Origin of the sequence: Exiguobacterium indicum HHS 31 (assembly GCF_001939065.1) — a bacterium.
In the GTDB taxonomy this organism is placed as follows: Bacteria; Bacillota; Bacilli; order Exiguobacteriales; family Exiguobacteriaceae; genus Exiguobacterium_A; species Exiguobacterium_A indicum.
Genome location: NZ_MPSZ01000001.1, coordinates 688,243 through 910,638, shown reverse-complemented (window position 1 = coordinate 910,638; position 222,396 = coordinate 688,243). Strand labels below are relative to the sequence as shown.

General features: G+C 48.3%; 269 protein-coding genes, 1 pseudogene and 1 riboswitch (2 of these 271 cut by a window edge). Of the genes and pseudogenes, 127 read left to right on the top strand and 143 right to left on the bottom strand.

From position 1 onward, the window contains the following. The 3 genes in view from N179_RS04965 to N179_RS04955 are tightly spaced (at most 27 nt apart) and all read right to left on the bottom strand, a layout consistent with a single transcriptional unit that may run on beyond the window. Window positions 1–1,923, bottom strand: the 5' portion of a protein-coding gene (locus tag N179_RS04965) for an ABC transporter permease (protein ID WP_075642381.1). It extends 720 nt beyond the left edge of the window; only the first 1,923 of its 2,643 coding nucleotides appear in the window; the start codon lies at window positions 1,921–1,923; the stop codon falls past the left edge of the window. A gap of 19 nt (window positions 1,924–1,942) precedes the next feature. Next, entirely contained in the window at window positions 1,943–2,713 is a 771-nt protein-coding gene (locus tag N179_RS04960; RefSeq protein ID WP_075642380.1) for a hypothetical protein, read from the bottom strand. Between the two features lie 27 nt (window positions 2,714–2,740). Further along, complete coding sequence (locus N179_RS04955; protein ID WP_083639910.1) at window positions 2,741–3,436, bottom strand: ABC transporter ATP-binding protein; 696 nt, start codon at window positions 3,434–3,436, stop codon at window positions 2,741–2,743. A gap of 168 nt (window positions 3,437–3,604) precedes the next feature. Here N179_RS04955 and N179_RS04950 point away from each other — a divergent pair, with 168 nt between their 5' ends. Genes N179_RS04950 through N179_RS04930 form a run of 5 tightly spaced genes read left to right on the top strand, consistent with a single transcriptional unit; the run spans window position 3,605 to window position 8,279 of the window. Further along, the gene (locus N179_RS04950; RefSeq protein ID WP_075642379.1) at window positions 3,605–4,462 is read left to right on the top strand and encodes an efflux RND transporter periplasmic adaptor subunit; all 858 of its coding nucleotides are present in this window, start codon (window positions 3,605–3,607) and stop codon (window positions 4,460–4,462) included. After that, window positions 4,462–5,139 (top strand): ABC transporter ATP-binding protein, encoded by a 678-nt coding sequence (locus tag N179_RS04945; protein ID WP_023468398.1) that lies wholly within the window; start codon window positions 4,462–4,464, stop codon window positions 5,137–5,139. The genes N179_RS04950 and N179_RS04945 overlap by 1 nt, the downstream gene beginning before the upstream one ends. After that, complete coding sequence (locus N179_RS04940) at window positions 5,136–6,281, top strand: ABC transporter permease (protein ID WP_075642378.1); 1,146 nt, start codon at window positions 5,136–5,138, stop codon at window positions 6,279–6,281. Before N179_RS04945 ends, N179_RS04940 begins: the two co-directional genes overlap by 4 nt. A gap of 16 nt (window positions 6,282–6,297) precedes the next feature. Further along, entirely contained in the window at window positions 6,298–6,969 is a 672-nt protein-coding gene (locus tag N179_RS04935) for a response regulator transcription factor (protein ID WP_075642377.1), read from the top strand. Beyond that, complete coding sequence (locus N179_RS04930) at window positions 6,966–8,279, top strand: HAMP domain-containing sensor histidine kinase (RefSeq protein ID WP_075642376.1); 1,314 nt, start codon at window positions 6,966–6,968, stop codon at window positions 8,277–8,279. The genes N179_RS04935 and N179_RS04930 overlap by 4 nt, the downstream gene beginning before the upstream one ends. 67 nt (window positions 8,280–8,346) lie before the next feature. Here N179_RS04930 and N179_RS04925 read toward each other — a convergent pair whose 3' ends face one another. The 5 genes from N179_RS04925 to N179_RS17220 form a co-directional block, all read right to left on the bottom strand. Then, window positions 8,347–9,153: a phosphotransferase gene (locus N179_RS04925; RefSeq protein WP_075642375.1), complete on the bottom strand. Its 807-nt coding sequence runs from the start codon at window positions 9,151–9,153 to the stop codon at window positions 8,347–8,349. 100 nt (window positions 9,154–9,253) lie between these two features. Continuing rightward, the gene (locus N179_RS04920) at window positions 9,254–9,799 is read right to left on the bottom strand and encodes an AAA family ATPase (protein WP_158024751.1); all 546 of its coding nucleotides are present in this window, start codon (window positions 9,797–9,799) and stop codon (window positions 9,254–9,256) included. A gap of 11 nt (window positions 9,800–9,810) precedes the next feature. Next, window positions 9,811–10,221, bottom strand: coding sequence for a toll/interleukin-1 receptor domain-containing protein (locus N179_RS16920; RefSeq protein ID WP_075642373.1), 411 nt, complete (start codon window positions 10,219–10,221; stop codon window positions 9,811–9,813). Then, window positions 10,218–10,865: a serine hydrolase domain-containing protein gene (locus tag N179_RS17225; RefSeq protein WP_276327332.1), complete on the bottom strand. Its 648-nt coding sequence runs from the start codon at window positions 10,863–10,865 to the stop codon at window positions 10,218–10,220. The genes N179_RS16920 and N179_RS17225 overlap by 4 nt, the downstream gene beginning before the upstream one ends. A 32-nt stretch (window positions 10,866–10,897) precedes the next feature. Further along, window positions 10,898–11,236, bottom strand: coding sequence for a serine hydrolase domain-containing protein (locus N179_RS17220; protein ID WP_276327331.1), 339 nt, complete (start codon window positions 11,234–11,236; stop codon window positions 10,898–10,900). A gap of 144 nt (window positions 11,237–11,380) precedes the next feature. Here N179_RS17220 and N179_RS04905 point away from each other — a divergent pair, with 144 nt between their 5' ends. From N179_RS04905 to N179_RS04895, 3 genes are read left to right on the top strand one after another with little or no spacing between them, the layout of a single operon-like run. Continuing rightward, complete coding sequence (locus N179_RS04905) at window positions 11,381–11,875, top strand: sigma-70 family RNA polymerase sigma factor (RefSeq protein ID WP_075642372.1); 495 nt, start codon at window positions 11,381–11,383, stop codon at window positions 11,873–11,875. Then, complete coding sequence (locus N179_RS04900) at window positions 11,872–12,327, top strand: hypothetical protein (RefSeq protein ID WP_075642371.1); 456 nt, start codon at window positions 11,872–11,874, stop codon at window positions 12,325–12,327. Before N179_RS04905 ends, N179_RS04900 begins: the two co-directional genes overlap by 4 nt. 15 nt (window positions 12,328–12,342) lie before the next feature. Beyond that, the gene (locus tag N179_RS04895; protein ID WP_023468383.1) at window positions 12,343–12,780 is read left to right on the top strand and encodes a GNAT family N-acetyltransferase; all 438 of its coding nucleotides are present in this window, start codon (window positions 12,343–12,345) and stop codon (window positions 12,778–12,780) included. Here N179_RS04895 and N179_RS04890 read toward each other — a convergent pair. Next, on the bottom strand, window positions 12,772–13,155 hold the full coding sequence (locus N179_RS04890; RefSeq protein ID WP_075642370.1) for a GNAT family N-acetyltransferase: 384 nt from the start codon (window positions 13,153–13,155) through the stop codon (window positions 12,772–12,774). The two genes, N179_RS04895 and N179_RS04890, sit on opposite strands and share 9 nt — an antisense overlap. After that, window positions 13,152–13,817 carry an HAD family hydrolase gene (locus tag N179_RS04885; RefSeq protein WP_052017117.1) on the bottom strand — a complete coding sequence of 222 codons (666 nt, stop codon included), beginning with the start codon at window positions 13,815–13,817 and terminating at the stop codon, window positions 13,152–13,154. The genes N179_RS04890 and N179_RS04885 overlap by 4 nt, the downstream gene beginning before the upstream one ends. Window positions 13,818–13,856: 39 nt before the next feature. On the opposite strand from N179_RS04885, the gene N179_RS04880 reads away from it, so the two are divergent. Both N179_RS04880 and N179_RS04875 read left to right on the top strand, forming a co-directional pair. Further along, a complete protein-coding gene (locus N179_RS04880) occupies window positions 13,857–14,702 on the top strand; it encodes an alpha/beta fold hydrolase (RefSeq protein WP_075642369.1) in 846 nt (281 codons plus the stop codon). Then, a complete protein-coding gene (locus N179_RS04875) occupies window positions 14,699–15,388 on the top strand; it encodes an alpha/beta fold hydrolase (protein WP_075642368.1) in 690 nt (229 codons plus the stop codon). Before N179_RS04880 ends, N179_RS04875 begins: the two co-directional genes overlap by 4 nt. On the opposite strand, the gene N179_RS04870 is transcribed toward N179_RS04875, so the two are convergent. Both N179_RS04870 and N179_RS04865 read right to left on the bottom strand, forming a co-directional pair. Next, window positions 15,350–16,213: a sensor domain-containing diguanylate cyclase gene (locus N179_RS04870; protein ID WP_075642367.1), complete on the bottom strand. Its 864-nt coding sequence runs from the start codon at window positions 16,211–16,213 to the stop codon at window positions 15,350–15,352. The genes N179_RS04875 and N179_RS04870 overlap by 39 nt on opposite strands. Before the next feature lie 137 nt (window positions 16,214–16,350). Further along, window positions 16,351–16,851 (bottom strand): DUF4256 domain-containing protein, encoded by a 501-nt coding sequence (locus N179_RS04865; protein WP_244150211.1) that lies wholly within the window; start codon window positions 16,849–16,851, stop codon window positions 16,351–16,353. Between the two features lie 215 nt (window positions 16,852–17,066). On the opposite strand from N179_RS04865, the gene N179_RS04860 reads away from it, so the two are divergent. The 3 genes from N179_RS04860 to N179_RS04850 all read left to right on the top strand — a co-directional run bounded on the left by N179_RS04860 (window position 17,067) and on the right by N179_RS04850 (window position 19,289). Then, window positions 17,067–17,459 carry a hypothetical protein gene (locus N179_RS04860; RefSeq protein ID WP_075642365.1) on the top strand — a complete coding sequence of 131 codons (393 nt, stop codon included), beginning with the start codon at window positions 17,067–17,069 and terminating at the stop codon, window positions 17,457–17,459. A gap of 109 nt (window positions 17,460–17,568) precedes the next feature. Continuing rightward, window positions 17,569–18,258 (top strand): ABC transporter ATP-binding protein, encoded by a 690-nt coding sequence (locus N179_RS04855; protein WP_075642364.1) that lies wholly within the window; start codon window positions 17,569–17,571, stop codon window positions 18,256–18,258. 62 nt (window positions 18,259–18,320) lie between these two features. Then, window positions 18,321–19,289 (top strand): LLM class flavin-dependent oxidoreductase, encoded by a 969-nt coding sequence (locus tag N179_RS04850; protein WP_075642363.1) that lies wholly within the window; start codon window positions 18,321–18,323, stop codon window positions 19,287–19,289. Between the two features lie 65 nt (window positions 19,290–19,354). Here the strand turns inward: N179_RS04850 and N179_RS04845 are convergent, their stop codons facing one another. After that, window positions 19,355–20,083: an SDR family oxidoreductase gene (locus N179_RS04845; protein ID WP_023468374.1), complete on the bottom strand. Its 729-nt coding sequence runs from the start codon at window positions 20,081–20,083 to the stop codon at window positions 19,355–19,357. An 85-nt stretch (window positions 20,084–20,168) separates the two neighbouring features. On the opposite strand from N179_RS04845, the gene N179_RS04840 reads away from it, so the two are divergent. The 12 genes from N179_RS04840 (at window position 20,169) to N179_RS04785 (ending at window position 30,187) form a co-directional block, all read left to right on the top strand. Then, window positions 20,169–20,612, top strand: a complete 444-nt coding sequence (locus tag N179_RS04840) for a hypothetical protein (protein ID WP_035397247.1) — start codon at window positions 20,169–20,171, stop codon at window positions 20,610–20,612. A 285-nt stretch (window positions 20,613–20,897) separates the two neighbouring features. After that, window positions 20,898–21,440 (top strand): alkaline shock response membrane anchor protein AmaP, encoded by a 543-nt coding sequence (amaP, locus tag N179_RS04835; RefSeq protein WP_075642362.1) that lies wholly within the window; start codon window positions 20,898–20,900, stop codon window positions 21,438–21,440. Window positions 21,441–21,455: 15 nt separating this feature from the next. Further along, a complete protein-coding gene (locus tag N179_RS04830; protein WP_035397250.1) occupies window positions 21,456–21,662 on the top strand; it encodes a DUF2273 domain-containing protein in 207 nt (68 codons plus the stop codon). Window positions 21,663–21,704: 42 nt separating this feature from the next. Further along, window positions 21,705–22,142 carry an Asp23/Gls24 family envelope stress response protein gene (locus N179_RS04825; RefSeq protein WP_023468370.1) on the top strand — a complete coding sequence of 146 codons (438 nt, stop codon included), beginning with the start codon at window positions 21,705–21,707 and terminating at the stop codon, window positions 22,140–22,142. A gap of 125 nt (window positions 22,143–22,267) precedes the next feature. After that, window positions 22,268–23,026, top strand: a complete 759-nt coding sequence (locus N179_RS04820; protein ID WP_075642361.1) for an SDR family oxidoreductase — start codon at window positions 22,268–22,270, stop codon at window positions 23,024–23,026. Between the two features lie 116 nt (window positions 23,027–23,142). Then, on the top strand, window positions 23,143–24,057 hold the full coding sequence (locus N179_RS04815) for a methyl-accepting chemotaxis protein (RefSeq protein WP_231681760.1): 915 nt from the start codon (window positions 23,143–23,145) through the stop codon (window positions 24,055–24,057). Between the two features lie 160 nt (window positions 24,058–24,217). Next, window positions 24,218–25,735: a nickel ABC transporter substrate-binding protein gene (gene nikA / locus N179_RS04810; protein ID WP_075642360.1), complete on the top strand. Its 1,518-nt coding sequence runs from the start codon at window positions 24,218–24,220 to the stop codon at window positions 25,733–25,735. Further along, window positions 25,735–26,670, top strand: coding sequence for an ABC transporter permease (locus N179_RS04805; protein WP_075642359.1), 936 nt, complete (start codon window positions 25,735–25,737; stop codon window positions 26,668–26,670). The genes nikA and N179_RS04805 overlap by 1 nt, the downstream gene beginning before the upstream one ends. Beyond that, the gene (locus N179_RS04800; protein ID WP_075642358.1) at window positions 26,667–27,494 is read left to right on the top strand and encodes an ABC transporter permease; all 828 of its coding nucleotides are present in this window, start codon (window positions 26,667–26,669) and stop codon (window positions 27,492–27,494) included. Before N179_RS04805 ends, N179_RS04800 begins: the two co-directional genes overlap by 4 nt. Further along, window positions 27,442–28,188, top strand: coding sequence for an ABC transporter ATP-binding protein (locus N179_RS04795; protein WP_055968197.1), 747 nt, complete (start codon window positions 27,442–27,444; stop codon window positions 28,186–28,188). The genes N179_RS04800 and N179_RS04795 overlap by 53 nt, the downstream gene beginning before the upstream one ends. Beyond that, entirely contained in the window at window positions 28,167–28,904 is a 738-nt protein-coding gene (locus N179_RS04790; RefSeq protein WP_075642357.1) for an ABC transporter ATP-binding protein, read from the top strand. The genes N179_RS04795 and N179_RS04790 overlap by 22 nt, the downstream gene beginning before the upstream one ends. Next, window positions 28,898–30,187, top strand: coding sequence for an MATE family efflux transporter (locus N179_RS04785; RefSeq protein WP_058713113.1), 1,290 nt, complete (start codon window positions 28,898–28,900; stop codon window positions 30,185–30,187). The genes N179_RS04790 and N179_RS04785 overlap by 7 nt, the downstream gene beginning before the upstream one ends. A 40-nt stretch (window positions 30,188–30,227) precedes the next feature. Here the strand turns inward: N179_RS04785 and N179_RS04780 are convergent, their stop codons facing one another. Continuing rightward, window positions 30,228–30,827 (bottom strand): TetR/AcrR family transcriptional regulator, encoded by a 600-nt coding sequence (locus N179_RS04780; RefSeq protein ID WP_075642356.1) that lies wholly within the window; start codon window positions 30,825–30,827, stop codon window positions 30,228–30,230. A 108-nt stretch (window positions 30,828–30,935) separates the two neighbouring features. Here N179_RS04780 and N179_RS04775 point away from each other — a divergent pair, with 108 nt between their 5' ends. Next, on the top strand, window positions 30,936–31,463 hold the full coding sequence (locus tag N179_RS04775; protein WP_023468359.1) for a hypothetical protein: 528 nt from the start codon (window positions 30,936–30,938) through the stop codon (window positions 31,461–31,463). An 18-nt stretch (window positions 31,464–31,481) separates the two neighbouring features. On the opposite strand, the gene N179_RS04770 is transcribed toward N179_RS04775, so the two are convergent. After that, a complete protein-coding gene (locus tag N179_RS04770) occupies window positions 31,482–31,865 on the bottom strand; it encodes a hypothetical protein (RefSeq protein WP_023468358.1) in 384 nt (127 codons plus the stop codon). A 145-nt stretch (window positions 31,866–32,010) separates the two neighbouring features. Here N179_RS04770 and N179_RS04765 point away from each other — a divergent pair, with 145 nt between their 5' ends. Next, window positions 32,011–32,418, top strand: coding sequence for a hypothetical protein (locus N179_RS04765; RefSeq protein WP_023468357.1), 408 nt, complete (start codon window positions 32,011–32,013; stop codon window positions 32,416–32,418). 25 nt (window positions 32,419–32,443) lie between these two features. On the opposite strand, the gene N179_RS04760 is transcribed toward N179_RS04765, so the two are convergent. Continuing rightward, a complete protein-coding gene (locus N179_RS04760; protein WP_023468356.1) occupies window positions 32,444–33,010 on the bottom strand; it encodes a recombinase family protein in 567 nt (188 codons plus the stop codon). A 199-nt stretch (window positions 33,011–33,209) separates the two neighbouring features. Between N179_RS04760 and N179_RS04755 the strand changes: the two genes are divergently transcribed. Further along, the gene (locus tag N179_RS04755) at window positions 33,210–33,683 is read left to right on the top strand and encodes a hypothetical protein (protein WP_064299857.1); all 474 of its coding nucleotides are present in this window, start codon (window positions 33,210–33,212) and stop codon (window positions 33,681–33,683) included. After that, window positions 33,565–34,395 (top strand): nucleotidyltransferase domain-containing protein, encoded by an 831-nt coding sequence (locus N179_RS04750; protein WP_244150209.1) that lies wholly within the window; start codon window positions 33,565–33,567, stop codon window positions 34,393–34,395. The genes N179_RS04755 and N179_RS04750 overlap by 119 nt, the downstream gene beginning before the upstream one ends. Before the next feature lie 67 nt (window positions 34,396–34,462). Here N179_RS04750 and N179_RS04745 read toward each other — a convergent pair whose 3' ends face one another. After that, entirely contained in the window at window positions 34,463–35,248 is a 786-nt protein-coding gene (locus N179_RS04745) for a pentapeptide repeat-containing protein (protein ID WP_075642354.1), read from the bottom strand. 44 nt (window positions 35,249–35,292) lie between these two features. Here N179_RS04745 and N179_RS04740 point away from each other — a divergent pair, with 44 nt between their 5' ends. The 4 genes from N179_RS04740 (at window position 35,293) to N179_RS04725 (ending at window position 37,061) form a co-directional block, all read left to right on the top strand. Then, entirely contained in the window at window positions 35,293–35,721 is a 429-nt protein-coding gene (locus tag N179_RS04740) for a GNAT family N-acetyltransferase (RefSeq protein ID WP_075642353.1), read from the top strand. Continuing rightward, window positions 35,721–36,344: a hypothetical protein gene (locus N179_RS04735; RefSeq protein ID WP_075642352.1), complete on the top strand. Its 624-nt coding sequence runs from the start codon at window positions 35,721–35,723 to the stop codon at window positions 36,342–36,344. The genes N179_RS04740 and N179_RS04735 overlap by 1 nt, the downstream gene beginning before the upstream one ends. 32 nt (window positions 36,345–36,376) lie before the next feature. After that, entirely contained in the window at window positions 36,377–36,706 is a 330-nt protein-coding gene (locus N179_RS04730) for an antibiotic biosynthesis monooxygenase (protein ID WP_075642351.1), read from the top strand. Between the two features lie 118 nt (window positions 36,707–36,824). Beyond that, window positions 36,825–37,061: a hypothetical protein gene (locus N179_RS04725; protein ID WP_055968171.1), complete on the top strand. Its 237-nt coding sequence runs from the start codon at window positions 36,825–36,827 to the stop codon at window positions 37,059–37,061. A gap of 1 nt (window position 37,062) precedes the next feature. Here the strand turns inward: N179_RS04725 and N179_RS04720 are convergent, their stop codons facing one another. Beyond that, window positions 37,063–38,331: a hypothetical protein gene (locus tag N179_RS04720; protein WP_075642350.1), complete on the bottom strand. Its 1,269-nt coding sequence runs from the start codon at window positions 38,329–38,331 to the stop codon at window positions 37,063–37,065. After that, window positions 38,328–39,590 carry a hypothetical protein gene (locus N179_RS04715; protein WP_075642349.1) on the bottom strand — a complete coding sequence of 421 codons (1,263 nt, stop codon included), beginning with the start codon at window positions 39,588–39,590 and terminating at the stop codon, window positions 38,328–38,330. The genes N179_RS04720 and N179_RS04715 overlap by 4 nt, the downstream gene beginning before the upstream one ends. A gap of 153 nt (window positions 39,591–39,743) precedes the next feature. Between N179_RS04715 and N179_RS04710 the strand changes: the two genes are divergently transcribed. Then, window positions 39,744–40,562: an alpha/beta fold hydrolase gene (locus tag N179_RS04710; protein WP_035397332.1), complete on the top strand. Its 819-nt coding sequence runs from the start codon at window positions 39,744–39,746 to the stop codon at window positions 40,560–40,562. 72 nt (window positions 40,563–40,634) lie between these two features. On the opposite strand, the gene N179_RS04705 is transcribed toward N179_RS04710, so the two are convergent. The 9 genes from N179_RS04705 to N179_RS04665 form a co-directional block, all read right to left on the bottom strand. Next, window positions 40,635–41,666 carry an NAD(P)/FAD-dependent oxidoreductase gene (locus N179_RS04705; RefSeq protein WP_075642348.1) on the bottom strand — a complete coding sequence of 344 codons (1,032 nt, stop codon included), beginning with the start codon at window positions 41,664–41,666 and terminating at the stop codon, window positions 40,635–40,637. Between the two features lie 55 nt (window positions 41,667–41,721). Beyond that, window positions 41,722–42,444: an energy-coupling factor transporter transmembrane component T family protein gene (locus N179_RS04700; RefSeq protein WP_075642347.1), complete on the bottom strand. Its 723-nt coding sequence runs from the start codon at window positions 42,442–42,444 to the stop codon at window positions 41,722–41,724. Next, window positions 42,416–43,945, bottom strand: a complete 1,530-nt coding sequence (locus tag N179_RS04695; RefSeq protein WP_075642346.1) for an ABC transporter ATP-binding protein — start codon at window positions 43,943–43,945, stop codon at window positions 42,416–42,418. The genes N179_RS04700 and N179_RS04695 overlap by 29 nt, the downstream gene beginning before the upstream one ends. After that, complete coding sequence (locus N179_RS04690) at window positions 43,942–44,514, bottom strand: ECF transporter S component (RefSeq protein WP_035397340.1); 573 nt, start codon at window positions 44,512–44,514, stop codon at window positions 43,942–43,944. Before N179_RS04690 ends, N179_RS04695 begins: the two co-directional genes overlap by 4 nt. Before the next feature lie 100 nt (window positions 44,515–44,614). Then, a riboswitch (TPP riboswitch) is annotated at window positions 44,615–44,714 on the bottom strand. A 95-nt stretch (window positions 44,715–44,809) separates the two neighbouring features. Next, window positions 44,810–45,487 (bottom strand): 50S ribosomal protein L25/general stress protein Ctc, encoded by a 678-nt coding sequence (locus N179_RS04685; RefSeq protein WP_023468341.1) that lies wholly within the window; start codon window positions 45,485–45,487, stop codon window positions 44,810–44,812. Between the two features lie 291 nt (window positions 45,488–45,778). Continuing rightward, window positions 45,779–47,329 (bottom strand): GNAT family N-acetyltransferase, encoded by a 1,551-nt coding sequence (locus N179_RS04680; protein ID WP_075642345.1) that lies wholly within the window; start codon window positions 47,327–47,329, stop codon window positions 45,779–45,781. A gap of 12 nt (window positions 47,330–47,341) precedes the next feature. Further along, the gene (locus N179_RS04675; RefSeq protein ID WP_083639907.1) at window positions 47,342–47,872 is read right to left on the bottom strand and encodes a glycerol-3-phosphate acyltransferase; all 531 of its coding nucleotides are present in this window, start codon (window positions 47,870–47,872) and stop codon (window positions 47,342–47,344) included. After that, window positions 47,869–50,478 (bottom strand): DEAD/DEAH box helicase, encoded by a 2,610-nt coding sequence (locus N179_RS04670; protein ID WP_075642344.1) that lies wholly within the window; start codon window positions 50,476–50,478, stop codon window positions 47,869–47,871. Before N179_RS04670 ends, N179_RS04675 begins: the two co-directional genes overlap by 4 nt. A gap of 30 nt (window positions 50,479–50,508) precedes the next feature. After that, window positions 50,509–51,549 carry a tyrosine-type recombinase/integrase gene (locus N179_RS04665; RefSeq protein ID WP_058703402.1) on the bottom strand — a complete coding sequence of 347 codons (1,041 nt, stop codon included), beginning with the start codon at window positions 51,547–51,549 and terminating at the stop codon, window positions 50,509–50,511. A 429-nt stretch (window positions 51,550–51,978) separates the two neighbouring features. On the opposite strand from N179_RS04665, the gene N179_RS04660 reads away from it, so the two are divergent. From N179_RS04660 to N179_RS04620, 9 genes are all read left to right on the top strand, one after another. Continuing rightward, on the top strand, window positions 51,979–52,380 hold the full coding sequence (locus tag N179_RS04660) for a CoA-binding protein (RefSeq protein ID WP_023468336.1): 402 nt from the start codon (window positions 51,979–51,981) through the stop codon (window positions 52,378–52,380). A 178-nt stretch (window positions 52,381–52,558) separates the two neighbouring features. Beyond that, complete coding sequence (parE, locus tag N179_RS04655) at window positions 52,559–54,529, top strand: DNA topoisomerase IV subunit B (protein ID WP_075642343.1); 1,971 nt, start codon at window positions 52,559–52,561, stop codon at window positions 54,527–54,529. Then, window positions 54,522–56,927, top strand: coding sequence for a DNA topoisomerase IV subunit A (gene parC, locus N179_RS04650; protein ID WP_075642342.1), 2,406 nt, complete (start codon window positions 54,522–54,524; stop codon window positions 56,925–56,927). The genes parE and parC overlap by 8 nt, the downstream gene beginning before the upstream one ends. Before the next feature lie 299 nt (window positions 56,928–57,226). Further along, on the top strand, window positions 57,227–57,697 hold the full coding sequence (locus tag N179_RS04645; RefSeq protein ID WP_231681758.1) for an NUDIX domain-containing protein: 471 nt from the start codon (window positions 57,227–57,229) through the stop codon (window positions 57,695–57,697). A gap of 286 nt (window positions 57,698–57,983) precedes the next feature. Next, a complete protein-coding gene (locus N179_RS04640) occupies window positions 57,984–58,631 on the top strand; it encodes a hypothetical protein (protein WP_075642341.1) in 648 nt (215 codons plus the stop codon). Beyond that, entirely contained in the window at window positions 58,628–59,422 is a 795-nt protein-coding gene (locus tag N179_RS04635; protein ID WP_075642340.1) for a DUF3307 domain-containing protein, read from the top strand. The genes N179_RS04640 and N179_RS04635 overlap by 4 nt, the downstream gene beginning before the upstream one ends. Window positions 59,423–59,450: 28 nt before the next feature. After that, window positions 59,451–60,020, top strand: a complete 570-nt coding sequence (locus N179_RS04630) for a histidine phosphatase family protein (RefSeq protein ID WP_023468330.1) — start codon at window positions 59,451–59,453, stop codon at window positions 60,018–60,020. Then, entirely contained in the window at window positions 60,014–60,877 is an 864-nt protein-coding gene (locus N179_RS04625) for a ComEC/Rec2 family competence protein (RefSeq protein ID WP_244150208.1), read from the top strand. The genes N179_RS04630 and N179_RS04625 overlap by 7 nt, the downstream gene beginning before the upstream one ends. Before the next feature lie 21 nt (window positions 60,878–60,898). After that, window positions 60,899–61,114, top strand: coding sequence for a DUF3006 domain-containing protein (locus N179_RS04620; RefSeq protein ID WP_075642339.1), 216 nt, complete (start codon window positions 60,899–60,901; stop codon window positions 61,112–61,114). Between the two features lie 33 nt (window positions 61,115–61,147). On the opposite strand, the gene N179_RS04615 is transcribed toward N179_RS04620, so the two are convergent. Then, a complete protein-coding gene (locus N179_RS04615) occupies window positions 61,148–61,375 on the bottom strand; it encodes a hypothetical protein (RefSeq protein WP_075642338.1) in 228 nt (75 codons plus the stop codon). 222 nt (window positions 61,376–61,597) lie between these two features. Between N179_RS04615 and N179_RS04610 the strand changes: the two genes are divergently transcribed. The 3 genes from N179_RS04610 to N179_RS04600 are packed head-to-tail and all read left to right on the top strand — an operon-like array spanning window position 61,598 to window position 64,526. Next, window positions 61,598–62,506 carry an AAA family ATPase gene (locus N179_RS04610; RefSeq protein ID WP_023468326.1) on the top strand — a complete coding sequence of 303 codons (909 nt, stop codon included), beginning with the start codon at window positions 61,598–61,600 and terminating at the stop codon, window positions 62,504–62,506. Window positions 62,507–62,508: 2 nt separating this feature from the next. After that, window positions 62,509–63,555 (top strand): DUF58 domain-containing protein, encoded by a 1,047-nt coding sequence (locus N179_RS04605; RefSeq protein WP_050677947.1) that lies wholly within the window; start codon window positions 62,509–62,511, stop codon window positions 63,553–63,555. Further along, a complete protein-coding gene (locus N179_RS04600; RefSeq protein ID WP_023468324.1) occupies window positions 63,552–64,526 on the top strand; it encodes a hypothetical protein in 975 nt (324 codons plus the stop codon). Before N179_RS04605 ends, N179_RS04600 begins: the two co-directional genes overlap by 4 nt. Before the next feature lie 14 nt (window positions 64,527–64,540). Here N179_RS04600 and N179_RS04595 read toward each other — a convergent pair whose 3' ends face one another. Next, window positions 64,541–64,894, bottom strand: a complete 354-nt coding sequence (locus N179_RS04595; protein ID WP_023468323.1) for a winged helix-turn-helix transcriptional regulator — start codon at window positions 64,892–64,894, stop codon at window positions 64,541–64,543. Between the two features lie 111 nt (window positions 64,895–65,005). On the opposite strand from N179_RS04595, the gene N179_RS04590 reads away from it, so the two are divergent. Beyond that, window positions 65,006–65,728, top strand: coding sequence for an SDR family oxidoreductase (locus N179_RS04590; protein WP_035397359.1), 723 nt, complete (start codon window positions 65,006–65,008; stop codon window positions 65,726–65,728). 69 nt (window positions 65,729–65,797) lie between these two features. On the opposite strand, the gene N179_RS04585 is transcribed toward N179_RS04590, so the two are convergent. From N179_RS04585 to N179_RS04575, 3 genes are all read right to left on the bottom strand, one after another. Further along, complete coding sequence (locus N179_RS04585) at window positions 65,798–66,316, bottom strand: hypothetical protein (protein ID WP_052017122.1); 519 nt, start codon at window positions 66,314–66,316, stop codon at window positions 65,798–65,800. A 326-nt stretch (window positions 66,317–66,642) separates the two neighbouring features. Beyond that, window positions 66,643–66,969 carry a hypothetical protein gene (locus tag N179_RS04580; protein WP_023468319.1) on the bottom strand — a complete coding sequence of 109 codons (327 nt, stop codon included), beginning with the start codon at window positions 66,967–66,969 and terminating at the stop codon, window positions 66,643–66,645. A 159-nt stretch (window positions 66,970–67,128) separates the two neighbouring features. Further along, window positions 67,129–68,133, bottom strand: coding sequence for a helix-turn-helix transcriptional regulator (locus N179_RS04575; protein ID WP_035397361.1), 1,005 nt, complete (start codon window positions 68,131–68,133; stop codon window positions 67,129–67,131). A 113-nt stretch (window positions 68,134–68,246) separates the two neighbouring features. Between N179_RS04575 and N179_RS04570 the strand changes: the two genes are divergently transcribed. Next, on the top strand, window positions 68,247–69,098 hold the full coding sequence (locus N179_RS04570; protein ID WP_075642337.1) for an alpha/beta fold hydrolase: 852 nt from the start codon (window positions 68,247–68,249) through the stop codon (window positions 69,096–69,098). On the opposite strand, the gene N179_RS04565 is transcribed toward N179_RS04570, so the two are convergent. After that, window positions 69,086–69,754 carry a hypothetical protein gene (locus N179_RS04565; protein ID WP_023468317.1) on the bottom strand — a complete coding sequence of 223 codons (669 nt, stop codon included), beginning with the start codon at window positions 69,752–69,754 and terminating at the stop codon, window positions 69,086–69,088. The two genes, N179_RS04570 and N179_RS04565, sit on opposite strands and share 13 nt — an antisense overlap. Before the next feature lie 145 nt (window positions 69,755–69,899). On the opposite strand from N179_RS04565, the gene N179_RS04560 reads away from it, so the two are divergent. After that, window positions 69,900–70,436: a flavodoxin family protein gene (locus N179_RS04560; RefSeq protein ID WP_035397365.1), complete on the top strand. Its 537-nt coding sequence runs from the start codon at window positions 69,900–69,902 to the stop codon at window positions 70,434–70,436. A gap of 79 nt (window positions 70,437–70,515) precedes the next feature. Beyond that, window positions 70,516–70,833 (top strand): hypothetical protein, encoded by a 318-nt coding sequence (locus N179_RS04555; protein WP_023468315.1) that lies wholly within the window; start codon window positions 70,516–70,518, stop codon window positions 70,831–70,833. 41 nt (window positions 70,834–70,874) lie between these two features. Here the strand turns inward: N179_RS04555 and N179_RS04550 are convergent, their stop codons facing one another. The 11 genes from N179_RS04550 to N179_RS04500 all read right to left on the bottom strand — a co-directional run bounded on the left by N179_RS04550 (window position 70,875) and on the right by N179_RS04500 (window position 81,832). Continuing rightward, window positions 70,875–71,174, bottom strand: coding sequence for a putative quinol monooxygenase (locus N179_RS04550; RefSeq protein WP_041255111.1), 300 nt, complete (start codon window positions 71,172–71,174; stop codon window positions 70,875–70,877). Beyond that, window positions 71,174–71,539 (bottom strand): YciI family protein, encoded by a 366-nt coding sequence (locus N179_RS04545; protein ID WP_023468313.1) that lies wholly within the window; start codon window positions 71,537–71,539, stop codon window positions 71,174–71,176. Before N179_RS04545 ends, N179_RS04550 begins: the two co-directional genes overlap by 1 nt. 93 nt (window positions 71,540–71,632) lie before the next feature. After that, on the bottom strand, window positions 71,633–72,094 hold the full coding sequence (locus N179_RS04540; RefSeq protein WP_075642336.1) for a YflT domain-containing protein: 462 nt from the start codon (window positions 72,092–72,094) through the stop codon (window positions 71,633–71,635). Between the two features lie 86 nt (window positions 72,095–72,180). After that, a complete protein-coding gene (locus N179_RS04535; protein ID WP_075642335.1) occupies window positions 72,181–73,854 on the bottom strand; it encodes an FTR1 family protein in 1,674 nt (557 codons plus the stop codon). Next, complete coding sequence (efeB, locus tag N179_RS04530) at window positions 73,838–75,070, bottom strand: iron uptake transporter deferrochelatase/peroxidase subunit (protein ID WP_023468310.1); 1,233 nt, start codon at window positions 75,068–75,070, stop codon at window positions 73,838–73,840. Before efeB ends, N179_RS04535 begins: the two co-directional genes overlap by 17 nt. A 2-nt stretch (window positions 75,071–75,072) precedes the next feature. Beyond that, window positions 75,073–75,891, bottom strand: coding sequence for an iron uptake system protein EfeO (gene efeO / locus N179_RS04525; protein WP_023468309.1), 819 nt, complete (start codon window positions 75,889–75,891; stop codon window positions 75,073–75,075). Window positions 75,892–76,024: 133 nt separating this feature from the next. Next, window positions 76,025–77,728, bottom strand: a complete 1,704-nt coding sequence (locus tag N179_RS04520) for a DUF2339 domain-containing protein (RefSeq protein WP_075642334.1) — start codon at window positions 77,726–77,728, stop codon at window positions 76,025–76,027. 139 nt (window positions 77,729–77,867) lie between these two features. Continuing rightward, window positions 77,868–78,944, bottom strand: coding sequence for a C39 family peptidase (locus N179_RS04515; protein ID WP_075642333.1), 1,077 nt, complete (start codon window positions 78,942–78,944; stop codon window positions 77,868–77,870). Between the two features lie 183 nt (window positions 78,945–79,127). Beyond that, the gene (locus N179_RS04510; protein ID WP_023468306.1) at window positions 79,128–80,177 is read right to left on the bottom strand and encodes an oxidoreductase; all 1,050 of its coding nucleotides are present in this window, start codon (window positions 80,175–80,177) and stop codon (window positions 79,128–79,130) included. 73 nt (window positions 80,178–80,250) lie between these two features. Next, on the bottom strand, window positions 80,251–80,736 hold the full coding sequence (locus N179_RS04505; RefSeq protein ID WP_023468305.1) for a GNAT family N-acetyltransferase: 486 nt from the start codon (window positions 80,734–80,736) through the stop codon (window positions 80,251–80,253). 223 nt (window positions 80,737–80,959) lie between these two features. Further along, complete coding sequence (locus N179_RS04500; RefSeq protein ID WP_035397381.1) at window positions 80,960–81,832, bottom strand: SDR family NAD(P)-dependent oxidoreductase; 873 nt, start codon at window positions 81,830–81,832, stop codon at window positions 80,960–80,962. A gap of 160 nt (window positions 81,833–81,992) precedes the next feature. Between N179_RS04500 and N179_RS04495 the strand changes: the two genes are divergently transcribed. Together N179_RS04495 and N179_RS04490 are read left to right on the top strand one after the other, a co-directional pair. Further along, entirely contained in the window at window positions 81,993–83,456 is a 1,464-nt protein-coding gene (locus N179_RS04495) for a potassium/proton antiporter (RefSeq protein ID WP_023468303.1), read from the top strand. Window positions 83,457–83,540: 84 nt separating this feature from the next. Further along, window positions 83,541–83,951: a hypothetical protein gene (locus N179_RS04490; RefSeq protein WP_023468302.1), complete on the top strand. Its 411-nt coding sequence runs from the start codon at window positions 83,541–83,543 to the stop codon at window positions 83,949–83,951. 47 nt (window positions 83,952–83,998) lie between these two features. Here N179_RS04490 and N179_RS04485 read toward each other — a convergent pair whose 3' ends face one another. Further along, window positions 83,999–85,183, bottom strand: a complete 1,185-nt coding sequence (locus N179_RS04485; RefSeq protein WP_075642332.1) for a hypothetical protein — start codon at window positions 85,181–85,183, stop codon at window positions 83,999–84,001. A gap of 21 nt (window positions 85,184–85,204) precedes the next feature. Continuing rightward, entirely contained in the window at window positions 85,205–85,801 is a 597-nt protein-coding gene (locus tag N179_RS04480; RefSeq protein ID WP_023468300.1) for a hypothetical protein, read from the bottom strand. 148 nt (window positions 85,802–85,949) lie between these two features. Between N179_RS04480 and N179_RS16915 the strand changes: the two genes are divergently transcribed. Beyond that, window positions 85,950–86,096: a hypothetical protein gene (locus N179_RS16915; protein WP_023468299.1), complete on the top strand. Its 147-nt coding sequence runs from the start codon at window positions 85,950–85,952 to the stop codon at window positions 86,094–86,096. A 35-nt stretch (window positions 86,097–86,131) separates the two neighbouring features. Here the strand turns inward: N179_RS16915 and N179_RS04475 are convergent, their stop codons facing one another. From N179_RS04475 to N179_RS04460, 4 genes are read right to left on the bottom strand one after another with little or no spacing between them, the layout of a single operon-like run. After that, window positions 86,132–86,923, bottom strand: coding sequence for a PP2C family serine/threonine-protein phosphatase (locus N179_RS04475; RefSeq protein ID WP_075642331.1), 792 nt, complete (start codon window positions 86,921–86,923; stop codon window positions 86,132–86,134). Between the two features lie 18 nt (window positions 86,924–86,941). Beyond that, window positions 86,942–87,862, bottom strand: coding sequence for an alpha/beta hydrolase (locus N179_RS04470; protein ID WP_075642330.1), 921 nt, complete (start codon window positions 87,860–87,862; stop codon window positions 86,942–86,944). 34 nt (window positions 87,863–87,896) lie between these two features. Next, a complete protein-coding gene (locus tag N179_RS04465) occupies window positions 87,897–89,345 on the bottom strand; it encodes a PH domain-containing protein (protein WP_075642329.1) in 1,449 nt (482 codons plus the stop codon). Next, window positions 89,342–89,833: a PH domain-containing protein gene (locus N179_RS04460; RefSeq protein ID WP_075642328.1), complete on the bottom strand. Its 492-nt coding sequence runs from the start codon at window positions 89,831–89,833 to the stop codon at window positions 89,342–89,344. Before N179_RS04460 ends, N179_RS04465 begins: the two co-directional genes overlap by 4 nt. A 127-nt stretch (window positions 89,834–89,960) precedes the next feature. Between N179_RS04460 and N179_RS04455 the strand changes: the two genes are divergently transcribed. Then, window positions 89,961–90,416, top strand: a complete 456-nt coding sequence (locus N179_RS04455) for a hypothetical protein (RefSeq protein ID WP_023468294.1) — start codon at window positions 89,961–89,963, stop codon at window positions 90,414–90,416. Window positions 90,417–90,433: 17 nt separating this feature from the next. On the opposite strand, the gene N179_RS04450 is transcribed toward N179_RS04455, so the two are convergent. Beyond that, on the bottom strand, window positions 90,434–90,865 hold the full coding sequence (locus N179_RS04450; RefSeq protein ID WP_023468293.1) for a MarR family winged helix-turn-helix transcriptional regulator: 432 nt from the start codon (window positions 90,863–90,865) through the stop codon (window positions 90,434–90,436). A gap of 108 nt (window positions 90,866–90,973) precedes the next feature. Here N179_RS04450 and N179_RS04445 point away from each other — a divergent pair, with 108 nt between their 5' ends. Further along, a complete protein-coding gene (locus N179_RS04445; RefSeq protein ID WP_023468292.1) occupies window positions 90,974–91,396 on the top strand; it encodes an organic hydroperoxide resistance protein in 423 nt (140 codons plus the stop codon). Window positions 91,397–91,528: 132 nt separating this feature from the next. Here the strand turns inward: N179_RS04445 and N179_RS04440 are convergent, their stop codons facing one another. Next, the gene (locus tag N179_RS04440) at window positions 91,529–92,665 is read right to left on the bottom strand and encodes a hypothetical protein (protein WP_058713078.1); all 1,137 of its coding nucleotides are present in this window, start codon (window positions 92,663–92,665) and stop codon (window positions 91,529–91,531) included. A gap of 140 nt (window positions 92,666–92,805) precedes the next feature. Between N179_RS04440 and N179_RS04435 the strand changes: the two genes are divergently transcribed. The 4 genes from N179_RS04435 to N179_RS04420 all read left to right on the top strand — a co-directional run bounded on the left by N179_RS04435 (window position 92,806) and on the right by N179_RS04420 (window position 95,286). Further along, entirely contained in the window at window positions 92,806–93,882 is a 1,077-nt protein-coding gene (locus N179_RS04435; RefSeq protein ID WP_231681756.1) for a GTP pyrophosphokinase, read from the top strand. Between the two features lie 71 nt (window positions 93,883–93,953). Further along, window positions 93,954–94,397: a MarR family winged helix-turn-helix transcriptional regulator gene (locus tag N179_RS04430; protein ID WP_023468290.1), complete on the top strand. Its 444-nt coding sequence runs from the start codon at window positions 93,954–93,956 to the stop codon at window positions 94,395–94,397. A 72-nt stretch (window positions 94,398–94,469) separates the two neighbouring features. Continuing rightward, entirely contained in the window at window positions 94,470–94,955 is a 486-nt protein-coding gene (locus N179_RS04425) for a tetratricopeptide repeat protein (RefSeq protein ID WP_058265937.1), read from the top strand. Between the two features lie 85 nt (window positions 94,956–95,040). Then, entirely contained in the window at window positions 95,041–95,286 is a 246-nt protein-coding gene (locus N179_RS04420) for a hypothetical protein (RefSeq protein WP_023468288.1), read from the top strand. A gap of 94 nt (window positions 95,287–95,380) precedes the next feature. On the opposite strand, the gene N179_RS04415 is transcribed toward N179_RS04420, so the two are convergent. From N179_RS04415 to N179_RS04395, 5 genes are read right to left on the bottom strand one after another with little or no spacing between them, the layout of a single operon-like run. Next, window positions 95,381–96,256: an aminoglycoside phosphotransferase family protein gene (locus N179_RS04415; RefSeq protein WP_075642327.1), complete on the bottom strand. Its 876-nt coding sequence runs from the start codon at window positions 96,254–96,256 to the stop codon at window positions 95,381–95,383. A gap of 50 nt (window positions 96,257–96,306) precedes the next feature. After that, window positions 96,307–96,864, bottom strand: a complete 558-nt coding sequence (locus N179_RS04410) for a guanylate kinase (RefSeq protein WP_029341679.1) — start codon at window positions 96,862–96,864, stop codon at window positions 96,307–96,309. Then, window positions 96,854–97,324, bottom strand: a complete 471-nt coding sequence (locus N179_RS04405) for a hypothetical protein (protein ID WP_023468285.1) — start codon at window positions 97,322–97,324, stop codon at window positions 96,854–96,856. Before N179_RS04405 ends, N179_RS04410 begins: the two co-directional genes overlap by 11 nt. Window positions 97,325–97,337: 13 nt before the next feature. Then, window positions 97,338–98,060 carry a glycerophosphodiester phosphodiesterase gene (locus N179_RS04400; protein WP_074668473.1) on the bottom strand — a complete coding sequence of 241 codons (723 nt, stop codon included), beginning with the start codon at window positions 98,058–98,060 and terminating at the stop codon, window positions 97,338–97,340. Continuing rightward, a complete protein-coding gene (locus N179_RS04395; protein ID WP_023468283.1) occupies window positions 98,060–99,538 on the bottom strand; it encodes a carboxypeptidase M32 in 1,479 nt (492 codons plus the stop codon). The genes N179_RS04400 and N179_RS04395 overlap by 1 nt, the downstream gene beginning before the upstream one ends. Window positions 99,539–99,683: 145 nt before the next feature. Between N179_RS04395 and N179_RS04390 the strand changes: the two genes are divergently transcribed. Continuing rightward, window positions 99,684–100,313 (top strand): serine/threonine protein kinase, encoded by a 630-nt coding sequence (locus N179_RS04390; protein WP_244150207.1) that lies wholly within the window; start codon window positions 99,684–99,686, stop codon window positions 100,311–100,313. A 56-nt stretch (window positions 100,314–100,369) separates the two neighbouring features. Here N179_RS04390 and N179_RS04385 read toward each other — a convergent pair whose 3' ends face one another. From N179_RS04385 to N179_RS04370, 4 genes are all read right to left on the bottom strand, one after another. After that, window positions 100,370–100,942, bottom strand: coding sequence for a GNAT family N-acetyltransferase (locus N179_RS04385; protein WP_075642326.1), 573 nt, complete (start codon window positions 100,940–100,942; stop codon window positions 100,370–100,372). Window positions 100,943–100,979: 37 nt separating this feature from the next. Next, entirely contained in the window at window positions 100,980–101,675 is a 696-nt protein-coding gene (locus N179_RS04380; RefSeq protein ID WP_075642325.1) for a hypothetical protein, read from the bottom strand. Between the two features lie 79 nt (window positions 101,676–101,754). After that, a complete protein-coding gene (locus tag N179_RS04375; protein ID WP_075642324.1) occupies window positions 101,755–103,047 on the bottom strand; it encodes a globin-coupled sensor protein in 1,293 nt (430 codons plus the stop codon). A 328-nt stretch (window positions 103,048–103,375) separates the two neighbouring features. Beyond that, a complete protein-coding gene (locus N179_RS04370) occupies window positions 103,376–104,677 on the bottom strand; it encodes a hemolysin family protein (protein WP_075642323.1) in 1,302 nt (433 codons plus the stop codon). A 282-nt stretch (window positions 104,678–104,959) separates the two neighbouring features. On the opposite strand from N179_RS04370, the gene N179_RS04365 reads away from it, so the two are divergent. The 3 genes from N179_RS04365 to N179_RS04355 all read left to right on the top strand — a co-directional run bounded on the left by N179_RS04365 (window position 104,960) and on the right by N179_RS04355 (window position 107,922). After that, window positions 104,960–106,012: a YrzE family protein gene (locus tag N179_RS04365; RefSeq protein ID WP_075642322.1), complete on the top strand. Its 1,053-nt coding sequence runs from the start codon at window positions 104,960–104,962 to the stop codon at window positions 106,010–106,012. 117 nt (window positions 106,013–106,129) lie between these two features. Next, a complete protein-coding gene (locus N179_RS04360; RefSeq protein ID WP_244150206.1) occupies window positions 106,130–106,723 on the top strand; it encodes a TetR/AcrR family transcriptional regulator in 594 nt (197 codons plus the stop codon). Window positions 106,724–106,740: 17 nt separating this feature from the next. Beyond that, window positions 106,741–107,922, top strand: coding sequence for an MFS transporter (locus N179_RS04355; RefSeq protein ID WP_035397418.1), 1,182 nt, complete (start codon window positions 106,741–106,743; stop codon window positions 107,920–107,922). 39 nt (window positions 107,923–107,961) lie between these two features. On the opposite strand, the gene N179_RS04350 is transcribed toward N179_RS04355, so the two are convergent. The 4 genes from N179_RS04350 to N179_RS16875 form a co-directional block, all read right to left on the bottom strand. Beyond that, window positions 107,962–108,567 (bottom strand): HAD-IA family hydrolase, encoded by a 606-nt coding sequence (locus tag N179_RS04350; protein ID WP_058265929.1) that lies wholly within the window; start codon window positions 108,565–108,567, stop codon window positions 107,962–107,964. Next, window positions 108,539–109,450 carry a PhzF family phenazine biosynthesis protein gene (locus N179_RS04345; protein ID WP_075642321.1) on the bottom strand — a complete coding sequence of 304 codons (912 nt, stop codon included), beginning with the start codon at window positions 109,448–109,450 and terminating at the stop codon, window positions 108,539–108,541. The genes N179_RS04350 and N179_RS04345 overlap by 29 nt, the downstream gene beginning before the upstream one ends. Beyond that, window positions 109,447–110,499 carry a flavin monoamine oxidase family protein gene (locus N179_RS04340; RefSeq protein ID WP_075642320.1) on the bottom strand — a complete coding sequence of 351 codons (1,053 nt, stop codon included), beginning with the start codon at window positions 110,497–110,499 and terminating at the stop codon, window positions 109,447–109,449. The genes N179_RS04345 and N179_RS04340 overlap by 4 nt, the downstream gene beginning before the upstream one ends. Before the next feature lie 80 nt (window positions 110,500–110,579). Next, window positions 110,580–110,798, bottom strand: a complete 219-nt coding sequence (locus N179_RS16875; protein WP_143404455.1) for a hypothetical protein — start codon at window positions 110,796–110,798, stop codon at window positions 110,580–110,582. A 171-nt stretch (window positions 110,799–110,969) separates the two neighbouring features. Here N179_RS16875 and N179_RS04335 point away from each other — a divergent pair, with 171 nt between their 5' ends. The 3 genes from N179_RS04335 to N179_RS04325 all read left to right on the top strand — a co-directional run bounded on the left by N179_RS04335 (window position 110,970) and on the right by N179_RS04325 (window position 112,400). Beyond that, window positions 110,970–111,251, top strand: coding sequence for a hypothetical protein (locus tag N179_RS04335; protein WP_075642319.1), 282 nt, complete (start codon window positions 110,970–110,972; stop codon window positions 111,249–111,251). A gap of 481 nt (window positions 111,252–111,732) precedes the next feature. After that, complete coding sequence (locus N179_RS04330) at window positions 111,733–111,939, top strand: helix-turn-helix transcriptional regulator (RefSeq protein ID WP_023468270.1); 207 nt, start codon at window positions 111,733–111,735, stop codon at window positions 111,937–111,939. Next, window positions 111,939–112,400 carry a DUF2178 domain-containing protein gene (locus N179_RS04325; RefSeq protein ID WP_058713068.1) on the top strand — a complete coding sequence of 154 codons (462 nt, stop codon included), beginning with the start codon at window positions 111,939–111,941 and terminating at the stop codon, window positions 112,398–112,400. The genes N179_RS04330 and N179_RS04325 overlap by 1 nt, the downstream gene beginning before the upstream one ends. Here N179_RS04325 and N179_RS04320 read toward each other — a convergent pair. Then, the gene (locus tag N179_RS04320) at window positions 112,397–112,813 is read right to left on the bottom strand and encodes a GNAT family N-acetyltransferase (RefSeq protein WP_058713067.1); all 417 of its coding nucleotides are present in this window, start codon (window positions 112,811–112,813) and stop codon (window positions 112,397–112,399) included. The genes N179_RS04325 and N179_RS04320 overlap by 4 nt on opposite strands. Before the next feature lie 79 nt (window positions 112,814–112,892). On the opposite strand from N179_RS04320, the gene N179_RS04315 reads away from it, so the two are divergent. Both N179_RS04315 and N179_RS04310 read left to right on the top strand, forming a co-directional pair. Further along, on the top strand, window positions 112,893–113,423 hold the full coding sequence (locus N179_RS04315; RefSeq protein ID WP_075642318.1) for a GNAT family N-acetyltransferase: 531 nt from the start codon (window positions 112,893–112,895) through the stop codon (window positions 113,421–113,423). After that, window positions 113,420–114,205, top strand: a complete 786-nt coding sequence (locus N179_RS04310) for an endonuclease/exonuclease/phosphatase family protein (RefSeq protein ID WP_075642317.1) — start codon at window positions 113,420–113,422, stop codon at window positions 114,203–114,205. Before N179_RS04315 ends, N179_RS04310 begins: the two co-directional genes overlap by 4 nt. A gap of 40 nt (window positions 114,206–114,245) precedes the next feature. Here the strand turns inward: N179_RS04310 and N179_RS04305 are convergent, their stop codons facing one another. The 3 genes from N179_RS04305 to N179_RS04295 form a co-directional block, all read right to left on the bottom strand. Then, window positions 114,246–114,731: a YusW family protein gene (locus N179_RS04305; RefSeq protein ID WP_075642316.1), complete on the bottom strand. Its 486-nt coding sequence runs from the start codon at window positions 114,729–114,731 to the stop codon at window positions 114,246–114,248. Beyond that, window positions 114,728–115,345 (bottom strand): flavodoxin family protein, encoded by a 618-nt coding sequence (locus tag N179_RS04300; protein ID WP_075642315.1) that lies wholly within the window; start codon window positions 115,343–115,345, stop codon window positions 114,728–114,730. Before N179_RS04300 ends, N179_RS04305 begins: the two co-directional genes overlap by 4 nt. Before the next feature lie 154 nt (window positions 115,346–115,499). After that, complete coding sequence (locus N179_RS04295; RefSeq protein WP_075642314.1) at window positions 115,500–115,979, bottom strand: GNAT family N-acetyltransferase; 480 nt, start codon at window positions 115,977–115,979, stop codon at window positions 115,500–115,502. Between the two features lie 120 nt (window positions 115,980–116,099). On the opposite strand from N179_RS04295, the gene N179_RS04290 reads away from it, so the two are divergent. Further along, a complete protein-coding gene (locus tag N179_RS04290; RefSeq protein ID WP_055968020.1) occupies window positions 116,100–116,546 on the top strand; it encodes a MarR family winged helix-turn-helix transcriptional regulator in 447 nt (148 codons plus the stop codon). A gap of 36 nt (window positions 116,547–116,582) precedes the next feature. After that, on the top strand, window positions 116,583–117,851 hold the full coding sequence (locus N179_RS04285; RefSeq protein WP_083639905.1) for an NAD(P)-binding domain-containing protein: 1,269 nt from the start codon (window positions 116,583–116,585) through the stop codon (window positions 117,849–117,851). Window positions 117,852–117,871: 20 nt separating this feature from the next. On the opposite strand, the gene N179_RS04280 is transcribed toward N179_RS04285, so the two are convergent. Beyond that, entirely contained in the window at window positions 117,872–118,312 is a 441-nt protein-coding gene (locus tag N179_RS04280) for a VOC family protein (RefSeq protein ID WP_075642312.1), read from the bottom strand. A 151-nt stretch (window positions 118,313–118,463) separates the two neighbouring features. Here N179_RS04280 and N179_RS04275 point away from each other — a divergent pair, with 151 nt between their 5' ends. Further along, entirely contained in the window at window positions 118,464–119,210 is a 747-nt protein-coding gene (locus N179_RS04275) for a bacteriorhodopsin (RefSeq protein WP_075642311.1), read from the top strand. 32 nt (window positions 119,211–119,242) lie between these two features. On the opposite strand, the gene N179_RS04270 is transcribed toward N179_RS04275, so the two are convergent. Then, window positions 119,243–119,665, bottom strand: a complete 423-nt coding sequence (locus N179_RS04270; RefSeq protein ID WP_143404454.1) for a hypothetical protein — start codon at window positions 119,663–119,665, stop codon at window positions 119,243–119,245. Between the two features lie 81 nt (window positions 119,666–119,746). Here N179_RS04270 and N179_RS04265 point away from each other — a divergent pair, with 81 nt between their 5' ends. Further along, window positions 119,747–120,256: a DNA topology modulation protein gene (locus N179_RS04265; protein ID WP_075642309.1), complete on the top strand. Its 510-nt coding sequence runs from the start codon at window positions 119,747–119,749 to the stop codon at window positions 120,254–120,256. On the opposite strand, the gene N179_RS04260 is transcribed toward N179_RS04265, so the two are convergent. Both N179_RS04260 and N179_RS04255 read right to left on the bottom strand, forming a co-directional pair. Then, on the bottom strand, window positions 120,222–120,791 hold the full coding sequence (locus N179_RS04260; protein ID WP_075642308.1) for a GNAT family N-acetyltransferase: 570 nt from the start codon (window positions 120,789–120,791) through the stop codon (window positions 120,222–120,224). The two genes, N179_RS04265 and N179_RS04260, sit on opposite strands and share 35 nt — an antisense overlap. 124 nt (window positions 120,792–120,915) lie before the next feature. Beyond that, on the bottom strand, window positions 120,916–122,622 hold the full coding sequence (locus N179_RS04255; RefSeq protein ID WP_075642307.1) for a methyl-accepting chemotaxis protein: 1,707 nt from the start codon (window positions 122,620–122,622) through the stop codon (window positions 120,916–120,918). A gap of 160 nt (window positions 122,623–122,782) precedes the next feature. Here N179_RS04255 and N179_RS04250 point away from each other — a divergent pair, with 160 nt between their 5' ends. Then, window positions 122,783–123,835: a C45 family autoproteolytic acyltransferase/hydrolase gene (locus N179_RS04250; RefSeq protein WP_023468255.1), complete on the top strand. Its 1,053-nt coding sequence runs from the start codon at window positions 122,783–122,785 to the stop codon at window positions 123,833–123,835. Window positions 123,836–123,874: 39 nt separating this feature from the next. Here N179_RS04250 and N179_RS04245 read toward each other — a convergent pair whose 3' ends face one another. The 4 genes from N179_RS04245 to N179_RS04230 form a co-directional block, all read right to left on the bottom strand. Beyond that, complete coding sequence (locus tag N179_RS04245; RefSeq protein WP_058265912.1) at window positions 123,875–124,351, bottom strand: GNAT family N-acetyltransferase; 477 nt, start codon at window positions 124,349–124,351, stop codon at window positions 123,875–123,877. Then, complete coding sequence (locus N179_RS04240; protein WP_075642306.1) at window positions 124,333–124,911, bottom strand: GNAT family N-acetyltransferase; 579 nt, start codon at window positions 124,909–124,911, stop codon at window positions 124,333–124,335. Before N179_RS04240 ends, N179_RS04245 begins: the two co-directional genes overlap by 19 nt. Before the next feature lie 34 nt (window positions 124,912–124,945). Next, complete coding sequence (locus N179_RS04235; RefSeq protein ID WP_058713055.1) at window positions 124,946–125,434, bottom strand: GNAT family N-acetyltransferase; 489 nt, start codon at window positions 125,432–125,434, stop codon at window positions 124,946–124,948. Window positions 125,435–125,543: 109 nt separating this feature from the next. Beyond that, window positions 125,544–126,449 carry a methyl-accepting chemotaxis protein gene (locus tag N179_RS04230; protein WP_058713054.1) on the bottom strand — a complete coding sequence of 302 codons (906 nt, stop codon included), beginning with the start codon at window positions 126,447–126,449 and terminating at the stop codon, window positions 125,544–125,546. A gap of 265 nt (window positions 126,450–126,714) precedes the next feature. Between N179_RS04230 and N179_RS04225 the strand changes: the two genes are divergently transcribed. The 4 genes from N179_RS04225 (at window position 126,715) to N179_RS04210 (ending at window position 129,732) form a co-directional block, all read left to right on the top strand. Continuing rightward, window positions 126,715–127,698, top strand: coding sequence for an ROK family protein (locus N179_RS04225; RefSeq protein ID WP_075642305.1), 984 nt, complete (start codon window positions 126,715–126,717; stop codon window positions 127,696–127,698). After that, a complete protein-coding gene (locus N179_RS04220) occupies window positions 127,695–128,858 on the top strand; it encodes an MFS transporter (RefSeq protein WP_058265908.1) in 1,164 nt (387 codons plus the stop codon). The genes N179_RS04225 and N179_RS04220 overlap by 4 nt, the downstream gene beginning before the upstream one ends. A gap of 17 nt (window positions 128,859–128,875) precedes the next feature. Then, a complete protein-coding gene (locus tag N179_RS04215; RefSeq protein ID WP_058265907.1) occupies window positions 128,876–129,253 on the top strand; it encodes a VOC family protein in 378 nt (125 codons plus the stop codon). 239 nt (window positions 129,254–129,492) lie between these two features. Further along, complete coding sequence (locus N179_RS04210; RefSeq protein WP_075642304.1) at window positions 129,493–129,732, top strand: hypothetical protein; 240 nt, start codon at window positions 129,493–129,495, stop codon at window positions 129,730–129,732. 26 nt (window positions 129,733–129,758) lie between these two features. Here the strand turns inward: N179_RS04210 and N179_RS17280 are convergent. Next, window positions 129,759–130,370 (bottom strand): annotated as a pseudogene (locus tag N179_RS17280) (DUF3885 domain-containing protein). A 77-nt stretch (window positions 130,371–130,447) separates the two neighbouring features. On the opposite strand from N179_RS17280, the gene N179_RS04195 reads away from it, so the two are divergent. Further along, complete coding sequence (locus tag N179_RS04195) at window positions 130,448–130,915, top strand: GNAT family N-acetyltransferase (RefSeq protein WP_058265903.1); 468 nt, start codon at window positions 130,448–130,450, stop codon at window positions 130,913–130,915. 70 nt (window positions 130,916–130,985) lie between these two features. Further along, entirely contained in the window at window positions 130,986–131,663 is a 678-nt protein-coding gene (locus N179_RS04190) for a hypothetical protein (protein WP_075642302.1), read from the top strand. Window positions 131,664–131,685: 22 nt separating this feature from the next. Here N179_RS04190 and N179_RS04185 read toward each other — a convergent pair whose 3' ends face one another. The 3 genes from N179_RS04185 to N179_RS04175 form a co-directional block, all read right to left on the bottom strand. Beyond that, on the bottom strand, window positions 131,686–131,970 hold the full coding sequence (locus tag N179_RS04185; protein ID WP_058265975.1) for a DUF3784 domain-containing protein: 285 nt from the start codon (window positions 131,968–131,970) through the stop codon (window positions 131,686–131,688). A gap of 689 nt (window positions 131,971–132,659) precedes the next feature. Beyond that, window positions 132,660–133,160 (bottom strand): hypothetical protein, encoded by a 501-nt coding sequence (locus N179_RS04180; protein WP_058713048.1) that lies wholly within the window; start codon window positions 133,158–133,160, stop codon window positions 132,660–132,662. A gap of 47 nt (window positions 133,161–133,207) precedes the next feature. Continuing rightward, the gene (locus N179_RS04175; protein ID WP_075642301.1) at window positions 133,208–133,486 is read right to left on the bottom strand and encodes a hypothetical protein; all 279 of its coding nucleotides are present in this window, start codon (window positions 133,484–133,486) and stop codon (window positions 133,208–133,210) included. 302 nt (window positions 133,487–133,788) lie between these two features. On the opposite strand from N179_RS04175, the gene N179_RS04170 reads away from it, so the two are divergent. Beyond that, window positions 133,789–134,031 (top strand): hypothetical protein, encoded by a 243-nt coding sequence (locus tag N179_RS04170; protein ID WP_035397490.1) that lies wholly within the window; start codon window positions 133,789–133,791, stop codon window positions 134,029–134,031. Between the two features lie 272 nt (window positions 134,032–134,303). Here the strand turns inward: N179_RS04170 and N179_RS04165 are convergent, their stop codons facing one another. The 6 genes from N179_RS04165 to N179_RS04140 form a co-directional block, all read right to left on the bottom strand. Then, entirely contained in the window at window positions 134,304–135,281 is a 978-nt protein-coding gene (locus N179_RS04165) for a DUF2268 domain-containing putative Zn-dependent protease (protein WP_075642300.1), read from the bottom strand. Window positions 135,282–136,403: 1,122 nt separating this feature from the next. Beyond that, on the bottom strand, window positions 136,404–137,132 hold the full coding sequence (locus tag N179_RS04160; RefSeq protein WP_023468234.1) for a GntR family transcriptional regulator: 729 nt from the start codon (window positions 137,130–137,132) through the stop codon (window positions 136,404–136,406). Window positions 137,133–137,214: 82 nt separating this feature from the next. Next, window positions 137,215–138,639: a glycoside hydrolase family 1 protein gene (locus tag N179_RS04155; RefSeq protein ID WP_423752122.1), complete on the bottom strand. Its 1,425-nt coding sequence runs from the start codon at window positions 138,637–138,639 to the stop codon at window positions 137,215–137,217. A 41-nt stretch (window positions 138,640–138,680) separates the two neighbouring features. Further along, complete coding sequence (gene celB / locus N179_RS04150) at window positions 138,681–140,018, bottom strand: PTS cellobiose transporter subunit IIC (protein WP_058265899.1); 1,338 nt, start codon at window positions 140,016–140,018, stop codon at window positions 138,681–138,683. A gap of 15 nt (window positions 140,019–140,033) precedes the next feature. After that, window positions 140,034–140,363: a PTS sugar transporter subunit IIA gene (locus N179_RS04145; RefSeq protein ID WP_041255102.1), complete on the bottom strand. Its 330-nt coding sequence runs from the start codon at window positions 140,361–140,363 to the stop codon at window positions 140,034–140,036. A gap of 5 nt (window positions 140,364–140,368) precedes the next feature. Continuing rightward, entirely contained in the window at window positions 140,369–140,665 is a 297-nt protein-coding gene (locus N179_RS04140; protein WP_023468230.1) for a PTS sugar transporter subunit IIB, read from the bottom strand. A gap of 147 nt (window positions 140,666–140,812) precedes the next feature. On the opposite strand from N179_RS04140, the gene N179_RS16790 reads away from it, so the two are divergent. Further along, a complete protein-coding gene (locus N179_RS16790; RefSeq protein ID WP_083639902.1) occupies window positions 140,813–142,615 on the top strand; it encodes a type I phosphomannose isomerase catalytic subunit in 1,803 nt (600 codons plus the stop codon). Between the two features lie 363 nt (window positions 142,616–142,978). On the opposite strand, the gene N179_RS04125 is transcribed toward N179_RS16790, so the two are convergent. The 4 genes from N179_RS04125 to N179_RS04110 form a co-directional block, all read right to left on the bottom strand. Next, window positions 142,979–143,206, bottom strand: coding sequence for a hypothetical protein (locus tag N179_RS04125; RefSeq protein WP_058265896.1), 228 nt, complete (start codon window positions 143,204–143,206; stop codon window positions 142,979–142,981). A gap of 199 nt (window positions 143,207–143,405) precedes the next feature. After that, window positions 143,406–144,017, bottom strand: a complete 612-nt coding sequence (locus N179_RS04120; RefSeq protein ID WP_075642299.1) for a hypothetical protein — start codon at window positions 144,015–144,017, stop codon at window positions 143,406–143,408. 336 nt (window positions 144,018–144,353) lie between these two features. Beyond that, complete coding sequence (locus N179_RS04115) at window positions 144,354–144,638, bottom strand: hypothetical protein (protein ID WP_023468226.1); 285 nt, start codon at window positions 144,636–144,638, stop codon at window positions 144,354–144,356. Beyond that, a complete protein-coding gene (locus N179_RS04110; protein ID WP_055967957.1) occupies window positions 144,635–144,937 on the bottom strand; it encodes a DUF2089 family protein in 303 nt (100 codons plus the stop codon). Before N179_RS04110 ends, N179_RS04115 begins: the two co-directional genes overlap by 4 nt. 187 nt (window positions 144,938–145,124) lie before the next feature. On the opposite strand from N179_RS04110, the gene N179_RS04105 reads away from it, so the two are divergent. Genes N179_RS04105 through N179_RS04095 form a run of 3 tightly spaced genes read left to right on the top strand, consistent with a single transcriptional unit; the run spans window position 145,125 to window position 147,181 of the window. Next, entirely contained in the window at window positions 145,125–145,538 is a 414-nt protein-coding gene (locus N179_RS04105) for a DUF4064 domain-containing protein (protein ID WP_058265893.1), read from the top strand. 24 nt (window positions 145,539–145,562) lie between these two features. Further along, a complete protein-coding gene (locus N179_RS04100) occupies window positions 145,563–146,252 on the top strand; it encodes an ABC transporter permease (protein ID WP_075642298.1) in 690 nt (229 codons plus the stop codon). Next, window positions 146,252–147,181, top strand: a complete 930-nt coding sequence (locus N179_RS04095) for an ABC transporter ATP-binding protein (protein ID WP_058713040.1) — start codon at window positions 146,252–146,254, stop codon at window positions 147,179–147,181. The genes N179_RS04100 and N179_RS04095 overlap by 1 nt, the downstream gene beginning before the upstream one ends. 105 nt (window positions 147,182–147,286) lie before the next feature. Here N179_RS04095 and N179_RS04090 read toward each other — a convergent pair whose 3' ends face one another. Genes N179_RS04090 through N179_RS04080 form a run of 3 tightly spaced genes read right to left on the bottom strand, consistent with a single transcriptional unit; the run spans window position 147,287 to window position 150,215 of the window. Then, window positions 147,287–148,255, bottom strand: a complete 969-nt coding sequence (locus tag N179_RS04090) for a FecCD family ABC transporter permease (RefSeq protein WP_058713039.1) — start codon at window positions 148,253–148,255, stop codon at window positions 147,287–147,289. After that, on the bottom strand, window positions 148,252–149,235 hold the full coding sequence (locus tag N179_RS04085; RefSeq protein WP_075642296.1) for a FecCD family ABC transporter permease: 984 nt from the start codon (window positions 149,233–149,235) through the stop codon (window positions 148,252–148,254). The genes N179_RS04090 and N179_RS04085 overlap by 4 nt, the downstream gene beginning before the upstream one ends. A 59-nt stretch (window positions 149,236–149,294) precedes the next feature. Further along, complete coding sequence (locus N179_RS04080) at window positions 149,295–150,215, bottom strand: ABC transporter substrate-binding protein (protein WP_058713037.1); 921 nt, start codon at window positions 150,213–150,215, stop codon at window positions 149,295–149,297. Window positions 150,216–150,398: 183 nt separating this feature from the next. Between N179_RS04080 and N179_RS04075 the strand changes: the two genes are divergently transcribed. Together N179_RS04075 and N179_RS04070 are read left to right on the top strand one after the other, a co-directional pair. Further along, window positions 150,399–151,145, top strand: a complete 747-nt coding sequence (locus N179_RS04075; RefSeq protein WP_058713036.1) for an arylamine N-acetyltransferase family protein — start codon at window positions 150,399–150,401, stop codon at window positions 151,143–151,145. A gap of 3 nt (window positions 151,146–151,148) precedes the next feature. Continuing rightward, entirely contained in the window at window positions 151,149–151,619 is a 471-nt protein-coding gene (locus N179_RS04070; protein ID WP_075642295.1) for an NUDIX hydrolase, read from the top strand. A 44-nt stretch (window positions 151,620–151,663) separates the two neighbouring features. Here the strand turns inward: N179_RS04070 and N179_RS04065 are convergent, their stop codons facing one another. From N179_RS04065 to N179_RS04050, 4 genes are all read right to left on the bottom strand, one after another. Continuing rightward, the gene (locus N179_RS04065) at window positions 151,664–152,365 is read right to left on the bottom strand and encodes a DUF554 domain-containing protein (protein WP_058265885.1); all 702 of its coding nucleotides are present in this window, start codon (window positions 152,363–152,365) and stop codon (window positions 151,664–151,666) included. Window positions 152,366–152,381: 16 nt separating this feature from the next. Then, window positions 152,382–153,314: a DMT family transporter gene (locus N179_RS04060; RefSeq protein WP_075642294.1), complete on the bottom strand. Its 933-nt coding sequence runs from the start codon at window positions 153,312–153,314 to the stop codon at window positions 152,382–152,384. Next, window positions 153,314–153,979 carry a GntR family transcriptional regulator gene (locus N179_RS04055; RefSeq protein ID WP_075642293.1) on the bottom strand — a complete coding sequence of 222 codons (666 nt, stop codon included), beginning with the start codon at window positions 153,977–153,979 and terminating at the stop codon, window positions 153,314–153,316. Before N179_RS04055 ends, N179_RS04060 begins: the two co-directional genes overlap by 1 nt. Before the next feature lie 85 nt (window positions 153,980–154,064). After that, complete coding sequence (locus N179_RS04050) at window positions 154,065–154,835, bottom strand: CPBP family intramembrane glutamic endopeptidase (RefSeq protein WP_075642292.1); 771 nt, start codon at window positions 154,833–154,835, stop codon at window positions 154,065–154,067. Between the two features lie 159 nt (window positions 154,836–154,994). On the opposite strand from N179_RS04050, the gene N179_RS04045 reads away from it, so the two are divergent. Both N179_RS04045 and N179_RS04040 read left to right on the top strand, forming a co-directional pair. Further along, entirely contained in the window at window positions 154,995–155,318 is a 324-nt protein-coding gene (locus N179_RS04045; RefSeq protein ID WP_023468214.1) for a PadR family transcriptional regulator, read from the top strand. Between the two features lies 1 nt (window position 155,319). Then, window positions 155,320–156,066: a hypothetical protein gene (locus tag N179_RS04040; RefSeq protein WP_075642291.1), complete on the top strand. Its 747-nt coding sequence runs from the start codon at window positions 155,320–155,322 to the stop codon at window positions 156,064–156,066. 401 nt (window positions 156,067–156,467) lie between these two features. On the opposite strand, the gene N179_RS04030 is transcribed toward N179_RS04040, so the two are convergent. The 3 genes from N179_RS04030 to N179_RS04020 form a co-directional block, all read right to left on the bottom strand. After that, entirely contained in the window at window positions 156,468–156,698 is a 231-nt protein-coding gene (locus tag N179_RS04030; protein ID WP_075642646.1) for a helix-turn-helix transcriptional regulator, read from the bottom strand. Window positions 156,699–156,857: 159 nt separating this feature from the next. Continuing rightward, window positions 156,858–157,430, bottom strand: a complete 573-nt coding sequence (locus N179_RS04025; protein ID WP_058713469.1) for a GNAT family N-acetyltransferase — start codon at window positions 157,428–157,430, stop codon at window positions 156,858–156,860. Window positions 157,431–157,445: 15 nt separating this feature from the next. Next, window positions 157,446–158,681 carry an MDR family MFS transporter gene (locus tag N179_RS04020; protein WP_075642289.1) on the bottom strand — a complete coding sequence of 412 codons (1,236 nt, stop codon included), beginning with the start codon at window positions 158,679–158,681 and terminating at the stop codon, window positions 157,446–157,448. A gap of 102 nt (window positions 158,682–158,783) precedes the next feature. On the opposite strand from N179_RS04020, the gene N179_RS04015 reads away from it, so the two are divergent. Both N179_RS04015 and N179_RS04010 read left to right on the top strand, forming a co-directional pair. Continuing rightward, window positions 158,784–160,415 carry an ABC transporter substrate-binding protein gene (locus tag N179_RS04015; RefSeq protein ID WP_075642288.1) on the top strand — a complete coding sequence of 544 codons (1,632 nt, stop codon included), beginning with the start codon at window positions 158,784–158,786 and terminating at the stop codon, window positions 160,413–160,415. Window positions 160,416–160,554: 139 nt separating this feature from the next. Next, complete coding sequence (locus tag N179_RS04010) at window positions 160,555–161,694, top strand: globin domain-containing protein (RefSeq protein ID WP_075642287.1); 1,140 nt, start codon at window positions 160,555–160,557, stop codon at window positions 161,692–161,694. A 50-nt stretch (window positions 161,695–161,744) separates the two neighbouring features. Here the strand turns inward: N179_RS04010 and N179_RS04005 are convergent, their stop codons facing one another. Further along, window positions 161,745–162,485 carry a sugar nucleotide-binding protein gene (locus tag N179_RS04005; protein WP_075642286.1) on the bottom strand — a complete coding sequence of 247 codons (741 nt, stop codon included), beginning with the start codon at window positions 162,483–162,485 and terminating at the stop codon, window positions 161,745–161,747. A 372-nt stretch (window positions 162,486–162,857) separates the two neighbouring features. Further along, a complete protein-coding gene (locus N179_RS04000; protein WP_075642285.1) occupies window positions 162,858–164,057 on the bottom strand; it encodes an MFS transporter in 1,200 nt (399 codons plus the stop codon). Window positions 164,058–164,231: 174 nt separating this feature from the next. Here N179_RS04000 and N179_RS03995 point away from each other — a divergent pair, with 174 nt between their 5' ends. After that, window positions 164,232–164,549: a hypothetical protein gene (locus N179_RS03995; RefSeq protein WP_023468204.1), complete on the top strand. Its 318-nt coding sequence runs from the start codon at window positions 164,232–164,234 to the stop codon at window positions 164,547–164,549. A 47-nt stretch (window positions 164,550–164,596) separates the two neighbouring features. On the opposite strand, the gene N179_RS03990 is transcribed toward N179_RS03995, so the two are convergent. Together N179_RS03990 and N179_RS17215 are read right to left on the bottom strand one after the other, a co-directional pair. Further along, the gene (locus tag N179_RS03990; protein ID WP_055967903.1) at window positions 164,597–165,532 is read right to left on the bottom strand and encodes a cation diffusion facilitator family transporter; all 936 of its coding nucleotides are present in this window, start codon (window positions 165,530–165,532) and stop codon (window positions 164,597–164,599) included. Between the two features lie 172 nt (window positions 165,533–165,704). Further along, window positions 165,705–166,610, bottom strand: coding sequence for a methyl-accepting chemotaxis protein (locus N179_RS17215; protein WP_050677849.1), 906 nt, complete (start codon window positions 166,608–166,610; stop codon window positions 165,705–165,707). Between the two features lie 261 nt (window positions 166,611–166,871). On the opposite strand from N179_RS17215, the gene N179_RS03980 reads away from it, so the two are divergent. Beyond that, window positions 166,872–167,288, top strand: a complete 417-nt coding sequence (locus N179_RS03980) for a hypothetical protein (protein ID WP_058713475.1) — start codon at window positions 166,872–166,874, stop codon at window positions 167,286–167,288. A gap of 179 nt (window positions 167,289–167,467) precedes the next feature. Here N179_RS03980 and N179_RS03975 read toward each other — a convergent pair whose 3' ends face one another. Both N179_RS03975 and N179_RS17210 read right to left on the bottom strand, forming a co-directional pair. Beyond that, entirely contained in the window at window positions 167,468–167,662 is a 195-nt protein-coding gene (locus N179_RS03975) for a hypothetical protein (protein WP_023468199.1), read from the bottom strand. Window positions 167,663–167,822: 160 nt separating this feature from the next. Next, window positions 167,823–167,951: a hypothetical protein gene (locus tag N179_RS17210; RefSeq protein WP_276327330.1), complete on the bottom strand. Its 129-nt coding sequence runs from the start codon at window positions 167,949–167,951 to the stop codon at window positions 167,823–167,825. A 73-nt stretch (window positions 167,952–168,024) separates the two neighbouring features. Here N179_RS17210 and N179_RS03970 point away from each other — a divergent pair, with 73 nt between their 5' ends. Further along, on the top strand, window positions 168,025–168,351 hold the full coding sequence (locus N179_RS03970) for a DUF3139 domain-containing protein (RefSeq protein ID WP_023468197.1): 327 nt from the start codon (window positions 168,025–168,027) through the stop codon (window positions 168,349–168,351). A gap of 68 nt (window positions 168,352–168,419) precedes the next feature. Here N179_RS03970 and N179_RS03965 read toward each other — a convergent pair whose 3' ends face one another. From N179_RS03965 to N179_RS03950, 3 genes are all read right to left on the bottom strand, one after another. Continuing rightward, the gene (locus tag N179_RS03965; RefSeq protein WP_055967891.1) at window positions 168,420–168,668 is read right to left on the bottom strand and encodes a hypothetical protein; all 249 of its coding nucleotides are present in this window, start codon (window positions 168,666–168,668) and stop codon (window positions 168,420–168,422) included. A gap of 248 nt (window positions 168,669–168,916) precedes the next feature. After that, window positions 168,917–169,258 carry a DUF3139 domain-containing protein gene (locus N179_RS03960; RefSeq protein WP_074668477.1) on the bottom strand — a complete coding sequence of 114 codons (342 nt, stop codon included), beginning with the start codon at window positions 169,256–169,258 and terminating at the stop codon, window positions 168,917–168,919. 540 nt (window positions 169,259–169,798) lie between these two features. After that, a complete protein-coding gene (locus N179_RS03950; RefSeq protein ID WP_075642283.1) occupies window positions 169,799–170,548 on the bottom strand; it encodes an SDR family NAD(P)-dependent oxidoreductase in 750 nt (249 codons plus the stop codon). Window positions 170,549–170,630: 82 nt separating this feature from the next. On the opposite strand from N179_RS03950, the gene N179_RS03945 reads away from it, so the two are divergent. Beyond that, the gene (locus N179_RS03945; RefSeq protein WP_075642282.1) at window positions 170,631–171,038 is read left to right on the top strand and encodes a MerR family transcriptional regulator; all 408 of its coding nucleotides are present in this window, start codon (window positions 170,631–170,633) and stop codon (window positions 171,036–171,038) included. On the opposite strand, the gene N179_RS03940 is transcribed toward N179_RS03945, so the two are convergent. Then, window positions 171,008–172,081, bottom strand: coding sequence for a threonine aldolase family protein (locus tag N179_RS03940; protein WP_075642281.1), 1,074 nt, complete (start codon window positions 172,079–172,081; stop codon window positions 171,008–171,010). The two genes, N179_RS03945 and N179_RS03940, sit on opposite strands and share 31 nt — an antisense overlap. 124 nt (window positions 172,082–172,205) lie before the next feature. Here N179_RS03940 and N179_RS03935 point away from each other — a divergent pair, with 124 nt between their 5' ends. After that, on the top strand, window positions 172,206–172,883 hold the full coding sequence (locus tag N179_RS03935; protein WP_075642280.1) for a hypothetical protein: 678 nt from the start codon (window positions 172,206–172,208) through the stop codon (window positions 172,881–172,883). Between the two features lie 197 nt (window positions 172,884–173,080). Further along, the gene (locus N179_RS03930; RefSeq protein ID WP_023468187.1) at window positions 173,081–173,374 is read left to right on the top strand and encodes a hypothetical protein; all 294 of its coding nucleotides are present in this window, start codon (window positions 173,081–173,083) and stop codon (window positions 173,372–173,374) included. Between the two features lie 53 nt (window positions 173,375–173,427). Here N179_RS03930 and N179_RS03925 read toward each other — a convergent pair whose 3' ends face one another. The 5 genes from N179_RS03925 to N179_RS03905 form a co-directional block, all read right to left on the bottom strand. Beyond that, the gene (locus N179_RS03925; protein WP_075642279.1) at window positions 173,428–173,922 is read right to left on the bottom strand and encodes an Imm64 family immunity protein; all 495 of its coding nucleotides are present in this window, start codon (window positions 173,920–173,922) and stop codon (window positions 173,428–173,430) included. Window positions 173,923–173,988: 66 nt separating this feature from the next. Beyond that, entirely contained in the window at window positions 173,989–175,125 is a 1,137-nt protein-coding gene (locus N179_RS03920; protein WP_023468185.1) for a GGDEF domain-containing protein, read from the bottom strand. Between the two features lie 134 nt (window positions 175,126–175,259). Next, a complete protein-coding gene (locus tag N179_RS03915; RefSeq protein WP_023468184.1) occupies window positions 175,260–175,505 on the bottom strand; it encodes a phage holin in 246 nt (81 codons plus the stop codon). After that, window positions 175,502–176,137, bottom strand: coding sequence for a M15 family metallopeptidase (locus N179_RS03910; protein ID WP_075642278.1), 636 nt, complete (start codon window positions 176,135–176,137; stop codon window positions 175,502–175,504). Before N179_RS03910 ends, N179_RS03915 begins: the two co-directional genes overlap by 4 nt. Further along, entirely contained in the window at window positions 176,137–176,892 is a 756-nt protein-coding gene (locus N179_RS03905) for a helix-turn-helix domain-containing protein (protein ID WP_075642277.1), read from the bottom strand. Before N179_RS03905 ends, N179_RS03910 begins: the two co-directional genes overlap by 1 nt. 90 nt (window positions 176,893–176,982) lie before the next feature. Here N179_RS03905 and N179_RS03900 point away from each other — a divergent pair, with 90 nt between their 5' ends. Then, window positions 176,983–177,480: a DinB family protein gene (locus N179_RS03900; RefSeq protein ID WP_075642276.1), complete on the top strand. Its 498-nt coding sequence runs from the start codon at window positions 176,983–176,985 to the stop codon at window positions 177,478–177,480. Window positions 177,481–177,516: 36 nt separating this feature from the next. Here N179_RS03900 and N179_RS03895 read toward each other — a convergent pair whose 3' ends face one another. Beyond that, window positions 177,517–178,002, bottom strand: coding sequence for an NUDIX hydrolase (locus N179_RS03895; protein ID WP_055967859.1), 486 nt, complete (start codon window positions 178,000–178,002; stop codon window positions 177,517–177,519). Then, the gene (locus tag N179_RS03890) at window positions 177,999–178,532 is read right to left on the bottom strand and encodes a DUF402 domain-containing protein (protein WP_075642275.1); all 534 of its coding nucleotides are present in this window, start codon (window positions 178,530–178,532) and stop codon (window positions 177,999–178,001) included. Before N179_RS03890 ends, N179_RS03895 begins: the two co-directional genes overlap by 4 nt. Window positions 178,533–178,687: 155 nt before the next feature. On the opposite strand from N179_RS03890, the gene N179_RS03885 reads away from it, so the two are divergent. After that, window positions 178,688–179,797: a GGDEF domain-containing protein gene (locus N179_RS03885; RefSeq protein WP_055967854.1), complete on the top strand. Its 1,110-nt coding sequence runs from the start codon at window positions 178,688–178,690 to the stop codon at window positions 179,795–179,797. Window positions 179,798–179,950: 153 nt separating this feature from the next. On the opposite strand, the gene N179_RS03880 is transcribed toward N179_RS03885, so the two are convergent. Genes N179_RS03880 through N179_RS03870 form a run of 3 tightly spaced genes read right to left on the bottom strand, consistent with a single transcriptional unit; the run spans window position 179,951 to window position 182,466 of the window. Beyond that, window positions 179,951–180,637, bottom strand: coding sequence for a polysaccharide deacetylase family protein (locus N179_RS03880; RefSeq protein ID WP_055967852.1), 687 nt, complete (start codon window positions 180,635–180,637; stop codon window positions 179,951–179,953). Window positions 180,638–180,654: 17 nt separating this feature from the next. Continuing rightward, a complete protein-coding gene (locus tag N179_RS03875; RefSeq protein WP_075642274.1) occupies window positions 180,655–181,782 on the bottom strand; it encodes an MGDG synthase family glycosyltransferase in 1,128 nt (375 codons plus the stop codon). A gap of 54 nt (window positions 181,783–181,836) precedes the next feature. Further along, the gene (locus N179_RS03870) at window positions 181,837–182,466 is read right to left on the bottom strand and encodes a DedA family protein (protein WP_075642273.1); all 630 of its coding nucleotides are present in this window, start codon (window positions 182,464–182,466) and stop codon (window positions 181,837–181,839) included. A gap of 216 nt (window positions 182,467–182,682) precedes the next feature. Here N179_RS03870 and N179_RS03865 point away from each other — a divergent pair, with 216 nt between their 5' ends. The 3 genes from N179_RS03865 to N179_RS03855 are packed head-to-tail and all read left to right on the top strand — an operon-like array spanning window position 182,683 to window position 184,415. After that, window positions 182,683–183,225 carry a GNAT family N-acetyltransferase gene (locus tag N179_RS03865; RefSeq protein ID WP_075642272.1) on the top strand — a complete coding sequence of 181 codons (543 nt, stop codon included), beginning with the start codon at window positions 182,683–182,685 and terminating at the stop codon, window positions 183,223–183,225. Between the two features lie 25 nt (window positions 183,226–183,250). Beyond that, a complete protein-coding gene (locus tag N179_RS03860; protein ID WP_075642271.1) occupies window positions 183,251–184,054 on the top strand; it encodes a hypothetical protein in 804 nt (267 codons plus the stop codon). Further along, window positions 184,020–184,415, top strand: a complete 396-nt coding sequence (locus tag N179_RS03855; RefSeq protein ID WP_075642270.1) for a hypothetical protein — start codon at window positions 184,020–184,022, stop codon at window positions 184,413–184,415. The genes N179_RS03860 and N179_RS03855 overlap by 35 nt, the downstream gene beginning before the upstream one ends. Window positions 184,416–184,635: 220 nt before the next feature. Here the strand turns inward: N179_RS03855 and N179_RS03850 are convergent, their stop codons facing one another. Beyond that, on the bottom strand, window positions 184,636–185,712 hold the full coding sequence (locus N179_RS03850) for an RNA-guided endonuclease InsQ/TnpB family protein (protein ID WP_055967836.1): 1,077 nt from the start codon (window positions 185,710–185,712) through the stop codon (window positions 184,636–184,638). A 183-nt stretch (window positions 185,713–185,895) separates the two neighbouring features. Here N179_RS03850 and N179_RS03845 point away from each other — a divergent pair, with 183 nt between their 5' ends. Then, on the top strand, window positions 185,896–186,177 hold the full coding sequence (locus N179_RS03845; protein ID WP_055967835.1) for a hypothetical protein: 282 nt from the start codon (window positions 185,896–185,898) through the stop codon (window positions 186,175–186,177). A gap of 57 nt (window positions 186,178–186,234) precedes the next feature. Here the strand turns inward: N179_RS03845 and N179_RS03840 are convergent, their stop codons facing one another. Together N179_RS03840 and N179_RS03835 are read right to left on the bottom strand one after the other, a co-directional pair. Beyond that, entirely contained in the window at window positions 186,235–186,417 is a 183-nt protein-coding gene (locus tag N179_RS03840) for a hypothetical protein (RefSeq protein ID WP_023468170.1), read from the bottom strand. Between the two features lie 128 nt (window positions 186,418–186,545). Further along, window positions 186,546–187,181, bottom strand: coding sequence for an NAD(P)-dependent oxidoreductase (locus N179_RS03835; RefSeq protein ID WP_055967833.1), 636 nt, complete (start codon window positions 187,179–187,181; stop codon window positions 186,546–186,548). A gap of 163 nt (window positions 187,182–187,344) precedes the next feature. Between N179_RS03835 and N179_RS03830 the strand changes: the two genes are divergently transcribed. Next, complete coding sequence (locus N179_RS03830) at window positions 187,345–187,776, top strand: Rrf2 family transcriptional regulator (protein ID WP_023468168.1); 432 nt, start codon at window positions 187,345–187,347, stop codon at window positions 187,774–187,776. 17 nt (window positions 187,777–187,793) lie between these two features. Here N179_RS03830 and N179_RS16910 read toward each other — a convergent pair whose 3' ends face one another. From N179_RS16910 to arr, 3 genes are all read right to left on the bottom strand, one after another. After that, window positions 187,794–187,970 (bottom strand): hypothetical protein, encoded by a 177-nt coding sequence (locus N179_RS16910; RefSeq protein ID WP_156501836.1) that lies wholly within the window; start codon window positions 187,968–187,970, stop codon window positions 187,794–187,796. Window positions 187,971–188,074: 104 nt separating this feature from the next. Further along, window positions 188,075–188,590, bottom strand: a complete 516-nt coding sequence (locus tag N179_RS03825) for a hypothetical protein (RefSeq protein WP_075642269.1) — start codon at window positions 188,588–188,590, stop codon at window positions 188,075–188,077. 18 nt (window positions 188,591–188,608) lie between these two features. Beyond that, complete coding sequence (gene arr / locus N179_RS03820) at window positions 188,609–189,010, bottom strand: NAD(+)--rifampin ADP-ribosyltransferase (RefSeq protein WP_035397600.1); 402 nt, start codon at window positions 189,008–189,010, stop codon at window positions 188,609–188,611. Between the two features lie 199 nt (window positions 189,011–189,209). Between arr and N179_RS03815 the strand changes: the two genes are divergently transcribed. The 4 genes from N179_RS03815 to N179_RS03800 all read left to right on the top strand — a co-directional run bounded on the left by N179_RS03815 (window position 189,210) and on the right by N179_RS03800 (window position 191,603). Beyond that, window positions 189,210–189,740, top strand: a complete 531-nt coding sequence (locus N179_RS03815) for a hypothetical protein (RefSeq protein WP_023468162.1) — start codon at window positions 189,210–189,212, stop codon at window positions 189,738–189,740. Between the two features lie 154 nt (window positions 189,741–189,894). Further along, complete coding sequence (locus tag N179_RS03810; protein ID WP_023468161.1) at window positions 189,895–190,314, top strand: MarR family winged helix-turn-helix transcriptional regulator; 420 nt, start codon at window positions 189,895–189,897, stop codon at window positions 190,312–190,314. Window positions 190,315–190,333: 19 nt separating this feature from the next. Continuing rightward, on the top strand, window positions 190,334–190,756 hold the full coding sequence (locus N179_RS03805; protein WP_023468160.1) for a MarR family winged helix-turn-helix transcriptional regulator: 423 nt from the start codon (window positions 190,334–190,336) through the stop codon (window positions 190,754–190,756). Window positions 190,757–190,841: 85 nt separating this feature from the next. Beyond that, window positions 190,842–191,603 (top strand): hypothetical protein, encoded by a 762-nt coding sequence (locus N179_RS03800; protein WP_075642268.1) that lies wholly within the window; start codon window positions 190,842–190,844, stop codon window positions 191,601–191,603. Window positions 191,604–191,780: 177 nt separating this feature from the next. Here the strand turns inward: N179_RS03800 and N179_RS03795 are convergent, their stop codons facing one another. The 4 genes from N179_RS03795 to N179_RS03780 all read right to left on the bottom strand — a co-directional run bounded on the left by N179_RS03795 (window position 191,781) and on the right by N179_RS03780 (window position 195,504). Further along, on the bottom strand, window positions 191,781–192,770 hold the full coding sequence (locus N179_RS03795) for a DUF2268 domain-containing putative Zn-dependent protease (RefSeq protein ID WP_075642267.1): 990 nt from the start codon (window positions 192,768–192,770) through the stop codon (window positions 191,781–191,783). Window positions 192,771–192,920: 150 nt separating this feature from the next. Then, window positions 192,921–193,712, bottom strand: coding sequence for an ABC transporter permease (locus N179_RS03790; protein ID WP_023468158.1), 792 nt, complete (start codon window positions 193,710–193,712; stop codon window positions 192,921–192,923). After that, a complete protein-coding gene (locus N179_RS03785) occupies window positions 193,709–194,503 on the bottom strand; it encodes an ABC transporter permease (RefSeq protein WP_208610325.1) in 795 nt (264 codons plus the stop codon). The genes N179_RS03790 and N179_RS03785 overlap by 4 nt, the downstream gene beginning before the upstream one ends. Next, the gene (locus N179_RS03780) at window positions 194,500–195,504 is read right to left on the bottom strand and encodes an ABC transporter ATP-binding protein (RefSeq protein WP_075642266.1); all 1,005 of its coding nucleotides are present in this window, start codon (window positions 195,502–195,504) and stop codon (window positions 194,500–194,502) included. Before N179_RS03780 ends, N179_RS03785 begins: the two co-directional genes overlap by 4 nt. Before the next feature lie 143 nt (window positions 195,505–195,647). Between N179_RS03780 and N179_RS03775 the strand changes: the two genes are divergently transcribed. The 3 genes from N179_RS03775 (at window position 195,648) to N179_RS03765 (ending at window position 197,948) form a co-directional block, all read left to right on the top strand. After that, window positions 195,648–196,031: a hypothetical protein gene (locus tag N179_RS03775; protein WP_058265840.1), complete on the top strand. Its 384-nt coding sequence runs from the start codon at window positions 195,648–195,650 to the stop codon at window positions 196,029–196,031. 155 nt (window positions 196,032–196,186) lie between these two features. Continuing rightward, window positions 196,187–197,272 (top strand): GGDEF domain-containing protein, encoded by a 1,086-nt coding sequence (locus N179_RS03770; protein WP_075642265.1) that lies wholly within the window; start codon window positions 196,187–196,189, stop codon window positions 197,270–197,272. 64 nt (window positions 197,273–197,336) lie between these two features. After that, window positions 197,337–197,948, top strand: a complete 612-nt coding sequence (locus tag N179_RS03765; RefSeq protein ID WP_075642264.1) for a YdeI/OmpD-associated family protein — start codon at window positions 197,337–197,339, stop codon at window positions 197,946–197,948. Here N179_RS03765 and N179_RS03760 read toward each other — a convergent pair. Both N179_RS03760 and N179_RS03755 read right to left on the bottom strand, forming a co-directional pair. Next, a complete protein-coding gene (locus N179_RS03760) occupies window positions 197,937–198,827 on the bottom strand; it encodes an ABC transporter ATP-binding protein (RefSeq protein ID WP_075642263.1) in 891 nt (296 codons plus the stop codon). The genes N179_RS03765 and N179_RS03760 overlap by 12 nt on opposite strands. Before the next feature lies 1 nt (window position 198,828). Continuing rightward, complete coding sequence (locus N179_RS03755; protein ID WP_075642262.1) at window positions 198,829–199,512, bottom strand: ABC transporter permease; 684 nt, start codon at window positions 199,510–199,512, stop codon at window positions 198,829–198,831. 242 nt (window positions 199,513–199,754) lie between these two features. Between N179_RS03755 and N179_RS03750 the strand changes: the two genes are divergently transcribed. The 4 genes from N179_RS03750 (at window position 199,755) to N179_RS03735 (ending at window position 202,213) form a co-directional block, all read left to right on the top strand. Continuing rightward, window positions 199,755–200,615 (top strand): alpha/beta fold hydrolase, encoded by an 861-nt coding sequence (locus N179_RS03750; protein ID WP_075642261.1) that lies wholly within the window; start codon window positions 199,755–199,757, stop codon window positions 200,613–200,615. A 43-nt stretch (window positions 200,616–200,658) separates the two neighbouring features. Beyond that, complete coding sequence (locus tag N179_RS03745; protein WP_075642260.1) at window positions 200,659–201,045, top strand: hypothetical protein; 387 nt, start codon at window positions 200,659–200,661, stop codon at window positions 201,043–201,045. A gap of 163 nt (window positions 201,046–201,208) precedes the next feature. Further along, on the top strand, window positions 201,209–201,871 hold the full coding sequence (locus N179_RS03740; protein WP_023468141.1) for a type 1 glutamine amidotransferase domain-containing protein: 663 nt from the start codon (window positions 201,209–201,211) through the stop codon (window positions 201,869–201,871). A gap of 54 nt (window positions 201,872–201,925) precedes the next feature. Next, on the top strand, window positions 201,926–202,213 hold the full coding sequence (locus N179_RS03735; protein WP_075642259.1) for a putative quinol monooxygenase: 288 nt from the start codon (window positions 201,926–201,928) through the stop codon (window positions 202,211–202,213). Window positions 202,214–202,282: 69 nt separating this feature from the next. On the opposite strand, the gene N179_RS03730 is transcribed toward N179_RS03735, so the two are convergent. Then, window positions 202,283–203,137 (bottom strand): LysR family transcriptional regulator, encoded by an 855-nt coding sequence (locus tag N179_RS03730; protein WP_075642258.1) that lies wholly within the window; start codon window positions 203,135–203,137, stop codon window positions 202,283–202,285. Window positions 203,138–203,342: 205 nt separating this feature from the next. Then, window positions 203,343–203,693, bottom strand: a complete 351-nt coding sequence (locus N179_RS03725; protein WP_075642257.1) for a potassium channel family protein — start codon at window positions 203,691–203,693, stop codon at window positions 203,343–203,345. Between the two features lie 429 nt (window positions 203,694–204,122). On the opposite strand from N179_RS03725, the gene N179_RS03720 reads away from it, so the two are divergent. After that, complete coding sequence (locus N179_RS03720; protein ID WP_075642256.1) at window positions 204,123–204,617, top strand: hypothetical protein; 495 nt, start codon at window positions 204,123–204,125, stop codon at window positions 204,615–204,617. A 64-nt stretch (window positions 204,618–204,681) separates the two neighbouring features. Here N179_RS03720 and N179_RS03715 read toward each other — a convergent pair whose 3' ends face one another. Continuing rightward, window positions 204,682–205,713 carry a zinc-binding dehydrogenase gene (locus N179_RS03715; protein WP_075642255.1) on the bottom strand — a complete coding sequence of 344 codons (1,032 nt, stop codon included), beginning with the start codon at window positions 205,711–205,713 and terminating at the stop codon, window positions 204,682–204,684. 169 nt (window positions 205,714–205,882) lie between these two features. Here N179_RS03715 and N179_RS17205 point away from each other — a divergent pair, with 169 nt between their 5' ends. The 3 genes from N179_RS17205 (at window position 205,883) to N179_RS03705 (ending at window position 207,505) form a co-directional block, all read left to right on the top strand. Next, window positions 205,883–206,017, top strand: coding sequence for a hypothetical protein (locus N179_RS17205; protein WP_276327329.1), 135 nt, complete (start codon window positions 205,883–205,885; stop codon window positions 206,015–206,017). 21 nt (window positions 206,018–206,038) lie between these two features. Further along, window positions 206,039–206,959, top strand: a complete 921-nt coding sequence (locus N179_RS03710; protein ID WP_143404450.1) for a peptidyl-alpha-hydroxyglycine alpha-amidating lyase family protein — start codon at window positions 206,039–206,041, stop codon at window positions 206,957–206,959. Window positions 206,960–207,067: 108 nt separating this feature from the next. Continuing rightward, complete coding sequence (locus N179_RS03705) at window positions 207,068–207,505, top strand: hypothetical protein (RefSeq protein ID WP_075642254.1); 438 nt, start codon at window positions 207,068–207,070, stop codon at window positions 207,503–207,505. Window positions 207,506–207,548: 43 nt separating this feature from the next. Here N179_RS03705 and N179_RS03700 read toward each other — a convergent pair whose 3' ends face one another. The 6 genes from N179_RS03700 to N179_RS03675 all read right to left on the bottom strand — a co-directional run bounded on the left by N179_RS03700 (window position 207,549) and on the right by N179_RS03675 (window position 212,706). Then, the gene (locus N179_RS03700) at window positions 207,549–208,016 is read right to left on the bottom strand and encodes a hypothetical protein (protein WP_075642253.1); all 468 of its coding nucleotides are present in this window, start codon (window positions 208,014–208,016) and stop codon (window positions 207,549–207,551) included. A 124-nt stretch (window positions 208,017–208,140) separates the two neighbouring features. After that, complete coding sequence (locus tag N179_RS03695) at window positions 208,141–208,587, bottom strand: MarR family winged helix-turn-helix transcriptional regulator (RefSeq protein WP_075642252.1); 447 nt, start codon at window positions 208,585–208,587, stop codon at window positions 208,141–208,143. 13 nt (window positions 208,588–208,600) lie between these two features. After that, complete coding sequence (locus tag N179_RS03690) at window positions 208,601–209,806, bottom strand: MFS transporter (protein WP_075642251.1); 1,206 nt, start codon at window positions 209,804–209,806, stop codon at window positions 208,601–208,603. A 180-nt stretch (window positions 209,807–209,986) separates the two neighbouring features. Further along, window positions 209,987–210,808 carry an SDR family oxidoreductase gene (locus N179_RS03685; RefSeq protein WP_075642250.1) on the bottom strand — a complete coding sequence of 274 codons (822 nt, stop codon included), beginning with the start codon at window positions 210,806–210,808 and terminating at the stop codon, window positions 209,987–209,989. 25 nt (window positions 210,809–210,833) lie between these two features. Next, window positions 210,834–212,249: an aldehyde dehydrogenase family protein gene (locus N179_RS03680; protein ID WP_244150203.1), complete on the bottom strand. Its 1,416-nt coding sequence runs from the start codon at window positions 212,247–212,249 to the stop codon at window positions 210,834–210,836. A 94-nt stretch (window positions 212,250–212,343) separates the two neighbouring features. Then, window positions 212,344–212,706, bottom strand: coding sequence for an ArsR/SmtB family transcription factor (locus tag N179_RS03675; protein ID WP_023468128.1), 363 nt, complete (start codon window positions 212,704–212,706; stop codon window positions 212,344–212,346). A 282-nt stretch (window positions 212,707–212,988) separates the two neighbouring features. On the opposite strand from N179_RS03675, the gene N179_RS17275 reads away from it, so the two are divergent. The 9 genes from N179_RS17275 to N179_RS03635 form a co-directional block, all read left to right on the top strand. Beyond that, window positions 212,989–213,114, top strand: coding sequence for a hypothetical protein (locus tag N179_RS17275; protein WP_423752121.1), 126 nt, complete (start codon window positions 212,989–212,991; stop codon window positions 213,112–213,114). Between the two features lie 25 nt (window positions 213,115–213,139). Continuing rightward, window positions 213,140–214,366, top strand: coding sequence for an MFS transporter (locus tag N179_RS03670; RefSeq protein WP_075642249.1), 1,227 nt, complete (start codon window positions 213,140–213,142; stop codon window positions 214,364–214,366). A gap of 15 nt (window positions 214,367–214,381) precedes the next feature. Further along, window positions 214,382–214,903 carry a GNAT family N-acetyltransferase gene (locus N179_RS03665; protein WP_075642248.1) on the top strand — a complete coding sequence of 174 codons (522 nt, stop codon included), beginning with the start codon at window positions 214,382–214,384 and terminating at the stop codon, window positions 214,901–214,903. 411 nt (window positions 214,904–215,314) lie between these two features. Continuing rightward, on the top strand, window positions 215,315–218,842 hold the full coding sequence (locus N179_RS03660; protein WP_075642247.1) for an ABC transporter permease: 3,528 nt from the start codon (window positions 215,315–215,317) through the stop codon (window positions 218,840–218,842). Window positions 218,843–218,982: 140 nt separating this feature from the next. Next, window positions 218,983–219,897: a DMT family transporter gene (locus tag N179_RS03655; protein WP_075642246.1), complete on the top strand. Its 915-nt coding sequence runs from the start codon at window positions 218,983–218,985 to the stop codon at window positions 219,895–219,897. A 257-nt stretch (window positions 219,898–220,154) separates the two neighbouring features. Next, the gene (locus N179_RS03650) at window positions 220,155–220,559 is read left to right on the top strand and encodes a hypothetical protein (protein ID WP_244150202.1); all 405 of its coding nucleotides are present in this window, start codon (window positions 220,155–220,157) and stop codon (window positions 220,557–220,559) included. 33 nt (window positions 220,560–220,592) lie between these two features. Then, window positions 220,593–220,874, top strand: a complete 282-nt coding sequence (locus N179_RS03645; protein ID WP_075642244.1) for a hypothetical protein — start codon at window positions 220,593–220,595, stop codon at window positions 220,872–220,874. Window positions 220,875–220,892: 18 nt separating this feature from the next. Next, on the top strand, window positions 220,893–221,231 hold the full coding sequence (locus N179_RS03640; protein ID WP_075642243.1) for a hypothetical protein: 339 nt from the start codon (window positions 220,893–220,895) through the stop codon (window positions 221,229–221,231). Window positions 221,232–221,268: 37 nt separating this feature from the next. Continuing rightward, window positions 221,269–222,396 carry the 5' portion of a hypothetical protein gene (locus tag N179_RS03635; protein WP_075642242.1) on the top strand. It continues 48 nt past the right edge of the window, so 1,128 of the gene's 1,176 nt are visible here — the first part of the coding sequence; the start codon lies at window positions 221,269–221,271; its stop codon lies beyond the right edge, outside the window.

Below are 222,396 nucleotides of genomic sequence, written 5' to 3'. Positions count from 1 at the left end.
GACATACGAGAAGATCCCTTCGACAATTAAGGCAACCGTCGAGACGAATCCAGCGAGGATTGCCGCCTCGATCAAGACGATTTTATAGAGATCCTTCGTCCGCCAGCCGAGTGCGAGTAAAACAGCGAACTCTTTTCTGCGCGCGAGCATTGAGACATAACTCGTCGCGAGGACATAGACGATCGCGACGGCGAGCATCGCGAAGATAACACCGGAGAACCCGACGCTCGTCTCGCGGAAAATCGTCATCGCAGCACCGATATGAACCCATGGTTGTTCGATCCAACCGAGTGTTTTGCCTTGTTCGACGACTTTCGTGACGACCGGTTGTGGGGAAGAACCCTTAGTGATTGTAGCGATGAGCCCGGTTTTTCGCTCGATTTGTTGCTTCACGTCTTGGAGTAATTGTTCGGACTCTTCACTGACGGTCGAAGCCCCTTTGATTTTTAGGCGAATCGACGAAATTGATTTTTCACCATATGTCTCTTTTGCAACATCAAGTGTTGTTAGAATATGCGGTGAGTTTGTTAGTAGTCCAACCGGGTTTCCAGACGATTGGATTTTTCGAGCTGGATTGATCTGTTGTTGTTTTTCGTCAAGAACTAAATCAGCCGTTGATGGTCTGTAAGTCTCCATCGGTAACTGGTTTAGCGGATCTTTTGAGACCTGAATGTTATCAGCATCATATTGCCCGATGATATTCATCGAAAAATAAGGTACGACGTAAGGGAGCATTCCCGGATCTTTCGAGTTAAATTTTTTGCCCGTCGATTGAATCGAGCGATAACCAAATGCAGGGACATTAGTCTCAGAAAAACTCCAATTTTTTAATTTTGTTGGAGCTGTTTCAACGGCATACGCATTCGACCAACGTGTAGGAAAGGGACTTTTAGTAGTCTTGTATTTTAGTGGGCTCGTTTTAAAGAATAGACCCGTCACATTGGAGCCAGAAGCGTCACGATTCATGAATCGTGTCGTTTTTCCATTCAATGAATTTAGAAAAATACGTTGCATGTCCATGACGGAAACTGTTTCCGTCTGTAGAACTTTTGCCGGGTAGTCATTTAAAGATGAATTAAACGACGTTTTGTGCAGGTCTTCTTTTGCAAGACGATTGACAAACGATTGTTGTTCTTTGTCAGTCGAGAAGGGTACCTTTAATTTTTCGACTTTAAATGAAAAATTACCACGGCTCACGGCATCGGGATCGATGATGACTGGAATGGAATGGAATGAGCCATCACTTCCTCCTTTACGATATTGATCCGTTTCTTTAAAATATCGTGAATTTTTATCTTTGAGAATACTCTTATCCAGTCCGACAAGTTTAGCTTCTGCATCTGGATCGATTGCAACGAGCAGTGTCAAGTGATTCATCGTAAGGTTCGAAAAATCTTTAATTGATTTTGTGGAGAAAGTTCTCTTCTCTGGAACAGGAATTTTAAATCCTTGGGCGATATGATAAGACTGATCATAAAGACGCTCTCTTTTGATACCCGAGTCATCGTATTCTTGCATTGTTACCCGGTATATTCCGTCTTCTTTTGGAAAGTTCAACACTTTCGGAACGTTAACATTGATACTTGCATAGCCCATCACAGCAACCGGTGCCGCAATTGCAATGTCGTTCATTTTCTTGATGGTTTCGTATTGCTTGAAGGAAATACCACCACTAATGCCATTCAAATAGTTCGGTTCCAGTAAATCATTCGACTCACTTGCAAGCTGACTGCCTTTCGGTCGGACGACGATATCATAGGCGGACGACCATTTTTTTTGTAATGTTTGTTCGACCGTTCCTTGACTGGAGTCGGTAAGATTGAACATCAAACTGAGTCCGGCACTGATGATGAGCGCACCGACGAGCGTCAGAATGAATTTCCCGTGCTGCCGACGCCATTGATTGATGACGAAGCGTAACATATGTAGTCTCCTTTGCTTGTTATTGGGAGAGCTGCGTCTTTAAATAACACGCAAGATCTTGTTCGAAATGGTGAATCGCTTGTGCATCGAGTGCTTCTACTTCTGCTTGCGCCGCGTAGCGGGTGACGAAGTAAGGTGAGAGTGGCGTCACCAGATGAATGCGCTCTGTCCAGTCTGTCAACGATTCGTGACTTCGCCGTCTGAGGGCACGTGGTAATCGTTGGTTAAAATCAAATAGCATCAGGCGTAATGCTTCTTCAGGCGGAGTAAGCATCGATTGAAGGTTTGTTTGTTGGACATAATTTTCAGGCGATGATTGGACCCAATGGTTTGCTTCACTTTCAACTTCTCGTGATTGTGATGAACGTCGCTGACGACGACGAATCCGGTATGCTACGAAAGCAACCAGTACAAGTACAGCGGTGACGAAGAGAAGTTTATTGGAAGAAGACGAACTTTCTACAACATTCGAAATAGAAAATGGAGGAAGATCCTTTACTTTTCGATCGCGTGGTGTGCCTCCCGTATTTTTACTTTGTTCATCGGACTCACCAAAATCGATGCCGTCTTCTCTCTCATCGATTTTTTCATCGAAATTACAACTGTTTTTTGTGAAGAATAAATTGGATAAGTCATTATGATTACATCCCCGAACGATTGTCGTCTCCTGTTCCGAGAAGTCCGCATTCTGAAATGCTTCATACGCGGACTGCGTCGATACCGACAGCAACAGAAAAACGACAAGTGAGCCGATGAAGCTCGTGATTAATTTGGCACGAAACGTGTGCAACGCGAGACACCTCCCTATAAACAGTACTTAGACACTTTGCACCGTGCGCTTCCGGCGGTCTTCAACGATTCGTCCATCCTGCATGAAGAGAATCCGGTCAGCACGTTCGGCGAGTTCTAGGTCGTGTGTGACAAATAAAACGCCACATTTGGCTTCACGATGCAGCTCTAGTAACAACTCGAAGATTGCGTCACCGGTCACGGAATCGAGATTACCGGTCGGCTCGTCCGCGAGAATCCATTGCGGATGGTGAAGCAGGGCACGGGCGATCGCGACCCGTTGTTGTTGTCCACCGGATAATTGAGCCGGTAAAGCATTCCGTTTATCGTCGAGTCCAACCTGTTCGAGCAGCTCGAGAATCCGCTCATCTTGATTGAAAGAGGTCTTTTGCTTTAACAAGGCGACCTTTAAGTTCTCGGACACCGTCAGTGCCGGTAATAAGTGAAACTGCTGGAAGATGAAGCCGATCTCTTGCGAGCGGAATTGCGATAACCGTTTGTTCTTCCAAGACGTGATGTCCTGCCCGTCATAGAGGATTTGACCGGACGTCGGGCGATCAAGCGAACCAAGGAGACTCAGGAACGTTGATTTTCCAGACCCGGATGGACCGACGAGTGCCGTCACCTCACTTTGCGAAAACTGACCGTTTAGTTGATGCAAGACGTCGGTCCGGACACCGCTTCGTTCGAATGTATGCGAAATATCTTGAAAGGTAATATCCATATGACCACTCCTTTTACATAATTTGGTTATGTTCAGTGTATTATTTTTAGAAAATTTTGTCTATTGTGTTTTTATTTTTGACCCAGCCACTTTTTTAATATTTGTTCATAATTGGTTCATAACTTCTCCCTATGATCGGATTAACACCAATCAAGGGAGGCATTTAACATGAAACGAACACGCAAGAAATGGTTATGGATCAGTGGAGGGGTTATCCTGGTACTCCTGTTAATCGGTTCCACGCTCTTTTTAGGAGGAGGAGAGGCACAAGGAACGAAGGAGGTCGTCGAGTCAAAGACCTTAAAAACATTCTTCTACTTCTCGGGCACGCTTGAAGCGAAAGATCGACAGACGGTCATCAGTGATCGTGATGTCCGTGTCACCGACGTTCGATTTGAAGAAGGAGACACCGTTAAGTCGGGTCAAACGATCGTCAGTGTCGAAGGAGGAGAAGATTTCAAGGCACCTCGCTCCGGACAACTCGTTCGTCTTGACGTCACGGAAGGCGAAGTTTATGCCCCGAATACTGTCCTCTTCGTTGTTGCAGACAACAAAGCGTTGATCGCTCGACTGAAAATTGATGAACAAGATATCGAACGGATTGAAGTTGAAGATACGATTGAACTACAGACGGATGCATCTAATAAAACCATCAACGGGAAGGTCGAATCGATTAGTCCGGAAGCTGTGACGGAAAATGGAAGTACGTATTTTAATGCAAAAGTATCGGTACCGAGCTCGTCAAACTGGTTACCCGGCATGACGGTCGAGGGACGTTTACCATATCAACTCGCACAAGATGTACCTGTTTTATCGCTCGATGTCATTTCGTATTCAAAGTCGGATCGTCCGTATGTATATGTGAAAAAAGACGGGGAAACGACTCGTCAATACATCGAGACGGGCGTGACGGACGGACAGGATATTGAAATCAAGGATGGATTGTCCGTCGGAGACGAAGTCTTCCTGCCGAGTGAAGACGGTGGTTCCGGTCTTCTTCCGACTCCACCAGGAGGTGCGTCCTGATGCCGGTCGTTGACTTGCAAGAAATCCAAAAAACTTACGGTGAAGGAACCAATCGTCACATCGTCCTCGATCGAGTATCGCTGACGATCGAGGCTGGTGAATATGTGACGATCCTCGGACCTTCGGGTTCAGGAAAATCAACACTGATGAATATCATCGGATGCCTCGATGTCGCTTCAAACGGCGTCTATCGCTTGCAGGAGCAGCTCGTCCACGATCTATCCGAGGATCAGCTAGCGACGATTCGCAATGAAGAGATTGGCTTCATCTTTCAACAGTTCCAGTTGCTACCGCGCATGAGCGTCTTACAAAACGTCGAATTACCGCTCATCTATGCCGGGGTCTCGCGCAAAGAGCGCCGCGCGCGATCACTTGAGCTCCTGGAACGTGTCGGATTGACAGATAAAGCCGATGCCTTACCGAGTCAACTGTCCGGTGGTCAACAACAACGGGTTGCGATTGCGCGGGCGCTCGTGACGCGACCGACGATCTTACTCGCTGATGAGCCGACCGGAGCGCTCGATCAAAAGACAGGGAAACAAATCATGGAGTTGTTCGAGAGCCTCTCAGAGGAAGGGAAGACGATCATCATGATCACACACGATGTCAATATTGCTAAGCAAGCTCGCCGGATCATCCGGATCGAAGATGGTCAGGTGACGGAGGTGACGACATGATTCGCGAAACGTTACGGATGGCATGGTCGAATATCTGGCATCATAAGATGCGGTCGTTCTTGACGACGCTTGGTGTCATCATCGGTGTCGCATCGATCATCGCATTGATTTCGATCGTCAACGGCGCGACGGCCTCAATTAATGAAGAGGTCGCCTCGTTCGGTGCCAATAAATTAACGGTCCAAACGACAGAGACGCCATTGAAAGAAGGATTATCACCTGCACAACTGGAAGAGTTAAACACGATTAAAGGAACACGCGGTGTCTCACCGACCGTTTCGACGGTCCGGGACCTCCGTGTCGAAAATCACTCACTCGACCAGGTGACGATCGAAGGGCGAAATCACATCTATTACCGGGAATCTGAAGATGTCCCGCAAGGACGTGGTATCGTCATCAGTGATGTGAAACAACAGACGCATGTCGCCGTCGTCAGTCCGTCCGTCGCCCGGACGCTCTATCCGGGTCAGGTCGCGATCGGTAAGACGATCAAGCTTGATGGACTCGATTACCGGATCGTCGGTATCAGTGACGCGGATGGCGATCAAATCGTCATTCCTTTTACGACGGCCCTACGAACGCTTGGGGTGACAGCCGTTAAGCAAGTCGATATCTTCAAGACGGACGCAGCTGACGTCGCGACCGTCAAACGGGATGTCACGGCAAAGCTGTATCAGTTCTATAACGGACGCGACGATACGTATGACGTCGTCAGCTTGGATGAAGCCCTCGATTCGATTGACCAAATCAATACGATGCTCTCGCTCTTGTTGACGGGTATTGCGTCGATTTCCTTGATCGTCGGTGGGATCGGCATCATGAACATGATGCTCGTCTCGGTCACGGAACGAACGACGGAGATTGGCTTACGAAAAGCACTCGGTGCGAAACCACGTACGATTCGCCTTCAGTTCCTCTTGGAATCGATTCTGCTGTCCTTGATGGGTGGAGTGATCGGCATTCTTGTCGGAGCGATGCTCGCATTTGGCGTCAGTCTGATGATCAGTACACCGTTCACACTCTCCGTGAGCACGATTCTGCTTGCCGCTGGATTCTCGATCGGTGTCGGTGTCTTGTTCGGTTATATGCCAGCGCGAAAGGCATCTCGTTTGAATCCGATCGAAGCCTTACGAAATGTTTAAGTGAAGGAGGAGGACGATGGTAACGATTTTGATTGCCGAAGATGACCGGAATGTCCGTCTGTTACTAGGCGAGACACTCCGGTCCGCCGGCTTTACGGTGATTGAATCGAGAGACGGGAAAGACGCACTCGACCAACTGGATCAACAACATGTCGATCTTGTCGTGACGGATGTGATGATGCCGCACGTTTCAGGAATCGAACTAGTTGAGCTGCTGCGTGAATCAGGATACGAACAACCTGTCTTGATGTTGACGGTGTTGGATTCCTTTCAGGATAAGGAAACCGGGTTCACGACCGGTGCTGATGATTATATGGTCAAGCCGGTTGATTTGGACGAACTGTTACTGCGGATCCGAGCGTTATTACGCCGGTCAAAGATCGTAGCAACGCAAGAATTAATCGTCGGTGCCCTGCAACTACGGATGACGGACGCAACGGTCGTAACGCCTCATGGTGAGATACCGTTACCACAAAAGGAGTTTCAACTGCTCTATCGCTTGCTCGCACATCCGAAGCAGATTTTTACACGTCAGCAATTGATGGACGAAATTTGGGGATATGATGTCGAGAGCGACAGTCGGACGGTCGATGTCCACATCAAGCGGTTGCGTGACAAGTTCAGCGCCTATGATGATTTTACGATCGAGACGGTCTGGGGACTCGGTTATAAGGGAGTGATCCAGTGAAACGCTTCGTCCGCTCAATCTCTGGTCGCTTTTTCGTCATCCTCTTCGGTTTATTGCTACTACCACTGCTGTTACCGTTCATCATGACGGTCTGGTTCCAGTTCCAAGAAGTCGATCAAGACCTAAATAATCAATTGCAACAACGAACGGATCAGATTGAACGATTGATGCAAGACCAAAGCCTGTCGTTCGCTGAGGCGAGTCAGTATATGGATCAGTCTTTGATTCAAACGACACAATACACGTCGCTCAATCAAGTACAGTCATTGTCATCGTCAGAACGTGACCAGTTACAGCAAAAGGGTGAAATTACGATCGATGGGGCGTGGCTCGAACCGTCGCAATACATTCGCCAAACGGAGACAGGATATCTCGTCTCGACACCGATTGCCGGACAACGCATCCTTGACGGATTACGAACGTCAGCTGGAATCGGTATCGTCATCACGATCGGCGTCGCCTTCATCCTGACCTGGCTTGCCGTCACGCTCGTGACACGACGGATTCGTAGCATCAGTGAAGCGGCGATTGAAGTGACGAACGGGAACTATGATGTCTCGATCAAGGAAGGTGGAAATGATGAGGTCGCACTCCTCGTTGAAAACTTCAACCACATGACCGAAGCACTACGACGAAACGACCATCTCGCAAAAGATCTCGTCGCCTCGATCTCGCATGAACTGAAGACACCGATTGCTTCGATTCAAGGATTTTCTAGGTTGTTACAGACAGAAGAAAACTCGGATAAACGGCAGCAGTACTTGACGATCATGGAGCAAGAGAGCACCCGTCTATCACGCTTGACGTCGAATCTCGTCCGCTTATCGCGGCTTGATCATCAGACGATCATCGAGCGGAAACGGTATCGCCTTGATGAACAACTTCGGACATGTCTTTTACTACTGGAACGACAGTGGACGGAGAAATCACTTCGACTGGAGCTTGATTTACCAGAAGTGTCCGTCGAGTGGGAAGAGGAACTGATGCAGCACGTCTGGCTCAATCTGCTTGAGAACGCGATTCGGTTTTCCTCGGAATCGGGAGTGTTAGAAGTGACTTTAAGTGAAGGAGAGAACATTCGCGTCACGATTCGCGATGAAGGACCAGGAATCGCGGAACAGGACTTACCGTACGTGTTCGATCGCTTTTATCAGGGCGAACAGTCACGAGCGAATGAAGGACATGGTCTTGGATTATCGATCGTTAAACGAATCATTGATTTACATGACGGTGAGTTAACGATTAGGAATCATTCGGAGCAAGGCGCAATCGTGACCGTTACGTTAACGGCGAACGAGACGCGTGAATGATGACAGACGAAAAGGAGCGCAGACTTACACGATGTTATCGTGAAGTGTTGCGCTCCTTTAGTATGTGTTAGCTTAAGTTATTTGCATTAGTAAACCACTTCTCCCCATGTTCCGCGATGAAACGGTATTCCGCGCGGTAATGTGTATCGTGACCCTCTTCTTTCATCTTGATGAAGGCAGCATCACCGTCCGCAGCTCTTTGATCAATCAACAGATAGAGGGCTTCGACGCGTAACAATAACATGGATAGGAGTTCAGAACGCGGTCCTTCATAGCCATACGCATCAAGGAACCGACTCACTCGCTTGGCGAAACGTGTGTCATCTTGCTCTGGTGAATAGGCAAGAACGGATCCGTCAGGTGCTTGTCGTCTGCTGCTAAGCGGAACGAACGTATAGAGCGCATAGACGATATCCCAAGCACGTGGACCGGGTGCCGCGAGGTCAAAGTCAATCACGCCACTCAGTTTTTGATCCTGAAAAATCGTATTGTAGACGGCAAAATCGTTGTGACAGATGACTTCGTATGGAGTCGGGGTATTGAGCAACGGTGCCCAGTCCGGTGAGACGTCGAAGTCGACTGTCGCGTCATGATACTGGCGCATCAGACGTGCGACATCGTCCAATACGTCGTCATGCCACATGTATGCTTTTAGGGGATAATCGGCCGTTTCGCCAGGGAGAAAGGTCAGGATCTCTCGATTTTGTTCGTCGATACCGACGAAACGGGGAACACCGGATAGGCGTTTCGCTTCTAAGTGGCGCAATAACCGTTGGACGTTGTTGCTGTTATCTTTTTGTGAGCGATAGACATGCTCACCTTTTTGATAGACAGCGGAGACATTTCCGCCAGTCAATCGTTGTTCTTCAGACATGAGTGTTCCTTCTTTCTTTTTGTAATCGGTTACATATCGGTTGGTCTTTTTGCATGCGTTGATGAAGAAGCGGGTGCTTTATGCACGATTGTCCTGTTCTTCAATCAGTCGACACCGCATCGAAGAGAGCATCAAGCGTCGGATCCGTGACATGGTCGAGAAATGTGTCAACGTCTTCCGTCGAACGAAGACGAACGATTTTGTCCGCTTCACCGGAAACTGGCGGCTCGATTCGTTGCCGCTGATAGATGTCGTAGTACGACGAGTCGCCACGAATCTCTCGTCCATCGCGTTTGGAGTGAATCAGTCGGTCTGCAATTGTCACTTCGGGTAAATCGAACCAGACGAGGATCGAGCGGAACGTCGAACGGGAGAATGGATCTACTAATTGTTTACGACCAATCCGCGAAATGTTGGCATTACATAAGATGATCGTCTCGACGGAAGACGTGATTGCCTGTTCGATCAACCATCCCGTCAAGTCATGTTTGATCTGATTCGGTCCTTCTGTTGGAACGAGGTCCGGATAATGTTCGAGCAAAAAGCGTGCTTGAAGATCCTGATCGATAACAAGGCTTGATGAGAGACGTTGAGCAAGCTGTCGGGCGAACGTCGTTTTCCCGGCATGGGTCGGTCCAATCGTCAACAGAACGGTCCTCATGACGTCAGTTGTTCTTCCGGTAAGCGATCGGCGAGAATCTGCGCGAGCCAATCTTCTTTCGCTCCGAAGCAAGGGGTCGTCCGTCCGATATGATAAAACGTACTCGCCAATGGTCCGGTGAAGTAGGTCGCATCCGGCATGCATAAGTAAATCGGACGATTCGTCGCGAGCGCAATCCCAAGTTCGACGTGACTACTTTTTCCTGCTGGTAACACAAGGACGAAGGCGTCCGCTTGTTGTACGGCTTCGAATTCAGCAAGACCAATCTTTCGTAATGCTTCGGGATCCTCTGCCCGATCATTCATCGTCCAGTCGTATGTTACATCGTGTCCACGCAAGCGGAGTTCATCGCGGAGCCAGCGGACGGTCAACGTGTGATCAAAGCGAGAAGCGATATAAAGGTTCATGTATGGATTCCTTTCTCAAGTAAAAGTTGTTCGATGGCCTGAACGAGCGCGTAGGCTCCGTCAGACGTATTCGATAAGACGGTGACGATTGTTTCCGATTGTGGATAATAGGCGGAATGAAAGCTGACACCCGGGTCGTAACCCATAATGTGCCACTTCTCGTGCGAGGCATCGAGTTGTTTCAGCCAGACGCCGTAACCATAAGACGCAACATCGTTGACTTTGACGTGGGGATGAAACAGTTGCGCGGTCATCGATTCAGACAGCAACTGATGCGTCAGAAGACTTCGCCAGAAACGTTCCATGTCTGATGCTGTGAGGAAGGCGCCGCCATCAGATCCGCCAATGATCGGTAACGCATAGTGATTCGTTCGCCATGTTCCGTCTTCATTCTCGATGTGACCGATGGCTGTATCTGCCGGTAGCGAGTCGAGTCGGAAGTAACCAGACTGTGTCATTTGCGCACGAGCGAACAATTCGTTCGTCACGTAATCCGCGAAGGGTTGTTTCGTCAATTGTTCGATCACGAGACCGAGCAGGATGTATCCCGCATTGTTGTAATGAAAACGTTCGCCTGCAGTGAACAGTCTTTTTTGGTCCTGAAACAACGGTAAAAAATCGATGGGACGACGCAAACGGTACATCGGGAAATCTTGAAAAACCTCCTCGAAATCGGTCATCGTCGCTTCGTAAAATAATCACCGATGCCTGATGTATGGGTTAACAGATGATGCACGGTCACACCGTCTAGCTCGATTCCTATGTCCGGTAGAATCGGCGCGACGTGTTCGTCGAGTGCTACCTTTCCTTCCTCGACTAACCGTAAGATGGCGACCGCCGTGAAGAGTTTCGTACCAGAAGCAATTCCGAATCGTGTCGCTTCTGTATTCGATGCGCGGTAGCCCCGATGTGCGAATCCGTTAGCATGGCTAAAGATTTGTTCACCTTGCTGGTGGATGGAGACCGCCCCTTCGAGATGCGTAAGCTCCGGTAAAGCAATGAGTTTCTTGTACACGTCCATCACCCTCTCTGCTTCCCATCCTATCGAATTCATTCATGCAAGAAAAGGGAATTATAAGAAAAATTTGAAAAAAATGAAACTTTTTAATCGTGTCGCGTATCTAATAGGGGAGTGATTGCCAAAAAGGAGGATGCCGATGTGTTTCGAAAGTCAGGTGCAGCATTATCCGACGCTGCTTTTGAAGCAGCTTTATTCGCAGAAGAAGACTATGTGTACCGTATTTCCTTCATTTATCTGAAAGAGGAGGCGGCAGCGCTTGAGAATGTCCAAGAGGTCGCGTACCGGGCATGGCGTGGGCGAAATAGTTTACGGGATGCTTCGTATTTTAAGACGTGGTTGACGCGCATCACGATGAATTGTGCTTTCCAGCAACATCGAGCGTCGTTTCAGCCGCTCGCGATCGAACCCAGTCAAACGACGTCGTTTGAAGAGCGTCTCGTCGATCGCTTGTACTTGGACGATTTACTGGATGTCCTCGAGCCGACCGAGCGATCAATCATCTACTTCCGGTATGAAGAAGATTTGTCATTGCAAGAGATTGCGCAAACCTTCAATGTGCCACTGAGTACGATCAAAAGCACGTTGTACCGCGCACTCGAGAAAGTACGACGACAGAAGGGGATGAGTCTATGAATCACGAGCCAAAAATCTTGATCGACGTACCGTCATCTGTCAGGCAACGGACAATCCAAGGTATCCGCAAAGCGAAACGGCGCCGGCGCTCGTTACAAGCTGCTTGTCTCGCTGCCGGTCTGACGATCATCGGCTTTAGTTCCTTGCATGAGACCGTTCCCGAGCAATCGTCGCAATCGATGGTGGTCGGCATGTATTATGATGAACAGTTTTACAAAGTATCAAAAGAGATGACGAATTTAGACTGGCAACAGCTGAAAGGGAAGCGACTCGGCGTCACGGATGATGTCTTGACCGATACGCAACTGGAACAGGACACATCTGATTTTGCGTCGAACCTCGATGCGTTTACCGTCTATCAAATCAAGGATGATCCGGTATCTGAGCACGTGCTGGTCGTTGGTCAGGAAGAGGGAAGAGAACGGGTGATGATTCTGTCACCAGAACAGTAGAAGGGGGAAAGGGAGATGAACATCCGGTCTTGGACAACAGACGATCTACCGCAATTGGTCGGTTTGATGACGCAGCTCGGGTATCCGGCAAGCGAGAATGTGTTACGCGAACGGTTTACACGGGTCACCCGTCATCCGGATTATGAATTGCTTGTGTTAGAAGACGACGATATGCTTCTCGGCTGCGTCGGTCTGTTTCAGGCGCAAGCGTTTGAGCACGATACGACCTATGTCCGAATCGTCGCGTTCGTCGTCAACGCGAAATATCGTCGGCAGGGAATCGGACGCCGCTTGATCCGAGCAGCGGAAGACTGGGCGCACGCAAGAGGAGCAACTGCCGTCTTGCTGAACAGTGGTAATCGACCGGAACGCGAAGCAGCCCATCACTTTTATCAATCGATGGGCTACAGCGTGACGAGCACGAGTTATTCGAAATCACTCGCTTCATCGTGATTTACGGAAACCATGGAAAGCACGAAATCCTTGTTGTTCATAAAAAGAAGCAGATTGACGGGTTGCCAGGAGATCGATCCGCGTCGGATAGGTAAGTTGCAAGTGATCGAGTAACTGTTGTCCGTACCCACGCTTGCGTGCGTTTCGGCTGACGAGGAGCTCACAGACGAACGTCGTCACTGAACCGTCCGTTAAGGCGCGGACATAGGCAAGGATTTCTCCGTCAGACTCAAGGACGAAAGCGGCATTTGCATTCATCCACGCGTTGCGAGTCCGCTCTTGATCAGCGACGAGATCCTGCCATCCTTCTAATGCGTTCAATCGATGAATCTGCTCAAAATCGTCAGGCTGGAAACGGCGAATCTGTTCCGTCATGGCTGGTTCTCCTTTCGTATCAGGTCTTGGAGTGGAGCAGGTAACTGGCACCAGTCCGAAAATTGCGTGTCGGTCAATGGAACATCGCCTGTGCGCTTCCAAATCGCCTGCATGCCGAGGGCGCGCGCCGGTAAGATGTCGTGGTCGTAATTGTCGCCGACATAAAGGACTTCGTCCGGGCGAACACCTAAACGGTCCGTTAAGCGCAAGAAAAATGCCGGATCCGGTTTACGGACGCCTTCTTGTTCCGAAATCCCGATCTGCGTAAAAGAGGGAGACAGTCCGATTGCGTCACAGACAGCACGTTGAAACGTCGTCCGACCGTTCGACAGTAAGCCGATGGGTAGCTCAGGCGGTAATTGCGCAAAAAAGGCGTCGACTCCCGGAAAGCTCCGTGCGAAGATCGGATAACGCGTCACGTAGTCGTGTAGCAGTACTTCAACAGAAAGCGACAACTGGAAGCGACGAATCATTTCCGTATAGACGACGTCCTTCCAGACGCGTCCTTCTTGATCAAGCGCCAAGAACGTCGTGATGTAGTCGTCGATCGGAACATGCGCAACTTCACGAAAACGTTGATGCTGATCCCGAAGGAAATAGGGAAGAGAACCGGACCGGTCATGTAACGTCTCGTCTAAATCAAACAATAGGGCACGAATCAAGGTAAACACCATCTTTCAAAGTTTAGAGGAGTGATTATAATGGAACGAATTATGCAACATCAGGGAAAACAAGTGACGTATTATGACGACGGTTCGACAGGTCGACCGTTGTTACTCCTCCCCTCGCTCGGTGGGACGTATCAGGACTGGGCGGACATTCTGACGAAACTGACACCGGACTACCGGGTCGTCAGCTTTCATCCGCACGAATGGTCGGAGGATTACATCGACGGGACGACCGGCATCTTACGGCAAATCAATCAGTTTCTTAACGCGACGAATATTGCGACTCCGGTCACACTCGTCGGTCATTCCTACGGTGGTCTTGTTGCGCAAGCTTTTGCTCTACATCATCCAGAACGTGTCGCCGGTCTCGTTCTCGTGGATGCGACGTCCGTTGATTTAGCAGAACTCGATCAGCTGGATACACCGATGCTCGACCGGGAAGGGGATGACGCCGTCTGGATCGATCGGTTCGAAGAACTATCAAAAGCAACTGATTTACGTGACCGTTTCCCGGACGGGGATGACCGCACGGATTGGAACCCGGCGTATTACCGGTCGATGCATGCGATCATCTCGCAGTGGAAAGCTGATGCGAAAGATCTTCAACCACGCATGCGCGATCTCGGTGTTCCGTTGACCGTTCTTGGACGGGACAAAGCGCAGTCGATCGAAACGATGAGCGCTGCTGGTTTTCCAAAAGACGAACTGGAGCAGATGGAAGGAAAATGGCAGGAATTGATTCAGCGACAGGCGAATCTATCCGATCAGGCGAACGTGACGTTCGTTCCGGGAACATCACACCTGATGCATCGCGATCGTCCGGACGTCATCGTAGACGCGATATTGACACTACATCAATTTAAGGAGTTTACCGTATGACACGTATGTATGTACTACATGGTTTAATGGGAACGGCAGCAACACACTTTGCACCACAGCTATCCGCTTTAGCGGATGATTTTACGTTCATTCCGATTGATCTGCCTGGTCACGGAATGACGACGGGACCGGCAACGGAAGATTACTTATCACAAGCAACACGTGCCATCCGCGAACGGATGGCACAGGAAGGTCCAGGATGGATTCTCGGGTTGTCGCTTGGCGCAACGCTTGCGATGCAACTGGCACTCGATCCACCGGACGAACTCGAAGGGGTATGTATCACGGGTTTTTCACCATTCATTCCTAAAGCGATGGAGCCGCTGATGCGCAAGCAACGAGAGTTCTTCCTCGACCTCGAACAACAAGCACCGGAAATTGCCGACCAGTTCGAACAGTTGCATGGTCCTGCCTGGAAAACGACGGCGCGGGCAGTCCTTGATTTGATGACATTCCGTTTCCCGGCACTGACGGAAACGATGCTGCGGTCGATCACCTTACCGGTCGTCATCCTAAACGGAACGAATGAAACATACGAAGTCGACGCAACCGCGTTCGATGCGGAACACGTGCCGAACGTCATCGTCTTACCGGTCGAGGGAGCCGGGCATACGGCGAATCTCGATCAACCGGAACGCTTCAACACCTTATTGCTTCAAGCGCATCAATCCATGCTGACGACTTAAGCGATCATTCATCTTTTCTTGATACATCTGCTCATCTGCCTCATGCAGGACGTCGTCGACACGGCGTCCTGTTGTCGTATGTACGGCGCCGATTGCGAGCCTGATTTCGTGTGTCGCGAACGTCGAGCGAACGTGTTCGACGAATCCCTCAAACAGCTCAATCGACGGACTCTCATCGATCAAGACGAATTCATCACCACCGATCCGGTAGCCATGGTCTGTCAAGCGGCGGATGCAAAGTCCTGTTTGTTCAAGCAAGGCATCACCGACCGCGTGACCGAACCGGTCGTTGAGCTCTTTTAGTTCATTCAAGTCAAGCAGAATCACCCCATACGCCGTCTTCTCTTGATCGAGTGTGTGGACAGCCTCGTTGAAGGCATGGCGATTCCCTAGACCAGTCAAGGCATCGATCCGGTATTGATCGAGCAATGCCTGTTGTGATTTCAACTGTTCGTCAATGTTACGGATCACCCCTTGGATGGCAACGATCTGCCCATTTTCGCAAATGGGTGTCGCATATTCTTCGAACCAGACGTACGTTCCGTCATTCGTCCGCCAGCGTTGCCGAAACGGCTGATCGTAGTCACAGTCGCCCGAAATCTTCGACATCAAGACTTCGATGTCTTCCGGATGAATCCGCGCGAAACACTCGTCCGGATCCATGTAGCTGGCTGCTGCCACGCCTTTCCCCATATGGTCATCGAGGGAAGGACTGATATAACGAAACCGATATTCCGGCTGCACTTCGAACACGTAGAAGATATCTTTACACAATGCGATTGTATCCGGCTGTTGTTGGCGGAATAACCGGAAACTGATCAACATGATAAGACCACCTACAATCAATCCCAATACAAATATGACGTCCACCTCCTCTATTCATCGACCATCATATCATAATTGGGTTTTATTACCTATATTTTACAAAAAACACTCTACTTTAATCGTAGAGTGTTTTTTGATTAGTCTAGCTCAATGCAGACACGAAATCCTCGGCTCGCATAATAGGAATCCGCTCCGTTGTGATAGATGAATGTCGTCTCATAACGACGATCTCCGAATAAGGCGCCACCTTTTTGACGGATCACGTCCGGCGTCTTAAGCCAACTGGAGGTTTTTTCGTCAAACGAAAACTGTATCTGCAGTGCTTGATACTGTTCTGGTGTTAAGAGGTGCACCTCTAGCGTCTCAATCATCGACTCGACACTTGCTGCGGACGCATTTTTCTTGCGACCAAGTCGAGCGGATTCGTCCAAACAGACACTTCGACGACCAGCTGGACTCTCTTTGGCAGTGTCGACGATGACGAGTCGTCCATTAAGAGCTACGACATTCGGCTCGCCACCTGTTTGTTCCATCCAAGCGAGGGCTTCTCGTTTTGAAGGCGTCAGGAGAGACTCGAGCAGTTCAAACGTCACACCATCATGAAGACTTGAAGTCGCTTCAAAACGATCACGAAACATCGTGAATGGGTCCTCCATCGGTAAAACCTCACTTTCCTAGTTCCTTTTTTCCATTATTCAATGAATCCGTTTCCAGTGCAATCGTTTAGTGACTGAATAAGTCAATCTGAAGACAATTGACAAATGAAATTGAACTGCCTACACTAATTGTACATATTCGGTTTCTGTTGCGATCGCGCGTACAGGAACGACATTCAGGAGAGGAGCCCAACCGTATGCGCTGGATCAGTTATGCGGCTGTCGTGACGATTCTTTCGTTCTTAGCGTTCACAGCATATTCGTTCTTGACGACGATCGACTTTGAGATCGTCTATCAGTTCGGAACGTTTGCGATGACGTTATCCTATTTTATCTTTGGTTTACCGATGTTATGGATCGTCCGCCATTATCCATTGACCCTTCGTTTACTCATCTACGTGACGACGACTAGTGTCGTCCTGTTTCTTTTCATTGGTTTGTATGAAGCATGGCATGATGCATCGCTGTCTCCGCTACCACCAACCGGAAGCATGATTCAGTTCACGGCTCTTGCTTGTCTATTATTCGTTTTACCGTATGAGATCGTCTATCGTAAAAATTTCGTTTCCATTCAACCACGTGTTTCTTGACAGTATTCTTGTTCCTCAAGAGTGCTGTTTTTTATTTCCTTTCTTTTAGAAGGAATTCCCAATAAATTCTTGAATAGTACGTTATCACGAATATATGGAGGGCTTACATATGGAAGGAACATTTCAATGCAAACAGATGGGAAAATCATTTTCGGGAGACGGAGTCGAGACACATGCGTTACAAGACATCGAAGTGACGCTTGAAGCAGGTGACTTCATCTCAATCATCGGTCCATCAGGTTCTGGAAAGTCGACGTTACTCAGTCTAATCGGAACGCTCGATCGTCCGACGAGTGGGGAGTTGCATTACGACGGAAAACCAATCAACAAATTAAACAGTAAAGAACTATCCGACTTCCGTTTCGAGAACATCGGCTTCATCTTCCAGCAGTTTCATTTGATTCCGACGCTGACGGCGCTTGAGAATGTCATGGCGCCTTTGTTCGGTCGAAAAGTACCATACGATAAAAAAGAACGCGCCGAGCAGTTACTTGCACAAGTCGGTCTTGCTGATAAAGCAGGCAGTTTGCCGTCGCAACTTTCCGGTGGACAACAACAACGGGTCGCTGTTGCCCGAGCACTCGTCCATGAACCGAAATGGTTGCTTGCCGATGAGCCGACAGGGAACCTCGATACGGATACGGGAGAAATCATCTTCAATCTCTTGCGGTCATTAAACGAAGAGAAGGGATGCGGCGTCTTGTTCGTCACTCACGATCCGGCACTCGCCGAACGGGCGAACCGAACGATCGAGATGCGAGATGGCGTCATCATCGAAGATCGTTTCGTCCGTGTCTGAGCCTCGTTTTTGAACTCCGTTCCTCCACCCTTTACACTGAAAGGGTAGAGGAGGAATGCGTGATGCGACTAGGAATACTCGATCAAGTACCGTTACATGAGGGCGATACGGTCGAAGCGACGATGGAAGCGACGGAACGACTCGTCTTAGAAGCCGAGCGACTCGGTTATGAACGGTACTGGTTCGCCGAACATCATAATACGAATGGGTTGCTCAGTGCGGCACCTGAACTGTTCATCGCCCGAATGGGTGCGAAGACGTCAAAAATCAAGCTTGGTTCAGGTGGAGTGTTGTTGCCGCAGTATCATCCGCTGAAAGTCGCCGAAAGCTTTGCGACGCTCGATGCCTTTTATCCGGGTCGGATCGAGCTCGGGATCGGTAATTCGCCGGGCGGGAGCGAACGGACACGACTTGCGTTGACGGATGGAGAAGAAAACCGGGCAGCGGAGTTTAGTCGACTCGTCGATGAGACGGCAGGCTTCTTAACAGACAGTCTATCGAATCGACACCCGTACCGGATCGTCAAGACGACGCCACGTGACCGGAAACCGTCACCGATTTCGATCCTGGGACTGTCACCACGTAGCGCGCGGATTGCAGCCGAACAAGACCGTAGTCTCGTGTTTGGTCACTTCATCAATCCGGATCGTTGGGAAGAGACACTCTCGACATATCGCCAGGCGGGCGGGAAGAACGTCATCGTCTGTGTTTTCGTTATCTGTGCTCCGACACAAGAAGAAGCAGAACATCACGCTCGAACACAGGATGCCTGGATACAAGGCGTCCGACTCGGGAATTCGATCGTTCCGTCATTTAAGACGACAGAATCAAAGGTCTGGAATGACGTGCAAGTAGAACGGATTCGCAAAGATCGCCGACGAGCGATTGTCGGAACACCGGATGTGGTTGAGCGTGAGCTAGAGGTACTAGTAACCCGTTATCAAACGGATCAGTTTTTACTGATCAACAATGCCTTTGATCAAGAAAAACGATTGCAGTCGTACCAGCTCATCGCGGAACGACTACTCTAAACAGAACAGGACCCCTCGTTAGCTGTTTGGCAAATGAGGGGTCCTGTCTACAAATCTACAAATAATTAACGTTGAGCGGTTGGACGAATCAAGATCTCGTTGATCGCGACATCCTCTGGTTCGTTGACGGCATATGCGATGGCACGCGCAATCGCGCTCGCATCGATCGCTTTCAAGTCACCGATCCCTTGTTTGATCTCGTCATCCGAGATATGGTCCTTCAATTCTGTATCGACCGCTCCCGGTGAGATGATCGTTGCACGGATGTGATTGTCGACCGATTCTTCCTTGCGGAGACCTTCCGTGATCGCGCGAACGGCGAATTTCGTACCGCTATAGACGGCGCTCGACGGCATGACTTCGTGACCTGCGACGGACGAGATGTTGATGACATGTCCGCTTTTTTGTTCGCGCATGTACGGCAAGACGGCTCCGATTCCGTGGAGAACACCTTTAATGTTGACGTCGACCATCGTATTCCATTCATCCTGTTGATTCTTGTGGAGGTGTGATAGTGGCATCAGTCCAGCGTTATTGACGATGACATCAACTGAGCCGAACTTGTCTTTCGCAAGCTTAGCGAGTGCATCGACTTGCTCGCGATCAGTGACGTCCGTCACTTGATAGACGGCTTGACCACCTTCTGCTTCAACGGCTTTGACGAGTTCTTGCAAACGATCTTCCCGGCGTGCAGCAAGAACGAGTTTTGCACCTTGTTTCGCAAGTTCCTTTGCCGTTGCTTCCCCAATTCCACTTGATGCCCCTGTAATGATGACGACTTTATCTTGAATCATCTGAACTCCTCCTTCTGAATAACGTACTCCTTGAGAGGTATTGCCGCTTTTATTGATTTGAAAACATTGTGTAGGAGGTTGCCTCGTGAAACAACAGACGTTTATTGGTGTAGTGCTGATTAGTTTAGGGTTACTCTTCTCGCTGGATCCTTTCCGCCATCAACCACCAGCACCTGACGTGACGATTGAAAATCGTGAAGCAAAGGTGTACTTAGGAACCTATACGTGGTCAGGACTCTTTTTAGGAGAGACGGCTGATGCAAAGGTTGGACCAGTTGAACAAGTAAAAAAGAAACAAGGTGAACGCGTTGCACCGGAAGAACAGATGTCGATTCTTTTTCGAGATGGTCCGCATCCAAAAACTGTTACCGTTGAGTTATGGTCCGTTACAAATGGAAAAAAGCTTAGAACATTTCAGGACGCAGAAAATATCACTTTGCCAACGACCCATGGAAAATATGTCTATCAGATTAGAGCAGGGTGGGAAGAAGGAAACGGTTATTTTGCCATTCCAATCGAAGTGGAATGATCATTTTAAAAAAAACGTATTGACGAAGTATACGGGAAATGATAAATGGATTAGATTGTTGACCTCTTTTTAGTTGAAAGAGGTCTATTTCCGTTAAATATAGTAAATAATCCACTTGTTTCACTAACTATAGTCTGAAAAATCAGAATATATGAACATTTTAACAAAAGTGTATGTAAATGTTTCGGGTTCGAATGAACGGGAATAAACACATCATACACATAATAGTTCATGTGTTGAATCACCTAGGTGAGAGAAGTTAACAATCGTAAAGGAGAGGTGCAGATGAATGGGTTCAATCGATTCTTACTCGTCATCATAGGCATACTCGGACTCGTCAGTGTCGGGCTGCTTGTGCTCGGTGTGTATGATGTTCCACTGCTTAGTTCATTGATTGAGCAGTGGCAGGATCAGCAATGGTATAGCTATACCGTTCTATCCATCGGAGGATTTTTAGCATTCGTATTCGTTATTCTATTATTCACAGGATTGTTCAGCCGCTCAAAAGGTCAACGTCTGTTAATTCAAACGGGTGACGGAACGATCACGATTTCGAAGGAAACAATCGAACGGACTGCACTGGAGTCGATTCGTGGGATTGGTGGCGTACGGACACCGCGTGTCCATGCCGACATCCATTCGAAAAAAGAGACGGTTGCTTTAAAAGTCGACTGCTCGGTCTTCGGACAAGAGGGACTTCCGACGATCGCAAAGGATATCCAAGAACGCGCTAAACAAGCCGTCGAATCCTTACTCGAGTTGCCGGTCACGAGTACGAAGGTCACGATTAGTGACACGAAAACAAAAACATCGGAACGTGTCGTCTAAGAGAGGAGAGGGAACATGAAGACAAGGGAAGCACTTTATCCGTATCGGTTCCGACTGATCGGAGGACTTGTCGGTCTAATCCTCGCCATCTTATTCTTGACGATTGGCTTTGGTCCGACGATCCTCATCGTTGCCTTCGCAGCGATCGGATTTTTGATTGGGAAGTGGCGCGATGGTGCGCTCGATATCGAAGGGTGGATTCAGTTCTTTCAACGGGACTGATTCATATATATCTAACTACACATTCAAAAGGAGAGATTTCAAATGGCAAACGAAGTAAACACAACAACTGAAAACGAAGTGGTACGCGAGAATAAATTGACGTTCGAAGATCAAGTCATCAAAAAAATCGCGGGAATCGCGTCGAATGAAGTGACAGGCATCTTGTCAATGAGTGGTGGATTCATGAGTGGACTGACGGATCGTCTCCGGAGTTCGGAAGACATCACGAAAGGAATCGGTGCGGAAGTCGGCGAACGCCAAGTCGCACTCGATTTGAAAGTCATCGTCGAATACGGTAAAAACATTCCGTCGATCTTCCAAGAGACGGTCGCAAAAATCAAAAAATCAATCAGCGACATGACAGGACTTGAAGTCGTCGAAGTCAACATGCACGTCGAGGACGTCATGACACGCGCTGAATTTGAAGCAAAAAATAAATCGAACAACGAACAAGAAGAAAAGAGCCGCGAACTGCAATAAGGAAGTCAAAAGATCCGACGAAAATCGTCGGGTCTTTTTTTCATGGAATTGACACGACGTTTGACTAAACTAGAGCCTTTTTCGGGAATAGATTAATATCACGATAAACGAAAGGATGATTCATGATGCGACTAACAGGTAAAACGATCATCGTCACGGGAGCTGGCTCAGGAATGGGTGAAGCCATGGCCAAATTGTTTGCACAAGAAGGCGCACGGATCGTCGCAGCGGACATTCGGTTGGAAACCGTTGAACGGGTCGTCTCTGACATCAAGGAAGCAGGGGGAGAAGCGATCGCTGTTGCGAGTGATATCGCCAAACCAAAGGCAGCAACAGAACTCGTCCAACAAGCGCTTGATGCTTACGGCAAACTGGACGTTCTCGTCAACAATGCTGGGATCATGGACGGAATGGAGGGAGTGGAAGACATCTCCGATGAACGCTGGGATCATGTTCTCGCCGTCAATACGACGGGAACGATGCGTCTGATGCGCGAAGCGGTCAAGCATTTCAAGGAAGTAAAAGGTGGTGTCATTTTGAATAACATCTCGATTGGCGGTCTGAACGGTGCCCGAGCAGGAGCAGCCTATACCGCTTCCAAACATGCCGTCATTGGTTTGACGAAGAATACCGCCTTCTTTTACGCCGGAGAGGGGATCCGCTGTAACGGCATCGCTCCTGGAGCCGTCGAGACGAACATCGGGCAATCGATGACGAACCTGAATGAATTCGGAATGGGACGGGCGATGCTCGGCATGGGACTCAATCCACGTGCCGGTCAGCCGGATGAGGTCGCAAAATTGGCAATGTTCCTCGTGTCTGACGAGGCGAGTTTTGTTAACGGGGCAATCGTCGTCGCCGATGGTGGATGGAGTGCGTATTAAAAATCGTATTTTATTTACTAGATTACAGTTTAAAATGGCAGGAACCTGTCGATATAAGGGATAATATGACAATAGGAGCATTATGACCTTGAGTTTGAATCCAGGGAGGAATCGGCATGTCGATGCAGGAACAAGCAGCACACGTCACCGACACACAAGTCATTCGAGCAATCGAACAAAATCTGGCAATCATCCGCTTTGACGATCGACGGAAAGTCGCATATGTCAACGAGTTGTTTGCCCGGACGATGGGGTATGAAGTGGAAGAGCTAATCGGTAAATACCACCGTGATCTTTGCTTTCCAGCGTACGTCAACAGTCCGGATTATGAGTTGTTTTGGCGCAAATTGATGCAAGGAATTACGTATCAGGACAAGATTGAACGCCGGGCTGCCGATGGGCAACAGAAATGGCTCGAAGCGACGTATATGCCGATCTACTCAGATGATGGGCGCCGGGTCGTCGGGGTTTCAAAAATTGCATCGGACATTACGATTCGCCAACAGGACGTCTTACGGATGGCGGCTGAACTCAACGAGACATCCGCGTTCTTAACGGTCAAATCGGAAAGTGGTCGTCAGGATGGTCTGAACGTGCTGGCGACCGTCCAACAAGTCGAGGCGGAATCCGTCGAGAATCTGTCGAGCCTTGTTGCCTTACGAAAGGATGCGAACTCGATCACCGACATCGTGAAGACAATCCGTGATATTGCAGCGCAGACGAATCTGCTCGCCTTGAATGCGGCAATCGAGGCGGCACGTGCAGGTGAACATGGGCGCGGATTCGATGTCGTCGCGACCGAAGTCCGTAACCTGTCGAACAAAGTTTCCCACTCGATCGGGGAGATTAAGAACAACATTGAAGGGATTGTTGAACGGATTGAAGACGTTTCGCACAGCATCGAGCGGATTTCGTCTAAGGTCAAGGACAGTACGGGTCAACTCGAGCATACAGTCAGTGAATTCGATCAATTGGCTGATTCAGCGAAACAACTCGAGCGTCAGGCGAAACAATTCGTCAACGTCTTATGACACACATCGATACCGGATCACACGAGCTGTTCGCTTGTTGTTGATTCGGTATTTTTTTGATGGCGAATTCAATATAGAGAAATAGAAAAGACGCTTGTTAAATCGGAATCGTTACGATATGATGTAAAACGTAATTATTCCGAATTAAAGGTGGGAAACAATGTCTACATATAAAACTGCGCACCTCATCGGTAGTGTCTTCCTCGGTTTGACCCTTGCCGGTTGTGCTGCTTCTGATACGCCACAAGAGCAAAATCATTTGACGTTCGTCTATAACTTTGCGACACAATCGCTTGATCCGCATCGGGACAGCAGTTATGTTCCGCTTCGCGCGGGGGTGACGGAGACGCTTGTCCGTCTTGATGACGAACGATTGACGGTCGAGCCGTGGCTTGCGAAGAAATGGTCCTACGAAGGAAAGCGAACATGGCGGATCGTCTTACAGGAAGACGTGACGTTCCATAACGGAAAACAACTCGATGCTGCAGCCGTCAAATCGTCTCTCGAACGCTCGATCGACGAAAATCCAGGTGTCAAAAATGCCTTGAACATCGAGACGATTAAAACGGATGGACTAGATCTGCTCATTCAAACGAAGACGACGTATCCAGAGTTCATCTCGGAACTCGTCAACCCGAACACAGCGATCATTGACACGAAGGCGAGCGGGGTGACGAAAGAACCGATGGGAACAGGCCCGTTCCAAGTCGAGCGGTTCGCTCCGGGAACAAAAGTCGAGTTAAAACGTTTCAAGTCCTATTGGCAAGAACAAGCGAAACTTGATTCCGTTGATTTTGTCTTCAACGAAGATGCTGGCGCACGGACGAACGCTTTGCGTGCTGCACAGGCGGACATCGTCTATCGACCGGACATCGAGAGTGTCAAGCAGTTGAAGTCTGAAGGATTAACAGTCCAAGCGACGGATACGTTCCGTGTCCATCAGTTGACGATGAATGTCGCGAACGGTCCGATGCAATCGTTTGAAGTCCGACAGGCAATGGATGCTTTGATCAATCGAAAGCAACTCGTCGATCACGTCCTCCAAGGATATGCGGTGCCAGCACGTGGTCCATTCCTATCGTCATTCCCATTTGCTCCGAACTATCCGCAACAACTGCAGAAGACGCCTGAGGAATGGCTCAAACAAGCTGGTTATACAAAACAAAATGGACGGATGCAAAAGGACGGTCGTCCTTTAAAACTGACGTTATTGACGTATGCGGCTCGACCAGACCTGCTGTTGATCGCCCAAGTCATTCAAGATGACGCGAAAAAGATTGGTGTCGCGATCACGATTAAACAGATCGATGTCCCAGAAGAATACATGGCGAGTAACCGGGACTGGGATATCGCGACGTACAGCAATCTGACAGCTCCGCGTGGAGATGCTGGATATTATTTGAACGCGACCTATCATCCGAACGGAGGACTGAACTTCAGTCGTGTCGCGGATCCGAAGTTGACGAAACAGATCGAGACGTTAAATGAAACGATACAGATCGAGGAACGTTCACGGCTTGCGGAGCAGATCGCGCGATATGTCAACGAGAAACGCTATAATAGCTTCTTGCTCCATCCTTCAACACTCGTCGCCTATGACAGCAAACGCGTCAAAGGATGGAAAACGGAAAAGAGTGAATACTACATGATCACGAATACGTTGCAGGTGACCGATTGATGCATTCGATCGTCAAACGACTGCTATCGCTGAGTCTATTCACTCTACTCATCACGTTCAGTTGTTTTGTCTTGTTACGGTTACTGCCGGGTGATCCGGTCTTGACGTTATTGAATATCGATGAATTATCAGCAACGCCCGAACAAATCGAGGCCGCGCGCCGTGAATTAGGATACGATCAGCCGATGCTCGTCCAGTACGTCCGTTGGCTGCAAGACATACTCACCTTACGTCTCGGAAACTCGTTACAGACGGGGCGACCGGTCATCGAGATGTTGTTAGAGAGTTATCTCGTGACAGCGGAGCTGGCACTTGGCGGTATTTTGATTGCCTTATTGATCGCCTTACCCCTAGGAATCGGTAGCGCCTTGACGACGCGCCGAAGCGTCGTCCGTCTCGCGCACCTTGTCAGCATGAGCGGAGCGGCCGTGCCTGGTTTTTGGATCGGTCTGTTGCTCGTCGATCTGTTTGCCGTCCGTCTCGGGTGGTTACCTGTGATGGGACGGGAAGGGATGACGTCACTCGTCCTCCCGGCTCTATCGCTCGGCTTTCCACTTGCGAGCGTCTATATTCCATTGATTCGACTGAATCTACGCCGTGAACTGAACCAACCGTACATCGAGTTGGCGCGGATGCGTGGGATATCCGAGCGGACGATCCTTTGGCGTTATGCGTTACGCGGCAGTTTGCCACCGGTCCTGTCCGTATTCGGTCTGACGCTCGGCAGTCTTGCCGGGGGTGTCGTTGTCCTCGAAGTTCTGTTCGCGTATCCAGGTGTAGGAAAATTAATGGTCGATGCGATTTTGCAACGCGATTACCCACTGATCCAAGGCTACATCTTGCTGACGACAGGCATCATTCTTGTCTTGCATCAAGGTGTCCGGTCGCTAAACCGGGCGTTACGACCAGATTGGCAGAAGGGAACACACACATGAAAAAAAGATGGCTCATTTTCGGAGGATGTCTCCTATTTTTTATTTCATATACCGTATTTACAAATTCTTTTAATACAAACATAGCGAAAAGACTTGAGCCCGCTTCATTTGAACATTGGCTCGGAACAGACGGTCTAGGACGAGATTTCGCAGCTCGTCTTTTTTTAGCTGGTTTGATATCCTTAGGTTTCAGCCTGCTTACGGTGTTGCTCACAGCGTGCATCGGTACCTGTCTTGGTTGTCTAGCCGGTTTTTATGATGGACGACTCAAGCACTTGATTCATCGATTAGAAGATGGTCTCGTGATTTTCCCTGACACCGTTCTAGCACTTGTCATCGCCGGATTATTTGGTGCCAGTCCTCAAAGTTTGATCTTTGCGATTTTACTCATCAAATGGATTTCCTACGCGCGATTAAGCGAGACACTCGTGACCGAGACGATGCAAAAGCCATACATCAGCATGGCACGCATCAACGGGTTAACAGACAGTATGATCTTACGACGCCATATCTTGCCGCCCATCATCCGACAAGTCGTCGTGTTAATGAGTTTGGATGTCGGCAAAGTCATCTTATTCTTATCGGCATTCTCTTATATCGGGCTTGGTGTCCAAGCACCACTGCCAGAGTGGGGAACAATGTTGAACGAAGGACGTCCTTATTTCAGTTCCGCACCCCGGCTCATGCTTTTGCCAGGTGCGTGCATCGTCTTGACCGTCGTCGCGACGATGGGATGGACGCGATGGATGAAGAAAAAAGGAGGACACGTAAATGATTCAGATTCGGAACATACACGTTCGGGCGAAACACGTCCTTCTGCATGACATGAATCTATCGTTACCAGCTCATCGATTCATCTGTCTCGTCGGAGCGAGCGGGAGCGGTAAGACGCTCTTGCTTAAACGATTACTGGATCGATTGCCGGACGGGATGTCGTCGAGCGGAGAAGTCATCTCGGACGAACCTCTTCGACGTGGTCTCGATATTGGTTACATACCACAGCAGTATACCGATGCGTTTCTTCCGTTTTTGACGATGCGTCAGATGTTACGGGATACATATCGCGCACATGGACGAAAGATGGATCATCCTTACATCGATGACGTCTTGCGAACGCTTGAGTTGGACCCGACCTGGTTGGACCGATATCCAGGAGAGTTGAGCGGTGGGCAATTGCAACGGTTCGCGATCCTGTTTGCCGTCACCTTAAAACCACGATTGATTTTAGCGGATGAACTAACGACGGCGCTCGATCCTGTGTTGACACGTCGTTTACTCGACTGGTTGACCGAATACCAACACCAGTACGGGGCAACGATTTTGTTCGTCACCCACGAATTAGGACCTGCCTTACATTATGGGGAGCAACTCGTCTTAATGCAGGATGGACGAATCGTCGAGACGGGAACACCACAGATGATCGAGCAAAGTCGTCATCCGTTCACGATGAGCTTGATGCAAGCGCATCGTACATCACCGGAAGAAAGGAAGAGTTCATGTACCCAGTCTTATCCGTAACAGATCTTACTTATCAAATAAAGGATCAGCCCATTTTGTCGAATATCTCCTTTCACGTGACGAAAAAGGCGTCAATTGGCATCATCGGGGAGAGTGGGAGTGGCAAGACGACACTCGGACGATTGATCCTCGGTCTGCTCAAACCCACTCATGGTTTGATTTCCTTGCATGGAAAGGCATTTCCGAGTGGGCACCGAAACGAGCGACGAGCTATTCAAGCCGTCTTTCAACATCCTCTCGCTTCCTTTAATCCAGAATGGACGGTGCGGGAATCGATTCTTGAACCGTTTCGTCGGCATCGTCCGATCTTGCGGCATTTCCCAGCGACGTCAGAAGAAAATCTCATGACTGCCCTCGCACTTGCAGTCGGGTTGGAGGAACGGTTATTCGATCGATTGCCCCATCAATTGAGTGGGGGACAAATTCAGCGTGCCGCGATCGCCCGCGCGATTTCGATTGAACCCGACATCATCGTGATGGATGAGCCGACGACCGGACTTGATGTCGTCTCCCGCGCACAGATCATCGAGCTACTGGAACGCCTGCAGCAGACACTCGGTGTCAGTCTTGTATTGATCTCGCACGATATCGACTTCATCCGGCGCCTCTGTTCGGAAACACTTGTCTTACGTGACGGTCGCGCTGTTGATTTGATTGATCGATTGGAATCAGGTAGCGCGTATACCCAACGATTCGTCGAGGCCGGAACATGGTGAACGCACAACCGACCCACAAAACGTACTGGTTACTCGCTTATCCGCTGATTCTCTCAAGTATTGCAACACCCTTACTTGGTGTAACCGATACCGTCGTCATCGGTCAATCCGGTGATCCGCGGGCGATCGGCGGCATCGCCGTCGGAGCCGTCTTCTTCAATACGATTTACTGGTTGTTTGGTTTCTTAAAAGTGAGTACGACAGGATTCAGCGCCCAAGCAAGTGGGGCGAATGACGTACATGCTTTACGGACGTCACTTTACCGACCGCTGTTTCTAGCAGCTTGTATCGGTCTGCTTATCCTGTTGTTTCGACAGCCGCTCGAGCAAATCGGACTGTATTTACTGGCACCACCCGCTGACTTGCTCGGTGCGGTCAAAACGTATATTTCATACCGGATGATTGGCGCACCGTTCGTGTTGATGGGGTATGCGTTACTCGGCTGGTTGATTGGTACCGGTCAGGTCAAGCACGCCTTGTTCGTCCAATTGTTTAGTACAGGAGTCAATGTCGTTCTCGATATCGGATTCGTCTACGGATTGGATGCCGGTGTTGCTGGAATTGCGGTTGCGACCGTCATCGCGGAGATCAGCATCGTCGTCTGTGCTCTGTACCTGATTCGTGGTCATTTATCGATGACGCGTGATGAATGGCGCGCCTTGACGGCATGGCAAGCGTACCGTCAATTCTTTCAAGTCAATCGTGACTTGTTCATTCGCACGATTTTCCTTCTACTGGTCACCGGCTGGTTCACACGTGCTGGTGGACAATTCGGACCGGATGTCCTCGCAGCCAACGCGATTCTGCTACAAATCCAGTATCTGATTTCGTACTGGTTCGGTGGACTCGGTCATGCGTCAACCGTTCTCGTTGGTCGGGCGAGAGGGAATCAAGATCAGGCAGGATACCGGACGAGTGTCCGTTTGGCACGGACGTTTGGATTCTACTCGGTCGTCTTCTGGTCACTGGTGCTCCTCTTCCTTGAGACACCGCTCCTTCAGTTGTTCACTTCAGAAGAGGCAATCCTAGACGCAGCGCGCGATTATTACTTCTGGATCATCATCCTACCGCTCCTCGCCGGTTGGGCGATGATCTATGAAGGCATCTTTGCCGGGCGGGTTGAAGCAACACCCGTTCGGAATTCGATGATTCAAGCAGGCATTGGTTTTGCGGTCGTCCTCCTGCTGACACCGACTTTTGGAAATCAGGGCGTCTGGGCAGCGTTTTTGACGTTCTTCTTGATTCGCTCCTTATCGTTGATTCTCGTAGAAGCAAGACGATGAAAAACCCGCTGTTTCCCTCGCGCGAAAAGGGAACAGCGGGTTATTTGTCGTCGATCGCTAAAGGACGGACGAAGAGGGCGTTCAAGTGATGGACGAGCACATGACGCAGGCGTTCTTTTGGTAATCGTTCTGGTCGAAACAGAGCATGAAAGGCTAACCCGTCAACGAGTGCTGCGAGCCGTTCACTCTCAAGCTCAATGTCTAAGCCCGCGCGGAGTGTACCGTCCGGAATCTGTGTCAACAGTACTTGAACCATATGGTAGATATCGTCCGGATTTTCCGTCGCTTGCGATGAATACGCGGACATCATGAATTGAAACCAGACCTGCATCTCGAGCTGATGCTCGGGTGCATAAGGCAAGACCTCAAGTAAGACGTCACATAACGTTTCTTCCGGGGTTCCTCCTTTCTCGAAAATGGTTGTGATGCGTGCTTGGACCCGTTCTTGGACGAGGTCCATCGAGAAGCGGAGCAACTCGTCCTGGGTCGTGAAGTAATATCGCAAGGCACCCAGTGAGAGTCCCGCTTCCTTGGCGATCGTCCGGACACTGGCTTGTTCAATACCGACTTGAGAAATCGTGCGCCACGTCGCTTCCGCGATGAGGCGTTTGCGTTCTTCGTGATTGACTTGTTTTGGCATGTCTCAAGTATATCATCTTTTTAGCACGAATGTATTAAAAAGACTAGTCAAGCTACAAAAGAGGTGTTATCTTTATGATACAGTCGTATTAAAAAGGAGAGGATTGATATGCAACTTGTCGCGTGGGCAATCGTCTGTTGTGAGATTCTATTTTGGGTATTCATCGTCGCTGGACTAATCGTGCGTTATGGATTCAGACGAGAGAAGCTTGGTTTTCGATTGATGGCGATGTCACCGGTCATTGATATTGTCTTACTGGTCTTAACGGTGTTTGACTTAAGTCGCGGCAGTACGGCGACGATCGCGCACGGACTTGCTGCGATCTATATCGGCGTCTCACTTGCCTTTGGAAAACAGATGATTGCCTGGGCGGACGGGATGTATCGCCGGTTCATCCTGAGAGAACAAGTATCACGGGAGCGCATTTCAAAGGCACGTAAAGAGCGAAACGGGTTCTATCGGCACGTGCTGGCCTTTTTGATTGGTGGAGCGTTACTCGGTGCGATGATTCTGTGGCTGGGAGATGCGAAGCAGACGGAGAGTCTCTTACGGACGTTACAATTGTGGGGACTCGTCCTCGTGATCGATGGGGTCATCTCGATGAGTTATACGGTCTTTCCGGCTCGATCCAAATAAAAAAACGAACCTTGTCTGTCAGCGGTCGACAGTGAAGGTTCGTTCCCGAATCGTATTCGTATGGACTTGTTTGCGGGCGTCGATCGAATCCCGAATGTGGATGATGTAGCGACGTCCTTTTTTATATCCCGTACGTGGCGGTTTAATTCGGATCTCTTTGCCGTCAAGGACTTCAATCTCCGTTTGCATCCGCTCACCGTTCGAATCCGTCACGGTGACTGTTCGGTTTGAGACTTGCTCCTTCCGTAATCCTTTCGCATATTCGATGTCGAAGGTATGGTACGAGGAGATGGAGCGGGCACGCGATTTGAAGTGTGGCTCGTCCGTCCGTTCGTCGAGGGTGCAGTAGCAACCCGTGAACAAAAGACTCGCCGAGAGGAGTATCGAAAATAGATGTTTCACGAAAACGCTCCTTTATGTATTTGGTAATTTTAGTATAAGACAAATTTTGGGTTACGACAATCCTTCTTAAGACCGAGTCGTTGACATCTATTAAATTCAAGCAGCTCCATGCTATAATCGACCGAGAGAAAGGAAGCGATACACCATGCCAGTACAACCAGACCAACGCGAGATCATCGTCTCGATCCGGACGAGTTATGATTTTAAAGCGGATACCGGTCGCGCGATCCGCGTCATCGAGTTTCACGGACGCCGGACAACGCTGTTCGATACGTTCGAAGCGTCATCACCGAAACGGATGATCTTGATCGAGATGATTCGCGCCGTCCAATCGTTCAAGGAACCGTTCCACATCATCTTCAACGTCGAATGTAACTTCGGTTTCAAGTATTTGACGGATCAGCGGAAATGGGAAAACCGGGACGTCGGGAATACGTTCCTCGACTTGATCGAACAAGGCGGTCATACGTATGAATTACGAGACAGCTCGTTCTATGAAGGCGGAAAAGCCCTCCAAAAATGGCTCGGCAACACCTTAAAGCAAAATAGCTAAAAAAAAGGCTGATTCCATGATGGAGTCAGCCTTTATCTGTATCGATTGTCTCGCTTTCGAGATATCGGTACAACGTACTTTTACTAATACCGGTCTGTTCGCGGATATCAGCGAGCGAATAGTTTTTACTTTGATACATCGCGATCGCGCGGCGGACATTTTCATCCGGCTTCCGCGGTCGACCGGTCTGCTTTCCTTGTTCTTTTGCTTTTGAGAGTCCGGCACGCGTCGACATGCTGATGACGTCACTTTGCAGCTGGACCAGGTGGCGTGCCGTTTCAAGAAACGACAAGGAAGCACGCTCGCTCGTCCGAATCTGTTCGCGGAGTGACCACAGCGTCGCACCGCGTGTCTCCATGTGCTCGAGCATCTCGATCAAGTGCCTCGTCGAGTCTGCTAAGATGTAGAGATGCGTGACGATGACTTCGTCTCCCGTCTGAAGGGTCTCGAGCATCTGTTCTAATTCCGTCCGTCGTTTCGCTGAATCATGCGTCTCGATGACACGTGTCGTCACATTCATCTTGTCGGCTTCCGCTTGTTGCGTAGAACAGTCTGGATCATCCGGATAGGGTCTCATGTAGAAATATTGCATGGATGGAGCTCCTCTCTGTCGATCACAATCGACGTCAGTTCCTCATCAGTATACCGTATTCTCACCTCCGTGCCGCAGAAAACCGAAAACAAGCCTTTCTTCTCATGTTCGTATCGACTAATTTGTGGTAAATTGAGTGGAAGTAAGTTTCTCGGACTCATCCCGATACCATTCATTCTTTTTAAATGAGGTGCTCATCATGAACAAAGAAGATCATCAACTCGCCCGTCAGCTTTTGACGACCTATTTCATCGGCACACAGTTAGCGACGGTCCATGTCGCAGGCTACGTCACGCTCGAATTCATCAATTTGTTCGATACGACTGCGCCTGAACTACGACTTCGGATCGAGACGGATCGTCTGTTTTATGGCGATGTCGAGACGACACAGGACTGGGTCGTCCGCCATGCGACGAAGGAAGAGATGTTACATTTGATCGTCTCGCTTCACGCGGAACGCATCACCGGTGTCCGGATCGGAAAGACGGCACCCCACTTATTCCTAACGTTTAGCAACGGACAAACGCTCGTCCTGAACGGATCGGATACATATTATGAATCGTGGGCGATCGATATCGGTCTCGCACCACACCGAGCCGACGCGACGATCGTTGCCGTACCGGGTGACGAACTGGCCGTCTTCTCCAGAATCGGTGAACAAGTTGAAGACTAAGTGGACACGCATGGAGTGGTGCGACTGGATCATGCCGCTCGTTGCGTCACGGTACCCGAATCACTGTGCTGTTTTACTTGCCGGCAGCCATACGCGAGGGCAAGCGACCGCACAATCAGATGTCGATGTGATCATTTTTGAAGCAAGTCGAGGTCAGGCGTACCGGGAGTCGTTCATCCATGACGGTGTCCCGGTCGAAGCATTCGTCCATTCCTTTGAGACGATCCAGCCGTTTTTCGAGAGTGACCGGGAACGTGGTCGCCCGTCCCTGCAACGAATGATTGCTGACAGTTGGACGATCGAGGACCATCCAAACCTTGCATCTATCCGTCAGGAAGCCGTTCAACAATTGGCGGACGGACCTGTTGTGTGGACGACTTCGGAACAAGAGCGCGCACGGTATTTTTTAAGTGATGTGCTCGACGATTTCGAGAGTGTAACGAACCGCGCGGAAGGTTTAGCGATTGCGTCACGTTTATATGAACAGAGCATCGAGTTCGTTCTTCGTGCCAATCGTCGCTTCATCGGACAAGGAAAGTGGGCGATTCGTGCTCTTGCGGAGTTTGACGAAGACTATGCTAGTCGACATACGCTGGCATTCGAGTTGTATTATCAATCGGATGACCGACGAGAGGTCGTCGCGTTAGTCGATGATTATCTCGCACCATTCGGCGGGCGTTATTTTGACGGCTTTACGCTCGGTAAACGATAACAAGCAAAAGGAGGTACGCTTTCGGATCAATCGACCGAAAACGTGCCTCCTTATCGTTCGCTTCTGTTTAACGCCAATGGGACGGACGGAGTAAGCGACGCGGTAACTGCGTCGCGGCATTACCGATTGCCGCATTGATTTGTGCCTGTGTCAAAAAGAGTGCATCCGTCAGATCGGCGTCTTTGACGTTACAGTCTCGCAAATCCGCCCCGAGAAAGTTGACTCCGCGCAGGTTACTGCGCGATAAGTTCGTCGAAAGCAACCACTGGTTCTGAACACTGGCACCTGAGAAATCACGTCTTGGTAACTGTTTTCCGACCCAGTCGCGTGGTGTCTGGTCGCGTCTTCCGCTATACTGAGCTTGAACACGCGATGCAATCATTTCAAGGAGTGGTCGGACGGTTTGACGAACCGGTATCAAGTCAAGTCGTTCAAATTGATCGGCTGGTAATGCCGCGTACCGAGTCAGTGCGGCAAGCGTCTCATCGAGTTGATCGTGGATGTCACGCGTGACATCCCGTTTCCCGTCGGTTATGTACCACATCATCTCAAACAAATGAACCATCTTCGGGAAGGCAGCATAGATCGCTTGGCGTCGCTTAGGTGCATCATCGCCTTCGAATGTCTGCTGTGACAGATGCTGTCCGGCACCAAAACAATCATAGACGGTGCAGCCTTTGTAGCCGCTATCGCGTAACCGGTCATGGATGCGACAGCTGTAATCCGCGTCAAGATTACGACACGGTGTTGCTTCAGGTTTGTCATGACCAAAATCACTGGATTTCGAAAAAGCGAGTGCGGTACAACATAAACCAAAACACTTCGTACAATCAATCTGGAACGTAGGCTCCATCGGATTCACCTCCACTACTACTATAACAAGAAAGGAGTTTGAACATGCTGCAATTTCAACTTAATGAAAATGAGGACGGACAGGACTGGCTTAAGCAACAAGTGCGTCAATACAATGTCGAGCGTTCACCGCTTCATGCGACGAAACGCTCCGAGGGAACACAAGCCGTCACATTACTTGCGACGCGTGATGATCAACCGATCGGCGGCATCTCAGGGGAAATGTACTGGGGCTGGTTACATATTGAATGGTTCTTCGTTGCCGAAGAGGAACGGGGAAGTGGGCTCGGTACTCAGTTATTCCGTCAACTGGAGGAATGGGCACGAGCAGCGGGTGTTCAGCGAATCCGCGTCGAGACGTTCTCGTTTCAAGCGCTCCCGTTTTATGAGCGACAAGGATTCGTCGAAGTCGGACGAATCGATGACTATCCACCAGGGATGAGCTATCATCTGCTCGTCAAACAGGTCGACTGATGAAACGGCGTCTTTTCCTCATCTTATTGTTCGGTCTCGTGCTCGGAACGCTGACGGGGATTCAGCCACGTCAAGAGACCGCTTCTTTTACGGCGAAGCAAGTCGCCCAGTTATATACACAGATGACGAACACGCCGATTGAAGCGCGCGACGTCTACTTCGTCGAACGACTGTCTGACCATTACGCCGTCGCGTATCTTGAAGCGAAACACGACCGCTTGTTTTTGCTCCTGCAACAAACCGATGAGGCACAACGAATCGACCGAATCATTCGTTCGAAACAGACGAGGGAGACGGATTGGTTTGAAGGTCGTTTATTGACGACGGACGAAGGTCGATACCTTGTCGCCTACGGCATGAACGGTTCGAAACAAATGAAATCGATCCGGTTCGAGCCGTATAAGACGACGGCTGATGGCGAAGCGCCGCTTCGTCCGATGCAACGCTCCTTGTCAGTAACAAATCAGGAACGTTTCCATACTGTCCAACCGTTACCGGATGCCTTCCCGCATTCGCTCTATTTCGAGATGATCGCGACGAGCGTAGACGGAAAAGAGACGATCCAGCGATTGACGTTACCAAGCGATAACGCATCCGCGTTTTCATCCCGGAATGACTTTTAGTATACTGAAGACGAAAAAAGGGGGAGAAGAACATGTGGATCGTCATGAACCAGTTACACGTCGTCAAAGGTGCAGCAGATCAGGTCGCAGCGCGTTTTAAGACGACGAAAGGAATTGAACGGATGGAAGGGTTCCACCGGATGCAAGTCCTCGTCGATATCCGTCAGGAAGAGGAAGACATCGTCACGATCATGACAACGTGGTCGAATCAAGCAGCATTTCATGCATGGCAAGAGAGTCAAGCGTACAAAGGCGTGCATCATAAGCGGGATAGCGGAACGTCCGAAGTCAAACCGCTCGTGACGTCGAATACCGTCACGGAATATGCGATCGTCGCTGATCACAGTGCCGTCGTGGAATAAACAACAACACCCCTTGGGAGGATGCCTCTCAAGGGGTGTTGTCTAGTACATTAAAATAGATTGTTTTTCCGTAATCTGGGTATATTCTAACAAACTAGATGAAACGAGGTGACACCGCATGGTCTATCGTAAACCTGTCGTCTCTAGCCTGTCCGTCCTCGGTGGTATGATCCTGCTCTTTGGTTTCTTAACGAGCGGTGGCTTCATTTATCTCTACTTCTTCGTCTTGCTGTTTGCTTGCGTGTCCTTTTTACGTGAACCGTTGACGCGTAAAGAGTGGTTACGCGAGGGGATTGCTTTCATCTTCTGGTGTTCCTTGATTTATTTGCTCCAACATCTCATCTTTATGGTGTGAGTCATTTTTCGTATAGCTCAAATAAGGAGAGAATGATGTCACGACCTGTCGCCGAAAGATGAACCGACACGTCACGTTTCGGATCCTTCAAGTAAATATCGGTCTTTTTGACACGCTTATCGAGATAAACTTCGTATTGTTGTCCTTTCACTCCTTTTCGGAACGTCAAGTATTTCCACTTCGCCCGTTTTCCTCGTACGTCAGCCTGTTCACTTGACTTGATTGCTTTTTGCAATTTCCCGGACTCATCACTTGTCATCATGATCGTATCCTCGACTTTAAGACGATCTTTAGAAGAATCGCTTTGATCATAAAGATAATGCTTGAACTGCTTCTGATGGAAGAGTGTTATGTCATTGATAGTGGATAGAACATCTTCTTCCGATAAGTCCTGTCGAGCAAGCTCAGACGGACGTTCCATCGTGTGCTGAATCGACAATTCGTAGCGGAATTGGTGTCCGTTTTTTTCTGTTGCGATAAGCGTGCCGTAATGTTCCGGTGTGCCGTCACCAGGAATGAAGCGGACTTTTCCGGGCTGTTTCATCGCATGGATCGACGTCCCCATCTGCTGTCCACTGATCAATTGCGGTATGCGTACAAAGGAGTTATACGATATATCGTCATTCTCATTATATTTCTCATTGTACGTCAGATAAAGCTTCGTATCTTCAGTAAAGGGAGTAAGGGCTTCTGCATAGACGACGAATGTCTTTCGTTCGTCTTTTTTCGTTACATCAGTCGCTTTCATCACCAGGTAACCTGATCCAGGTAGCGCTAATTTTCGAACAGAACCGTTTATGATGTTATCATCACGTGAGAACCAGTCCTCTTTTTTAATGGTGTCTGGCTGTACTTCTAACTCGGTCGGATGTTCAACCAGCTTCGTTTTCGCAAAGACATCTTGTTTGGTTGATAAGAGGTGATACTCGCTGTCAGCCATATTCTGACAATACAGATATGTTTGTTCTCCGGACTGGACATAACGAGCCATTTGTCCTAAGTAATCTTCAAATGGTGCCGTCATCACGACGGAGAACGTGTCACCATAAGAATAATTTTTTGGAGCTTTTACCGCTTTTGATCGACACTCCTCCATGATGACACTCATTTCCTTTTCCGATAACATCTTCGGAGGTTCTTTGCCTTTAAACCGCGCTCCATCATACAATTTCGATAAGTAATCCCATTTGAAATTCGGAGCTTCACTTTGACAACCGCTTAACGCGAGCGTTGCTGCAAGTGTGAGTCCGATCCAGTAACGTTTGTTCATTTGTTAAGCACCTCACTGAGTGCTTCACTTGTCGTACCCGACAACTTAGCACCGTTCTTTGTTCCCTTTTTGACGACATAGATTTCAAGCTTTTTGGCGCGTTTGCGTTCATACAGCTCGAACATCTGGCTTTTCCCTTCGCGCATCAACGTCAATTTTTTCTGCTTTAGTTTTGTGCCTTGCGGCTCCATCACTTCGGTTTCTTTTAATTCCTGAGCGATTTTTTTGGCTAGCTTGTCAGGAATTGCTGAGACGAACTTATAATCGCTATCAATAAGCTGTTTTGGTGATTGATGGATGAAACCGACATATCCAGGTTGATTTATATTGATAAAAGCATATTTGTAATTTGAAGGTTTTTTGTATGACTTATTGAGACGCATATAGATTGGCGTTTCCTGGACAACTTTATCTTTTTCTAGTTTTTGAACGGTAGCAAAGTGAACCATTTGACCGGGTGAAAGGACGTCAGGTAATTCTTTACGTTCAATCTGGTAGGATTGCCCTTGCGCATACTCTTGAATGACTGAAGAGTTTCCATCGCGTGTTCCACTTATTGTGAGATCAATTGTGGAAGACTGCATCCCGTTTTTTGGACTGTGACGGAAAGAGATATTCAGCTCGGATCCGCTCAGCGACTCGGTCGTCTCGAAGAATGTGCGTTCTTTTCCGTCTTCTTCTCCAAAAATAATGAATTGACCTTCCGGTGGTAAGGACAGTTGATAGGACGGGAAGAGATAGCGTCCAAGCTCTTTTGATTGCTTACTTTCTTTATTTTCTTGTTTTTGGTGATCTGCCACCTCTTTTGGGACAGCTTTAAAGCGAACGGCTGTCGATTTGGCTTTAACCGGTTGTTTTGACCAATCAACAAATGGATAATCACTTCGCTTAATCTGATGGACCGTATAATCTGCGTGGCGAATGGGCTGACAGGCCAGATAGTCTTTTTTTTCGTCTGATAGGAAACGAACGTGTTGGAACTCACGCCCTTGGATATTTGCAGGAAGGAAATACAAATCGAATCCTTCGTGTTGCACGTATCGGTCAGGTAAGCGCTTCATGTCAGATTTTTGCTGACAACCCTTCAACAAAGCAGCCGTTTGTTTTTGGGGGAGATCCGGTATCTCTTGCCCATCAAAGGTAGTCGAAATACCGCCCCAGTAATTGGCATCGTATGTAAGGTCTAAGTATTGTTCTTTACCGCATCCGGCAAGTAGGACTACGCCTGCGAGAATACCGGTATGTATATAGCGTCTCATGGAAAACCTCCTTTATCCTAGTGACTATATTTTACCATAATTTCTAGAATAGACAGAATTTTCTATAATACTTTAGCATCAAGATGTTTGACATCTCTTGACTCGGGAATAATAGATGCATGCACGGCAATCTATTACTATGGGGGTTTTATGATGGGTACATTCATTCAAGCAGTTGATGGCACGAAAATTTATGTCGAGGATGTCGGGTCGGGTCAACCGGTCGTCTTTTTACACGGCTGGCCGGCAAACAATAACATGTTCGAGTATCAAAAGAACTTGCTCGTCGAAGAAGGGTACCGTTACGTCGGAATCGATTATCGCGGTTATGGCAAATCAGATGCACCAGCAACGGGATACGATTATAAGACGATGGCGTCCGACATTAATGAAGTCATCGAACAGCTGAAATTAACGAATGTCACGTTGCTCGGCTTCTCGATGGGAGGAGGAATCGCCTTGTCCTATCTCTTGCAATACGGGGATTCAAAAGTCAGTAAGCTCGTTCTCGCTGGAGCCGCAGCCCCTGTCTTTACACAACGCGACGGCTATCCATACGGGATGACAAAAGAAGAAGTCGATGCGTTGATTGCCGACACGAAACAGGATCGTCCGTCAATGCTCAAAGGATTCGGGGAAATCTTCTTTGCGAAGGAACATCCAGAACCACTTCAACAATGGTTCCATGGACTTAGTATCGCCGCTTCGTCCCACGGTACGATTCAGTCAGCGATCGCCTTACGTGACGAGGACTTGCGTGGGAAACTCGGAGACATCAAAGTCGATACGTTAATCATCCACGGTAAAAAAGACCAAGTCTGTCCGTTCGAGTTCGCGGAAGAAATGCAAAAGGAAATTCCACATGCACGACTTGAAGTCTTCGAAGAGAGTGGGCACGGTATGTTGCTTGATGAACAAGAGAAGTTCAACGAAACGTTACTCTCGTACGTTAAAGGAAATCAAACCGTCTAATCCAACAAGCCATGGACACCCGTCCATGGCTTGTTTTTGTGTACAGAAAAAAGCGTGCGCCGGCGCACGCTTTTATGGACGATACTTCCGCATGAACCGTTGATCGATCCAGCGCTTCAAGTACCAACCGAACGGGTGAGTCGAATACTGATTGCCATACATTGAAACCGCATGACGTGGTCCCATCGATAAAATCGTCAAATAGTTCGTTTGCGGACGATACGTTTGCAGTGCCTCTTCCTGGACGTACCGTAAGAGATTTGCTAGTAAGATCGGTGCTTGCCGGACAGCTGTGACGCCATTCTTTGGAATATCGGGATAAGCGACGAGGGTCGCCGCGTCACCCGCAGCAAACAGACTTGGATGATTGAGCGCTTGCAATTGTTCATTGACAAGTAGAAATCCGTCTTCCGTATAGAGCTTACTGTCTGCAAACAATACCGGAGCTTTCGCACCCGTCAAGCGGATGATGGCATCTGACTCGATTGGTGGGTGATGTGAAAAGCGAAGAGGAGACGCCTCGTTCAGTGGGCGTTCTCGAATCCAATGCACATCGAGTTCTTGTAAGCGTCGTGTAATGGCTTCCGCTGCTGGGTGTCCTGAAAGTAACTCGGGATCCGTGACCAGTGTGATCGGCACACCCGCTGCTTTCAAGGACGCCGCCATCTCGACGGCCGCTGCACCACTTCCAATCAAGACTGGACGCTTTGCTTGTTGCAGACGCTTTAATGTATCCGGTAACCGGTAGTTCGGTTTGATCGATAATCGTGTCGTATCTTCCGACCAATCGAACGAGCCGATATTCGTCGAGACGACGTCATAGGTATAGCGTCTGCCGGATGCACCGAAGACGACTTTTTCAACGGGGTCGATTTTGATGACGGTCTCCTCGATGAATTGTTTATCATAGGCGCGACATAAGGCGGCGATGTCGATACGGATCTCATCGATGTCGTATGTTCCGTCAGCAAGGCCGGAGTACATGCCCGAGTAATATTGGTACGTCGAGGCGCTTAAAATCAGCCACTCGACGTCTTCTGTTGGTCCGTGTGTAATGCAATGCAGGTGAGCGTGCCCTGCACCAATCAATAGGATTCGTTTCATGTCGTTCTCCTTCAATTTGTCTTGCTAGAATGTACCCGGATACGGGTGGCGGTAATCATAGCCAAAAGACAAGACTGATCAACAGGAGGATGACCACGAGGTAGATAATATCCTGACGCTGAACGACTGGCACTTCATAATATGTCCGTTCCGCTGAAAAATGACGGGCTTCGAAAGCGATTGCTATCCGTTCTGCCCGCTGGATCGATCGCGAGAAGAGCGGTAAGCCGATTGATAGAAACGCATCACCAGGAAAGCGACTGTGCACGTTCCGAATCATTCGGACTCGCCGTAAGACGCGGACTTCTTCGACCAATTGAGGCAGAAAGCGGATCCCGGCAAGGAACCCATACGCGAAGCGAGGCGACACCTTTGCCTGGTGAATCAAGCTCATCACGAACCGGGTCGCATCGGTCGTCGTGACGAAAGCGAAACTTAAGCAGACGAACGTTGCCATCCGTAAGGAAAGTAACCAGCCATGTACGACACTTTCCGACGTGACATGAAACCAACCGAACGACCAGAGCGTGTTCGTACCTTTGCCAAACGCCGCCATCATCCAGAACGTCAATAAGAATAATAGACTGTAAGGTGCGAGCCGTTTCAAGAAATCGACGGGACCCCATCCGGAGAGGAGTAGCAAAGCGATAGCAAAACTCAGGAACACCAACGTTTTGATCCAGTCATTCGTTGCAATTAAGGCAAACATGATCAAAAACAATCCGCTCCCCTTGATGACAGGATTGAGTTTAGCGAACGGTGACGCGTTCGTCTGCATGGCGCTTCACCTCCTGGAATTGGTACGAAAGTGGACGTTGTAGCTGACAGCGTTCGAGTAACGGAACGTCAGCGAATAACTCGCTCGGACGCCCGTCAAAAGCAATCCGCCCTTGCTCCATGACGAGGACACGATCCGCGTATCGAGCGACGAGTTCCATATCGTGTGTTGCCATGACGAGCGTCGTTCCGTTTTGTTGTTCCGTCAACAACTGTTCCATGAGCCGCCGTGTCGTCAATCCATCCTGTCCGAACGTCGGTTCATCGAGCAACAACATATCCTTCGACTGCCCGAGCATCGTCGCGACGCTGAGCCTTCGTTGTTGCCCCGTACTAAGCGCAAGCGGTGACTGCTGTTTGACAGATGCGAGTTCCAGCCGTTCGAGCAACGCTGTGCGCTCATCACTCGTCGCTGCCCGGTGACTCCAGTCGATTTCCGCTTCGACTGTCAGTTTGAGAAACTGCAGATCCGGTTGTTGGAAGACATAGCCAACATGCTCATAAAAGCGTCGCCGTGAGTAACGCTGAGCCGGACGTTCCTGGAACCGATATGTTCCTTGATGCGAGAGCAACCGCCCGAGTGTTGCAAGCAACGTACTTTTCCCGGATCCGTTTGCCCCGAGTAGCATCACCCATTCTCCCGTCTTCAGGGAAAATGTCGCATCGGTCAGCGGGTAAGGGGCTTTCGTCGATAATACAGCGACGTGTAACAAGGCAGTGCCTGCTGTAGCGACTGGAGGAAGCACGTGAAGTCGCGCTGCTTGTGGTCCGTCTATGGGTAACGTCTCTAACGTGTACGGATACAAAGAGGGAACAGCGATCCCTTTCGATTGAAGCTCTGTATACGCCTGCGGGAACAAATCCTGCGGATGCGCCGTTGCAGTCACTGATCCGTCCTCAAGTAAGACGATTTTGTCGATGTAAGGTAAACAGACATCGAGTTGGTGTTCGATCAAGACAATCGTTAAATCATGTTCTTTCTGAATCCGAAAGATCAACGCCATCAGCTCGTGTTGCCCGATCGGGTCAATCTGAGCTGTTGGTTCATCGAGTAATAAGATCGTCGGCTCAAGTGCCAGGACCGCGGCGAGCGCGAGGCGTTGTTTCATCCCCCCGGATAGACTCGCGATTGGTGTCGAGAAGGGGAGAGGGAGACCAACGAGTGCGAGTAAGCGTTCAATGCGTTCCTCCATCTCTGCGCGTGGAATCGACCGGTTTTCTAAGCTAAAAGCGATTTCGCGTCCGATCGTTTCCATGCAGAACTGTTCTTCTGGATTTTGGAACAGCACTCCGACCGAACCGGACCGGGTAACGGTTCCAGTCTGTTCGACTTCAATCGTCTCTGGTGTCAGTCCGGCTAGGGCATGAAGCAGTGTCGTCTTGCCACTCCCGCTTCGTCCGAGCAGAAGGGTCGTTCCTTGCTCGATCGTCAGCGATACATGATCGAGCACCGACTTCATCTGACCGGGGTAGCGGATGCTGAGATCGTCGACAGTAATCATGCGACTTCCCGTTTCGCACGTCCTGCCGCAAACCCGTTCAAGACACCGGTCGCAACAAGGCGACGGACGAGAATCGCTGCAAGCAAGCCGCCCAGTAATGCGCCACTAATTAATTGTAAGCCAGTTGTCGCAAGCAACGTCGTCGTCGTGTAGTAACCGAATCCGTTCGCGATCAGACTATAGACAATGCTACCAATCGCGGCTCCAACACCCGATAACATCAATGTCCATGTGTCATAACGGCGATAACGCGTCATCGCAAAGACGATTTCCGCACCAAGCCCTTGGCATACCCCGATCAGTAGAGCCGATAAACCAAAGTGACTACCCGTGAACAGCTCGACGGCTGCCGCGACGATTTCCGCGATGAGAGCGGCACCTGGTTTTTGAATGATTGCTGCGACGAGCGGGCTCGCGATGATCCAGATCCCAAACATCCAGTTGGCACCGACAGGTCCGAAGATCGCAGACATCGGTAACCAGAGTGTTGACCAACCAAGATAGATGACCCCGCAAGCGACGGCGAGCATCATCATGACCATGATTTCTTTCATTTTCCAGTTTTGCATTAGGTACGTCCTCCTTAGAATGGGGGAGACGCCAAAAAAGACCGCCCTCCGTAAAAAAGAGAGCGGTCCTCAGAAAAACTGCGCGCAGCAGGAGTCATTGGATGTGATCGCTCCACTTTCCTACGCTAGTATGAACTAGATCAGGTTCGAAGGGTCCGAAGTGAATCGTCTCAGCCAAATGGGCTCCCCTAGTGGATATGGTAATAGGTGATACGCTGTTCACTTTAGGCAATCTTCTGTCTATTGTCAAGACACAAAAAAACGATACGCCACGAAGGGCGTATCGTCAAACGACTTATTTGTTGTCTTCGTTCTCTTCTTTTGCTTCTTCTGAAGACTCTTCCGTAGCTTCCGCTTCGTTGTCTTCACCAGCTTCCGCTTGTGCCTCAGCTTCTGCTTCTTCGATTTCCTCAAGCTCTTGTTCAAGCGTTGATTCGACGACAGCTGCGACTTGAATGTCGCCTTCAGTGACGATACGGAAATCTTTTTGTTCCGGAAGATCAGCTACAGAGATTGAATCGCCGATTTCGAGGTTCGTGACGTCGACTTCGACGTTCTCTGGCAATTTATCTGGTGTTGCTGCGACTGTTACTTTAAAGAGTGTCTGTGACAGGAATCCGCCGACTTTAGCGCCAGCTGCTTCGCCGACGAGTACGACGTCTGCTTCGACTTCTGTCTCTTCATCCATTTTAACAGCGATGAATTCAACGTGATCGACAGTTGGTGTGAAGACATCCATATCACGACGGTTGATCAAGACGTTAATATTTTTACCGTCGAGTTTCAGTGAAATCAAGACGTTCTCACCGTTTTCTCGAACGATTTTAAGCAATTCTTTTTCTTCGAATGCGATTGGTGTACTTTCCACTTTGTAACCATACACGACACCAAGAGCTTTTCCTTCATGACGTAATTGTTTACGGAGTGAGCGTGGACGTACCTCGCGTTTTTCGGCTGTTAATTTAACTGACATGTTCATTTCCCCCTTGAATTTGGTATAGCCCTCAAAAGGTAATGAATGTAGGAGCAGGACAAGTCCTGAACAATATGAAACATGCTAAGACAATCGGTTTCAGACTCGCTTTGAATCTGACGCTTTCGTGACTTTGCATTTCTCTCCCAGGTCATTACGCTGATATTGAGAAACATGTGTGAGTAAGTCACCGGTTTGATGCGGTGCTAGTGAGTTTATACCCCTATGTTTTAAATCCTTAAACCTTTATTTTTATTTTTTAAAGTCGAAAGACCTCCAAACCGCTTGAAATCAAGGGTTAAGAGGTCTTTCATTTTGTTCATTTTTTATGGTGATGCGTTGGTTTTCACGGACTAATACACGGATGAGACGTTCGATGTGCCGCATCGTCGTCTGTCCCATCGTTGAGATTTGGAGCCATTGATTGCGGACGAGATAGTCGCTTTCATATTGAACATGATAGCCCTGGATCCGGAGAGCGTCTCCTAAAGCCGTTGCCGACGGATGGACGATCGTCAGAATTCCCGGCGCTTGTGCTTCTTGAGTCGCAAGCAGGTTGAAACCAGTCGCCCGAACGGCCTGTTCGAGATAAGTCATCTTGATGGCGGCTTGATCGAGATCAAGGGCATCGAGCGCTGCCTGACAAGCCAGCAACAGATTTGAGGAACCGGAAAAAGCAACCCCTTCCGCATAGAGTCCGAGATCCAGATAACGTGGAATCCGGGAGGAAGGCAATACGCTGGACGTATGCCCGATGAACGCAAGACCCGGTAAACCCCCAATTGCCTTTCCGGAGACGGTCGTGACGAATCTGCAGCCAGCGTATGAGAAACGTCCGGTCCCGACGGCGCTGATCGCATCGACGATGAGTGCGGTTCGTTGATTTAACAGCGCTTTTACCGCATCGAGATCGTAGAGAACGCCCGTAGACGTCTCACAATGCGTCAACCAAATCCAGTCGTACTCCGTTTGATGCAGTTGGCTTGCGAGTTGTTCTAATTCGATTGGGTGACCGGACGGAAGTAGGTGGATATCAAATGACTTTCCTGCTCGTGCCGCGTGATCGATCAAGCGTTGACCGAACTCGCCACCGTTTAGGATCAATCCATGTCCACTCAGTTGTTGTGCGACAATATCGTTGGCGAGGGTGCCACTGCCAACAGCCATCGAGACATGTGGCAAATCCAGCAACTGACACATCCGACCACGTAAATCTTGATCGAGCTGGCGCATCGAGGCCGTCCGGTGTGGGCGCGGTGCTTGTTGCGCCGCTTGGCGGACTGTTGGTGCAACCTCGACCGGACCGGCTAGAAAATGCAGAGGACGTAAAACGTCCGCGATGACGGACCGTTCGTATGTTGCGCGCGACAACAACATCGGTACGAACTGGGCATCGCCACTACCGAGCGTTGCTGCGATTGGTGTGAAGCCGAACCGCGCATATAGTTTAGCTTCCCGTGTCGTACCACTGATATAGACATGATCAATCGTTTCCCGCTCCAAGTAGACCATCAAAAAGCGCATCAATTGCATGAACGTACGACTATTGCGGTATTCGGGACGAACGCTGAGTAAGCGGATTTCCGCTGGGTCCGTCAGTGTCTCATCTAGCGTCACGCCCTTTTCCTCAAGCGAAAAAGGACGATGCTTCCGAATAGCAATCATCGCGACGAGTCGATCGTCTTCCTTGCCAATCAGATAGGTGTTTTGATCATGAAACCGGTCAATCCGTTTCCGTTCGATATTCGGTTGATGTTGCGGAATCTCTTCCGTGAAGGTGAGGTAGTTCAGTTCATGGATTGCTTCCGCGTCCGAAGCGGTGGCAATGGAAAAATCGATCATGAGACGTCCTCCTTATGTAATGACTGGCTTGTGGAGTGCATCATGAGCCCACAGGACAAGTAGACTTACGGCAACGGTACACAAGATATTGATGGGTCCCGCGTCAAAGTAGACAGGGAGTAACGGGAGTAGAACAACCGGAATCAGTCCCGCTTTGACGCTATCTTTCGTTACGAGATAAGACAGACCGAGTATGCCTAGTCCGGCAAGATATGCCCACGGCGTGATGGCGAAGACGATGCCGGAAAATACGGCATACCCTTTACCGCCGCGTCGCGGATGAAACAACGGAAACAAGTGACCGATGAGCACGGCAAGAGCGACGGGATAAAATGCGTCTGTGATCTGTAGTGCAAAAACGGTCTTCGCGGCATCAAACAGATACACGAATAAAAAGGCCGGGAGTCCACCGGCACGATGGGCGTTGCGGGCGCCGATGTTTCCGGAGCCGATCTGAGCCAAATCGGTACGACTGACGTACTTCCAGAGCGTACCGCCAAGAATACTACCGATAAGGTAACCAAGCAGGAGATCAAGGATCACCGATGTTCCTCCTTTGTCGTTACGAGATGAACGAGTTCCTTGACGGTCAAGGCATCACTGTCTGGAGCCGTCAGGACGGCATCGACCATCTGGGCTTTTCGATCTTGTAATTCCGTCATCTTTTCTTCGATTGTCCCGCGTGTCAGCAGTTTGATGACCGTCACGTCGGACTGTTGTCCAAGCCGGTGAGCGCGATCGGCAGCTTGCTGTTCGACGGCCGGATTCCACCAGCTGTCAAAGAGAATGACGGTATCAGCAGTTGCGAGATTCAGTCCCGTTCCGCCCGCTTTTAAAGAAATCAAGAAGAGATCGACTTCACCGTCATTGAACCGATCGCATAACGCCACCCGGTCTTCGAGTGGTGTCTCACCCGTCAACAGGAAGTGGGGGAGGTGACGTTGCGCGAGATCCGAGCGAATACGCTCGAGCATTTGTGTATACTGCGAGAAAATCAAGATCCGCTTTCCGACGGCCCGTTTTTCGACAATCAATGAGAGCAGACGCGTTCGTTTTGTTGCTTCCCCTGTGTATCCCTCAACGAATAAACCTGGATCGTTGCAAATTTGCCGCAAACGCGTTAACCCAGCTAGTAACTTCAAACGATCTTCGCGTTTCGTCTCGTCTAAGTGTTGCAGCGTCTCCAGTTGCAATTTGGCAAGATACGACGCATATAACCGTTTTTGGTTCGGACCGAGCTCGACATAATGATGCTCGATCTGTTTCTTCGGTAAGTCCTGTAAGACATCTTGTTTCTCACGTCGCAATAAAAACGGTTGGATGAACTGTTGCATGTCATCGAACGACCATTTCTCAAACGTCATTAGATCCGGCAGTAGCTCCGGAAACAAGACATGGAAAATCGACCAGATATCACGCGGTCGATTCTCGAGCGGTGTGCCTGTTAACGCGAACCGTCGTTTTGCTTGCAGATGCCGCAGTTGACTGACTGTTTGTGACTGCGGATTCTTCAAGTGCTGGGCTTCATCAAAGAAGACGACGTCATATACAGGATGAAGACGGACGTCGGTCCGAAGCGTCGTATAGGAGACGATCGTTACCGTATCGTCAGGTAAGTGCTCCAGTTCGCGGAGTCGGCTAGCTTGAGAACCCGTGACGACATGAACCGGTCGATTGGGTAAAAAGCGTTTCAGTTCTGCTTCCCAGTTGCGGAGCAGTGACGCCGGCGCGACGATGAGCGCACGACGGGCAGGAATCGTCGCGATATAACCAATCGCTTGAATCGTCTTCCCGAGCCCCATCTCATCGGCTAGGATCCCGTGACATCCTTGTGCGTCCAAATTCTTCAGAAACTGGATGCCCGTCCGTTGATACGGATAGAGTCGTGACTCTAACGAATTCGGCAAGTCGAGCCGGAATCCTTGTCCGGATTTTAATTCAAGCCATTTCTCGAGCAAATCAGCGTGAAGATGGAGGACGGAGGCGCCGATCAGATGCTTCATGTTCCGGACGGCAGGTAAGACGATTCGTCCATCGCGTAAGTCGCGTTCACTTGCTTCCATCTGAGCGAGGACCCGTTGTAACTGCTGAAAAGCCCTTGTTTCTAAAGAAACGAACTGTCCAGATTTCAAGCGGTGGTACCGTTTTTGTAAGACGAGCGACTTCAGGACACGTTTCAGCTCATCTTCTGGAATCCCGTCCATTGAAAAGTTAAAGATGAGCCAGTCGAGGCGGTCCGTCACGTCGACTTCGATCCGCGGATGAAACGGTCCTTTTGGTAACGTCGTCCGGATCGCTTGTGTTGCAAATAACTCCAGTTGACCGAGCGCAATCCGTTCGTCAAGCAGGCTCCGCAGAAAGGCATATTGCGCGGCGTCACGCGTAATGATGTAGCGCGTGTCACGTGGCGTTGCTTGGAATTCACGTAAGAAGCGTAAGACACTTTGCTCCGTTACTTGATCGCGACCAGCGTAAATCGTCTCGTCGAGCGGATTCAGCTGAATCCCTTGATAATCAAACGACACGCGGACTTCGACTTCTTGAGCCGTTCGGTCGAGATGGAGTTTGACGATTGGTGTCCCGGAAACGATGCGTTCTTGCAAATCAGGACTGAACGAAACATCGGCGACTTGCTGCAAATACTCTGTCTGTCCAAGCAGACGATCGAAGTAGGGCAGGGACAGTTGATGCTGTTGCTTGTCCGTCAGTCGTTTGAGCGTCACGACGGGTCCGGTCAGTTCGAAATGAATCGCTACCCGACGATCCGGTGTGAGACTGCGTAAATAATGGCGCGCGCCAGCGTCATCGACTTGGATCGCCGTGAACGGACGGATCTGCGGCGATAGCGGTGTCGGTGTACCATGCGCCTGAACATGATGCATCGCTAGTAAAACGGCGACGATATGTCCGCAAAATGACGTATCCATCGCAAGCGACGGACAATTACAGCCGGCGTCGACACCGTGCGCCTTGACGCGAACCGTCACCGTGAATCGTTCCTCACCGTCGACACTCGCTTCGATCAGCTCGTCGCCCATTCGGTAATTGTGCAACGTGACCTTGCGGGCGGCGACATACTTCTTTCCCCGTCGAAAGGCATAAGCATCAGACATTTGTTTGATTTTGCGTTCACTGAGCCCATAATTCATGCTATTCCTCCTTTAGTTGACATAATGTTATTATCGTTCACCATCGAATAAATCGACGGCGCGTTTTTTCTCGGAATCACCGATATGGGCATAGACTTGTGTTGTCGCGACGGATTCGTGACCGAGTAACTGCTGGATCGTCAGGACGTCGACCCCACCGGTCGCAAGACGTGTCGCAAACGTATGCCGCAATTTATGCGGTGTAATTTTTTTGCGCTCTAAAAAGGGCAGGACTGGTTTCAATCGTTCCGTGTGCCGCTGCAAAATATGCTGGACTGCCCGTGGACTGAGTGGTTTTCCGTGTTTTTGAAAGACAGGCACGGCGCCGCTCGTTGGCATCTGATAATGAATCGCGTATTTGCGCAATGCAATCCGAGCTGGTTTCGCGAGTGGAATCAGTCGTTCTTTGTTACCTTTCCCGATGACGCGAAGCGTGTTTTCGTGAAAATCAACATCGTTCCAGACGAGTTGGGTCATCTCACTGAGGCGCATCCCGCTATAACCGAGCAGTTGGAACAACGTCACGTCGCGGACGCGGTCTCGTTCATAATGTGATGCTTCCCGGGCATTCATCTCAACGTTTGATGGTAACAACTGAATCAATTCATCCCATTCGCGTTTCGTCAGGTAAACCGGTTCCCGTTTCGCTTGTTTTGGTCGATTGACTTTGGCGACCGGATTTTCCGACAGCTGACCTGTATCGACCAAATAACGGAATAACGACTGTAATGCTGATAATTTCCGGTTGATGACGCTCGGTGCATTTTGTTTCGTTAAGGCAAGGTATTCAGCATAAGCTTCAATCCCCGCTGCATCGATTTCGACGAACGCTTCAAGCGGAATCTCGCGCGCCGTCACTTCTTCACCCGACGCCGTTGCGACGAATTGAAAGAACGCTTCGTAGTCGTAAACGTAGCGGCGCATCGTTGCTAACGAGAAATGTTTTGCTGCTAACTGATCCAAATAGGACTGAATGAAGCGTGGCATCCGCTCATAACCAGGAATCGCTGGTGCTGTAGCCGAAACGGTCGTTTTATGTATCGTTTTTCCTAGGTTTTTAAATAAACTCATCCGACAATCACCCCTCTAGTAGTAGTATACCAAACGTTGGTACGTCAGACACTTGTTTGCGTGAAATAGTTATTTCACGCAACGTTAAATTGTCAGACAGGGAGCTCTCAGTTGCATCGACAATGCGCCAGGCGGGTCGTTGATCAACTCGATGCACGTGAGAATTTAACCTATTTTTATCGTTTTTGAGCTACGACATTCTCTTTAATGACAATAATAGTATTATGTAACCTCAGTCATTGAAAAAGAATGAATATTCAATTTCGCTCTCAGTTGCATCGAGAAGTCGTTCGACGGGTCATCGGTCGACTCATTTGATTTCAAGACGATTTCTGAAAATCGTCGAAAACGTGCTCGATTTCGCATACTTCATCTTGGTTCGGGTATAGAGTGTTAGGTAAGAGTTATTTTCATAAGGGGGAGTTCTAAATGATTACTGATCAACAAGCACGTCAGTATTTGAAGGATGCCAAACGCATTGCCGTCGTCGGTGTCTCGAGTGATTCCGGAAAGACCGCAAACTGGATTGCGGACTACTTAGTCCAACATGGATACGAAGTCATTCCAGTCAATCCGACGTTAAACGAGTGGAACGGTCAAAAAGTCTATCCGAGTGTCGCGAGCATTCCAGGGCACATCGATATCGTCGACGTCTTCCGTCGGTCTGAGTTTTTAGCGGATGTCGCGAAAGATGCTGTTGCTCACGGTGACGTCGGGATGATTTGGAATCAGCTTGGTCTCTCGAGTGTCGAAGCAGAAAGTCTCGCACTTGGTGCTGGTATTCCATATATTGAGAATCGTTGCATCAAAATCGAGCATCAATATCTGTGAGTCATAGCACGATTTCAGACATCTTCACCCGTTCGTGAAGGTGTCTTTTTTCATGCGCTTTACAGGTTATGCTTGTCAGGAAGCAAGAAGATGCCTACAATTAGAGACAGACTACTCGAAATAACGAACGAACGTTTGTAAAAACGACGTCGTAATTTCGAATTTTGAGGTGAAATGAATGGCGACAGACTTAAATAACTACAATGATGATGCCATACAGGTGCTCGAAGGACTCGAAGCAGTCCGGAAGCGCCCAGGTATGTATATCGGTTCAACCGATCACCGTGGACTTCACCATCTCGTCTACGAGATCGTCGATAACGCAATCGATGAGGCACTTGCAGGATTCGGGGAACAAATTGACGTCACGATTCATAAAGATAATGCAATCACCGTCCGTGACCATGGACGTGGGATGCCAACGGGGATGCATGCATCGGGAAAGCCGACTGCTGAAGTCATCTTCACGGTCCTTCACGCTGGCGGTAAGTTCGGTCAAGGTGGCTATAAGACGTCCGGTGGCTTACACGGCGTCGGGGCGTCGGTCGTTAACGCCTTATCAACGGATTTGAAAGTAACGATCTTCCGTGACGGGAAACAATATGAGCAAACGTTTGAAAACGGTGGGATGCCGAAGACGACGTTGCTTGAAACGGGTACGACGCGTCAAAAAGGAACGAGCGTTTACTTTAAACCAGATGGCTCGATCTTCAGTACGTTGACATACAACTACGATACGCTCGCAGAACGCTTACGCGAATCCGCTTTCTTGCTGAAAGGTCTGAAAATTACGCTGACGGACGAACGGTCTGATAAACAAGATATCTTCCAGTACCAAGACGGTGTCAGCGAATTCGTCCAGTACTTGAACGATGATAAAGATACGCTTCATCCGACGGTCGCGTTCGAAGGAACGGAAAACGAGATCGAAGTCGATATCGCCTTCCAGTTCACGGATGCGTACTCGGAAAACGTCCTTTCGTTCGTCAACAACGTCCGGACACGCGACGGTGGAACACACGAAGTTGGCGCGAAGACGGCGATGACACGGGTCATGAATGAATATGCCCGAAAGAACACGCTCTTGAAGGAAAAGGATAAGAACCTTGACGGAAATGATATCCGCGAAGGGTTGACGATGATCGTCTCGATCCGAATTCCGGAAGAATTCCTTCAGTTCGAAGGACAAACGAAGTCGAAACTCGGTTCACCGGAGGCGCGGACGAGCTGTGACGCTGTCATCAGTCGTCGTCTCTCGACGTACTTGGAAGAGAACCCGCAAACGGCGACGCTGTTGATCAAAAAAGCGATCCGCGCAGCGCAAGCTCGTGAAGCAGCACGCAAAGCCCGCGAAGAAGCACGAAATGGGAAAAAGAAGAAACGTTCGAGCATCTTGAACGGAAAACTGACACCTGCTGCTTCGAAAAACGCAGACAAGAATGAATTGTTCCTCGTCGAGGGTGATTCTGCCGGTGGTTCTGCGAAACAAGGACGAAACCGGACGTTCCAAGCGATTCTTCCACTCCGTGGTAAGGTCTTGAACACGGAAAAAGCGAAACTCACTGACATCATGAAAAATGAAGAGATCAATACGATCATTCATGCGATTGGTGGCGGTGTCGGAGCCGATTTTGACTTGTCGGATTGTAATTTCGACAAAGTCATCATCATGACGGATGCCGATACCGATGGCGCGCATATCCAAGTCTTGCTATTGACGTTCTTCTTCCGCTACATGCGTCCGTTGATCGACGCTGGGAAGGTTTTCGTTGCCTTACCACCGCTCTATCGTGTATCAAAAGGGAAAGGCAAATCGGAGAAATTTGAATATGTCTGGGACGAAGAGACACTCAAGAAAACGACGAAGAAATTCGGTAAAGGTTATATGATCCAACGTTACAAAGGACTTGGGGAGATGAATGCACCACAGCTCTGGGAAACAACGATGGATCCCGAGACACGGACATTGATTCGGGTCACGATCGACGATGCTGCTGTTGCGGAAAAACGTGTCTCGGTCTTAATGGGCGATAACGTTGGGCACCGCCGAACGTGGATCGAGGACAATGTCGCCTTTGGTCTCGCGGAAGACCTCTCGATCATCGAGAATGAGCACGTGACGAAAGAGAGTGTGAACGAACATGTCTAATCTACAAAACATCCTGAACCTGTCGCTCGAGCAAGTCGTCGGCGACCGGTTTGGTCGTTATTCGAAATATATCATCCAAGATCGTGCCTTACCGGATGCCCGGGATGGTCTGAAACCGGTTCAACGCCGGATTTTGTATGCGATGCATACGGAAGGCAACCTGTTCGACCGGGCTTACCGGAAATCAGCGAAGACGGTCGGTGTCGTCATCGGTAACTATCACCCGCACGGTGATTCATCGGTCTATGAAGCAATGGTCCGCTTGAGCCAAGAGTGGAAACTCCGTTACCCGCTGATCGATATGCAAGGGAATAATGGGTCAATCGACGGCGATAGCGCGGCAGCAATGCGGTATACGGAAGCTCGTCTTTCGAAAGTCTCGAGCTTGATTCTCGACGGGATCAACAAACAGACCGTCGATTACACGCTGAACTTCGATGATACGACGGAAGAACCACTCGTCTTACCGTCACTCCTGCCGAACTTGCTGATGAACGGTTCGACGGGGATTTCCGCCGGTTACGCAACCGAGATTCCACCGCACCACGCGGGAGAAGTCCTCGATGCTGCAATCGGTCGGATTTCCGGTACGGTCCAGAACGTCGATGACTTGTTGACGCACATGCAAGGTCCTGATTTCCCGACTGGTGGTGTCGTTCAAGGGCTTGACGGCATCAAGAAGGCGTTCGAGACAGGACGCGGGAAAGTCATCATCCGCTCGCGCTCAACGATTGAGACACTGCGGGGTGGTCGTCAGCAAATCGTCATCACGGAGCTCCCGTATGAGGTCAATAAAGCGAATCTCGTTAAACGGATGGAAGAACTCCGTCTTGATAAAAAGGTCGAAGGTGTCGCTGAAGTCCGTGATGAGACCGACCGCGACGGCTTACGGGTCGTCATCGAGTTGAAGAAGGAAGCGGACGCAGAAGGTGTCTTACACTTCTACCTCAAACAGACTGACTTACAAATCGCCTATAACTACAACATGGTCGCGATCCATGAACGGACACCGCGGCAAATGGGCGTCTTGACACTACTTGATGCGTATCTTGCACACGTCAAGGAAGTCGTCATCCGCCGGACAGCGTTTGATCTCGAACAAGCGAAACGCCGTCAGGAAGTCGTTTCTGCCTTGATGACAGCGATCTCTGTCCTCGATGAGACACTTGCCTTGATCCGATCTGCGTCGAACAAAGCAGACGCGAAGGAGAAGCTGATCACGCGCTTCAACTTTACGGATCGCCAAGCGGAAGCCGTCGTTATGCTCCAGCTGTACCGGTTAACGAATACCGATATCGTCGAGTTGCAGGAAGAAGCTGCGAAACTCGAGAAGGAAATCGCTCGTCTTGAGAAGATCCTTAACGATGAAAAGACACGGAATCGTCTCATCATCAAGGAATTGACAGTCTTGAAGGAACAAGTCGCGGACAAACGTCGCTCGACGATCGAAGCGGAAGTTGAAGAACTGAAGCTGAAGACGGAAGTCATGATTGCTGTCGAAGAAACGATGGTTTTCCTGTCGAAAAACGGTTACGTCAAACGTTCGTCGCTTCGTTCATTCGGTGCCTCGAACGACTTGCCGGACTTGAAGGAACAGGATCGTCCGTTGCTCCAAGGGCAAGCGATGACGACCGACCACTTGATCGTCTGGACCGTTCGCGGGAATTACTTGCTGATTCCGGTCCACCAATTACCGGATACGAAATGGAAGGATGTCGGTCAACACGTCGCGAACCTCGTCCCACTCGAACCGGGTGACCGAGTTCTCTCAGCGGATCTCGTCCGCTCGTTCGACGAAGCACAGCATTGCTTGTTCGTGACTCGTCAAGGGATGGTCAAACGCTCGAAACTGAGTGACTACAACGCCCAGCGGAAGTCAAAACCACTTCAAGGTGTCCGTTTGAAGGCAGACGACGAAGTCTTGTATGCTCAGGTCTCAACAGGTCAAACGGAACTGTTCCTTGCGACACAGAACGGTTTCGGGCTCTGGTTCACAGAAGATGACGTTCCTGTCGTTGGTGTCCGGGCAGCTGGTGTTAAAGCGATCAACCTGAAGGATCAGGATGTCGTCGCGGGTGCAATTGGCTTCAAGGAAGCACCACAGATCGTCCTCTTGACGCAACGGGGTGCCTTGAAGAAGATGCGTCTCGCGGATCAGTTCCAAGTCTCGAGCCGTGCGCTCCGCGGCTTACAGTTGCTCCGTGACTTGAAATCGAAACCACACCAAGTCGCAGCATTGATCGACGTCACACAAGCGAAAGAATTGGTCCTCAGCGGAAAAGAGCAGGAAAAAACGATCCAGATCGGTTCGTTATCGTTCCTCGACCGCTTATCGAACGGTTCATTTGCCTACGATGAAGAGAAATTCGGTCCCTTACTCGACTGGTATACACGATAAGACGAGGCTCCTCCGATAACGGGGGAGCTTTTTTAGATCTAGCGGGGCAGGAGAGGGGGGAATTTTGAGACGAATGCTCGGAATTTTGAGATTTATCGCTATAAATATCGTTTACAAATTGAAACACTGACCAATAACGGCTACAATAGAAGAAATAGTCAGGTCACGATTCGTCACGAACAAGCGTCGGGTCACGCGTCTCCGCAGCTTTGCTTATAGCGTCAATTGATCAAGCAGCTACGGGACCGTCCCTTTAGCTGCTTGTTGTGCAATCTGCCGACCTTGGAGAGGTGATGAAGATGAAATTCAGACGTCGCGAAAAAGTAGCAATCTATATCACTCGGGAAAAACCTAACGGATGGGAACTACTTGTTTTTCATCCACAATCGGCTCCTGAGAGTGATTGGCAGATCCCCGCAGGTACGATCGAAGATGCTGAAATCGCAAAAGAAGCGGCTGTCCGTGAGACGCTTGAGGAAAGTGGTCTCTCGTTAGCATCCGTCCAGTACATCGGCGAAGAAGAGATGCGCTATCCGGAGCGAATGCGGGTGCATTACACGTATTTCTACCATGCGCACATCGAATGCCAAGAGAACCGCTGGACGCATTGTGTGGCTGGTGACGGTCAGGATTGCGGTGATTTCTTTGATTTCGCGTGGTTGCCACTTGATCGGATCACGCAACTTGAACGCCGCCATCATATATTCCTGGATCGTTTGATTCATCGATTGGAACGGACACGTCCGTATGATTGTCGAAAACACGGTTAATTCCGTGTTTTTTTGTTTTGTCTCACTATCTTAAGTTTACCCTGATTATGAGACGAAATCTTATAACTATTGATAATATATGTTATGTTAACTTGAATAAAAAAATGATCTTTTAGTCAGATTCATCTATTCCCCCTGTCGTGTAAAAATCGGTCTATCGTCCTGTTGGTCTTCCTCCTCATTCTTTGTTACTCTAATAACAGTAACACCGCGAATGTTACCTTTTTAACGGTAACAAATCAAATGTTTCCATGATTGTGGCAACAAATGAACAGGAGGAATCGTCATGCAAGCTGTTGCCTTGTCGTTTGATGTCAAAGGCTCCCGCGACTATCCGAGCAAAGAAGCATTACTTCAAGCGCTCCGAGAACTCGCGAACAATCTGAATACGGCATTTCCTACGAGTATCGTTCCGTTCCAAATCAAATCCGGTGATAGCTTACTGGCGGTATTTGCGGATTATCCGGTCAGTTATCCGGTCATGCTGCACTTATTGAATCAAGAATTACCAGGTTACATCGGGATCGGATTTGGTCAATATGAGACGATTTCAACGACCCAAGCTGAAGAAGCCAATGGCAGTGCGATCATTCATGCCTTTGAAGCACAGGAATTGGCGAAGACGCTTCCGTCACAGATCGCCTTTGCTGGACCGCCCTACTTACCGACCGCCCTGCTGAATGGCTATCTCGAGATGCTTTATCCGGCGTATTTCGGGAAGACGGACCGTCAGATTGAACTGCACCGGTTGATGGATCAATATCCAGATGATACGTATGAAGAGATCGGTCTGAAGATGGGTTTTAAAGAACAAGATGCCCGCGCGAATGTCGCAAAACTCGTTTCCCGCTCGCAGCGTAAGCAACGGAAGCGTCTTGAAGCTGCCTTGACACAGGCACTGGAGCAATTCCAAGTCTGGGAGGCGATTCGGTGACCATCTTACTTAGCCTTATACTTGTCCACCTACTTGCTGATTTTCCATTACAGACGAGACGGATGGCGCTACTGAAACACCGACACCAACGGATCTTATTCCAACATCTTGCCGTTCATGCGGCTCTGATGCTACTTGTCCTTGCGTTCTTCGTCATCCGAGGGGTATTAACCATCGACATCGCCGGATGGCTTGGAGGAAGTATTCTCGTGTTTCACGCCCTACTCGATGCCTCCCCGCTCAAACGTCGCGTCAAGCAAGCGGCGGCGTACTGGATCGATCAAGCGTTACATATCGCTGCCATCATCGCTTTGACATGGATATTCATCCCGATCGATTGGTCGTTGTCGTTCTCACGACCCGAGCAGGTCCTCTGGATTCTGTGCTTTAGTTTAGTGACGACGGAGTTACTCGGTCACGGGATTGCTTTAATGCTCGCACCATTTGCTCCGCGCTTGATCGAAGCGCATTTCGAGCGAAAAGTGACACGTAAGGAGCAACTCGACGGCGTCTCACGGACCGTCACACATGAAGTCGAAGATTCTGCGCGCAGTTATACGACGGAATTAAACGGAATCGGGCGTTATATCGGTCTCGTCGAACGGGCAATCATTACCCTGCTCGTCGTCACGAACGCAACCGGAGCGATCGGCTTCATCATTGCCTTGAAGGCACTGGCCCGTTTTAAACAGTTTGAAGATCGCCGCTTTGCGGAATATTACATCATCGGGAGCTTGCTCAGTATCTTAGGTGCGATTTTATGCGGACTCGCGATTCGCGTCGCACTCTAAACGATGAATGAAAGTGAGGGAGACGGTCTTGACCGTCGCACGAAGTATGAAACAAATTGGATTAGTGAGACATCACCGGGTGACGGAAGGATACCCGACGAAAGGCTGGATCAGCGCCAGCGATATTGAAAAATGGATTGAACGGTATGATACGTCAGACATCGATATTCAACCGGTCGAGCTCGGTCAGATCGACTGGACAGTCTGTTATGCCAGTAGCATGCCACGCGCCGTCCAGACGGCGAAGAGTGTCTACGATAAAGAGATCATCGTGACGGATCTACTACGGGAAGTACCGTTTCCGACGATTCAGTCGAATCTACGGTTACCGTTTCTTGGCTGGGCGGTCCTCGGTCGACTCGCAGCCCCGTTCAGCAAACGGATTCAAGCGGAGATCAAGGAAGCGAATGAACGGATTGAGGTCCTATTGAATCAATTGATGTTCGAGGACGATGAACGAGTATTGCTCGTCGGTCACGGCGGCATGATGATTCTGATGCGGGCTGCCTTGAAGCGTCGTGGTTATCGCGGACCCCGGTTCGGTCATCCGCGCAACGGTATGCTCTATCTGTTCGAGAAAGAGGAACCGACATGTTGAAATGGGGATCAACGATTCTGTTAGCACTCTGCCTGATCGTCATCTTCTACATGACCCGGGATGAAGAGCCCCCTGCCCCAACCACAGGACAAATAGAGGTCTATGGTTTTGATGTCGGTCAAGGGGATAGTACGTTCATTCGGACGAATGAAGACGCGATCTTGATTGACGGCGGGAATAACGGTAAAGGCGAGGATGTCGTCCGCTACCTGCAAGAATTGGGTGTCAAACGCTTAACAGCAGTCATCGCGACACATCCGGACGCCGATCATATCGGTGGACTCGATACCGTCCTCGATGCCTTTCCAGTCGATAGCGTCTATGCCCCGCGTGTCACGCATACGACAGAGACATACCGCGATTTCCTTCTAGCCGTCAAACGCGAAGGGGTGACAATTAAAGCCGTCAAAGCGGGTCTTGAGATACCGAGTGAAGCCGCACGCTTTACGTTCCTTGCGCCCCTAACGGACGGAACGCAGGATCTCAACAGTTGGAGTGCCGTTCTGCGGGTCGAACATGGACAGGACCGGTTCCTCTTCATGGGTGACGCTCCGATCCGGACGGAACGACAATTGCTCGAGTCGGATGCCGATCTTAGCGCCGATGTCTTGAAGCTTGGGCATCACGGAGCAGACACATCGTCCTCCCTGCCCTTCCTACAAGCCGTTGATCCGAAGCGAGCCTTGATCTCAGCCGGGCAGGATAATGCTTATCGTCACCCACGTCCCTCCGTTTTACAGGAACTGAAAGCAGAACGGATTACGATTGACCGGACCGATCAAAGTGGAACGATTCAGTATATTTCGACCGGTGACGGCATCAAGGAATCGAACCGGACCGATTTACGACCGGAATAACGAGACGTGGAGGTGCATCAGATGCGATTGACCCTAGCAGATTTTGAAGACGATCTAGCGATTTGCGAAACCGACGAACGCGAGACAATCACGTTACCGAAAAGTCGTTTACCGCGCCAGGCAACGATCGGCGACCGACTTGACTGGACCGGACGTTCGATTCGGATCTTACACGATGAGACGAACGCACGTAAAAAAGAGATCTCCGAGTTGATGGATGATCTCTTTGAAGAATGACGAGACTCCCTCGGAATGCTGAGGGAGTCTTTTTTAACCGAGTAGACTGATGACGAGTCCAGCGAGGATGCCTGCTGTGAATAAGGAACCGATCGTATACGTCAGCAAACGTAATGCGAATGGGAGCCGACGAATCGCGGCAAAGGCTCGGCGATTCGGAGGTCCTCCAGCAACAATCCGTTGATACTCGTCGATAGGACTGTGAGCAACGTTCTGTTGCTGGTTTAGAGTAGAGTTCGATTCGGTAGTATGTAGTTTCATCTGTCCATCCTCCCTATTCCAATGACTATATCCTTCTATTCGCTAAGTAACTTCATAATCCTGTTTCAATTTTTTTGATATTTCACGAAACTTTTGGATGAAACTGGTAGTATAAAAGATAGACGTATTTCTTTATGCGTGATTCCTGGAAAATCACTAGCAGTTTTTTCTGAATTTTCGTACACTTTAGAAATACGATGCATCTTAAAGGGGGAATCATCTATGTTTCAAACGTTACGTACATCACTCAAACAATCTGTCCTTGGTCAGGACGATGTGATTGATCATTTATTGATGGGCTTGCTCGCAGAAGGTCATGTGTTGCTCGAAGACCGTCCGGGGACCGGTAAGACGACACTAGCAAAAGCACTAGCGCAGACACTCGAAGCGAAGTTCTCACGTATTCAATGTACAGCGGATACGTTACCGACCGATCTACTTGGGATGGAGCTGTTCAACCCGCTGACAGGATCGTTCGAACAACGGTTTGGTCCGCTGTTTGCGAACATCGTCCTCGTCGATGAGATTAACCGGACGACGCCACGGACACAGTCAGCATTGCTCGAGGCAATGGCGGAAGGACAAGTGACGATCGGGGATACCTCCTATACGTTACCGCAACACTTTCTTGTCATCGCGACACAAAATCCATTCGATGGACACGGCACATTCCCACTGCCGCATGCCCAACTCGACCGTTTCTTGTTCAAGTTGTCGTTCGCTCCGCTGACACGTCAGGCGGAGAAGGCATTATTACGTGGAGCACACTTAACAGCAGCCGAACTACAGATTCCGCTCGAACAACTCAATGACTGGAAAGAGGAAGTCATCGCCGTCTCGATCGAAGATAGCGTCGAAAACTACTTACTCGATGTCTGTGACGCACTCCGCGCCCATCGTGACGTTGAGATTGGACCGAGTCCACGAGCGACGCTCGCACTCTTAAAAGCCGCGAAAGCACGGGCCTGGATGCAGGAGCGGACGTACGTCACACCAGAGGACGTCAAGCACTTGGCGACGCCATTGCTTGCCCACCGTCTCGTCTTGACGCTCGAAGCGACGCTGAAGCTATCGAACGAACGTCTCGTCGAGCAAGTCCTCGATTCACTCACTGTTCCAACTGAGGTGTAATCATGCAATTGATCATACCAAAAGGCTTTAACCTCATCATTCTTACGATGACAGGTGCAAGCGGCGTCATCGTCGGTCTCTATGGTCCTGTCTGGATTGCGGCTTTATTACTCGCCTATACATTATATGGCTGGGTGATGCCGTATTATCTCGAATACGTTGCGAAGCGGATTCGCGTCCGCCTCCTTGAGACCGTTCGCGCTTTTCGAGAGGAAACGATCCAGATACCGTTCGAGTTATCGAACCCAACGAAGTTACCACTCGGTCGCATCACGATTTCTGGCTTGCTCGGGGATCAGATCAAGCTTCCTGATGCGAGTAGTCAATTTTGGCGTCAACACTTATATGTCAGCAAACAGACGATTGTGCCGTTTTCAATCGATGTCATTGCCGCTCACCGGGGAACGATTCGGATTCAGTCGTTTGACGTCATGATCTCGGATCCGTTTCATTTGATCACAATCTATGTGACGCTTGATATCCAAGAGCTGGGTCACGTCTTCCCTGACTTTGCACCAGCGTCGGTCGAGTGGAATGAACGGATGATTCCCGGTGAGACGATTGATCGCTCGAGTCCGTTCACCGATCGCTCGAGTTTCCACTCCGTCGTTCCCTACTCCGGAGATGCGAAGTCGATCTACTGGTCCGCTTATGCGAAGACGAATGAACTGTACTCGTATCAATATGACCGGAAACGTAACCATGATTATGCCGTCATCGTCGATGGCTTGTCCGCAGACGGACTCGCTCTCCGCTCGGACTTCGAGAAACTATTATCGCGTGCCGCGACGATCATCCGTGAACTCGAGAAACAAGGGGCTTCCTACAGCCTCTGGATTTCGATGGTCAACCGATCCGGGCAGTGGTACCATGTTCCGTCTGGTATGGGAAAACATCAATTCCTACGGACGATGGAATGCCTTGCTCGGATTTCCGAATACGATCTACCGCTCGAACGCCGGTACTTCACGAAACGATTGCAACGTAGTGTACCGTCGACGACGGCGGAGATCCATCTCGGTCACCGGCAGAAAGGAGTGAGCGCATGATTCTCTGGTGGATATTCCTTGCGAGTCTGTTACCGGTTCCGTTCTATCTCGCGCTCGCTCTTCCGGCACTTGCCTTCGTGCCGCATCGTTCGCTTCGCATCGGATTACAGCTACTCGTAGCGGGGTCCTTATATTTCCTCTCTCCCGTAGCTAGCGTCTTAGCGCTCGTCTTCGTCGCCTGGACCGCGTTTCTTGATACGGTCGATTCGCCGTGGCGATACGCTACGAGTGCGATGGTCATCGGCGTCGTGATGGTATTGTTCCCAGGAGTGACACCACCGATTGGCGCATTTTTAATTTTGGTCTTCGTCATTGCGTATCCATTCGTCGTCACGTACATGACAGAATGGCGGCGTATCTTACCGACGATCGCGTTAGTCCTCAGCGCGGGGCTGATCATCGCTGTCGTCTTCCGGCTCACGAAAGAAGCGCTCGTCGGATCCGTCACGAGTGCGATTCGTCCGCTATTTGAAGCATTCGGTTCATTATTCCTTTGGACGGAACCACTTGGTCGAGAAGCGGACACGATGACGAACCGGGCAATGGGGCTAAAGAATATCAAAGGTGTTCAAGACGTGGATCAAGCTGCCGTCCAGGCAGGAACACCGGATTGGATTTGGATCGCAACGACGCTTCTGACCGTGATCTTAGTTGCGGTTACGCTTTATGTCATCCGGAAGCGAAAAGTCATAGCAATCGAAAGAGAACAAACCGTCAAGCACTCCAAGCAGGTACGGGCGCATGCGCCAAAGCGGCATAGTCATCATCCGCTTCTGAAGATTGCCTCTCAACTCGAGCAAGCTTTCCCAAGACGCCATGAAGAGACGACGCTTGAATGGCTGACACGGATCGAGTTCCCGGATGCGTCACCAAACGCGCGTCTGATTGACGGAATCGAGTTCAGTCCAAGTGAACCAGCTTACGACATCCAGACGTTCCGCCGTCAAGTACGGGAACAAATCGAACGTTAACAAAAAGCCCCTGCTCATGGAGCGGGGGCTTCCTCGTCGCATAACGTGCGCATCAATTGGTTGCGTGGTGTCGTCGCAAGACCCCAGTCGCAAATCGCATCAAGTAAGGGAATCAAAGAGATTCCTTTTTCGCTCAAGGCATATTCGACGCGGGGTGGAATCTCCGGGTAAACGGTCCGTGTAATCAAGCCATCTTGTTCGAGTTGTTTCAACTGTTGCGTCAGCGTCTTTGGTGAGACGTCCTGGATATAACGCTCCAGTGTATTAAAACGTACTGTCCCTTCTTCGTGCAGCTCGTACAAGATCATCACTTTCCACTTGCCTTGAATCTGACGCATCGTCGCATCGAACTCATTTAGATACGGCATACCGTCCCCTCCCTTACCAAAAGGTAACCGACTGACCTAAAAGTGCGTACTTCTCGGATTGGTTTCCCTCTGTTATCTTCAATCTATCATATCAAATAAGGAGACGATATCATGAAAACAGGATTCATTGCCATCACAGGTGCCACGTCAGGAATCGGGCATGCGATTGCGCGAACGTTCATTCAGAAAGGGTACCGCGTCTTATTGCTCGGACGACGGATTGACCGTCTGGCGAGCCTTGCTTCAGACGATGTCTTGATTCGCCAAGTCGCAGCCACCGACCGAGTTGCCCTCGATGCTGCTTTAGCAGACGCGACGGAAGCGTTCGGACCGGTCGAAGCGATCATCAACAATGCAGGACGGATGTTACTCGGTCAAATCGAGACGCAAGGAGCGGAAGAATGGGAAGAGATGTTTGACGTCAATGCGCTCGGTGTCTTACACGGGATGCAAGCCGTCCTTCCCTCGATGGTAGAGCGGAAGACCGGTACGATCATCAATATCAGTTCGATTGCCGGTAAAAAGACGTTCGCCGACCACGCCGCATACGTCGGCACGAAATTCGCCGTCCACGCGATGAGTGAGAACGTCCGGGGTGAAGTCGCCTCTCACGGTGTCCGCGTCATGACGATCGCACCAGGAGTCGTCGAGACGGAATTACTCGGTCATACGACAAGTGACGCGATCAAGGACGGCTACAACGAATGGAAACAGTCGATTGACGGTGGTCTCGATCCGCAAGTCGTCGCGGACACCGTCTTATTCGCCTTCGAGCAACCACAACACGTCAATATTCGAGAAATCGTCTTAGCCCCGACGAAACAAGTCGATTGACGAATAATAGACCGAAGCGCTCGGAAATGGATGTACTTCCGAGCGCTTCGGTCTGTTTTCATGTAAGCGTTACTTTATTAGGTGACTCTGTTCAATCGTTTGAAAGATTGATTGATAGATCTTCAGTTGCTCTGAACGATTCGGTCGTTCGATCCCCTCACCGAACAACCAGGTCGTCTCTTGTGTATCGTCATAGAGCATACCAGCCGCAAACGTCGGATTCGGCACCGAGATGCTTTCCTCATAGGAGAGACTCGGATCAAGAAACGGTTCGACGGATTTTTGAGAGCCGATGAAGAAAAACGGAATCTGTGCTTTCCGGTAGACGGTGGCATAGTCACGTCCCGATGCCTGATGTAAGTACTCCGGCATGATCATGACGGCATCGTAACGTCGTAAATCCCTTTTGATATCCTGCAGATCAATCGAGTGGAAGTCCGGGGATTGCGTAAGTACTGGAGCCTTTCCGACGACAGCGATGGTGAGATCGATGGTACTGGCCTTTGGCGTCAACGTTGTTTTTTTCATCATACATACGGTAAGCAGTAAACTGAGTGCAAGTAAAGTCATGACGGTTCTTTGTCTCATCTGTCCCTCCATAATTTCCTAATATTAGGTCTTTCGCCTAGTTCCTTTATACCATAGAAATGGATGACATTATGTTTTTTCACAATAGGGAAATCGTGCGAATAAAGTAACAACAGGATCCAATAAAAAAAGACTCCCTGAATGGAGTCTCCTTACTTTTCAGCATCGATTTTTGAAGCCTTACGCGCAATGACGACAATAAAGACGATGGCACCGACAGGAATCACGAGCGGCATCCAGTCGAGGATATACTGTGCGTTCATCGTATCCCCCCTTACCTAGCAAGCTATAAGCGTAGCATATGCCAATTGTTAGGGAGTTGCAAGTCACAGTCGGGGCAGAAGTTCGTTAGCAAGTGAGTAATAAATCAGCACACTTGTCGAAAGGATGTATCCGATCAATAAAAGCGGTGTGAATTTAGGTTTCATGCGTCGTTCGATCAAGCGTAACGAGCCGATGGTGACGACAAGAGCGACGACCGGACTGAATCCGAATACGACGATATCTAAGGATGTCACGACATCTTCTGGAAACACGAGATGAAAGACAAAAAGTGAGAATAAGTACCACGATGTATAGGATAGACAAACGAAGAAGAGGAAAGTAGCTAGTTTCCGCATCCCGTTTGATTGGCTTTTTTCCATCTGTTGCATGTCGTTCCTCCTACATAAGTATCAGATATCCTTAATAGTAACTGGAACTATTCGCTTAAAATATTCAAATATGAATATCCGACAAAAAACGACAAAAAGTTTTTTTCTCGATAATTAAAAAAAGCAAGATCCACGGTCAAGTGAACCTTGCTTCAACTCTTAAAGAGCAGGTGTTTCGACTTGATACATCGTCGCAAGACCTGCCACCTTGTTCTTGAATGTCTCCCGGCGTTCGACAGGTGCAATGATTTCCGCCTGATTGCCGAATTGAATCAGCCACATCATGAACCCGTCGGAAAAGAGCGCATCGACCTTGACTTCGAACCAGAGGTCATCGAGACGACGGCAGCGGATATCCGTTCCGAACCGGTCGACGACGGTCGGCATTAGACTTTCCTGAAATTTAAGCGTCAATTGCTCGTTCTCTCCCCCATACATGTTGAACATGTTACTTAAGTAACTCGGCTCGACATGGACCGGTTCTTCCATCGGTTCAAACGCTTTACAATTGACGATTCGGTCGACCCGGTACGTCCGAATCTCTTTGATCCGCTCATCACGTCCAATCAAATAGTAATTTCCGTTATCCATCAACAGGTGAGCCGGAGAAACGAGGTAATGCTCGCCATCTTTCCGTAACTCGAACTTTCGCGTCCGTTCGTTAAACTTTCCTTGGTACTGGAAACTGATGACGAACTCATCACTGATAGCTTTCTGGATCGTATCGATCGAGCGCGACGTCATTCCTTTTGGTTTTTTGACAGTATGTAGTACCGGCTGGAGAGACTCCGCCATCTTATCACTCGTCAACGACTGAATCGTCTGAACGAGCGACGTCGTCTCACTTTCCGAGATAAACTTCGCACTGGCGATGGCATCGACCAGCAATCGGAGTTGATGATGCTCAAAGGGACGACTGACGAGATGATACGGAATGGCAAGTCCATTCTTCGTCTCTTCCGCCACGACGTCAAAACCTGATTTGGCAAGTGCCGCAATATCATCCTTCAACGATTTTCGGGATAGCTTCTCGATCAGTCCTCGTTTCGAGAGTTCCGTGCTCAATTGCTCAAGCGTCAACGTATGGTCTTCATCCGACTGACGTTCGAAGATTTCTCGTACAGCAAGTAAGCGGTCACGGTTCGTTAATTTTTCGTTAGACACTACGCATCCTCATTTCCTAAGTCACAATGGTTTGGTTATACTTTACAGTATACATGAAAATAAACACGAGATTAACAATAAAATGGTAAAAATTAAGAGATAGGAGAATTGGGATGCATTATATCGCAGAATGGAACGGTCAGCGTTTTGAATACCGGGATAGCGGGAGTGGTCCCGTCATTTTATTAATTCATGGTACACAATCGGATTACCGAGAAGTCTACCATGTCGAGAAGTTAATCGCGGCAGGATATCGCGTCATCGTACCGTCACGCCCCGGGTACGGACAAACCCCACTTCAGCTCGCTGATAGTCCAGAGGCGCTCGCAACATTCTATTCTAAGTGGCTTGCTTCCCGTCAGATTAAACAGTACACCGTTTATGGCATCTCTGCCGGCGGACCGACGGCAATCGCGCTTGCTGGAATGGATCCAGGCGTCCATGCCCTTGTCTTAGCGTGTGCGATGACGCACCGGATTTCCCTGCCGTACCATCGTCTTCTGATCCAACCGGTCTTACAACGTCCTTTACAGTTCATCCAGTGGGGGCTTTGGACGTATGTGAAGGATAAGATACGCAAGTTTCCTGAAGAAGCAGCAGTTCGGATGGTCGAGATGACGAGTCTGTTACCACGCGAAACGATCCGTACCCACATTAGTGAGACGGATGCGTCGTTATTATATGAAGTTGGTCTTCAAAATGGTCCTGGGCGAGGTGTCTTGTTTGATATCACACAAGACATCGAACGAGAACGGCTTGAAGCCGTCACGTGTCCCGTCTTGATCGTCCATTCGAAGTCAGACCGCGCTGTTCCGTTCGAGCATGCCGAACACGCACGACGGAGCATTCCTCACGCGCAGTTCATTGAATCGAAAAGTCCTGGTCACCTGATTTGGATTGGTCCATCCGCACGTCGAGATGAACGGATGATCGAACGATTCATCGCCTTCAATCAGATGACTTGAAGGCGGAGCCGCATTTTTAGCTTCTCATCATCTTCCTCGATCGCAATCAGACCACGACGCGTCAGTTCACCAATCGCACGACGCGTCCGGTCTTGATTAAGTCGGGCACAGCGGGCAATCTCAGCGATGCCCATCCGACATGACAGTTGGTTCGCCTTAATCTTTGATGAAGGCTTCGCGACAGAGCGTTGTAAGAGGCGCCAAAAGACATGGCGGGCATCCTCTGATAAAGCATAGGCATTTTTCTCGATCACCGGTGGCATGTAACGAACGTCTTCTCGAATCCGGCGAATCAGATAGAGACTGAGCCATTCTTCAAGCTCCGCTTGAATTCGTGAGAATTCGAACCACCAAAGCTGCTCGAGTGCCTCTTCTTCTTTCGTTGCCAGCTGCCAGCTAGCAGGAATCTCATCAAACTCTTCCTCGAGCCAGTCTTCGTAGTCGAGTGCCGTCTCATACAAGACTTGTGACGGAATCTGCTCGAGTGACGTCCGATTTTTATAGATATCAAAGCTCATCCGTCGAAAATGTTCGACGGATGCAGCCACTTGGCTCAAATGAATTAATTGTTTCGTAATGAGGCGCGCCAGTCCATCCATCTCGAGGTGGATGGCATATAAGTGTTTTTCTAGCGCAATGAGCGTGCTTCTCTCCATTCGACTGTTCCTCCCCTATTTGTTTTTCGTCTTCTTGTCTTTTTCCGCAAAACCCTTATTCAAAACCAATTGTGAGCATATCGGTGTATTGACAGTGCAGTTTGGAATAGAATAGAACAATCGAATTCAAAAGGAGATGCACGATATGTATACGATTTTTGGTAGCTCACGTAAAGGAAACAGTGAATGGCTCGGGGAACAAGCATTGAAAGGAATCCCTCATGTTGCTGTCGATTTGGCGAACGTCTCGATTCAGCCGATTGAAGACCGCCGTCATCACGGAGGCTTTTTGCCGATTGGCGATGACTATCGCCGGATCGTCGAAGAGATGCTTGAACACGATGACATCCTGTTCATCACTCCGATTTACTGGTACTCGATGTCGACGAAGATGAAATTATTCATTGACCGATTCAGCGAGTCACTGCGCGATGAAGAACTTGAATTCAAACGTCGGATGGCAGGGAAACGATTCCACTTGATTGCGGTCGGAGGAGATAATCCACGCGTCAAAGGACAAGCACTCGTCACGCAGTTCGAGCATATCGCATCGTTCCTTGGCGCAACGCTTGAGACAGCGATTCTTGCCGAAGGGAATGCACCAGGTGAGGTCGAGCACGATCAAGAAGCGATTGCCGCAATCGAGGCGTTTCGTGAAAAAATGTCAGGAGCACGTGTTTAAGCACTGTTCGTGAAGGGAAATAACTGAAGCAGAGCGCACGACTATCTAGCGTACGACTCAATTCAGGAGGTGGTCAGCCATGTTCGCATCTAAAAAACGATCGAATCGCAAGTGGAAACAACTGACTTCACGCCAGCATATCCTTCATCTTGAACATCTGTATCAATCACGCGAAGAGACGATCGTTCGTGATCGCCTCTCCTTACAACACATCATGGAACGTGCAGTCCGGACCGGACAGACGGTCCACGTCCGATTAAAACAACTCGATACGGTATCCGGTTCGATCCAAGCGATTTTTCATGACCGCGGAACGATTGAACTCGTCACATCGACAGGTATGCGCCGGATGGTGCGGTCGTCGGATGTCATCGATATCCAGTGGACGACAACCTAACAGCATGTAACCCCTTCTCGACTAGAGGAGGGGTTTTTGGTTTACATGAGTCCTTTGCCACCGAGCGGGTGGTCTTCGAGCACGCGTTCAACATGCTCGAGCAATGGACGCGCTTGCGTAATCAAACGCCGCGTCACCGGTAACTCTAAAGACGCGAGGTGTGCAGCGGCATCCGTCCAGATTTCACGGACATGTAGCACATCCGGTTCGTCAGAAATACTGATGATGTAGTGCAGACAACTCGGATGAGTCTCTAAAGAAGCCGCAGCTTCAAGTAACAGGGCGATGACGTGGTCGCGTTGTCCGGTTTGAGTCGTAAATGTCGTCCATAATCCATACATCAAGAGGTACCTGATAATGGACGGACTTCTGCGCGCCAACCGTAAGATTCCCCTTCTGCGACTTGAGTCGTCGGATGAAGGGAAGCCAGTTCCATCGCATGATCCAAATCACGTGCTTCAAAGACAATCAAACTGCCAATCTGCTCTCCATGCGCTCGATCCGGCTCTACTTTCTTCTGTACGACCCCATCTTGCCAGTAAAATGCTTGTGTCGTAAGACCCGGGTGCCAGTCTGATAGGACATCGACTTGTTCATTGAAGGTGTTCATCAACGCATCACAACGCGACATCAAAGCATCGATCTCTTCCTTCGATAAAACATCCATTCGATCTGCATCATAATAACCAACATATAAGAATTGCATTGTCTTTCCTCCTCTCAATTTTCCCATTCCCTTCCATGAGAAGGCTAAACAAAAGCCTCCTGTCTCTACGCTGAGAAACAGGAGGCTTTTGTATCATTCATCTTTTAACTTGACGTTTTGATCGGCTGGTAACGTCGTCGTCGTTTCCTCGTCTTCAAGTTTCGGAACTCCAGCACCATAATCGGTTGTTTCATCCGTCACGTAAGACGCCGCGAACGCTGGATTCAGTAAATCGGACTTCGAACCGACGATGACGATCCGCCCGTGTCGGACTTCATCTTCTAGATCCTCAGCGACATCCTTCGTCATGCCAAGCTCGGACAACTGAGCAATCCGGTCATTTCGGTTACTCCGGACGGCTGATAATAACGTCTCAAAGAACGACTTCTTCGTCACGCGGTATGGTAACGTCTGTGTGTCATTCGCGATCCGTTCCGCGAGTTCTTCGTCTTTGGCAAAGATGTAAATCTGTTTATTCGAATAGCCACTTGATTTGAGGCTCGTCACTTCTGCGTCGACAGCGGTCATGTTTCGTACGATGCGTGTTTCAAGCATAAAAATCCCTCTCTTTCATGCAGCAAGCTGCTGATAAGAAGTTATACCCGGAACATAATAGTTGAAACCTGAAATTGAAAAATGGATCAAGCAGCAGTCTGGATTGAAGACGCACGACGCTTTTGCCAGATCGTAAACAAGGCAATCAGAATCATCAGGACGACTTGTGGGATAAGCGTCTCGAGCGTTGGGTAGAAACCAATCCACCCGGCAGTTCCGAGTCCATTGATTGGATGAATCGGTAAGACGTTCGTCAGCTGCAACGCGTGCAGACTCGTACCAAGAATCTTGAACGCCATTAGATAGATTAACCACGACGCGACTTGGAACAGACGATGGATCGGTAAACGGACACCAATCTGGATGACCACATACGAGACGAGACCGATGATGATGATCGCGAGACCGATTCCGGATAATAAGGCAGTTTTCGTCATCGCTGGTGCCATTCCGATATAAAATAACAACGTCTCGGCGCCTTCTCGGAAGATCGTCAAGAAGCTGACGAAGAACAAGGACGTCGTCGAAAGCGTTGCTAAAAAGTGTTTTCGTTTCGCAACGGCGCTTTTCGAGTGCAACCAATAGCCGACGAACAACATGACAACGACCGCGACGATTCCTGTATAGCCTTCGATTTGTTCCCGACCCGTCGCCGCGAACGAGGCCTGAAAGACCGTCTGGAGGATGAGCGCTAACAGACCGCTTGCGATCAGACCAAGCCCAGCGCCTGCCCAGACCTTCCCTTCTTGTTTTGAACGACTTTTCCGTGCGAAAGCAACGAGCGCACTGACGATCAGTAACGCTTCGAGACCTTCCCGCAGCATGACGAGCATTGCATCAACAAACGTATAATGCGTCTTCGTTTGTAATTGTGCGATAGCATTCTCAAACGACTGGAGTTCTTGTGCCGTCTTTTCCCGCGTTTCCGGCGTCAGGCGGGCAAGTAACAGTGGTACATCTGATTCAAGCTGGGAATAGAGACCTTCATTACGTGTCCGGACCTCGCCTTCCGCACGTGGCCAAGTCTTCAGAAACGATTCGAGTGCTTGTTTCGCTTTCGGTAAATCATTTTCAGCTAGTGCGGTTTGCGCCTCCTCGAGTGGCGTCAGCAGCGACTGCAGTCCCGTTTTCTTCGCCTGGACTTTCTCTCCGTCGAGGAAAGACTGAACGGCCGTATCGAACTGATCAAGTGCGGCTTGCCATTCCTTCGTATCCGCGGATTCACGCGCCGCCGCGATCCGGATCGACGCGAGCGCCATCTCGATGTTGCCATAGTGACCGACACTGTCATTGCGAACAAGACTCTCGTGCGTCGCCCATGCGGTCAACAATCGTTGCTCCGCTGCCGGACGGTCGCTCGCCTTGACCTGCCGCATCTCTTTCGTCAACAAAAGTAATTGTTTTACTTTTGACTTCGCAGCGGGGTCTGTCTTCGGTTTCGTTGCTTCTTCCTGCTTCCGGACGGCAGCAGAGAGAGCTGTCAGTTGCTCGCGGACTTCCGGAAACGTTGCCGATCGTTTCGCATCGACCTGTTTGACGGCTTTCGTGATTGCCGTTTGTTGATCAGGTAAGTCTTGAGCAGCTTGTCCTAGTTCATCAATCGCTTGATTCAGTGCCGCACGATCTTCACTTGCGACGGCAGACAGGGATTGTCCGATTGCGACATAGAGATCATCCGTCGATGCAGCATGGACGGGCACCGCGTGTTGACCGGCTATAAGGAGTACAAATACAAGGACGAGATTACGCAAATAACGCATCACCGATGTAGCCTCCTTTCGAGATTCCACCGAAGCAAGCGAAGATGGCACTTCCACGGTGCGTGATGTATTCATTCAATCGGTCCTGTGCGGCAAGACGACGCTGAATCTCGATGAATTGTTTCGGTGAACGCTGATACGATAAAAACAGCAGTCCGGCATCAAGGGCACCCGTCTTTTCATCGATGCCGTCTTGATACGAGTAGGAACGGCGTAAGATCGCTGTCTTCCCGTCCCCGTGTGCGACAGCGGTATGCGAGTCAACCGGTAAGGCGGCTTCGCCACGAGCTTGTCGTTTCGCTGGTGTGACGGAAGCGAACTCGTCTGTTGAGCCAAGCGGAGCCCCGGAAGCACGTTCGCGTCCGAAGGTCCGTTCTTGCTCTTTTAGAATCGTCCGGTCCCAGACTTCAAGATGCATCTGGATGCGACGGACGACAAGGAACGAGCCGTTCGTCAACCATGGTGTTCCGTCTTGCCACTGACAAAAGAGAGAGTCTTTCCGGACCTGCTTCTTCGAGACGTCAGGATTCCCCGTGCCGTCCTTGAAGCCGAACAGATTACGCGGCGTCCCACCAGAGGCATCTGCTGCTTTACTGCGCTGGAAACCAGCTTGCGACCAACGCATCGCGACCGTCCCACGCCCGACACGGACGAGGTTACGGATCGCATGGAAGACGACTTGGGCATCATCACCACACACTTGGACGACGAGGTCGCCACCGCTCCATTTTTCGTCCAGACGATCGAGATCGAACGTCGGCAACGGTTTAAGGGCATCCGGTCGTTTATGACGGATGCCGAAGCGACCGTCAAACAGACTTGGACCGCACCCGAACGTAAACGTCAAGTGTCCGGCAGATAATCCATCCGCTTCCCCCGTATCTTCCGGTGGAACATAACGGGACTCAGAGTCGCCATATGGTAACCCGGCCGCAAGTCTGGCGCATAATCGCGTCCAACGCTTTAGTAAATCAACGAGTTCGTCGCGTCGGTCCGTCTTGATATCAAACGCTACGACTTGGACGTGATTTTGTGGTGGAGTCAGAATTCCCGCTTGATACGTACCGTAGAACGGCTCTTGATCACTGGCTTCAACAGTCAATGTCCGCGGAAGAAACTTTTCAAGACCACTGGCATACAGGGCAGCACCGAGACTCGTCAAGCCCGCGACCTTAAGAACGTCACGCCGCGTGACACCTTCTTGGATTGGTTTCATGCTTATCCCTCCAGTACGATGCCCATCTTCGAGAGCGGTTCCGCGAGTTCATTGATGGCGACACTCATCTGTTTGACATCTTGTTTCGAGAGACTCGTATAAAGGACATAGCCATCGCCCTTTTTCTTCGCGTCGAGTAACGCATGGACATCCTTGAAGCGAGCCGCAATCTCTTTTGATAACGCCGCATCTTGTTTTTTCAGCGCCGGGTTCAATAGTTCGTAAATTTTTTCAGCCCCTTCGACGTTTGCCGCGAAGTCATATAAATCAGTATGCGAATAACGGTCTTCTTCCCCTGTCACTTTTGACGTCGAGACCTCGTTTAACAGATCGGTCGCCCCCGTGACGAGTAATTCTGGTGTCACCTCGACCGTCTCGACCTTTGCCCGAAGTAAGTGGACGTCCTTCATCAATTGTTTCGCGTACGCTTCATAACCTTTTGTCGTTCCCTTTTCAAATAACCCTTGCTCGATCCGGTGGTAACCACCCCATTCCGACGCTTTCACGTCGCCTGCTCGCGCATCGATCTTCGGATCAAGGTCACCGAACACTTCCGCGATTGGTTCTGCGCGTTCGTAATACATCCGTGTTGGTGCGTACAATGCTTTCGCTTCTTCAAGCTTGCCAGCCTGTACGGCATCGGTGAATTTTTCCGTCTCGCGGACGAACGTATCGATTTCGTTAATCGCATACGTCCGGTAATCCTCAACGACCTGGTCAAAATTCTCTTTTTTCGGTGCTGGTGTCTCCGCCTGTTTCGCTTCACTGCAACCTGCTAAAACGACGGCGAGCGCCCCTGTCATCAATAATGCTTGTTTCATGTATGGTTCCCCCTGTTACTAATTAAGTCAGTTCCTTAAATAGTATAGACGACAATGATAATCGTTATCAATAAAAATTTTTTGCAATAAAAAAAGCTTGAACCGGTTTATTTCAACCGATTCAAGCGCTCTATCAGGCTTGTTCTTTGCGTTTTTTGAAGTACGTCCGTGAAATGATGAACGTGACGATCCCGAAGCCAATGAAGACGAACGCTTTTTGGAATAAGCTCAGGAACGACAAATCGAACAGTAAGAGCTTGACGGCACTGATGGTCAGTAGCAACAATCCGGACAATCGCCACGTCGACGACGTCCGCATCCGACCAATCGCGACAAGGACGAGTGCGAGGACAATATAGGCAGCGGACAACGTCGTACTACGCGCCGTCTCTTCAAGACCGCGGTAGAATGGTAACTCCATGATGATCAACGTGTAGGTCGTAAAAACCCCGATTGCGGCTAAAACGAGGACAAGTTGCCATGACCCTTTCCAGAGCGGATCACGATGTGTCTGAACGAGGAGCAAGACGAATGCCGTTGAAGCGACGACCATCGCGAGAACAGTCAAAGCGTAGGACAAACCTATGTTTTGATAGGATTCATAATCAATGACGGCTGAAAAGATAAAGACGACATACAAGCCGACGTTAAACAACCGTTGATGTGGCATGCGCGCCCGCGGAACGAACCAAAATGCGGCGATCAATCCGGCAATCAAGAAGTAGCGTAGTTGATACGTCCAGCTGAGGGCATCTGCCGGAATCAAGAGGACGGCGACGAGTAAGGCAACGTGACCGACGCCGTTTTGAGCGTGATCCTTCAATCGTTCCGCAAGCACGTAGGCAATTCCGGCGAACAGAATCGCTACTAGCATTCCGAACGACCAATCAAGGATCAGTAACGTCAGTAAGACGACAATTCCGGCAAGCCAGCTTGGGACGTTTGGCTGAAACTGGATGCGTCGACCGACGAACGACGTCGCACCGTAACCAAAGAGTGCTGCAAGTAAGACCGACCACTCATCAAGTCGTGGTACCTGTTCATCAAGCCAGTAGAGCTCTAACGAGAGTAGACCGAACGCGAGTGCAATCGTAAAGATCACCCAAGCGAAGACGAACGCTTTTTTTGCCTTCAGTCGGTCAACGGCAAAGAAGATCGCTGCGAACAAGACGACTTCGTACAATAAGAAGAGCGGTAAGTTCGGCTCGTCCGATAATTGTAGATACGGTAATAAGAAACCGGTGATGGATACGAGGACGAGCAAGGCTTGCGACCGCATCCAGAGCATCAAACCGTACGCGATGAAGACGACGACGAGCTCAAGTAAGAAAGCTAAAGACGGTGGATAGAATTGATATAAGGCCATCCCGGCGAACAGTGCCGCCAACGCGACGATCGTACCGGTCGCGACAAGTCCGACCCCGAGCTCACGTCGTTTCTTCTCATACTGGTATTCTCCGAGAGCGATGACGAGTAAACCAATTAAGACCCCACTTCCGATGCGGACAGGTGGACTGATCAGACCGGCAACCGAGGCGTAGGAGAAAAGGAATAAAGCCCCGAGCGCAGCGAATATCGCTCCAATCCGGGGTAACCAGACGGTCGCGATGACCTGTTCCCATTCTTCGCGGGAGCGTTTTTCCTTAAATGTTGGTGGAGGAACAACCGGTTTTCGTTTCGTATAAGCAGGGCGCGGAGCTGGGCGAGCGACTGTACTTACTTCTGGTTCGCTCGGTTCAGGTGCGACAGGCGAATTGTGCTGTCCTTCAAGGGCAGCTACTCGTTGTCGTAACGCCGCGACCTCCTGCTCGAGACGCGTGATCCGTGGATCTTCCATCTCTTCACTTCCTTTCATGAATACATTGTCATTCTTTTACACACCTAGCAGGTGAACTCCTTCATTTTACAGTAGATTTCGTATCGATATGCCTGAAAATGACAAAAATCCGGTCGCGTCGGAGCGACCGGATGAGGGTTTAACGAACAGATAACGCATATTGTCCCGTTTGATTGAAAACGGATGTGAACTGCGAGCGACTGACACTGTACTTGCCGCGGTATGGGTCCGAGACGTAGAACGAACCACTTGAGACACCTGTCACGAGCATGACGTGATAGTTCCGGTAGCCTGTGAATGTTTTACGGTCCGGTTTGATCCAAGAAAAGTAGCCATATGGATTCTTGAAATCGACCGTTGCCCAGACGATGACTGGGTTACCGCTACGGATTTCACTCTCAATTTTCGAGACGCCTTGTTTCGAGATATCAACGGCACCACTGCGGTATTTTTTCGCAAGTGGTAGGATCCCTTTCGGGTAGATGCCCCAGTTCTTGTAGTAGTCGAGCGTACCGGCTGGATTCCCCGTGAACATTTTTTCTGGATCTGCCCAGTAATACTTTCCGTTCTTATACGTCGCGTTCTTCATACTTTTTGGCATTTGCTTATAGAGTGACGCAGCAGAGACGGCTTTTTTCTTGTATTCGAGTGCCATCTTCAACGAGACGAACTCACAGCCAGATGGATACCCGAGTGAATATTGGTTGTAGTACGGGACGTTTAGCTTCTTCGTCGTCGTCGATGGGTTCGACTTCGAGACGTATTGCGTCGAGATATAGCGGTAGCTTCCCTTGTAGAGAATCCGTGTCCAGCTCCCTGACGTGCCGTATGTCGCGACGGCAACCCCTTTATTCAGCTGCCCTACGACCTTATACTTCGTTCCAGCACCCGTCCGGACGTTAAGTGTGCCGACCGTCGTATACTTCGTCCCGGTCGATGTGTACTTCGACGAAGACGATTTGACGAAATCCTTGTGTATGTAGCCGGTGCGGGATTTAAAGCTGATTTTGTACCAGCTGCCAGACGTGCCTTTTGAACTGTAGACGTTTCCTTTGTAAATCTTTCCGAGAATCTTACTCGATGTCGACGGTTTTTCGCGAACGCGCAAAACATCCGTCGTCACGGTTAATTTCGTTGCTGCTTCAGCAATGAGCGAAGGACTGAGTACGCCAACGAAGATGACTGCAATCAGCAGTACGGAGAAAAAACGTTTCATGATAGACCCCCTATGGTGTAATTTGGTGACTCGTTCCCCTTTTCCCAACTTTTTGAAAAAATAATCAACATTTCTTTAGAAAAATCTGAAAAATGAGGAACGTCCTTGTTCGTTATATCAAAAAAACTCGATCATGCCTACGGGCACAGTCGAGTTGTCATCTTTCTGAAATCAAAATAAAATTTAATTTTTAATCGTTAAAATATATGGTGATGGTTGCGCAAATGCTTGTTCGAGCAGATGAGCGACGAACAAGGTATCCTCTTCCTTGACTGGTAGCGGCGCGTCCTCGACGATACTACGGTAAAAGGCGCGATACATTTTACCGTAATCGCCAACAGGACTTGGAATCCGGACGTCTTGCAGATGACCGTGTTCGTCGTGATAGATCAAACGCCCATAATCGTCTTCTGAATCCTCACCGAACCCCTCTTCTCCCGGGAAGTAGTTCGCTTTCAGGTCGAGCTCTTGCCGGTCGACGTGTTGTTTGATGAACGTGCCGTTCGTACCGTGTAACATCCACCGGGGTGCCGGGGCAAGTGCGACATGACTCGTCCGAACGCTGACCTTAAGCTCCGGATAATAGAGATCAATCGCAAACGCGTCGTCTGGATTATGCGGCAGTCGAACACTGCGCACGTCAAAGGCGACCTTGTCCGGTTTTCCGAACAAAGCGATGATTTGATCGAGCGTATGGACGCCGAGTCCGTAAAGCGCACCGTTTTCGTGACGCGCATCAGCTGAAGCCGCTTCCGGGCGGAATAGATCAAATTGCGAGACGACCTCGACGAGACGACCAAGTTTCCCGGAACGGATGATTTGCGCAACGACTTGGAAGTCGCTGTCGTAACGTCGGTTTTGATAGGCGAGAATCTTGACGCCTTGCGCATGTGCTTCTGCAAATAGACGCTTCGTCTCCTCTTCCGTCACCGTAAATGGCTTTTCGACGAGCACGTGCTTTTGATGTTGCAACGCGAGCAACGCGTATTCGAAATGGGTCGCCGGTGGTGTATTGATGACGACGACATCAAGTGCCGGGTCAGCGAGCATTTCGGATAGATCCGTCGTAAAACGGGCATCCGGCAGTCGATCCTGATAGGAGGCGAACAGCTCCGGTTTTTCCTTCCGATTGTAAATCCAGGTGACGTGATAGTTGTCCTCGATCATCACGTACGGTAAATGGTAACGGGTCGTACTTTTGCCAAAGCCGATGAAGCCGATATTCAATCGCATCCGATCACTCCTTGAACCGTTCTTTTTCTATTACCATACCAAACGAAACGACCGTTGTCTTGATTGAACCGCTTCAAGCCGTCGCTTCGATGCGTTCATACTCATAAATCGAGAAGCCGTCCCGTGTTCCTTGATGGACGAATCCGAAAGACGTGTAATACGCGTTGAGAAACTCGTTTGAAGCGACACAGTCGAGTCGTAGGATTTCTCCTTCATCCTCTGTCACTGCAATCGCGTGTTCCAGTAGTTTTCGACCGACACCACGTCCTTTTGCGCGGTCGCTGACGACGATTCGATGGATATACAGACCTTCTACATCATCCCACAAGGATTGATCCCATTCGAGCGAAGGAAGCAGGGCAACGGAACCAAGCAGCTCGTTCTGATCCTCAAAGACATACAGGCGGCCGGCTTCTAAATCTCGCGCGACGAGTTGTTCGATGTCTTGCTCCAGATAAGCAGACCACTGGCTACTGCCACTGGCTTTGAGGGAGAGCGCTTTTTGCTCAAGTAGGGTTGCGATGTTTCGAACGTCTTTTGATGTAGCTTGTCGTATCATGTTATTCCTCCTGTTACAAAAAAAATTCTTCTCTATCCTAACGAATGTACAGCGAGAAGAAAACCTTTTTGCTTCAAGATTTCATCGTTCCCCATTATTTTGTGATTTTTTTCATATTCCACAATTTTATTTCAATGTAACGTATCCTTTAGGAGTGATCTGACCCCCAGTCGTCACAACGGTAAACGACCGGCTTCCCACGAGCCGGTCGTTTTTTTGTCATTCAGGCGAGTTCGACCCAGCGGCGCGACAGATTCCGTGCTTGTGCCCGGTACTCGTCGTCTTCGACGATCGGATTGCTGAGTCGTGGAGCGGAATCCGCATAGTAGCCGCCGTTGTCAAGCGGATCGTCGGTCGTTGCGAGATAGAGTGCCGTCTTTGCGCCGTATTCCGGCGTATAGAGTTTTCCGGTCCAGTACCCGACTTGCGCGACCGGTTTGAGTAACGTCTTCATCACTTTGCCGTACTTGCCGCGATAGAACAAATCCGTATTGACGATCCCCGGGTGGACGCTGACGAACGTGATCCGGTCGCCGTGTATTTCAGCCAGTTCACGCATATGAATCATTTGCAGGAGCTTTGATTCGCGGTAAGAACGCATCGGACTATAGTGTTCTTTTTTGACGTGGGCGATTGCTTCGAGTTCGACGTCGGTCCGAATCAAGCCACCTTCACCTGCGAGCGACGAAATCGAGATGACGCGCGGGTCGTTCCCTTTCTCAAGTAACGGCAATAAGCGCTCAATCAAATAGAAATGACTCAAGTAGTTGACCTGGAATTGTGATTCGAAGCCGTCCTTCGTGACATGATACGGCGGTACCATGACACCGGCGTTTAAAATCAAGCGGTCGATGCGACCCACTAAATCAAACAGACGATCCGCGAAGCGACGGACGGAGTCCAGTTGATCGAGTTGGACGATCTCGATTTCCAGGTGCGTATGCGATACACCATGTTCCCGCAGTAGTTGCACGAGTGCCGTCGCTTTTTTCTGCGAACGGACGGTAGCGATGACCCGATCTCCTCGCTCCAATAATTCTTGAATCGTGACCATCCCCATGCCGGAGTTGGCACCCGTGACGATACAGATGTTCATCCCTTTTCCTCCTTGTGTTCCGTATTAAACGCAAATAGTTCTGTTTCTAGTTTTCCTTTTTCTTTTCGTTTGTACACCTCGTTTTGACGTTATTTTTCGAAAATTTCAAAAAGTAACGTATACTAAAAGGAGAACATGTTATCACGAAAGAGGTGGTCGGATGGAAGAAGGGACGATCTTATTCGTCGCAGGAACGTTACTATTGATTGCGATCATCACGACGAAGTTTGCCGTCCGGTTAAATGTACCGACGTTGATTCTGTTCGTCGTCGTCGGGATCGTGGCAGGGTCAGATGTTACAGGAATCATCAACTTTGGTGATTTCGAGCAAGCCCGTCTCTTTGGAACGATGGCGCTCGTCCTGATTCTGTTTGACGGTGGCTTGCATACGAAGTGGACACACTTCCGGAAAATCCTCCCTGCCGCCCTGTCACTTGCGACCGTCGGGGTCCTTGCAACGACCGGGATCATTGCCATCGTTGCGTATCTATTACTTGATTTTTCTTGGCCGGTCGCGTTATTGATCGGCGCGCTCGTTGGCTCGACCGATGCGGCCGCTGTCTTTTCCCTGCTCAGTGGACGACCGGTCGACGCCAAAGTCAAACATACGCTCGAGGCGGAGTCCGGAACGAATGATCCGATGGCCGTCTTCCTGACAATCTTGTTCACATCGTTTGCGTTAGCGCCGGAATCGTTCTCGATCGGTGCGGGTATTCTTTCCTTCATCTACGAGATGGGACTCGGGACGCTAGTTGGTCTTGCGATCGGGTATCTCGTCACACAACTGCTGAACCGGATCGAGTTGCCATCGTCCGCCCTTTATCCGACCTTACTGTTTAGCGGTGCTCTCTTCTCGTATGGTCTAGCGACGATTTTGCACGCCAGTGGGTTTCTCGCCGTCTATTTGACCGGGATTTGGATCAACAATCATGACATGATCTACCGCGAGACGCTCAAACGATTCAGTGGCAGCTTGTCGCATTTAGCAGAGATCGGCATGTTCATCATGCTCGGACTGCTCGTCTTTCCAAAACAATTACTCGATCCTCGGACCTTGTTCGTCTCGGCCGTCATCGTCTTGACGTTGATCCTGCTCGCTCGTCCACTTGCCGTCGTCTTGTCGTTGCTGCCGTTTCGATACACGGTCAAAGAACAGAGTGTCATCACGGCAGCCGGATTACGGGGCGCCGTTCCGATCATTCTCGCGACCTATCCGCTTTCCAGTGGTCTCGCGGAAGCGCCGCTTCTTTTCAATATCGTTTTCTTCACCGTCATGACGTCTGCTCTCTTGCAAGGAACGGCCTTGCCGTGGATCGTCCGGCGAATGGGGCTTGAGACACAGCACGACACGACGGTCGAACCGTTCCTGAAATTCATGACCGTCACCCATCCACAAGCGGAGATCATCGAGGTCAGGGTCTCGACAAACAGTGTGATTGCCGGAAAAACGCTACAGGATATCGAGATGCCCCAGGATGTGCTCGTCGTTGCAATCATTCGTGAAGATGAAATTCTGACGCCGCGTGGTCAGACACGTGTCCTCGTAGACGATCAACTGTTGATTTTGACACCTAAACAAGCGGATCAGGATGTTCGACGGCTAATCGTGTCGCTCGGGTTATAGGTCGTTCTTTACACATCCTCCAGTAGGGTGTGTTTTTTGGTGTAGATTGGTATACTCAATAAGGAAAATAAAGGAGGAAAATTCATGTTGAAGCGATTGCTTGCCGTCATTATGACAACCGGTCTCGTTTGCACTGTGCTGACGTACATATCCTATACACCGATTACAGAGAGGGAAGCGAATACGATGTATGATTCATTCGGTTCAACATTTTTGTCATACGTCTTATTCGCCTTGCCAATCATCTTGCTGTCCGGCTTTTTACTCGACTTTATCATCGGCATGATCATTAATCGTTCTTCAACGACACTAGCGTATGTGCCGACAGTCGTTGGTTATGGGATGTACGGCATCGTGATTGCGAGTCTCCTGATTCTCTTGACGACGAAGGACGAATTTGACCTGCCGCTTTCTTTTACGATCGCTACTCTGACAGCAATGATCTATTACAGTCTGTCCGTCGTCTTTAATCGATTGTCACAGCACGCGCACTAAAAAAACGAACAGGCACGTCTGCTTACTCGCGGACGTGCCTGTTCGTGTTATTCTGCTTCCGTTCGTTCAATCGTGATGACACCCGGTGGACGATGCGGGAAGGTCAACGTCAGACCGGCAAAGCGACAAATATCATCTTCGTTCGGTGCCCGGTGCACCCACTCGATCGTCTCTTGCCTTGCTAGCGCGTGGCGGATCCGGTTATCGGCTTGTGTACGCGAGATGCCGCGGCAATCGACGTTCGTGATATACGTCGCTTCGTCCGACTCGATCTGTTGCCAAATCCCGAGGATCAGTTGACCAATCGGACTGACGGATTGACCATCCGGTTCTTCACTGCTGACGGCATCATCGAGCATTTCGATGACAGCGTCACACGTCTCACCGGAAGCAAGCAATCGCGTCGATCCTTGTTGTAGAATCCGGTATCGCGTCACGCCGTTCTCGAGCCACAAGCGCTGTGCGAATGGATTGACCGGAACACCGTGGAAAAATGTCTGCGTCCCGCGCCAAGCAAAACCAAATGATGGATCGTACGCCCGAATCGTCGCCATGGCGCGATCATGGAACTTAGCGATCGTCTGTCGTTCTGTTTCCAGTAAGGTCCGGATCGCCTCTTCATCCTCTAACGGGACCGTCTTTGGTGTCACGGTGAATAATTCCGATTCCGGTAAGCGGTGTAGGGACAAGATCGTTCCGTCGAATCGATAATCGTTCGCCGGACGTCCAGTGCGCCCGACGGATAAACGCCACGTTCGTTCTTCCGGCATGAAGGCATAACTTTGATGGGCAAAAGGTGGTGCGACGAACAGTCCCGGAAACGGATCGAATGTGTCGACTCGCAGGACGTCACCGTCATACCAACACTCTTCGATCAGACGGACGAGCCGTCCGACGGGTGCATTATGGTCCGTCAGGTAACGACCGGTATTCGCATGAAATCCGAGTAGGAACTCGCGCTCTTCTTCTTGGAACGTCACCATCAAGAGTTGGAACAACGACGCAATCTGCTGCTCGACGAGTTGTGGCTCCTCCTCCGTCTTTGCCTCGAAGGCGACCATCTTCCAGCCGGACCGCTCATACAGATGGATCGTCACCGGAAAGAACAGGAAGGCACCATGTGTCGCTTCGAGCTTGACCATGTCCTGCGATGCTAATCGTTCCGTCAGTAGGGAAAAGCCCATTCGTTCGAAATGATCTTGCAGCCGTCGTTTCCAATGTGTGAACTCCACGCAATCCTCTCCTCTCGCGAATTATGCGCCGCGCTTTCGTAACGGATTCTTTGACCAGTAGATGTAGAGACCAACGAGTCCCGCGATGCCGATGAGATAAGACGGCGTTCCGCTGACTTGAATTAAGACGTCTGGTGCCGGGAAGACCGTCACGAGCAGTGCCTTGTAGGTTGAAAATAAAATGAAGCTGATGACGAATTGAATCCACACCCGCGGTTTGACTTGTTTAAGCTTCGGTGCCGTGATGACTTGTGACATCGCGTCGATCAAGAATAGAGCGATGATCGAGAAGAATAAGTAGTCAATCAAAGCGAATTGGAACAATCCATCGATCCCTTCGATGAAGATGAACATCAGGATCGACGAGACATAGTTTCGCGTCCAGCGTTTTTGTGTCTCCATCCGGTGTCGTTGTGGTAATTCAGCAATCATCTGATCGAGGCGTGCTTCGACCGATAGTCCGTGAATCTCTTCGAATGGACGCTGTTTCCGCTGGGCTTCATAGATATCTGCCCGCAGACGGTCTTCAATCTCCGTCCGGTCCGGTTCTGCGACATTCAGGTTCAAGCGTGGTAAAACGGTTTCTAATAGACGTGTGTTGGCTTTCGTTAATTTCAATCGATTTCCCCCTTTTTCATGTTTAAGTATACTGGGTTTTTGGGAAAAATACGTAGTGGAAGTAAAAGATTGCTTGACGAAACGATGAAGAATGTTCAGAATTATTAAAATATAGTGTCGGAATCAGACAGAAAGGACGTGTCGGACCATGCGTCAAACATTGACGAGCGCCGCCTTGATCACCTTGCTGACAAGTGCGGGCATCGCCTTCCCGTTGGCTGAAGCGAAGCCACCTGTGGACCAAGAACCGGTCGAACTCGATCAGCAACAGGAACAAACGCCTGAAACAGAATAATAATAACCCGCGCTCAAGCAGGAGCGCGGGTTATTTCATGTATCACTAGGTTGGGTGACACGTTCGTCAATCGTGACGGTCCATGTAACGACCGTCGTACTGTCACGAACACCCTGTGCCTCGATCGTCGAGAGAAGTTCTTTGACACCACCTGATCGTAAAGTTTCCTCGATCTGCATCGCGTCAGCATATGGGGTTCCCGGGCACTCAAGCAAACCATCCGTCGTCACGAACAACTGATTCTCGCCTTGGCGCAATTCGCGGATCCCACGCGCGTAACTCGGCACCGGTAACGCAAACGTGTTCGCGCGTCCAATCCATTCATAGAATTGCCGCTGGTTCAAGGCGGCTTGTCCCATCTTCATCAGCTCCGGGTGGAACAGATACAAGACGACGTCACCGACCGAGAACCACCAGATGAACCGCCCTTTCCGGACGGCAATCAGACACGCTGTCTCCCCTTGCAAAGTCGCACACGCCGCTAAAAAGTCCGGATCTTGAAAGAAATCCAGCACGGTCGTCTCGATTCGTTGGAATGCGTCCGTAAGTGGGGCATCAAGATCAGTCCGAATGCGCGACTCGTGTTGTGCTAACTGCTGTAAGACAAGTGCCGCACTATCCGCTGTCTTATGAGCGTCTAAGACGACGGTCATCTCCCAATCGTCGCCGATTAAGATGGCAGCCCCGTCTTCGTTTTTATATTGACCGCTTCTTGAGCAGCCTCCGAATCGTCCGAGCGTCACTCGACCAATCTGGTCAATCTGCTTCGTGTCGACGAATGATTCGTCGGATCCGACCCAAAAGTAGGATGGATGTGTCGTCTGCATGCATCAGTCTTCCCTTCTTTACATCTCCCGCAAGTACGGTTGCAGGAATAAGCGTAATCGTTTTTCGTAGTTATCCGGGTCCATCGTATACGTCTCGTCATGATCGGCATCGCGAACCGGATACAATTGTTTTAATCCCGTTTTTGCTTGATACAGTTCATACATCATCCGGACCGGGACGAGTTCGTCCTTCATTCCATGAATGAACATCGTCGGAACCCGACTCTTCGTTGCTTGACGGGTCACCGAGACGTCGCCATAAAAGAAATCTTGCTCGCCCTTGTTCCACATGCTCGCGACCGTCAGAGACGGCAGTGCCGGGTAACGGATCTGTTCGTCCGCAAGTAGACTGAACCAGTCGTCGAGTCGGGCGTAAGCTCCTTCAGCAACGATCGCCCGGACTTGGGTTGGTACGGTCTCGCCAGAAGCGAGTAAGACGGTCGCTGCGCCGACACCGAGTCCGTGATAGACGATTCGTGTATCGTCTCCGTTTTCAGCAAGCAAGCGCTTCGTCCATTCCAAGACATCTAGTCGATCGAGCCAACCGTAATTCCGGGAGCCACCGCTTCGATCCTGTCCACGCCGTTCGATGAGTAAGACATTGAAATCCGCCTCATGGTAATAGCGGGCAAGCGCATAAACACCGGTCTGTGAAAACATCATCTCATCCGGGACGAGGAGGACAGTCTGTTTACTACCGTAAACCGGTAGATAACGCCCGAAGCGGACGATCCCGTCCTTCGACCATTGCTGCGTCTCGCTCGTTTGTTTGAACCATGTCTCGTCGTTCGTCACCTGTCCGTCCGTTCTTGTCGTCTTCAGAATCGGAGAAGCGTCCGATTGACCGATCAATGTTTTTTGCATCCGGTATCCATCATAGACGATGAACAATAGCAGACACGTGACGAGCAACACGATGCCGATTCCCCATTTGCGCATGTGCTTCGCTTCCTTTCCGACAGTGAGTCTTTCCTTATTCGTCGTCGGTTTTCACTTCCCCTGCTAACGGGGTCGAAAGGAACGATTGTTTATACCAGCGCTGTAAGGTATCGATATCTGTTCGTTCGAAATAGAGTGCGTTAAAGGCAGTATTGCCCCGCAGTTGAATCTCGATCCGGGCAATCTCCTTTGCTTCGAGCCAGCGGGAGACGGACCAGGTCAATTCCTCAATCTTCAGTCGCGGCGTATAGACGGTCTCTTTTTGGACCCATTGTTTGCGTAACATCAAGAGATCGTGGCCGGTGCCGAAACGGGTCTTTCGGTATCCGCTGCGCACAGCGAGATAATAGAAAGGTAACCAAATGAACAGAAGTAAGATCAAGAAGCGCCAGGAAGAATCAAGGACGATGATGACGACACTGCTTAGTGCCGTAAACAACAGCGCATAACCGAGTAACGGCCAACGAACCCGGTAGCGAAAGCCGATCGGTGCGACTTCGTGCTGCGGGTGGAACTGACGAAAGCGCGGCAGATATGTCGCTAGGAACGGATCGATCTCGTTCGTCCGGATGAACGGATGGAGCAACAGTCGCTCCTTTTCTCCAGTCGCCGAGATGATGTGCAAGGACAGGCTCGCTCGTCCGATCAACCGCTGAATCCAGCTTTCCTGAATGACAAGGGCTTGAATCTTATCGGCATGAAACGCGACCTCGGTCCGGTTCAACATTCCGTACCCGATCAATAATCGGTTGTGTTGCAAGACGGCACGGTACGAACCGTATTTCAAGATATAGACGATGATCGAGCCGATATAGATGACGAGTAAGACGATTACGCCAAGCCCCGTCAAGACGAACAGTGATAAATGCGCGAGCTCCGAGAACAGTCGATCGACATAACGTTCAATGAACTGATCGATGAATTGATAGGCGGTTCCGATCCCGACGAGCGCTAGTCCGACGCGTCCTGACAAAGCACCGGCTAATGCCAAATCACGGACCGGGATCGTATAGTCGACTTCCGCCTGTTGTTCTTCGACGACAAGTTGCCCCTCATTTTTAATCGACGATTTCAGTTCTTTCGCAAAATCAAGACGGATCCCTTTTAGTTCGACTTCCGGTGTTCCACTCTCGGACGAAGTTTCGACGGTCAACGTCGCAAGACGCAACAGTCGTTCGATGACGTTTTGCTGAATGCCGATCGACTCGATCCGTTTACGTTGTGTCGTCCGTTCACTTTTTTGGAAAATCCCTTTACGGACCCGAATCGTCTCGGCATCAATCGTGAACGTATAGAAATACCAGGAGGCGATCCCGTATAGGAGGACGAACACAATCCCGACACTGATCCCGATCCACGTATAGGTGTTGATCTCGCCTTTGCGGATCGCATTTAAAATCAAGGCGGCGAACGGAATCAGGAGCGAGCGGATGATCGAGATACTCGACATCACGATGAACAGCGGGTGAACACGCCGGGTCATAACGATTCCTCCTCCCGCTCCTCGAGTTTCGCGAAGCGTTCGACTTGTGTGCGTAGCGCGTCTCCTTGCGCACGATCGAGTCGTGACAACGTGACGAAGCCGGATGCCGTTCGAATATCCAGTGTGATCAAATCATAGCGACGCAGGATCGGTCCCGTTTGGCTATCGATCAATTGCACCTTGACGAGCGGCACGGTGACTTCGCGGCGGAAGAAGATGCCGTTGCGGACGACGAGAAATTCCTCATCGATGCGATAACGCATATACTTAAAGCGAAGAACGGGTATGTAGACGATACGGGGAATGAAATAGATCAGCCAAAGCAGACCGGCGATGCCCATCCACCAAGGTGTCAGGTCGAGCCACATGACTTGGGTAATCGTCGTTCCGATCAAAATGACGGCGATCAAGCCGTGTAACGGCAACAATCCGAGCCGTTCTGCTCGAATCGATCGTTCTGGCAGCGTATGCCATTGTACAGTAGACATCAAAAAAACACTTCCTTTCGTTTCCATTTACGGTTAAAAACGTCGCTTGGTTTCAGACAGCGGTTGACATTTTGTATGATTTCATCGCATATATAAAAGTGAAGAACTGTAACACCAAGGAGGAACCATGTTAACTTTTGAAGAAAAATTACGAATTATCGAGACTTTCCCACAGCTCGTCCGCAAAGATGTCTCGCTAAAACGCGTCAATTTCCAATTCCCGGACAGTCAGTATGAGAAGAAGAATCTCGTCTATCATTTGCATCCGAACGGGAACGGCTTCGTCTATGCCGCTGGTCTACCAGGTTATGAAACGGACGAAAAAGGATTCGTTAATATCCGTGAATTTTCAGAGCCTGCTTTAATTCTCTTATTAGAAGATGCAATCAAAGCACTCTCGACGGTCCAATCGGTCGAAACACTCGAAGAAACATGGGTCAACGATAACCAGTTCGAATTAACGTTGCTCAATGAAGACATCGACACGTGGCTCGTCTACGCTGGTGATCTTTTAGACGGTGCATTCAACTCGTATAAGGAAGCAGCGAACTATCTTGAAGAAGAAGGTTTCCGCCGTAAATAAGACAATGAGCGATCCGGTTAATCCGGGTCGCTCATTTTCATGACGAGACGATTCAGTGCCGCTTTGACGACGCGTAAGTCTTCTTCGTCGACGTCGAGTGTCTGGACGAGATCAAGCGGAACAGTCTCTGCTTGTTTCCGTAACGCACGACCAGCATCCGTTAAAAAGATCTGGATGTGCCGTTCGTCTTCCGGCTTACGGACGCGTCGCAACAAATCTGCCGCTTCGAGTTTCTTCAGTAACGGCGTCAACGTTCCCGAATCAAGATGGAGCCGTTCACCGATGGCTTTGAGTGATTGTCCCTCCTCTTCCCAGACGACGAGCATGACTAGATATTGCGGATACGTCAGACCAAGTGGTTCAAGTAACGGACGATAACGACGCGTGATTTCACGCGAAATCGCATAAAACGGAAAACAGAGTTGTTCATCTAAAGCTAACGGGTTCATAAAAAATTCCTCCTATCGTGAGCAAACGAGTTGCATTTCGATTTAAATTGTATAAAATCTAATTGTAAGCTACTTATTTGAATCTAACAATGAAAGGGAGTTACACACATGAAACCAATGTTCACATCATCTGCAACAGCTGTCGGAGGTCGCGACGGACGCGTCGTATCGGAGGACGGTATTCTTGACGTCGCCCTCGCAATGCCGGTACCAGGATCGAAAAAACAAGCAACGAACCCAGAACAACTCTTTGCTGCAGGATATTCTGCTTGCTTCGACTCTGCCTTGAACATGGTCGCTCGCAAACAAGGGATCAAACACGATGGCAGTGAAGTCACAGCACACGTGACATTAAACGAAGCAGCTGACGGATTCATGCTTTCCGTCGAACTCGATGTTCTCGTCCGTGGAATCTCGGAAGAAGCGGCGGCTGAACTTGCGAAAGTCGCGCACACGGTCTGCCCTTACTCACGTGCGACTGCTGGAAACATCCAAGTCGACGTCTACACACGTACGACTGACGCAGAATAAGTGTAGCATTTCTAGCCAGCCTGAGGTTTACTCTCGGTTGGTTTTTATTTTTTGTATTGAATATGGTAATTGAAATAATTTTATTCTAGATGATAAACGGTTGCTCTCACGAAAAGAACAACCGCTCTTTTTTCATAGTTGATGGACCGATAAGATGACGAGTTCCCCGGATACGGTGACATAATAAGCATCCTCGAACCGATAGCGTTCATTGTGTTCTGCGTCATAGACCGTGACCATTGGTTCCGCGTCGTCTCCGATCGCTTCGTGTAGATAAAAGCGTCCACGTAAGACACGTTCGAACGGCTCCTTATCGAGGAATCGGGCACCGTTGCGTAAATTGATCACTTCATGATGGTGTTCGGACCGGTCATTGACGATGAAGATCGTCGACTCGACGTCATCGTACGTGAAGTCGAGCGGTTCATAGTCACTCCACTGAATCCGGGCAACCTCTTCGACACTCGCTTCCGTATCAATCCGGTAAAAGATTTCTTCGTTCAAACGATCGGTATAGGCACTGAAGATCAGATGCCCTTCCTGTTCTCCGAGATACTGAACGGTATCCCCTTCCCCTTCTAACTTCAACAAGGTTGCGAACGATAAGTGCTCAACACCACGTTCGATCTCCTCGATCAAGGTCGGTAGTGGGGCAATCAACAGACTTTCCGAGTGGTCGATCGGATCTTCTGGTGAGATGACACCACTTTCAAGGGCATCATAGAACGAGAACTCATCGAGCCGAGCATTACAGACGATGTACTCCTTCTCTTCGAGCGTGACGAGAAAGAAATAGAGTTCCCGGTAATTCTCCGTCATCCCGTAGAGCCGTGGATCGCGAATCGTCTGCCGCGATTCATCCTTGACGTCATACAAAAACGCAGACGTCGTATCGGTCGTTTGTAAGAATACGAGATAGTTCTCATTGAGCACCCAGTAGAGCGTCAAATCTCCTTCGACATAAAACGACGCAATCTGCTCCCGTTTACCGGACAAGAGATCGATGACGAGCACTTCCGTCTCCCCGCCCTGTTCTTGCGTATGTTCATTCAAACAATAGACCCTTCCGTGCCGCACGAACGGTCGGGTTGGTCCGTGATCCGTCAAGGCTTCTGGCGTTAGATCGACCTGTTCTTGATCTTCAAGATCATACCGGCTGATGTGGTAACGGGCGTCATCGAGACGACGTCGAAAATAGATCGACGATGGTGTGACATGCAAGACATCCATATGATCGGCGGGTAAAGCACGGGCATCCACTATTTCCATGATTAATCTCCTCCCGGACACGTACTACTTGTCTTTTTCCCACGAATCGTACTGCTTCAAACAGGGTCTTGCTGTGCGTTTAACGAAGCAGAGTGCTACAATATGGCTAGATGACTACAGGATGAGGAAGGTGCGAAACGGTGCAATCACAAGATTTAAATACGATGATGCTCGAATATGTCAACGATAAGGAAGAATACGATGCCTACGCCGACAAGTTGAAGATGCTCTTGTCCGAGTTGCTCGACGCGGCAGGCATCAAATACCACTCGATCGTCGCCCGGACGAAGGACTCCGAGAGTCTGTATCAAAAAGTCTTACGGCAGCCGAATAAATACCGTTCACTTAAGGACGTCCATGACTTGACCGGGATTCGGATCGTCACTTATTTCCATGACGATGTCCGGGAAGCGGCACGCATCATCGAGAATGAGTTCGCGATCGATCGCGATCAATCGGTCGATAAGTCAACGTTGCTCGATACGACAGAATTCGGTTATCTCTCGGTCCACTTCGTCGCTTCACTGAGCGATCAGCGGCTTGCCCTGAGCGAGTATGGTCGTTTCAAGGATTACACGGCTGAGATCCAAATCCGCTCGATCCTGCAACACGCGTGGGCGGAGATCGAACATGATCTCGGATATAAAAATCCGAACAGTGTCCCAGCAGAAGTCCGGCGCAGCTTCAGTCGGGTGGCAGGATTACTCGAAATCGCCGATCAGGAGTTCGTCAACATCAAGAAACAGTTGAAACAATTTGAAGACGAGACCGTTCAACAAATCTTGTCTGACCCCCATCAAGTCCGGATCACGGCAGATAACTTGAACTACTTCATCGATCACTCCCCGGTCATCAACGAGCTCGATAAACGACTCGTTACATCGCAAATGATGCTCGATTCCGATCAACAACTGATCAACGAACTGATTCGGATGTTCCATTATGTCGATATCCGGACGTACGGAGAGTTGATTGAAGCCGTGACGACGCACAGTCCGCTCGCCTTACGCTGTGCGAAGGTCATGCCGAATCCGTTCCTGCCTCGTCAAGGAATCGGCATCGCCTATATCTGCATGGCGCTGACAATTGCTGGCGAAGATACACACCGGATCGACTACTTCTTCCGCCGCTTCTATCCAGAACTGCGCAACGTCGAAGAGATAGTCGCCCAAGTCGCCCGCGTCGTCGAAACAGATGATTCAAGAGAAAAATATTGATTAAACTAAAATTTTTCACTATACTAAATCACGAGTGAAAGAAACTACGGTATAGAAAGAGTGAACGATACATGGCAACTACACTAGAAGTAGCACAACGCGATCAGTTGATCGTTGATACAGAAAAAGGATTACGGATGAACTACCGCGCGATCAAGAAGGACGTGCGTAGCATGTTCACGACTTACTTGACACGCAATGAGTTCTTCATCTTGAAGTCCCTTTGTGCGAACAGTCCGCAAATCGCCTCTGCCCTCTCGCAAGAGTTCCAATTCTCAGCGAGCATGATCACGGCATTAGCAGACGAATTGACGAAAAAAGAGTTGATCTCGCGTGAACGAAGCGAACTCGATCGTCGTGTCGTCGAACTTCGCGCCACTCCAAAAGGCATCGAGCTCTACGAAAAACTCGAATCGATGAAGATGGATTACCTCGCAGACGTCTTCGAGGACTTCTCGGATCAGGAACTCGAACTGTTCCGGACGCTCTTGACGAAGCTTGAAAAAACAATTTAAGCTGTTCAATCGAACGGATCCGGTCAGGACGACCGGATCCGTTTTTTAGTAAATTCAGGAGGAGGAAACGCGATGTTTGATTTCGAATCGGTGCAACAGTTACGACAGACGGGGCAATATGAAGCAGCGAAGGCAGTCGTCCGTCAGTATGTCGAGACGGCACCTAACGACCCGACCGTTCTCTATCAGATGGCGTGGTGTCATGATAGTCTCGGTGAGGAGCAGGCTGCTGTTCCCTATTATGAACAAGCCCTAGCGCTCGGTCTTGCAGGTGAGGACCGCCTGCAGGCATATATCGGACTCGGCAGTACATATCGTGTCATCGGTCAGTTCGAAGTTGCGTCAGACGTGTTCCATCGTGCGCTCCGTGAGTTTCCGGACGCCCATGCCCTGCAAGCCTTCCTCGCGATGACGGAGTACAATCTCGGTCAAGCCGATCAGGCGGTCGGTCGGTTGCTGAAGAGTCTTGCTACGACGTCGTCGGACGCCTCGATCCAGACATTTGACCGAGCAATCCGTTATTATGCCGATCATTTGGACGAGATCGTCAAAGAATGAACGGCAACGGTTGACGAGTGCTCGTTTTGCACAGCATAATGTAACAGCCAAGCGGACTCGCTTTTGGCAGGAAAGGAAGTTAAGAATGTCATCAAAAAAAGTATGGACAGTAGAAGGTTATGAAGAACAAGGGCAAGAAAAACACGGCAAGGCAAGCAAGTCAGAGACATATACGAATGAAGCCGATGCTAAGAAAGCTGCTAAAAAGATGGCGGATCAGAATGATCATCTCGACGTCTACGTCATTTATACGAGTACGGTAAACGGTAAAACAGAAGAACGATTCTTCAATTCGAACGGCAAGTATAGTGAAGAAGGCTTCGAGTGGTAAGTATCGCTTCGAATATATGATTCAGACCAAACATGATGCGTTCGTTTCTCAGTCAAGAGAGACGAACGCATCATGTTTTTATTGTCCTTGCTGTTCAAGTCTCATACCAAAGCGGGATGTCTCGCTGAAAACCAGCATGATCCTGAATGATTCGCTGAACGCGTTTTTGCATTGCTTGCATTCCGTCTGCATCGAACCGCTTCGTCCAGACGAGTGCTGAAAAGACGACCATCGCCATGTAAAGACTATACATTCGCCAAAAGTCGGATGGTACTTCGGTCTCGAAATACCCCTCGATCAAGTGACGGGCAAATACCGGACTCGTCTCGACCTGAAACAGACCACATTTGACGAAATCATGCCACGGATCGCCATAATCATGATTCCCGTAATCAAGGAAGGCGGAAAGATGCCCATCCTCGACAAGGAGATTATCGAGATGAACGTCATCATGTTGCAACTGGTTCGGACGTGTCTGAAGTAACGGAATCCGCTCGCTAATGAATCGATCAAGACGCTCGATCCACGTTAGTTCAAGCAACCCGTCAATCGCTGCGCGGTAGCGGTCATGTTTCGCCTGGCAACGTTCGCTCCAAGACGTCATTTCGCTCGGTGCAGTGACGTCATGAATGCGTCTCAACGCTTGCCCTGTCTCCTGACCAAGCTGAGGCGCAAATTCCGGGGACTCCTCGAGCACGCTTCGAACGGTTTTTCCGGGTAGGTACGGATAGATGCCGTAAGCGGTCGTTGCGGTCCGTCCGGTCGCTAGCGGTAAGGCATGAGAGATTCCCTCTTGTTTTGGGATCGCGACAGCGGCTTCTCGTTCATATTGACGACTAGACGGATCCGTCACGACCTTGACGATGTAGTGCGCTGTTGCCGTCTTGACGGACCAGACGGCTTGGCGCGATCGACCAGATAACTGTCTTTCGCTCACAACGTGCGTGAGTAAGGGATGCAAAGGTAACATGAAGACTCCTTTCTGACATCAAAAAGAGGACGCATCTTGCGTCCTCTTCGTCATGCCTGTGGAATGTAGCCAGCAATGATCTCAAGCAGATCGGCATACGCTGTCTCAAAATCGATGTTTTCAATCATGTAATCATAATGATCGCGGTCTTTCCACGCTTCCTCGTAATCGACGAGTCGCGCTTCAAACTCCGGTGTATCCCCGCGCATCAACAGTCGTTCCTTCATCAAGTCGGGTGGGACTGAGACGAAAATCGTGATCACTTGGTCGCCAAACAAACGCTTGAAGTTCGCCGCCCCTTTCGGATCAATGTCCTTGATGACGATTTGATCCTGTTCGAGGACATCGACATACGCTTGTCGCGGTGTCCCGTACCACGCCCGGTGGACGTGGGCGTATTCGATGAAGCCGTCGTCTTGGATCAATTGTTGGAACGTCTTGACGTCGACGAAATGATAGCTTGCTCCATCAATCTCTGTCGGTCGTTTCGGTCGGGTCGTTACCGACGGGATGAACCGGACGTGCGCGTATTCCGTTCGCAGACGTTTGATCAGGGAGGACTTTCCGCTGCCCGATCCACCAATCAAGAGAATGATTTTACCTGACATCGTTTTCCCCCTGTTGTTGTGTCGTGAAGTAACCTGTAAAGCGAAGAGCGAACTGTTCGAGTTCACTATCGACGACCGTTCCGTAAATCGGTCGAATGACGATTAAATAGCGTTCATACGAGATGATCCGGGATGTCTCGTTTCGTGTCATCTGGACTTGTTCTTCCGGATAACTCTCGACGTAATACCAATCGACCGCAATTCGTTCATCGGATGGGGTCTCATAAATCCAGGTCACCGTCGTTCCATCCGCAGGAAGGGTGCTTTTCAAGGTGAAGCGCTGAATCTGCTTCAGTTCCCGTTTCGCTGACGCAAGTCCTGCCTGATAATCCGCAGGGCGCATCGGTGTCGTCGTCACTTGCTTCGGTTTTGGTTCCGGCAAGCGGGCAAAGCCAAGCTGAAGTCCGACGAATAAAGCGACGAGCGACAAACTGATGACGAATACGTATTCCTTGCGCATCCCTTCCTCCTCCTCATCCTTCGAATGTGTCACGCATCCCTTTTGGATCATTGACGATGACGGCGTCGACACCGATTCGTTGCATCTGCCGGACATCCTCGACCGTCTTCGGAGTGTAAACCCGGACCGTGACGTCTTGCGCATGAGCGAACGCAACGTCCGCTTCCGTCACCCGTCGATAATCGGGATGGATACCGGTCGCACCAATTCGGAGGGCTTGTTCTTCCGGATGATAGATCGGATACGGATAGAGAATCGCTGTTTCAACGCGTGGGTCGAGCTTTTGGATCAAGGCAACCGAATAATGGTTGAACGAACTGAATAACAGCCGTTCGGTCGCGATGCCGTGTGCGGCACAGCGTTCAAGGACATACGCTTCAAGCCCGTCATAGCGGATCGTATCCGTCTTCAGCTCGATGTTGAGCCGCAGGGTCACTGGTGCAAGGATTGCGAGGACTTCGTCAAGCGTTGGAATCTTCGTCTTGATCGGTTCCCCTTTGAATCGTGCTCCAGCATCCAGCGCCTGCAGTTCAGCGACCGTCATGTCGATGACGCGTCCTGTCCCGTTCGTCGTTCGGTTGACGGTCTCATCGTGAATGATGACACCAACACCGTCCTTTGAGAAATGGACATCGAATTCGACCCCATCGACGTCGTCTTCAATCGCAGCAGCGATGGCTTCGAGCGTGTTCTCCGGAAAACGATCACTGACGCCGCGGTGTGCGAACCACAACATCAGAGTGCCTCGACGACACGCGTGTATTTCTTCGTCAAGTAGTTGACGAGTGGTGCGACAGAGATCGATTGCCCCGTTGCTGCTTCGATCAGTTCAGCCGGTGTCTTCGATTTCCCGTGACGGTGGATGTTCTCTTTCAGCCAGCCTTTGATTGGAGCGAGTGTTCCCGCCGCGATCAGACCATCGACGTTATCGACGTCACGACGAAGCGCTTCGTTGAGCTGTGCCGCATAGACGAGACCGAGCGCGTAACTTGGGAAGTAACCAAACGAGCCACCTGACCAATGGACGTCCTGTAAGACGCCTTTTGCATCACTCGGCACATCCACACCGAGATACTCTTTATAGAGACGGTTCCATTCTTGCGGGAGATCCTTGACTTCGAGCTCTTTCGTCATCAGGCGTTTTTCCAGCTCATAGCGGATGATGATATGAAGCGCATACGTCAATTCATCGGCTTCGATCCGAATCAGTGACGGTTTGACTTCATTGACCGCGGCATAGAAGCGTTCGAACGGGACGTCAGCCAGTGACGGAATCGCTTGTTGCAAGCCGTGATAACGTGCGTCGAGGAAACCTTGGTTGCGTCCGATAAAGTTCTCAAAGAACAGTGATTGTGATTCGTGAATCCCCATCGAAGCGCCGTCACCAAGACCGAGTGAATCGAGTTCCGGTTCGATCCCTTGCTCATACGTCGCGTGTCCGGCTTCATGCATCGTACCGAAGACAGAGTTCCGGTAGTCATTCTCATCGTATTTTGTCGTGATGCGTGCGTCCTTCCGGTTGATTGTCGTCTGGAACGGATGGACCGTCTCATCTAAACGACCAGACGTGAAGTCATAGCCGATATCGCGGAGCCATTCTTGGTTCAAGGCGATCTGTGTCTCGCGGTCCGCTGACCAATCAAGCGTCGGGAAGTCTTTTCCTTCGAGCTGACCGAGCAAACCAATGATTGCTTGACGAAGTTCTGCGAACAACGGATCGAGTGTCGCGACCGTCATCCCCGGCTCATAATCATGGAGCAATGCGTCATATGGGTGCGCGTCATAGCCCCAGTACTCGACGAACTGGCGCTCCATCGCGACGATTTTCTCGAGGTATGGTTCGAACATCGACCAATCGTTTGCGTCTTTCGCCTTTTCCCAGACGCTCTCTGCCTCAGAGATCAACGTGATGAACGTTTGGTACTCGGCTTCTGGAATCTTCGAGTCGCGATCGAATGCCTCTTTTGCTTTTGCGAACGAGATCGCTTCGATGCCCGTCAGCGTCTCTTGCTCCATTGCTGCTAGTAATTGTTGGTATGTTTCGCCTGTCCGGCGACGGAAGCTCTCTGTCGAGAGGAATCCGATCGACGCGGAACGGTTTGCTGCGCCTTGATCCGGCATGTATGTCCGCATGTCCCAGTAAAGTAATGCGACGGCTTCTTCGTATGCGCGAAGACCATCGAAATGGTCGCGCCATTGTTGTGTCGTTGACATGATTAAAAACCCCCTTGAAGTATGTAACAGTGTAACATTTTTAGCATATCACATAATGTTCAAAACTTTCACACACAAGTGATTTTTGAAACTTTTCCTGTCAGATGAGCGTATAATGGGTATAAGAAATGAAGGAGGAAAGGAAGTGACACCATTGAAAACTGACGCTGAGTTAGCGCAATTGATCCAATTGAAAGAAACAGGCTTCGTTTGTACGATCGAGCATCTTCCGAGTGAACTTGACTTAATCGGGACAGGACGAAGTGCGTTCGTCTTTCGCATCCGCGGAACAGATCGCGTCATCAAGAAATTTTACCCGTCGTTTCGAACGCTCGCTGATCTCGAAGGGAGCATCTACGCACAGTTGACTGATTTTCCGACGTATGCGCAAGTCTACGAATACGGTGCCGATTATATCGTGCTTGAATACATTGAAGGTCAAACGTTATTTGAATGTCTCGTCAGCGGGACGTTCATCCCAGAATCCGTCTTAATGACAGTCGATACGGCTTTAGCACAAGCACGATCCGTCGGTTTGAACCCATCAGACATCCATTTACGCAATATCCTTTTGACCGCTAACGGAACACGGATCATCGACGTCGCTCGGTTCCGTCAAACGGAACCGTGTACACAATGGGATGATTTGAAAAAGGCGTATCATTATATGTATGCAAAACCGTTCTTCCCGAAAAAGTTGAGCGAGACGTTCCTCAATACGATTGCCGACGTCTATAAGGGACGATTATTCGAATCGATCCGAAAGACCGGTTAAAAACTTAAAACGCGATGCTCCTCTTTATGAGGAAACATCGCGTTTTTTGACTTGAATTAAAGATTTTTTTTCATGTCATATGCTTCACGAAGCAGCCCATAGATCGCACAATCCTTATACTCTCCTGCTGCATTGCGGATCATCGCCCGTACCGTTCCCTCTTGAATCATGCCGACCTTCTGCATGATCCGCCCGGAAGCTGGATTGTCGATATTATGGGCTGCTGAAATTTTATGGATATGCATCTCTTGAAAACCAAAGGCAAGGACTGCAGTTAAAGCCTCACTACCGTATCCGTTATTCCACCAGTCGTATCCGATACAATAACCGACCTCACAGTGGTCCGTCGTCGCATCGAAAGCAAATAGATCGATGACACCAATCAACGTTCCACTGTGTTTCTCTTCTATCCCCCAATAGCAAAAGGTTTTCTCTTCGTAGGAAGCAAGGACTTCTGTTACGCGTGCTTTCGTCTGCGCCATCGTCTCGTGTGGTCCTTTGATCAAATGACGCATGACACGATCGTCCGATAACCAGTTTTGAAACATGGCTTCCGTATCTGACAGTTGAACCTTCCGTAATCGTAGCCGTTTAGTATGTAATGCTGGACTTCCTTGAAATTGAATCATGATAAATTCCTTTCTAAATTAGGTATTTGAAATAAAATCATTTCGAATAAACAAGTCGAAAGACGATCATACTGGCGACGGCTAAGAGACGTTCATTCGTGTCACAGTCAAAGACGAGTCGCGCTCCGTGTCGTGACCCCGTCGCGATACAGTCCCCGTTTTGATAGACACCGATTTTTCGCGTAAGCGTCGAGGACCGAATCTGATACGCCTGATCGGCATACGAGACGAGTAACACTTCTTGCAGTCGTAATTGTTGTCGCAGTGCCGCATCGGTGCGGATTGTTCCGACATCGCGTCCGTCTTTGCGAATCACAAAATGTGTCGTATTGCGTAGCCACTCCGTCCTTGTCTCTTTAATTTGTAATTTTTCCCCGTCTCCTTCGAATGTTACGTCGAGGAAAAATGATTCAAACTTTTCGAAGCGCGCAAGGATTGCCTGCCACCACGTGGCGTAACGACGTGAGAACGTCAGCCATCGTTCATGCGCGAGAAAGACCGTATTCGTCTTTCGGCTCGATCGGTCCGCCAAGCGAACGGATATCCCCTCTTCTACTCCCCGATAGCGTAAATCGCGCCGGATTTCCCACCATTCAATCCCGCCGGTCAAGAAAGCGACACCCATTAAACCGAGTAAGGCATAGAACTCCCGTGGAGCGAGGTCACCTGCTATCACGTAATTTCCTACAAAAGCGATCATACATACAAAAATCAATCCAAGACTTTTCATCATGAATTCTTCACACCTCCACTTTACATTTTTCCATAAAACGACAAAAAAATCCTCCTTTCCCGTAGAAAGGAGGATTCACTTATAAGGTTGCTGCGACTTCTTGTAAGTCATCCGCTGTCTCAGCAATCGCTTCTGCAATCTTACGCATCCCTTCGATCGTCCCTGCGACATCCTTCGTATCGGTCGATAGTTCATGAATTTGCCGCGAGACCGCATCCGTCTGTTCCGAAATCCGTGAAAAGGCACGGACGACTTGTTGCATCTCCGTCGTCGTTCGGACAACCGCCGTCTCCGTCGTTCCCATCCGCTCTGAGACGACGAGCATCTTTTGCGTAATTTCTTGGGCGATCCGCGACGTCTCGGCTGCCGACTGTTTACTCTCTTCAGCGAGTTTCCGAATCTCTTGCGCCACGACGGTAAATCCGCGCCCCATCTCCCCGGCACGCGCCGCTTCGATCGAGGCGTTCAAGCTGAGTAGGTTCGTCTGATCGGAAATCGTCGTCACCATCCCGGCGATCCGCTCGATTTCCTGCGACAGACGAGACAGTTCAGCGACTTGTTCAGTCGTCCGTGATAAATCCGCGACGACATGCTCAAAGCGACGTGTCTCCTCTTCGACAAGGACGACACCCGCTTCTGCTTCACTGACCGCTTCCGTCAACTGAATCGAAATCGCGTCTGTCGTCGTCGAGACGTGTTTGGCGTGCCGTTCAATCTCCTGGAAGTTCGCTGACGACTCTTCACTCATCGCAGCAAGTTCTTCCGTTGATTTTTGAACGCCATCTCCGACGTGCCGTTTGGCTGTCGCGATCGCTTGGCGTTCCTCATCGATTTGATCCTCATACATCGTCATGACGATTTGTTGCTCGAGGTTGAAGAGTTTCCCCGCTGCCCGCATGATCCGGACACGTTCTACTTCCGGCCAATCACTGTCGTCAATCTGTTCACTGAGGACGTTCCAGACTTTTTGAAAGGCAGCAATATACCATTTATTATGCAGCCCGATTTGAACATGTCGTTCAGCGATCCGGCGCCGGGCTTCGATGTAGTCCATCGTCACCTGACCATCGAACATTTGTAGGATATGCCGAGCGAGAGTGCCTTTCAATCGTTCGAGCGTCGAATGCTGTTCAATCAAATGCCGGAGTGACGGAACACGAACCAGCTCCTCGTAGAACGCGTCGACCATGCTCGGCATCCAACGGGATACATCTTCGCGGATGACCCGGACAATTTGTAAATCGACTGCTTCTAGACCGATTAAACGTAATTGTTCATGTAAGGATGTCGGAACATTCAACACGACATGAGCGCGTTCGTCTTCGATGCGCGCATCGAAGGACGGTGATGCTGATTTCGCGAACCATTTCATATGCTTCTCTCCCTCATTCATTTGTGAACTTCATTCCTTATATCGTCTAGATTCTCTGACAATTGAATGGAAAATCACAATAATTATGGCTAACCTAGATTAGTTTATTGATTGAAGTTAGCCTTTTTCCCTAACATCTAGTAGATATACGTTAGCTTATCGCCATATCTTATCGATTCGTGATCTCGTCGGTCAGAATTATCATCATGTTCATCATTGATCGAATGACACTTTTTTACTTTTTTGATGAACGCGATAAGTCCTCGGTCCATTAAACAAGACCCGCCTGCTTAGTAGATTGAACTACTAAGCAAAACGGGTCTTTCTATTAGCTTGACGGCAGGGTCAACTTGACATCCTGAATCTGATATTGGGCAGAACGCAAGATTTCAAGCGTAAACGCCTCATCTGCTACGATCGTTCCCTCTTCAAAAGCAGCCGTCTGTGATTGGATATACCCACCGATCGTGTCGACCGCCTCTGCTTCAGTGAACCGAAGACCAAATCGTTCTTCAATTTCAACTAATAGGACAGTACCCGCTAAGCGGTACGAGCCGTCCGGTAACTGTTCGATTTCGGCTTGCTCCGCTTCATCGAATTCATCACGGATATCACCGACGATTTCCTCCAAAATATCCTCCATCGTGATCAAACCGGATGTCCCACCATACTCGTCGATGACGAGAGCGATGTGTGACCGTGTCTGCTTCATCTTCAAGAGTGTTTCTTGCAGCGGTGTCAATTCCGAAACGACCGGCAACGGTTTAAGGAACGATGCAAGTTCTCGTTCGTCTTGTACCGCGTGATGGGCGAGCACTTCCTTGACGTTGATATAACCACTAATCCGGTCCTTATCCGTTCCTTCACTGACCGGGTAACGTGTATACGGATTATCAGACATCGTCTGTAATAGATTTTCCCAACTCATCTCGTCCGAAATGACCATCATGTTCATCCGTGGCACCATGATGTCGCGCGTGACACGCTCATCAAACGCAAAGACGTTTTGCATCAAGGCGAGTTCCGATTGATTGATCTCACCACTTTGAAAACTTTGTGCCATGATGATCTTCAACTCTTCTTCGGAATGGGCTTGTTCGTGACCGGCAGGTTTCACACCGAACATCCGCAAGAGGACACGGGCCGAACCGTTCATGATCCAGATGAACGGATACATGACTTTTCCGAATACATAGAGTGAAGGAGCTAGCAGTAACGTCATCCGTTCCGCATACTGGATCGCGAGCGTCTTCGGTGCAAGTTCTCCGATGACGACGTGGAGAAACGTCACGAAGATGAAAGCGATACTGTATGAGAGAATCGTTGACAGCGAAACGGCGACACCAAGTTCATCAAAGACCGGTGTCAACAATTTCTCGACGGTCGGTTTCCCGAGTGCACCCAGACCAAGTGCAGTGATTGTGATACCGAGCTGACAGGCCGACAAGTAATAATCGAGATCTCCTGCGACCTTCTTCGCAAGTACTGCTCCCTTTTTTCCTTCTTGCACCATCTGGTCGAGACGTGACATCCGGACTTTAACGACAGCAAATTCCGAACCGACGAAAAACGCGGTCAAACCAATCAATACGACGAGCAACAACAAATTCAGTGTTAAGACGATGTCCAACTTGTATCCCCCTAAAAGTGGGGGATCACCTCCTTTTGATTTCAAACTGTACAGTATAACGTGACACTTGATAAAAGTGTACGATGCTTTTTCTTCAAACGCAACCAATATCACTTCGTTGAAGTTCAGGCGACCATTAATCATGTACCTGTAATACTAGGTTTCTCTTATTTAGTTACCGGTTATATAAGAGCTATGCGCGTAAGAAACTTGAGATGAAGCTTTTACATTCATGAACATCTCGAACTTGAAAGACCAATTTGGGGAGAGGTAGTGCTTATTATGGAAAAGACAAACAAAGGCTTTTCGTCGTATTTCCGAGCGGAAGCGGACGGAGCAGGTCGTAACATCTCATGGAGCTCGATTTTTGCAGGTGTGGTATCATTTCTATCTTTATTGATCTTATTTAGTTTAATCGGTTCAGCGATCGGTCTCGGCGTCACGGACGTCACGTCAAATAACCCGTTCGATGGTGTTGGAACTGGCTTGATCATCTGGGCAATCCTTTCATTGCTCATCTCGCTGTTCGTTGCCGGATTCGTCTCCGGTGTGACGTCGGCACGTGCCGGTCTCGTCCACGGTTTCTTGACATGGTCGACGAGCGTCATCCTACTGTTCGCTCTCTTGACGTTCACGACGGTCAATACGTTACAATCGGTCGGCTCACTACTCGGTACGGTCGGTGGTGCGGCTGGTAACGGCATCGGATCCGTTGCTTCGACGGCGCAAGACGCTGCGACGAAAGGATTCGATTCGATTACGAAAAACGTGTCACAAGTTGATACGAAAGAACTTGAAGGGAACGTCGACGAAATCTTAAAAGATACGGACATCAAAGAATTGCAACCAGGTTACTTGCAGAACGAACTTGACGCTGTTCAAGAAGACGTCACGGCTGCTGGTAAGGAAGCGATCACGAAACCAGAGAACTTCGATACGATCGTCCAGGATCTTGGTGATTCGTTGACAGCACGAGCTGAAAAAATCGAGAAATCAGTCGATGAAGATAAAATCGCTGATGCTGTTGCGAAAAACACCGATTTGACAGGTGCTGAAGCGGAAGAAGCGACGCAAAACATCGTTGATGGTCTCAACACGGCAACAAAAGAAACGACGCAACAAATTGAGACTGCTAAACAAACGCTTGATGAAACATCCGCTGACCTTAAGAAAACGGTCCAAGATGTCCGCGAGCAAACAGAACAAGCGACACAAACGGCGTCAAAAGTTTCAATCTGGGCGTTCGTCGGACTGCTTCTGACTCTTATCTTCACGTCATTCGCAGGAATCGTCGGCTCACGCGTCGCAACACGCGGTCGTGTCATGAATAAATAATGATTCTTCCTTAACTGATTCCGCCTTCGCGGAGTCAGTTTTTTTGTGCGGTAAGACAATCTGATTGACTACATTTGAAATTTGCTGTTACAGTGTTACCTAACGACCGTTAGGAAGGTGATTCATCTGAAAGCCCAACAATTGTTACAGACGAGCATCCATCATTTTGCTGCGCACGGCTATGAAGGGGCATCGTTGCAAGAAATTGCGACAGAGGTTGGCATAAAAAAGCCATCGATCTATGCGCACTATAAAGGGAAGGACGACCTGTTCCTGCAAGCGACGACGTACGCCTTGCAAGAACAAAAGCGCCGCTTTGCGACGTATTTCACGAGTACGCGGCAGCAGCCGCTCGAGCAATCGCTGCACGGCTTCTTCGATTGGTTCATTTCGGAACAGCAAGACGATATCCTGATGCGATTCATCCTTCGGGCTGCCTATTTTCCACCGGAGAAGCTCGAACAAGAAATGACGGACCGCTTCAATCCGTTTTTCGATTCACTGCACGATCTATTAACGCGATTACTACGCGAACGAGACCGAACGGAAAAGATTCTCTATTCGACGGATTACAAAAGTGCCGCTCTCGCCTATCTGACGGTTGCGGAAGGTACGCTGACGGAACTCGTCTACAACGGTGTCGACGCGTTTCACGCTCGACAGCAAGCTGTCTGGCCGATCGTCTGGCGCGGTATGTCAAAAACGATTTAATTCTATTGAGGTGAACTATGCAAAACAATACATTGATTTTAAGTACACTCCTGCTCAACTTATTCATCGCCTTTTTAGGTATCGGACTCGTCATTCCCGTCACACCGACAATCATGAACGAGTTGAACATCTCCGGGGCGACAGTCGGTTACATGGTTTCCGCCTTCGCCTTTGCGCAACTAATTCTTTCACCACTCGCGGGACGTGCCGTTGACAAGTACGGACGTAAACCGATGATCATCATCGGTTTATTCATCTTCAGCATGTCCGAGCTCTTATTCGGTCTCGGTCAAAGCGTCGAAGTCCTGTTCGCGTCACGGATTCTCGGTGGTGTCAGCGCTGCTTTCATCATGCCAGCCGTCACGGCATTCATCGCTGATATCACGACGAACGAAACTCGTCCGAAAGCGCTCGGATATATGTCTGCTGCCATCTCGACCGGTTTCATCATCGGACCAGGGATTGGTGGGTTCCTCGCTGACCTCGGCTCGCGGACACCGTTCTTCTTTGCTGCTGCGTTCGGTTTAACAGCGATGGTGTTATCCGTCTTTACGCTTAAGGAACCGGAACGTCATTACGAGACAACGACTGTCAAACAACAGACCGGTTTCCGGAAAATCTTCAGTCCGCTCTATTTCATCGCTTTTCTTGTCCTATTGATCTCATCGTTCGGTCTCGCCTCGTTTGAGTCGTTGTTCGCCTTGTTCGTCGACCGGAAGTTCGGCTTCACGGCGAAGGACATTGCGCTTGCGATTTCTCTCGGTGCGATCGTCGGCGTCATCGTCCAAGTCGGACTGTTCGATCGTTTGACGCGCTGGTTCGGTGAGATTCGCTTGATCCGATACAGCTTGATCGGTTCGACACTGCTCGTCGTCTTGATGACGTTCGTGACGAACTATCTCTCGATCATTCTCGTGACGATGGTCGTCTTCGTCGGTTTCGACTTGATGCGACCTGCTGTCACGACCTATCTTTCGAAGATTGCCGGAAATGAACAGGGATTCGTCGGCGGAATGAACTCGATGTTTACGAGCATCGGCAACATTCTCGGACCGATCGTTGGTGGACTACTGTTTGACGTCAATTTGAACTATCCGTTCTATTTCGCGACAGTCATGCTCGCAGTCGGCATTTTACTGACGTATTTCTGGCGTGCACCACGCGCTGAAGCAACCGAAGCAGATCGATTGTCTTCTTAAAAAACAGCCCCGTTTCCATCACTGGAAGCGGGGCTGTCGTTATGTCAGTAACAATTCCTTTAATCGACCGGGCGACGTTACGGTATACGTCGCAACGGTCTCATTTGGTCGGTTGCTTATCAAACACGTCTTGATACCGGCACGATGTCCGGCTAAGACATCGAGTTCCCGGTCTCCAATCATGATCGTTTCGTCTCGTGCCATCTGATGCCGATTGACTAAATACGTGACAGCTTCCGGATCCGGTTTTCGGGCGAATCCATCCGGTGCCGTCAACACATCTTGAAAATGATGCGTCAACCCATGTTTTGCAAGCAACGCATGAATCGATGTTCCGCGATGGGTGACGATATGATGCGTCGCACCTCTCGTCGATAACGCCTCTAACAGTTCACGGATTCCGAGAAACGGTTCAGACTGTTCTTGTTCAATCATCATCTTTTGTTGCTTGTAGTTCAGAATGAATGCTTCAGACACATCAAACGTATCATACGTCGTTTTTGCTGAAATCGCCATCAGCTCTGCTACTTGCTCGCGTTCGACCGTTCGCCCCTCACGCTCGAGTAATTCCACGAACACATCGACTAACACCGGATACGTATCAAACAAGGTGCCGTCAAAATCCCAAATGAAATGTTTCAACATCTGCCTCTTCCTCTCCCACTCTCTTGACGCCGACAAAGACGGCTTGCCCGTCCATCTCGACTTTCCATTTGCTATGATCAAGACCTTCACCAGAAATACGGATTCCGACCTGCCCGGGACGACCCATCTCGTGTCCTTGTTCGACGATGATCGCTGTTTCCGTTTCAAGTGGCTGGATGAATTTTCGATAATAGACACCCATCACACCACTCGCCGTTCCCGTAACCGGATCTTCGACGCTACCTGCCCCCGTTGCTGAGAAGTGACGTCCATGCATCGTCGCTTGTCGGTCATATGTATCGAGACAAATCGGATGAATCGAGGCTTGTGGGAGATCGGTCAACACGGTGGTAAAGCGTTGGTTATCCGGCACCATCCGGTGAAAGTCCTCAAGTCGACGAATCGGGAGGAGCAGTGTCCAGTTCCCAGTACTGCCGTATACGATTGGCCATCGGTCATCGAGATGTGTCAATTCGAGACCAATCGCGGCTAGAACGTGCTTTATGTCACCGTCAAACTGATGTAATTGTGGTTGTCCCTGTTGCAAGCGAAACATTCCGTTCGCTAAACGCATCACGGGCAAGATGCCTGACTTTGTCTCGATCTGACATGCCGCAGATAAACGGATCTTTGAATCAAGTGCCGTTAATGCAGCGATCGTACCATGTCCGCATAAGTCCATTTCCCGTTCCGGTGCAAAGTAGCGCATGCGGTAGTCCGCTTGCTCGGATGACAAGACGAACGTCGTCTCGGTAAAGCCATTCGTACGCGCGATTCGTTGCATTTCCGACTCAGTCAATTGATCGGCGTCTAAGACGACCCCAGCTGGATTACCGCTTCCTGGCATCGTTGTGAACACATCATAATGTAGCGTCTTGATCATTTTTTTACTCCTCTCTTTTCTAAATAGCGTTCAACGGATCGTAATGAGTCTTCTAAGTGTCCACCATGACTCGGATCGGTCTCTGTCCCAATCAATGAAATCGCTGCATGCTCCACTCCGAGATTGATAGCATGATATGCCGGGAAATCCACGAGTGGGGCTGCATCGGCTCGTGTTGCTGTCCAACTATCTGTCGACCAGTCTTTATATGCCCAACCAATCGGCTGACGCGCTTGTTCACCGAACAGACGAACCAGCTGCGCGAGTACCGTTTCCTTGATTTCCGCCTCGGTCAATAATCGTCGTTCACGTGCCGGTGTCCGGAAAAAACCGAACAACGCTCCCGGTCCATCTTGTGGGGAAGCGTCATGAATCTCTTGCACCATCCCAGTCCAGCTGATTGCCTGACCGGACCAGCCCGAATCACGCCAAAACGGTTTCTCGTAAAAAATCAGACATTTCGCTTGCTGCGCCATCCAAGTCGGTAATGCTTCAAGTTCACCCAGAACTGCTTCAGGTAAAGATGGTACAAATGATAGTGTTGCCGCTAGACGCGGTGGTAATGCGAGAACGATCTCATCGAACGGTTGACTCTTCCTTCCTGAACTGACGATAATCCGATTCATGACATCAATCTGGCTGATGGGAGACTTGAGTCGAATCGTTCCCGGTGTGAGTCGTGCAGCAAGTGCCGTAGCAACGGAGCGGATTCCGTCACGAAGGCGAAGCGCCGTCGGTTGATTCGCAACCACATGCGACTCGATTCCGTCAGCCCGTTCGAGTCGAAGCGCACCCGTCGTGTATTGTTCCAGTGTCGGTAAATCGAATCGATGGATCAAATCAACCATCAGTGGTTCACTGTCCGGCCAAAACCAAGTCGGTCCAAGATCAAACGCATATGCTTGTCCGGCTAGGTTGAAATCGACCGTCTCAATTCTCCCACCGATTCGGTCGCGTGCTTCATAGATCGTCACGTCGTGTCCAAGCTCCTGCATACGCGTCGCGAGATATAAACCACTGATTCCTGCTCCAATAATGGCAACGTTCATTTTACTTCATCCTCTCGATTTGAGATGCTTGCTTTAGTATACCGGAACACGCGAAAAAACAAGGACGTGACGTCCTTGCCTTAGGATGATTGCATTTGCTGCCAGTCGTCTTCTTCACCAATTGATTGAACCCATTCGATCGGAACATACAAGGATCGGGCAATCGCTTCGTCCGTCTTCCCCAGTTTTCGCAACAGATGGACGATCCGAATCCTACGTTCGAGCTCCCGGTTATCCGGTATCAGTTCAGGCATCATCTTCTCTTCTCCTTTCCACTGAATCGGCGATGGCGTTTTCAACAGAATACCCCATAACTATCTGAATATTCCGATTGATGTGCAGAAGCGAGAATTTTTGATAAAGTTCAGGGATAGATAACAGAAAGGAATTCATCGCTTTTTGTAGAAACATATTGAATAGGCGCAACAATAGGATTTCTTGCGTCAACCAAACAGAATAGGAGTATGCATATGATTAAACATAACGCACTATTTCGTCTGTCGATCGGCTTGTTGCTAACTGGTGTCTTTGGCGGTATCCTTTTAGATGCCATCGGCTTCTTTCCGCACACGACAGCTTACATATTAAGCATCCCGATTGCTTCGAATAGCACGGATTTTTGGCTAGGATGGATTTTATCCGGTATGACGATCACTGGGCTGGTCACGCTTTTCTTATCCTTACGTCATCATCAGGGATTGAAGACGTTCGTCTGTCTCATGGCTGTCATTTTGACACCTTACGTATTTTAATGTTCACGTAGGCTTCAAATGACTGATCCCAAAAAATGACGCGTCTTTTCACGCCCTTTCCTCAGGCGAGACACAAGTCAGTTTTCTCGCTCCGTTCGAGCAGGAAAACGGGTCTTGTTTGTCTCTGACAGCGCAAAATCGCGCTTTTTCCTGTAGGAGTGGCGTGTAATGCGTCATTTTTTTATATCCGGAAGAAGGATCAGAGAAGCGTTTTGTTCACTCGACATCGCTTCCTAGGGAAAAACAAGCAGGAGCGACCCTGCAGCGAAGCGAAGCGGCTCGATGCTTGTCCCAGGAAAACGATTCGAGATGAACAAAAAAAAGCGCAATCCTTTTTGTTAAAAGAAAAATTACGCTTTGTCTTCAGTCTGAGGAGTTGACTTTTGAGTCAGCTCCATTTTTTACATATATGACGTAAAGTCTACTTTACAAAATGTAAACCCAACTTTACAATGTAAACAACTGGAAAGGAGGTCGTCAGATGAAACTGACGAACCATGTCCGCCTCTATCGTCAACAGCACAAGTGGACACAAGAGCAGTTCGCTGAACGAATCGGTGTGACACGACAAACTGTCATCTCACTTGAAAAAGGAAGCTATACGCCGTCGCTCTTACTCGCGATGCAGATTGCCCGCGTCTTTGATTGCCCGATCGAGGAACTATTTCAATTAGAGGAGGAATCCTGATGAAACGTGTCGTCACTCAATCTTTACTTAATTGTTGTCTCTACTTTTTAGCTGCTTATCTCATTAGTGCCATTCATGCGAACCTACAACTATTTCAAGATGATCCGGTATCCGGTACGGGATTGTCGCTGGAATTGAATCTAATGAGTGTCCTTCCAGTGCTAGTGATTGCGATTGTCCTTTCGATCGTCAGCTATTTCTTACGAGAAGACCGTACAAGTTCGTTTGCAACAGCAGAATTTTCCGACTCCGACGAACGTGAGGCACTGATCACCGGTAAAGCAACTCGTGCAGCGTATGTTGCTTTCATGATCAGCCTTCCCGTCCTAATGATTGCCTTTTTGTTCGAGCAACCGTTACTTCAACTGTATCCAGCATTTCCGTTCTATGCGATTGCTCTTGTCTTATCGATCGGAACACTTACGTACATGTCGGCTTGGATTGTGCACGTCCGGCGTTAAAGTCGCTTGACGAAGAAGTATTGAGATTGTCCAATCGATGGATGATCGGTCAGTCGTCCATACTCTTCATAACCATGCTTGCGGTAAAAGTCTGGTGCTTGAAAATCAAACGTGTCCAAAAGAATTTTCGTACACCTTGCTTCCTTCGCATATCCTTCGATAGCTTGCAGCAGGCGGGTTCCGACACCTGCCTGTCGTGCTGTATCGCTCACCCAAAGGAACTGGACATGAATATGTTGCCAACCGTAAGACGCGGTAATTCCTCCGATGCATTCGCCCTTCTCGTTAGATGCTGTAAAACAAAGTTCTTCCGATTGTTCATATAAGGCTTTAGGAACATGTTGCCGATTGTAGGCAATCAATTGCTCGCGGATGAATGTCCTATCTTCCTTCGTTCCAGTTTGAATTTTCATTTCTTCTCTCCTTAAATTTACAAATGATACCATCCCTGCCATAATGATAGCATATTCCATCTAGAACGGAGGATTACATATGCAGACGATGCACCACTCGTTCGATACACAACGGTACCAGATTCGACCGGCTCGACTCAGTGACGCTGAAGCCCTCGCTGAACTCCGCCAAACACTCGATGCGGAAACGGAATACTTCGACCGAATGCCTGGTGAGGACGTGATGACCGCGACGGATTTCGCAGATCAGTTACGCGATTACTCGGTTCCGGATCGTATCCTCGTCGTCGAGCGCGATGGACGACTCATCGCCTACGCCCGGTGTCGTGGTTTTCATTTAAAACGTTTCGCGCACAAGGCATCATTTGGACTCGGTGTACTTCAATCCGACTGGGGGCAAGGAATCGGTACCCAACTGATGGAACGGATCGTTGCTTGGGCAAAAGCGCAATCCCTGCAAAAAATTCAGCTCGAGGTTGTTGAGACGAACCTCAGCGCCATTCGCCTCTATCAGAGACATGGATTTCAAGAAGAAGGACGACTGCGTCATGACCGGTTACTATCGGACGGTTGCTTTTACGATACGGTTCTGATGGGCTTACAGCTATGAGTCTTTCGTTATCGATTGCGACATATAACATTTGGCATCATCCGCACAAACGACAAGAACGGTTCGAGGCGTTGTGCGCGGAGATCAAGCAACACCAACCGGACATTCTCCTCCTACAAGAAGTCATGTCGACATTTCATCCGGATGAACCATTTATTTCGATCGCCGAGCACCTCGCAGAGGCGACCGGTTATCCGTATATGATGATGGATCCTTATATGGATTCACCGGATGAAGGACTTGCCATCCTGACGAAATTGCCGTTTGAACGAACGGATTCGAGTGCCGCTGCGACAGCAAACATCAACCACCACTGTGCGATTCGGATCCCGTTTTCGATTGAGGGTGTTCGTTTTGCCGTGACGAACATTCATTTCAATTGGCGTGCTTCAGACATTCGACTCGATCAACTTCGATTCGTCAACGAATGGATTGCCTCACAGACAGATGATACGACGATCGAGTTCTTAGGCGGTGACTTTAATGATGGTCCAAACTCCGCTCTGCATCAAGCTGCGCTTAAGGAGTGGGTCGATCTTGCTGGCAGTTTTGCCGCTCGTACAGGACAAATTGCCGCCGCGACGCTTGATTCCGTGATGAATCCGTACGTAAGGAAGAATGACGGCATCACAAGCCCCGTTCGATATGATTGGTTACTCTGTCAGCGTTCGCTTTCACCCGTGACCTTACAGCACGTCCAGCTGATCGGCGAACATCGACTGCCGCATCACCTTGTACCGAGCGATCATTACGGTGTCCTCGCTCATGTGACGCTACACTAAGACAACAGGTCTACACCCCTTACGGGTGCAGACCTGTTGTTTATTTTTTATATTCTTTTTCGGTTCCGTCTGAGAATTCGATTTCAACCTCTAAGCGAGAAGCATCTTGGATCGCAAACACACGTTCAACCTCACTGATGACCTCATTCTCAGATGTATCCGCATCAATCTTTAAGTTCTTGAACTTCGCGTCGAGTTCCGCCATCGCGTCGTCTCCTTGCTTTTGCTCCCCTTTATAGCGATATTCCGCTTCCGTTCGGTCATTATCCCGGTCATAACTAATATCAATGGCATCGTTATCCCCTTCAACGTCCGCTTCAATCGACAGACTGTTGAAGCCATAATCCGTGTCGGCATTTTTTGTCACCGTATCTTTGTCTTGCATCGTGTCGTCGGTCGTGTTCGAATTCGTTGATCCGTCTTCGACCTTGTCCGTTGACGCTTCGTCATTTCCGCAACCCGCCAGCATTAAACTCATGGCGAATAACGTTGCGACACCGTATCCTGTTAAACGTTGTCTCTTCATTCCATCACATTCCCTTCTGCTGGAATCGGATGCTCATTTAACATCTTCGCAAAATGGTATAGGTTGGCAGCTAAAAACTGTGCGTGTCGCTTCGTAAAATCGTTGTTCCGTCCTGCTTCGATGTACGATGGCCCGGGTCCCGCTTCACCGACCCAGTAAGCATCGACGTTCGGCGGAATCGTAAAGCCAATGTGCGACAGACCGTACAAGATGGAAGCAGACGCATGTTTAGCTCCATCTTCATTCCCCGTGACGATGACGCCACCGACCTTGTTGTAGTAGATCGCTTGTCCAAGATCGTTCGTCAGACCGCTTCCTCCGTATAATCGTTCAATGACTTGCGTCGCAACACTACTTTTTTCTCCCAGCCAGAGCGGGGTCCCGATGACGACGATGTCGGCTCGTTTCACCTTTTCAAAAATAACGGGCCATTCATCCCCGTTGCCTTCGTCTTCCGTGACGCCGAACGCGACTTGATGATCGACGATGCGGACAATTTCAGAAGTGACGTCCTCTTGTTTCCAATATGCGATCACGTCACGGATCAGCGCCTCCGTATTCGATGGTTCACCTGAAGCTTTTAAGGTGCAGTTTAAAAATAAAGCGTGCAACATCCGTCCATCCTCCTCCGTCATTTAAGGTGACATCATTCGTCTTTAGTACTTTCCTTCTTCCATCGACGAATAAACTAAAAAACCTTCGCTTCAGCGAAGGCGGGTCATGGTAGAAGAATTGAATTGAACAATCAAACGCGGAAACATCACTACATTACCGGAGGTCATTTCGTCGCTCCAACAACAACGTGTCTCGCCAAACACCATGATGCTGTGCGATGGCACGTCGTCGACCGACTAGTTCGAACCCAAGTCGCTCATGCAGCCGTCTGCTTGCGATGTTTTCTGGAAACATGTGTGATTGAAGCGTCCAAATCCCGTTGGCGTCCGCATAGGTGATTAATGCCTCTAGTAAGAATCGTCCACCGCCGAGTCCTCGAGCGGAACGCTCTAGGTATATACTGATTTCTCGTACGCCACGATAGACATGACGTTCAGAAACACGTCCCAGTTTAGCCCAACCAATCACTTTTCCAGCTTGCTCTAGGACGAATCGTTCAGATTGCATCAGCGTTGTCCACCACTCTTGCTCATGAATCATCGTTTCGAACGTCGCGTTTCCTTCTTCTACTCCTTGACGATAGATAGCTATCACAGTGCTACGATCTTTCTCTTCCATCGAACGAACAAGCATCGAATTCCCCCTCCCTGATTTACAATTGAATATGAGAAAATCATATATTTATTATTTGCAATTTGCAAGTTTATATCGTATAACTGATTCATAAGCAAAATAGAGAAAGGAGAGCTATACATGAATGAAACTCGTGAACTATTTCAAACGTTCACCCGGCGCTTCGGATTATTGAATAAGAATTGTTGCGCCGTCCTAGAAGAAGAAATTTCTCTCGTTCAAAGCCATCTGCTGTATCAGGTTGCCAAACATCCTGACTCCGCAATGCAAGAAATTGCGGACCAACTCGCTCTTGATATCACTACGTTCAGCCGACAAGTGCAAACATTGATTAAGCGGGATCTACTCGTAAAGCGTCCCGCGATCAACGATCGGCGAATTCACCTACTTCGCCTGTCCGAGAAAGGATTGCGTGTTGCTCAAGCCATTGACGAAGAGATGAACACGTATCTTGATTCTATCTTCTCATCAATGACTTCGTTCGAAAAAGCACATGTCCTCCAGGCAATCGACTTGCTGAACACGAAGATGGGCGAGAGTGACGTCTGCTGTAAACCATGTCTCTAATACTTGCAACTTACAAATAAAAAGGAGGTTTTATTCATGTCATACGCTTCTTCCCACCCCATCGTCATCATCGGTGCCGGTCCGATCGGTCTTGCAGCTGCAGCTCAACTTGTAGTGGAAGGTCAATCGTTTTTACTATTTGAGAAAGGTCCTTCGATTGCCCACCATATCAAACAATGGGAGCACGTCCGGATGTTTTCGACGTGGCAATACAATATTAGTGACGCAGCACGTCACTTGCTCGAGCTGACGGAATGGATCGCACCAGCAAACGATGCTGTGCCGACCGGAACTGAATTGATCAAACAATACCTTGCCCCACTTGCTGCATTACCGGAAATTGCTCCCTCTCTACATTTCCAACATAAGATTCTCTCGATCTCACGGGCAGGTCTAGACAAGATGACAAATGCCTCACGTGAAGTAACGCCGTTCGAATTAGTCATAGATACGCCGAATGGTCGTAAACATATTCTCGCTCGCGCGGTCATCGATGCGTCTGGTGTCCTCGGGCGACCAAACCCTGCAATCAGTTCCGGGCATCGAGTCGAAATCGAGCAGAACTTACCTGTCCGGTATTCGATCGTAGATGCGAAACGTGATACTGTTGTTTTCGCTAATCAATCCGTCGCTGTCATCGGTAGCGGGCACTCGGCTTTGAACTCGCTCCTTGAACTCGTTTCCATTAAAGCACAACATCCTGAAACGGAGATTCATTGGATCCTTCGCAAATCGGACCCCGTTCAAGCCTACGGAGGAGAAGATAAAGATGCACTTGAAGGTCGCGGGGCACTCGGTTCGCGTATCCGTCAGCTCGTTGAACGAGATCAGATTAAGATTCATTCCAGTTTCAAGACCCAATCCATTGAATCGAAAGGAAAGTCGTTTGACATCAATGCTATAGATGGTCGGTCCCTTCATCACATCAATCAGCTGATCGTCAACGCAGGAAGTCGACCCGACTTCTCGTTCCTCGAGGAAGTACGACTTGATATCGATCCTGTCACCGAGAGTAGTCGAATACTTGCTCCTCTGATCGATCCGAACCTTCATAGTTGCGGGACTGTCCGTCCACATGGGGAAGCGGAGTTACGTCATCCAGATCACGGACTTTATCTGGTCGGTGCGAAGAGTTACGGTCGTGCTCCGACCTTCCTGCTTGCGACCGGTTATGAACAAGTTCGATCAGTCGTTGCTTTTCTTGTCGGAGACGAGGCACGTGCCAAGCAGGTCAAGTTATCATTACCGGAGACGGGTGTGTGCAAAGTTTCCCTGCCACAATCATCGACTTCCTGTTGTTCTTAAAAATATACATCGGACCAGTCTTAGACAGGTCCGATTTTTTCTGCCAACTCAATGATCACACCTTCCGGTCCCCTTACGTAACATAGGCGATACTCATTTTCGTAATTCGCAACGTCGCCAATCGACTGATATCCATTGTCCTCTAACTGTTCGAGGAGTGTATCAAGTCCTATCACTTCAAAACAGAGATGACGCAATCCACCTGTGTGGACAGATTGGATCACGGAAGTCGTGTCGCGTGGGTGTTTAAATCGAACGAGTTCGAGCCAGATTGGTTCACCTGGTAATCCGAGTGCAACACAATCCGTCTCCGCTCTCTCTAGATTCAATAATCGATCGAGTATTTCTCCTTTCATCTCCCATCGTCCGCGTACTTCGAGACCACAAAGCGAAAAAAAGTGAATCGCTTCTTCTAAATTCACGACGTTCAGGCTGATATGATCCGTTCGTTTAATCGGCATCCGTCACTCCTCCTCAAGTGTGTCAAAATGTTGTCAAACCGTTGATAGACTGCACATCAAGAGCGTTTCGACGTGGTGTCTGAAGTTTGTATCGTCAGTAAAATATAAGTATGAAAGGTCGTGTCCACTTACGAAAGGGAGTCGAAACAACATGGAAGACGTTAACCTTCTCGTTCTTGCGACCCAGTACATGTTTTGGGTCGGATTTGTCGGAATGGCCGCCGGTACGCTCTATTTTCTCGTCGAACGAAATTCCCTCGCCCCGGAATACCGCTCGACCGCAACAGTCGCTGCACTCGTCACGTTCGTCGCCGCGATTCATTATTATTTCATGAAGCAAGCTGTCGGGGAATCCGGTTTGTTATCGGAGATCGATGGCTTTCCGACTGAAATCCGCTACATCGATTGGCTCGTCACGACCCCTCTCTTGCTGATCAAGTTTCCGCTGTTACTCGGTTTAAAAGGTGGGAAAGGACGTTCCCTTCTGACGAAACTCGTCATCGCGGACATCATCATGATCATCGGTGGTTATATCGGAGAGTCCTCCATCAATCTGACGGGTGGCTTCACACAACTCGGTCTTTGGGCATACGTCGTCGGTTGTATCGCATGGTTTTATATCATTTATCTCTTGTTCACGAACGTCACGAAAGCCGCTGAAGATAAGCCTGCCCCAATTCGCAAAGCCTTGCTGCAAATGCGATTGTTCATCTTGATCGGATGGGCGATCTATCCGGTCGGTTACGCCGTCACCTTGTTTACACCCGGCATCGAGGTGCAACTCGTCCGCGAATTGATCTATAACTTTGCGGACTTGATCAACAAGGTCGGATTCGGTCTGATTGCCTTCTTCGCTGTCAAAACGATGTCTGCTACGAAAAATTTAAAATCGACTTAATCAAAAGACCGGATGTTTTGAGCATCCGGTCTTTATTTGAACTGATGTTGTTGTTCATATGAGATATCTTCATTTTTGATGACATCACCCGCTAACTCGATATCATTTTCACGAAATTTCAACATATAGATCATGTTCGGTTCATTCGCGAATTCGACTTCAATCATATACGGATTTGCTGCCGATTCGTATGAAAACTTCTGTGGTCTCATCGTATATGCTTCACCTGGAAACTGGCGTGCTAGTTCTACTTTTGCGAGCTTCGTATTCTCAGCAATCTGTTGATTAACGAGCGTCGGTCGGATGTACCAGAAGGAACTGCACCCGATTGCCACCAAACCAAGTAAAATCAAGCCATATCGCTTCCATCGCTGCGGCAGGAATATCACGCCGCAGCCGATTACGAGTAGTGTAAAAACGATTGTCATCCCTTCCAGTATAAAACTAGGTACCATCTTATCCACTCCTTTCGTTCTATCCTCGACTAGAAAACCGTGGTATGATCAATTCCTATGACAAAAAATAGGAGGTCTATGATGCGAAAAATCATCTTGATTGGTTCTGGTGGGTCCGGTAAATCAACGCTCGCCCGTGAGATGGGCAAAAAACTCAGTTATCCCGTCGATCACCTCGACACCTTATTATGGCGCCCGAATTGGGAGGCGGTTTCGCGTGAGGAGCAACGCCAGATTCAACACACGCTCACGTCACGCGACACCTGGATCATCGACGGCAACTACGGTGGAACGCTTGATATCCGAATCAATGCCGCGGATACGATCATTTTCCTTGATTTACCGCGGACACTCTGTCTGTACCGGGCGCTGAAACGGACCTGGCGCTACCGCAAAACCGGTCGACCGGATATGGCAGCAGACTGCCCGGAGAAACTATCGTTCGATTTTCTGAAATGGATTTGGCGTTTCCCGATCGATAAACGACCGAATATCCTCTCAACGCTTACAGCGACGTCCGATAAACAGGTCATTCATTTGACGTCCCGCCGTGCTGTCAAACAGTTTCTTCAATCTTTACCTGAGGCGTGATAACGTCCGTTCGTAACCGACCGTACATCCGTGCATCATGCGACCTTTCGCCTTGATAGAGATAGCCGCGTAAGACGCCTTCAAACGTAAATCCGAGTTTTTCGAGTAAGCGATAGGACGCTTCGTTCTCAAGAAATGTCACCGCACCTAACCGATGAAGCGCCAATTCTTCGAACGAAAACCGGATGACTTCTTGAACAGCTTCCGATACATAGCCTCGTCGCCAAAAATCTGGATGTAATTCGAATCCGAGTTCGGCTTTTTTCGCATATGGACTCCAGTTATTGAGTCCGACCGTTCCAATGAACCGCCCTGTCGAACGGTCGATCATGCCCCATCGGATTCCTCGTTTCATAGAAAACGTTTGATCAAATGAATGGATGATCTGACTTGCTTCCTCAAGAGACGTGAGCGGATCAATGCCATAATATTGAGTCACGCGGGAATCAGATAAGATCGTATACAAAGCATCGACGTGACTTTCCGTAACGCGAATCAAATCCAGCCTATTGGTCGATAACGATTGAAAGTTCATATGTATGCCTCCTAAAATATAGTATTCAGATACATACGACGCGTTTCCATGAATCCCCTTCTTTTCTCATTTATTCCTACAAAAAACGACCTCGATCATGTCTCCATCGAGGTCGTTTTTAATCTTATACTGTAAATCGTCCGGTAACGTGTTTTAAATCATCCGCCATCGTTGCGAGTGATTGGGACGCGGACGCAATCTCTTCCATCGACGCCATCTGTTCCTCGGTCGAAGCGGAGATGTTTTGCGTTCCGGCAGCAGTTCCTTCCGTCACTGCTTGAATCGTCCGCATGACAGAAGCAATCTGTTCACTCGCTGCCGCCATTTCCTGAACGGCACCGGATACCTCCTCGACGTGCCCTGTCACGTCGGTGATGGCTGTCTCGATTTCCGCAAACGAGTTGCCTGCCCGATCGACGACAGCGATTCCACTCGTCATCTCGGTTGAGACTTTTTCCATCGAGACAACCGATGCTTCCGTCTCTTGTTGGATGACACGAATCAACGACTCGATCTGTTTTGCCGAGACTGCGGACTGCTCAGCGAGCGTTTTGACTTCCGCTGCGACAACGGCGAATCCGCGTCCTTGTTCGCCGGCGCGCGCTGCTTCGATTGCTGCGTTTAACGCGAGCAAGTTCGTCTGCGCCGCGACACCTTTGATCGAATCCGTAATTTGTCCGATTTCCTGAGATCGGTTACCGAGACCATCGATGACGTGGCTGAGGCGCGAGACGTCTTCTTGAATCCGTCCCATCTGTGTCCCCAGTGTTCCGACGACTTGACCACCGAGTGCGACTTTCTCCATCGCATCAGCTGTGCGTTCCGTCATCTGCTGCGCATTTCCAGCGACGTAACGGACAGATGTCGTTAATTCTTCGATCGTCCGTGAAGCATCGGACACTTGGTGCAGCTGCTGGCTCGCACCACTTGCCATCTCTTCCATCGTCACAGCGACCATCTCGGTTGCTTTCGTCGTCGACTCTGCGTTGACGCTGAGTTCATCTGAAGCAACAGCGACACGCTCTGCTGTTCCCGTCAATTCTAAAACGACTTGTTGTTGTGACGCGATCATCTCATTAAAGGACGTCGTCAATTGACCGAGTTCGTCTTTAGAATCATAATCGCCACGAACCGTCAAATCACCGTTACCCGATTGGTCCATCCAGCCTTGTAATCGACGAATCGGACGGGTAATCAGACGCGTGATGTATAAAGCAAGTCCCACGAATAGGACGACACCTAATAAGATAATCCCGAGCATTAAGTAAAAGGCGGTCTGTTTTTCTGACTGATTTTGAGCGTTCAGATCCTTCGCCTGTCTCGTCATCGAAGCCATCAACGACTTCGCTGAACTGGCAACATTGTCCCGGACTTGCTCCAAACTCTCCGAGTAGGCTTTATAAGCCTCTTCGTTCTCATTTCGCGTCGCGGCATCTTGGACGAGGCTCATCCCGTTATCATAGGCTAGGACGTTATCTTTTAAGTCTTCTAATTGTTTTTTTGACTGTGCGGTAAATCGTCCTGTATCTTCTACCTTATTGAGCGATGAACGGATTTGCGCTTGTCGCGTATCGATATCCGCCTGCAGTTCACCGATTCGAGTCTCGTCCTTCGTCAAAATCATCTCGACTAAAAAGGAATCGAGTGCCCGTGTATCGATTCGGATCTGTGCCACCTCTTGAATTGGTATCAGATTTTCTTGATACATCGTGCGTGAAGCATTCGACATCTGATTCAAGAAATAGAGTCCTGCTCCTGCGATTAAGAGCATTGAGATGATTGCTGTCGCAATCAATACTTGAATCTTCCGTCTGACTGACATGTGTTTCATTCCATCCCCTCCCGTTTTTTTATCGGTTCAGGATTAAAATAGTTGATTGATTTTTCAATATTCCTATATTTTGATGTGCTCAAGCAAAGCCCTGCCGTACGACTTTCTCTCTCGTGTTCGATATAATCAGCATACAGCAGGTGAAGAAAGGATGGATTCCATGCAACGTGTAGCCAATGAGATCACACAATTCCGCGGCAGTCATTATGAGTTCGGTCGCGAACAAGGGCGTTACGTCAAACGAAACCAGTTGCTCCATAACCGGGAGGACAACTGGAAGATCCGTGTTCCGCGCTTTCAAGTCGATCCGGTCGAGACGAAGGAGATGTTTCTCCGGTACGCCCCGCATATTTGGGACGAGTTACTCGGACTCCAGGACGAACTTGAACTGTCGCTTCCGGATACGTTACTCCATTTCGGGCATTACCGGGTCGAAGGACCGAAAAGTGGTTGTTCGATCATGACCGGTGATAATTTCCTCGTCCGTAACTATGATTACCATCCGATGACATATGATGGTCGATTTTCCGTCTTTCAACCGAACGATGGCGGATCAGCGATCATCGGTCCGGCATCACGGGTAACCGGTCGAATGGACGGGATGAATGAACATGGTCTTGCGATGGGCTACAACTTCATCAACCGTCGCCGTCCGGGCGATGGGTTCGTCAGTTTCATGATCGGGCGTATCATCCTCGAGATGTGCACGTCGGTCGACGACGCGATTTCACTCGTCAAGGAAATTCCGCATCGCGGATCGTTCACGTACGTCGTCCACGATAAATCGGCGCGTTCGTTCGTCATCGAGGCGACGGCACGCGACGTCCAAGTGCGGGAATCGAACATGTGCACCAATCACTTCGATTTGCTGCAACACGAAAACCGCTATCATCTGGATGACTCGAAACGTCGGATGATGGAGTTGAAGACCCATCAACACATGATTCAAGATGCGGAGTCCGCTTTCCGACTACTCAACGATACCGATAAAGGCGTCTTCGCTGATTTATATGCCCAGTGGGCGGGAACGATTCATACGTCTGCCTACTTCCCGGAAGAGTTGAAGGTCTGGTTCGCGCTCGGTGGTGATCAGGAACCAGTCACGTTCGACTTTGCCGACTGGCTCGCTGGCAATGACTTTACAGCAAGCGAGATCACGGGAGAACTGGAGACGAATATCCAGTTCGCGAATACATTACAGACGTGGCGTTAAACGAAAAAGCTTCCTCCTGCTTGCGCAAGAGGAAGCTTTTTAATGGCTGACATCGAGACGTTTTGACATATGATAATCCGTCTTCTCGTACCCAAGCGAGTCATAGACATGAATCGCTCGTTCGTTATGCGCGAAGACATGTAACGAAATCTTCTTAACGTTCATCCGCTTCAACATCACTTCCAGTAAGCGGAGCGCTTCCTTGCCGTAGCCCTGGTTTTGTTTATCGGGCGTAATCTTGACGTCGAAAATGAAAGCGGAACGCCCGCGTGATTCTTCCGTCACATGAACCCAGACCATTCCGAGATCGTTCCCCGTCTCGTCACGAAACGTAAATAAGTAGTGATCCTTCGTCTTCAGACCTTCTGGCAACAATGTTGCGAATTCTTCTGTCGCCTTCTCGAGCGCCTCGTTCTCTGACCATGTACCGGCACGACACTTCTCTGCCGCATACTCCTCGATTGCGACCGGTAAGTAAGCGTCATACGTCGCTTGACTCATTTGCTCGATGCGCATGCTGCCACCTCCTGCGCTTTCGTCCAGTCCCGTCGTAACATCGCATAGACGACAATGTCATGATACGTCCCGTATAATTTCTCAGCGTCCCGTAAGACGCCTTCTTCCATGAAGCCGAGTCGTTCCGGAATTCGTCTGCTCCGGAGGTTTCCAGTCGCACACTCGATGACGACACGGTTCAAGCCGAGCGTCTCGAAACAATAGTTCGTGACGAACCGGACGACGTCCGTCATGACACCTTTTCGTAGTCCATTTTCTCCTAGATAATAGCCGATCGACGTTTGCCCGAGATGCCGATTAATTTCATGTAAACTGATCGTTCCGACGAGCTCGTCCTCAAGATAGATGCCACACGTAAAGCCGTTGCCATCGGCGAATTGTTGCAGCCATGCTGGAATGACGCTCTCCTGATATGTACTTGCCTCTGTTGCACCATCGACCCAACCGAGCCATTCGCGGAGATGTGCGCGATTGGCATCGACGAGGGCGAATAATCCTTCCGCATGGTGCCGTTCAAACAATTGAAGCGATACGTGATCGGATACTTGTAATCTGAACATGACCTCTCTCCTTTCTAGTACCTGTTGTTTGACGTCAAGTCGTCGTTTCCCTGCTTGACGTCACGTTCCATTCCATTCGTCTCGAGCGGACAGCCATTCCAAGTGTCTCATAAAAGACGATCGCTTCCTGATTGGCGTCATCGACGCCGAGTTCGATTTTGTCACAGCCAATCGTTTCCGCGTGCGCGTAAGCGGCTTGCATCAATCGTCTCCCGACGCCTTGTTTTTGATGCGTATCCGCAACGACGAGACTGATGACGCGTAAGTAATGCTTATCGAAGACGAAGCCGCTTCCTTCGACGATGTCTTCCTTTAGGACGATCACACCGGCAAGCCCATCTTGTTCCGCAACGAGTAATGCATAATCCGGATTCTCGAGTTGCGACAAAAATAAGTCTTCCGAAACCGGCATCTCGTGCGGACGGTAATGATCAGGTCGTAAGGCGACGTGTTGATCGTGGATTTGCTGGAACAATGGAATCAATGCCTGAAAATCGTCAGGTCGAGCAGTGCGGATATTCATCAGAAGTTCGCTCCCTTTTCGTTTTGTAGTATATTAACATATTATTCCAAGGTGTAGGGATACTTTTTATACAAAACGGCACTCCGTTTATCGGAATGCCGTCTCTCACTTAAATGGCTTTTGTAAAGTCTCGCGCTGTCTTCGTTAACGTCGATGCCGCACTCTGAACGTCATGGAAGCGATCGACCGTTTCCGAGACGACGGTGACACTTGCTTGTGCATCCGACGTTGCTTGCGTCATCGCACGGGCAATCCGCTGCAGTTCATCATTCATTCGCTGCGTCGTTTGCCGGACATCGACGACGGCTTGTTCGACGAGCTTTGAGAGATTTCGGACTTCCGTCGCGACGACATTGAATCCTTTGCCGTGTTCTCCGGCTCGCGCTGCCTCAATCGATGCATTGAGTGACAAGAGATTCGTCTGTGACGCAATTGTTTTGATCGTCTCGGTCACTTGAGTGATGTCCTGTGCCTGGCGTTGCAACCGTTCAATCGTCTGATGGTTATCACGGGTCGTCTCGGCCATCTGTTCGATCGTTCGTCGTAACGCTTCGCTTTCCTGCTCGCCATGCGTCGACCGCGTATTCAAATCACTAGCAATCGTGTCAAACGAAGTCGCGAACTTTTGAATCGTCTGCTGACGATCCGTAATATCGGAGGCAATTTTCAAAACACCGGTCACTTCCGTTCCATCGTAAATCGGCATATAGGTTGCTTCTAACCAAATCGATTGACCATGCGCATCGATGCGTTCAATTTTATCTGCCGTACTGAAGCCACTAAACAGCTTCTGCCAAAATGCTTGGTAACTGTCACTCATTGCAAACTCCGTCGTGCAGAAGAGGTGATGTTGCATCCCGATCATCTCTTCTCGTTTATATTTCATCGTCTTTGCGAATAAACCATTGACGTCGACGACACGACGTTGCCGGTCAAATCGAATCATTGCGACATTATCTTGCAGGGAGGCTAAAATATCTTGGGATCCTAGGTTGGTTGAAAGTTGGGTGGTCATGATTACAAACTCCTCTCGTCATCTACCTCCCGTTGCAGGCTATCCAAGATATTACAAATCGGAATAGTATGAATTAAAGATATATGACTAAAATTTTTTTATCTTCTTTACATATAGCCAGACAGCGATGGAATGAAACGTGATTTTTCTAAATATTCATATCCTACACCTCTTTTTTAAACTTGTCTTTTGTTCCCAACCTGATATACTCAAATCAAAACTTATTAAACTTTTTTAATAAGTAAACTAGTTTGGAGGTCTTTGTTTGACTGAACTCATTTCACGTACACGTCACGCTTTTTTAGTTGACCATCTCGATACGATCCCTGCGATTCGTCACGTTTTGGATGTCAGTTTTCCGACTGCGAGCAAACAGATCGATCAGATGATCGCTGCTCTTGAAATTGAAGAGACACCACTTGAATTGGTTCGCGGAGGGCGTCCGGCAAAACGGTATCGCTATCGCGCGGATCGCTTCCACGGACTCGCTCTATATCTCGAACGCACGTATCTGCAGTATCGTATCCACGACGTCGGGGGACATCTGATCGCAACGGATCGCCTGAACTTCGATTCGTCGGATCATGTATCTGTTTTATTGAAAACGCTGACAACATTACTCGACGATCATCCACATATTCAAACGCTTGCGATTGGTGTTGCCGGTGCCGTTGATACAACCGGCACGATCCTGTTCGCCCCGGATTATCCGACGATAGACGGTCGCCCCTTGCAACAAGAACTGACGGAACGGTTCAAGCGACCCGTCGTCGTCGAAAATGACATGAACGCGGCGGTTCGTGCCCAAGCTTCTGATAACGAGACGACCGTCTATATGTATCTCGGGACGAACGGACCGGGAGCCGGCGTCGCCGTTTCAGGTCATGTCGTCCGCGGAGCACATCACTTTGCTGGAGAGATCTCGTTCATCCCGTTTGACGACAAGCAAAATGTCGGTCAAATTCTCGCAGAGAGTTCACCATACTCTGACGACTGGTATGAGGCGTTATGCCGGATCATTCTCTCGTTTAGCGTCACCTTGAATCCAGATGTCATCTTGTTTACGTCGTCAGATGTCTCGGATGACGGATTAGCACGGTTGACGGAACGCTGCGCCAAGCGCTTTCCGCTCGACAAATTACCTCATTTGCGGCAAGGCGACTGGGAAACTGATTATTTAGATGGTCTGATGCAACTGAGCATCCAGTCATTCATTGAACAAATTCCGTTAGGAGGACTCGCCCGATGACCCGTTTACTATTACCTTTGATTTATCTCGCTTTCATCAGTCTTGGTCTTCCGGATGCGTTACTCGGTACAGCGTGGCCCGTGATGCGGCTCGATCTCGACGCACCGCTCGACATGGCAGGGTGGCTCTTCATGACGATCGCTGCCGGAACGATCGTTTCGAGTTTGTTTAGCGGTCGCTTGATCGAACGTTATTCAACGGGTCCGATCACGGCAGCTTCTGCCGGTTTGACGGCACTGGCATTAATTGGTTTTTACGTTGCTCCGTCCTTGATTTGGCTCTTCGTCCTTGCGATCCCGCTCGGACTCGGTGCTGGAGTCGTTGACGCGGCGTTAAACCACTTCGTTGCCACCCATTATCAAGCACATCATATGAACTGGCTCCATTGCTTTTGGGGCATCGGTGCGACGGCTGGTCCGCTCATCATGGCTGGTGTATTGCTCGATTCCGGCTGGCGTTTAGGTTACCTCGTCGTCGGTGCATTGCAACTTGTCTTGATGATTGTCTTGATTGTCAGTTTACCGCTCTGGAAACGGGCTCCGAAACAGGTGTCTGAACAGGTTCAGACCGTGAATACGTCGTCCGGAAAACCACGCGGATTGATCGCCGCTCTCGCAGCGTTTTGCTTTTATTGTGGGGTTGAGGCGGTCGTCGGGCTGTGGGGCAGTAGTTATCTTGTCCAAGTCCGGTCCTTTTCCGTAACATCAGCAGCGACGTGGATTTCCGTCTATTACGGAAGCATCACCGCGGGGCGATTCATCAGTGGTTTTCTGTCGCTGCGCTGGTCGAATCGTCGATTGATTCGTGTCGGTCAATGGACGGCATTCGTCGGAGCCGCCTGTTTCATCCTCGCACCCGCTGCCTGGATGCCGCTTGGTTTCGTACTTGTCGGGCTTGGTCTCGCACCGATTTACCCGGCAATGCTCCATGAGACGCCGGTACGGTTCGGAGAAGCTGCGGCGCAACGGCTGATGGGGGTACAAATGGCATTCGCCTATACCGGTAGTACCTTCATGCCACCATTGTTCGGATGGCTGGCGACGTCCTACTCCTTATCATTGTTCCATTGGTTTACGATCAGTCTCATCTTCTTGATGCTGGTCGCTACGGAAGGCTTGAACCGGATGTTATTCAGACAGCGATTGGCAAAAGCGTCTTGAAAAAAGGAGGAATGGAGATGAAGATTGAACATATCGCCCTCTGGGTGGCAGACCTTGACGGGATGCGTCAATTCTACGAAACACATTTTGATGCTACGGCAGGCGAGCGGTATCATAATCCGGCGAAAGGGTTCACATCGTATTTCCTGACGTTCTCGAGTGGTGCGCGCCTTGAGTTGATGCAACGGACGGATATCACGGAACGGACGATGAATGCGCTCGGGTATGCCCACCTCGCCTTCTCGCTTGGCAGCAAACAAGCGGTCGACGACTGGACGGCTCGGTTACGGGACGCCGGTATACAACACCTTGACGGTCCCCGGACGACGGGTGACGGGTATTATGAAAGTACGATCGCAGACCCGGAAGGTAATGTGATTGAGTTGACGGTCTAATGATGAAACGAAACAATCCCTCATTCTGATTAGAGTGAGGGATTGTTTGTTGATCGATGACTGTTCCATCGTTTGCTGCTTGTTGGTATGTCCCGTGACGAGCAGTTGTCTGACACGTATTTTATTCAGGTTATCTTTAAGCGACGATTACAAAACTCTTTCACTGTAAACATTTGTAATGATATGCTAAAAATGAACCAAATTATGACTATACGTATTCGTTTAAGAGGAGGCAGTTTATGCGAAAGCACTTAGGATGGATTTCAATCGGTATTGTGGTTTTTACTTTCCTTACTGTTAAGCTCTTAACGTTCAATGGCTTTTGGGGAACGAACTATATGTTAGCTGGACTATTGCTTGCGCTAGTGTGCGCCATCATAAGTCTAAAAAATACAGGGAAAATCCTTGCGTTAACATTGCTCACTTCTCTATTGGTGCTTTTTATTTTTTCAGTGATCGGCTTCTTGGCACTAGCTTGAGTATTTCTAAAAGCGATTACATTCGATTAGCTGATATCATTACGATATTTCTTCTTGAACACGTCATACGTTACTGAATCACCGAACAGTAGGAAACAACCGCGATCATCATAGATATTCATGACGATCTTTTGATCCACGTTCACGAAAAAGACTTCCGGATAGTCTGTATATGTTTGACGAAATCTTGGTTGCAGCGGTGGGAAATCCTGATGGCAGATCGCTTTGATTAAACGCTTATAATCTAATGCGTTTTTGTTCGGTAATAACACGGCATATTCGGATACCTGCTCTTCTTCATCCATCATTTTCTCTACGAACTTTATGTTGTATTGATCTTCTCTTCTTTTTAAGTGACGGAATACTTTCGTCGCTGACTTTTGATACTTACCGCGCTCGCTTCTCACATGCACGATAAAGTAAAGGGACTACTCTTCTCGGAATAGATCCTCAAACAATTCGTTTGATTTTTGATATGCCTGTTTGAAGTATTCCTCGTTGATTTCATCTGAATTTTTCTTTAACTGATACAGGTCCTTTACTAAGTCTACATGAATTACGAAATCCTTCTCGACAAAGGAACGATCAAATAAGTTTACCTTCCCAAAATGGTGTTGCAAGTATTGTTCGAAGTTCATTCCAAAGCTCCTTTATTCTGATGAGGACAGATTAATTTAACGATCGATATAACCAGTCTAGAATGGAGAATGAAAAGATGATCATTGATACATTATCGAATCATCCTGAACAATTAGAAGTAGTTGCCACAATGATTCATACCGAATTCGTTCAAAAGAAAAAAGGAACGACACCCTATGAACAAATAAAAGCCTTTTTAGACAAAAAATCAGATGAGTCGTATCCTGTGACGTTGATTGCCTTAGATGATGTCACGTGTATCGGAACCGTCTCCCTCTTTGAAAATGACTTGAACGAACGACCAGCCTATACGCCTTGGCTCGCTTCTTTATTCGTTGAAAAAGTCTATCGGAATCAAGGGATCGCGCAGCAACTGATCAATCAATTAATCATCTACGCCAAATCACGACAGATCACAACAATCTATTTAAAAACAGAAAACGCTTCAGCATATTATAAAAAATTAGGATGGACTTTAGTTGAGGCGATTGAGACGACGAATTCACCCATGTATATTTTCGCTTATAATATTGATGACGCTTAACACGTTCTAGTGAGCGACAACAGCAACTATTAAAACTTTACTCTTATGAGATAACAGAAAGGACGCTTTTATGAATCTCGAAATTAAAAGCTATCTTGAAATTCCGCCTGAAAAAGAAGAGCATGATGTGAATCAAACCTATCCAGGATTCGTAGAGATGACCCATACGATCGACAACGATATCTTTAACTATGCTTTTGGTCGAACTGGCGGCTATCCTGCTGGAAAAGTCGTCTTTTGTATAGAGGGCATGCCTCTCCCTTTTAACGCACACGTGAGCGAGCTATTCCAATTTTGGCATTCATTAATAAAAAGTGTGACCACGAATGATTTGCATGACATCGAAAAGTTCGATTGGTCACTTCCATATGAAAACGAAGAAATTTCTAACCAGTTCATTATTCGATTTTTCTATCGAAAAAAACGAGTAGAATTTCATTATCAAAATCAACTCTTGGCTACTTTTTCACTAGAGACCTATAAAAAAGCAGTCCTGCATGGGTTTTTAGATTTCATGTGGCATACGAATCTGGAGTTTGAGACGATCGTGTATGATTCGCTTGGTGAGGAGATTAATTACGCAGCGATGCGAGAAGATACAGGAGACGATTTATACACATGTCGCTACATTTTCTTACAATTCATGAGAGAACTTTATCGTCAAAAAAATGATATACAGACGTTGATTGACTTCGATTTTAAGATTAGTCGCCCTTTCTCTAAATTACATTATGATTTAAACGACTAAAGACATACTGACTTAGACGAACTTACAGTTCTTTTTTAAATCGATTCTTCGTATTCGTAAAGACGCCTGCAAAAATTATAAAAAACACGAGTAGAACGAAGCCTACTATGAATAAAAACGAATATCCAGATATCTCACTGAATGCGATCAATAATAGGCTAAAGCTAATCCCATACATGATTTTCCCCATGAATTTACACAGTGCGACTTCGTCATATGTTTCCTTTTTACTTTCTGACATCGTATTATATCCTGCAAGCAATGAGGCACCCTTTCCTCTTGATAAAACGATCGCAAACACTAGCATGGGGATTAAAATCACGACATACACGATGGAATCGTTCAAGGTCGTTCGCTCCTTTCTCCTGTTTTAATAAATATCATGTTATTTATCCATTTACGTTCTATAAGCAGTCTGCGTTACATAAAATATCATAAGTACACTACCACAGTAATATGTTGAATTAGTAAATGACCGAAAGAACAATCGTATGTTGAAACTCTTAATCGTACCCATTATCTGTATCTCTTTATTGATTCTATCTGCGTGTAAGGAATAACACTCAAGCGATCAAGTAAGAGCAAAGACCGCAGAGCTCAACTAAGATAGTGAGCTGAACATCGTTCTACTATATGATTCCTACCAAAAATGCTTTAGCGCTAGAGAGCGATTCCTTTTGAGTCAGAACCGCATGTAAAGCTTTCATCCTTAGTTCTTCTGGTTAGCGTGTCCACTTTGTTCGATTATCAAATGTAGAGAATACTCCCATGCGATATTTTGTCCTTCAACTATTCAAGGGCGTGACTGAAAACTCGAAGAGCGAGGCGATTGACTTAATCGAGTCTGTTCCATCCTCACCCATCGTGACGAAAATGATGTATTGTTTTTGACCTATCAAAATCTAGATGTAGCTATAGTAAAAGCTCCCCCAAAAAGTAGACAGTTGAAATATCAAAGCTGTCTACTTTTTTAGGGAGCTTACCATTCTTATTTCATCAAGACCATTTTTCTTCAGCATCCATCCAACAATTGTTTTTTAAATCAAGAGAATCATCACTATCGTGTATCGTAAAGTACGATGGAAGATTTAGTGACGCTCCACCAGCTTTTTCCCAGCACAATCTGAACCATTGTGCAAAAACGCTTTGTTCTTGTGGAATTAACTTTTCTTCATTTTGCTCATGAAATTCAAAAAAAACATCGAGTTGACTGTCGTTCATTTGATGATATTCGACTTCTTGTAATACATCTTCGCTCCCAGCAAAAACAGTTGAATCGTTTCCTTCGTTAAATACTTCACTTGCTTCTTTATCCATTGAGAACATGATGACCGAAAGTTCGAATCTAGTCGGTTCAATGAATGCTGTGAAATCTAGTACTTCGATGTCCTTAGAGAACGGATAAGAAAAGATTTTCTGGAGTTGGTCCTCCACTAAACCTGACTGCTTTTCAAGATGGATCTTAATTGAATCAATATAGTTTTCGACTGTAAACATGATAAGTACCTCCAAGCATGAATCTATCAATTTATGTTGTTAATTCGTCAGCCTTGCTTCATGTTTTCATCGTGTTTCTCTTGAAGTCGTCTCTCTAGAACGAATACGTATATTACAGCAACCAATACTCCAATTATTCCCGGCAAAACAGCAACGATGGGATCCTTCAAATATGCGAATGGAATTACATACGTCAACAACATCTTGATTCCATATGAAACCAACACGGACGTCAGTAAAACTAAAGTTATAGTCCGCTTTTCGATATTCCCAAAAAATTGATGTCTTTGTTTCTCTACTTTATGTATACCGAGCCAAGATAACATCCTCAAATCTCCTTTATTCATAGCTAATAGTTGACAATCATCACTCTACCATACGACCTTCTATTTGTATTAAAAAGTAAGTTTACTTTAATGATTTTCACCAAAAATGCTTATCAATATAAAAAAACTAACCTAATCAAAATTTACGATACGTATAAGAGGATGATTCATAGTTATCATTAAGTATGTAAGATAGGATGACAGACGTTTAGAAGAGAGACGTACACCTCTAATTGTTTGAATAACATCCCATTTTTTGTATATTGATAATGGAATTTATACAAATAAAAGGGGGTCTTCTCTTGAGAGCAAAACTTGGCTGGATTTCTATCGGATTAATGGTTCTTACTTTCTTGGTACTTTTTACATTCCCGATTAATGGATTTTGGGGCGACGCCATCCTCATTGGTGGTCTGGTCCTTGCTTTATTAGCTGCTATCTTTAGTAATCGAGGTATAGGCAAAATGTTAGCTTTTATTTTAATGATAGTTCTTTTAATTTTATTTGTACTATCTGTCTTGAATTTTTTAGGGATTTTCGCATAAAATCGGATCGTTCGAATTGGATAACGAATGTCTAAGCTCTTACAAAGATGTGACTGTCTAAAAAGAACGCTCCCTCAGAGTATATGTAAGAGAGAAAACATTTTTATATCCAATAGATCGTCACGCTGTCACTTCAGCATAACTTTATCTGAGAGTATGCTCTTCACATTCTCTATTATATCTTCGGTTGCTTTTGGCGTTTTGACCTTCTAGATTGAAAGTATTTACTTTTTCGCTTCAATCGTCAGTGTTTTTTATGCACCTTCTCCTCTTTACTCAAGAATCAATTTAAACTTTCCTTCATGAATGACATCTGAAACTGGTGTTAATGAAAACTCTTGCAGTGTCTGCTCAGATTTTTTTTGTCGGAAATCTGACATTAACTCCGTTCCTAAACTGTAAACAGTTAATCGAGGGACATCCTTCGCTTCACTTCCAGTGCTAAGTTCTTCGTAGCTTAAGGAGTTGTTCTTAACCTGTTCGAGTATCTTCTTTTTATCGTTGAAAGCCATCTTTTCTGTTTCTATAGGGGGCGCTTTAGGATAAAGTTCCTTCGCAAACACCTCCGCTTTACCTTCGAATATGAGATAGTCGATGGAACTTGGTTGTCTGATTTCAGGATGTTCGTTCACTACGGAATGATTATACTCATGCGCAACAACGTACTCCAATATCTCATGCATATACTCTTCACCTAACATAATCACCATACTACCATCGCTCATCGTAAAACCAATCAGCCCGCTCGTCGCCTTTGCGGCGTATCGATGCTCTTCCGATAATGGTAGCATCAGGATAATCTTATCTTTACCAGGAAGGTGGTCAGCTGATTTTCGGAGTGCCTCATGAACAGCTTTCATATTTTCTTTCTCTTCATGCATCAAACGTTTCGTCAATCTGTTTAAATCGTTCAAATAGGAAGTGGCGGAAAACACGTCATTGAACCCCTTGAAATCAAGAAAGATATCCTGCTCTTTCTGAATGCGATCCAGTTCCCGACGGACGGTTTTATCAAAGATTCGCTGTAGGTCCTCGTCCGTGACGTTTGTGTCCTTCATCTTTTTCTGAACTTTTGTGATGTAGTCGATATAGGCTGGGTACAACGTGATGATTTTTGCATGCTGGTCTTTTGCTAGTTCAACTTCTCGAATAGTGGACTTTTGTTTCTCAGTCGACTGCGTCGGTTGGAATGTACATCCTGATACACAACAAATGAGTATTGATAAAAAGAACGCTAGACGTATTCTCATAATTATTTACCACCTTATTGTTGAAATGATTGTATCGTATAACGCTTATAAAATAATTATATAGATTTATTTTCCATCTATCCATAAAAAAGTAAGTTCCAGTTTGTTCATAGACCATTTTTAAGAACCGATAACGTTATCTACGTATACATTTGTTTTTCTAAAATTCTCATCGTTTGAAGTGATTAGTATGTTAGTTGGGTAGAGTGGTACGATTCAAGATTATTTACAGATCGATCAACATCAGTTTTCGCAAGCCTTACAGCATTCCATTCCAAATGATGTCTATCGTGTCAATTTGACGAGAAATCGAGATGGATTAATTATTTATATTCTTGAAAAACCTGAGTTAAAAGAAACATCGCATACACTTAAACACGTGTTACGTATTGAAAAACTAATATAACGTTCATCAAAAAAGTCTACATCTTGTACAGATGCAGACTTTTTTGATGAAATTTAGATGCCCATCAGTTTATTCCTTTCGTATAAAATTATCTTAATAAATTCGTCTGAATCGAAAAGAATTTTCCTTTGCATCAATTTTTATCTATTAATTTCTGATTATACGTACTACCATCTATTCAGCGATGAATGCGAGCATGACAGTACGGACTAATTGCTGCGACATGTTGGTCACCATCCGAAAATTTATACATGTGACGCACTTCAAGTGATGATCTGGAACTCGCTTCAAATAGTTCAGATCGTCCATATACTTCGCATATTCCCGCCGCTCTCTTTCATGCATATACTTTAATCGCTTCTGATCGTTTTTTGACCTTTATTTGTTTGACTTGAAATCGACTCATCTCTTGTCGACGTATCTTAAAGAGCCATATTTTTAAATTTTCAAGCGAATCTTCAATTATTACACTACTCTTCAAATGACGTTCCGACTCGAACTGACCATGCTTCATAATCGTAGCTGATCCAAGAACAAATTGGATGATCTCCCGTGAATGACCGTCACGATTGAGCACTTGTTTCAGTTCATATCCATTAACGTTAGCTGATCATCAAATCGATATAAACCATTTTGTTCCTGATGAAAAAGTAACATATCTTTTAAATGATTGACATGATCACGTATCGCTTTAATCTCAAACAGATTAAATCTTATCATCTGCCGATATGGACAGACGTAAAGACGAACTTATCATAACGATGGCGTGAAAACGAATACTCGAACGGTTTTCCGTTACCAAGGAATACGACTTGCTCTACTTCGATGACAGGATCGGTCTCCTCGTTCCCGAGATATTCATGATCCCATTGATTCGGCTTGTCTGCCCGAATCATCTTATGCGAGCTCGTGATCGTATAACCGAGTTCTTCTTGGATATACCGGTAAATCGAACTATCAAGAACTTCTCGCGTCACTCCGGTAATTAATGAAGACGGCATAAACGTGTGTTCGATCACGTATGGTTCGTCGTCAACATATCGAACACGCCGTATCTCATAAACGGGATCGGTCTTCTCGATCATCAGATGGCGTGCGACCTCGGCTTCCGGAAAACGAACCTCGAACTGAAGAACTTCACTTCTGACAGCCCGCTCTCCGAGCAGCTTTGTCAACCCTTGTGACTCTTTGTTTAATACATTGATTCTTCCTTGGGAAAAGCTTGACGGTAAAATGAACGTCCCTTGTCCTCGTTGTCGATAGATGATCCCCTCGAGTACGAGGATTTCTAGAGCACGTTTCATGGTCATCCGGCTGACCTCAAACTCTTCTGCTAGTTGAATCTCGTCTGGCATCGCTTCTTCCACATTGTATCCGCCATGAAGAATCCGTTCTCGTAATTCATCTGCAATTTTTTCATACTTTGGTTTCTTTTTATTAGACATGACAACACCCCATGTATAGACATATACATATAATATAACAAAAAATAAGGATCAGGGCTAGATATACCCCGATCCTTTCTTCTTATCCTTCGAATCCATTTTCTTCGATGAGATGCTTGAACCAGTAACCACTCTTTTTTACTGTACGCGTTTGATTCGTCAAATCGACACCGACGAAACCATATCGGTTCTTATAGGCATTACTCCACGACCAATTGTCCATGAACGTCCAAAGGTGATATCCTTTGACGTTCGATCCCTCCTCTAATGCGTGATGCACCCATTTCAAATGTTCCGCGATGAAATCAATCCGGTAATCATCCTGGATCCTACCGTCCGTGTCTCGGTAGCGTTCTTCTCCTTCCACTCCCATCCCGTTTTCTGAAATGAAGCACTCGATGTTTCCATAATTCTCACGTAAGTTCGTCAGGATGTCATACACACCTTTTTCGTAAATTTCCCAACCACGATGTCGATTCATCTTGCGTCCCGGCATCTCATAATAATCGAAAAGATGCTCTGGCATGAACGGTGCTTTCGGATTCGGAAGATGTTCTTTTACTTTGATACGTCTCGGCTGATAGTAGTTGATGCCGAGGATATCAACGGTGTACGTCTCGATTTTTTGTCGGTCCGTTTCACCTATCGCCGGGAGGGCATCCTGCTCTTTTAACAGTTCGATTAATTCAGCAGGGAAAGTACCTAAAACGGACGGATCGAGGAAAGAACGATTGAACAAGATGTCCGCTAGATACGCTGCTTGTCGATCCGCTTCATTTTGACTTCTCGGATAAGAGGGAGTCAGGTTGAGAATAATACCGATTTTTCCTGTTTGTCGTGTATCTCTGTATGCTTCGATCGCAAGGGCACTCGATAGAATCGAATGATAGGCGACCTGGACCGCTCGTTTAAAGTCTACGACGTTCGGATAATGAAAATCGTACAAGTACCCTCCCTCGACCGGGACGATTGGTTCGTTATGGGTGAACCATTTGCCGACACGGTCTCCGAACATTTCAAAGCAGGTTTTGGCATACGCAACATAATGCATCACGACTTCCCTGCTCTCCCATCCTCCCTTTTCTTGTAAGGCAAGCGGCATATCAAAATGATATAAATTAACGAACGGTTCGATCCCAGCTTCAATCAACGCGTCAATGACACGATTGTAGAAATCGACCGCTTCCGGATTGATGGTTCCTTCTCCCGTTGGAAATAGACGCGACCAAGAAATCGATAGTCGAAAAGAATTGTGCCCGAGCTCTTTCATCAAGGCAATGTCTTGTTTGTATCGATAGTAAAAGTCAGATGCTACTGAAGCACTGACACCATCAAAGAAGCGGTTCGGTTCGACCTCGTACCAGTGATCCCAAATGTTCGGACCTTTTCCACCTTCATAGGCGGCTCCTTCCGTTTGTGTCGCAGAGGCAGCTGTCCCCCACCAGAAATCCGTCGGAAAATCATACTTTTTAATCGTAGTCGTCTTGTTCTCTATCTGATTCATCATTAGCACATCCTATCTCTCATTTTTCACTCATCCGGTATACGTTATCCGATCTGTTGATTTTTCTCTTGAGTAGTATTCGCTTCTTCCCGTTCTTTCTTCAAATTCAAACGGTCAATGAAGACGAGGAACGGGAACCAGACTGCCATGATGATTGCAAAGTTGACTAATTGTAGCAATCCACCAGCTAACGAATTGGTTGCCATCATTCCACTGATGAACATCGGGACAGTCCACGGTACCGCAACACCGGTCGGAGGTGGGACGATCCCCGTTGACATCGCGAAGTACGTCACGGTCACCGTAATCAGCGGTGCGACGATCCATGGAATCATGATCAATGGGTTCATGACGATAGGAAGTCCAAAGATCATGGGTTCATTAACGTTGAAAATACCAGGTCCAATTGACAGTTTTCCGATTTGTTTCATTTGTTTCGATCGCATGAATAACAAGATGGCAACAACGACAGCGAGTGTTGAACCGGAACCCCCGATCCCAACCGTATAGATTTCAATGAATTGTTTACTGATGATGTTCGGGATTTCTCCGTTTGACGTGTACGCATTCAAGTTTTCAAGAGAGAGTGTGTTCCAAATCGGGTCCATGACCGAGTTGACGATGACTTGTCCGTGCAGTCCAAAAAACCAGAATAGTTGCACGAAGAAGATGGCGATTAATGTCGGGAAGAGTCCGTTCCCTAGATTAACAAGTGGTTTTTGAACAAGATTGAAGATGAGATCGTGTAAGTTCGTATCTAACAGTGAAGTGACGGCAATGTTAATGCCAAGGAATACGGTGAGCGTAAGTAATGCCGGGACGAGTGCTGAGAATGATTTGGCGACAGCTGTCGGCACACCGGCAGGCATTTTGATCGTCCAGTTTTTTTGAACGATGAAGCGATAGATCTCTCCTGCTAGGAATCCTGTGATCATGGCTAGGAACATGCCTTTTGCGCCGAGACGGTCGAGTGGAATGACATTGCCGACTGGATCGGCGACATTTTCGACTGAAACAAAGAAAGGAGTAAGTAATAAAAACGAAACAAGTGCGATGACGCCACCGAAAACAGCTTCGACCTCATAACTTTTAGACAGATAATAACCGATACCGAATACGACGAACAATGACATGATGCCCATTGTGGCGGATGGAGCGTTTCCAAGTGATGTCTTAAAGGCATCTAGTACACCCGGAGACATGAACTTATCAAGGAACGGTAAATTCGCGACGACGACAATTAAGGAACCAAACATCGTAATCGGAAAAGCAAGCATGAATGCATCACGTAATGTCTGCAAATATCGACTATTGTTTAAAAATGCCGCCATCGGCATCAAAAAACGACTTAGCAAATCAAACCACTTACTATTCTCAGTCATCTTAAACACTCCTTATCATTTTTGGGAAAACTTATGTTCCATGAGTTCGATGAGTCCGGTCGTTAAATCAAGCATTGTCTGCGTCGACATCAGGTGATCTTCTGCATGTAATAACAATAAGGAGAGCGTCGTTGGCTCACCGTTTGCTTCCTTTTGGACCTGACTAAAGTGAACTTGATGCGCTTCTTGTAATTGCGATCTTGCATTTGATAATAATTGGTCGAAGTCTTCAAACGTGCCATCTTTATACACTTCGATCGCTTCACGAATCGTACTTCTCGCATTTCCACTGTGTAAGATCATCGTGAAAGCAATTTGCTCCATCGTCTGTTCATTCGTCTGCATATCGATCACCCCATCAACTTCACAGCTTGTTCGTAAGCTGCTTTTCCGTCTGCCATTCCATACGCCATCATATCGATGACTTCGACCGGTTTGTCTGTCGCTTGCTGAAATTTTGATAATAGAAATCGCATTTGTGGTCCAATCAAGATGACATCTGCACCAGACATCTCCTTCATCGCCTGATCTTGTCCGACTGCCCAAATTTTAGCTTCTTCTCCGAGTCCCTTCGCATGTTCTTGCATCTTCGATACCAAAATGCTCGTCGACATTCCTGAACTACACGCCAACATGATTTTTCTCATCTACAATTCCCTCCTCATTTGTAATCGCTTACACATTTGATTATACGGATTAATTCATTCATGTCTATACTTGATAATTAATTTGTTTATTTTTATTTTATAAAAGTGTAGAGTTGTTATTGAAAATAAGATGAAGGAGGAATTTGTATGACAAAACCGATTTATCTTACTCCCCTTTCAAAAGAACGAATTTGGGGCGGACAGAAGCTTCAAGAGTATGGATTTTCGATACCTAAAGAACAACGGACGGGAGAAGTCTGGACAGTAGCAAGTCATCCAAACGGTATGTCACGCGTCCAGACTGGACCAATGACGGGACTCACCTTAGAAAAACTATGGTCAAATCACCCTGAAATTTTTGGTATGGAGACCGACTCTGATTTTCCACTATTGGTAAAATGGATCGATGCCTCGGAGGATTTATCCGTTCAAGTCCATCCAAACGACAAGGATGCCAATCGTTTTGAAAAGCAGCCATTTGGTAAAAATGAATGCTGGTACATCTTAGATTGTCCAGAAGACGCCGTCCTTATCTATGGTCATTCGTTAACCTCCTTAAACAACTTTGATCAGACCATTCATCAGGGTACTTTATTGCAGTCTCTTCAGCATGTGCCAATCGCTAAAGGTGATTTTATCTATGTACCTGCTGGCACAGTGCACGCGTTAACAAAAGGATGTGTCGTCCTTGAAATTCAACAAAATTCAGATACGACCTATCGACTATTTGATTACGACCGGTCTGATCCGGTGACGGGAAAGGTACGCCCGCTTCATCTTGAACAAGCCCGTCGTATCATTCGTTTTCCTCATTTCCAGTACACGGAACCTGCCGTCATGCTCACTCCTTTTCGTAAAAGATTGACACAAACACCCGACTTCTTTGTCGAAGAGTGGTCGATCAGGCAGACATATACTTTAGAAGCAAGCTGTCTGTTTCGCGTCATCACGGTCATCGAAGGTACGATTGAATTGGACCACGTCCTCTTGTCTGTCGGAGCAACTGCGATTCTTCCGGCAAATAGCACCTTTCTCATCCAAGGAAACGGTCTCGTCTTGATCACTGGTCCTTCTCTTAAAATGACAACGCCTCATCGAATCGGTATCGACCTCGGTGGAACGCAAACACGTGTCGCTGTGATCGATCAACATAAAATCGTTAAACAATTGTCGTTTCCGACCAATCCTAAAGCAGGTCCATCCCAGACGCTTTCAAATATCGAGTACGCCATTCAAGTTTTTTCAGAGGAATTTCACCTGTCGAACATCGGAATTGCCGCGCCTGGTCCACTCGATACGAAGACTGGACTTCTGTTATCTCCACCAAATTTACCAGGATGGGATGAAGTCGACTTGGTTACCCCACTTTCCTCCGCATTCGACTTACCCGTCTTTCTCGAGAACGATGCCAATGCCGCGGCTCTCGGTGAAGCGTTATACGGCGCGGGACGTCACTCATCATCTGTCTACTATGTGACCGTCAGTACAGGAATCGGTGGAGGTTATGTCTATATGAAACAACTAATCCGTGGAGCAAATGGATACGCTGGTGAGATTGGCAATACGATTATCGACTCATCGGGTCCACTGCATCCTGTGTTGAACAAAGGTTCTCTCGAAGGATATGCCAGTGGTACAGCACTACAGTCACGAGCTAACGAACGACACGCCTCGTCCATCGAGCGATTACTCGCCCATCCGCAAGAGAGGGATCGTTTTATAAATCATTTAGCAACTGGACTTGCAAACATCATTCACACGATTGATCCGGAAGTCATCGTCGTTGGAGGAGGTGTTACGGGATCTGCTGATTTATACTGGGAAGCGTTACAGGAACGTGTTCGCGAACTCGTATATCCTTCCCTTCGTACAAAGGTCGATATCCGTCTTGCCGAATTGAAAGGACAGGCAGGCGTCATCGGAGCTGCTGCTCTAGATGGAGTAGAGTAAGCACCACATCACTTACCTTATTTAATCAAAGCAAAGAGGGTGATCCATTCCGTTATTGAAATGGATCACCCTCTTTGTATACATCCTATCTATTTGAATATAGCTATTTTTTAGAGCAGCGAATTGCTAAAAATGACTTCAGCTTGTTCTCAATCCGTTTTGGGTTTAAGGAAGAACAGAAAAATGTTAAATACTAAAAAAAGACCAAGCAGTACCCACAAGACAGAATAAAATGCTGTATTCGGGACGAACAAATAATCTATCAATAACACGATTAAAAAGAGAATATATCCAACAAAATATACTTTTTTCTTACGCGAATCCATCGTCTCATCTCCTTTATACATATGAGTGTTCTGTCGATTACTTCGTATTTTTTATAATCACTACAGTTAAAACAAGGGATGGGATGAAACAAATCAGTAGATCCGAAAGTGAGATCGAGAGTGAAGTAGGATGAATCAGCATCTCTATCCCTTTAAAAATGGCACCGAGCACAACAAGTAACGATAGGAGAACCGGAACGAAATTACGCATCCATCTCGGAATACTCAGCCACATCCGTAAGATCTTTTGTGTTTTATCATCCATGTCATTCATCTCTTTTACAATTTTACATAAATTAGTATATCATACGGATGATTTTTGTGAAAAAATGTCGAAATCACGTGTCGATTGAATCTTCTCCTTTACGTATAAAAGCAGTAAAAAAGAAGCTTACATGATGTGTAAGTGTCTTTTTACTGCCTTATAGGATACAGATCAATGTCTCTTCCCCTGCTACTTTGAACTAATTAATCACACCTTCTGCACTACAATAAAACTCCAGAGGAATGTTGTGTGTGGAAGAAATACCATGTTGAATGAATTCTCCACCGACCGTTACATCGTATGTTCTTCCGCCATCCATTAAAGTAGCGGTATATCCAAGCTGTCTCCATTTCCCCTTACTCGATGAAGCGGTTGACGTCATAGACGTGATAGTTTTAAAGACTTGCCTTTCTGCCTCCTCACGAAGTGCGGTATCAAATGTACCAGTGATCGAAATGGCAAATGTTGTCCCCTTCGCATGAATCGTTTTTGATTTAGATGTGGATTCTTTCTTTGAGAAATCGAACGTCGATGCGAACTTTACTTTGACTCGATCTTCCGCTATCTTTCGAAAACGGTTCGGCGTCACCCAATCCTTTTCCTTAAAGGATTTTTGATCGACGAGTTCTAAATCTGTATCCGGATGATGCGAATTAATAGTACGAAGAATAACCGCATACTGCTGATAATATTGGTTTTTTTGTTGTGGAGTCAGTGCCTTTTGTTTTCCCTCTGCAAATGCCTCGTACATAAAGGAGCTGGTTAAGGTAACACTCAATGCTGTTAAGAACGTCATCGTTTTACGCTTCATTTTTTCCACTCACTTTTTTTAGATTATGTAATATATTCTCAAATTATCACGTTATTTGTTCTTTTCCTATACTTTCACCGTCTGTTTTTCTATTCTTACTCACACTTCAATTTTATAGTTATTTTCGAATTGAAATTTATGAATTCAGCGTGATGTGACTTAGACCATTATTTATTCACAGATTCTGTGATGAGGAAGTTAAAGTCATTTGCTCCTTTTGCCAATCATTGCTTTATATTGATGTACGAAATGAACTGCAGTACCTCTCTTTTCTGGTCATTAAAAAAACGACCTCTTTTGAGATCGTCTTCCTTTAGAAAAGATGTACGCTTTCCATCATAGTGTATCGTGGACGCGCATCCGTTCTAGTTCTTTTTCTTGGTTCTTTTTAAAAGATTTCCGGCCATTCGACCATTCAACTGAAAGTACAATCCAACCGAATCCTAAAATTAATGCATAAGCTAGAAAACTATTGTACCCACCATTGAGGTATCGCCATGTCATGACGATTGTCAATAGAAGCGGCATAATGACGCCAAGATACGGATTATTTCGACTCGCTAATAGTTGCTGTAATCCTAATCCAACGGTGATGAATAAAGCAGAAATGATAAAGTTCATTCGTTGTTACCCCTCTCAAGTCGATATTTTTCGATGATTTTTTTGGCATCCTCAATCGTAATGCGATCCTCGATGGCCATTTGTTTAATGTATGCGATGAACGGTTCATTCTCGATTTTCTCATTCACTTCGATTTTCTGAATGATCCGATCGACGCGAATCCGAACTGTGGGATAGGAGACATCATAATGTTTCGCCAGTTCCTTCAAAGAACCCGAGCTTACGATGAATTTTTTAACGAATTCCATCTCTTCCAATTCTAGAGATAAAACCCAATCTGGAACATCATCTTTTTTCATTTCCCATTTCCCTCCCATGTCACTACAATAGCATTCATTTAAATAAAGTTAAAGTATTTTTGATATTAATTAAACATTTAACCAATAAATGATTAAAATATATTCATTATTTCGCTTGTCATAGTGATTCAAGTCATGGTAGTTTAGGTTTGTCAAATCGGAAAAATAAGGAAAAGGAGTGTTTTACTTGAAAAGAACAACGGAATACATATTTGCTGTCATCGGTATCGTCTTGTTTGGATCATTATGTTTAGGTGGGTTTCTATTGTCTGGATCGATTGCGGATCACGCTGGTATGAAGGAGTTGGTCGATCAATTCATTCAAGATGAGAACATTACGGATGTCACGTCTACCCAAATCCTCACATCCTTCCAACAATTCTTCTTATACCTTGGTGCCGTCTCTCTCTTATGTACGATAGGCGGAATCGTCTCGATCGTCCGGATTCGCAAAAACGGTTCAGCAGGAAAGATGTTGATCATTACTGCAATTCTCGGTGGGATCTTCACATTACTCGCCGGTGTCTTTGGTTCAATCGCTTATTTGATCGCCGGTATCACTAACGTCACGAAGAATAAAAAGATAGCACGGCAATACTAAACTCAAACAGAAAGGTGTGTCGATATGTTCGCGATTACACTTCGAGAATTTAAATCGCTTTTCCAAAGTATTCGAGCCATCCTGATCATCGTCGTCTTGTTCGGTGTGACGATTGGTTCTGCGAAACTCGTTAGCCAGTTTAAAGGACAACTCAGTGATCTCGGTCTAGGTGACAACGCCTATATCATCGGTTTGATGCTGCTTCTGTTCTTAGCATCTCCTTTATTCGTAACGAGCATTTCTCATAGTAGCGTCAATAAAGAGATTGAATCGAAGACGATTCGTTTTCTTGCGACGAAAACATCTCGTGAGAACATTATTTTCGGGAAGTTTTTAGGTAACGTTTCGTTCTGGGTCATCTGTCTGACAGTCGCTCTCTTGTTGATCGTTCCGTTTTCAAAATCGTTCCCGATCGTCGATTTGATCCAAAGCATCATCTTTGTCTCTTACTTCATCGGTCTGTCGCTGTTTCTTTCGACAGTCGTCAACAGCTCTGCAATGACGATGTTCGTCGGCATCTTCATCTCGATCGCGCTTCCGGTCATTGGGATGTGGAGTCTTATTTGGAAGAATGTCATCGTTGATACGTTGTCTTACTTGACGCCCTATTATTACTATACGCAAGAAAACACTGCATACACGTATCTTGTCTTGATCCATATCGCCGTCTTCGTCATCGCGAGCTTGATGATCTTTAAAAGGAGAGATTTATGATGCTAGCCCTTCGCGCAACCAATCTAACGAAACAGTACGGCAATAAGACCGTCGTCAACCAGTTGAATCTCGAAATCAAACAAGGGGTCATCTTCGGCTTCCTTGGTCAAAATGGCGCCGGTAAATCAACATTCATCAACATGATCACAGGTCTTGTCCGTCCGACATCCGGAACGTTCGAGTTACTCGGAGCGCCGAACGATTCTTTGAAAGACGTCCGGACCCGAATCGGCGTCCTGCCGGATTACTCGACCTTTTACGAAAACTTCACGGCGCTCGATCACTTGAAGTATTTCAGTAAAGTCCTCGGTCTGAAGACGACGACGGACGAATTAAAACAACTCCTCCGTGATGTACAACTCGAAGACGCCATCGATGTGAAAACGAAGAACTACTCCTTTGGGATGAAAAAAAAGCTCGGGATCGCCCAAGCCCTGATTAATCGACCGGAAATCCTATTTTTAGATGAACCGACGTCTGGCGTTGATGCCAACTCGATTCTCGGGATTCATACTTTGATCCGCAAGATTGCAGCAGACGGAACGACGATTTTCTTAACGTCTCATAACTTAGACGAGGTCGAAAAACTGTGTACGGAGATTGCGATCATGCAGGACGGAACGATTCAGACGCAAGGCACGATGGAGGAGTTACGGGAACAACATGAGAAGAACATCACCGTTCACGTAAAACATGCGTTGCTCGACAATGATACACGACAACATCTGCAGAACAAGTTGTCGACACTTGCGAAAGACGTCAACGTCTCCTCTACTCACTCGACGTTCATCGTCCAAAGTGAACACGATATTGCTAAGATCAATAGCTACCTCGTCTCGCAACACGTTAACGTGTATCGACTCGAAGTCGAGGAAGCGTCGTTGGAAGAGATCTTCTTGAATTTAGGTTCAGAAATTCGCTCGGCATAAAGTGAATAACTTGCCTCATGATGAATCAAACAAAAACTTCTATACAACATCCCCCCCATTCCACTTATGAAATGAGGGGGATTATTTTTATTTTCTGCTATCTGTTCATGAAGCCCGCTCTCTTCGTAAGAGATACAGGAAGTACGGCACACCGATGATTGCTGTGATCAATCCAGCTGGCACTTCAAGCGGCGGGTGAATGCCCCGACCGAGCGCATCAGCGACGACGAGTAACCCACCGCCGAGCAATAGCGCCATCGGTAAGACGGCGAGGTGTTTATGTCCGACGAGACGCCGTGCCATATGTGGAGCAATCAGACCGATGAAGCCGATTGCACCGACCGTCGCGACGGCAACACCGGCTAGGATGACAGCGAGCGCTAAGAAGACGTGCCGTGTCCGCTGAATCGGTAATCCGAGACCAATGCTGACTTCCTCACTAAGTGATAAGACATCGAGTTGACGGTGTCGATAGAAGAGGATCGCACCAATCACGACGAGCACCGGCGCTAAGATCAACACTTCCTGCCACCCTTTCCCGAACAGACTTCCAGCAAGCCAGACGAGTGAATCGTTCGTCTGGAGTGGAAATTTAATCAACAGGTATTCTGTTCCTGAAGCACAGATCGCACTAACGGCGATACCAAGTAACGCAAACGAACTGCGGGAAACGTTCCCCCCCCGCTCAAGCATCATCAACGCCAGCATGACGAGTGCTGCCCCGATAAAGGCGGCGATCGGTGTCAACAAGAGCGGACCGTCCGGCACGAGGGCAATCGTTAAGACAGCGAACAGCGACGCTCCGTTCGTCACCCCGATCACGTCCGGTGAGATCAATGGATTACGGATGACACTTTGTAAAATCGCTCCAGCAAGAGCGAAACTCGCTCCTGCTAAAAAGGCGAGGACCGTTCGCGGCAGACGGTAATTTTGGACGATGAAAGCATCCTTTCCACTAAAGAACGACTGCCAGAGTTCCGTTAACGACAACTGAATCGAACCGACCGACATTAAGGCGAAGCTAGTGACGAATACGATTACTGCGACAAGTAGAATCCGACGCATCTCTCTCATCGTAATCCCCCTTTCATCTGACGGCGTGCCAGCAGAAGGAAGAAAGGTGCCCCGAGCAATGACGTCACGATGCCGACCGGTGATTCATACGGATAGGCGATGAAGCGCGCGAGGACATCAGCGTATGTCAACAACAGACCACCGATGACGGCAGAGACGGGTAAGACGATTCGGTAGTCCTCGCCAACGAGTCGACGCGTGATGTGCGGCACCATCAGACCGATGAAGCCGATTGCTCCGGCGACGGCAACCGTCACCCCTGCGAGTAACACGACACTGATGCCGGCAAGCAGACGGATCCGCGTCACTTTTTGTCCGAGTCCGACCGCGACGTCTTGCCCGAGTTGGAAAACGGCGAGCGACTTCGCGAGACTTGCCGCAAGAATCAAACCTGCGAGCGACCACGGTAAGACGATCCGGAGCTCGAGCCAGCTTGCGTCACTGAGTGAACCGGACAACCAGTACAACACGTTCGTGATTCGATCGTTGAACAAAATCAAGCCTTTCGTTAACGACGTCAACAAGAGATGGATCGCCATCCCAACGAGGGCAAGTTTTAACGCCGTCATGCCGCGAATCGAAGCGAATGAAAAGACGAGCACGCCACCTAGTAAGGCACCAGCAAAAGCGAAGTAAAGCAAGTTCGCCGTCCCGAGTGACGGAAAGATGAGCAGGCTTAAGACGACGAGAAACGACGCACCCGCATTGACCCCAAAGACTTGTGGTGAAGCGAGCGGATTCCGTGTCACAGCTTGCATGATCGCTCCAGCGACGGCAAGGTTTGCTCCGAGCAACAATCCGAGTAAGAGACGCGGCAAGCGCAGATTCGTCAGGACGAGTCCCGCTTTAGAGGTCGTGCCACTGATCCACTCCTGCACTAAGTGGACCGGATTCATCTGTGTGATGCCAAAGAACAAGCTACTATAAACGGCCAAGCAACTGAGTAAGATAAGTACGAAAATCAGACGTTTCCGCTGCACCGGATCTTTCCCCTTTCATCAAGACGAAAAGCCAGATTGCTCCGGCTTTTTGTCGTTCGTTATTTCTGTTTGAGCAATTGAATTGCTTCGTCAACGATTTGTTCAGCAGCGTCCAGACCACGGTAACGTGTCCAGAGGTCACGATTGACTTCGTAGACTTCTCCGTTTTTGACCGCTGTGATCTGATTCCAAAGCGGATTATCCTTCCACTCTTTCAGTAACTTCGGATCGGCTTCCGCCATGAAGATGACGTCCGGATCCCACTTGACCATCTGCTCTAACGTGATCGTCACAGTCGGTTCCGCTGTTTTCGTAACGGCATTCTCGATACCGATCTTCTCGAGCAACTCACCGTCAAACGACGTCTCACCGTGTGCTGTCAGTGAATCGGCGCGGAAGACACCGACCATGACTTTCCGGTCATCTTTTGGATCAACCTTCTTCTTCGCTGCCTGCAAGCGCTCTTCATGAAGCGCAAGGCGATCATCCATCTGTTTCGTTTTGCCGACCGCTTCCGCAATCGTCTTGAACGAATCGAGGTTCTCTTCATACGTCGCATTGCGACTCTTCAAGATGATCGTCGGTGCGATTTCTTGTAATTGCTTATAAATTCCTTTATGACGGTTGAAGTCGCCGATGATCAAATCCGGTTGCAGGGAACTGATCACTTCAAGATTCGGTTGTTGGCGTGTACCGACTTCCGTGAACGAGATGTCTTTTCCGAGTAATCCAGAGACATCCGTCTTGTTTTCTTGTGCGATTCCGACTGGTGTGATGCCGAGTTCGTCTAACGCATCAACGAACGAGAATTCGAGCGCGACGACCTTCTTCGGCTTTTCCGGTACTTTCGTTTTTCCTGCTTCGTGCGTGATCGTCCGCGTCTTTTCGTTCGTTTGCTCTGCTTGACCTGAACAAGCTGCAAGCATCAAACTGCTCAACACGAGGAGCGTCAACGCTGTCATCCAAGTTTTCCGTCTCATGGTGAGACCTCCTTTAATTCGTGATTCGACATTGAGAATCATTCTTAATTAATCCTGTCTCAGCATATCAAAGATTTCCATCGAACAAAAGGGAAATCCTTATTTTCAGATAATATAGACTGAAATCCACATTTTCTGAAGGAATATGGGATAATCAGGTAGTGAATAAAGGAGGGATCAGAGATGGATTGGATGAAAGACTTAGGACAGCGAATTAAGTTTCCGCTCGATGCAATCACGTTTGATCAGTTACCTGACTTACTCGAAGCCTTCGCTTACCAGTTACCGTTCGAGAATACGACCGTCCTTGAGAAGCGAATCCGTCCATTTAGCGACGAGCGCTTCATCGAGACATTTCTGACAGAGCGACGCGGTGGTGTCTGTTATGACTTAAACGGACTGCTGCACCGGGTCCTGCAAGAACTGAACTGTCCTGTTCGACTCGTTCAAGCGACTGTCTACGATACGAAGTCAGACGCCTGGTCAGCGACCGGACCGACCCATGTCGCGATCATTTGGAATGAAACACACCTGCTCGATACCGGCTTCGGCGTCAATTTACCGCTCGTTCCTGTTCCGTTGAATGGGGAGACCGTTCATTCCGCTAGCGGCAGTTACCGGATCATCAATAATGACACACTTGAGATGAAGCGAACGGGACAAGCGGAGTTTGTGACTGGATACCGGTTCGACCGCGAAACATCCATTACAACAGATGACTTATCGAAGATGGAACAGATCATCCAGCAGAGCGACGCTTCGCCGTTCAATAAAGGTCGCCTCGTCGCAATGCGGACGCCAACCGGACAAAAGACGTTGACTGAGCGGACGTTACGGATTGAAGAAACGACGACGACCGAGTTACCGGTCGCAGGTCCCGCCCAATTCGAGATGCTGTACAACACACACTTTTTAGGACGGGAGTCGTAAACCATGGATCGTTACACACTTTGTTTAATCCGCCACGCAGACCACTTTTTACTCGTCAATCGGCAAAAACGTCCGGCGATGGGCATGTGGAATGGTGTCGGTGGTAAGATCGAACCGGACGAGACACCGGAAGCTGCCGTCATCCGCGAGACGTTTGAAGAGACAGGCATCACGCTCACCTCAGTGACATCAAAAGGCATCGTTCGCTTACATGGGGAAGAGACATCTGGCATGTACCTCTACCTGGCTGATTTAGAAGATCGTCCGTTTCCAACACCGGTCATGACAGTTGAAGGAATCCTCGATTGGAAATCACTCGACTGGATTTTAGGCGACGATAACATGGGCATCATCAGCAACCTCCGGCACTACCTACCGATTGCTCTGTCGACCGAGCACCCATTACTGCATGACTTCCATTACGATGGACATACGATCACGGCATACGAGACACATGAATTGATTGAGACATAACACAACATCCCCGCTCGTCCTTTCGGACAGGCGGGGATGTTTCGTTAGAATAGATGTAAGCCCGTCACGATGACAGCGACGATGACGATGCCCGGTAACAAGTTCGCGACACGAATCTTCGTGATTCCGGCTAGATTGAGACCGATCGCTGCAATCATCACCCCACCGGTCGCCGTCATTTCCAAGATGAATTCTTGCAGCGCGGCGTCGGGAATGAACTTCGTGATCGCAACAGCACTCAGTGCAATCGCCCCTTGATAGAGGAAGACGGGAATCGCTGAGAATATGACGCCGATCCCGAGCGTTGAACTGAGGACGAGGGCCGTGAAGCCGTCAATCAACCCCTTCGTATAGAGGACGTCGTGATCCTGACGCAGTCCACCGTCGAGCGCACCGAGGACACCCATCGCCCCGATGACGAAAATCAACGTCGCGGTGACGAAGCCTTCCGCGATATTCGATGGACGACCGCGACTGATCTTACGTTCGAGCCACGCCCCCATCCGGTCGAGCTTCTCATCAAGGCGGAACCATTCTCCGATCGCACCTCCGAGAACGAGACTACCGATGACGATCAAAAAGTTCGTGCTTTTCATCCCCATCTGGATCCCGAGCACGACGACGGCTAGACCAATCGCTTGCAAGACCGTCTCCTTCATCCGTTCCGGAATCCGGTGGAACATCAATCCGAGCAACGTCCCGATGATGATCAGGACGGTATTGACGAGTGTACCTGTTAAAACCATCTGACAGCCTACTTTCTCAATTGATTTTTCGTTTCGCAGGACGGACGACCGTCCGCTCCGCCTGATTCAGGCTATGCAACGTCATCCCGAGCATAACGAGGATGATCCCGAATGTCGCGAGTCCCGTCGGTAGTGCTGCATGGAGAAACAAAATCTCCCCGAGAACGGTGAAGACGATCTCAAACGACTGGGTCGCCTCGATCGCGGCTAACCGGACCGGTTCCGTCCGGACGAGTGACGTCGCGTAGAAAAAGAGCGACGTCGCGATGACGCCTGAGAATAAGGCGACGAAGCCGGACTGGGTCACTTGACTGACACTTGGTAAGCCGACTTGTATGTAAGCAATTACGGAGAGCACGATCCAAAACGGTAGACTCGCGATCGTCATTCCAAGGATCCGTTCAAAGACGTCGAGCTCATCCCCATACCGTTCCATCATTTTCCGGTTACCAAGCGGATAGGCAATCGCAGCGACGAGCACCGGCAAGGCACCGAACAGTAAGGATTGTAGCGATAGACTTCCTGCGACGGATAACTGCATGACGACGACCCCAAGGACGATCAAGACGGAATACTTAAGGGCCGACCACGGAATCCGTTGCTTGAACAAGGGAGCAAGCAGCGGTCCGGCTAGGATCGTCAATTGCCACGTTCCGGCAATCAGCCAGCCCGGCGCATGATCGGCAGCAAGACAGATGCTACCGTAAAACAGTCCGAAACCGATTGTACCGTACAGTAACCAAAAACCGAAGTCTGCTCGCAGTGCCTGTAAGACGCGACCAATTCCCCGACGCATCAAGACGATGACGACGAAGAACGGCAACATCAAGAAAAAGCGAAGCGACGCACTGTAGATCCAGTTCCCCCCTGCTCCTTGCATCGATTGATTCAAGATGAAGGTGACGGCAAAGAACATCGCCGCCAAGATCCCATAAATGATTGGTCGCATCAGCGCTCCTCCTTTAATGTCGAGACGAGTAAACGTCCGAGCCCGTTCCAGTTATGTTCAGTCGCCTGGACGAGCTGCTCGACATCCCGTTGTTGACATGCAATCAAAATCGCCTCATGATCGGCAATCGATTGACGACCGAGTCGATCGAACTGGGCGTATTCGAGCCGGCGGATCAGCGGCGTCAATCGGCGAATCGTTTCCCGTAGCTGAGCGTTCTGGCTGCGCAACACGAAGACATCGTGAAAGGCATCGTCTAGCGTCAGCGCCGTCTCCGTCTCCTGTTGATCGATTGCCATCGTGAACTGTTGGTGAATCGTCTGAAGCTCCGTCAAATCGTCTTCCGTCAAGAGTGGTCCCGCTAGACGCGCTGCTAGTCCGTGCAGCGTCGCGATGATCGGATAGGTTTGCTGTGCCTGTTCAGCGTCAAGCTCTGTCACGATCGTCCGCGAGCCCCGTTTCGCAAAAATCAATCCTTCCTCCTCGAGTCGTTTCAAGGCTTCTCGGACCGGTGTTCGGCTGACTCCGAACATTTCCGCGAGCGCTTGATCGTTCACCTTCTCACCTGGGGCGAGGCGTAAGGTGATGATGTGATGTTGCAAACGTCGATACACTTCCTCACTGAGAGGAAGTCGTGCAATGGCTAAATCATCTGTAGGTTTCATATAAGTAATATATTACATATTAATCATCGATACTACCTTTATTCAAAAATAAAAACTCCCCGTCAAAAAACGGAGAGTCAACTATTCAAACGTTACGTGGATTCATCGGTCCATTCAGATGGCTGAGATCATGTCGTTTCAACAAGATTAATTGAATGACGATCGCAACGAGAAGATAGACTTGCGCCAAAAGAACCGTAATTCCTAAATTAACATTCACGACATCCGCAGCGATGCTCGCGAAATCCCACAACGCATGGAAAATGATTAATGGCCAGAGGTTATTCAGCTTCAGTGCGATGATCGCTAAGAACACACCAAAGACGAATGTGTTCGCAAGTTGGAACAACATCGCTGCTGGGGGAATCAAGGCGATCAAATTAAGCAAGTGGAAAGATGAGAACAGAAGCGCACTGATGAGGACGGCACGATACGGATGTTCGTTCGGTTTGAGATAGCGTAAGATGATGCCCCGAAACAAGACTTCCTCATTGAAACCGACGAATAAGGTCGTCAGGAAGACGATTCCGACAAGTTGGAGTGCCGATGATGAAATCGAGGTCGTGAGCATCGCATTGACGATCAATCCGACTTGAATGAGAACGATCAGCAGTAACGGAATGTACCAGATCAGACCCCGCGACTGCAATTTCGAAAACCCGACGGCAGCAAACGTGGCATGACGACGAATGTACCAGACGAGAAAAATCGCTGTTGCGACTTCACCGAAGATCGCGATACGTAACAACTCCGGTTCACCATAATGAATGCCGAAACCAAACGCAGAGACAGCCATGACGATACCCATGATGATGAAGACGACGGTCGCCGAGACGACAGTATTCCGCTTATCCACGATCAATACCTCCCTTTTCTAAACAAGCGACGTATCTACTTTATGATTTGTTTACCTTTTTTTCAGGGAAATGAATCTTTTTCCTCCAGCTACCTTGTAATACAAAATAGCTTGGTATATCATTACCTTGTAATACCAATTAGCGAAAGGATGATGTAGATGTCATCGACGCAAATGTTAAAGGGGATTCTCGACGGTTGTTTACTTGCACTGATCGCGGAAGAAGAGATTTATGGTTATGAACTGGCGACGAAACTGAAAGCATACGGTTTCTCTGACATCAGCGAAGGAACGATCTATCCATTGTTGATCCGGATGCAAAAACTGGGCTGGATCGAAGCGACTTCACGCGTCTCTCCGTCCGGTCCGAAACGGAAGTATTATTCGATCACGACGAGCGGTGCAGAAGAACTCACCGCATTCAAGGAAAGATGGCAACACCTTTCGACAAGTGTTGAAAGTATTTTAAAGGAGGATGATTGAGATGACCCTATCAACGGAATCAACCCGATTTTTGGAAGACTTGAAGGTCTACCTGCTTGCTTCGGGAAAAAATGAACAAGCGACGAACGAGATCGTCCTTGAACTCGAAGACCATCTGATTGAAGCGGAAGCGGATGGCAAATCGGTTCGTTCCATCACGGGTGACAGTCCTGCTGCCTACATCCAGTCGATCTCACACGAGATGGCATTTGATTCAAAACAAGCCTTTTGGACGATCATGCAAGTGTATCTTGGTGCTTCCAGCTTTCTATACTTACAAAATCTCTTGAATGGCACGATGACTTACAGTATCCTGCTCGTCGGTGGCTTCTTACTGATAAGCGCTGTTTATTTGACGACACTTGCATTGTTGTTCCGCAAAGACGCCTTACGCGATACTGCTCGACCACGCCTCCTGCGTTACGGGATTCATGGGAGTGTTCATCTTCTTCTGATCGTCGGACTGTTGATCGTCAACGGACTCATTGATTCGCCCAAAATCACGTTATATCCGAGCGTTGGTTGGTTAATTGGTGCCCTTCTAATTGCCTGGATTCTCGTCACGGCATGGAAGACGAAGACATGGATTTTACCGATTGCAGTGTTCGTCTTTTTCGTGCCTCAACTGCTGCTTTTGTTTGTATTTAATTTGTCAGAGATTACCGCTGTCCTCGTGAGTTATGTTTTGACCTCGATTACGATTGCAGTTACTTTTATCCGTTCATCCAAAAATAGTAAGGCAGATTAATCATTCAATCGTAAAGTAGAAAATTAGACAAAGCAGCGACGTTCTCTCACCTTGAAAACGTCGCTGCTTTGTCTTATGACTTTTCACATATTGATTTATTTTGGGTGGATCAATGATTTACACTCGTCTTTTTAATGTAAAAATCACAACACCTAAAACAATGAACGTTAGAGGAATAAGTAATCCTAATATATTTCGATAATCGACAAACGTCAGGTCAGCGTAATTACGATGATAGGTTTCTAACAGTAACCAACCAATCGGAAAAATCGGAAAAGTATACGTATATGCGCTTGAAACAATTCGTCTTCCCCGCTCATCTTTTCCTTCCTCACCGAAAATAAACGGTAGCGATACGAATAAGCTTAATAGAAAAATCGGTATTACTATTATGTTTATAATCACCCTTTTCCCTCACCTTCTCGTTCATATTGAAATACTTCGTTAATATCCTTATCAAATAAATATGCAATTTCAAACGCCAGAATCAACGAAGGGCTGTAGCGACTTCCTTCTAAAGAAATAATGGTTTGTCTACTGACTCCGACCTTCTCTGCCAATTCTTTTTGCGACCATCCTTTTTCAGCTCTTAAAACCGCTAATCGATTCTTAATGAATCCATCACTCTTGATGCCCAAACCATCTCTCCTTTCATCACACTATATTTATTACCATAAATAAACAGTAAAATTTTTTTGACTTAAAGTAAAGTTTTTTTTACACATCAAATCAAATAAAAAGCGAAATTCTCAGATTAAGAGAAGTTCGCTGATTACTTGTGTCGGTTTCAATTACGTGTTCGTTATTTCACGCTCTGCTTCATACCGCTCACGCGTCCAGTTGTAGACATGACTCGTCACGGTCCGACCGTCGATTCGTTCTAAGACGAATGGTCGGTCAAGAACAGGGGTAAAACCGAGTTTCTCAACGACACGGCGTGACTGGTCATTAAAATCAAAGTGACCACACCAAACGACATCGATCGGCAGTTCTCGGAAGATGAAATCGAGCATAGCTTCAACGATTTCCGGCATCCGTCCTTCTCCCCAGTAATCAGGTGCGAGGACATACCCAATCTCGACTTGACGGTCATGAGTGATCGAATCGTCCGGTCGACGATTGAAGTGAAAACCGAAGCTCCCAATCACTCTCCTAGTTTCCTTATCGGTCACTGCATATTCGCCAGGTGACGCTTGGAAAATGCCGATCACTTCTTGGCTTTCGTCAAGTGACGCGTGCGGCGCCCAACCTGCTTTTGGTCCGACATTCGGATCCTTGGCGTAAGCATACAATGCTTCCGCATCCTCATCCTGCCAACGGCGTAACAGGTGCCGTGGCGTTTCAATAGTATCTGGTAAGTTCATCTATATTCCCCCTTATTAAGATACGTTTCGCTCTCGTTCGACCGATTCCTTCACAAACAGACTCGTATAGACTAATCCAAATCCCGTCAAGAGGATCAATCCGAGGTAAACACTCATCATCGACGGGATCAAGAAGGTCCCGACGAGAATCGTCGACCGGGAAAGTAAATCCGCTCCAGCAAACGACGTTCCCGCGAACGCTGAGTACGCTCCGCGTTGATCGGCTGGCATCATGTTTGCTTTTTGAGTGTTCAAGACCGGAGAGTAGAGCAACTCGCCGATCGTTGCGATGAAGATGAAGACCATCAGTGCCGTCATGCTGTTGGCACTCGTCACGACGACGTAGCCGATCGTGTACAGCATGAGACCCGCAGCGAGCGTCCGGCGCGGAGACAAACGCTTCGCTAGTCGCTGGACGATGAACGTCAACGTGACGACGAGCAACGTATTTTCGATGTTGATGATACTCATCATCCGGACCCCGTTGATCGACCACCCGGCAAATGATAGCGGTTCGAACGAATCGGCGAGTCGGACGGCGACGTAACTGCCCATCGAAAACTCAGCCGCTAAGATACACATCGAACCGAAGACGACCTTGACGAACGGACGATCTCGCCAAGCGAGTTGATAGCTCGTGAAAATATCCGTGAGGACACCACGTAGTTTTTGACGCTGCCACGTCCGTGGTGTGTCGTCAAGAAACAGATAATAGGCAATCGGTAAAACGGACGACGTGAAGCTTAATATCCCGAACAACAGCAGTTGATTACTGACGTAGAGCCAGCCTCCGAGTGCCGTACCGATGGCGATCGAGAGATTGATCAACCAGTAGTCAAGCGCATAAACCGCTTGGCGGTTTTCCTTCGTCGTTGCATCGATGATGATCGCCCCCATTGCCGGTCGACCAAGATTACTTGTCACCGAGAAGACAGCGTAGATGATCATGAACAACAGCATCCAGTCGAGTGTCAATGAGATCGTCATCGTGATGAACGTCAGCGCTGTGAGCGCAGAAGTCGTGACGAGCAGACGTTTGCGGGAAAAGCGGTCGGCAAGATATCCGCCGAGTAGATTCGTGATGAAGCTGACGAAGACCATCGCGATCAAAAATGCACCGGCGATGACTTCGTTGAATGCCCGGACAAACAAGAGGGCCATGAACGGCATGATGGAGAACGAGACAGCCCGGTTGAAAAACGATGTGATGAGACGTACTTTAATTGGTTTCGGTATTTCTTTCCATTTCATATTGTCACCTTCCATTCTCTACCTGTATCATAAACAAGACAAGACAGAGGAAAAATGGACGTCATTAAAAAAAGATGTCCCCTTTTAGGGAGGAGAAGGACGATGGATGCTTATCTTTTTATGTTATGGAAGACTTGCCGAAATGGACACTACTCGATTGCGACGCTTGCCGACGCCATCCATCTCAGTCCTAAACAAACGAAACGATATCTCAATAAATGGCAGGAAGACGGTTGGATTGGTTACACGAGTGGTCGCGGACGAGGCAACTTAAGTGAACTCGTCTGGTTACGCCACGTCGAACGAGAGTATGCGAAACGGATGCTTGAGCGGATCGACCGTGACTCGATCGAATCGGTGACGGAGGAACTGACATGGGACTGGTCGCCAGCGCAAGCAGGACGCTTCATGCGGCAACTCGAACGAAAATTCGGCTATACACAGACGACGTCTGATGCGTTATTGATTCCGCGAAAACGGAATTTCCTGACGACCCACCCGTTAGAAGCAGCGGATATCCATAGTGCCCACCTCGTCCAGAACGTCTTCAATCGGCTGTTTACGATCGATGTTGACGGCAACATTCAAGGTGAACTCGCCCATCATTATGTCTGGAACGGGACGACGCTCAGTCTCTTCTTACGGAAGGACGTCCGCTTTCATGACGGCTCGCTCCTGACGAGTAAGGAAGTGACGAAGAGTCTGCGTGCTTTGATCAAATATCCAGCTTACGCCTATTCTTACCGGCACGTGAAACAGATCGTCTCGAACGGTCCGTACCGGGTCGATCTCACACTCGATCAGCGCCGGAGTTCAATTTTGCCGCAACTTGCCTCGATACATACGAGCATCATCAAGGATGGCATTGGGACAGGGCCGTTCCAACTGACGCAACATGACGACAAGAAAACCGTTCTGACAGCGTTCCCGAATTACTTTGGCATTCGTGCCCTGCTCGACCGGATTGAGTTCATCCAGATGCCGGAGCAATATGACCCGGTCTACCGGACATCGGCATCTGACTCCAGTCCGATTGATACGATCGCAACGCAATCCGGGTTTGGTCTCGTTTTGCTCCATCCACGCGCCGGTGGTCCGTTTGAATCAAAAGCAGCACGACATTATATCCACCGGCTCGTCGCGGAAGTCCGTGGTGGCATTCATGACTTCCATGAACGGGCACAACCGAACGATTGTGGTTTTCTTGAGTCCTATAGTCAACCGTATACTGTCCCGGATGGTCCTGCCGTTTTGTTCACGCAACCGATCCGAATCAAGCTGACTGATTTTACGGACAAGGTGACACGCTGGCTCTGTCAGCGATTTGATCAAGACGGGATTCCGTATGAGTTCGTCGAAGTCGGATTTGAAGAGAGCATCACGGATTTTCATGTCTACGATACGATCGATCTCGCCATCCATGCCGAAGTGTTTGAGCGAAATATCCAGTACGCTTTTTATCAGTTCATGACGAATACGTTCTCACCACCAATCCGACTGTTTCAGCAGATGCCAGAGATGTTGGAATCGATCGAACAATATGACGCGACACCGTTCGAAGAATGGCTCCCGATCCACCAATCGATTGAGCGCTATTTGATCGACGAATCGTATTTCATCCCGTTCTATCACGATACACGACTGATTCCGTATCCGATCGAATTGCAAAACATCACGATTGACTCGTTCGGTTACTTTGATTTCTCGAAGCTCTGGATTTCCAACCAATCGTGACGAATCGTTGACGAAATCTTGACCTGCTTGTGACAAAACGCACGGTATTCTTTAATCTAGTATTTTAAATGTTGTATTAAAGGTGAGGCTGCGAAATACTAAGACTGTCTTCATTACATAGAGAAAAGGAAGTGGTCTTATGTTATCAACCTCTACCATTCAAATCGTTCAATCGACTGTTCCCGTTCTTGCGTCGCACGGTGCCGCGATCACGAAAGTCTTTTATCAGCGCTTGTTTCAGGCTCATCCGGAACTGAAACACGTCTTCAATCAATCGAATCAACGGAGCGACCGCCAATCGCAAGCACTCGCGACCGCCGTGTATGCCGCTGCTGCTCACATCGATCAACTCGAGACGTTAAAGCCGGTCTTATTACCTGTGCTCCATAAACACCGTAGTCTACAAATCAAACCGGAAATGTATCCCATCGTCGGACACGAATTACTCGGGGCAATGCAAGATGTCTTAGGAGAAGCCGCAACGCCAGACATCTTGCGCGCGTGGGGAGAAGCATATGGGGAGATTGCCAATCTGTTCATCACGCTTGAAGCCGAACTTTACGCACAGGATGAACAAGCAAAAGGATTTTCCGGATATCAGACAGTCGAGATTTCGGATGTCGAGGAGCAAGCGGATGGGATTCGCGCCTTGACCTTCCGCACGGACGGTCCACTCCCCGCTTATCGAGCCGGACAATACATTACGGTGCGGATTCAAGACAAAGATGGCTTATGGCACAATCGTCAATACAGTCTGACGACGGCATCGAACACAGTGACATATACGATTGGTGTCAAACGAGAAGGCATCGTCTCGGACTATTTACATGCAGCGCAAGTCGGTGACACGGTATTGATCAGTGCGCCAGCGGGTGCCTTCACTCTTGATGCATCAAGCGAACCCGTCGTGCTGATTGCCGGTGGTATCGGGATTACACCGATGCTTGCGATGGCTGACGAAGCGTTAGCTGCTGGTCGACAGGTCACGTTACATCATGCCGTCCAAGACGAACGCAATCGTCCATTTAACGAACAACTTGCCTTGCTTGAGCAGCGTGGTGCGCGCGTCATTCGTTACGCGGAACACCTGGCGACGGATCAAGTAGGTCGCCTGCCGAAAGACGTTATCGCAAGCATCACGGATCTGACATACGTCTGTGGTCCGGAAGCAATGATTCAATATGTGATCGAACACTTCACGGCTTCATCAGATAAACTGCATTACGAAATTTTCGGACCGGCACTTGCCTTTTCAGCAGAAACTCCAGTTGCTCAATAAAAAAACATCCCGCTCTCTTTGACACGCGTCAAGGAGAGCGGGATGTTTGATTAGAGCGGCAATCGTTCTGACAATGGGCGGACCAAGACGACGTCCGTCGCCATTCGGTTATCACGGCGTGGTTCATCGACCGGTTCGATCGTCCAGTTTTTTGCGTGAAGCGTATTCAAGGAACGCGCTAAGTCGTACATCGAATAACGCTCGTTACCGTTCAACTGATAGAGACCTGCTTCGTGTTCAAGTAAAATCGTAACGAGCGCTTCAGCCGTATCTTCAAGCACCGAACTCGACGGATACCAGTTCCGACTCGCTCGAATGACGCCGTGCTGCTTCATCTCGTTCGTGAAGAAGTCGACCATATTGTTCGAACCAGCTTCCGTCCCGATTTGCCAGCCGATCCGGACGATCTTCGCTTGTGGATCGCTTGCTTGAATCGCTTGTTCGCAGGCAATCTTATAGGCACCATACTCATCGGTCGCGTCTGGAACAGCGTCCTTTTCGATCGGTGCCGGCACGTCGTCCGAGAAGACAGACACCGTACTCGTGAAGAAGAACGGAATCGCATATTCTTGGCACAAGCGGACGAGCGCTTCCGTCCAACTGACAGACCCCATCCCGATATGTAAGAAATAATCTGGTCGTTCCGTTTCTAAAAATGTCCGCATCGCCGATTCGTCAGTCGTCGAAACTTTTGTCCGGTCCCAGGCGACTGTCTCGATGTCGTGCTTTGCTAAGACGTCCGCAACGACGGGTGCTACCGTTCCGTTCATACCTGTAATGATTGCTTTCATGTTGATGCTTCCCCCTTATCTTCGATCGAAAATCATAAAATCACTTGCTACTTCAGTTTACACGGGAAGTGTTGATTTAACGAATCTAAGTCATTCTCCTAGACCATGCATGCCTCAAATGAAAAAAGCGTCCGCTATCCGATCTAACATCGGCGAGCAGACGCACTATTTAGTTCATGATTACTCCGAAACGCCTTCCGTTTCCATTCGACGCCACAGTACATTCAAGAAGACCGTCATCCCACTGATCGGAATCAAAAACAATAACGCTGTGATCCATAAACTCTCCATCGACTCCACTCCTCATCGTTCATTTCTATCTCTAGTGTATAAGAGTGCGAAACCGCTTACCTCCACCTCAAGGCGGATATTTCATCCGACCTTGTCCTGTCGTACCTCAGTAAAGGAAACGGTACGATGAAGGAGCAACCAGATACTGGTCATCACAAGACCACTTAAGGCAAAGAACAGGAAGACGAATGAGACGCTAAAGAACGACGTCAAGTACGATGACAGACCGTAACAGAGCGCAGAACACGCCGTTGATGCTGCGACCATCGCCGTCCGGACCCGGCCGAGCAAATGCGCAGGCGTCGAGCGCTGCAACAAGGTCGCAAACGGAATCCCGAATAACGTCAGCGCCATCCCGAGCAAGACGAAACCGCCAACAGCCACTGGGACGAATGAGACATAAGCGACGATCGCAATCGCGAGACCTTGCAAGACGACGGCAAAACGAAACAGTTTATCCTGTCGTACGGAGGCGACCCACTTCCCGTATAGGAGCGACATCGCGATTCCCCCAATCACCGTAGCCAACTCGAGTGCAGAAAATGTCTGGGCATTTCCCGACAAGACATCCTTGGCATATGGTGCAAGTAAAGTATTCATTGGTGTGATCATCCAGTTTGCGAGGATTGCACAACCAAGGATCCATTTCAGGCGACCGTCATGGACAACGTGATGAATCCCTTCGAGCAACGCTTCGCGGTACGATCCTTGGCGCGCCCCTTCTGCGACTTGCCCTGAAATATGTCGAACGAGTAACCATGCGACGAGATGCAGTCCAAGGTCAAGCCATAAGATACTCGCAATCGAAAAACGGGCGATCATCATCCCACCAAGCAAGAATCCGCTCAACGTACCGATCCGTTCAATCGTTGCGAGATAGGCATTCGCTTGCGGCAATTGGTCATCTTCGACTAAATCAACGACCCACGTGAAGACGGCATTGCCACCAATGATTTGTAAAATCGTCTGAACGACGAGTAAGCCGAGTAACCACGGCAAGACGACGTTCGTCAGACCGATTCCCGCTAACGCGATCCCAAGCGCCAGCAATCGAATGAGCAACGACATTTGGTACAACGATGCACTGACGAACCGGTCGATCCATGGTCCGACGAACGTTGAAACGAGAAAACGAATCAAAAAGACACCAGTCGCAATCAGGGCGACGCCAGAAGCACTGATCTCTTCCGCGCTCAACCAGTAGATCGCGATATAAACGAAACTCGTCCCGACGGTCGATAACAAATCCGAGACATACATAAAACGAAACGCACGTGACATGATTCTTTATTCCTTTCCTAAAACGACTTCTTGTCTATCTTACAATTTTTCTCAATTGCTGCCCATTCTTTTTTCGTCATCACATCGTCATCGTCTGTTAAGGCATTCTCACCCGTCTGTAACAGAGCCGACATGTTCATTCGCTATACTAAACGCATAGGGAGGTGAAGATCCATGAAAACGCAAACGCGTTATGACTATGAAACCGAACAGGAACAGGTCGACGTCCCATCCGAGGCACGTCTAGGCTACTACTTTCTTTTGATCGTCCTGCCGCTTGGTCTCGCGCATCTTGTCCAGTCGCTTGCTCCTTCGCCGGATCAACACCACTCGTCCGTATTGACGGGTTTGACGTTCTTATCCATCGTCTTTTTCATGTACTTAGGTAACCGAGCGGCTGGAAATGCCAAAACGACCTTTTTCGGATACTCGATGTTCTTGAGTATCAGTCTGTTCGCGACGCTGTTTCTACCAACGGTGCCGATCATTTGAGCATAAGCAAACGAGCACCCGTCCGACTTGGACGCGTGCTCGTTTTTTTAATGCGTATGCGATTCGTGTTTGCCGTCACAATACAACGTATTGCCATGTGCGTGCTGATCCGTCTCGACCTGGATGGTCGCGTGGTTAATCCCGACGTGTTTTAAATCGTGATCAATCTGTTCGCGAATTGACTCTGACTCCCGGACGGTCATGTCCTCTTTGACGACGACGTGACACGATAATGCGTTATAGCCACTCGTGATCGACCAGATGTGCAGATCATGTAGTCCGAGGACGGCTTCGTTCGTCTGTATCGTCGAAACGACCTCATCGATGTCGACATCGCTCGGCGTTCCTTCCATCAAGACGTGAACGGATGCCTTCGTCACGTAATAGCCGCTCCGTAAGACGAGGATCGCCACGATGACACTCGCCAGTGGATCCGCCCATCCCCAACCGAAGAACATGATCAGAAGAGCAGCTGCAATCGCACCGACCGATCCAAGCATGTCGCTTAAGACGTGCAGATAGGCACCGCGCATGTTGAGGTTGTGCTCATGTCCACCGCCACGTGTCATGATCCAAGCAACGAGAATGTTGACGAGCAAGCCAAGGACACTGATGATCAGCATCCCGGTCGTTGCGACAGCGGGTGGATCGATGAAGCGTTGAATGGCTTCAATGAAAATATAGAGAGCGATGACGATCAGTGTCACGCCATTTATGATGGCGGCTAAGATTTCAAAGCGTTTTGAACCGAACGTCTTATTCGCATTCGGTGCTTGACTCGAGAACTGGAAGGCTAACAAAGCGATCGCAAGTGAAATCGAATCACTGAGCATATGCCCTGCGTCCGATAACAACGCTAGACTATTCGTCCAAATCCCGCCGATGACCTCGACGATCATGAACGCAGTGATGATCAGGAACGACAGGCCCAGTACCTTTTTATTGTCGGTATGATGATGGTGGTGATGATGATCATGTGCCATGACGTTGCCTCCTTTTACCTTACATTCAAACGTATATTTGAATTATAACGTGCCTCCGTTCTGTGGTCAACGGGCTCATCTGTTATATCCCACGCCTTTACTCTTCTAAAACGACTCATCTGACTAAACAAAAAAACGATGGCTCATTACCATCGCTTTTTCCATATCCATTTCAAATAAACGACCGAAAATCCTCTGTTTGCTGCTCGAGTTGTCGTGCGACCTCTTCGATTGCGGTAAAGCGTTGCATCGTTTCTTTTACCGTCGCAAGGCTCGACGCGACTTCGAGATGGGACGCTTCAATCTTTTTCATCATCGCCATGATTTGACGATTCATCGTTTCCGTATTAGTGCGCACTTCGACAACTGCACTGCCGACTAGGTCCGATAAGTTTTTGACTTCACTTGCAACGACCGTAAAGCCTTTACCGTGTTCTCCAGCCCGTGCCGCTTCGATTGCTGCGTTCAGTGACAACAGGTTCGTCCGGGCAGCAATCTCCTTGATCGTATCAGCAATCTTCGTGATCTCGATTGCTTGGGCATATAACGTTTCGAACGTCTGTTGGTTTTCTGCCGTTTCACTCGAAATCGTGTTCATCGTCTCTTGAAGTTGGTTGCCCTCTTTCGATCCTTGAATCGACTGCAGATTCAGTCCTTCAGCAAGCGTCTGGAAGCTTTTCGCATATCCTTGTACACGATCAATCCGGTCCGTGATGTTACTGGCGATCTTGACGACACCGACGACCTCTTCTCCTTCAAAAATCGGCATGTAGGTTGCTTCAAGCCATAAGATGTCGCCCCGGGCATCGACCCGTTTGATTTTATCCGCTGTACTGAAGCCCGAAAACAGGCGTGTCCAAAAGTCCTGATACTCACGGCTGTTCGCGAATTCTGGTGTGCAAAACGTATGGTGCTGTAAGCCAATCATCTCGTCTCGTTTATATTTCATCGTTTTCGCAAACAAGTCATTGACGTCGACGACGCGTCGTTGGCGATCAAAACAGATCATCGCGACGTTTGCTTCCAGGCTCGATAAAATCGCTGGTGAGCGTAGCGGTCTCGGTAAGATTTCATTCATGGTGTCATTAACTCCTTCTATGTATCATTCATGTACTAAGACAGTTTTCCAAAAGAACAATCTGTACCTATCTATCGTCATAAATTGACCTTTTTTATAGCTGAATCGGCGATTATCCAAGTTGATTTTTCGCGAAAACGGGATCACTTTAATAAAATATTGTGACAGTCACAAACGATATACTATGGGATTGTCAAAAAGTGTAGTAGATGCTACATTTAATTATGTAGTTAATACTACATTTTTAAGGAGGAAATAAAAATGACACATAACAAGTCCCCTCTATTTTCGAAAGAACAAGCTATCGTCTTGGTCGTACTTGGTGCAGCGTTTTGGTTCGTCGGTGCCCTGTCAGTCAGATTCGGATCTGGAATCGGCATGTTCGAAAATGTCGGAAACGTGATCGCCTTCCTGATTGGTTTACCGGTTTCGTGGATTTCCGTCATCATCATAAAAAAAGTTGCACGCTTGAATGCTGAACAGATGGTGCCAGGTGTCAGTCTCGGACTGTTAGTGGCTACGTTCTTAGACGGAATCGTTCTAACGTGGGGCACATCTCTGTATGGAACGGATCCCTTACTCGTCGGACGTGGTGCAGCATGGATCCTTTGGGGGGTCTTCGCCTTTCTTGCTTCTGCTTTCATCGAGGCAAAACGGATGGGATATAAGATGATCTAATACGATAAAGTGTATTTTATAGTACGACAAATAACGAGCGTAGACCGTAGGACTCATCTAACGGTCTACTTGTGTAAAAGTAGGTGAATTTTAGTGTGTCGGTGAAGAAGATAATGAGCACCTCGAAGATTTAATTCTGTGGGGTCATATTTAAAAAGAACGATGGACTTCAGATGAAATCAATCGTTCTTCGTTTGTGCTTCGATTTTCTCGTTCCGAGCAGCCTCAAAGTTGCGATAAATCGTAAATCCTACTAAACCAATCAACCAGATAATGCCATACCCGAGTTCCCAATCGAATCCAAAATACAAGATCGACGACGTAATGACGACAATGAGAACTAACCGAATGCTCGATAAATGATACTTACTCATGATTTCCCTCCTTTTCTTCCGCCACCGAAGTAGATGTATGTCACGAAAAGAATCAACGTCCACGTAAAGACCGCGAATATGATTTTAAACAGACCGTCAGGCAGTATTTTCGAGATGTATAACATGGTCATTAAGATCGAGAACGTCAAATGGTTATTTCTCATTTGTGTAGAGAGCTTATCCCAATTGAGCAGTACAAGTAGTCCGCGACGGGTGCGAGGAGTGCCGTTAGGAAGAAGAACGGAACGTTCATCATATAGTACGGTATCTCGTCTTTGTTTTTTCCCATCACATATCTCTCCTCATCTTCAATATAGAAAACCTAGCTTCTCTATTCATTTCATCGAAACGGATATGATTGTATGAAAAAAGAAGTACGTCCACTCATCTATACACTTATCGTTCTCGTCATCTTGATAACTGCCTATCCGACTTACCTCTTCGTTTCTAAAACGATGACTGAAATCAAGATTGAACGAATGTTAGTTGAATCAGGATACGACCAAGATATTTCAAAAAAAGAAACGATCTTTGAGTCGAAGACCGGAAGATACGTGTCGGAAATCAAATACACGAATGAACCAGACTATACATACAACTATGAAATCGTTGAAGATCATGTACTGACGACTGTATACGACCAGCATCATGTTGAAGTGATTGGCTCCGTTCAACATGAATTAAAATAGATATCGTATTTTAAATAACAATCGAGCCCATTCAGCAATCGCACGAATGAACTCGATTTATGTACCTCTTAACATTCTTCTTTCATGTTCAGTGATTCTGCCGAGCGAATCGTAATTTGTTTTGTAGCATCATCGATGGATATGACACAATCCCATGTCGGTTTTAACTGAAGGACATCATTTTGATCCAACCACAAGACCGCAGTCAGTTCGATGAAGTCCCCCATCACTACCATTTTTCTCGCCTTCTCATCAATGACGGCATATAGTTCATCCTCTAAATTGATTTTCCAGTCAAAAAATTCATTGATACTCATACGTTATCTCTCCCAATCCTTCATACGTTCTCTAGATCATTCCGCCGTAGAAAACGTAATCTTCCATTTTTTCAGCGCGATCAATACAACGATCAGAGAAGCCAATAAAGATATTTTAAGCGTTGTATCACTGATTACGTGAAATCCGTAATGAAGTGAAAAGAGTACCATGAGTAGCGCAACGACGCTTCCTAAAAAGATCATGTTTTTCATTTTGTCATCTCACTTCCATTCTTGACTCCTTGCTGTCAATACTCTGAAATATACCGTCCTTCTTGTTTGTTCGTAATTTGTTCGCCGTCTTTGAATCCCGTGACTTTAAAGCGATGAGATCCCGATCGATAAATCTCATATTCATTTTCCGGTTCATCTTGGAACACGACCTGCGCAATGAATTCACCCGTGCTCGTATCGTATCGAATTTCCTTGTTCTTCACATATGTCATATAATCCTGTTGCTTCAGATAATGATCGATTGCCTGAGTGACTTCTTGTTTTTCATCATAGTAAAACGATTTATAGGCAGAAGCACCGATGATGCCCACTCCTAGAATCATCACTATCGTAATCCATACATAAATTCGTTTCATACCATCACTCCCGAGTAGAAATAAGAAAAATATCGTATTTCCAGATGCCATTCCCCTTGTTTTAAAAACTAGATATGTATAAACTAATATAAGACCACAAAAAAAGGAAGTCATTCATGATAAAAAAATCCATAAAATACTTTTTATTGTCATTTATGTTGCTTGTTATCATCTTGAATCTCTTGAATGGTCGAGTGATTGAAAATGAGCGATTAACGTTAGCCGTGAACATCGCTATCGTGCTGATGGCGTTATTTTTTATCAGTTTGAGGTTTTCAAAGCGAAAACGTAAATAGGATGCTTATCGCTCTAAAAAAGTATGTAGAGGTGGTTAACTCGTGGGGCAATTCATGATTTTCGGTGCCTTGATGAATCTTCTGATCATTGGCGCAGTCGTCTATGTCGTATGGAAATTAGCAAAAAAACTCTTTAAAAAATAAGTGATGGATGTCCTTTTTTGATTCATTCCTGAAATTCGTATCAATTATGCTTACATAAGCAAGGTCCCTTTCTCATTCGAAAAAGGGACCTTGTTCCATTTTATCCTGCGTAGTTGAACAACGGACCACGCAATTCGAACTCATACGTCTCACCGTCGACGATGCCGACGATCGCATCACTTTCGATCAACTGATGCAGGAAGCCTGCCATCTCAGCCGCCGTATGGTACTTTTTGACGTTCTTGCTGTAGTCGAACCCTGCTTCGCCGCGCGAACGATCCGCAAACTCTGTCTCAGTCGCAGCTGGTGCCAGTACTTTCGCCCGGAGTTTTGCCCCGCCTTTTTGCAGTTCTTGCGCGAGACCCTCTGTGTAAGCACTGACATAGAACTTCGTCGCGCAATATGTGACCGCATTCGGCACGATCCGGTAACCGCCAGCTGATGAGATATTGACGAGTGTCGTCCCTTCGATGTCATGATAATCGCGGACGAATAGACTCGAGAGAATCGTCAGCGCCTCAATGTTCAAGCGGAGCATTTTCTCGATTTTCCCGAGATCAATGTCCTGAACGAGATCAAAATCGCCGAATCCGGCATTGTTGATCCACGTCTCGATGTCGAGTTCCTTTAGTTCTTCATATAAACCATGGACATTTTGGTTATCTGCGAGATCGACCGACTTGAGGATGACATCACTATCTGGTGAGATTTGTTTGACTTCATCCCGAAGTTTTTCGAGCTCAGACGTCCGTCGCGCGACGAGAACGAGTGATTTTCCTTTTCCTGCGAGTAGTTTTGCCGTCTCATATCCAATTCCTGAACTTGCTCCTGTAATGACCGTGTACTTCATGTAGCATATCCCCTTTTTGATTTGGTATAGTGAGAGTCTAATCCTTAGAGTGAACTCTAAGTCAAGCAGAAAGGTGAGATGTATGTATACGATTTCTGAAATCAGTCGATTGACCGATACGAGTGCCCATACGATTCGCTATTACGAAAAGGAAGGGCTATTGTTTCCAAAGCGTCAGAACGGTCAACGTCGTTATGACGATCAAGACGTAACATGGCTTCGGTTCGTTCTCCGCTTGCGCGAAACGCATATGCCGATCAAGCAAATCCGTTCTTACGTGACGCTGTTCCTTGCTCACGGCGAGCAGGATACGACGCGGGAACGGCTCGCATTGCTTGAAGCCCACCATGCGAACGTCTTAGCACAACTGGCAGCATTACAAGAAACGGAGCGAATGATTGCAGAAAAAGTCGACACTTATCGTCGCCTCCATCCTACGATTCCCGCTCCTGATGTTGTTCAATCCTCTGAGAACGCCTCCGTCAATTGACGATAGACTGTTTCACGTTCGTCAGGCGTCAACGTAAGAAAACTATCGCCGATGTTGACTTCCGTCGCGCAGCCGCTCTCTTTCTCAACTAGATAACCAGCGATACCTACTTTTCCGTGCGACTGGATTTCAACCAATTTTTCCTCGACGACTGCTTTTTCTACCTTGAAGTAGAGATGAAACATGTTCGAGACTGGCTCTTGGGGACGAGTCGAGATGCCCGAAATCGCATTCAATCTGCTCGCAAGCTCCTTTGCGGCTGCATGGTACTCTGCCATGCGGTCTTTTCGTTGTTCATAATAAAAATCGGCAGACAGAATATACGGATATAGACTGATCAAGTCACCGCCGTAGCGACGTTTCCAGATCCGTGCCTCTTGGCAAAACGGTTCTGGTCCAGCTAAGATTGCTCCTGCGACGCCGCCGAGTCCCTTATAAAAAGAGATATAGACACTGTCAAACAGTTGCGCGATGTCCTTAGCTTCTGCCTCATAATACGGTAAGACCTCAAGTAAACGGGCACCGTCCAAGTGAAGACGGATATTCTGTTTGCGGGCATACGCACAAATCACTTCGAGTTCTTCACGCGACGGAAGCAATCCGCCGAGTTCGCGTTGTGGTAGTTCGAGTAACAGACAGCTGACGTCCGGCAAAGCTTTGACGTCGTCTATCGTCATCATCCGATCGGCTTCTCCGACTAGTATTGGTTCTATCCCGTGCAATTTCTTTAAGCCGTCCTGTTCATGAATCTCAAGGTGACAGAGCGGGTGATAAGAGACCTTACGATTGTCCTGTTCATCCGACCAGATACGTAGCGCAATCTGTTGCGCCATCGTGCCACTCGGGAAAAAGATCGCATCGTCGTGTCCGAGTAAGTCTACCATCTTGCGCTCAAACGTCTTGATTAATTCGCCGTTACCATAGATATCGCTCATTTGATCGGCAGCAACGCCCTGCAACGCTTCTTGTAACACGCCGACCGTCCGACTACCATGTCCATCTAAACGTTTCGTCGTTTCTTGGTAACTCGTTCGTAAATCCATCTCTTTCATTCCCTTCTAAATCAATGACTATTTTTTGAAAAAATCAAAATATTCCCTCTCCACTTTTGCTATACTGTGTAGCGAAAGTCTGTTAAACGTACTCGTCAAAGGAGGTGTCCCTATCGTGAAAACGCTTCGCACTCGCCTATTGCTTCTTATTCCACTTGTCTGTCTACTACTACTTACCGTGCAACAATTCGTCCCGTCGCTCTATACGTCACTTCTTGGACGAATTGATCCAGCAACGAATACATATTGCGTCGACCGTTGCGGTCCAAAGGAATCGATCTTCGATACGATCGAAGAAGGAACGTCTTATGGTGAAAGCACGGTCACGATGAGCGAAGTCGATCCACCAGCTCCATGGTTCCGGACAGGGTTCGATTCTTCGGTGACGACACCTCCTTATCTTCTCATACTATGTCTCATTCTCCTGTTTTGTAGCTGGTTTTTCTGGCATTATCTCCAGTGGTTGCGTCGACCTCGTATCGATCCATCAGGGTATGTGCTTCCGCCACGATTTCCAATCTTCATTTATGAGACAAAAGACCTGCCTGCTGACTCGATTCGAAAACAACTCGCTCACTTTAATGCACAATTGCCACTGTCCTTACAACGCCGGACCCACGAGACGGTAACGGAATGGTTTGATCGGATTGCGTTCCCATCTCCTGTTGATCCTCTCTACTTTGAAGTGCGGTATGGGAAGGTACCGGTCATCTCGACGCATCAATTGACCTTCTTCGTCCAAGCGATGGAGCGATATCTTCGGAACTGCCAAGTCCAGTCATCAATTTCTTGAATCTAGTCGCCTTGCGCATTGAAGCTTGGCGTTTTTTTTGTGTATACAGATGTGATTGCTCTTGAAAAAAGATTTTAGAGGACTTTACAGACTGAATTGACTTTTTTTCAAAATCAGTCGATTAGTTGCCAGAAAACTGGGTAATATAGACTATAGTAGAGAAAAATTTTTCAATTAGGAGAGTGAGGTGAGAGAAGATGATCAGTGCCCAAGAAGCCTATTACATTAAGAACGAATTGAATGAGAAATTTGTAGATCCGCGGATTTCCTGTGATTTTTCAATCTTTTCGCTTGAACCGTTCCAACTTCTCTTACACGTACAAGAAGATGTCGATGAACTTAGTACTGAAATTCGCTATGGTTTAAGCCGCAAGATTCGGTCTCAGCTCACACAACTCGATGCACGTGTCGGGGGTGTTCCCGTCAAAACGGTCTACATCATATCGGCACCTCTCATTTCCGATCGATCGTATTGCGTCATCTTACAATGAACTTTAAAATACCCCGTATGAGAAGCAAACTCTCACGCGGGGTATTTTTGTGTTCATCGGTCTGTAAAACCATCGATTTTCCATGCGTTTTTAAAAAAAGTCTGCTCCTTGGACCAGTAGACGATCGCATATTCTCGATTGATGTGTTCCCGTTCCGTTATCGGATGCTCGATTTCTGCATCAAAATCACAATAGGCATATAAAGCATTCGATCGATCGGCAATCCTCTGCATATCCTCCATGAAAATCGTCTCCTGCTGATCGAGTGACCATGCAGTTAAATTCTCTTCTTGGAAACCGAATTGAAAACCGAAACAGTCTGGTTCTTTTTCAATCGTCATTCGAACAGGTATTGTCGTTAAACCATGATACGCAAAGAAAACGAGCGAGGCATTACCGTAATGATGACTCAGCAATGGACGCAAATCTTTCGGAAGACCTTTTTCCTCGCCCCAATGTGACCCATCGGTATTCGTCGCGTAACTGTATCTAAGAAATTGAATGTCTATACAAAAATTATCTAAGATTATTCGAGCAGCATTTTCCATATCGTAGGTTTCTTCAAAAACAAATCCCAGGTGTATCACCCATCTTCATTCCCATCTGATTAAGCATTATCCTGCCATGTCCCCGATTTGGTTTCGACCGTTCTCTTTCGCCCGATACAACGCTTGATCGGCTTGGTCGATCACCTCTTTTTCCGTCGTCTCTGCTCCGGGTACGAGCGACGTCAAGCCAAGACTGACACTGACCCGGCAAAGTGGTTCATACCGTTCATGTACGATATTCAAATCGAGAATGTCCTGACGAATTCGTTCTGCAATGTGCCGGGTTTCTTCTGCTCCACGCGACAACAAGACCGTGAACTCCTCCCCACCGTACCGTGCGACTTGCCCATGCCGTGCTTGACGCTTCAAGACGCGGGCGACTTCCTTTAAACATTCATCCCCTTTTAAATGACCATACGTATCATTATACGATTTAAAGGCATCGACATCGATCAAAATCAGGGAGAGTGGTGTCTGCTGTTGTTTGGCTTCTTCGAGGAGATGTTCTAATCGTTCATCGAACGCCCGCCGATTCGGGATACCGGTCAAGGCGTCGTGAAGCGAACGATGAATCAAGGCTCGTTTACTGCGTTCCATCCGAAACGTCTGGATGAAGGCAATCAAGACAAGAACGGCAATGCTTGCGACAACGACGATGACCCATTTCGCAGCACTCGATGCTTGCTCGGAACGATTCGTTGCTTCGGCGATGATTCGGTTGACGTCCGTCCGTAGACGGGCATCAATCGGGCGAAACGTCTCGATGAACTGCATCCCTTGATAACGCTTTGCCTCAGCGGCTGCTTGATCCCCGTTTCGAACGAGTGCCAGTTGGGCATCATAAAATCGGATGGCTGTCTCGATCCGGGGAATCGCTTCCGTTCGGACGAGCTTTCGCATGATCGGATGATTCTCATCGAGTTGATTGAGTCGTTCGACCGTTTGATCTAGCCGATCAATCGTCCGATCATACTGCGCTAGATCCGCCTCGTTCGGTGAGAGGATATAACTGCGAACGACCAGTTCAAGATTTAGTAACGCCGGAAACAACTCCGCTGCTTCCGTCGAGATCGGAATCGCCTCGTTTAAGATGCGTGCATTTTCTCGTTCGATTTTCAGGAAAGCTTGATAACTCCAGACGCTTGTAAACAATAGCGCACAGAGTGCCAAAAACAAATAGCGCTGCAACGTTGACCATTTCACAAAAAGACCGACCTTTCTTTCTCTTTCTAATTGACTAAAGTCTATCCCTTCTATCGGTGTCTTGAAATCAAACTGTTAGTCGTTTGTATGAAATAATGCCCGTTGCTAGCACATTCCAAACGCTTCCAGCATTCTTAATCGGTCAGGGATGTGTTTTCCAGCTGTTCCTGTGACTGCCTTCGTCTCAGTGCTCGTTCTGTCACATCATTGTTCTTCCACCAAGCGACGAGTAGACCGACCAGTCCGATCAGACCCGTCACGAATCGTTCGACGTCACTTGACGATACTGGCAATGCTGTAAAACCGAGCGTCGGTAAGAGTAACTCAAGAAAAACATAGAGAGGAATCAAGAGGCGAATCCACGCCTGAAGACGAATCATGGGGACACCGGAAAGAGACGACGCCATGTTTGCGGACCAACGATCCCGTCAGCGACTAGACGACACGTCTGTTGGAACGTTCGAACGGCGTGCGTCAATCGGGCATCAAAGACTCCCGTCACCACAAGTCCCAATCGTTTTTCAAGGGCTCGGACGAGTTCCGGTGCTTGGATTTTTTCCCGGAGATAGCGTCCTTGTTTTGGAACGTGATGACGCGCTAGACTGACATGATCGTACAGTTCAAAGTGGGGGTAGTCGGGAAAACGAGACCAATCCCCTCCCCAGTTCATTCCGCGTCGTTTCATCGCTGCAACGATTCGTCGGAGTCGCGCATCTGGTGGAGAAAGGAATACTGCTCCGTCTTCGTAAAGGAAGACATCGATTGCGACACCGAAGTTATGGTTCGATTGTCCTCCGCGGGCTTGCGTCACGATGGGTCCTGGTGTCGTCCGTCCTTTTGCATACAACGCATTCTGTTCCGCGATGCTTCGAAAGCTTTGTGCTATACCGAGTTTGATCCCATGCGGATACAGCTCTCGAATCGCGTCACGCGCGATCCGGACGACAGACGGATGCATGCCCGGAACGGATAGTTTTTGATTGGCACGTCGGAGTATTTCTTCCAGTTGCATCAGGCTCCCTCCCTTGCCAGTCCTTGTAATAGTTCAGCAATTTCGGCGTCGTCAGGTATGGTCTGTTTCTCTTTATGGTGTGCTTCATATGCTCGTTGCGCTGCTTTTTCTCGTTCCATCCAATTCGGTAATTGAAATAATGAAGTGTCTCTTCTTGAACGTTTGGTTATTCGTTTCCGCCGTTCAGCCGGTAATCCAGTCGCAAGACGCTTGACGACTTGCTCGATGTAGCCAAAATGACGACTGTTCGCTCGCGCCGCTTCTTCGATTGCATACAGGATGCGATCGATCGGATGGTCTGTTGCCAGCTGTAGCAATTCTTGCTCGATTCGTGGTGTCGCCTTGCCGAGATTCGTCTCGTACTGCTGCACCAGTTCCTTTTTTAAAGTCGTTTTCTTCAAGACTTCTTCTTCGGAGTCAGCAGAAACCTCGGGGGCAGTCGTCTCGTGACTCGCCGGGGAAGGTGTCTCGACACGGGGCAGGACACGGTAAGCATTCGAGGTCTGTCCCCCGTGTTTCGTGAACCGTTCGACTTTCTCGATCCGACCGCTTGCAATCAAGGACTGGATACACGACTTGACCGTCGATTTACTGCACGGAACAGCGTCAGCGATCGTCTGATAGGACGGGAACGCTTGACCATCCTGACCGCTGAAGCTCTCAAGAATCAGGTAGATCATCTTTTCATGGACGGACGCAAATGCCGTCCCGCTCCGTAAGAGCGTATGGGGAACCGGAAGATATGGGGCTTGCATGGTGATTCCTCCTTTCTAGGACATATGACAGGAAGAAGTCGATGATTGTTCGAAAAGAATAGGGAGATGTTTTTTGAGAGGAGTGACAGGATGGACGAACTATTCACCTATTATCTACAGGAGCTTGATCACTATCAGCCGAATGCTTTGATCTATCATCTGAATCATGACACATGGTCGATCAGCCAGATGTACGACCATCTGATCGTCGTCAGTCATGAGTATTTAGATGAGGTCGAGTCGTGCCAGTTCGCACCCGTGACTACGTCCGGAAAGTCACCGTTTGGCGAAAGGCTGTTTGCTGCCGGTGCGTTTCCGGCGACACCGATTCGATTACCGGATGCGATGAACGCACCACCGGACGAGACGGCTCACGTCGACCGATTGCGGACGCGTTGGCTCGAGTTGACCGATCGTCACGCATCACTTGCCATGGTCGCCCAGTCGACAGCCCCTGACCAAAAGACGCACCACGGTGGGATGGGATGGTTGAATGCCGCCGAGTGGTATGCTCTCGTCACGTATCATCTCGCCCACCATCGCCATCAAAAACGACGGCTTGATGCTGCGTTAGCGAATCACTCATAAGAAAAAGCGCTCTCCGTCAACGAAGAGCGCTCCTGTTCATTTTAAGACGTCCCAATTCGAGAAGTGTCGTGCCTCGAGATCGAGTTGCTGTTCCTCGATCCAGCGAAACGCTTCGAGTACGAGCGGTGACGCGTTATCAATCGAGACGTCACTCGCCTTGACCCAGCGCGCACCGAGCGAGTCTTGTCCGACGAATTGTTCGGGGATACTCAGCGTTCCACCCGTCTGTCGGACGAGATAAAAGACAGCGATGTGATGGACTTCTTCGAACTCGCGCCAATCCCACGGAAGCTTGAAGTCCGCGACGCCGATCTGTCGTTCGAGTGCCACTTCGAGCCCTGTCTCTTCCGTGAATTCCCGGCGCATCGCCGTAGCGAGCGTCTCTCCTTCTTCGAGGCTTCCCCCTGGTAAGTCATAGCGATTGATATACGGTCCACCATTCTTGTCGATGACGAGTAAGGCATCCTCCTTCATCAATAATCCATAGACACCAAATGCCCGGTGGCAACGAATCGTCTTCATGTGTCATTCCCCCTTCTCTTCATCTGTAGGACGGTCGGGATGAATGAATCCAAAAAGCCGTCAAACGGAAACTGTTGCTGCGCGATTCGTTCTTGTAGGTTCAGTAACGATGCACGGGCTCGTTCAATCACATCAGTCGGATAATCGTACAATTGTTGGTTCTCTAAAAATTCGTCCTCGTCGACGACCGTCCACACTTCCTCGCGATGGACGAGATCGAGATCCAGATCAATGAACGATAAGGTATTTCCTTGAAGAACTGGCGGTAAGCAAATGTTACAGTAGTACGTCACCTCTCCCGTCCGCTCTAAATCGAGACCGACCGTAAAATCAGCATCAAGCGGATAGAATTCGAGACTATAATTGTCATATGTATAAACCGCTTCGCGACGATGATGCAAAAGAGTCCGCCCGGGCGTATTCGCGACGAGCAGATACGCTTCCGTCTGTTCAAGGACATAGCCGTCCCATGAATAGTGCGGACGTCCATCAAATTTTCGCGCTTCCATCGTGACATGCTGTAGTTCCATTCTCACCCCACTCCTTCCCTAAAGCTCTCTAATTTTACCAAATAAATTTGTTTGAGCAAGTCTTTACCTGAATCTTTAAAATTTTGAGACTCTCTCGTTGACATCCTTTAACAAACTGCTATCGTGAAAGTATCATACTCAAGGATGTGGAACCGATGTTCATTGCCGAGTTGTTATTGAATGCTTGCATCGCCTTCACCGGCTTTTATTTGATCGCCAAAATCATTTATAGTCAACGTCTCGCGTCAAGTAGCTTGAAATCCCTCATCGTCGGTCTTGCGACCGGGCTGCTCGGGGTGCTATTGATGTTTAAGGGGATCGCCGTCAACGAGTCGTTACGGATGGATTTGCGTCATTTACCGCTCGTCCTGCTCGCTTTTTATGGCGTCCGTTCGCCTCTGATCATCGCAACGCTAATCATCGGCTGCTCCCGGTTCTACTTCGGCTGGACACCACAAGCGATCGTCGCGTTTCTTGCAGTCCTTGGTATCAGCACCGGGATGTACTTCATCCATAAACGGTTGCTCCACCGACCATTCTTGCAAAATCTCATCATGAACGTCTGGGCGTTGTTCATGATTACGATTGCCGTCTCGATCAATCTCGGCTTTAGTGACGCCGCTCTTCGTTTGCTCGCTTCGACATGGACGATCGGACTGGCGGTCGGACTGTTATCGAGTCTATTGACGATTGATTTTCAGTTGCTCAACGAACAGGTGCAGCGCTACAAACAATCAGCGGAACTCGATCATTTGACGGGACTGTACAATCGCCGTGTTTGGGACGAACGGACGGCTTTTCTTGAAGAGGAAGGACGTGTCTACAATGTGCTCGCACTCGACATCGACCACTTCAAGCATGTCAACGATACATACGGGCATGCGAACGGGGATCTCGTCTTGCAACAGTTCGCACGGATCTTACAGGAAGAAACGCGTCCGCATGATATCACGGCGCGCATCGGGGGAGAGGAATTCATGGTCCTCGTCTATGATTTGACGCCTTCGAAAGTCGCGAAGGTTGCCAACCGAATCCGGGAGCGGATCGCGAACACGCGCTTTCAGCTCGACGGCTTTCCCGCCATCTCGATCACAGCGTCCGTCGGCATCGCCCATGGGAAACACGTCGCTGCCCAGAGGATGAATATCCTTGCCGACGAAGCGTTATATGCCGCCAAGGAACAAGGGCGGAACCGTGTCATTCTGTACGAGGTCGATGCTGAGGCGGCGATGACGACGCAAGACCGTGAACCGGTCCGTTCTTAATCTTTATCATACGCATTCGATTATTGAGTAGACTGCGCTGGGTGATGCAAAAACAGATCATCCATCATCGCCATGCAGACGAGGACGATATGTCACGCAATGCTTAATCTATGCAAAAGAGGACTTACCATGAAACCGGTAAGTCCTCTTTCTTTACGCTTGATCGATTCGCCGAAACTGTAAGCCACGTGCTTTCCACTCCGGTAAGAGTTCTTTCAGCGCCGCAATCGTCTGCACGGGTGCTTGTGGATCCGCACCGAACGTATCCCCGTTATCATGCAATAAAATGATGTCGCCTTCTGACACATGCGACAACAATCGTTTGATTTTTGCGGTCCCGCCCTCTAGCTTCCAGTCCTCCGCCATCTTCGACCAGAGAATCATTTTGTAAGAAGGAGGACAGAGGACATCTCCAGCATTGAGCGCACCCCACGGTGGACGGTAGACCGTCGGACGTTCGCCCGTGATCCGTTCAATGATTGCTGCCGTCCGCTCAATGCCTGTCCGGACTGTCGACGGTCGCATCGACCAGTTCGGACGATGGACATAATTGTGGATCCCGAGTTGATGCCCTTCTTCGTGCATCCGGCGAATGAGGTCCGGATGTGCTTCTGCTTTATGACCCACGACGAAAAACGTCGCGTGAATGCCTTCTTGTTGTAAGAGATCCAGCAGTTCTGTCGTATAGACAGGATCTGGACCGTCATCGAACGTCAAGGCGATGGATCGTGAGTCCAGTGATTTCGTCACGCGCCATCCAAAGACGCGTGACGCCATATACGGAACGACCGTATAAGCAAGTGTCGCGAGAACTCCCGCTGTGACAAGACGTGAACGCATGTAAACTAACTCCCTTATTATCCATTTACTTTTTGACGACGATCTTGCAGGCAACCCGCAATTCGTTCCGCGAAAAACCGCTGATCGGCCATGACGCAATCATTTTGATACTGCGTGACCGCCTGTTGCCAAGCATGCATGACATCCGGGTTCTCAAGCGTCCGACGGATGACATCCGCGAGTGAATCCGTTTGATTAAAGGAGAACGCAAGCCCTTTCTCCATCAAATACGTACGATTGATCTCTTCTTGCCCCGGTAGGACGTGTTGAATGAACAGCGGAACACGTTTTTCGAATGCTTCGCTGACCGTCACGCCTCCCGGCTTCGTGACGATCGCATCCATCCGTTCATACAGTTGATTCATCTCATCTCGTGAATCGATATAGGCGAGTGGATGAATATGTGGATGACGTCGCGAAGCTAACCGTTTATAGAGCGTCTGATTGTTCCCGCACAAGACATGAAAATCGGCTTCCGCACACTGTTCGATTTGCGTCAGCAACGTCTCGAGTTGACCGAGCCCACCGTTTCCGCCCGCAACCAGAATTTGTTTGCGGGACTGCGTCGAGCGAATAATCGAACCACCAAAAATGGCTGGATGGACAGGGATTCCCGTTACGAACAACCGCTCTTCTGGGACAGCATGATGCGCGTGTAATTCCCGCATCGCCTCACGATTCGGCAACAGATGATACTCGATATGCGTCTTTCCCCAGACGCGACTGACGAATAGATCGGTATAGGCATTGATGACGGGTACATCACAAAGGTTTCGTTCCTTTAATTGATTCAAGAGATAAGATGGAAACGCATGCGTACAGATGATGACATCCGGTTGTTCCGTTCGAATGATTCGTAACATCTGTTGTTGGAAATAATGCGACGTCCATCCGGTCGAGCGCGTGTTACTCGAACGCCCGGCAATATGCCGATGATAAAAACGACTATAACCGTTTGAGAAATGTCGGATCCAGTTCAGATAAAACTTCGATGTCACCCATTCCGCGAACGGGCTGATTGTACTGAGTAACTCTACTTCCTTGACTTCAACATCTGGTCCCTGCAATCGTTCGGCGATGGCTTCCGCGACGAGATGATGACCGGATCGCATCCTTAAAAAAGGAAAGATCACTATTTTTTGCATCGTATGTCCACTCCTTCAAACTATCCGCAAAAATCCTTTAAAAAGAAGTATCGCTTAGTCTTCTTTTCCCGCTTGGTTTTTCCCTGAAACGACGCGTTTTTCGAGCCGTTTACGCTTGATCCATTTGACGAGTACACCGAGCAGGAACAATACGAGTAAGGCAAGTCCGAAATACGGTACGACTTCCGGCTTGATATGAAACGTCTTTCCGGCAAAGTGACCGAGTAAGACGAAAGGAACGATCCATAGCGCGGAACCAAGTGCCGACACCCAGAAATACCGACCGAACGGAATCCGCTTCATGCCTGCAAAATACGGATTGATTTGCCGCACGCCCGGAATATAAAGACCGGCGATGATCGTCCGATTAATCCGTCCCATGTAGCCGTTTGACACCCGCTCCCAGCGTTCTCTCGTCAATCCGATGAAACGACCGTATCGTAAGACGGTCGGTCCGAAGAAGCGCCCCGCGCTATATGCCGTCAGCATGCCGACGAACGTCCCGGCATACGCCGTTAAGATCGAATAAACCAAACGTTCTTCGTTCTGACCACTTAAGATACCAATCAGGACGAGTAGCGATTCTTCTGGCGCCGGGATCCCGACGATGCCAAAAAATAAAAAGATGAAAATAACGCCATACCCATAGGCATCGAGATACTGGTTAACCGTATCCATGTTCATGTTGTCACGTCCTCTACTGCTGTCTCTCTGTAATGTTTCATCGTCTTCTGACTATGTATTCGTTCCTGTTCATGCAATTCCTTTTTTAGAAAAATTAAAACCCGTTTTCAGCTAAAAATTGACCTGTTCTCGTATCTCTCCTCGTGACAGTTCTCAGTATTTAGGAGATGATGAAGAGAGTGAAGGATATCTCAATAGACATAAAGGAGAATAACGATGAAAGAGACGAAACAGCTGACGATTCGCCCGCTCTCGCCCGAGAGCATTCCACTCGTCAATGAAGCCAACGACGCGTTTCCGATCATCGGACGCATCGTTCCACAGTTTTCCGGTACCGCTTGGTCCTATACGGAAGAACTTTATAAAACAGCTACTGAAACCCATTTCCCGGACGACCGTCTCGATTGGTCTACTTATATTGATCATAACGATCGTATCGTCCTCCTCGCCTTCTCCGGTACTTCTTGTATCGGTCAGATTCGTCTCGTACGTGACTGGAACCGTTTCGCCTACATCGAGAACATCGCCGTCAAACAATCGTTTCGTAAACTAGGCGTCGGACACCAACTGGTCGCCGCTGCGACGAAGTGGGCACAGCAACGTGAGTTAATCGGACTATCCCTTGAAGCACAGGACGATAATCTGATAGCTTGCCGGTTTTACGAGCGGGAAGGCTTCGTGCTTGGTGGAGTCGATAGCCTAAAACAATCCGTCAATCCACACATCAATCTGACGCTTTATTGGTACAAATTATTTTGAGCAACAAACGGAAAGGACTTATCTCATGGTATCGATCGTAAAGAGCAGTTTCATTTCCGTGATATTGTTTGCTTTCTTGTACGCACTGATTGCTGGGCTTGAGATAGGGAATCCAGCACTATACGGCACGTCCTTCACCGACTTCTTCCTGATTGGTCTACTGTTTGCCGGTCCAGTCATCCTAATCAGCGCACTCTTGACAGAAGGGCTGCCGCGCCTGTTATTCCGTTCGACTATCTCATTCGCACAACGGATCATCCTCAATCAAGTCGTCGCGTTGTTCGCAAGTATCGTCCTCTATCTACTTGTGCAATCCAATCCATTTTCGTTCTATTTTGTCTTGTTCTGTTCTGGAGTAGCATTGGTCTATCTTCTTGTCTCCGAATCAGCGCGGAAGTATCCGGCATTCCTCCCCTATCTATTCGGGTGGCTTGGTCGGACCGTCCTCAGCTTCTTTTTATTTCTCCACTTGTTTGGTTCGATGACGATGATGGTGCCGTTTTTGTCCTACACGGAGCAGTTGGTCAATGAACAGTTGGACGCTGTCATGCTACTGTTCTTCAGCAGCATCGCGATGGCTGACTTGCTGTTAGCTGTTCGTTTTACGAAACGTTCGCTACCGTGGACGACGCATCCCCTCGTTCATCAAGGTACGGTCTTCGTGTTTGCTGGCGCATTCATTTTGTTCACTTCGCTTCCTGCAGTATGTTTCACCGGAAACGTAGTCGCTGCCTTTTTATATGTGATGGTCACCCGTCTATTCATCGTCATAAAAATCGGGAAGGAGGAACACCATGATCCGTCTGTCATTTCGACTACTGATGACTAATTGGATTTTTTTGATGCTGTATCAACATCTCCCGTCGTCACCGCGGCTTATGCCCGAGGCGGACGCTGGATATTATTCAGGTGTTTTCGAGACATTACTGTCGTTTATGATTGTCATCACGGTCGGTGGCATCCTGACTGACGCGATTCGTTACTTCAGCTTCCGAACGCGTCTACTTTCCTTTACATCACATCTCTTCCTGAATCAAGGCATCGTCTTCCTTATTGGTGGCATCTTATTAATCGTCTTCAATGGTCTGTTTCAACCGCTCTATTTTCAGGCGATCGCGAGTAGCGCCGCCTTCCTCTATTTTTTAATGACACGTTTGACATTACTATACAAGAACGATTCAGTTGTTTGAAATCAGCCACATTCTTACATTTTTGTTAGGTAAGAATGACAAGCTAGGCATTATACTGAATGTATCGTTCATTGACATTCCCACGGCTAAAGCCGCAAGCCCACACCGTTGGTGAGGGTGGGATTCTCAAGTGCTTGGCGGACTCAATCCATTTCTGCTTCGTCCGAGCCTTGAGGTAGGGGTGTGCCATCACCCCTCCTGAGACAGACCGTATAGGTTCTCAGGCTGATGGACTGTTACCATCCATCACAGGTGCGTATCGAATGTTCATCGCACCGACGGCGTCCCGATGTCCTTTAAACCCACAGGCACACGTGTAGACCCTATCCCTCACCTTGTTCCTGACGGAACAGGATGGGCAGGTCTGACTCGTGTAGGCGGGGTTCGCATACTCAACCTTGATGCCCGACAAGGCGGCTTTGTATTCGATGAAGGACGCGAGACGATAGAACGACCATGAGTGGAGGTTCTGGTTGTTTTTACGGCTTGTTCTTGCCGTCTGTCGGATGTTCGCCAAGAGTTCGAGGCGAATGACAGAGATTTTCTTCTGTCTTGCAAAATCGACGATGGCTCGGCTGACCTTGTGGTCCTTGTCCCGCATCCACCGCTGTTCCTTCTGATTGCGTCGTTTGATAGCCTTCGGCTTCTTCTTTTTGCCGAGTGCCTTCCGTTCCGCACGGAACTTGCGTTTCATATACTTGTTCTTACGACCGTTCCCGAAGAAACGGGTCGTGTCGTCATCGGTGACGGCGACCGCCGGCACTTTCAGTCCGAGGTCAACCCCCATCACCCGCACCCCCGTCCGAGGGACGGTCGGGACATGGACGGAAATCTGAGCGATCCACTTCCTTCCCTTCTTCGTGACCCTGAGCGTCCCGAGTTTGTTGGCAAGGAGTCCGGTATTCCGATTGTCCTTGTCAACCATGGCAGCACGGAATCGCATCTTCACGGACTTCCCGTCCATCCAAACGGGGAAGGAGATGCTCTCGAAGTCGAAGGAATAGTTCTGATTGTTCCAGACGCAGACCGGCTTTTTGAGGACAGGGATGCGTTTGAAATCCTCTTTCCTCGCCTTCTTGTAGATGCCGACGGCATCTCCTGCGAGTTGGTTCTTCACGGCGCTCGGAAGGGGAGTGTCGATGTCCTTGCTCGACCACCTCTTCCCGTCCTCGGAGGCGACCATGTTCGCCACGACTCGGTTGGCGGTCTGGATATAGGTCTTGCCCATCCTTTTTAGGATGGCATCCTGACGACGCGTGGCATAGATTCGAACTTCTACCGTGACGACTTGACTCATCTTTGACACCTCCTTCATCCTAATAATCAACTCCATTATAGATTTACTATAAATGCATTTCATCAGGAAGAACAGTCGGGGACATGCGGTGTCTGAAGACACTCCGTCCCCGAACTCGCTATCATCCCACCCCTAAAGGAGTGGGCTTTCTCGCTCGTACATTCTGTAAAGGAGACATGCCACATGTTTCGTCAAAAATCACTTTTGTACTTACTCATTTTTTTGTCCTTCGGTTTCGCCTTCGACACGATCACTGGATCGTCCCTCATTCCGTTCGTTGAACCCCTTCATGAATTGATTGCCTCACTTGCGCTGACGATCACGACCGCCTGTTTGTCACTGTTCTTTCTGTTCTACCATGGCGTTCGTCCGCATCTTGAATTATTGATCGTCCTCCCCTTTTTGATTTTGACGAGCGGCATCATGTTCTTCTTCGTCTTCTTGAACGCAATGACTGTCATCTAACGTCACCAAAAAGCCCGTCTTCTTCAAGGAGACGGGCTTTGGTCGGCAACATGTAGATCACGGTTTGGCGTTAAGCTCCAGCAACGGATCACTTTCACTCGGCCAATTGATTTGTCCCTCGTAATGATCCTCGATCGTCGCGACCGGTTTCGAACGTTCGAACCGGGACGGTTGCGTCGACGTCGTACAGACGATCAAGACAGCTAACAGACTGATGATACTAAAAACTCGTCGCATCATGATTTATACTCCTTTAGTCGTTTCTATCCTCATATTAAACAAACTATGCTATTATGCCATCCGTCCTCCGCTGTATCTCTCGCTCCGCCCATTAAAAAAGACCGACTACGTGAGTCGGTCTGACACCATCACCCTTGTTCGCCAACGACCGAGAATCGCTCGTTGAGATGTTGCGCGTTTTCTAGCTCATCGACTACAGCGATGGCGTAATCCGCGTAACTGATGTAGCTTTCCCCTTTTGCGTTTAGAATCATCTGCTCGCCGCCGACTGTATACGTTCCTGTGCGTTGACCGCTCGGATCAAAGAATCCAGCGGGGCTGAGATACGTCCACGTCACGTCGTGTTGCCCTTGCAGTTCGATCAAGTTTTTTCCCATGTTCGAGGCTGTCGGATAATACGCTTCCGGGAAATCCGGTGTTTCCATGACGCGTACTGTATGCTCGGCATCAACGAATAGGCTTCCCGCACCACCGACGACGAATAGTCGAATCTTACTTCCTGCTAATACGTTGATTAAATGACGCCCGACTTCGATATGTTTCGTTTCCTCACCCGGTGCTGCGTTAAACGCATTGACGATGGCGTCAAATCCGTTTAAGTCGTCTTTCGTCAGTGCGAGCACATCGCGCTCGAGAATCGTGACGTTTGCCGTCACTTTTGCGGCGTTACGGACGATTGCCGTGACGTCATGTCCACGTTTGATTGCTTCTTGTACAATCAACTGCCCTGCTTTTCCTGTTGCGCCGATGATTCCGATGTTCATGATGATTCCTCCTTTTGATATGTAACTAATTTGATTACATGTAACCAATATAGTTACAAATACTTTGTTTGTCAACTGTGTTGTTCCTATTCCCCGTTTCTTGCCAAATGAATGATACAGCGTATAATGAGAGAACAATGTTATTAAGAAGGAGGGTCATCCGTTGGCCATCAGTACTCGTTTTTCCGTCGGCATCCATATTCTCTCGTTGATCGCAACCGACGAGAAGATGACATCCGACTTGATTGCTGGCAGTGTCAATACGAATCCGGTCGTCATCCGTAAAATCATGAGCATGTTGAAAAAAGCTGATTTGATCGAGGTCCGTCCGGGTGTCGCCGGTGCGCGACTCGCCCGCCCGTTGTCTCGCATTACGCTGCTTGACGTCTATCACGCCGTTGCTGTCGTTCCGGATAAGGAACTGTTCGGCGTCCATGCTGCACCGAATCCAGACTGCCCAGTCGGACGAAACATCCAATCGACGGTCACACCAATCTTTGAGCTCGCACAATCCGCGCTTGAAAAGGTACTCGCTCACGTCACTCTAGATGATATCGTCAGTGAAATCGAACAAAAAGAAGCATCGTCCTCATAAGGGCGATGCTTCTTGCTTTAGAAAAACCATTGATATAGTAGATATCCTCCACCGAGGACGACAAGCACCGCGAGCATCTCCAGACCACGCATCCCGTCGTTTTGCCCACGTGGTACGGCACTACCGAGACCTTGATCGACACCATCGCGGAGATGATCGAGTGGTTGTTTCTTTTCTTGTTTGAAGCGAGACATATAAACGCCCCCTTTTTACATATTGTACCATTCCATCTTCACCTTGCAGTACATTCTGACAAAAAAATACGTGGTAGTGCTTATCTTACATTCAATTCGTTTCTCTATTCATTTCGAAGCAATTTCATGAATCCCATCTTTTCAACGATCAAAACATCCTGCTCGAAGCGTTTGATAGAATGTTTTGATGCTTGTTCGTCCAACGCATTCGGATGACCAAAGCATACATTTAAGATCGAATTAAGTTTCTTTGCATCACCACCGATGAAGTAGTGAGACATATAGGTATCGTCTTCTGATGCGATGACGACGAATGTCGCCATATCAAGCACTCCATCGACGCCTTCTACTGTCATTAGTTTGTCGTTCGCAGATGCATTCTGAAAGTCATACGATTCGATGGAGGCAATCCTACCTTGCAACAGATCAAGAATTGATTTTCGGTAGACACAATAGACTCCAACAATCGTTTCAATGGGTGGAACGAATGGATCTTCGAGGATCGTGATCCATCGCTCGTCGTCTTGATTCAGGCGGATGGCATGTAAGTGATTAACTAATAATTGATCAATGACGTTCACGTTCGTCGGTTGGATCGATTTAAAATCATATACAGGCAAGTCTTCTCCCCCGTTCGTTTAGTCGATGATTGTATCCTTCCCTTCTGCGCGTAACCGCTGCAGGGATGCTTTCATCTTCTCAATCTCCTGGTCTGTATGCCGTTCCCACGTTCCGAGTTCAGCGATGATCTTCACGGGTTCCGTCGAACGATACGACCGGGTCGGATTGCCTGGGAACCGTTTGTTCGTCAAGTTCGGATCATCCTCATACGCTCCGAGTGGCTCAACGAGGTAGATACGTTCCGGAGCGTCAGATTGTGCGAGCTCCGCGCCCCACTTCGCTGCATCAAGTGTTGCCGTGAAATAGACGTGCTGGAGCGGTCGTTCACGAAAATTCGATGCATGCCCTGGTTTCAATTTGTCACCGATTTGCAACGTGGCTTTCGTGCCATGGAAAAACGGACCTTCGACTGGTTTCATATGCTCGCCTCCTGACTGGATACATTCAGTATAGACAGTCGATTCATTCAGGTGTAGTCTGTTTTAAAATGAAATTTCACGGTATACTTATAGCAAAGGAAGAGCATTTGTCGTCAGATTGTAACTCGTTTTTTGTCTGGCCATCAGGCATGATAGGAATAATCATTTTACATACCCTATAGGAGGTCATCCGTTTAACGTGAAGTTCTTTAAAGCTTTAGCGAAAACCGAAGAGGCTGTCTGGATTCCAGAAGCCGAGTGGCAAACCGTTTGTGAGCAAGAAGGACTGACCGTGCCGCATCATCCGCAGGAACAATTCGTTGGTCTCGCGTACAACAATCAGCGGCAAGTCGTCGAAGTCACGCGTAATTTACGTCCACCAGCTCTCAGTTATTACGTCACGATTCTAGAACCACCCCATAGTCGATCCCTAATTTCAAAACGTTCGTTCTTAACCGTGCTTCATGAACGAACGAAGCGCACATCTCTCACCGAATACGGTACATTCTGTTTACTTGAGATCAACGTTCGGGAAGAAGGACTCGGCGAGCGTGGTCTGTTACTTGAGTCGTTGATTCATGACATCGAAAAAAAGTACACTCATTACGCGATTCGTGGCGATTATGCGACAATCACCTTACAAGGACGCGTCTCAGATCAATGTTTTACGAAATATGGATTCCAGTTAACGGATTCCTATCTCACGCTTTCGAATGGGATTCCTTCCTGAACCGACCTGACACGTTCAGGTCTTTTTTTGTACAGTTCCTAGGTAATGATGGGAAGTGATGGGTTTGCGTTCAAACTAGTAGCACTACATATTTTTAATATGGTATGGTAAAAGTAATTCATCAGCAGTACATTCTACATTTAAGAGGTTCCTCATGACAATAATGACAGAGACATACCCCATGACATGCTGGCAGACGATTTCGACGTATCACAACCAACAAATCAAGCACGTCAATGCGTTCTTGAAACAATGGGATCTCTCCCATACGAATCTTGAAGTATTGCGTTGCCTACAAACGACCTCATGCACGAGCCAGAAGGAAATCGCTGAACGGATCCAAGTGACCGATGGCACGATTTCACACGGAATCAAACGTTTATTTGATCGGCAACTCATCACCCGCAAACGCAAATGGAAGACGAACTATTTGCTCTTGACGGAAAAAGGAACAGCTATTCTGCAAGAAGTGTTGCCTGCCTATGAACGTTTTCAACAGGAACAATTCGCCGCTCTGACGGCTCGACAACAGGAAGAATTAATCCGTTTCTTCGATAAGCTCAACCCTGCATGACAGAAGAGGAGGAAAAATCATGACCTTCACATTCGAATCTTCAATGCAACACTGGAACGCCATTCAGCGAATCCATTCTCGTTATTCGAAAGAAGTCAACGATGTACTGAAACCAAAAGGACTCTCAAAATCCCAATTCGATTTATTGATGACCTTGTATCATCAAGAGAGTGCGACGCAAAAATCACTTGAACGCACGCTCGAACTCTCAAGCGGTGCCATTTCGCAAACGGTGAAGAAGTTACTCGCGGAACACCTCGTCATCCGAAAACGAATCAACCGGGAAAAACGGATTCTCTTGACGGAAGATGGTGCAGCGCTGATTCAAACGTCAGCTCCCGAGATCGAAGAGATTGATGATCGTTATTTCCGTGCCTTTACATCAAAGGACCACGAGACGTTCGACCAATTGCTCCATAAGATGCAAAGCGATCATTTTTGATCGTACTTCCGATAACCGCGGACTCTTTTCTATCGAGGCGTCCGCGTTTTTTACATAGAGACACTAAAACAAGGGAGCAACAGAGATGACACATAGAGACGTACTATTGGACCGATTGGATGCAATCGGGCAAACGATTGCACAAACAGATGATGCGCTTGTCCTGCTCGGACTAGGTTCAGTCGGTCAAGAACTTGAACGACTCGATGACTATTCGGACTTAGACTTTTTCGTCATCGCAAAGCCCGGTAAAAAGACTCGATTCATCGAGCAACTCGACTGGTTAGAAAACACATACCCTTTACACTTTCAATTTCAAAATACGCAGGATGGACATAAAGTCATGTTTGACGACGGTATCTACGCCGAATTTGCGATCTTCGAACTAGATGAACTTTCTGAAATTGCATTTTCCGCTGGTCGTATCGTGTGGTGCGATCCTTCCTTCGACGCGTTTGAACGCTTAGTCCCACAACCACGTAACAGTTCGAGCGAACATCCATCCGTCGATTACGCCATCCATGAAGCACTGACGAACCTGTATGTCGGGCTCTGTCGCGAAGCACGTGGTGAAACATTATCAGCCTTCCGTTTGATTCAACAATTTGCCGTTGGTCAATTGTTACACGTTCTGTCCTCATTTGAAAAAGAGGAAGCGACATCTGTTGATCCGTTTGCTCCGGAACGTCGGATTGAGCAACGTTTCCCAGAAATGGTCAACCGATTCTCAGAGATGATGCCAGGCTATTCGCATAATAAAACGGCTGCACTAGTGATCCTCGATTACATCGAACAGATTCATCCTGTCTCCCCTGCCATGTCAAACGCGATCCGTTCACTCGCTTAAATGATGTCTTCTAAAAAATACGTCCGGATGTCCTAAGTCATAGGAAATCCGGACGTATTGCGTTTAAGATGAATCCACTTCAAAAGAATACTTCATTACAGTTTTGAAAGAAATAATATTCCTGTTAGTGATAAGTTGCTTCTCTATACATAATACCATTTTTTACATTATTTTGAATCAAAGAAGATCGTTTTTATATTTGTAATCCTTCAAGATTGTTTCCGCGTCTTGAGTCGTCCAATCTACTATCGATTCCGAGGGATGTTTTTCAAGATAGGCGTCCATGATATCTTTACCTAATCGGTACATACTCCACAAAGGTACATCCTTATCCTTATTTCCGTCCATGATATCATCTTGCGTTAACTCACCATTTTTCATTAAACGTAAAACACGCTGTTTCGTCTCTTCTTCTAATGGCTCGACCCAAGCTGGTGTCACTCCTTTAACCACGTGTTTCGCGAACTGATCCGCTTTTCCTTCAAGAAGGAGTGAATGGATCAGTGGACTAGCTTCATCTTCTAAGGATGTATCTAGCTTCATCCGATCATACAAAGCAGTATGATGATATTCATGGGCTACCGCATAATCTAACATTTTCTGATCGTAGTCGGCGGTAAGGAATAGCATGAAGCAATCTCTAGTTGCCAGTCCTGCGACCCCTCCCATGACATCCATACGCTCCATGAATTCCGTGTTAACAGGCACGATGAATATCGTATTCGTTTGCTTTGGTAATGCCCGATGTGAAGCAGTGTAACTTTTTTCAATGATTGTTTTGATCTCTGTATCTTGTTTCATCAGCTCTTTCGTCCGACTTAGTAATTGTTCTTTATACTCAGTTGCTTGTAGCATAAAGTAACTTTTCATATATGTTAGATCAAGATTCTGTTGCTCACCAATTTCATCGATGTAACCTAAGACATGTTTTAGGTAACTGTTCGTGTTGTCGTCTGAGTTCCCTGTCTGCATCGCTTCTTCTAAGTACTGATTGTATTGCGTATAGAGCGGAACGATCTTGACCTGATCATCTTGACCAATCTTGATCGTCTTATTTTTAATCGTTTCGTCGTTTTGTGAAAAGAAGTTTTCTGCCCTTTCCCAAACGGTACACCCCGATAAGGTAAGCAATATCAAACAGAGTAATACGAGCCATCCTTTTTTCAATATAACCCCTCCCTCAGATTCATGTCTCAATATTTCATACTGTCATTTAATAACAAAAGTTTCATATTTTACATAAAGAAATCCATATCTAAATTGATTAGAAACAAAAAGAACCTTGAAGCGTCGCAACACTTCAAGGTTCTCCTTCTTTCATGATCCCGTACTCGCGAATGCCTTCAGTCCAAACAACCAGAACCGATAAGCAATCAAACAGGCGATGATCGCGACGAGTGGTGTCGCAATCGCCATTACGCCATAGCCTCTTCCGTCAAAGAAATACATCGCCGGATAAAAGGCAGTGAAGCCGAACGGGATGATGTAAGTCAAGACGAACATCAAGACCTTCGAGTAGATCGTCATCGGGTAACGAGCGAAATCACTCAAACTGAAAACTGCTGAGACGATCGGTAAACTGTCGACCATCCAAAACGAGAACGTCGCAAAAAACAGATTGATCGCGATATAGAGCATTCCGCTCGAAAGAACAAGTACGATCAGCATCAAGACATCACCGAAGCTCCAGATCATGTCGAGGTGATCGGAAGCAACATAGAGCACTCCACCACCAATCAACAGTTGACCGAACCCGTCTTGCTGGACACGCTCCGCGATGATTTGAAACAACGGATTGACTGGTCGCATCAACAACCGATCCAGATTCCCGGTCCGAATGTACTGCCAGCCGATCGTCCACAAGTTATCAAAGAAGATATGGTGTAAGGCTCGTCCTAAAAAAGCGATCCCGTAAATGAATAGGATCTCGTAAAAGTCCCAGCCGTTTAACGTCTCGATATGCTGAAAGACGACCGACAGGAAAAAGAGTGAGGCGAACTGTTGACCGAAGACCGACAAGACACCAATCAGGAAATCGATCCGGTATTCCATCATGACCTTAAAATGACTTTTGGCATACAACCAGTAGAGTTTTATGTATCGTTTCATCCGCCGAACACCGTCACTTTCCGGATTGCGAGCGCAAACGTGATCCGCAAGATGACGAAGAATCCGATCAACCAACCGATTTGAATCAGTAACGCTTGCAGGATGCCGCTTGCGCCGATCTCTCCCGTATAGATCGCAACCGGGACGTAGACGAGTGAAGCGAATGGTAAGTATAGACTAATCGTCTGAAACCAGTCCGGGAACAGCGTCAACGGGACGATTGCACCGGACATGATCGTGATGATAGCGTCTTGTAAGACGGATAGTCCCCAAATGTTGACGGTATAGAAGGCAAAGATGCCGACGAGCAAGTCAATCAATGTCGCGAGCAACACGGCACAAAGGACACTACCAACGAAGGCGATGCCAGCCAACCACGACTGTGGTCGATCCACGCCGATGAACAAGATCGAGACGAGGACGAGTGGCAGAATCGAGCGGAACAAGACCGAGATTTTTGAGCCGATATCTTGAGCGAGTAGTTTATCAAGCAAGTGATACGGACGGAGTAACTCGACTGCGATTGCCCCTTGTTTGATCATCCGGGCGAGATCGCGTCCGGCACCCCCGCGGAACTGATCGATCATCGTCGCAAGCACCGCATACGTCAGCATCGTCGACAGTGAGATACCGGAGACATCGGTCTTATTGGCATACACGGCTTGCCAGAAGAAATAGAGGATGAACAAGCGCATCGTCACGCTGAACATGCTTGCCCAGTACCAGGCCGTGTAGGCGAGATCAACCTTGATTTGGGACCGCATCAATGCGGTATATTTACGGATTCTCATGCGCTGATCCCCGCTTGGTAGAGCTTACGGATTAACGTCTCCATCTTCGGGACGGACACGGAGACGTCCCGAACGGCGTACAGCGAAACGATTTCCTTGATGACTTGACCGCTCGACAGTTCTCGGTCGTCGAAAGCGATCTCGTACGTTTGTTCATCCGTCTCAAACATGATCACACGATTGATCAACGCCGTCGGTAAAGCGAACGGCACCGCTTCTTCGAGCGTGATTCGAAGTGTCCGCTCGTGACTGAACGATGCCTTCAACTGATCGATCGTATCGTCATAGATGATTTTACCGTCGTCGAGGACGATCACCCGGTCACAGACTTCCTCGATGTCCTGCATGTCGTGCGTCGTCAAGATGACGGTCGTTCCCCAGCGATCACTCATCTCGCGGATGAAGTGACGGATCGTCTCCTTGATCTCGATATCAAGCCCGATCGTCGGTTCGTCGAGATAGACGACTTTTGGTCGATGCAGGAAGGCTGCGGCTAGTTCACAGCGCATCTTTTGTCCAAGCGACAGTTGTCGGACTGGTACGTCTAAAAGCGGTGCGAGATCGAGCTTCTCCCGAAACCACGCGAGCGTCTCCGCAAACTCGGACGTCGGTACTTGATAGATTTCCTTCAACAGCTCAAACGATTCTTGGACCGGAATGTCCCAGAACAGTTGTGTCCGCTGACCAAAGACGGCTCCAATTTGCGATGCGTTCTTGACGCGGTCGGCATGCGGATCAAGTCCGAATACCCGGACGTTCCCCGCGTCCGGACGCAAGACTCCAGCGAGCATCTTGATCGTCGTTGATTTCCCGGCACCGTTAAAACCGATATAGCCGACCCGTTCTCCTGGTGCGATCGTCAAATCAATCGCTTTGACCGCCTCTTTCGTCCGGTACGTCCGGTGAAATAACGCTTTGATCGCTCCGCGTAATCCCGGTTCCCGTTGTAGGATTTGATAGTGTTTCGTTAGTCCTGTTGCTTTGACGGCATATGGTTGCATGTATTCTCCCCCTTTTTTGTGCAAACGCTTTCCAAAAACGTAGTATACCAGAAAAATCCAATATTCTTCCATCTCTTTTGAAAATTTTTCTCGATATTCTGACGCTGTCGCGTAATAATAGAGGAAAAAGGAGTGGTCTGACCATGCTATTACGCCATATGACACATCGGCATCACATGAAATCAATCGTGACGCGCGGTGGATTGTCACCGACATTTCAAATCGATGCACCAACAGGCTGGATCGCCTTTGAAGTCGATCCTCCAAGCGTAGCGTATCAAAATCACTTTCATCAATTGAAGAGTGATTGGCAGGATGGAGATGTCGTTACGCTCGAATTTGACGGGGAGCGGATGCAAGCGGCAGGCTTCGAGATTCTGCAATCATCAGAAGACGTCCGCAATCAACAAGCAGAGAGATTAGGCGTATCCATCGAGGAAATTGGCTCGTATGCATTCATTCGCAATTTCGTCTCACTTGATTATCTCGTCGAGTCTTCACGTGAGAAAATCTCAGAGTATTATTGATTTAGTTGAAGAAATCTAATCTTTTTTAAAATATACGGAAATCAAGATATTTTCATACATCTTTAGGGTATCGTTGGCTATATAGAATAAATATTCATTGAATGAAACATTTTTTTGTAGTTATTTTTCAGAACTCATTTGAGAGGAACACGAATATGTGGAATACGCTGAACCATCTTATCCTCAACGTCGCTCTGACCTTTTTCTTCGTGCTCATCTCCCTGTTCTTTTTTAAACGATTTCAGTTTCGAAACACGCTCGACAGCTGGCTGAAGAAAAATCTGTTAGTACTGATTCTTGCGACAGGTGCCGGCTACTGGGTCATCCATAATGCCATCACCTATGAGGGATTTCAATTCGACTTATCGATTACCTTGATTGTCATCGCCTTCATTTATGGAGGTATTAGTAGCGGATTCATCACGACCCTCGTCTTCGCTTCCCTTCAAACGTTCGTTTTTGATTCCGCTCATGCCTATTGGCTGATCGGTACGTATCTGATTGTCAGCATCGTTGTCTTGTACTTACAAAATGAAGCACCGGATCGATTCATCTCGTTTCCAATCATTTTCGGCATTGCACTCATTCTCTGTTTACCATACGTTCAACATGTTCAACCGAATGACGTGACAGCGATGACGATCTTTCTCGTCGGGAATGGTTGCGCCGGTCTCCTCTTGCACAGCATCTTGCATCAAGTCCGCTGGCACTTCACTCAAGTCCGGATGCATCGGCGTCTTGCCTTGACGGATACATTGACAGGGCTTGATAATCGACGTCGCCTAGAAGAGACCGTCCAACGGTACAAATCCCAACAGACGGATTTTTCAATCATGATCATCGATGTCGATCATTTCAAACAGGTCAATGATACTTACGGTCATGACCGCGGCGATCATATTTTACGGCAAATCAGCTCTTTGCTTGCATCGTATTGTCCCCCAACGTGTGTGCTCGGACGATTCGGCGGTGAAGAGTTCATGATGCTGTTGCCGGAGCATTCGTTGCCGGAGACGCGTCGACTCGCGGAACAAATCTGTGAAGCCAGTGCCAAACGGACGTATGAGTTATCAGCGACGGAACCGCTGCAAGTGACATTATCGATTGGGGTGTCCCGCCAAACGCATCAACCGTCTGAGACCCATAATTTTCTGCAGACGATCCAGCAGGCAGACGCTGCCCTCTATCAAGCGAAGAAGAGTGGTCGGAATTGTGTCTTTCATCATGACCCGTTACGTTAAAGAAAAAAGTGCCCCCCTCGCGTGACGTGAAGGGGGCACTGCTATCTGAAATGGAGGAACGAACGTGGAAATCACGAATGTCTTACGCTTTACCGATCGCGATGGCTTTCGACAGTGGCTGACGAACCACGCAGATCACGCGACCTTCTGTTGGGTGATTCTCAGTCGAAAACAAGCCGGAGATGGTCTACTTTATCTCGATGCCGTCGAAGAGGCACTTTGCTTCGGCTGGATTGATGGAATTGCAAAGAAGACCGAAGACGGTGAACTGGCGCAACGGTTCACCCCACGTCGAAAAAACAGCAACTGGACCGAACTGAACAAGGAACGAGTCCGTCGCTTGGAACGTCTCGGCTTGATGCAACCGTCCGGACGACAGGTTCTACCAGACATGCGCGCTGATGCGTTCGTCATTGATGACACGATCCAAGCGCGCCTACAAGAAGACCCGGTCGTCTATGAACAGTTTAATGACTTCCCGGAGCTCTATCGACGCATCCGGATCGATACGATTCAAAGTGTACGCAAGGATCCCGTTCTCTATGAAAAACGTCTGCAGACGTTGATTGAAAAAACGAAACGGAATCAGATGTACGGTCAGTGGAATGACGGGGGTCGTCTTTTACTCGAAGATGTTCCGGAGACGGAATCAGAGGATAGTCGGTCAGACCGCTAAGAAAATCTCTTCTAATGATTGACGTTCGATCTGCACCTCGTAGACTTTGACGTCTTGTTTCGCAAGCATGACGAGTAACTCTGGAATATCCTCTTCCGTTGATAAATCAAGCCGTGTACAATCATCGGTTTGCGACAAAAGTCGAGCGTATGCTGGCAGATGCGATGACTCTAATCGCGGAACAGTCCGAATACGGATTTGAATCTCCTGCCTCATTGCTTCTTGTAAGGACGCAACGGTTCCACAGCGGACGATTCTTCCCTCCGTCATGATGGCGACACGGTCACACATCTTTTCGATCTCATTCAAGTTATGCGAGGTTAAGAAGATCGTTTTTCCGTCCGCTTTTAATGCAAGCAACAATCGCTGGATCTCGATCGCCGATTCTGGATCAAGACCGGACGTCGGTTCATCTAAAAAGAGTAATTCCGGATTTCCGGTGAGCGCTTGTGCGATACTGATCTTTTTCTTCATCCCGAACGAGAAGCTCCCGATTTTTTGTCGCTCCGTCCCGCTTAATCCGACTTGTTCAAGCAATCTTCTAACTTCTTGCTTCGTGATGCGAACTCCTGATAATCCTGCCATATAGTTAAGAAACGCACGTGCCGTCATATCATGATACAGATTTGATGTATCCGGCATGACCCCGATCCGTTGTTTGATGGCATCCAGACGATCAGCGGATTCACCGAGAAGTGCGACGGTTCCGCCTGTCGCTTGTGTGATTCCGGTCATAATCTGAATGAACGTCGATTTCCCAGCACCATTACGACCTAAAAAACCAAAAATTTCTCCTCGTTCGACCGTCAAATTCACTTCTCGTAAGACTTCCTTCGCACCGAACGATTTCTTCAACCCATTTACTTCAATCGCACTCATATTACAAATCCTTTCGCTTTAACGTGAGATAGGAGACTGCCAAAAACAACCCACTCCATAAAACAGGTAACAGTAATAATGTTCCAGACATGATGACAGCGTGATACGGCAAGATGTATTGAAACGGTATTAGATACCATTTTTCCGAGAACGCTGACCAGAGACCGATGATCGGTACGACAATCCCGAGAAAAATACCGAGGAACATCGTCAAACCAGGTTTTGTAATCATCGTAGATAAAAAAATGTTGAAACTGGTGATATATAGGATGACGATCAGAACCGTCAGATAATCGATCCAGAACCATTGCTGCGCGTAGAGCGAGACAATCAGGAAATTGATCGTAAGCGTCGCGCACCAGAATAACAATGATCCGAGAAACTTCTCCAAAACGATTCGCAGACGCGACGTCTTCGTGACCAGTAAACGAATCGTCCGTGTCTCGATTTCACGATTGATGATGTCGTGTGATAACGCAGCCACGAACAGAAAACCGAAGAACAGGATGAAGAACTTAATGCTTGAAGTATAGGCAGACGGTTGATTAACGCCAGCAAGCAGTTCCGGATGCCTCGTCAAATACGATGCTGTGAAGACGGACGTGATCGTCAGAAAAAGAATCAATAGAATCGCTTTGATGCTTTTGAAGCTGCTCGTGAATTCTTGTTTTACGATTGGAAACATGACGGACTCCTTTGGACATATTTTTGATTAACGCAAGCGTTGTTTTACTTTCGTGACAAGGACACCGAGTCCATATAAGGTAACGGCTGTTAAGAGCATCGTGATGATGGTTTCCATGTGAATTCTCCTCTATGTAAATGACGTGTTATCTTACTCTACGCTACTCCTTAAAGAAAGTTTCCTTATTTTTCAATTCCCAACATTCTCCTCATGGTACAGTAAAAGAAAAAAGGAGACGGCAAATGAAACGTTATACGATCACCTGTCAGCAACAATCCGTCCACATTACGGAATGGGGAACCGAACAGCTTCCGACGATTGTCTGCTTTCATGGACTCGGCAGTACGAGTCTCAGCTTCATCGAAATCGCCGAAGCGCTCGCTGATGAATTCCGTCTGATTGCGATTGATTTACCCGGTCACGGCAAAACACCAGCTTTCTTAGATCCTCTACACTATCGCATGAAACCCTTTACGGACTGGATCGACGAAGTCTTACACATCCTTGATGTCAAGCGGTTCTATGCCTTGTCGCACTCATGGGGAAGTGTTTTGTCACTGTATTATTTGATTGAACATGCGGATCGTGTGCTCGGCACGATTCTGATTGACGGCGGCTATCATAGTAAACGGCTTTACGGTCGTTCCGTAGAGGAAGAAGTCGTCTTTTATGAACAAGATTTTGAGGATTCCGTTTCAACATGGGACGAATTTTTAGACGTTGCTGTCTATGCTCCGGATGCACGTCGCTCGCACTCCCTCGATTTAGCTGGTGCCGATCTCCTTCGGATGGAGGAAGGACGATTCCACTGGCATGCGCGAGGAGAGACGGCTGCTGCGATCGTACGCGCGCTTCACCACGAGGATGTTGTTGATTTCCTCCCGGACGTTCCACCAGCGGACATTCAGTTGTACGTCGCAACGTTACCGACAGATCAAGCATCGATCCGTCAGCAGGCAACGAACCGATTACATGAGATGACACAAGCGACGGTCCATTTCGTCCCGGAGACAGGACATCTATTACACTGGGATCGCCCTGACGTCATCATCGAAGCGATTCGTCACTACTGGACGTCCGGAAAAAGATTGTCTCCCATTTGAAAAATGGTTTATTATGCAAGCAGAGTAAAAAGGAGGGGTTCATATGTTAAAACGGTTAACGTTCGTTTGTGTGACCTTATGCGTCGCGATCGTCGCCATCCTTGTCGCTGCACGCCACTCAACTGGAAACACCATTTCGTTTGAAGAGCCATTATCGGTTTACCTCGCGATTGGACTAATTGTCTTCTTATTCGTACCACCGCTCGTCCTATCATTTTTCGAACATCCTGTCCTGAAGATCATCAATGTCGTCTATCAATCCTTGATCGTCTTCAGTTTCGTCGGACTGATCCCCGTCGGCTTCTTGATTCCGAACGGATCCTCGACGATCATCGTCGCTGTCCTTGGAACGGTCGCAAGTCTTGCTAGTGTGATCGTGACGGTACGAAGTCACTCGATGTTCTCTAACTATTCTTCTGACGTACGTTAATCTATCTTTCAAACTGCTTCCGCCGTCATGGTAGGAAGCAGTTTTTATTTTAAAGTATAAATTTATTTATCGATAAGCTCACTTTTATTAATTTGTTTTTTGATTCATGCGGGCGTATTCTAATCACGTAGCCAATCGGCAAACGAAAAAGGAGGAACATATCATGAGTAAACACATCTTAATGGTCGTCACGAACGCAAAAGAAATGAAGGAAGGTCACGCAACTGGACTTTGGTTGTCTGAGTTCGCGGAAGCGTACATCGAATTCAAGAACGCAGGATATACGGTAACGGTCGCAAGCCCGAACGGCGGCGAATCACCAATCGACGCTCGGAGCCTTGAAGACGAAGTCCCAGCTGAGATTCAAGCGACAGCTCCACTCTTGAAAGAGACACTTGATTTAAAAGCAATCCAGGATTTCTCAGCATTCGATGCAATCTTCATGCCAGGTGGACACGGTACGATGTTCGACTTGCCACAAAGTGATGCCTTGAACAACGCTCTTCGGACATTGTTTGAAGCGAATAAGACGGTCGCTGCGGTCTGCCACGGACCCGCTGGACTCGTCAGTGCGACACTCTCAGACGGAACACCACTCGTCGCTGGAAAGACGATCGCAACGTTCACGGATGAAGAAGAACGCGCGACAGGTCTTGACGTCTACATGCCATTCTTGCTCGAGACACGTCTTCGTGAACTCGGTGCGAATATCATCACGGCTGACAACTTCACGGAAAACGTCCAAGTCGACGGAAACCTTGTCACGGGTCAAAATCCACAATCTACGATTGCGGTCGCGAAAGCCGTCATCAATACACTCAACTAATCAAAACAAGGGATCCTTTGGATGAAGGATCTCTTTTCATAGGAGGTTCTATCGATGATTCAACTGATTGCCCGAATCGAAGCGCATCCGAATCAAGGCGAACAGCTCGCTTCTATCATCGAAGGTGTGATCGTACCTTCGCGTGCAGAAGAAGGGTGCCTGACGTATCAGACACATCGCGCCATCGACAATCCGAACGTCTTCTACTTTTATGAACAATGGCGTGATCAAGACGCCTTCGATCAGCATATCGCCTCACTGCACTATCAAACGTACCGTGCGGACAGTGCCAGTCTTGTCGCTGATCGTGCATTGACGTTCTTAGATGACGTATCGAAATAATGTATATTTCGTACAAAAAAGTCCAATCCTCTCAGCAATTGCTTGGGGATTGGACTTTTTTAACTTAATTCAACTTAACGCCTTAATCACCTGTTGCAAAACCGGATCGTGGCGCGAGTCCGTTCGATAGGCGACGTATAATTGATTCGTTGCGAATCGTTCCGGTGCAATCCGTTGTACCCGTCTAGCACTGACCGCTGCCTCGACGAGATAATCAGGCAGGACGCTAATCCCGTGTCCTGCTTCAATCGCTTTTAGTATCGCATCGACGTTCGGTAAGATCATTTCCGGACGAATGCCCGGTCGTTCTCCGAACTGCGTCTGATAGTACCGACGAATGATCGGCAGCTCGAGTCCGTAACTGATCCAGCGCTGACGGTCCATCCATTCCTTTAAATTCGCTTCCGGAGCATCGTATCCGATTGGAGCGATTAAATGAAAGCGTTCGTCAGCAATCGGGACGTACTGAACGCCCGGCTCATCGATCCGCTTCGTTGCGATGATGAAGTCGAGCTCATTCGCAAGCAAGCGTTGCAACAAGGGAACCGTCAAATCAAAAACTGCCGTGAACTGTGCGACGTCGAGCGGTAGCTTCGGTACGATCCCATGTGTGACGAATTCCGTCGGTCCCCCGAACTTCAAGACCGGACGAGATTGTTCCCCCGCTTCGTACTTCATCTCAAGCGATAACTCCTCGAGCCGATCAATCAATCCGACGACTTGTGTATAGAGAGCTGTTCCCGCGTCCGTCGGAATCATTTGCCGCGGTGCACGGATGAATAAGGATGTCTCTAGTTCTGCTTCTAGTGCCGCGATATGCTGGCTGACCGCCGGTTGCGTCAAAAAACGAATTCGGGCTGCCGCTGAGACGGAACGTTGTTGGTATACGTGAATGAAACTCCGATACCATTCAAAATCAATCATGTGTGTTCTCCTTTTGCTAGGTCTTCCTGAAAAGTATAAATTCATTCAATCCATAAGACAAATAACGAATAATTTAGTACACCATAAATTTATTTATCGGATAATGAAAGATGGTTTCTATAATGCTTCGTTAGAAGTTCCTCTATATAGAATTCAACGATTGCTTCGAGGATCAGACAATACAAGAAGTGCGTCAAATGTGGTTTCATTTCTGCTCTTCTTTCTTTTTCTTCTCCCGGTGATATTGTTTTAATGCCATATTGACGTTCACGATGACGGCACTGAGAACACCGACGCCAAGCATGACGTACACGATCGAAAACAATTTACCGAACGCTGTCTGTGGGACGAGATCCCCATATCCGACCGTTGCGAGCGTCATGACGGAGAAATAAAAGGCGTCCAGAATACTGAACTGTTCGACATTGTGATAGAAGACCGTTCCAATCAAAAAAAGGGCCCCGACCATGATCATCAATTCCTTCTGTTCTTCTTGTTTGAATAAGATACGAATGACATGAAAAAAATTTCGGATCAAGATAAAGAACGCCAGCATGCTTTTTCCTCCTCAGTTCCGTCATAACGGCATACGTTCATTGAACAATTTCTCTAGTTGGTCAGGATCAAGTTGATTCAAGTCAGAGATCAGGAAACAATCGATTCGTTTTGATGACTGGATCTGTAAACTTTAATCCGTCCGTAGGAGCTATTTGACACCGAGCAACGTCGCGATCAAAATAAAACTACAGTTGATCAGGAACAGATATCTGCACCGAGCGCGTAGGTCATGTTCTGATTCGCAATGCTGTTATAGACGATGGCAACAAGGCAGTGGCGATTACGACACCGGGAACGTTTGCGCAATCAGTTCGTCACTCAGAAACGAGTCACGCCATTTAAGTCATTGGTTTATATTTACCCATTTTTAGTGTCTTCGCCTTATTTCCCTTATGAAAAAATCCCTTTACTGAAAGGTGCATCGTTCATGAAAAAATTTCGCGGCAAACGCCGTTATTTTAAAAATCTCGAACTTGAATTCAAAAGTTTTTCTTCTCCTGCCTATATTGATCCAGACGTTTGGTTTAACGACTGGCACGAGCACCCTGACTTTTATGGACATGGCAACGCGAGTCTGCGTATTCGTAAAGCACATCTTCGGATCGCGTCGAGCGCTTTGCAAAACATGCGGCAAAAACTAGTGGAAAATCAGATTGAACATCAGCTTTACATAACGATTGTCCTCGAGGATGCTTCACAAGACGCATTACATGTCCACACGCCGAACCCGGACGGGACTCCTTTCCCACTCGAACGGACTCAGTCACTTCCGCTTTCTGCAGATGTTCCAAAATGGATAACGGAGCTGTTCCCAAACGATATGTATACGATTCATCAATCACAGGAGGAATTGGTTGATTATACGGAAGAGACACCTGTCAGCTCGAACGTCACCTTTTTTTACATCTTGCCTAACCGTTAACGATACGACAACGAGCTACCCTTTCCATCACAGGAAGAGGATAGCTCGTTTTGTTCGGTTTCTCTTATGGTAGCAAGACGACCTTGCCGAACTTGCCAGCTTGTTTGAAGTACGCTTGGGCTTCTCGCGCTTCAGCGAGCGGGAACGTCCGGTCGATGACGGGCTGAATCGTCTGAGTCCGAACGGCCTCCAGTAATTTCTCATAATCATGGCGATTGCCAAGGACGGACCCTTGTAGGCGGATATGTTTCAAGTAAAGTGTTCGAAAATCGAGCGACGTCACCTGTCCCCCGGACGATCCGGAAATACAGTACGTTCCGCCGCGCTTCAGCAGATCCAGTCCTTGTTTGAACACCGCATCGCCGACGACGTCGAGAATCGCATCGACCGGACCGACTTCTTTCATGATCTGCTGATCCCAGTCCGGCTCACGGTAGGAAACGACCAGGTCCGCCCCGAGTTCGTGCAATTGATCCGTCAGCTTCAAGTCACCGACGAGTGCGACGACACGGGCACCGAAGACACGTTTCGCAATCTGGACGTTGAGTGAACCGACACCGCCACTGGCGCCTGTTACGAGAACCGTCTGTCCTTGTTGTAAGTCGAGTTGCTCGACCATGTGCCACGCCGTCAATCCACTGACCGAGAAGACCGCACTGTCCGTATAGGAGGCAAGCGGCATCTCGTAACAGAGTGCGAGCGGCCAGCAGACATATTCCGCGTACCCGCCATCATACTCAGAGCCGATGAACGATAAATCCTCGGCACTCTGTTCGTCAGCGATTTCTCCACTCGCCGTGAACGGAAACAAGACGACGTCGCGTCCGATTTCCGTCTCGGCGACACCGTCTCCGACCGCGACGATCCGTCCGCTGATGTCTGAACCGGGAATCCGGGGAAACTCCACCCCTTCTGCTTTCCAGCCCGATTCACTCTCTGCACCATAGGCGCCTTCCCGCATCCAAATTTCTGTATTGTTCAAGGCACAAGCTTTGATTTCAATCAGTACCTCGCCTTGTTTCGGTTGTGGTGTCTCTTGATCGATATAGGCGAGCTGCTCAAGCCCACCATGCCCCGTTACGGTGACTGCCTTCATGTTTTTGCCTCACTTTCTTTCTTCCATATGATATCTCTCTTCTTTACCCCTTCATCCCGATTTTAATATCCTGCTTCCGTAACCCGCTGTCTCCTCCTATAGAACGATTCGTCCTCGTTTAATATCTAGATATAATATGGATACGAATTCACGTCTGGAGGAACGATGTATGAAAAAAAGATTGATCTTTATAGGGACTTTAGCAACCATCACGGTACTGGGTATTTCCTGGTCAAGAGGCGGCGCAGATCCCGTCGAGAAAGACAACTATCCACCCATCCCAAAAGATACGACGTATCGCTGACAGGTCGCTTGGCCACTAGAAATGCGCGATTGTTCGATTGCCGAGGAAGCGAGCGGCGTCGCTGTTGCTCCGAACGGTGACGTCTACTATTTACACCGAGGTAGTAATTCATACGGGGATGACACCTACATCACAGAATCGACATTGATCGTGCTCGACGGAAAGACGATGCAGGTGAAGAAGCGGTTAGGCGCCGGTCTATTCAAGTCACCGCACGGTCTCGAAGTCGATGACCAAAACAATATCTGGATTACCGACATCAGTCTGAACCAAGTCTTCAAACTCGATGCATCCGGTAAAGTCTTGCAAACGTTCGGAAACGCATATGGTCCGTTCACGGAAGTCGGTCTGCGCATCCGAAACGTCTTGCCAAGCATCCCGCTACAGCTAGATGAAAAGACGTTCGCTCGTCCGACAGACGTCACCGTTTTCAAGGACGGCTCGTTCGCCGTATCTGGCGGCTATCGGAATAGTCGCATCGTCATGTTCGATTCAAAAGGAACAGTCAAATGGGAAGTCAATGAACTCGGCAAACAAGACGGACAGTTCAATCTTCCGCATGGGATCAGTAGCGACGATGAGATGAATCTCTATGTGGCGGACCGGGACAACGCCCGGGTCCAAATCTTTAATCGAAACGGCAAACACATCGATACGTGGTCGTCAAAAGAACTCGGTCGACCGTACGGGATCGAAGTCGGCGCGAACGGTAAAGTCTACGTCGCCGATGGTGGAAACTATCTTAATGGACAAAAAAAGAACGCGCAAAGCCAAATCGTCATCTTGAACAAACAAGGAAAGATCGAGAAACGATTCGGTACATGGGGCAAAGAAGCAGGACAACTCCGGATTGCGCACGACATCGCGGTCGGTTCGGATGGAACGATTTATGTCGCGGAGTTGTTGAACAAGCGACTACAACTGTTCTCTGAAAAAAGATGACAAGTGCACTCGTAAAGTGTAAGAAATAAATAGTCTTTCCTTAAAAAACCTCTTCACTCGGTTCGCTCTATTTTTGGTAAAATAAAGCAAACCAACTGGAGGTGTCTCATGAAACGTGCTTTTGCGTTAGTTGTCCTACTGATCCTTGTCGTCTGCACCATCGTTTTCGAACCGTTCCGTGGTGCGCCACCAAATCCCGAAGTCGAGGCAAACGGAAAGGATGTTCCGACCGTCCAAGGGTCTTACTGCTGGGATAGCTTACTTCGCAGTCGATGCGGTGATAAAATTTACCGCGATGGACTCGATATGGCAAATGGACAAAAAACAGTTAATGTTTCTGCCGGCGCATCCGTTCGCGTCAAATTATCAGGCAATCCAGAAGAAGTTAAGCTAACACAATGGGACGAACAGAAAAAGAAATCTCCTGTTGTATTGAAAGATGACCAATTCAACGTCCCGACAGAACCTGGTCTCTATGCGTACGAACTAAACTCGCGCTGGAAACAAGGAGACGGACAATTCGGATTCTTACTGAAAGTGCAGTGAAACAATAACCCCCTTGACGTACGATGACGTCAAGGGGGTTATTTCATCCTGCTTGGTGATAAAGTTGCAAAATGCCAAAGACAGTCAAGATCATATACCCTGTCCCGATGAACAGAAAGACCGGGTGAATCAATTGATCCTTCGGTTGGCGCGTAATGCCTTCAAAGAAACAACCGGTGATGAAACCAAGAATCAAGATTCCAAGATACATCAATATGAACGTCAGGATGCGACCTCCAAGACCAGTCTGCAACAAAAATGGCGAGAGCCAGATCAGTATCCCAATAAAACTAGCAAGCCCAAGAATTCCGATCACGATACCGTATAGCGGTCGTACTGTATTCAGACGCTTGAAAAAACGTTGTCGCTCAACGAGCATCATCGCCGACAGACATGTCAGTAAGAACACTACCAAAAAGTAGAGCGTTTGTGAGATTGGCTCCGTCATCGAGAAGAGTGGCGTGCTGAGTACGACAAGTAGTGGCAATACGCTAAGTATGAAAAATTTCACTGTCATTCTCCTTTCAGTGAATCAATATAAAAGGTGTTTCTGAATCACTTATGACTTAGCGTATCATACAAATCATTCCAGGATTTTCCCATTTGATTCGTTCTGATTATGAAAATCCGTTTCCTTACGATCGATGGAGTTCTTGAAATCGATCAATCATGCGAACAAGGGAACGATTGATGATGTCCAGTTCCATTTCGTCAAGAATCGTCGTCATCTCCTCCGCCAATTGCTCTTCAATCTCATCCATCTTTCGCAAGTAGGCTACCCCATTCGTATCGAGTTGGATGAAACTTTCCCTTAAGTTTGCTGGATTCTTTCGACGCTTGATGAATGTACGTCCTTCCAAAATCTTGAGTACTTGACTGACCGCACTCTTCGAGATTCCCATCGTTCGTGCGATTTCCGTCGACGTCCAGGAGTCTTTTCGTTTGAACAATAGCAGTAGCTGTTCTTGTTGTTGACTCAAAGCAAACGGATTCAACGCTGTGAAAAACTTCGCCAGCTGAAGATCTAGTTCATCGATACGCCGATACATCGTCAAGATGTCCTGTTTTTTAGATCCTTCCATTGTTTTCCTCCTGTCATGAAATGTTCCGAAAATCTCGACTTCTGCGATAGAGTAACAGACCACAGATGAGACCAATCACTGCGAACGCAATCAGCAGAAACTGAATTGGAATTTCGATCGCGACTAACAGCGATAAGACCGCGAACGCAATCGGTTCTAGACCGGAAGCGGCAAGCGCCATGATGCTCATGACGCGTCCGATCTTATCCGGATCACTCCGCTCCTGTAAAATCGTCACGGTCGGCAGATAAACGAGCATCAACAAAAATCCACTCATCGCTGCCGTGAAGGCAAGTAACGGAATCGATGCCACCTGGGTGTACAGCAAGAAAGCACCTAACGTCAAAAACAGCGCACGAAAGACAAACCGACCGCGATGAATCGACCTTAGAAACAACACGACGACACTGGCAGCAAATGTCCCGACAGCAAGACCACCTTCGATGAGACTGAGATCCGCCGCTGACCCTTTCGCTGCGCCGACGAGAATCGGGATGCTCATGATCAACGGTCCCATGACGAATAGATTGACGATGGCAATCGACAACGTACCAGCACGTAAGACAGGCGTCTCTTTGACATACCGAATCCCTTCGCGTAAGTCGCGTAAGACCTGACGAATCAAGAGGACGGCGGTATCCGGAATAGGATCGCGAATCAGCCGCGGTAGGACCAGTACGGCTGCAATAAAGATTAAGATCATCGCTGTCCCGAAGCTCAGTCCAAATCCCCCTTGCGTCAGCAGAAGTCCCGCGAGAAACGGACCGACGACGAACATCAATTCGAGTGATCCTTGAAATAAGGAATTCGCCCGCTGTAATTGCGACGCAGGAACGAGAGACGGCAACAAGGACGATAAAGCAGGATAAGACATGCCATCCAAAATGCCAAACACGACAGAAATCAACAAGAGTGTCCCGACCGAGTACGCATCAGCGTAATGTAAAAGCACGACACCGAGCATCAAGAACGCCTGTCCGAGATTCGTCCAAAAGAGAAGACGGCTCTTCTGGAATCGATCGGCGAACACGCCACCAAACACCATCATGATGACCCGGGGCAACGACACGGCTGTTAATATCAGACCAAGCAAGGCAGGCTCTCGCAAGACATCAATCGTCAACCACGACACACTCAAGAAGAAGATCGCAAAGCCGAGCGTTAATGTCATACCGGACAACCACATGAAGACAAAGCGTTGATTCCTCAGCACAGCCATGAATCAGACTCCCTTTCCTTTATAGTTAAGTTAACTAAACTATATGAAGCGACCGATTGCTTGTCAACGGAGCAATCGGTTAACGAGGCTTACTAAAAAGTTAGTCTCTATAAAAATAAGGATGGCAGAATGATGATATGCCACCCTTACCTCATTCTTTTTTACGTCAGCCGCAACTAATCATGCTTTTTCGATGACACGACGAACGATTCGGAAAAAGACCGCGTGCGGCAAGAATCGTTTCAATCGAATTAAGTTCGCTGCGTTCTTGCCGACGGGATAACGCATCTTTTTCGAGTCATCCATCACGGCACGGTGAATCGCACCCGCGACGACTTCCGGTCCTTCGGCTTCTTCTCCTGCTGCATTCGAATTTTTGAGCGCCGTTTTCATATAGTCGGCATAATCCACGATGTTCGTTTGCACGAGATCTTGCGACCGTCCGTAGAAGTCGGTCTTGATCGGTCCTGGTTCGATCAGTTTGACGGCGATCCCGAGCGGAGCAAGCTCATAATGCAGCGATTCCATGAATCCCTCAACAGCCCATTTCGAGCTGTGGTACAGGCTATAGATTGGAAACGTGACTTGTCCCCCGACGGATGTCACGGTCACGATCTTCCCCTTTCGTTGTTTTCGAAAGAGTGGCAATGCCTGACGCGTCACGTTCATGACGCCGAAGACGTTCGTATCGAATTGACGTTTGATTTGCTCCGCTGTCGCCTCCTCGAAGATGCCGACCGCACCATACCCTGCATTGTTCAACAGGACGTCGATCGTATCGAAATCGTTCGTGATGGCTTCAAAGGCTAGACGAATGCTCCTCTCGTCCGTGACATCCAGTACATACAAGCGAACGCCTGGTAATGAGGCGAGGTCACTTGACGTCTCCGGCTTTCGCATCGTTGCTGCAACATGCCATCCTTCCTGACTGAACCGCTCGACGGTTGCCCGACCGATTCCGCTAGATGCTCCTGTGATGACGATCGTTTTCTTTTGTTTCATTGTGGATTCTCCTTTGTAGTTTGACTTAGCGTGCAAAATAACGTTTTGCGATGTTCATTTTTTTCGACGTATATGGCGCGTAGCGTAACGATGGATCAAGTTTCGTCGACGTTTTGACGATGCTCTTCGCATGCGAGAACGTCTCAAAGGTGTGTCTGCCGTGATACGCCCCCATCCCGCTACCACCGACTCCACCAAACGGCAGTTCAGCGTTCATCAGATGCACCATGCCATTGTTGATACATCCTCCTCCGAACTCGACGTGCTCCAAGAAGTAGGATTCCATCTCCGATGATTCCGTATAGAGATATAAGGCGAGTGGATAACGGTTGCGGCGAATGATCGAGATAGCTTGTTCCGGTGAGCTGAACGATACGATCGGAAGTAACGGACCGAAGATTTCTTCATGCATGATGTCGTCCTCAAGCGATACAGCGTCAAGCAACGTTGGCTCCACGTAGCGATCCGCTAAATCGATTCGTCCTCCGTGAACGATTGTGCCTTGTTGCATCAGACGTTGCAGAGCGTGTACGCGTCGCTCATTGATGATGCGTCCATAACTTTCACTCAGTTGTGGATTCGCTCCGAAAGCACGTCTGATTTCTGTTTTTAGCAACTGGATCAACGCCTCCTTGACTGTCTCTTCAACGAGCAGATAATCCGGACAGACACACGTTTGACCGGCATTGAAGAATTTCGACCAGACGATCCGTTTCGCTGTTACCTGCAGATTGGCACTCTTATCGACGATGACGGGACTCTTCCCGCCAAGCTCAAGTGTCGTCGGTACCAGTTTGGCAGCCGTCTTCATGGCGATATGTCGTCCGACACCCGGGCTTCCCGTAAAGAAGACATGGTCGAAACGGAATCGGTCGAGTAATTGGTCACCGACGACTGCCCCATCACCGAGGACGACACTGATATAGTCTGGATCGAACGTCGTTGCGATGAGCTCTGCAATCAAACCCGACGTATGCGGTGTCAAATCCGACGGTTTCAAGACGATGCAATTTCCGGCTGCGATTGCTCCGATGACGGGTGCAAGCAACAGCTGGAACGGGTAATTCCATGGTCCGATGATCAAGACGACACCGAGCGGATCGTGTCGGATGAAGCTCTTTGACGGCTGCAGGACGAGTGGTGTTGCGACTCGCTTCGGCTCCATCCAGCGCGCCAATTGTTTTTTCGCTTCACGTAGCTCTTGATAGAGCACGCCGATTTCTGACGTGTAGGCTTCAAATGTCGGTTTTCCTAAATCCTTTGCTAATGCTACGAGAATCCGTTCTTCGTTTGATCGGACTAACTGTTCCAGCCGTTCGAGCTGACGTAACCGGAAATCGATCGTCTTCGTCTTCCCTGCATCAAAGAATGCACGTTTCCCACTATAAACTTCTTCGGTTACGGCTTGATCTTGTAAAACCATGGTTGGATGTTGCATCATTCATCGCTCACCTTCATTATGTTCTTTCGTTTAAACATTTAAACGTTTAGTGTAAAATCAAACTCTCTTCTCATATGTGAGAAAAGAGCCTCGTTCAGCGTAGGATACAATCTTCTTCAATGGCTGCCGTCAATGTTTTCAAGACGTTGACCGCTTCTTGTAAAGTCAGATAATAGTAGTTCTCCGTACCGACTTTCTCAGAAGCGACGATTCCTGCTGCCCGCAATACTTTCAGGTGATGCGAAATCGCTGGTCGAGATAACGAAATTTTTTCATCCAATTGACTGACGTTCAAACGATCGTACCGTGCCAATTCAATGATGATCGCTTGACGATTGACATCCGATAAGACTTGAAAGATCGGAATCGCATCTTGAAAATACCCTACTGCTGCGTCTAGAGCTTGTACATCCTGTTCGTTTTTTCTCATAGCGCCTCCGTTTAAACGTTTAAACATTTAAATTCATGCTCCTAATTTACAATCCTTTCTTTCCGTTGTCAACTGATTCATTTCATATTCTTATTTACAGGTTCAGGAAACTCATGATAGGATGGTAAAAATTACATGATTCAAACGCGTCGAAGAGAACAGTACGTCATCTCGGCTTTTCCTAGAGAGCTCCGATTGGTGGGAAGGAGCATCAGCCATTGACCGAACCAAGCCTCTGAGCAGCACGGTGGAACCGAATCGGGGATATCGTGACGGGTGCTCCCGTTATCGAGCTCAGGTATTTGCCGTTTGAAAACGGTCGTACCGATGAAGGCGATACCGGTGACGGTCTCGCGAACAGGGGTGGCACCACGACACGCACAGTCTCGTCCCCAAGACCAACGTCTTGGAGGTGGGATTTTTTTATTGGCTTAAAAAACAATAAAAAGGAGTGTGTCATATGTCGAATTGGAAATACCCTGGATTGCTATTACTTGGTGTCGGTGTCTCGAACATCGGCGCTTGGGTCTACTTCATCGCCTTGAATTTAATTGTCCTCGAACGAACGGGATCAGCGTTCGCCGTCTCCGTTCTCTATATTTTATTGCCGATCTCCGCGCTGTTGACGAGCCTCTGGTCCGGTAGTGTCGTCGATCGGATCAATCAGCGTCGCTTGCTCGTCATGCTTGACGTCGCGCGTGCCGGGCTCGTCTTTTCACTGACACTGATCGATTCACTGTTTGTCCTCTACGCACTCGTCTTCATCCTGAACATCGGCAACACGCTGTTTGAGACATCGTCATTGATCTACATGACGAAACTCGTCCCGGAGACGAGTCGCCAACGGTTCAATGCGTTGAAGAATTTTATTCAATCAGCCGGCTTTATTCTCGGACCGTCGATTGCTGGATTCTTATTTTTGATCGGTTCTCCGGAGACGGCGATCATCCTGAATGCGGGAGCGTTGTTGTGTTCTGCTGCCTTACTGTCCGTCTTGCCCGACGTCCGCAAGGCTTTGACTCCAGCGACGTCCTTCTCACTCCAATTGATTCTTGCAGACTGGAAAGAGACGCTTCAGTTTGCACGGACGCGGCGCTATGTCACGCTCGTCTACGCCTTCTATGCGCTGATGATCGTCCTGATGAGCGGACTCGATTCGCTCGAAGCCTCGTTTGCGACGATCGTGTTGCAACTGGATGAAAGCACGTATGGATTTCTCGTCAGTATCGCTGGAATCGGCATCATCTGTGGCTCCGCCGTCAATGCGACCTTCACGCATCGCTTGTCGCTCCGCTTCTTGATTCAATTCGGAGCACTGATGACACCGATCGGTTATGTGATCTTTGCCACAGCGACGTCGTTCCTGACGGCAGCGATCGGCTTTTTCTTGCTGACGTTCGCCCTTGCGTTTGCGAACACCGGCTTCATGACATTCGCTCAAACGCACATTCCGGTCGAAACGATGGGACGATTCCTCAGTAGTATCCACGTCGTCCAGTCAGCTGGTGTCATTCTCTTGACGGCGTTGATTGGTTTCTATGCGGAGACCTCAATCCGCTTGACGTATACCGTCGCTGCAGTCAGCTTTCTGCTCATCGGTGGATGGATCGTTTGGATCGTCCAGGATCGAACGAAACGGCATTATTTTACGACGAAAACGGACGAAACGATCAAGCTTTCGTCATGAGAAAGGAAGGTATTCATGAACCTGACCGCAAAACGAATTTTCCTCCGTCCGCTTGACGTGACCGATGCACACGTCTTATTCGAACAAACCCAGGATGAGACATTACGTTACCTGACTGGTACGACAGCAACGTTTTCGATTGAACAGATTGAACAGCACATTCTTTCGATTCAAGCTGATCCATCGCGCTTCGATTTCGCTATCTGTCTGCATTCCGGTGAAGTGATTGGTGAATGTTCCATTTTAGACATTGAGGCAGAGTTGAAACAAGCGGGCTTTCGTATTTCGATGCGTGCCCTCCCCTGGACCGGTCAAGGATACGGGACAGAAGCGATCGCGTGTATCATCCGATTTTGTTTCGAGGAACTTCGACTTCATCAACTTGAACTTGAAGTGTTTTCGCATAATGAGCGAGCCATCGCTTCGTATAAAAAAGTTGGCTTTGACATCGTAGAAACGATTCCTGATGCTGTATCCTATGAAGGGCGTTCGTTCGACGAAATCATCATGCGGAAATGTAGCCCACTCTATGCTTAAAAGCATCACTCCTGATGTAGCACCTCCTTCGTGAGGTGCTTTTTCTAATCGATCAAAAACGAACATATCGAATTAACAGATTTTTTAGTCAATTCACTATTATTTGTATATAATGGAAAAATAAAAAGAAATATATGGATATGTACATAAGTGATAAGGAGGTCACATTACACAATTTTCTTCAAATCAAACGAAAGCGAGGGATAGTACATGTTGTGATTTATCTGGAATTCCTGGTGGCGCAACAAGGAACGGTTCATTCTGCTCCTCGTCGGCGTTCTGATCGTCAGTACCGGACTAAGTTATTTAATTGGTACGACGCAAGCCAACAACGGAACGGTCGTCGATGAACTGCAAAAACGCTGGGGCTCATCATACGATATCGTTGTTCGTCCGGAAGGCAGCCGGAGCGTGACAGAAGACTTGAACCTGCTCGAACCGAACTACATGAGTGGGCTCGACGGCGGGATCACCCGCAAGCAGTACGAGACGATCAAACAGATTACTGATGTTGAGGTCGCAGCACCAATTGCGATGATCGGGAACTATTATACGGATGCTGTGAAGGATACCTACAACTTCAAGGAACCAGGCATTTATAAGATTTCATATAAAGATATGCAAGATACTGGACTAAAAAAAGAAACAGAGTCTATGTCGTTCTTTGCCGGAGCAGGATGGTCCCCTCCTGAGAGTGACGGATTGAATCGAGATATTTCACCGCAAGAACTAGGCGAGTTTCCAATCTACGGTTACGGGAGTGCAGTGATGCTTGCCGGGATTGATCCGGAAGCAGAAGCACAACTCGTTGGACTCGATCAGGCAACCAAAAAGGCTACGCATAGTCGTTATTTCACGAAGGACGATGTCGTGAACGATTATGGTGACGGTGTCTGGGACATCCCATTGATCATGAACAGTCAGGAATACGTCAATGCATCGCGGACCTATCGCTACGAGAAAGTCGATATTCCGCTCGTCAAAGATTCAATGGTTGAAACGGTGCGCAGTATCATGAAAAAAGGTGGCGAATCCTATCTCAAGACGCTTCCTGTTAAAGATACGAAGGAATACTATATTTCGACAGAGCAAGCATCAAAGCAACTTATTAAGAACATTCTCGAAGATAAGGTTCCGGAAAATGCAAATGGTGGCTTTGACTGGATGTATCTAAAACCATCGTCCGTCGAGTATCAAACGATTGCTAGCCCCTTTGCCAAACGTTGGCCATTTACTTATCAAGTAACGCCTCAAGAGGTTGCAAAAGAAGTTCTGATTTCGAAACGATCGATGTATCGAAAAGCTCGTATTTTCGGTGACGGTACGGGTAACCTTGATAAAGTACCGAAAATGCATTTGAACTATATTGGTGTCTTTGATCCGAAAAAATTGAACATCTCGAAAGACCCATTGACGGAACTGCCGATGGAGACCTATTTCCCGGCGAAAGCCCAATGGGTCATGGACAAGAATGAAAAACCGGTCAATCCAGTCCGGGAAGTCAAACCGACGAACGATCCGTATGACTTCTTGACGAAACCACCATCGATGCTGACGACGCTTGACGCCGCCTTTAAGTTACGTGGTGATAAAGCCATTTCTGCCATTCGTGTCAACGTCAAAGGTGTCGAGACGATGAACGCGACGAGTGAGAAAAAGTTGAAGGCTGTTGCTCAAGAGATCGAGGACAAGACCGGTCTGATCACCGACGTCACGCTCGGCTCCTCGCCACAGCTCGCGCTGACATACCTTCCTGGATTAAAAGGTGAATCGGCACTCGGTTGGATCCAGCAACCGTGGATCAAACTCGGTTCATCGATGGCCATCTTCCAAGAAGCGAAAGTCGGAATGAGCGGCATCATCGCCAGTGTCATCGCTGTTGCGCTCGTGTATGTCTTTAGTTCAAACATCATCTTACTCTATGCCCGCAAGAAGGAATTCGCGATCTTACTGTCGCTCGGTTGGCGTCCACGTCAGCTCTCGAAGCTTCTGTTCCTAGAAGCAACGTTACTCGGCACACTCGTCGCCTTGATTTCTTGGACGATCCTCGGTTCGTTCTGGCTGACGACGGATCATCCGATTGCCTTATCACGGATCATCTTGATCGGACTTGCTGGTCTATTGATTTACTGGGGCGGTACGCTCGTTCCGATGACGCTCATCCGCCGGATTCAACCATTCGAAAGTATGCGTTCTGGTGAAGTCTCAAAAGGTCGTCGATTCGTCCGGGCACAAAGTGTCCTTGGGATGAGCATCAACCAACTTGCAACGTATTGGCAACGGACGATCCTCTCGACGATCGCGATCGCCTTGCCAACGAGTCTATTCATCTTCTTCCTGTTCATCACCTTCCGACTGAAAGGTGTCCTGTATGCGACATGGCTCGGTGAATACGTTGCCCTTGAAGTCGGCACGATGCACTATGTTGCGATGGGTGTCGCTTTACTCATCGCCATCTTGACGACGACGGAGATCATGTGGCAAAACGTCAACGAGCGGAAGAGTCAGCTCGCTGTCTTAAAAGCAACCGGCTGGCGGAACGGTCAAATCCGGACGCTCGTCTTAAGTGAAGGATTGATGACGGGACTCTTCGCCGGAATCATCGGTTTGCTGATCGCTCTTGCGATGATCGGCTTCGTCTATAACCAGTTCCCAACAGGTGAGCTCGGTTTCTTGAGTGTCATGTTGTTGATTCCTGCCATCACGGGAGTTCTCGGTGCCCTCTTACCGGCACAACGCGCCGTCAGCATTACACCAAATGCTGCGATTGGAAGTGTCGCAACGAATACGAAAGCGACGGAACGACGTTTCCGACTCGCCTTATCCGCAGTTGGTGGTGCCCTTGTCGTTGGTGTCGCTTCCCTATTCTTCTTTGCTACGACAGAAGAAGGACCTGCGTCCACGAAATCGGTACAAACAGCTGCACCAACGGTCAAGACGACAGGAACGAAATTGGCAGATGTAAAAGACAAGAAAAAGAAAGCGTCCTCTACGAAAAAAGTCAATTCGAGCAAGCTCGATCAACTAATGGCACGTGGAGTCGTTCAAACCTATCCGGGAGATCCTAAAACAAAAAGCAATATTTTCCATGTTGATAAACTTCTCCTATCACCTCCAAAGGAGTTGAAATTACCAACTCTTGTTGATGAACAATATGTTACCGTTCCCGTCATCCTTGAGAACTACAAGGATAAAGACGCAGATGGCGGATATGGTATTTATAAGCCAAATCTATTCACGTTAGAGGATACAAGCGGTAATGTATACGAAGCTGTCGATTATGAGAACCGGAACCCAGACGCTTGGAAGGACGGCTATCGCTATTTCCCACCTTTCGTTTCTCGCGTCGATCTAGTGTTCCGTGTTCCAAGTGATAAAAATACGTATGTGCTTCTCGCGACAAGCGAAGCCATCGCCAAACCGACGACCGTCAAAATCGAAGTCGATGCTGCGAATGCTGCATCAACCAACGTGAAGACCAGACAAAAGAACAAGTCAAAGAAAACGAATACAGACGCCATCGAAGAACTGATGAATAAAGGTGGTCTTCAGACATATGCTGGTGATAAAAATTTAATGAAAGAACGTGGGTTCATGGTCAGTTCGGCGAAACGTGTTCCACTTAAGAATCTTCCGAAAGATAAACAAGCCGTATCTGTCAGACTTGAGATGCAGGTAAAGGGTGAAGATTCAGCTGACTCTTATATCGACTATAAACCCTCTTCTTTCCCATTGATTGATCGTCACAAGAAAAGCTACACGCCTGAAGAAACGATTAATCTGAACAAAAAAGCCTATTCAGAAAGCTTAGGTTATTACGCTCCGTTACACTCCAAAATTGATGTCATCTACATCGTACCAAAAAATGAAAATACCTTCGTCATGAACGTAAAAACAGGATTCACTGGTTTTCTCTACACCGTTAAAATCAAATTATGATTACTACTTAATCACTGGCTGTCATATGACGGTCAGTGATTTTTCTATTTATACCGAAATTAATTTCTTAACGTTCTACTTTTGGTAAGATGAAATACAGGAAAAGAATTGGAAGTAAACCACTTAAACGAGGACCTGCTATGACCTATTTCATGTATCTATTTTGTTTGATCGTCTGGGGACTGAATTTCATTGCTGTCAAAATCCAAGGAACACCTGTCGCCTTGGAAGTATCCTTGACCTATCGATTAGCGATGACCGCTGTTCTTTTCATCCTATTTGCGTTATTCGTTAAACGAACGAACAAACCTACCGCAACGGATATGCCTTTCATCGTCGTATTCGGTGTCTGTAACTTTGCTCTGAGTTACTTATGTCTCTATTACGCGACGATGTTAAGCTCTGCCGCCATCGTGACGTTGATATTCTCACTCAAGGTCATTCTGACACCGATCGCTCTGCGCTTGTTTTTAAAAGAGACCCTCCATGCGCGCGTTTGGATTGGCGGATGTTTTGGTATCATCGGCGTCGGCGTCCTGATTGTTCCGAGTCTAAGCAGCATCCATGGACTGACCGATTTAAAAGGTGTCTTGATTGCTCTAGTCGGCACGCTATTGACGTCAGTAGGTGACGCTAGTTCAGCGCGGAACGCCAAGCAACGAATCAACCCGGTTCATGCCAACGCGATTGGATTCACTGTCGCGAGTCTACTGATGGGCGCCATCGTCTGGTTCCAAGGAACACCGCTTACGCTCCCGACAACCGTCACGTATCTTTCTGCCTTACTCTATTTAACCGTGATCGCATCATTTCTTGCGTGGCTGTTTTATTTGAAACTCGTCGAACGAGTTGGTGGTGCGAAGAGCGGCTATATGGTCGCGCTCTTCCCCGTCATCGGCGGAATCGCATCCGTCATGATCGGCGAATCCACACCCTCTCTGTATTTACTCTTCGGCTGCTTATCGAGTTGTCTTGGAGCAGCTATTGCTTTAGGAATCGGTGTATCGCGTCAACGAAGAAACGCCATACCGGATACGGCGGACAAGATTGGTTAAATCAAATCAGTTTGTATAGTCGACCATCAAAAGGACAGAGGTTCAGCGAATTCGCTCATGAACCACTGTCCTTCTTTTAATTTAAAGAATGAGTCAATAATATCAGACTATCCCGAAACTCCATCCACCAGGAGAAGGGATTCAATTGTTTCTTGTGGAAAAATATGCTAGATACAACCGACTGATCCACTCTACGATACTGATTCTAAGGAGGTGCTCCTATTCTGAAATACATCTTGATTAGTTGTTTAATCGCTATGATTGCTTTTTTCATCTATTTTGAACCGTTTCGAATTGAACCCTATGATCCAAACGTCGAAGTAAACGGTAAAGCGATTCCAACTGTCCAAGGTTCTTATTGCTGGTCCAGTTTGTTCAGCGCTCAATGTGCGGACATGATCTATGTGGATGCTTTACACATGACTGAAAAAAGTAAACCCGTCATCGTCTCACCCTCTGACAAAATTCATCTCTCGTTTAATCGTAAACCCGATTCGCTCGAAGTCGTACGTTGGGATTCGAAAACGAAAAGTGAACAGGTTTCATTAAAAAACGACATTCTTATCGCACCTTCTTCTCAAGGTATGTATACCTATGAGGTCGTTGCCGGATGGAACGAACATGGTGACGGTCTATCCGCCTTTTTAATTCAAGTCCGATAAAACCAACCTCACTCAAACAGGAGATGAATAATAATGCGTAAAGGTTTTCGACTCTGGCTACCCTTGCTCTCACTTGTTGTCTGTCTGTTCAATGCCTTCGGCTACGATGACAAAAATATCTTGTTGTTTCTGACGAGCCCTGTTTTCTGGCTTCTTGAATCACGATCCTTTCTTGGAACATGGCTAGATTCCATCCATGTCCCGCTTTTTCTGATCTACATCCTGACCTTGATCAGTTGGTTCTTGATCGGCTTACTGATTGATGTCATTCTTTCTGTTTTGTTTAGAAGATCGTCTAGACGCATCCATGATTAACTGAGGAGGAGAATACATATGGGACCAACCAATGATATGTGGGTGTGGGTATTATTCTACGCATTCTTTTTCATCACGCTTATCAGTGCAATCTTCGTCGCGTTCAAGCATCCAGCCTTGAGAAAAGCATCGATTCGAGCGGTGGTAGCGTTGCTTTTCCTGTATGCACTATTCATTTGGAACTCTTTGTACCGTCTTGACATTACAGAGTTCAGACATTTTTACGAAGGATTGACGACACTGCGACCGTGGGCATGGATGTGTGTCTTCTTGTTCGCCTACACATTAAAGTGGTGGTATCTCGTGTTTCTTCACACCCGTCGTCCAAGCCTCTCTTCACATGAGGTACAGCAATGAACTACATTTCTGAAAACCTTCAAAGGAGCTATCCTATATGAAATTACATCGATTCGCATCCGTCTTTTGTCTTTCGACCATCGTTTGGACGACAGCGGGTTGTACCATGATGGAAGAACAAGCAACACCGCGTGTAGCACAAAAAAATGTCGCGTCACCTGAACAAGTAAACACTTCCTTGAAGAAAGCAACGATCGACTCCAAGAATCAACAAGCAATCGAATTAGAGAAGCAAATGGAGCGCGTCACGTTAGGTCAAACGAAAACGTACGACCTTTCTTCCTTATTAAGCAAACACCGTGTCTCGATTGATCCGCAGTATTTCTATCAAAACCAAATCTTCTACTTTGACCTACAAGAAAACAAAAGTGTCATCTATACATACGATACGAAACGACAGCACAACAAAATCGTCCATGCGACGAAGAATGCAATCCCGATGATGACGGGTACAGGTGCGTTTTTACTATGGGTCGAAACAGAACAGCCGACAAAGACAGGTGTGAAATGGTCGATTCGTCAACTAAACATTACGACGAATCAGGTAACAACGCTGGATACTGGAGAAAGTCGCTTCGATACATCTCCTCCGAGAATCGATGTCACGTCAACTCGTGCGTCCTGGATCACGCAAGAGGCGACTGCACAAAAAACGGTCTCCACGATCAAGACGTATTCGTTAAAAACCGGGAAGATCACGCCACTCCAATCCTTCATCTTAACAACAGGAAAAACACGAGACGGACTATTCACGTACGAGCACCGCGATAGCGATGACGGCGTGACCTTATACACGTCTCACTATAAAAACGGACAGAATATCCGTGTGCTTGAGACTCTGGATGGTGCCTATAAAAAAGAGATATCCGGATTAATTGATTTCAGTCGTAGTGGCACCTATTTCGCTCTCGGCACAGAAGGCGATGCCATATTCCAACCCATCGGACTAGACCAAAAGACGCTGAACTATTCTGCTTCCAGTGCCCAGACGTTGATTAACGGTATTCAATTCCTTTCGAACACACAAATCGTCTTCCGAGAAGGCATAAATCAGTTGATGTATGCGGACTTAAAAGCGAAGACCGTCGCTCCTTTGACGGACTTCGAAGAGTTGGTATCCCTTCCTCTATATCATGATGGGGTACTAGCGTATAGCATCACGAAT

What these genes read in the sequence shown, in the direction of transcription:
- N179_RS03655 (WP_075642246.1), top strand. Translation starts at nt 218,983, where the DNA reads ATGACCTATTTCATGTATCTATTTTGTTTGATCGTCTGGGGACTGAAT.
- N179_RS04805 (WP_075642359.1), top strand. Translation starts at nt 25,735, where the DNA reads ATGCATTCGATCGTCAAACGACTGCTATCGCTGAGTCTATTCACTCTA.
- N179_RS03665 (WP_075642248.1), top strand. Translation starts at nt 214,382, where the DNA reads ATGAACCTGACCGCAAAACGAATTTTCCTCCGTCCGCTTGACGTGACC.
- N179_RS04660 (WP_023468336.1), top strand. Translation starts at nt 51,979, where the DNA reads ATGATTACTGATCAACAAGCACGTCAGTATTTGAAGGATGCCAAACGC.
- N179_RS04830 (WP_035397250.1), top strand. Translation starts at nt 21,456, where the DNA reads ATGAAGACAAGGGAAGCACTTTATCCGTATCGGTTCCGACTGATCGGA.
- N179_RS04075 (WP_058713036.1), top strand. Translation starts at nt 150,399, where the DNA reads ATGGATTGGATGAAAGACTTAGGACAGCGAATTAAGTTTCCGCTCGAT.
- N179_RS03720 (WP_075642256.1), top strand. Translation starts at nt 204,123, where the DNA reads ATGAAAAAATTTCGCGGCAAACGCCGTTATTTTAAAAATCTCGAACTT.
- N179_RS04950 (WP_075642379.1), top strand. Translation starts at nt 3,605, where the DNA reads ATGAAACGAACACGCAAGAAATGGTTATGGATCAGTGGAGGGGTTATC.
- N179_RS04880 (WP_075642369.1), top strand. Translation starts at nt 13,857, where the DNA reads ATGGAACGAATTATGCAACATCAGGGAAAACAAGTGACGTATTATGAC.
- N179_RS03995 (WP_023468204.1), top strand. Translation starts at nt 164,232, where the DNA reads ATGAAAACGCAAACGCGTTATGACTATGAAACCGAACAGGAACAGGTC.
- N179_RS04925 (WP_075642375.1), bottom strand. Translation starts at nt 9,153, where the DNA reads ATGTCTGAAGAACAACGATTGACTGGCGGAAATGTCTCCGCTGTCTAT.
- N179_RS04685 (WP_023468341.1), bottom strand. Translation starts at nt 45,487, where the DNA reads ATGTCAGTTAAATTAACAGCCGAAAAACGCGAGGTACGTCCACGCTCA.
- N179_RS04500 (WP_035397381.1), bottom strand. Translation starts at nt 81,832, where the DNA reads ATGAACATCTGTATCGTCACGGGTGCCAACTCCGGCATGGGGATGGTC.
- N179_RS04460 (WP_075642328.1), bottom strand. Translation starts at nt 89,833, where the DNA reads ATGTCTACTGTACAATGGCATACGCTGCCAGAACGATCGATTCGAGCA.
- N179_RS04115 (WP_023468226.1), bottom strand. Translation starts at nt 144,638, where the DNA reads ATGAACTTTATCATTTCTGCTTTATTCATCACCGTTGGATTAGGATTA.
- N179_RS04780 (WP_075642356.1), bottom strand. Translation starts at nt 30,827, where the DNA reads ATGCCAAAACAAGTCAATCACGAAGAACGCAAACGCCTCATCGCGGAA.
- N179_RS04820 (WP_075642361.1), top strand. Translation starts at nt 22,268, where the DNA reads ATGCGACTAACAGGTAAAACGATCATCGTCACGGGAGCTGGCTCAGGA.
- N179_RS03740 (WP_023468141.1), top strand. Translation starts at nt 201,209, where the DNA reads ATGAGTAAACACATCTTAATGGTCGTCACGAACGCAAAAGAAATGAAG.
- parE (WP_075642343.1), top strand. Translation starts at nt 52,559, where the DNA reads ATGGCGACAGACTTAAATAACTACAATGATGATGCCATACAGGTGCTC.
- N179_RS17210 (WP_276327330.1), bottom strand. Translation starts at nt 167,951, where the DNA reads ATGGGAAAAAACAAAGACGAGATACCGTACTATATGATGAACGTTCCG.
- N179_RS04520 (WP_075642334.1), bottom strand. Translation starts at nt 77,728, where the DNA reads ATGGAAGATCCACGGATCACGCGTCTCGAGCAGGAGGTCGCGGCGTTA.
- N179_RS04065 (WP_058265885.1), bottom strand. Translation starts at nt 152,365, where the DNA reads ATGGTTTTAACAGGTACACTCGTCAATACCGTCCTGATCATCATCGGG.
- N179_RS04410 (WP_029341679.1), bottom strand. Translation starts at nt 96,864, where the DNA reads ATGTCAGGTAAAATCATTCTCTTGATTGGTGGATCGGGCAGCGGAAAG.
- N179_RS03670 (WP_075642249.1), top strand. Translation starts at nt 213,140, where the DNA reads ATGTCGAATTGGAAATACCCTGGATTGCTATTACTTGGTGTCGGTGTC.
- N179_RS17225 (WP_276327332.1), bottom strand. Translation starts at nt 10,865, where the DNA reads ATGTACCGTTTGCGTCGTCCCATCGATTTTTTACCGTTGTTTCAGGAC.
- N179_RS03835 (WP_055967833.1), bottom strand. Translation starts at nt 187,181, where the DNA reads ATGAACATCGGAATCATCGGCGCAACAGGAAAAGCAGGGCAGTTGATT.
- N179_RS04025 (WP_058713469.1), bottom strand. Translation starts at nt 157,430, where the DNA reads ATGAACTTACCAGATACTATTGAAACGCCACGGCACCTGTTACGCCGT.
- N179_RS03945 (WP_075642282.1), top strand. Translation starts at nt 170,631, where the DNA reads ATGTATACGATTTCTGAAATCAGTCGATTGACCGATACGAGTGCCCAT.
- N179_RS04795 (WP_055968197.1), top strand. Translation starts at nt 27,442, where the DNA reads ATGATTCAGATTCGGAACATACACGTTCGGGCGAAACACGTCCTTCTG.
- N179_RS03645 (WP_075642244.1), top strand. Translation starts at nt 220,593, where the DNA reads ATGCGTAAAGGTTTTCGACTCTGGCTACCCTTGCTCTCACTTGTTGTC.
- N179_RS04870 (WP_075642367.1), bottom strand. Translation starts at nt 16,213, where the DNA reads ATGTTGATCAGTTTCCGGTTATTCCGCCAACAACAGCCGGATACAATC.
- N179_RS04090 (WP_058713039.1), bottom strand. Translation starts at nt 148,255, where the DNA reads ATGAGAGAGATGCGTCGGATTCTACTTGTCGCAGTAATCGTATTCGTC.
- N179_RS04330 (WP_023468270.1), top strand. Translation starts at nt 111,733, where the DNA reads ATGAAACTGACGAACCATGTCCGCCTCTATCGTCAACAGCACAAGTGG.
- N179_RS04580 (WP_023468319.1), bottom strand. Translation starts at nt 66,969, where the DNA reads ATGCAACAGATGGAAAAAAGCCAATCAAACGGGATGCGGAAACTAGCT.
- N179_RS03950 (WP_075642283.1), bottom strand. Translation starts at nt 170,548, where the DNA reads ATGAAGTACACGGTCATTACAGGAGCAAGTTCAGGAATTGGATATGAG.
- N179_RS03980 (WP_058713475.1), top strand. Translation starts at nt 166,872, where the DNA reads ATGACACATAACAAGTCCCCTCTATTTTCGAAAGAACAAGCTATCGTC.
- N179_RS03875 (WP_075642274.1), bottom strand. Translation starts at nt 181,782, where the DNA reads ATGCAAAAAATAGTGATCTTTCCTTTTTTAAGGATGCGATCCGGTCAT.
- N179_RS04195 (WP_058265903.1), top strand. Translation starts at nt 130,448, where the DNA reads ATGATCATTGATACATTATCGAATCATCCTGAACAATTAGAAGTAGTT.
- N179_RS03715 (WP_075642255.1), bottom strand. Translation starts at nt 205,713, where the DNA reads ATGAAGGCAGTCACCGTAACGGGGCATGGTGGGCTTGAGCAGCTCGCC.
- N179_RS03940 (WP_075642281.1), bottom strand. Translation starts at nt 172,081, where the DNA reads ATGGATTTACGAACGAGTTACCAAGAAACGACGAAACGTTTAGATGGA.
- N179_RS04665 (WP_058703402.1), bottom strand. Translation starts at nt 51,549, where the DNA reads ATGAGTTTATTTAAAAACCTAGGAAAAACGATACATAAAACGACCGTT.
- N179_RS04055 (WP_075642293.1), bottom strand. Translation starts at nt 153,979, where the DNA reads ATGAAACCTACAGATGATTTAGCCATTGCACGACTTCCTCTCAGTGAG.
- N179_RS04375 (WP_075642324.1), bottom strand. Translation starts at nt 103,047, where the DNA reads ATGAAATGGTTCGCGAAATCAGCATCACCGTCCTTCGATGCGCGCATC.
- N179_RS04850 (WP_075642363.1), top strand. Translation starts at nt 18,321, where the DNA reads ATGCGACTAGGAATACTCGATCAAGTACCGTTACATGAGGGCGATACG.
- N179_RS04100 (WP_075642298.1), top strand. Translation starts at nt 145,563, where the DNA reads ATGTTCGCGATTACACTTCGAGAATTTAAATCGCTTTTCCAAAGTATT.
- N179_RS04300 (WP_075642315.1), bottom strand. Translation starts at nt 115,345, where the DNA reads ATGTTGCACGCTTTATTTTTAAACTGCACCTTAAAAGCTTCAGGTGAA.
- N179_RS03730 (WP_075642258.1), bottom strand. Translation starts at nt 203,137, where the DNA reads ATGATTGATTTTGAATGGTATCGGAGTTTCATTCACGTATACCAACAA.
- N179_RS04240 (WP_075642306.1), bottom strand. Translation starts at nt 124,911, where the DNA reads ATGTTCAGATTACAAGTATCCGATCACGTATCGCTTCAATTGTTTGAA.
- N179_RS04080 (WP_058713037.1), bottom strand. Translation starts at nt 150,215, where the DNA reads ATGAGACGGAAAACTTGGATGACAGCGTTGACGCTCCTCGTGTTGAGC.
- N179_RS04465 (WP_075642329.1), bottom strand. Translation starts at nt 89,345, where the DNA reads ATGACCCGGCGTGTTCACCCGCTGTTCATCGTGATGTCGAGTATCTCG.
- N179_RS04755 (WP_064299857.1), top strand. Translation starts at nt 33,210, where the DNA reads ATGAACAAAGAAGATCATCAACTCGCCCGTCAGCTTTTGACGACCTAT.
- N179_RS03760 (WP_075642263.1), bottom strand. Translation starts at nt 198,827, where the DNA reads ATGAGTGCGATTGAAGTAAATGGGTTGAAGAAATCGTTCGGTGCGAAG.
- N179_RS04545 (WP_023468313.1), bottom strand. Translation starts at nt 71,539, where the DNA reads ATGCAATTCTTATATGTTGGTTATTATGATGCAGATCGAATGGATGTT.
- N179_RS04720 (WP_075642350.1), bottom strand. Translation starts at nt 38,331, where the DNA reads ATGAACAAACGTTACTGGATCGGACTCACACTTGCAGCAACGCTCGCG.
- N179_RS04875 (WP_075642368.1), top strand. Translation starts at nt 14,699, where the DNA reads ATGACACGTATGTATGTACTACATGGTTTAATGGGAACGGCAGCAACA.
- N179_RS17205 (WP_276327329.1), top strand. Translation starts at nt 205,883, where the DNA reads ATGAAAAAAAGATTGATCTTTATAGGGACTTTAGCAACCATCACGGTA.
- N179_RS16920 (WP_075642373.1), bottom strand. Translation starts at nt 10,221, where the DNA reads ATGAACCTTTATATCGCTTCTCGCTTTGATCACACGTTGACCGTCCGC.
- N179_RS03745 (WP_075642260.1), top strand. Translation starts at nt 200,659, where the DNA reads ATGTTAAAACGGTTAACGTTCGTTTGTGTGACCTTATGCGTCGCGATC.
- N179_RS04890 (WP_075642370.1), bottom strand. Translation starts at nt 13,155, where the DNA reads ATGACGGAACAGATTCGCCGTTTCCAGCCTGACGATTTTGAGCAGATT.
- N179_RS04725 (WP_055968171.1), top strand. Translation starts at nt 36,825, where the DNA reads ATGGTCTATCGTAAACCTGTCGTCTCTAGCCTGTCCGTCCTCGGTGGT.
- N179_RS04535 (WP_075642335.1), bottom strand. Translation starts at nt 73,854, where the DNA reads ATGCGTTATTTGCGTAATCTCGTCCTTGTATTTGTACTCCTTATAGCC.
- N179_RS04265 (WP_075642309.1), top strand. Translation starts at nt 119,747, where the DNA reads ATGCGAAAAATCATCTTGATTGGTTCTGGTGGGTCCGGTAAATCAACG.
- N179_RS04015 (WP_075642288.1), top strand. Translation starts at nt 158,784, where the DNA reads ATGGATGCTTATCTTTTTATGTTATGGAAGACTTGCCGAAATGGACAC.
- N179_RS04345 (WP_075642321.1), bottom strand. Translation starts at nt 109,450, where the DNA reads ATGATCAAGACGCTACATTATGATGTGTTCACAACGATGCCAGGAAGC.
- N179_RS04040 (WP_075642291.1), top strand. Translation starts at nt 155,320, where the DNA reads ATGACCCTATCAACGGAATCAACCCGATTTTTGGAAGACTTGAAGGTC.
- N179_RS04380 (WP_075642325.1), bottom strand. Translation starts at nt 101,675, where the DNA reads ATGATGAAAAGTCTTGGATTGATTTTTGTATGTATGATCGCTTTTGTA.
- N179_RS03895 (WP_055967859.1), bottom strand. Translation starts at nt 178,002, where the DNA reads ATGAAGACGATTCGTTGCCACCGGGCATTTGGTGTCTATGGATTATTG.
- N179_RS04895 (WP_023468383.1), top strand. Translation starts at nt 12,343, where the DNA reads ATGAACATCCGGTCTTGGACAACAGACGATCTACCGCAATTGGTCGGT.
- N179_RS04445 (WP_023468292.1), top strand. Translation starts at nt 90,974, where the DNA reads ATGAAACCAATGTTCACATCATCTGCAACAGCTGTCGGAGGTCGCGAC.
- N179_RS04785 (WP_058713113.1), top strand. Translation starts at nt 28,898, where the DNA reads ATGGTGAACGCACAACCGACCCACAAAACGTACTGGTTACTCGCTTAT.
- N179_RS04415 (WP_075642327.1), bottom strand. Translation starts at nt 96,256, where the DNA reads ATGTTACCTTTGCATCCCTTACTCACGCACGTTGTGAGCGAAAGACAG.
- N179_RS04440 (WP_058713078.1), bottom strand. Translation starts at nt 92,665, where the DNA reads ATGGAAATAGTGGATGCCCGTGCTTTACCCGCCGATCATATGGATGTC.
- N179_RS03800 (WP_075642268.1), top strand. Translation starts at nt 190,842, where the DNA reads ATGACACATAGAGACGTACTATTGGACCGATTGGATGCAATCGGGCAA.
- N179_RS04680 (WP_075642345.1), bottom strand. Translation starts at nt 47,329, where the DNA reads ATGATCGATTTTTCCATTGCCACCGCTTCGGACGCGGAAGCAATCCAT.
- N179_RS03890 (WP_075642275.1), bottom strand. Translation starts at nt 178,532, where the DNA reads ATGGAACTACAGCATGTCACGATGGAAGCGCGAAAATTTGATGGACGT.
- N179_RS04260 (WP_075642308.1), bottom strand. Translation starts at nt 120,791, where the DNA reads ATGAACTTTCAATCGTTATCGACCAATAGGCTGGATTTGATTCGCGTT.
- N179_RS04060 (WP_075642294.1), bottom strand. Translation starts at nt 153,314, where the DNA reads ATGCGACCAATCATTTATGGGATCTTGGCGGCGATGTTCTTTGCCGTC.
- N179_RS04405 (WP_023468285.1), bottom strand. Translation starts at nt 97,324, where the DNA reads ATGCGCAAGGAATACGTATTCGTCATCAGTTTGTCGCTCGTCGCTTTA.
- N179_RS03960 (WP_074668477.1), bottom strand. Translation starts at nt 169,258, where the DNA reads ATGAAACGAATTTATGTATGGATTACGATAGTGATGATTCTAGGAGTG.
- N179_RS04585 (WP_052017122.1), bottom strand. Translation starts at nt 66,316, where the DNA reads ATGAGACAAAGAACCGTCATGACTTTACTTGCACTCAGTTTACTGCTT.
- N179_RS04645 (WP_231681758.1), top strand. Translation starts at nt 57,227, where the DNA reads ATGAAATTCAGACGTCGCGAAAAAGTAGCAATCTATATCACTCGGGAA.
- N179_RS03755 (WP_075642262.1), bottom strand. Translation starts at nt 199,512, where the DNA reads ATGTTTCCAATCGTAAAACAAGAATTCACGAGCAGCTTCAAAAGCATC.
- N179_RS04690 (WP_035397340.1), bottom strand. Translation starts at nt 44,514, where the DNA reads ATGCAAAACTGGAAAATGAAAGAAATCATGGTCATGATGATGCTCGCC.
- N179_RS03790 (WP_023468158.1), bottom strand. Translation starts at nt 193,712, where the DNA reads ATGAAACGATACATAAAACTCTACTGGTTGTATGCCAAAAGTCATTTT.
- N179_RS04320 (WP_058713067.1), bottom strand. Translation starts at nt 112,813, where the DNA reads ATGAAAATTCAAACTGGAACGAAGGAAGATAGGACATTCATCCGCGAG.
- N179_RS04285 (WP_083639905.1), top strand. Translation starts at nt 116,583, where the DNA reads ATGTCATACGCTTCTTCCCACCCCATCGTCATCATCGGTGCCGGTCCG.
- parC (WP_075642342.1), top strand. Translation starts at nt 54,522, where the DNA reads ATGTCTAATCTACAAAACATCCTGAACCTGTCGCTCGAGCAAGTCGTC.
- N179_RS04110 (WP_055967957.1), bottom strand. Translation starts at nt 144,937, where the DNA reads ATGAAAAAAGATGATGTTCCAGATTGGGTTTTATCTCTAGAATTGGAA.
- N179_RS04560 (WP_035397365.1), top strand. Translation starts at nt 69,900, where the DNA reads ATGTATACGATTTTTGGTAGCTCACGTAAAGGAAACAGTGAATGGCTC.
- N179_RS04160 (WP_023468234.1), bottom strand. Translation starts at nt 137,132, where the DNA reads ATGTCTAATAAAAAGAAACCAAAGTATGAAAAAATTGCAGATGAATTA.
- N179_RS04825 (WP_023468370.1), top strand. Translation starts at nt 21,705, where the DNA reads ATGGCAAACGAAGTAAACACAACAACTGAAAACGAAGTGGTACGCGAG.
- N179_RS04125 (WP_058265896.1), bottom strand. Translation starts at nt 143,206, where the DNA reads ATGGATGATAAAACACAAAAGATCTTACGGATGTGGCTGAGTATTCCG.
- N179_RS04235 (WP_058713055.1), bottom strand. Translation starts at nt 125,434, where the DNA reads ATGAATATCCGCACTGCTCGACCTGACGATTTTCAGGCATTGATTCCA.
- arr (WP_035397600.1), bottom strand. Translation starts at nt 189,010, where the DNA reads ATGAAACCAGTCGAAGGTCCGTTTTTCCATGGCACGAAAGCCACGTTG.
- N179_RS03850 (WP_055967836.1), bottom strand. Translation starts at nt 185,712, where the DNA reads ATGAGTCAAGTCGTCACGGTAGAAGTTCGAATCTATGCCACGCGTCGT.
- N179_RS04555 (WP_023468315.1), top strand. Translation starts at nt 70,516, where the DNA reads ATGTTCGCATCTAAAAAACGATCGAATCGCAAGTGGAAACAACTGACT.
- N179_RS03680 (WP_244150203.1), bottom strand. Translation starts at nt 212,249, where the DNA reads ATGATGCAACATCCAACCATGGTTTTACAAGATCAAGCCGTAACCGAA.
- N179_RS03640 (WP_075642243.1), top strand. Translation starts at nt 220,893, where the DNA reads ATGGGACCAACCAATGATATGTGGGTGTGGGTATTATTCTACGCATTC.
- N179_RS04765 (WP_023468357.1), top strand. Translation starts at nt 32,011, where the DNA reads ATGCCAGTACAACCAGACCAACGCGAGATCATCGTCTCGATCCGGACG.
- N179_RS04010 (WP_075642287.1), top strand. Translation starts at nt 160,555, where the DNA reads ATGTTATCAACCTCTACCATTCAAATCGTTCAATCGACTGTTCCCGTT.
- N179_RS03710 (WP_143404450.1), top strand. Translation starts at nt 206,039, where the DNA reads ATGCGCGATTGTTCGATTGCCGAGGAAGCGAGCGGCGTCGCTGTTGCT.
- N179_RS04315 (WP_075642318.1), top strand. Translation starts at nt 112,893, where the DNA reads ATGCAGACGATGCACCACTCGTTCGATACACAACGGTACCAGATTCGA.
- N179_RS03910 (WP_075642278.1), bottom strand. Translation starts at nt 176,137, where the DNA reads ATGCAACTGGAAGAAATACTCCGACGTGCCAATCAAAAACTATCCGTT.
- N179_RS17215 (WP_050677849.1), bottom strand. Translation starts at nt 166,610, where the DNA reads ATGAATGAAATCTTACCGAGACCGCTACGCTCACCAGCGATTTTATCG.
- N179_RS04505 (WP_023468305.1), bottom strand. Translation starts at nt 80,736, where the DNA reads ATGATACGACAAGCTACATCAAAAGACGTTCGAAACATCGCAACCCTA.
- N179_RS04730 (WP_075642351.1), top strand. Translation starts at nt 36,377, where the DNA reads ATGTGGATCGTCATGAACCAGTTACACGTCGTCAAAGGTGCAGCAGAT.
- N179_RS03865 (WP_075642272.1), top strand. Translation starts at nt 182,683, where the DNA reads ATGAAAGAGACGAAACAGCTGACGATTCGCCCGCTCTCGCCCGAGAGC.
- N179_RS03930 (WP_023468187.1), top strand. Translation starts at nt 173,081, where the DNA reads ATGATCAGTGCCCAAGAAGCCTATTACATTAAGAACGAATTGAATGAG.
- N179_RS04295 (WP_075642314.1), bottom strand. Translation starts at nt 115,979, where the DNA reads ATGCTTGTTCGTTCGATGGAAGAGAAAGATCGTAGCACTGTGATAGCT.
- N179_RS04745 (WP_075642354.1), bottom strand. Translation starts at nt 35,248, where the DNA reads ATGGAGCCTACGTTCCAGATTGATTGTACGAAGTGTTTTGGTTTATGT.
- N179_RS04185 (WP_058265975.1), bottom strand. Translation starts at nt 131,970, where the DNA reads ATGCTAGTGTTTGCGATCGTTTTATCAAGAGGAAAGGGTGCCTCATTG.
- N179_RS04610 (WP_023468326.1), top strand. Translation starts at nt 61,598, where the DNA reads ATGTTTCAAACGTTACGTACATCACTCAAACAATCTGTCCTTGGTCAG.
- N179_RS04860 (WP_075642365.1), top strand. Translation starts at nt 17,067, where the DNA reads ATGCGCTGGATCAGTTATGCGGCTGTCGTGACGATTCTTTCGTTCTTA.
- N179_RS03735 (WP_075642259.1), top strand. Translation starts at nt 201,926, where the DNA reads ATGATTCAACTGATTGCCCGAATCGAAGCGCATCCGAATCAAGGCGAA.
- N179_RS04270 (WP_143404454.1), bottom strand. Translation starts at nt 119,665, where the DNA reads ATGGTACCTAGTTTTATACTGGAAGGGATGACAATCGTTTTTACACTA.
- N179_RS04605 (WP_050677947.1), top strand. Translation starts at nt 62,509, where the DNA reads ATGCAATTGATCATACCAAAAGGCTTTAACCTCATCATTCTTACGATG.
- N179_RS04355 (WP_035397418.1), top strand. Translation starts at nt 106,741, where the DNA reads ATGCAAAACAATACATTGATTTTAAGTACACTCCTGCTCAACTTATTC.
- N179_RS04245 (WP_058265912.1), bottom strand. Translation starts at nt 124,351, where the DNA reads ATGCGCATCGAGCAAATGAGTCAAGCGACGTATGACGCTTACTTACCG.
- N179_RS03970 (WP_023468197.1), top strand. Translation starts at nt 168,025, where the DNA reads ATGAAAAAAGAAGTACGTCCACTCATCTATACACTTATCGTTCTCGTC.
- N179_RS04945 (WP_023468398.1), top strand. Translation starts at nt 4,462, where the DNA reads ATGCCGGTCGTTGACTTGCAAGAAATCCAAAAAACTTACGGTGAAGGA.
- N179_RS04900 (WP_075642371.1), top strand. Translation starts at nt 11,872, where the DNA reads ATGAATCACGAGCCAAAAATCTTGATCGACGTACCGTCATCTGTCAGG.
- N179_RS03925 (WP_075642279.1), bottom strand. Translation starts at nt 173,922, where the DNA reads ATGGAAAATGCTGCTCGAATAATCTTAGATAATTTTTGTATAGACATT.
- N179_RS04120 (WP_075642299.1), bottom strand. Translation starts at nt 144,017, where the DNA reads ATGAAGCGTAAAACGATGACGTTCTTAACAGCATTGAGTGTTACCTTA.
- N179_RS04495 (WP_023468303.1), top strand. Translation starts at nt 81,993, where the DNA reads ATGGAAGAAGGGACGATCTTATTCGTCGCAGGAACGTTACTATTGATT.
- N179_RS04865 (WP_244150211.1), bottom strand. Translation starts at nt 16,851, where the DNA reads ATGTTTCGTGATCGTTTTGAAGCGACTTCAAGTCTTCATGATGGTGTG.
- N179_RS04070 (WP_075642295.1), top strand. Translation starts at nt 151,149, where the DNA reads ATGGATCGTTACACACTTTGTTTAATCCGCCACGCAGACCACTTTTTA.
- N179_RS04350 (WP_058265929.1), bottom strand. Translation starts at nt 108,567, where the DNA reads ATGTTGAAACATTTCATTTGGGATTTTGACGGCACCTTGTTTGATACG.
- N179_RS03845 (WP_055967835.1), top strand. Translation starts at nt 185,896, where the DNA reads ATGTTTCGTCAAAAATCACTTTTGTACTTACTCATTTTTTTGTCCTTC.
- N179_RS04165 (WP_075642300.1), bottom strand. Translation starts at nt 135,281, where the DNA reads ATGAGAATACGTCTAGCGTTCTTTTTATCAATACTCATTTGTTGTGTA.
- N179_RS04475 (WP_075642331.1), bottom strand. Translation starts at nt 86,923, where the DNA reads ATGCAGACGACACATCCATCCTACTTTTGGGTCGGATCCGACGAATCA.
- N179_RS04215 (WP_058265907.1), top strand. Translation starts at nt 128,876, where the DNA reads ATGAAGATTGAACATATCGCCCTCTGGGTGGCAGACCTTGACGGGATG.
- N179_RS16790 (WP_083639902.1), top strand. Translation starts at nt 140,813, where the DNA reads ATGACAAAACCGATTTATCTTACTCCCCTTTCAAAAGAACGAATTTGG.
- efeB (WP_023468310.1), bottom strand. Translation starts at nt 75,070, where the DNA reads ATGAAACCAATCCAAGAAGGTGTCACGCGGCGTGACGTTCTTAAGGTC.
- N179_RS03690 (WP_075642251.1), bottom strand. Translation starts at nt 209,806, where the DNA reads ATGGCTGTGCTGAGGAATCAACGCTTTGTCTTCATGTGGTTGTCCGGT.
- N179_RS04095 (WP_058713040.1), top strand. Translation starts at nt 146,252, where the DNA reads ATGCTAGCCCTTCGCGCAACCAATCTAACGAAACAGTACGGCAATAAG.
- N179_RS04565 (WP_023468317.1), bottom strand. Translation starts at nt 69,754, where the DNA reads ATGGAGAGAAGCACGCTCATTGCGCTAGAAAAACACTTATATGCCATC.
- N179_RS03885 (WP_055967854.1), top strand. Translation starts at nt 178,688, where the DNA reads ATGTTCATTGCCGAGTTGTTATTGAATGCTTGCATCGCCTTCACCGGC.
- N179_RS03880 (WP_055967852.1), bottom strand. Translation starts at nt 180,637, where the DNA reads ATGCGTTCACGTCTTGTCACAGCGGGAGTTCTCGCGACACTTGCTTAT.
- N179_RS04775 (WP_023468359.1), top strand. Translation starts at nt 30,936, where the DNA reads ATGCAACTTGTCGCGTGGGCAATCGTCTGTTGTGAGATTCTATTTTGG.
- N179_RS04800 (WP_075642358.1), top strand. Translation starts at nt 26,667, where the DNA reads ATGAAAAAAAGATGGCTCATTTTCGGAGGATGTCTCCTATTTTTTATT.
- N179_RS04180 (WP_058713048.1), bottom strand. Translation starts at nt 133,160, where the DNA reads ATGTTTACAGTCGAAAACTATATTGATTCAATTAAGATCCATCTTGAA.
- celB (WP_058265899.1), bottom strand. Translation starts at nt 140,018, where the DNA reads ATGACTGAGAATAGTAAGTGGTTTGATTTGCTAAGTCGTTTTTTGATG.
- N179_RS04310 (WP_075642317.1), top strand. Translation starts at nt 113,420, where the DNA reads ATGAGTCTTTCGTTATCGATTGCGACATATAACATTTGGCATCATCCG.
- N179_RS04220 (WP_058265908.1), top strand. Translation starts at nt 127,695, where the DNA reads ATGACCCGTTTACTATTACCTTTGATTTATCTCGCTTTCATCAGTCTT.
- N179_RS04325 (WP_058713068.1), top strand. Translation starts at nt 111,939, where the DNA reads ATGAAACGTGTCGTCACTCAATCTTTACTTAATTGTTGTCTCTACTTT.
- N179_RS04005 (WP_075642286.1), bottom strand. Translation starts at nt 162,485, where the DNA reads ATGAAAGCAATCATTACAGGTATGAACGGAACGGTAGCACCCGTCGTT.
- N179_RS04045 (WP_023468214.1), top strand. Translation starts at nt 154,995, where the DNA reads ATGTCATCGACGCAAATGTTAAAGGGGATTCTCGACGGTTGTTTACTT.
- N179_RS04340 (WP_075642320.1), bottom strand. Translation starts at nt 110,499, where the DNA reads ATGAACGTTGCCATTATTGGAGCAGGAATCAGTGGTTTATATCTCGCG.
- N179_RS03705 (WP_075642254.1), top strand. Translation starts at nt 207,068, where the DNA reads ATGAAACGTGCTTTTGCGTTAGTTGTCCTACTGATCCTTGTCGTCTGC.
- N179_RS03965 (WP_055967891.1), bottom strand. Translation starts at nt 168,668, where the DNA reads ATGAGTATCAATGAATTTTTTGACTGGAAAATCAATTTAGAGGATGAA.
- N179_RS16915 (WP_023468299.1), top strand. Translation starts at nt 85,950, where the DNA reads ATGCGTCAAACATTGACGAGCGCCGCCTTGATCACCTTGCTGACAAGT.
- N179_RS03860 (WP_075642271.1), top strand. Translation starts at nt 183,251, where the DNA reads ATGGTATCGATCGTAAAGAGCAGTTTCATTTCCGTGATATTGTTTGCT.
- N179_RS04620 (WP_075642339.1), top strand. Translation starts at nt 60,899, where the DNA reads ATGCGATTGACCCTAGCAGATTTTGAAGACGATCTAGCGATTTGCGAA.
- N179_RS03725 (WP_075642257.1), bottom strand. Translation starts at nt 203,693, where the DNA reads ATGCTGGCGTTCTTTATCTTGATCCGAAATTTTTTTCATGTCATTCGT.
- N179_RS03975 (WP_023468199.1), bottom strand. Translation starts at nt 167,662, where the DNA reads ATGAGTAAGTATCATTTATCGAGCATTCGGTTAGTTCTCATTGTCGTC.
- N179_RS03990 (WP_055967903.1), bottom strand. Translation starts at nt 165,532, where the DNA reads ATGGCACATGATCATCATCACCACCATCATCATACCGACAATAAAAAG.
- N179_RS04140 (WP_023468230.1), bottom strand. Translation starts at nt 140,665, where the DNA reads ATGAGAAAAATCATGTTGGCGTGTAGTTCAGGAATGTCGACGAGCATT.
- N179_RS04450 (WP_023468293.1), bottom strand. Translation starts at nt 90,865, where the DNA reads ATGAACCCGTTAGCTTTAGATGAACAACTCTGTTTTCCGTTTTATGCG.
- N179_RS04425 (WP_058265937.1), top strand. Translation starts at nt 94,470, where the DNA reads ATGTTTGATTTCGAATCGGTGCAACAGTTACGACAGACGGGGCAATAT.
- N179_RS04230 (WP_058713054.1), bottom strand. Translation starts at nt 126,449, where the DNA reads ATGACCACCCAACTTTCAACCAACCTAGGATCCCAAGATATTTTAGCC.
- N179_RS04335 (WP_075642319.1), top strand. Translation starts at nt 110,970, where the DNA reads ATGATTAAACATAACGCACTATTTCGTCTGTCGATCGGCTTGTTGCTA.
- N179_RS04385 (WP_075642326.1), bottom strand. Translation starts at nt 100,942, where the DNA reads ATGATTCAATTTCAAGGAAGTCCAGCATTACATACTAAACGGCTACGA.
- N179_RS04740 (WP_075642353.1), top strand. Translation starts at nt 35,293, where the DNA reads ATGCTGCAATTTCAACTTAATGAAAATGAGGACGGACAGGACTGGCTT.
- N179_RS03805 (WP_023468160.1), top strand. Translation starts at nt 190,334, where the DNA reads ATGACCTTCACATTCGAATCTTCAATGCAACACTGGAACGCCATTCAG.
- N179_RS04700 (WP_075642347.1), bottom strand. Translation starts at nt 42,444, where the DNA reads ATGCAGACGAACGCGTCACCGTTCGCTAAACTCAATCCTGTCATCAAG.
- N179_RS04790 (WP_075642357.1), top strand. Translation starts at nt 28,167, where the DNA reads ATGTACCCAGTCTTATCCGTAACAGATCTTACTTATCAAATAAAGGAT.
- N179_RS04600 (WP_023468324.1), top strand. Translation starts at nt 63,552, where the DNA reads ATGATTCTCTGGTGGATATTCCTTGCGAGTCTGTTACCGGTTCCGTTC.
- N179_RS04760 (WP_023468356.1), bottom strand. Translation starts at nt 33,010, where the DNA reads ATGCAATATTTCTACATGAGACCCTATCCGGATGATCCAGACTGTTCT.
- N179_RS04710 (WP_035397332.1), top strand. Translation starts at nt 39,744, where the DNA reads ATGGGTACATTCATTCAAGCAGTTGATGGCACGAAAATTTATGTCGAG.
- N179_RS04455 (WP_023468294.1), top strand. Translation starts at nt 89,961, where the DNA reads ATGTTAACTTTTGAAGAAAAATTACGAATTATCGAGACTTTCCCACAG.
- N179_RS03770 (WP_075642265.1), top strand. Translation starts at nt 196,187, where the DNA reads ATGTGGAATACGCTGAACCATCTTATCCTCAACGTCGCTCTGACCTTT.
- N179_RS04255 (WP_075642307.1), bottom strand. Translation starts at nt 122,622, where the DNA reads ATGAAACACATGTCAGTCAGACGGAAGATTCAAGTATTGATTGCGACA.
- N179_RS04550 (WP_041255111.1), bottom strand. Translation starts at nt 71,174, where the DNA reads ATGTATGGATTATGGACGACATTTACGACTCAAACCGGACAACGCGAC.
- N179_RS04590 (WP_035397359.1), top strand. Translation starts at nt 65,006, where the DNA reads ATGAAAACAGGATTCATTGCCATCACAGGTGCCACGTCAGGAATCGGG.
- N179_RS04510 (WP_023468306.1), bottom strand. Translation starts at nt 80,177, where the DNA reads ATGCGATTGAATATCGGCTTCATCGGCTTTGGCAAAAGTACGACCCGT.
- N179_RS04430 (WP_023468290.1), top strand. Translation starts at nt 93,954, where the DNA reads ATGGCAACTACACTAGAAGTAGCACAACGCGATCAGTTGATCGTTGAT.
- N179_RS03840 (WP_023468170.1), bottom strand. Translation starts at nt 186,417, where the DNA reads ATGATGCGACGAGTTTTTAGTATCATCAGTCTGTTAGCTGTCTTGATC.
- N179_RS04615 (WP_075642338.1), bottom strand. Translation starts at nt 61,375, where the DNA reads ATGAAACTACATACTACCGAATCGAACTCTACTCTAAACCAGCAACAG.
- N179_RS03650 (WP_244150202.1), top strand. Translation starts at nt 220,155, where the DNA reads ATGATTGCTTTTTTCATCTATTTTGAACCGTTTCGAATTGAACCCTAT.
- N179_RS04515 (WP_075642333.1), bottom strand. Translation starts at nt 78,944, where the DNA reads ATGAAACGTTTTTTCTCCGTACTGCTGATTGCAGTCATCTTCGTTGGC.
- N179_RS04855 (WP_075642364.1), top strand. Translation starts at nt 17,569, where the DNA reads ATGGAAGGAACATTTCAATGCAAACAGATGGGAAAATCATTTTCGGGA.
- N179_RS04540 (WP_075642336.1), bottom strand. Translation starts at nt 72,094, where the DNA reads ATGCTTGAAACACGCATCGTACGAAACATGACCGCTGTCGACGCAGAA.
- N179_RS04250 (WP_023468255.1), top strand. Translation starts at nt 122,783, where the DNA reads ATGCAACGTGTAGCCAATGAGATCACACAATTCCGCGGCAGTCATTAT.
- N179_RS03685 (WP_075642250.1), bottom strand. Translation starts at nt 210,808, where the DNA reads ATGAAACAAAAGAAAACGATCGTCATCACAGGAGCATCTAGCGGAATC.
- N179_RS04640 (WP_075642341.1), top strand. Translation starts at nt 57,984, where the DNA reads ATGCAAGCTGTTGCCTTGTCGTTTGATGTCAAAGGCTCCCGCGACTAT.
- N179_RS04020 (WP_075642289.1), bottom strand. Translation starts at nt 158,681, where the DNA reads ATGAAATGGAAAGAAATACCGAAACCAATTAAAGTACGTCTCATCACA.
- N179_RS04175 (WP_075642301.1), bottom strand. Translation starts at nt 133,486, where the DNA reads ATGTTATCTTGGCTCGGTATACATAAAGTAGAGAAACAAAGACATCAA.
- N179_RS04400 (WP_074668473.1), bottom strand. Translation starts at nt 98,060, where the DNA reads ATGTTGTGGTTCGCACACCGCGGCGTCAGTGATCGTTTTCCGGAGAAC.
- N179_RS04715 (WP_075642349.1), bottom strand. Translation starts at nt 39,590, where the DNA reads ATGAGACGCTATATACATACCGGTATTCTCGCAGGCGTAGTCCTACTT.
- N179_RS03810 (WP_023468161.1), top strand. Translation starts at nt 189,895, where the DNA reads ATGACAATAATGACAGAGACATACCCCATGACATGCTGGCAGACGATT.
- N179_RS04280 (WP_075642312.1), bottom strand. Translation starts at nt 118,312, where the DNA reads ATGCCGATTAAACGAACGGATCATATCAGCCTGAACGTCGTGAATTTA.
- N179_RS04395 (WP_023468283.1), bottom strand. Translation starts at nt 99,538, where the DNA reads ATGTCAACGACACAACAATGGCGCGACCATTTCGATGGTCTTCGCGCA.
- N179_RS03900 (WP_075642276.1), top strand. Translation starts at nt 176,983, where the DNA reads ATGGACGAACTATTCACCTATTATCTACAGGAGCTTGATCACTATCAG.
- N179_RS04290 (WP_055968020.1), top strand. Translation starts at nt 116,100, where the DNA reads ATGAATGAAACTCGTGAACTATTTCAAACGTTCACCCGGCGCTTCGGA.
- N179_RS04145 (WP_041255102.1), bottom strand. Translation starts at nt 140,363, where the DNA reads ATGCAGACGAATGAACAGACGATGGAGCAAATTGCTTTCACGATGATC.
- N179_RS04365 (WP_075642322.1), top strand. Translation starts at nt 104,960, where the DNA reads ATGGAAAAGACAAACAAAGGCTTTTCGTCGTATTTCCGAGCGGAAGCG.
- N179_RS04155 (WP_423752122.1), bottom strand. Translation starts at nt 138,639, where the DNA reads ATGATGAATCAGATAGAGAACAAGACGACTACGATTAAAAAGTATGAT.
- N179_RS04275 (WP_075642311.1), top strand. Translation starts at nt 118,464, where the DNA reads ATGGAAGACGTTAACCTTCTCGTTCTTGCGACCCAGTACATGTTTTGG.
- N179_RS04735 (WP_075642352.1), top strand. Translation starts at nt 35,721, where the DNA reads ATGAAACGGCGTCTTTTCCTCATCTTATTGTTCGGTCTCGTGCTCGGA.
- N179_RS04210 (WP_075642304.1), top strand. Translation starts at nt 129,493, where the DNA reads ATGCGAAAGCACTTAGGATGGATTTCAATCGGTATTGTGGTTTTTACT.
- N179_RS03870 (WP_075642273.1), bottom strand. Translation starts at nt 182,466, where the DNA reads ATGAACATGGATACGGTTAACCAGTATCTCGATGCCTATGGGTATGGC.
- amaP (WP_075642362.1), top strand. Translation starts at nt 20,898, where the DNA reads ATGAATGGGTTCAATCGATTCTTACTCGTCATCATAGGCATACTCGGA.
- N179_RS03675 (WP_023468128.1), bottom strand. Translation starts at nt 212,706, where the DNA reads ATGTTTAAACGTTTAAACGGAGGCGCTATGAGAAAAAACGAACAGGAT.
- N179_RS04705 (WP_075642348.1), bottom strand. Translation starts at nt 41,666, where the DNA reads ATGAAACGAATCCTATTGATTGGTGCAGGGCACGCTCACCTGCATTGC.
- N179_RS04815 (WP_231681760.1), top strand. Translation starts at nt 23,143, where the DNA reads ATGTCGATGCAGGAACAAGCAGCACACGTCACCGACACACAAGTCATT.
- N179_RS16910 (WP_156501836.1), bottom strand. Translation starts at nt 187,970, where the DNA reads ATGTCTCGCTTCAAACAAGAAAAGAAACAACCACTCGATCATCTCCGC.
- N179_RS03775 (WP_058265840.1), top strand. Translation starts at nt 195,648, where the DNA reads ATGCTATTACGCCATATGACACATCGGCATCACATGAAATCAATCGTG.
- N179_RS04570 (WP_075642337.1), top strand. Translation starts at nt 68,247, where the DNA reads ATGCATTATATCGCAGAATGGAACGGTCAGCGTTTTGAATACCGGGAT.
- N179_RS04955 (WP_083639910.1), bottom strand. Translation starts at nt 3,436, where the DNA reads ATGGATATTACCTTTCAAGATATTTCGCATACATTCGAACGAAGCGGT.
- N179_RS03915 (WP_023468184.1), bottom strand. Translation starts at nt 175,505, where the DNA reads ATGATTCGTCTTCAGGCGTGGATTCGCCTCTTGATTCCTCTCTATGTT.
- N179_RS04595 (WP_023468323.1), bottom strand. Translation starts at nt 64,894, where the DNA reads ATGCCGTATCTAAATGAGTTCGATGCGACGATGCGTCAGATTCAAGGC.
- N179_RS04190 (WP_075642302.1), top strand. Translation starts at nt 130,986, where the DNA reads ATGAATCTCGAAATTAAAAGCTATCTTGAAATTCCGCCTGAAAAAGAA.
- N179_RS03905 (WP_075642277.1), bottom strand. Translation starts at nt 176,892, where the DNA reads ATGCAAGCCCCATATCTTCCGGTTCCCCATACGCTCTTACGGAGCGGG.
- efeO (WP_023468309.1), bottom strand. Translation starts at nt 75,891, where the DNA reads ATGAAACAAGCATTATTGATGACAGGGGCGCTCGCCGTCGTTTTAGCA.
- N179_RS04000 (WP_075642285.1), bottom strand. Translation starts at nt 164,057, where the DNA reads ATGTCACGTGCGTTTCGTTTTATGTATGTCTCGGATTTGTTATCGACC.
- nikA (WP_075642360.1), top strand. Translation starts at nt 24,218, where the DNA reads ATGTCTACATATAAAACTGCGCACCTCATCGGTAGTGTCTTCCTCGGT.
- N179_RS03750 (WP_075642261.1), top strand. Translation starts at nt 199,755, where the DNA reads ATGAAACGTTATACGATCACCTGTCAGCAACAATCCGTCCACATTACG.
- N179_RS04305 (WP_075642316.1), bottom strand. Translation starts at nt 114,731, where the DNA reads ATGAAGAGACAACGTTTAACAGGATACGGTGTCGCAACGTTATTCGCC.
- N179_RS04750 (WP_244150209.1), top strand. Translation starts at nt 33,565, where the DNA reads ATGAATCGTGGGCGATCGATATCGGTCTCGCACCACACCGAGCCGACG.
- N179_RS04490 (WP_023468302.1), top strand. Translation starts at nt 83,541, where the DNA reads ATGTTGAAGCGATTGCTTGCCGTCATTATGACAACCGGTCTCGTTTGC.
- N179_RS04625 (WP_244150208.1), top strand. Translation starts at nt 60,014, where the DNA reads ATGTTGAAATGGGGATCAACGATTCTGTTAGCACTCTGCCTGATCGTC.
- N179_RS04845 (WP_023468374.1), bottom strand. Translation starts at nt 20,083, where the DNA reads ATGATTCAAGATAAAGTCGTCATCATTACAGGGGCATCAAGTGGAATT.
- N179_RS03780 (WP_075642266.1), bottom strand. Translation starts at nt 195,504, where the DNA reads ATGCAACCATATGCCGTCAAAGCAACAGGACTAACGAAACACTATCAA.
- N179_RS03785 (WP_208610325.1), bottom strand. Translation starts at nt 194,503, where the DNA reads ATGAGAATCCGTAAATATACCGCATTGATGCGGTCCCAAATCAAGGTT.
- N179_RS04670 (WP_075642344.1), bottom strand. Translation starts at nt 50,478, where the DNA reads ATGAATTATGGGCTCAGTGAACGCAAAATCAAACAAATGTCTGATGCT.
- N179_RS04935 (WP_075642377.1), top strand. Translation starts at nt 6,298, where the DNA reads ATGGTAACGATTTTGATTGCCGAAGATGACCGGAATGTCCGTCTGTTA.
- N179_RS04695 (WP_075642346.1), bottom strand. Translation starts at nt 43,945, where the DNA reads ATGATTACTGTCGACGATCTCAGCATCCGCTACCCCGGTCAGATGAAG.
- N179_RS03855 (WP_075642270.1), top strand. Translation starts at nt 184,020, where the DNA reads ATGATCCGTCTGTCATTTCGACTACTGATGACTAATTGGATTTTTTTG.
- N179_RS04940 (WP_075642378.1), top strand. Translation starts at nt 5,136, where the DNA reads ATGATTCGCGAAACGTTACGGATGGCATGGTCGAATATCTGGCATCAT.
- N179_RS03695 (WP_075642252.1), bottom strand. Translation starts at nt 208,587, where the DNA reads ATGGAAGGATCTAAAAAACAGGACATCTTGACGATGTATCGGCGTATC.
- N179_RS04470 (WP_075642330.1), bottom strand. Translation starts at nt 87,862, where the DNA reads ATGCGCAAATGGGGAATCGGCATCGTGTTGCTCGTCACGTGTCTGCTA.
- N179_RS04420 (WP_023468288.1), top strand. Translation starts at nt 95,041, where the DNA reads ATGTCATCAAAAAAAGTATGGACAGTAGAAGGTTATGAAGAACAAGGG.